Source organism: Sphingomicrobium sp. XHP0239 (genome assembly GCF_039555325.1).
In the GTDB taxonomy this organism is placed as follows: domain Bacteria; phylum Pseudomonadota; class Alphaproteobacteria; order Sphingomonadales; family Sphingomonadaceae; genus Sphingomicrobium; species Sphingomicrobium maritimum.
The window spans coordinates 1566452-1789275 of sequence record NZ_CP154608.1; the positions used below are offsets into that span (position 1 = coordinate 1566452).

The following is a 222824-nucleotide window of genomic DNA, read 5'->3' on the forward strand; positions in this document are numbered from 1 at the left end:
CGGGATCGCCATGCGAATGGCGCGCTTGTGCACCTCGGGCCGGCCCAGTGCGAAGGCCAGCGGCAATTGCGTCAGCAGCAACGGCACGGTGATGGTCCAGTTGCCGTAGCGGAAAGCGTTGGTGAACGTCTGCCCGTCCGAAATCGGCGCATAGAGTCCGCCGACGAAGCTGTAGCTTTCCTGCCAGAGCGAGAACTCGCGCAGCAGGCTCAGACCCGCCGACGCCATCACCAGCGCCGACAGCAGCGGTACCAGCCGGTAACGCGGCGCAAGGTCGCGCATCGTGAACAGGAAATAGAGGATGAAGGCGAAATGCGCCCCATAGCTGACCATCAGGATCAGTGATCCCAACGTATATTGCTGGTCGGTCAAGGCGACCAGGTTCTCGATGTTGGTAACCACACTTTCCATGAGCACTACTCCCAGAGGGAGCGCGAATAACCCTGCTGTTTTCGGCGCGTAACGGAAACAAAGCCTGAGGGCGCGCTTTTGGTTCCCGATGCTGAATCGGATCGAACGCAAAAACGTACCCCGGCCGCTGGGGCTGCTCGTGCGCCTGTGGCACAGCTACTGGCTGCTGCCGGCGCTGATGATCTGTGCCACGATCGCGCTGTTCGCGCTGTTGCGCTGGCTCGATGCTGCGGGGGCGGCGCGCTGGCTGCGCGACGGGAATGTCGTTCTCACCGACAGCGGGACGACAATGGCCGACGGCGCGCAGGTCGCGGTCGGGGTGACCAGCGCGATCGCGACGCTCTACGTCTCCATTACCTTGCTGGTGCTCACCATTGCGGCGGGCAATCTCGGGGTGCGGCTGATCGACCGGTGGATCGCCCGTCCCTTCATCCGCTTCACATTGGGTTTCTTTCTCGCGGCACTGGCCTTGAGCCTCGCCTTCCTGCTCACCGTCGATGACAGCGCGACGCCCGACGCACTGCCCCACGGGCCCAGCCTGTTCCTCGCCGCGGTCCTGCTCGTCGAACTGGTCTGGCTCGCCCTCGCGCTCCAGGATCTCGGACGGGCGGTATTCGTCGATACTGCCATCGGTCGCATCCGCGACGATTCGACCGCCCGCCCGGCCCCCGATTTCGCGCGCGTTTCGAACGAGGATTGGGAAGGCTCGCACATCTTCGGCGCGCGCTGGCAGGGCTATGTCCGGACCACCGACATCGACCGCCTGTCGCGGATCGCGCACGAGTGCGACACCGAATTTCGTCTCCTCAAAAGCGCGGGCGATCACGTGCTGCCGGGCGAGCCCCTGCTGCAGTCCCGGCAGCCGATGTCGCCGGCGATACAGGATCGGCTCGCGAAAGCCTTTCTGGTCTGCGAAACGCGCGGGGACGAAGAGGGTCTTTCCTACCGCGTCCGTCTGCTCGTGGAGATTGCGGCGCGCGCCCTCTCCCCCGCCATCAACGACATTTACACCGCCCGCGCCTGCGTCGATGCGTTGGTGGAAATCATGCTGCACCATAAGGACCGGGTGACCGAACCGGGGAAGCTGTTACAGGAGATCGACCGCGTCGCCTGTCCCACCGCCTCGTTCCAGCGGTTGTTCGACACCCCCCTCGACGCACTGCGTCAGGCTGCTGCCAAATATCCCTCGATCGCCATCCGGCTCATCGAGCGGATGGGCACCGCAGCCGCGCTGTCGCAGGACGATCGCTTCGCCGCCCATGTTGAGAGCCACGCACGCCGCATGCGCGACCACGGGATCGATCAGGCCGAACTGGATGCGGATGCCGAGGATATCGCCCGCGCCTATTCCACGGGGTTCGGCGCTTAGATCAGCTTCCCAGGATTGAGGATGCCGTGCGGGTCGAACGCCGCCTTGAGCCGTCGCAGCATCGCCACCCGATCGGGATCCAGCCGCGCCAACTCGCCGCGCTTCATCTGCCCGATGCCATGCTCCGCGCTGATCGATCCGCCCCGCTCCTGCACGACATCGTGGACCGTCCGCTCGATCGCCGCCCCCTCGGTCGCACGCCATCCCTCGCTCGCCCGCTCCATCGCCCGCACGTGAAGGTGGATATTGCCATCGCCCAGATGCCCGTATCCCGACACCGACACGCCCGGATATTCCCGCTCCAGCCGCTCGGCAATCTCCACCAGGAAATCCGGCATCGCATCGACGGGAACCGAGATGTCGTGGCTGTTCGCCATACCGAAGTGCCGCTTCTCGGCGTCCGACAGATGATGACGGATCGCCCACATCGCCGCGCTCTGCTGCTCGGACCGCGCCACGACGGCATCGTCCGCCAGCCCCGCCTCGATCGCCTCGGCAAGTCGCGCTTCCAGCGCGGCACGGCACTCGCCCGGCTCTCCGCTCCCCTTCGCCTCGATCAGGACATGATGCTCCACCGGCCCCTCGATCGGTGGCTTGAATTCGAATTCGGCCTGTGCCGCCGCGACGACATCGCCCGGCATATATTCGAACCCCTCTATCCCCTCCATCCGCGCTTCGAGAAACCGCAGCAGCTCGAGCGCACGGTGCGGGCTCGCCACCCCCACCCACGCCGTCGCCCGATCGGCGGGCACAGGTACCAGTCGCAGCCGCACCGCGATGATCACGCCGAACAATCCCTCGGCCCCGATCATCAGCCGATCGACCCGCGGACCGCGATTGTCCTTCTTGAGACCCGACAGCGTATTCACCCGCGTCCCGTCGGCCATCACGGCGTCGATACCGCGGACCATCTCGCCCATCGTCCCGTGGCGCAGCACTTCGGTCCCGCCCGCATTGGTGCTGACCAGCCCGCCGACCGTCGCCGATCCCCGCGCGCCGAGATCCAGTGGCAGCCGCAAGCCGTCTTCCGCCAACCGCGTCTGAAGCGTGTCGAGAACCACCCCCGCCCCGACGACGCACTCGCGGCTCCCTGCATCCACCTCGATCCGGTCCAGCCCGCGCAGCGACAGGATGACCGCCTCGCCGCTTTTGTCGGGGGTGGCACCGCCGACCATCGAGCTGTTGCCTCCCTGCGGCACCACCGCGACCCGGTGACGATTGGCCGCACGCAGGATCGCCGCGACCTCCGCGCCGTCGTCGGGCCGAAGCAGCGCCGCCGCCCTTCCCGTCCATCGCCCGCGCCAGTCGGTCAGCCACGGTTCTATAGCGGCCGCATCGGTGACGATCGCGCGCGCGGGAAGCTCCCCCCTCAGTTCCTCGATCATGGCTGATGGATTGCCCATGCGCCCTTCCTATCGCGCCGCGAACCGCGCATGAAGCCCCGCATGACCGATCGCCCGCTCGCCATGATCATCGCCCGCGCCGCCAACGGCGCGATCGGCAAGGACGGCGACCTCCCATGGCACCTGCCCGCCGACCTCAAGCGTTTCAAGCGGCTGACGATGGGCGGCGCAATGATCATGGGCCGCAAGACCTTCGACAGCCTGCCCGGGCTTCTTCCCGGACGGCGACACATCGTCCTCACCCGCGATGCGGATTGGGAGGCCGACGGTGCAGAGGTAGCGCACGATCCCGACGCGGCGCTCGCGCTGGCAGGCCAGGATCCGGCATGGGTGATCGGGGGCGCGGAAGTCTTTCGCGTCTTCCTGCCTCGCGCGACCCGGATCGAGTTGACCCATGTCGCCGCGACACCCGATGCCGACACCTTTCTCGACGACCCGCGCGATCTGGACGGCTGGGAAGAAACCGCGCGCGAGGATCATCCGGCGACGGAGACCCGTCCGGCCTTCGCCTTCGTCACGCTAGAGCGCGCTCGCTAGCGCGCCACCGTCGCGGCGAACGACTGCGCCTGTTCGGCCAGCACGCCGTCGACTGCCCCCGCCAGTTGCGCGCCCTCGCCGTTGACGAACCCCGTGACCTTGTAATCGATCACGAACTGCCGCCCGGTTTCGGTGTCGGCAATCTCCCAGGTCATCGTCCCGCTGGCGGCGACGTAGCGAAGCGGCCCCAGCCCGCCTTCCATGACGATCTGCGTGCCCGGTCGCATCGACACCACTTCCATATGCTTGACGAACCCCCCGCCCCACGTCTCGCACAGGCATCCCCCCGGCACGAGATCGAGGCTGAAGAAACCCGCATCGCCCGAATAGGTATGCGCATCGCTCCACCACAGCGCAGGGCGGCTGAGGATGGCAAAGGCGGACGCGGCATCGGCAGCGATCGGCACGCTCTGGCGAACGTGAAAGGCATTGGGCGAGGCACTGACCACTTCGGCGGCGGCCGGAGCGGAGATGAGCGCGCATGCGGCCATGGCGATGGTGATAATGGTCTTCACGTTTGTCCCTCCGCGTTGTCCCCGCACGCGCGGGGCTCGGTCACGGAAAGACAAAACGAACATCGGCAGGATTGCAAGGCGTCCGCGATCGGGTCCGGGGCGGACGATGCAGCGGACTAGCTGTCCAGCACTTCGTCGATCGCCGCGGCGACTTCTTCGACGGTGCCCATCCCGTCGACGCGACGCACCAGTCCCTGCTCCTCGTAATAGGGCAGGATCGGCGCGGTCTTGGCGCGATATTCGGCCATCCGCTTGCGCACGGTTTCCTCGTTGTCGTCGGGACGCTTCTTGAATTCGGTCGATCCGCACACGTCGCACACGCCCTCTTTCTCGGGCGGCTTGGCGGTCTCGTGATACAGCGCGCCGCAGTTGGCGCATGAAAACCGCCCGCAGATCCGTTCCACCAGCGCGTCCTCGTCGACGACCAGTTCGATGACATGCGCCAGCGAGCGGTCGTGGTCGGCCAGCAGCAGTTCCAATGCCTCGGCCTGCGGCTGCGTCCGGGGATAGCCATCGAAGATCGCGCCCTTGTCGGCCTCTTCCAGATGTTCGCCGATCAATGCGGAAACGATCGCGTCGCTCACCAGCTCGCCGCGGTCCATCACGTCGCGAACCTGGCGTCCCACAGGGCTGTCCTTGTCGCGTGCGGCGCGCAGCATATCGCCGGTCGACAGCTGCTTCATCCCCCGCGTCTCCTCGAGGCGGTGCGCCTGCGTGCCCTTCCCCGCGCCCGGCGGTCCCAACAGGATGATATCCACGCTCGCTCCCCAGAGAATCGCGTTACGGTCCGGTGACAAGCGCTAGCGACTAGCGCCGCCGACCGCCACCCTTGAGCTTCGCCTTCTTGATGAGGTCGCCATACTGATGCGCGATCAGGTGGCTCTGCACCTGGCTCACGAAATCCATCGTGACGTTCACGATGATGAGCAGGCTGGTCCCGCCCAAGAGCGCCGAACCGATCGGGAACTGGGTGAACAGGATTTCCGGGATCAGACAGATCAGCACCAGATAGACCGCGCCGACCGTGGTGATGCGGTTGAGCAGATAGTCGAAATACTGCTCGGTCGCCTTGCCCGGACGGATGCCCGGAACGAACCCGCCTGCACGCTTCAAATTCTCGCTCGTCTCTTCGCTGTTGAACTGCACCGACGTGTAGAAGAAGCAGAAGAAGGCGATGCCGGCACCATAGAGCAGCAGGTAGAGCGGTGCGCCGCGCTGCAGATAGGTCGACAGGGTGATGAGGATGTCGCTCGTCCCGCTCGATGCTTCCGCACCGCCACCGGCGAACTGGATGACCGTCAGCGGCATCAACAGAATCGAGGAGGCGAAGATCGGCGGGATCACGCCCGCGGTGTTGATCTTCACGGGAAGGTGGCTGCGCTCCTGCTGCATCATCCCGCGCGCGGTCGCCCGCTTGGGATATTGCACCAGCACGCGGCGCTGCGCCCGCTCGACGAAGCAGATGACGAGGATCAAGACGATCAGCGCGACGATGATCGACACGACGACCAGCGGGTCGAGCGTGCCCGAACGGCCACCCTCGAACAGCTGTGCCAGCGTCTGCGGCATGGTCGCCACGATGCCCGCCATGATGATGAGGCTGATGCCGTTGCCGATGCCGCGGCTGGTGATCTGCTCGCCCATCCACATCAGCAACAGCGTGCCGCCGATCAGCGTGATCGTCGCGGAGACACGGAACAGCATGCCGGGGTCGACGACCGCCTGGATGCCCTGCGCCGCGCCCAGCCCTTCGAGGCCGGTGGCGATGAAATAGCCCTGCACCATCGTCAGTGCGACGGTCAGGTAGCGGGTGTACTGGTTGAGCTTCTTGCGCCCGACCTCGCCCTCTTTCTTCAGCTGCTTCCACGGCTCGTGGAGCGCCGCGCCCAGCTGCACCACGATCGAAGCCGTGATGTAGGGCATGATGCCAAGCGCGATGATGCTCATCCGCTCGAGGCTGCCGCCCGAAAAGGCGTTGAAGAAATCGAGGACGCCGCCGCGCTGCGTATCGAACAGCGCGCTCATCGCACGCGGATCGATACCGGGGATGGGAACGAAGGACAGGAAACGGAAGACGATCAGCACGCCGAGCGTGAACCACAGACGCTTCTTGAGGTCGGTGGCCTTGCGGAAGCTGCCGAAATTCACTCCGGCGGCCATTTGTTCGGCGGACGTCGCCATAGGTCTCGTTTCCCTTCGCTCGTCCCGCCCCCCGGCGGGATCGGCCCTATATAGGACCCCTTCCCGTCATTGCGAGCGTCGCGAAGCAATCCGGACCCACGGAGGGGATTGCCGCGCCGCCTCGCTGCTCGCAATGACGCGGATAGGTGAGGTTTTAGTCTTCCGACTTCTCGTCGGTCTTGGCGGGCGCGGTCACTTCGACCTTGCCGCCGGCCTTCTCGACCGCATCGATGGCACCCTTGGAAGCGCCCGCGACCTTGAAATTGGCCTTCGCCGTGATCTCGCCCTTGCCGAGCAGACGCACGCCGTGCTTGCCGCCACGGGTCAGGCCGATCGCGTTGAGCGCGTCCTGGTCGATGACCTTCTTGGCGTCGAGCTTCTTCTCGTCGATCGCCTTCTGGACCTGGCCGACGTTGACGATGGCATAATCCTTGCCGAACGGATTGTTGAACCCGCGCTTCGGCAGCCGCATGTGAAGCGGCATCTGGCCGCCCTCGAAGCCGTTGACGGCGACGCCCGAACGGCTCTTCTGGCCCTTCTGGCCGCGACCGGCGGTCTTGCCCTTGCCCGAACCGATGCCGCGTCCGACGCGCATCCGGCCCTTGCGGGCGCCTTCATTGTCCTTGAGGTCGTTGATCTTGATCGTCATGTCTGCACTCGCTTTCGCTGTTGTTCGCGCTGGAAAGAATGGGTCCGGCGCGTGGCCGGACCCGGGAAATCATCGCTGAAGCCCTAGGCTTCCTCGACGCTCAGAAGGTGCCGGACCTTCTTCACCTGGCCGAGGACTTCGGGGGTCGCCTTCACCTCGATGGTGCGATGCATCTTGTTGAGGCCGAGCCCCACGAGCGTCGCGCGCTGCGCCTTGTCCTTGCGGATCGGCGAACCCGTCTGGGTGATCTTCAGCGTCTTGCTGTCGTCTTTCTTGGCCATCGTTCTACTCCGTCACCGCGTCGGCGGTGGCTTCGGCTTCCGCCTTGTCCATCCCGCCACGGCCCAGCAGGTCCGCGACCTTCTTGCCGCGACGCTGCGCGACCGAGCGCGGGCTCGTCTGGTCCTTGAGCGCCTCGAAGGTCGCACGGATCATGTTGAAGGGGTTGGCGGTGCCGTTCGACTTGGTCACGACGTCCGCGACGCCGAGGCTCTCGAACACGGCACGCATCGGACCGCCGGCGATGATGCCGGTGCCGGGAGGCGCGGAGCGAACCACGACCTTGCCCGCGCCAAAGTGGCCCTTGCCATCATGATGCAGCGTGCGACCGTCCTTCAGCGGCACGCGGACCATGGCCTTCTTGGCCGCCGCGGTCGCCTTGTTGATGGCTTCCGGCACTTCGCGGGCCTTGCCCGACCCGAAACCGGCCTTGCCGTTGCCGTCGCCGACCACGACCAAAGCGGCGAAACCGAAGCGCTTACCGCCCTTCACCGTCTTCGACACGCGGTTGATGTGGACCAGCTTCTCGATCAGCTCCTCGCCGTCGTCGTCCTGCCCGCGTCCACGGCCGCCGCGATTGTCGCGACCGCCACGGCCACGTCCGCCACCGCCGCCACGATTGTCGCGACCGCGCGGTGCGTTGGAACGGCCGCCCTTGCGGGCCTGTTCCTCGGCCTTTTCACCGGCATTCTTCAGATTGGCTTCGGCCTGCGCAGCCGCAACCTCGGGGGTCTCGGCGACACCGGGAGCCTGCTCGCCATGCGCGGTATCGTCGGCCTTGGCTTCCTCGGCCTTGGCGTCGGCCTTCGCGTCCGCCTTGGCTTCGGTCTTGGTCTCTTCGGCCTTCGTTTCGGTCGCCTTGGTCTCCTCGACCGTGGCGTCGTCGTTTTTCTTTTCGTCAGCCATACTTAAAACTCCAGCCCTTCTTCGCGGGCGGCATCGGCCAGCGCCTTGACGCGGCCATGGAACAGGAACCCGCCGCGGTCGAACACGACCTTGTCGACGCCGGCCTTCTTGGCCTTCGCGGCGACGGCCTTGCCGACGGTGGCGGCGGCCTCGACGTTGGCGCCCGACTTGGCCTTGACGTCCTTGTCGAGGCTCGATGCGCTCGCGATCGTCGTGCCCGCGGCATCGTCGATGACCTGCGCGTAGATATGTTTGCCCGAGCGGTGAACGCTGAGGCGCGGACGGCCCGAGGCGCGCGCCTTGAGTGCCGAGCGAACCCGGCGGCGGCGGCGGTCGAAGAGGGAAAGTTTCGCCATCTTACTTCTTCTTGCCTTCCTTGCGGAAAATATATTCGCCCTGGTACTTGATGCCCTTGCCCTTGTACGGCTCGGGCTTGCGCCACTGGCGGATTTCCGCCGCGAAGTGGCCGACCTTCTGCTTGTCGATACCCGATACCTGGACGGTGGTCGCATCGGGCGTCGCGACCGAAATGCCTTCCGGCACATCCAGATCGACGTCGTGCGAGTAGCCGAGCTGAAGCTTGAGCTTCTTGCCCTGCGCCTGCGCACGGTAACCGACGCCGTTGATCTCGAGCGTCTTGGAATAACCTTCGGTCACCCCGTCGACGAGGTTCTGGAGCAGCGTGCGCTGCATTCCCCAGACCTGGCGGCTACGCTGCGACATGTTGTGCGGAACGACGCTGATCTCGCCGTCCGAAATGTCGAACTTCACGAGGTCGTCCATCATTTCCATCGCGAGCTCGCCCTTGGGACCCTTGACCGAGAGCGTCTGCCCTTCGGTCTTCGCGGTCACGCCATCGGGGAGCGCAACGGGTTTCTTGCCGATGCGGCTCATTAGAACACCTCCGCCAGCACTTCGCCGCCGACATTGTTCTCGCGTGCTTCGGCGTCCGACAGGACACCGCGCGGGGTCGACACGATGGTGATGCCGAGACCATTGCGGACGCGCGGCAGATCGCTCGCACCCGAATAGACCCGACGACCGGGCTTCGACACGCGCGCCAGATGCTGGATCGCGGGCTGCCCTTCGAAATATTTCAGTTCGATCCGCAGGCCGTCCTTGCCCGCCAACTCTTCTTCCGAATAGCCGCGGATGAACCCTTCGCGCTGCAGCACGTCGAGGACGTTCGCGCGAAGCTTGGACCGCGGCGACAGGATCGAATCCTTGCGCGCCTGCTGGCCGTTGCGAATACGGGTGAGCATATCACCCAGGGGATCGGTCATTGCCATGCCAGTACTCCTTACCAGCTCGACTTGGTGAGGCCGGGGATGAGGCCCTTGTTGCCCAGTTCGCGCAGCATGATGCGCGACAGGCGGAACTTGCGATAATAACCGCGGCTACGGCCGGTCAGCTCGCAGCGGTTGCGGATACGGGTCGGGTTCGCGTTGCGCGGCAGCTCGGCCATCTTCAGACGCGCGATGAGACGTTCGGTCTCGTCGAGCGACTTGTCGTTCGCCTGCGCCTTCAGCTTCGCATACTTGTCCGCATATTTCTTCGCGAGCGCCTTGCGCTTCTCGTTCTTGTTCACGGAACTCAGTTTCGCCATGACTTAAGTTCTCTCTTTCCTTGCTTGAGGATCCGAGAGACTGCGTATGTTACGCAGCCTCGGCTTCCTGCTTCGCTTCCGCGGGGAACGGGAAGTTGAAGAGGCGCAGCAGTTCGCGCGCTTCCTCGTCGCTCTTCGCGGTGGTGGTGACGATGACGTCCATGCCCCGGACCGTATCGACGCTGTCGTACGAGATTTCCGGGAAGACGATCTGCTCTTTCAGACCCATCGCATAGTTGCCGCGACCGTCGAACGACTTCGGGTTCAGGCCCCGGAAATCGCGAACGCGCGGCAGCGCGATGGTGACCAGGCGGTCGAGGAATTCGTACATGCGATCGCGACGAAGGGTGACCTTCGCGCCGATCGGCATGCCTTCACGCAGCTTGAACTGCGCGATCGACTTCTTGGCGTTGATGATCACCGGCTTCTGGCCCGCGATCAGTTCCATTTCCTCGGCCGCCTTCTGGACCTTCTTCTTGTCCTGCGTGGCTTCGCCGACACCCATGTTGATGACGACTTTCTCGATCCGCGGGACCTCGAGATGGTTCTTGTAGCCGAACTTCTCGGTCATCGCCTTCACGATGCGATCGTCGTAATCGGCTTTCAGGCGAGGGGTATAATCCTTAGCCATCGATTTTCTCTCCCGAGCGCGTGGCGACACGCACCTTCTTGCCGTCGACGGTTTCGAACCGCACGCGGGTGGCCTTGCCGTCCTTGGGATCGGCCAGCGCGACCTTCGAGGCGTGCATCGGCGCTTCGCGCTTCTCCAGACCGCCGTTGGGGTCCGTCTGCGTCGGCTTCTTGTGGCGGGTGATGATGTTCACGCCGTCCACCACGACCTTGCCTTCCTTCGGCAGGACCTTGGTGACGTCGCCGGTCTTGCCCTTGTCCTTGCCGGACAGGATGACGACCGTATCGCCCTTCTTGATCTTCGCGGCCATGACTAGAGTACCTCCGGTGCCAGGCTGACGATCTTCATGTGCTTCTTGGCGCGCAGTTCGCGCACCACCGGGCCGAAGATACGGGTGCCGATCGGCTCCTCGTTCTTGTTGACCAGCACGGCGGCGTTGCCGTCGAAGCGAATGACCGAACCGTCGGAACGGCGGATGTCCTTGGCGGTCCGCACGATGACGGCGCGATGGACATCGCCCTTCTTCACCTTGCCGCGCGGGGCGGCTTCCTTCACCGACACGACGATCGTGTCGCCGACGGTGGCGAACCGGCGCTTCGAGCCGCCCAGTACCTTGATGCACTGGACGCGCTTGGCACCCGAATTGTCCGCCACGTCGAGGTTGGATTGCATCTGGATCATTTCAGATCACCCTTCCCTTACGCTTCGGTGGGCACGTCTGCGGGATCCGCAGCGGCCACACGTTCGAGCACTTTCCAGCTCTTGGTTTTCGAAATCGGCGTGCATTCCTCGATGCGCACCGTTTCGCCCTGCGAGATCTCGTTGTTCTCGTCGTGGGCGTGATACTTCTTCGACCGCTTGATGATCTTGCCGTACAGCGGGTGCTTTACCCGGCGCTCGACACGGACCACCACGGTCTTGTCGCCCTTGTCGGAGACGACCGTTCCCTGAAGGATACGTTTCGGCATTCTTCGTCTCCTATTCCGCGCTCGCCGCTTCGGCGGCGCGCTGGTTCTGAAGCGTCATGATCTGCGCGATGGTACGGCGCACTTCCCTGACGCGGGCGGGCTTCTCGAGCTGACCGGTGGCCGACTGGAAGCGCAGGTTGAACTGCTCCTTCTTCAGCTGGCTCAGCTCGTCGGCCAGCTGGTCGTCGGTCTTGGCTTTGAGATCGTCGATCTTCGCCATTACTTCTTCTCCTCGATCAGGCTCTCGCCGAAGCGGGCCACGACCTTGGTCTTGATCGGCAGCTTCTCCGCGGCACGCTCGAAAGCGGCCTTGGCGAGCGGACCGGGAACCCCGTCCAGCTCGAAGATGATGCGGCCGGGCTTGACGCGGGCGACCCAAAATTCGGGGCTGCCCTTGCCCTTGCCCATGCGGACTTCGGCCGGCTTCTTCGAAACCGGGACGTCCGGGAAGATGCGGATCCACAGACGGCCCTGGCGGCGCATGTGACGCGTGATCGCGCGGCGGGCCGCTTCGATCTGGCGCGCGGTGATGCGCTCGGGTTCCATCGCCTTCAGGCCATAAGCACCGAAATTGAGCTCGGTACCGCCCTTGGCGTTGCCGTGGATGCGGCCCTTGAAGGCCTTGCGGAATTTGGTGCGCTTCGGTTGCAGCATGTCTCTATTTCCTTACCGGCGCCGGTCGTCGCGCGCCGGGCGGACGCCCGACGTCTGCGCGTCCATCATGAGCTTTTCCTGGGCCATCGGGTCGTGACCCATGATCTCGCCCTTGAAGACCCACACCTTGATGCCGCTGACGCCATAGGCCGTGTAGGCCGTGGCTTCGGCGTAATCGACGTTGCCGCGCAGCGTGTGCAGCGGCACGCGGCCTTCGCGATACCATTCGGTTCGCGCGATTTCCGCGCCGCCCAGACGGCCCGAGCAGGTGATGCGGATACCTTCGGCACCCAGACGCAGCGCCGACTGCACCGCGCGCTTCATGGCGCGGCGGAAGGCGATGCGGCGTTCCAGCTGGTCGGCCACGCCCTGCGCGACGAGGCGCGCGTCGATTTCCGGCTTGCGGATCTCGACGATGTTCAGGCTCAGCTCGCTGTCGGTCATCTTGGCCAGCTTGGCCTTCAGCTTCTCGATGTCCGCACCCTTCTTGCCGATGATGACACCGGGGCGCGCGGCATAGATCGAGATGCGGCACAGCTTGGCCGGGCGTTCGATCACGACCTTCGAGATCGCCGCCTGCGGCAGTTCCTTCATGATGAACCGGCGGATCTTCAGATCCTCCAGCAGCTGCTGACCGTAGTCCTGGCCTTCCGCGAACCAGCGCGAGTCCCAGGTACGGTTGATCTGCAGCCGCAGGCCGATGGGGTTGCTCTTGTGACCCATTAGGCTTCTTCCTGCTCGCGAACGACGACCCGCAGACGCGAAAACGGCTTTTCGATCCGGGTCGAACGGCCGCGCGCGCGGGTTGCGAAACGCTTCATGGTGATCGACTTGCCGACTGAGGCTTCCGCCACGATCAGCGCATCGACGTCGAGATTGTGGTTGTTCTCGGCATTGGCGACGGCCGACGCGAGCACCTTGTACGCGTCCTCGGCCATTCCCTTGTTCGAGAACTTGAGGATGTTGAGCGCGTCCTCGACCTTGCGGCCGCGGATGAGGCCCGCGACGAGGTTCAGCTTGCGGCTCGACCCACGGATCATGGTGCCGGTGGCAAGCGCCTCGTTGTCGGCGACCTTGCGGGGGGATTTCGGCTTGGCCATTAGCGCTTGCCCTTCTTGTCGGCGGCGTGACCCGGGAAGCTGCGCGTCGGCGCGAACTCACCAAGCTTCATGCCGACCATCTCTTCCGAGACCGCGACCGGCACGAATTTCTTGCCGTTGTAGACGTTGAACGTGAGCCCCACGAACTGCGGGAGGATCGTCGAACGACGCGACCAGGTCTTGATCGGCTTGGCGTTCGACTGCTCCTGCGCTTCCTCGGCTTTCTTGAGGAGCGACAGTTCGACAAAGGGACCTTTCCAGACGGAACGAGCCATGTTCGTTTAGCCCTTCTTCTTGGCGTGACGCGAACGGATGATATACTTGTCCGTCTGCTTGTTCTTGCGAGTACGAGCGCCCTTGGTCGGCTTGCCCCACGGGGTCACCGGATGGCGACCGCCCGAGGTCCGGCCTTCACCACCGCCGTGCGGGTGGTCGACCGGGTTCTTCGCGACACCACGGGTCAGCGGGCGCTTGCCCTTCCAGCGGTTGCGACCGGCCTTGGCGAGCGTCGTGTTCGAATTGTCCGGGTTCGACACCGCACCGACCGAAGCCATGCAGTCCGAGCGGATGTAGCGCTGCTCGCCCGAGTTCATGCGGACGATCACCATGCCGCGGTCACGACCGACGACCTGGCAATAGGTGCCCGCGGCACGCGCGATCTGGCCGCCCTTGCCGGGCTTCAGCTCGATGTTGTGGACGATCGTGCCGACCGGCATCTGGCCGATCTTCATCGCGTTGCCCGGCTTCACGTCGACCTTTTCGCCCGCGACGACCTTGTCGCCCGGCGCCAGACGCTGCGGCGCGATGATATAGGCCTGTTCGCCGTCGCCATAGGTGACGAGCGCGATGTAGGCCGAACGGTTGGGATCATATTCCAGACGCTCGACAGTCGCTTCGCCTTCCTTGCGGCGCTTGAAGTCGACCAGACGATACTTCTGCTTGTGCCCGCCGCCGATGCCGCGCGCGGTCACGTGACCCTTGTTGTTGCGGCCGCCGGTCTTCTTCTTGCCTTCGGTCAGCGCCTTGACGGGACCGCCCTTGTGCAGACCCGAACGGTCGACGAGGACGAGACCGCGGCGTGCCGGGCTGGTCGGACGGAATTGCTTGAGTGCCATGGTTCCTTAGACCCCGCTCGTGATGTCGATCGAATCACCCTCTTTCAGGGTCACGATCGCTTTTTTCTCGTCGTTGCGCTTGTAGGGACGACCCTTCCAGCGCTTCGTCTTGCCCTTCTGGACGATGGTGTTGACCTTCGTCACCTCGACCTCGAACAGCGCTTCCACGGCAGCCTTGATCTGCGGCTTCGTGGCTTCGCCCGCGACCTTGAAGACGACCGCATTGTGCTCGGACGCCATCGTCGACTTCTCGGTGATGTGCGGGGCGAGGATCACGTCGTAGTGACGGTTCTCGACCACTTTCTTGTCTGCCTTAGCCATTGAAACGGGCCTCCAGCTTTTCCAGACCCGCGCGCGTCAGCACGAGCGTGTCGTGGCGCAGGATGTCGTACACGTTGGCGCCGACCGCAGGCATCAGGTTGATGCCCATGAGGTTCGAGCTGGCGCGGGCAAACCCGACGTTCAGCGCTTCGCCGTCGATGACCAGGTTGGTCTTGCCGAAGCCGAGCTTGTCGAGCTTGCCCTGGAGCACCTTGGTCTTGGCGTCGCCGTTCATGTCGAGATTGTCGAGGATGATCAGCTTGCCGTCCTTGGCCTTGGCCGAGAGCGCCATCTTCAGGCCCAGTGCGCGGACCTTCTTGTTGAGGCTCGAGGAGAAAGTGCGGGCGCGGGCGCCGTGCGCCTTGCCACCGCCGATGAAGATCGGGGCGCGACGCGAACCGTGACGGGCCGTACCGCCGCCCTTCTGCTTGCCGTACTTCTTGCTGGTGCGCGCCACGTCCGAACGCTCGCGGGTCGCACGCGCCGGGGCGCGGCGGTTGACGAGCTGCCAGGTGACGACGCGATGGAGGATGTCCTCGCGCGGCTCCACGCCGAAGATGCCGTCGTCGAGCGTGACGTCGTCGCCGCCCTTCTTGGCATCGAGGGTCTGTACCTTGACCTTCATGGCTTAGCCTTCCTTGCCTTCGTCGGCCTCGGGCTTGGTGTCGCCCTCGTCCTTGGCTTCTTCATTGCTGCTCGCGGTCTGCTCTTCGGCCATCGCTTCCACCTCAGCCTGGGTGAAGGTCGGCGCGGCTTCCTGCGTCGCGGCGGTTTCGATCATGCCGGCGGGCGCTTCTTCCGAGGCGACCTCGTCGGCGTTGCGGCGCATCGCGGCCGGGAACGGAACGTTCTCGGGCAGCGGCACCTTCACCGCGTCGGTGACCATCAGCCAGCCACCCTTCGAACCGGGCACGCTGCCCTTCACGAAGATGAGGCCGCGCTCCACGTCGGTGCGCACGATCATCAGATTCTGCTGGGTGCGATTACGCGCGCCCATGTGACCGGCCATCTTCTTGTTCTTGAAGACGCGGCCCGGATCCTGGCGGTTACCCGTCGAGCCGTGCGAACGGTGCGAGATCGACACGCCGTGCGTGGCGCGCAGACCGCCGAAGCCCCAGCGCTTCATGGCGCCGGCAAAGCCCTTGCCCTGCGTCACGCCCTGGATGTCGACCAGCTGGCCGGCGATGAAATGGTCCGCGGTGATGTTGGCACCCACGTCGAGCAGCGCGTCTTCGTCGACACGGAACTCGGCGAGGCGCTTCTTGGGCTCGACCTCGGCCTTGCCGAAAGCTTCGCGCTGCGGCTTGGCGACATTCTTCGCCTTCGCCTTGCCAGCACCCAGAACCACCGAAGTATAGCCGTCGCGTTCGGCTTCCCGACGGGCCACGACCTGCAGCTCTTCCAGCTGGAGGACGGTGACCGGCACATGCCGACCGTCTTCCTGGAACAAGCGGGTCATCCCCATCTTTTTCGCGATCACGCCAGTGCGCATGACCTAAAACTCCCATCAGAGGCACGCCGACGACAGACCGTCTTCGACGTGCTTGCGACCCATCAATGTATGCGAACCCCCGCTCGGGTCGTTCCTTCCGATGGGAAGGAGGCGGGGGACGCAGTCCACGGCCGATGCCGTGCGGTATCCCTTGTGCTTCCGTCCGGCATGAACCGGGCGAGGCGCTCATCGCGTATCGCGAAAAGCGCCTTTGTCAAAACAACCAAGTGGCTGAGTTGACGCGGCCTTTAGGCCAGTTTGATCTCCACGTCCACCCCTGCGGCGAGATCGAGCTTCATCAAAGCATCGACCGTCTGCGGCGTGGGCTGCACGATATCGAGCAGCCGCTTGTAGGTGCGGACCTCGAACTGCTCGCGCGACTTCTTGTCGATGTGCGGCGAGCGGTTCACGGTGAACTTCTCGATGCGCGTCGGCAGCGGAATGGGACCGCGGATGAGGGCACCCGTGCGGCGTGCGGTATCGGCGATATCGCCAGTTGCCTGGTCGAGAACCCGATGGTCGAAAGCCTTCAGACGAATGCGAATATTCTGCGTTTCCATGTCCACTCACCGATGCGAAAGAGCCAAGGCTGTTTCCAGCCCAAAAAAACAAGAGGCCAATCCCGCTTCTGCCCGGCGTACCGGAACGGGCGACCTCCCTAAAACTTGTGCGACAAGGGACGAATCCCCGTCTGTGAGGGCGCGTCTACAGTCGGTGGGGAGCGAGATCAACCCCCCTTGTAGGTCAGCTGGCGTAAGAATTGGCCGATTGAGGCGACATCCGACTGCAGGAAGCGTAGGATTGCGCCGGCCCGCCGACGAGGTGCGGAGGTGCGGCTCGGGTCAGCGATCCTGTGGCAAGGGCAGCCGCATCAGGATCTCGTCATAGTATCTATCGTCGATCTTGATGTCCCTACTCTCGCGGCCATATTCGCGGAAACCCGCACCGACATAGAGGCGTATAGCCACGTCGTTTTCGGCGACGACCGTCAGGATCACCTCTTCGAATTGCCCGCGCGCATGCGAGAGGCTGGCATCGAGCAGCCGTTTTCCGATGCCGAGGGCACGCCGGTCTGGATCGACGAACATTCCCCAAAGGATCACCTTGTGCCGGAGCTTTACCTTGGCGCGCAAAGCCAGTCCCACGCACCCGACCAACGCCCCCTCGGTCCACGCGCCAAACAGCATTCCCTCGCTCACCCGCTGGCCCCACTCGTCATCGGAAAGACTGGCTTCCTCGGTGAACGATGCGCCGAACGATTCTGGGTTCGATTCCAGCGCGGAGAGTCGCAGCGCCCTATAGGCAGCGACCTGATCGGGTCCGAGACGTGAAACGCTGAAATTCACCGGTTTGCATCCTTCGGGCCCCTTTCAGTTATCATTGTCCGTGCCGGACACAAGCGCAGTCACGCGCTGCGAGTGGAGCGCCCGGCATCTGAGCGGCCCACGCAGAAACGAAAAAGGCCCGGCGCTTCCATCGAAGCACCGGGCCTTTTTCTTGTCGAACGCTCCTTGAAGGAGCGCGCGAGGCTTACGCGGTGATCTTGCCGACCACGCCCGCGCCGACCGTACGGCCGCCTTCGCGGATGGCGAAGCGCAGGCCCTGGTCCATGGCGATCGGAGCGATCAGCTTGACGCCGAGCGACACGTTGTCGCCGGGCATGACCATTTCCGTGCCTTCGGGCAGCGTGATTTCACCGGTCACGTCGGTCGTCCGGAAGTAGAACTGCGGACGGTAGTTGGCGAAGAACGGCGTGTGACGGCCGCCTTCGTCCTTCGACAGGACGTAGACTTCGGCTTCGAAATCGGTGTGCGGCGTGATCGAACCCGGCTTGGCCAGAACCTGGCCACGCTCGACTTCTTCACGGCCGACGCCGCGGATCAGCGCGCCGACATTGTCGCCCGCCTGGCCCTGGTCGAGCAGCTTGCGGAACATTTCGACGCCGGTCACGGTCGTCTTGGTCGTGTCCTTGATGCCGACGATTTCGACTTCGTCACCCACGTTCACGATGCCGGTTTCAATACGACCGGTCACCACGGTGCCGCGGCCCGAGATCGAGAACACGTCTTCGATCGGCATGAGGAAGTCCTTGTCGAGCGGACGATCCGGCTCGGGGATCCACTCGTCAACCGCCGCCATCAGCTTCAGGATCGCGTCCTGGCCGATTTCGCGGTTGGAGTCTTCCAGGGCGGCCAGCGCCGAACCGGCGATGATCGGAATGTTGTCGCCGTCGAAGTCGCGCTTGGAAAGTTCTTCGCGGATTTCGAGTTCGACGAGTTCGAGCAGCTCGGGATCGTCGACCTGGTCGACCTTGTTGAGCCACACGACCATCGTGGGAACGCCGACCTGCTTGGCGAGCAGGATGTGCTCCTTGGTCTGCGGCATCGGGCCGTCGGCGGCCGAAACGACGAGGATCGCGCCGTCCATCTGCGCGGCGCCGGTGATCATGTTCTTCACATAATCGGCGTGGCCCGGGCAATCGACGTGCGCGTAGTGGCGCTTCTCGGTTTCATACTCGACGTGCGCCGTCGAGATGGTGATGCCGCGCTCGCGCTCTTCGGGAGCCTTGTCGATGTTCGCGAAATCGACCGCCGTGCCGGTGCCGCTTTCGGCCAGCGTCTTGGTGATCGCCGCGGTCAGCGACGTCTTGCCATGATCGACGTGACCGATGGTGCCGATGTTGACGTGCGGTTTGTTCCGCTCGAATTTTGCCTTCGCCATTATACGCCTCTTTTCGTCTGTTCGTCTGTCTTCGATGATGTTTGGGACGCTCCGCTCCCGAAAGACCGGAGCGCCCTTAACGTTTAAAATGCCGGAGCGCTAGCCCCGTTACGCCAGCTTTGCCTTGAGTTCGTCCGCGACGTTCTGCGGGACTTCGTCGTAGTGCGAGAACTGCATGCTGTACTGGGCCCGGCCCGAAGTGAAGCTGCGCAGTTCGTTGATGTAGCCGAACATGTTGGCCAGCGGGACCATCGCCTCGACGACCTGTGCGTTGCCGCGGCTGTCGGTACCCTGGATCTGGCCACGACGGCTGTTCAAGTCGCCGATCACATCGCCGAGATAGTCCTCGGGAGTGACCACTTCAACCTTCATCACCGGCTCGAGCAGCTTGATGCCGGCCCGCTGCGCGATCTCGCGCATCGCGGCACGACCCGCGATCTCGAACGCCAGCGCGCTGGAGTCGACGTCGTGATACTTGCCGTCGGTCAGCTCGATGTCGAAGTCGATGATCGGGAAGCCGATGAGGCTGCCGGTCTCGGCGGTCTCGCGCATGCCCTTCTCGACCGACGGGATATATTCCTTGGGAATGTTCCCGCCCTTGACGTTGTCGACGAAGTTGATGCCCGCGCCGCGTTCGCCCGGCGTGACGTTGATCTTCACTTCGGCGAACTGGCCCGAACCACCCGACTGCTTCTTGTGGGTATAGGTCATCTCGGTCGCCTTCTTCAGCGACTCGCGATAGGCCACCTGCGGCGCACCGACGTTGGCGTCGACCTTGAACTCGCGCTTCATGCGATCGACGATGATGTCGAGGTGAAGCTCGCCCATGCCCTTGATGATCGTCTGACCGCTTTCGTGGTCGGTCGTCACGCGGAAGCTGGGATCCTCGGCGGCGAGGCGATTGAGCGCGATGCCCATCTTTTCCTGGTCGGCCTTGGTCTTGGGTTCCACCGACAGTTCGATGACGGGATCGGGGAATTCCATGCGCTCAAGGATGATCGGCGCGCGTTCGGCGCACAACGTATCCCCGGTGGTGGTGTCCTTCAGACCCGCGATCGCGACGATGTCGCCCGCGAACGCCTCATCGATGTCTTCGCGGTTGTTCGAGTGCATGAGCAGCATGCGCCCGATCTTTTCCTTCTTGTCCTTGACCGTGTTCAGCACGCCGCCCTTCGACAGCTTGCCCGAATAGATGCGGCAGAAGGTGAGCGAGCCGACGAACGGATCGTTCATGATCTTGAACGCCAGCGCGGCGAACGGCGCGTCGTCGTCCGACTTGCGGGTCGCGGTTTCGTCGCTGTCAGGGATGACGCCCTCGATGGCCGGCACGTCGACCGGGCTCGGCATGTAGTCGACGATCGCGTCGAGCAGGGGCTGAACGCCCTTGTTCTTGAACGCCGAGCCGCACAGCACCGGAACGAACGCACGCGCCAGCGTACCCTTGCGGATCAGCTTCTTGAGCGTCTCGGTGTCGGGCTGTTCGCCTTCGAGATAGGCCATCATCGCATCGTCGTCCTGTTCGACGGCGAGCTCGACGAGCTTCTCGCGATATTCGTTGGCCTTGTCCTGGAGGTCGGCCGGGATGTCGACATAGTTGAATTCGGCGCCGAGGCCTTCCGATTCCCACACCACGCCGCGCATCTCGACGAGGTCGACGATGCCCTGGAGCTGGTCTTCCGCACCGATCGGCAGCGCCAGCACGAGCGGCGTCGCGCCGAGGCGCTCGACGATCGAGTTGACGCAGTAATAGAAGTCCGCGCCGGTGCGATCGAGCTTGTTGATGAAGCACATCCGCGGAACCTTGTACTTGTCCGCCTGGCGCCACACCGTTTCCGACTGCGGCTCCACGCCCGCGACGCCGTCGAACACCGCGACCGCGCCGTCGAGCACGCGCAGCGAACGCTCGACTTCGATCGTGAAGTCGACGTGGCCGGGCGTGTCGATGATGTTGATGCGGTGGCGGGGAAGGCCCGAGTCCTCGGGCGGCCAGAAGGTCGTGGTCGCGGCCGACGTGATCGTGATCCCGCGCTCCTGCTCCTGCTCCATCCAGTCCATCGTGGCGGCGCCGTCATGGACTTCGCCGATCTTGTAGGACTTGCCGGTATAATAGAGAATGCGCTCGGTCGTCGTCGTCTTGCCGGCATCGATGTGCGCCATGATGCCGATATTGCGATAGCGCTCGATCGGATAGTCGCGGGCCATGTTCAGTACCTCGAAAAGTTGCGGGGCGATAACGGGATGCGCCCCATGTAATGATTAGTTTGACCGGATGAAGACGATCGCCACCACGGCGAGCGCCAAACCGATCAGGAAGCCGGTCGAAGCGATCCGCTCGCGCTCCGCGGGAGTGACCGAACGCCACCCCGCCGCGAAGCCCGAACGGAACAGCCGCAGCCGGTCCACCCGCCCAACTACCAGCGGTAGTGCGAGAAGGCGCGGTTGGCTTCGGCCATGCGGTGCGTGTCTTCACGCTTCTTGACCGCGTTGCCGCGGTTTTGGCTGGCGTCCATCAGTTCGCCCGACAGGCGCGCGGCCATCGTCTTCTCGTTGCGCGACCGAGCGGCCGAGATCAGCCAGCGGATCGCCAGCGCCTGCGCACGTTCGGGGCGGACCTCGACGGGCACCTGGTAGGTGGCACCACCGACGCGGCGCGAACGCACTTCGACGCCCGGCTTGATGTTGTTGAGAGCCTCGTGGAACACGCCGAGGGGGTCGGCCTTCATGCGGGCTTCGACATTGTCGAGCGCACCGTAGACGATGCTTTCCGCAACCGACTTCTTACCGTCGAGCATGATATTGTTCATGAACTTCGACAGGACCAGATCACCGAACTTGGGATCGGGAAGGATGACGCGCTTTTCTGGGCGACGACGACGGGACATAGGATGATCCTTTTAAAGAGCGGCGCGCGGGATGGGCACGATGCCTCCCGCCGCGACCGACAAAACCAGCTTACTTGGGCTTCTTGGCGCCATACTTGGAGCGCGACTGACGGCGATCCTTGACACCCTGCGTGTCGAGCACGCCGCGAAGCACGTGATAGCGAACGCCGGGAAGGTCGCGCACACGCCCGCCGCGGATCAGCACGACGCTGTGCTCCTGCAGGTTGTGGCCTTCGCCCGGGATGTAGCTGATGACCTCGCGCTGGTTCGTCAGGCGCACCTTGGCGACCTTGCGCAGCGCCGAGTTCGGCTTCTTCGGGGTGGTCGTATAGACGCGGGTGCAGACGCCACGCTTCTGCGGGTTCTGTTCCATCGCAGGGACCTTGGACTTGGCCTTCTGCGGTTCGCGACCCTTGCGGATCAACTGGTTAATCGTCGGCATGAAGCCTTCACCTTTCTTCTGACCGGGTCATTCCGGCGGTTACTGCGAGCAGGCGCAACAGCATATCGAAGGGCGCTCCCCTTCCCGGCTTTCTTCCGGGAACGAAAACCCCTTGGAAAATCTCGCCTGTCGTTGTTCAGCTCTTGTCCGGCCGGACTTTCCGGAACGGACGTGCGCGCCCTTAAAAGAGAGCCGCGCCCACGTCAAGCCGGAGCTGACTCATGCGACCCGGCGCCGCGACCGACCGACACCCTGCGGCCAGCTATCCGTTGCACGGTCCGGTGGCGACGCCTTCGGCCTCAGTCGCGCTTCAACGGAACCTCGATCCGCGCGAAATAGCCGGGGCGGTCGCTCCGCACTTCCATCACCGCGTCGAGCTGGCTCGACAGCGCGCTGATGAGTGCCCGCCCGATCCCGCGGCCCGTATCGTTGGCGGGCGCGGAAAAGCCGGGTCCGTTGTCGGCATATTCGATCAACAGCTGCGTCTTCGTCACTTCGATCCCCACCGTTATCTCGGGGCGATCAACGTCGGAAAAGGCATGCTTCATCGAGTTCAGCACCAGTTCGTTGAGTGCCAGCGCCAACGGCACCGCCTCTTCGGTACCGAAGGACGCATGGCCCTTCTGCCGGACCGCGAGTTCGACCTTGGTATCGCCGGAAAGCGCCTTGACCGTATCGGTCAGCATTGCCGCCAGAAATCCCACGATCTCAAGTTCGTCGTGGGTTCCCGTCTCGTACAGCTGCCGATGGATATCGGCGAGCACCGTGACGCGCGAGGCAATGTCCGACAAGGCGCGCCGCGCGGCCTCGTCCTCCAGCTTGCGCGAATGCAGTGTCAGCAGCGACGTCACCAGCGCCAGATTGTTCTTCACGCGGTGGTTGACCTCGTAAAGAAGGACGTCCTTGGCCTTCAGCGCTTCCTGCAACTTGCGATCGGCCGCCAGTTCGTCGGTACAGTCCGACATGGTCAGTACCGCCGCGATCTGGCGTCCGTTCTTGTCCTTGACCGGCGTCGCCGATCCGATCGCGTCGATGATCTTTCCGTCGGGCCGCTGGATCTTCCAGTGTGCGTCCTCGATCGTCTCGCCGTCCAGCACCGCGCGCGCCAACGGCAGATCGCGCGGCGGATGCGGTTTCTCGTCGACGGTGAGCAGATGATAGGTCGCGCTATAGTCCTCGGGCGACACATGAAGAGCCTCGACCCCGTGGATCTTCGCCGCTGCGGCGTTGACGTAGATGAGCTCGCCGTTCGCATCCGCGACGATCACGCCCTCGGCCAGCTGCGCGAGCGCCGCCAGCAGGACGGGCCGTTGATCGGCGGTTTCGATCGAGAACAGGGTTTCTACGAGGCCCATGACTCTACCCCATTCACAAGGGCCGCACGATGCCGAACCCGGATAATCCGTTTAGACTGAATGGATTAACGAAAGCAAATCGTTTCATCGCAGAACCGATTCTGTTCGACGACTTCCTTCCTCAGTCCTTCATGGGATCGTGGCCCCAGTTCATGAGGCTGTAGCGCCAGTCGCTGTCCTCGATGTCGCTTGACGGCTTCTGGGCCATGTGACGGTTTACGTAGCCCAGGACCTTTTCCATGTGATCGTGGTCCGCGGCCGTCAGCTCGCCCACGTTCTTGCGCTTGATTGCGACGATCCGCCGGCCCGACCGATGCCCGGTGCTCTCGCCACCGTCGCTGTCCCCTACCGATTTGGACTCTTCGGTGTCGAGCCAGTCTTCCAATTCGCTGGGGCTCATGTTCACCGCGTCGCGGAAGTCCTTGCGGATATCGGTCCGCTCGTCGTCGTCGCGCTCGCTCATCACTGTCTCCTTCCAGGTTCGAAAGCGCCAATCGGCGAGCGACCTATCGGGTTGCGCGTTGCTCGTTCTTGGCGGTCTCGGCTGCGGCGATCGCTTCCATTTCCGCGCTGGCCTGATCGTTCAGCGTGACGAGCTTGGGCTCCGCGCCCGTTTCCGGGACCACGAGCCAGATCGCACCCAGGTCGAAGAAGGCGCCCTTGTCCGGCACCACCGTGAGATCCTCGAGCTCCAGGTTCTGCATGCGATCCAGCGTCCGGTCGGTGAAGATGCGGTCGAAGGCAGCCTCCAGCGAAGCCCGATCGCGGATCTCCTCGCGCTCGCCAGCACTGTTGATGAACAGAAGCGGGATTCCCGCCCGTTCGAGGACCGCGGCCCGATCGCGATTGCTGGCGCTGTCACGCAGCGCCTCGATCGTGCGCACGAATTGCGTCGCGCTGGTCGCAGTAGCGCAGCTGATCGCGCCGCCTTCGGCAGCGTCGTTCGCGCGATCGAAATCGCGCTCGCTCTGCCCGCCGTAATCGTCGGCCTGTTCGCGCACGGCCCAGATATCCTCGAGGCAGTCGGTGGCCGCCTCGCCGCCGGGGCGGGCCCGTTCGCCCTCGGGGCCCTGCGCCAGCTCGATCGCGCGCTCGGCATCGCTCTCGCGCGTGGGTTCGGTCCCGTCGCATCCGGAAAGCAAAATCCCCAGCGCCGCGACACCGGCGATGGCGTTAACTCGTGCGAGGATCGGCATAGTCACCCTCCCTGAACATGCGGCGGCGACGTTCGGAGCGATTGATCAATCCTTCCGCCTGCTGCCCATTCTGTGCGCGTGAATAGACCAGTTGCTCCGCGATCGCCTCATAATCCTCCGCGTCGATCGCCCGGTTGAGCGCGGGGCTGCGATCGCGCGATACGTTGCCAGGCCCGACGTTGTAGACGAGGTCGACCAGCGCATCGAATTCGTGCTGCTTCACTCTCGTATTGCGTAGCAGGCGCCGCACCGCCGAGGCCGCCTTGTCGAGATCCTGTTCGAGCAGTCGGTTCATCCGCTCGCGCGAGATACGGTCGCCGACGCGCAGTCCGTCCGCCGGCGTCACCAGATGTCCTGCCCCCACCGTCGGCAGGCCGGACACGTCGCGATAGACGGTCAGCACCTGACCCTCCTCTTCGCGGATGATGGATTTCAATTCGTCGCTAACGCCGAAATCGTTCGCCAGCGCGCGTGCATCGCTCATCACCGCTTCTTCCTCGATCGCTTCCTTCTCGATCGCGCTCAGACCGAGGCCGGACAGCGCATCGAAGATCGCGACATCGCGGGACCAGCTGTAATAGCCGAGCCAGGCGAGCCCCAGCACCACGACCACGGCGGTGATTTCGCGCCACGCCAGTGGCAGGCGCCGATCCTTGTGTCCGACCTTCGGCCGGTCGCGATGGTCGGCCGTGCCGATGCTTCCGAGACGGGCGTCGACGGGGCGCCGGGGTTCGGTTTCTGATGTGACGCCGCCTCTCCTGCGATGGTGTCGGTGCGAGGACGTCCCAACCAACGTCCGCGTTCCAGCCTCGCCCGCATCTCCTTCGAGATCAACCCCACCGCCGCGTCAGATATGCAGCACCCGTCCGTAGGCTGCGAGCACGCTCTCGTGCATCATTTCGCTCAAGGTCGGGTGAGGATAGACGGTGTTCATGAAGTCCTGCTCGACCAGTTCGGCCTGCTTGCCGACGGTATAGCCCTGGATCAGTTCCGTGACTTCGGCGCCGATCATGTGCGCGCCCAACAGTTCGCCGGTCTCGGCATCGAACACGGTCTTGATGAAGCCCTGCGTCTCGCCCAACGCGATCGCCTTGCCGTTGCCGATGAAGGGAAACTTGCCGACCTTGACCGTGTGCCCGGCTTCCTTGGCCTTGGCCTCGGTCAGCCCGACCGATGCGACCTGCGGGTGGCAGTAGGTGCAGCCCGGAATGTTCTTCACGTCCATCGCGTGCGGATGCACGTCCTTGTTGCCCATCTCCTGCGCGATCGCCTCGACGCAGATGATGCCTTCGTGGCTGGCCTTATGCGCGAGCCATGGCGGCGCGGTGACGTCGCCGATCGCCCACAGGCCCTTCACGTTGGTGCGGCAATGTTCGTCGGTGTCGATATGGCCCTTGGTGGTTTTCACCTTGAGCGCTTCCAGTCCGATCTTCTCGGTGTTCGGCACGATGCCGATGGCGACGATGCAATGGGTGAACGTATCTTCTCTAAGTTTGCCCGTATGATCCTTGATCTTGGCCTTCACGCCCTTGTTGGAAACGTCCAACGCCTCGACCCCCGCCTTGGCGTGGATGGTCATGCCCTGCTTCTTCAATTGCTTGAGAAGCTCGGCAGAAATCTCCTCGTCTTCGACGGGGACGATGCGATCCATCATTTCGACGACGGTCACGTTGGCGCCCATGTCGTTGTAGAAGCTCGCGAACTCGATGCCGATCGCGCCCGAGCCGATGACCAACAGGTCCTTGGGCATTTCCTTCGGCACCATCGCGTGGCGATAGGTCCAGATCCGCTCCCCGTCCGCCGGTGCGAAGGGCAGGTCGCGCGCCCGCGCACCCGTCGCGACGATGATGTGCTTGGCCTTGAGGCTGGTCTTCTTTCCGTCCTCGCCCGTCACCTCGAGTTCGCCCGCGCTCTTCAGGACGCCCGTGCCCATATGCACGTCGATCTTGTTCTTCTTCATCAGGCCCGTGACGCCCTGATTGAGCTGCTTGGCGACCCCGCGGCTCCGCGCGACGACCTTTTCGAGGTCCATCCCGACGTTATCCGCCTTCAGCCCGAAGCTTTCGGCATGCTTCATGTGATGCAGGATCTCGCCCGAACGCAGCAGCGCCTTCGTCGGGATGCAGCCCCAGTTGAGGCAGATGCCGCCAAGGCTCTCACGCTCGACGATCGCCGTCTTCAGGCCCAGCTGCGACGCGCGGATGGCCGCGACATAGCCGCCGGGTCCGCTTCCAAGGACGATGAGATCGTAGCTGTCGGCCATACGTGCGCTCCTGAGTGGTTCAGGAGCGGGGTAACGGCGCGGCTATGCGCCCACAAGACCCCTAGCTATGCCATTCGAAAAAGCTGCGCAGCGCGAAGGCCGCGACCAGGAACAGGGGAATCGAGAACAGGAGTCCCGGCGAATGGGCGAACGGGCGGATCGTGCCCCAGTTCGCCGCGCTCTGCTGCCACACGCCGCCCGCGCCTCCGAAGAACAGGGGCGCCACGACCGCGAGGGCCGCCGCCAGCAGAATAGCCGTGGTCCATTTCATCGAGCGGGTCCCTTCCCCGAATGTCTCCCGAAAAAAGAATGGCGGGATAGGGTAAAGAAAGGGTTACCGCGCGACCGGGCGTTTCTCGTTGTCCGCGGTCACCGCGACGAAGGTGAAGGTGCCGCTCGCCACTTCGAAGACCCGCGGTCCATCGCGTTCGCGGCCCTCGGCGCGGGCGCGGATGGTCATCGAGGTGGTGCCTTCACGGACCAGTTCGGCATAGACCGACAGCTCGTCCCCCACCTCCATCGCGCCCGGAAAAGCGAGATCGGTCGCAGCGACGACGACCGCCTTGCCCTTCGAATGGCGCGAGGCGAGCGACCCCGCCGCGAGCGCCATCTGGCTCATCAACCACCCGCCAAAGATCCCGCCGTAGGGATTGGTGTCCGCCGGCATCGCGGTGACGCGGATGAGGGGGTCAGTCATTTGAGATTAGAGTTCCGTGTTAGAAGAATGTAAAACGCTGCCCCAACGAGGCCTCCCGCCACCCCAACTATAGCTGCATGGTTTGTGACCGAATAACCCATCGCGACGACGGTCAACGAAATCCACAAAAATCCGGTAGCGCCCGCTATAGCTACGATAAAGACGGGATGTGCTTTCAATTTCAGTCCACGTGTCAAAGCTAGAAGGGGCATACCGACTAGGACACAGTATGAAAGAACGAAGGAAAGTGCACCGACTACGGCTACGCCACCAAAGAAAATTGTTTGTGGAAATGTGAGCGCTATCGGCTCCCCGGAAAACCTAGTGACTTTGAGCAGGCCAAGGATTCCGAATATCACGGAAACCCCGATGCCGGAGATGAAGAGAGCATCTAAAGGCTTATGCCGCGAGTGGAAAACTCTAGCCAATGCTCACCTCTAAGCAACTAACCCCATCGGGCTTTCGACCCGCTTAGAACCCGACCATAGAGACTGGTGTCCGACGGCGTCGCCGTGGCTAGGGATGAAGGGTTTAGTCATGAAAAAGCGAGATACAAAGTCGGAGTCCATCCGACCACCAAAGCGAACCAAGCAGTCGCTGCCGTAGCTGCCTTCCATGCCCCGGCGGCCGCCAAAAGATGAAAGAGCAGCACGATCGCCCCAATGCTGTATGCCTCCAATGCGGTTGCATCCAAAGTCGCATTTGAAATGGCTACGAAACCGAACGCCACGAATAAACCGATTGGCAGAAGTGCAAATGTCAAAAGGCGTCGTATCAACATTCCCAACGCCTCGACGGTTTGGCTCAAGCCACCAAACCCATCGGGTTTTCGACCAGCTTCTTGAACGCCTGCATCAGCTTGGCGCCGTCCGCGCCGTCGATGGCGCGGTGGTCGAAGCTGCCGGTGGCGCTCATCACGGTCGCGATCTGGACCGCGTCGTCGACGATGTGCGCGCGCTTCTCGCCCGCACCGACCGCGAGGATCATCGCCTGTGGCGGGTTGATGACCGCGTCGAACTGCTTGATCCCAAACATCCCCATGTTGGAGATGCTCGCGGTACCGCCCTGATATTCCTCCGGCGCCAGCTTGCCTTCCTTGGCGCGGGCAGCGAGGTCCTTCACCTCGTCCGAAATCGCCGAGAGCGACTTGGTGTCCGCGCCTGTCACGATCGGCGTGATCAGCCCGCCGTCGATGCTGACCGCGACCGAAATGTCGGCGCGCTTGTATTTGATGAGGTTCGAGCCCGCGAAGGACACGTTGCATTCGGGCACTTCCATGAGCGCCTTGGCGAGCGCCTTGATCAGCAAGTCGTTGACCGACAGCTTCTGCCCGCGCTCCTCGATGCTCCCGTTGATCTGGCTGCGCAGCTTGAGCAGCGCGTCGAGCTGACAATCGACGGTGAGGTAGATATGCGGGATCTGCTGCTTCGCTTCGGTCAGGCGGCGCGCGATCGTCTTGCGCATGTTGGACAGCTTCTCGACCTCGTGCGGGATGTCGAGCGGTTCGACCTCGGCGGGCGCGACGCCCGGAGCGCTCGGCGACGGCGCGGCGGCCTCGACCGGCGCGGCGTCCTTCGCAGGCGACTTGCCCGCGGCGGCGTCGATGTCGGCGCGCACGATCCGTCCGTTCGGGCCGGAGCCTTCGAGCGTGGTGAGGTCAATCCCCTGCGCCTCGGCCAGCCGACGCGCGAGCGGGCTAGCCTTCACGCGCTCGCCATCCTTGACCGGCGCGGCGGGGGCCTTGGTGTCGGCGGAGGCCTCGGACTTTGGGGGCGCGTCGACCGATTTCGATTCCGCCTTCGGACCGTCGTCGCGGCCATAGCCCTTGTCGGGCGCGGGCGCGGCTTCGGGCGCGCTTTTCGTTTCCGGCGCATCGTTCGACGGCGCGGAAACTTCCTCGCCCTCCTCGCCGATCATCGCGATAACGGTGCCGACCGCGACGTTGTCGGTGCCTTCCTCGACCAGGATCTTGAGCAGCGTTCCTTCGTCGACCGCCTCGAATTCCATGGTCGCCTTGTCGGTCTCGATCTCCGCCAGCAGGTCTCCGCTAGCGATCGCGTCGCCTTCCTTGACCAGCCATTTCGCCAGTGTCCCCTCCTCCATGGTGGGCGAGAGCGCGGGCATCTTGAGTTCGGTGGCCATCAGACGAAATCCTCCTGTCGCCCCCGCTCAAAGCCGATGGTCTCCGGAGCGTCAAGGGTTCGCCGCACCTTGCGCGCCCTTCCGTTTTGACGCAGCGTCGCAGGCGTTCAGGGGAGAGTGACATGGACCAGACCTATCTGGTGATCGTCAACGAAAGCGACGAGGCACGCGTCAGCCTTCGCTTCGTCGCCAAGCGCGCGCAGAAGACCGACCGCGGGGTCGAGGTGCTGGCCATCGTCGAGCCGCAAGGCTTCGTCCAGTGGGGCGGGGTTCAGGCGGCGATCGAGGAAGAGGACATGCACCGCGTGGAGGCGGCCATTGCCGCAACCGTCGGCGAGATCGTGGAGACGAGCGGCATCAAGCCGACCATCACCATCCGCCAGGGCGACCCCATCAAGGTCATCAAGGAAATGATCGAGAATCGCGACGACATCGCCGCGTTGGTGCTGGGCGCGAAGGCGGGGACGAACCCCGGCCCCATCGTGAAGCATTTCACTGGCGAGGGCGCGGGCGATCTGCCCTGCCCCGTGCTGCTCGTGCCGGGAGGTTTGAGCGACGAGCGGATCGAGATCCTGGCCTAGAGCGCTCCTTCGAGCACGCGGCACAATCTCTCGCACCCGGCCTGATCCTCGGCATCGAAGCGCGCCGGGGTGGGGCTGTCGAGGTCGAGCACGGCGACCAGTTCGCCATTCTTGACGATCGGCACCACCAGCTCGCTCCGGCTCGCCGCGTCGCAGGCGATATGGCCGGGAAACGCGTGGACGTCCTCGACCCGCTGCGTTTCGCGGCTTTCGGCCGCCGCGCCGCACACGCCCTTGCCGAACGGAATGCGGATGCAGGCCGCGCGACCTTGAAATGGCCCCAGCACCAATTCGCCGTCGATATTGCGATAGAAGCCCGCCCAGTTGAGATCGCCGAGCTGCTCCATGATCAGCGATGATGCGTTGGCCATGTTGGCGACCGCATCGGGTTCGTCCGCGACAAGGCTTTTTAACGCCTTCGCCAGTTCGTCGTAGAAAGCCGCCTTGTCGCTGGCCTCGATCTTGAAATCGTACATGCTGTGGGTCCCGTCAGTGCTTGCGCAGATCGACCTTGCCGCGCAATTCCTTCTTGCGTCCGCGCTTGACCTTGGTGTCGACGCGTTTCTGCTTGGCGCTCCAGCTCGGCTTGGTCTTCTTGCGCTTCTTGGGCTGGACATGGGCCTTGGCAATCAGCTCGGCAAGCCGCGCGCGCACCGCATCGCGATTGTCCTTGCGGCTGCGCGAGCCCTTCGCCGTCAGGATCAGTTCGCGGCGATCCTTCGTCACCTTGCTTCCCGCCAGGTGCCGCAACCGGTTCAGTACGCGTCCATGCAACCCCAGCGCCATCAGGTCGACGCGCAGCTGGACACCGGTTTCGGTCGTATTGGCATGCTGGCCGCCCGGTCCGCTCGCGGCGAGAAAGGTTTCCTCCAGCGCCTCGTCGGGAATGACGACATTGTCAGGCGACATCGAACGTCCCCGTGCGCGTCCAGTCGGGGAAATGTTCGGGCAAGGGCGCGATCAGCTTGATCATCTTGCCCTTGGGCCGCGGCACTTCCAGCCGTTCGGCGTGAAGCATCATCGGCCCGCCCGGGTATCCGTAGACGCGGTCCCCGATGATCCCGTGCCCCAGCCCCTCGCGCGCATGGACGCGGATCTGGTGCGTGCGGCCCGTCTCCGGCACGAACTCGACGAGGCTTCGATCGCCTTCGACATGCAGGCGACGCCAGCGGGTCACCGCGGGCTTGCCGTCGGGATCGGCGACCATGCGCCATCCCGCCTGCTCGCTCGACACCTTGGCCACCGGTAGATCGATCTCGCCTTCCTCGTCCGCGACGGCGCCGCCGACCACCGCGAGATAGCGCTTGCGAACGAGGTGCTCCTCGAAGGCGCGCTGTACCCATTTGCGGGCGGGCGGGTGGCGCGCGAGCAGCAGGCAGCCCGACGTGTCCTGATCAAGCCGGTGCATGATCGCGGGCATCCGCTTGTAATTCTGCCGCAGCGAGGCAAGCGACGCTTCGACCGAATCGCCACCGCGTCGCGGTGTATCGACGGGCAAGCCCTGCGGTTTGTCGATCGCGACCACGTCGGCGTCGATCAGGAGGATCCGGTCTTGAAGGTTCATGGCGCCGCCCTACCCATCCTTGAGCAATGGCGAAAGTCCGCGCCGCATCGGCCTGAGTCTTTGGCGTCACACCGACCGCGCAAAATCGCCCGCGTTAACCTTTATACCTTTGTTAACTTTTGTGGCTCAGATACGAAATGGTTAATGGTCGCTTAGACGACGTTAAGGCCGGGTAACTCTTGGGAAGGGTGGACTGCTCGGCCGACAGAAACGGGGAAGCAAATATGCGTGTTCTGCTGATCGAAGACGAAGCGACGATTGCGAAAAGCATCGAGATGATGCTCTCGACCGAAGGCTTCAACACGTACGTCACCGATCTTGGCGAGGAAGGCCTCGATCTCGGCAAGCTCTACGATTACGATATCATCCTTCTGGACCTCAACCTGCCCGACATGCACGGTTACGACGTCCTCAAGAAACTCCGCACCGCCAAGGTGCAGACGCCGGTCCTGATCCTGTCGGGCATCGGCGAAATGGATTCGAAGGTCCGCGCACTGGGCTTCGGGGCCGACGATTACGTCACCAAGCCCTTCCACCGCGAGGAACTGGTAGCGCGCATCCACGCCATCGTCCGTCGGTCGAAGGGGCACAGCCAGTCGGTCATCCGCACCGGCAAGCTGGCCGTGAACCTCGATGCGAAGACGGTCGAAGTCGACGGCAACCGCGTCCACCTCACGGGCAAGGAATATGCGATGCTCGAGCTGCTCAGCTTGCGAAAGGGCACGACGCTGACCAAGGAAATGTTCCTGAACCACCTCTATGGCGGAATGGACGAACCCGAACTGAAGATCATCGACGTCTTCATCTGCAAGCTCAGGAAGAAACTGTCGCTGGCCTGCGGCGGAGAGAATTACATCGAGACGGTCTGGGGCCGCGGCTACGTGCTGCGCGACCAGCAAGAAGAAACCAGCGGCGAGACCGAAGCCGCCTGACGATCGATTGCGGAGCGGGATGGAAGCGGCGCCGACCGGGGGGACGGCGCCGCTACTTTTTTGCACTAGGCAACCGTCGCCCGCAGCGCGTCGTAGGCATTGCCGTCGACCGCCTTGCCGATTTCGCGCTCGATGATCTCCAGCGCCACCTTCTGCGGAAGCGCGGCGCGATAGGGCCGATCCGCGGTAAGCGCATCGTAGAAATCGCAGACCGTGATGATCCGCGTCTCGGAGCCGATCTGTTCATCGCGCAGCCCCAGCGGGTAACCCGCGCCGTCGATCCGCTCGTGGTGCGCGGCCGCGACACCCGCCATGTCCTGAAAGCAACCGACCCGCGACAGGATCTCCCGCGTGTGCGCAGCATGCCCCCGCATCTCGACCCATTCCCCCTCCCCCAGCTTGCCGGGTTTCTCGAGCACGCGGCTCGATACGCCCAGCTTGCCGATATCATGGAGTAGGGCGGCGCGGTGAAGCCAGCGTAGCCGCGAGGGGTTCAATCCCATCGTACGCCCCATCGCGCCGGCGATCTGAGCGACCCGTCCCGAATGCCCGCCCGTGTAGGGACTTTTCGCATCGACGACGGCACCGAACGCAGCGGCGATCGCATCGAGCGAATCGTCGTCGACCGTGAACTCGTCGTCGCGGGGCGCTATGGCGGCGACCGTCGCGTCCACCAACGCACTTTCGAGCCCGGTCCAGAACCCCGGGTCGTCGGCCGCACGCAGAAAATGCTGCGCCAGTTTGGGATCGAGCCAGCTTCCGGCGCGGCGGGCCACCTCGCCGGTCGCGGCCTCGCGCCCCCCGTGACGGTGAAAGACATCCGCAATCTGCGCCAGCAGGGCGATCCGGGAGCCGATCGGGATCTGTTCGCCTTCCAGACGTTCGGGTCGTCCCGACCCGTCGAACCGTTCATCGAGATGGAAAATGCCCTGCGCGACCTCCTCGTCGAAGGACAGTTGCCGCGCAACGTTCGCGCCGCGAGTGCAACGCGCCTCGATCATCTCCTGCGCGACGGCATCGCCATTCTTGAGGATGTTCGCGATCTTCGCCAGCTTCGTGAGCAGACCGGCTCCATCACCGGTCCGCGCGAACACGAATTTCAGCGTCGCCGGAAGGCCCTGCGGGACGGTTTTCCACGCCTGCTTGAATTCGCGATCATCGGTCGCATAAAGCTCCGCGATCCGTGCAGCGTTGCTCGAGCAGCCAAGATCCTTGAGCAGGGTCGTATAGTAGATGGTGCCCCGTTCGGCTTCGGTCAGGCCCATCCGCGCCGCGACCTTCATGGCGATATAGGTGGACCGCACCGAATGACCCGCCGGCTGTCCCTCCGTGAGGTCGAGCGCGTAGGAGAGGCCGCCGAGCAGATCGGCGCGCCGCGCGACACCCGAGGCGGATCGCGCTTCGATCAGGGGTGAATGGAAGATGGGCGAACTCCTGCGACGTGCAGGACACCCTGACCCATGAACCGATAAGGCGCTGTTAGCGGCTGTGGTTAACGACTTACCATCGGTGTCGAACCGTCAGGACCTCAGACCGTCAAGCGGCGCCGCACCGGCGGAGGTTGGCGATTTTCGGCCGGAACGTCGGCTTCCTCCATCGGGCGCCAGCCGTCGCGTCCCAGCCGTTCCATCGGCCTGAAACGCGCCTTGTACGCCATGCGGTCCGATCCTTCGACCCAATAGCCGAGATAGACGTAAGGCAGGCCCGCCGCCTGGGCACGCAGGACATGATCGAGGATGATGTAGGTGCCCAGACCCTGCCGCGCCTGCGGCGAGGTATCGAAGAAACTGTAGATCATGCTGATCCCGTCGGACTGCTGGTCCGAGAGGCAGGCGCCGACCAGCTTGCCGGGGCGACCGTCTTCGGCCGGCTCGCGGTATTCGATCACATGGGTATTGACCGGCGACTGCTCGACCATATCGGCATAATCGCTCTCGTCCATTTCGGCCATGCCGCCGCCCGGATGCCGCGCGGTAAGGTAGCGCGAGAGCAGGTCGTACTGCTCCTCCGTCGCCCACGGCCGAACCGCACTGACCATCAGATCGTCGTGCTGCCGCGTCAGCCGTCGCTGCGTCCGACCCGGTTTGAAATCGCTCGCGCGGATGCGCACCGAAACGCAGGCATCGCAATCGGTGCAGCTCGGACGATAGGCGACCGACTGCGACCGGCGAAAACCGATCTTGCCCAGCGCCTCGTTGAGCTCGCCCGCATTGCGGCCGGTCAATTCGGTGAACACCTTCCGCTCCACCTTGCCCGGAAGATAGGGGCAGGGAGCGGGATTGGTGACGAAAAATTTCGGGAAGCGGAATGGGGCGCTCACCCTTGCGATCTCCTGTACTGATCCGTTGCCTGTCGAAACTAGGAACGAAGTTAACAGGGACGCAACACTTTTGGCACCGGCGAGGTGCCACATTTTGAATCGATCCGTGCCGATCTGAAACGAAACGCGGTAAACGGAGGTGCGCGTCAGGACATTTCGTCGTCGGCGGCGCTCAGGCGGTCGGCCCGTTCCACGCCGAAACCGCACTCGGTCAGCTTGTCGATCACCCGATCCACCGCGGAAGCATCGCGCGCTTCGCACTCCACTTCGATCAGCGTGTCCTTTGCCGGGAGCGCGTTGAAGATGCGGTGATGGTTGGTCTCGATGATGTTGACCCCGCACTCGTGGAATTTAGCGGTGATGGTCGCCAGCGCGCCCGGCCGGTCTTCGGCCGCGATCTTCAAGCGCGCGATGCGGCCCGCGCGTACCAGTTCGCGCACCAGAACGTTGGAAAGCAGGTGCGGATCGATATTACCGCCGCACAGGACGGTGCCGACCTTCTTGCCGCGAAACCGCTCGGGACTTTCGAGGATGTACGCCAGTCCCGCCGCGCCCGCTCCCTCGACCACCGACTTCTCGATCCCGACCAGCAGCGCGACCGCATGCTCGATCGCCGCTTCGCTGACCAGTTCGATCCGGTCGACATGTTCGCCGATGATCTTGCGGGTGATCTGCCCCGGCTGCTTGACCGCAATCCCTTCCGCCAGCGTGGCGCCGCCGGTCACCGCTTCGGTGCCTTCCACGATGCACTTCATCGCGGGGAACATCGCCGCCTCGACTCCGATCAGCTCGATCTTCGGATTATGCGCCCGCGCGGCGATCGCGATGCCGCTCATCAAGCCGCCGCCACCGATCGGCACGACGAGGCAATCGAGATCGGGGGCCACGGCCAGCATCTCCAGCCCGACCGTGCCCTGCCCCGCGATCACGTCGGGGTCGTCGAACGGGTGGACGAAGACATAGCCTTTTTCCTCGGCAAGCTGAGTCGCGTGGGCGAAGGCATCGTCGAACACCTTGCCTTCCAGCACGACGGTCGCGCCATGCCCCTCGGTCTGCTCAACCTTGATGGTGGGCGTGGGCGTCGGCATCACGATCGTCACCGGAATACCGAGCCGGGCGCCGTGATAGGCCACAGCCTGGGCATGGTTGCCCGCGCTCGCGGCGATCACGCCACGCCGCTTTTCCTCCTCGGTCAGTTGGCTGAGCTTGTTGAGGGCGCCGCGCTCCTTGTAGGCGGCGGTGAACTGGTAGTTTTCGAACTTGAGCCAGACTTCGGCGCCGACCATCTCGCCGAGGGTCACGCTCTTGGCCATCTTGGTTTCGAGCACCTGCCCCGCGATCCGCTCGTGGGCGGCGCGCACGTCGTCGATCGTCACGCTCATCTTTTCTCTCCCTGACGCCGCCGCCTAGCCCTTCCGCTGTCCGGCGACAATGCTATGCGTAGGACATGATCAAGCACGCTTTCCTCGCCGCCAGCGCGGCTTTCGCCATCGCCGCCACCCCCGCCGCCGCGCAGACGGTCTACACCAACATGAACGGCGTTCATGCCACCGCGGACGGCGAAATTCAGCGCTTTGCCGGTATCGTCGTCGACGCCGACGGACGCATCGTGTCGCTGATGCAGCCCGGCCAGTCGCTGCCGCGCGGGGGTTACGAGGTGGTCGATCTGCGCGGGGCGAATGTCCTTCCCGGACTGATCGACGCGCATGGTCACGTGATGGGCCTCGGCGATGCCCAGCTCAATCTCGACCTTACCGGCACGTCGTCGATCGCGGACCTGCAGCAGCGGTTGGCAGCATATTCCGAGGCGAATCCCGACCTGCCGTTCCTGTACGGTCGCGGTTGGAACCAGGAACTGTTCGACGAAGTCCGTTTCCCCACCGCCGCCGATCTCGACGCCGTGGTGGGCAACCGCCCGGTGATTCTCGGCCGCGTCGACGGTCATGCGGTTGTGGCCAACAGTGCCGCGATCCGCCGGGCCAATATCACCGCTGACACGCAGGATCCCGAAGGCGGCGCGATCGAACGGCTCGCCGACGGCAATCCTGCGGGCGTGTTCGTCGATACCGCCGAGGAGCTGCTCTACGTCGGCATGCCGCGGGGCACCGCCGCCGATGCGGATCGCGCGCTCGCCGCGGCCCAGACGTTCGCGCTTTCCGAAGGCCTCACCGCCGTCGCCGACATGGGCACCAGCATCGATGGCTGGAACGCTATGCGCCGCGCCGGCGATGCGGGCGAGCTCAAGGTGCGCATCATGAGCTATTCGGCCGCCCTCGAACCGGCGTTCAGCATCGCGGGCACCGGCCCCACTCCGTGGCTGTACGATGGCAAGCTGCGCATGGGCGGGATCAAGCTCTATTCGGACGGCGCGCTCGGCTCGCGCGGCGCGCTGCTGAAAGAACCCTACGAAGACAAGCCCGACACGCTGGGACTGCCTGTCACCCCGATGGACGAACTGGGCGAGCTCGCCCGCCAGGGTGCCGAGCGCGGTTTCCAGCTGGCGATCCACGCGATCGGCGATGCCGCCAACGACGGCGTTCTCGACATCCTCGAGAACCTCAAGGCAACGCAGGTCATGGCGGTGTCGCCGCGCCATCGGATCGAGCATGTGCAGATCGTCGACCCCGTCGATCTTCCCCGTCTCGCCGCCGCCGACGTGATCGCCTCGATGCAGCCCGTGCACCAGACGAGCGACTGGCAGATGGCCGAAAAACGGCTCGGCATGGATCGGCTTGGTGGCGCCTATGCATGGAAAAGCCTGCTCGACAGCGGCGCGCGCCTCGCCTTCGGTTCCGACTTTCCGGTAGAGCATCCCAATCCCTTCGCGGGGCTCGAAGTGGCCGTCACCCGGGTCGATGCCAGCGGCGAACCCGTAGGCGGATGGCGCGCCGAGGAAGCCGTCGATCTCGGCACCGCGCTGGCCGCCTTTACCGTCCATGCCGCCTATGCGGGGTTCGCGGAGGAACAGTTCGGCGCGCTCGAGCCGGGTCGCTATGCCGATTTCATTATCGTGGATCGTGACATTTCCGCGATCAATCCCTCGCAGATCAGCGAGACCGACGTTCTCGCCACCTATGTGGGCGGTGAACGCGTCTGGAGCGCGCAGGACTGACGCTCCGCAACGTTGATTGCTGCCGGTTTCCCGTCAGCTCGCTGCTGCGCGTTCGGTCAGCATCGAAGGCGTGAGGAGCTGGGGCAGTTCCTCCGCTTCCTCGCCCGGCGGATACCATAGATAGAGCGGGACCGCGCCGCGCTGTCGCTCTTCGAGGAAGCGGGTGATGGTGTCGTTCCCATCGGTCCAATCGGCCACGAAGACGGCAACATCGGCTTCATCGAAAGCCTCGCGCACGCTGTCGCGGGCGATGGCGACGCGCTCGTTGGCCTTGCAGGTGAGGCACCAGTCGGCGGTGAAATAGACGAAGACGGGCCGCCCAGCGCCCCGCGCAGCGGCGACGCGCTCGGGGCTCCAAGCCGTCGCGCCCGGAACGCTGACGTTGCGCTCGATCGGGCGGTCGGGAAGCGTCACGATGCCGAGCAGGGCGACCGCGCCGACGGCCGCCACCGCGGTGCGAAGCATCCCGACGCGCCGGGCGATCAGGCCGAAGATGGCGGCCATCAAGCCCAATGCGAAGATGCCGCCCGCCAGTCCGACCGGTCCCGCCAGTCGCCACAGGAGCCACAGGCAGGCAGCGACGGTCAGCCCCATCGGAAGCGCGAGCCAGCGCTTGAAGGTGGTCATCCACGGACCCGGGCGCGGCATCCTTCGCCGCAGCGCGGGAATGAACCCCAGCGCAAGGAAGGGAAGCGCGAGACCCAGCCCGAGCATCGCGAAAATGCCCATGCCGACGAGCGGCGGGAGCAGGAGCGCGGTGCCGATGGCGGTGCCGAGAAACGGTCCCGCGCAGGGCGTGGCGACGAACGCGGCCAGCGCTCCGGTCCCGATGGAGGAACGGGTTTCGACATCGCCGGCCACGACCGGAAGCTCGAACAGACCGAGCAGATTATAGGTAATCGCACCTGACAGGAGGAGTAGGACGAAGATGGTCCGCGGATCCTGAAGCTGGAAGGCCCAGCCGACCGCATTGCCGCCTTCGCGCAGCAGGATCAGCAGCAGGCCGAGCGAGGCAGTGCCTAGTACCGCGCCGAGTGTATAGCCGAGCGCGTCACGACGGGCGCGCGTCTCGCTGGTCCCCGAGCGGGCCAGATGCAGCGCCTTGATGGTCAGGACCGGAAAGACGCACGGCATGAGATTGAGAAGCAGTCCGCCGATCAACGCGCCCGCCAGCGCGAGCAACGTCGCTTCTCCCCCGCCATCCCCGGTGATCGGTCGCCCTCCCGTCGGAACCTCGCCCGGACGAGCGCGAAATTCCAGGCCCTGCCCGTTGCCCAGCCGGATCACCCCCGCCAGCGACGCGGGGTCGGCGCCCTCGCGCGCGACCAGATCGACGATCAGCCGGTCGCCGTCACGGCGAAAGCGCTGCTCTGCCGAATAGTCGATCACCCTGTCGTCGGCGAGGAACAGGGTCGGTTCGCCAACGTCTAGCGTTTCGGGAACGGGCAGCGCGATGGACAATGTTTCGCCCGTTTTCGCAAATCGCGCCGGGGTTTCCAACAGGCGCGGCAGGTCGCGGCGATAGGCGTCGAACTCGTAGCCCCGATCCGTCCCCTCGCCGATGGGAATGGCGAGATCCACGCGTCCCTGTTCGGGAACGCATACCTCGTCGGTGCAGGCGAGCCAGCGCATGTCGGCCGCGATTCGCACCACGCCGGAGGAGCGCGGCGGCACCGTCAGCCGGGTCAGCAGGGCATGATCGCCCTTGTAGACGTAGTTGATGAGACCCGCGGCCTCCAGGATGACCGGTGTCGGGAAGCGCAGGTCGCCCACCTCGACGCCGTCGGGGACGTCCCATTCGATCTGGAGCGGCAGGCCGGCGTCGCCGGGGTTGAGCCAATAGCCGTGCCAGCCGGGATCGGTGCGGAAGACGATGGCCAGTTCCACCTCGCCGCCGCCCACCGGAACGGGACCTTCGGCGACGAGCGTGGGACGGATGTTGTTCTGCTGCCCCCACGCAGGCCCGGAGGCTGCGAACAGGGCGAGAAGCAACAGGAGGAAGCGCGCCAGCATGGCCCCGCCCTAGCTTGCCGCCGCAGCCTCGTCGAGATTGGGCGAAAGGCGGCGTTTGGCGGTCGCCAGGTCGATCCCGGCACGCTCGGCATAGTCCGCGACCTGGTCCGCCCCGACACGCGCCACCCCGAAATAGGCCGCATCGGCATGCGCGAAATAGAATCCCGACACTGCGCTTGCGGGCCACATTGCATTGTTCTCGGTCAGCGTGATGCCCGCAGGTTCTCCGCCGAGCAGCGCGAAGAGCGGCGGTTTCAGCCCATGGTCGGGACAGGCGGGATAGCCGGGCGCGGGCCGGATGCCGCGATACTTTTCGGCGATCAGCTGATCGTTGCCCAAATCCTCGTCCGGAGCGTAGGCCCATAGTTGGGTGCGAACATGCTGGTGCAAACGCTCCGCGAACGCTTCCGCAAACCGGTCGGCGAGCGCCTTCAGGAGGATCGCGGAGAAATCGTCTCCGGCTGCCTCGAACGCCTTCGCCCGTTCATCGGCGCCGTGGATCGCCACGGCGAACCCGCCGACATGGTCGTCCGCGTCGGCGACGAAATCGGCGAGGCAGAAATTGGCGCGGTCGCCGGGTTTCTTCACCTGCTGGCGGAGGAACGGCATGCGCTGTCCATCGACGATCACGTCGTCGCCATCGCGGTGCGCGGGCCAGACCTGCGCCACGCCGCGCGCAGTCAGCCACTTTTCCTCGATGATGCGATCGAGCATGGCCTGCGCCTCGGCGTACAGTTCGGTCGCGGTTTCGCCGACGACCTCGTCCTCGAGGATGGCGGGAAAGGTGCCGGCCAGTTCCCAGGACCGGAAAAAGGGCGTCCAGTCGATCGTCTCGCGCAGGTCGGCGAGATCCCAGTCGTCGAACAGGTGCCGGCCCGGTTTGGCGGGCGCGGTGGCGACCCCTTCGGGATCGAACGTCGGAGCGTTGGCGCGCGCCTCGGCAAGGCTCAGGATCGCGCCCTTGCCCTTTCCGGCGCGGGCATCGCGCACCTTGGCATAATCTGCCGCAATATCCCCGACATAGGCCGCACGCCCTTCGCCCATCAACTTCGACGCCACGCCGACCGCGCGGCTGGCATCGACGACGTGCAGAACCGGCCCGGAGTAGGCGGGCGCGATCTTGAGCGCGGTATGCACGCGGCTGGTCGTGGCCCCGCCGATCAGCAGCGGCAGGTCCATTCCCTCGCGCTCCATTTCGCTGGCGTTGTGTACCATTTCATCGAGGCTGGGCGTGATGAGACCCGACAGTCCGATCATGTCGGCCTGTCGCGCGCGTGCCGCGTCGAGAATGTCGCCCCACGCGACCATCACGCCCAGATCGACCACTTCGTAGCCGTTACACTGCAGGACGACCCCGACGATGTTCTTGCCGATGTCGTGGACGTCGCCCTTGACCGTCGCGAGCACGATCCGGCCCTTCGTGGAATTGGATCCGCCGACATTCTCCCGCTCGATATAGGGAAGCAGCCGCGCCACCGCCTTTTTCATCACGCGCGCGGACTTGACGACCTGGGGCAGGAACATCTTTCCCGATCCGAACAGGTCGCCGACATGGTTCATGCCGTCCATCAACGGTCCTTCGATGACCTCGATGGCGCGGCCGCGCGACTGTCGCGCCTCTTCCACGTCCTCCTCGACATGGGCGTCGATTCCCTTGACCAGCGCGTGGGTCAGCCGTTCCTCGACCGGGCGGTCACGCCAGCTGTCGTCCTTCGTCGAGGCCTTGGCGCCCTGTCCCTGATAGCGCTGGGCCAGATCGATCAGCTTGTCGGTCGCGCCGTCGTGCCGGTCGAACAGCACGTCCTCGCACGCCTCGCGCAGTTCGGGATCGATCTCGTCATAGACGTCGAGCTGACCCGCGTTGACGATCGCCATGCCGAGACCCGCGGGAATGGCGTGGAAGAGGAACACCGAATGGAGCGCGCGGCGCACCGTTTCGTTGCCCCGGAACGAGAAGCTGAGGTTCGACAGGCCGCCGGAGATATGTGCGCCCGGGCAGCGCTGGCGGATTTCCTTCGTCGCCTCGATGAAATCGAGGCCGTAGCGACGATGCTCGTCGATGCCTGTCGCGACGGCGAAGATATTCGGGTCGAAGATGATGTCGTGGGCGGGAAAGCCGTTGGCGAGCAGAAGGTCGTAGGCGCGGGCGCAGATCTCGACCTTGCGCTTCTTCGTGTCGGCCTGGCCCGTTTCGTCGAACGCCATCACGACCACCGCCGCGCCGAGATCGCGGCACTTGGCGGCCAGCTTCAGGAAAGGCTCCTCGCCTTCCTTGAGGCTGATCGAATTGACGATCGGCTTGCCGGACACGCATTTGATCCCGGCCTCGATCACCTCCCACTTGGAGCTGTCGACCATGACGGGCACGCGGGCGATGTCGGGTTCGGCGGCGATGCGTTTCAGAAACGTCGTCATCGCCTCGACCCCGTCGAGCAGGGCTTCGTCCATGTTCACGTCGATGATTTGCGCGCCATTCTCGACCTGTTCGCGCGCGACTTCGACGGCGGCGTCATAGTCGTCGGCCTGGATGAGCTTGCGGAATTTGGCGGAACCGGTGACGTTGGTCCGCTCGCCGATATTGATGAAATTGACGGCGGCGCTCGTCACGAGGCGATCTCCAAGGGTTCTAGGCCGGCGAGCACCATGTCCGACGTGCGCGTGGCCGGACGTCGCGGAATGGCGCCCGCGCATTCCCTGGCAATGGCGGCAATATGCTCCGGCGTGGTGCCGCAGCAGCCGCCGACGATATCGACCAGTCCTTCCTCCAGCCACTCGGCAACCTGGCGCGCGGTCTCTCCCGGACCCTCGTCATATTCGCCCAGATCGTTGGGCAGCCCCGCGTTGGGATAGGCCATCACGAGGGTCGCCGCGCGCGCATGCAGCGCCTTCAGATGCGGCCGCAGCGCTTCCGCGCCGAAGCTGCAGTTGAGGCCGATGGTGAGCGGATCGGCGTGGCGGACGGTCGCCCAGAAAGCCTCGACCGTGTGGCCCGACAGATTGCGGCCCGACAGGTCGGTCAGCGTCATCGAGAGCATCAACGGCAGATCTCGCCCGATCTCGCGCTCGACATTCTTTGTCGCAACGACCGCCGCTTTCGCGTTCAGCGTGTCGAACACCGTTTCGACGAGGATGAAATCGACCCCGCCGTTTGCCAGCGCGCGTACCTGCCCTTCGTAGACGCTCACCACTTCATCGAAGCTAACTTCGCGATAGCCGGGGTCCGCCACGTCGGGGGACAGGGACAAGGTCTTGTTGGTCGGTCCCACCGCGCCCGCGACGAAGCGGGGGGCCTCGTCGGTCGAGAAGCGGTCGGCGACCCGCCGAACGATGGCGGCGCCTGCGATATTGATGTCGTCGACGAGATGCGCGGCGTCATAGTCGGCCTGGCTGATCGCGTTGGCGTTGAAGCTGTTGGTGGCCAGCACGTGCGCCCCGGCCTGCGCATAGGCGATGCAGATCGCCTCGATCGCGTCGGGCTGTGTAAGGTTGAGGAGGTCGTTGTTGCCGCGCTGCTCCCGCTCGAGCGCGACGTTGCCGCGAAACTGCGCCTCGCCCAGCCCCAGCTTCTGGATCGCGGTGCCGTAGGCCCCGTCCTTGACCAGCACCCGACGGGCGGCAAGCGCGCGCAATTGTTCGGCCTTCGTCATTTGGGGCTCACTCCCAGCAGGCGGCAGATGGCGAAGCTCAACTCCGCTCGGTTCAAGGTGTAGAAATGGAAGTGACGGACGCCGCCGGCATAAAGCTGTCCGCACAGTTCGGCCGCGATCGTCGCCGCGACCAGTTCGCGCTCGCGCGGGGTGTCGTCCAGTCCGACGAACCGTCTGGCCATCCAGTCGGGAATGTTCGCGCCGCACATCCCGGCGAATTTCTGGGTCTGTGCGACGTTGGAAACGGGCAGGATGCCGGGGACCAGTTCGATCTCGCGGCCGCGCGCGGCGAGCGCATCGCGCAGCCGGAAGAAGGGTTCGGGATCGAAGAAGAACTGGCTGATCGCGCGGCTCGCCCCCGCGTCGATCTTGCGCAGCAGATGATCGAGGTCGGCATCGAAGCTCAGCGCCTCGGGATGGCATTCGGGGTAGGCGGCGACCGACACGTCGAAGTCCGCCACCTTCTTCAGGCCTTCGACCAGCTCGACCGCGTTCGCGTAGCCGTCCGGATGGGGGGCGAACGTCGCGCCCTCGGACGGCGGGTCACCGCGCAGGGCGACGATGTGCCGCACGCCCGCTTCCCAATAGTCGCGCGCGACGGCATCGACCTCCTCCCGCGTGGCCGCGACGCAGGTGAGGTGCGCCGCGGGCGTCAGGTCGGTTTCATCGACGATCCGCTTGACCGTTTCGTGCGTCCGTTCGCGGGTCGATCCCCCCGCACCGTACGTCACCGACACGAAACGCGGCGCCAGCGGGGCCAGACGCTCGACCGATTCCCACAAGCGGTCCTGCATCTTGTCGGTCTTGGGCGGGAAGAATTCGAAGCTGACGTCGATGTCGCCCGACGGGCGCTCGAACAGGGGTTTGGGGGCATCGGCAGTCGTATCGGTCATGCGGCTTTCTCCCGGGCCGCGCGCGGCCGGTCGGCCGCCCACAGCATGACGTTCAATTCTCCCTCGATCCGCACGGGCCGCGCGGGTTTGAGACCCGCCAGCTTGACCATGCCGCGGATGCTGTCGGTCGCGAAACCCAGCCGCTGATGGCCATGATCGCGGCGGAGTTCCTCGCGGTCGTGCGCCTCGAAATCGACCAGCAGCAGGCGCCCGCCGGGTGCAAGGATGCGGGCCGCTTCGTCGATCGCGGCGCGGGGCTGGTGCGCGAAGTGCAGGACCTGATGCACGATCACCGTGTCGGCGCTTTCATCGGCGAGCGGCAGCGCGAACATGTCACCTTGACGAAGACTCGTCTCGGTCTCGGCTACGTCGAGCCGCACGCGCGCCAGCCGCAGCATGTCGGGCGAACGGTCGATGCCGATCGCCTGGCTCGCGCCGGGGGCGAACAGTTCGAGCATCCGCCCCGTCCCGGTGCCGATGTCGACAAGCCGGCCCAGCGGTCGGCCCTTGAGAAGATCGGCCATCGCCGCCTCGATCTCCTCCTCGTCGGCATGCAGGCCGCGAAGGAGGTCCCATTGTTCGGCACGCTGCGCGAACCAGCGGCTGGCGGTTTCCGCGCGTTCGATCCGAATCGCTTCCAGACGTTTCGCGTCGGCCTCGACCGATCGGGCCAGGGCCCCCGCGAGCCCGCCTTCGACCAGTTCGTACAGCGGATCGTCGATCGCGATCCGCGGCTCGACGAACGTCCAAGCCCCCTCCTTGCGCCGCTTGACCAGCGCGGCCTCGTCGAGAATCTTTAGGTGGCGCGACACGCGCGGCTGGCTCTGGCCGAGCGCCAGCGCGATCTCGCCCACCGTCAATTCCATTTCGCGCACGAGCAGCAGGATGCGCAGGCGGCTTTCCTCGCCCAGCGCCTGGAAGGTGTTGAGGATGTCCATGCCGACATTCATGGGTTAAAGACATAAAGAATTCTTTATGTCTGCCAAGGCTTTTTCCATGGAAGGCGAGATTACTGCCGAAACATCAATCTATTGCATGGGTGTTCGCGACCTTGTAAAAATAGTGTCAGACCCGCCCTTATCGGCGGGTCTTTGCCTTGTGGTCGCGTTGAGCGGGCACGCTAACAAGGAATGGATTACATCATGAAGAAGATTGCTCTGACCGCCATGGTCCTCGGCCTCGGCCTCGCCGCTTGTGAAGCGCAGACCGACGAAGCCGTCGAAGCGGATATGGAAAATGCCGGTGAAGCCATGGAAGCGGACGCTGAAGCCGCTGGCGAAGCCGTCGAAGGCGCCACCGACAACGCCATGGAAGACATGGATGCGGCCGCTGACGAAGCCGAAATGGAAATGGAAGAAGCCGGCAACGAAATGGAAGCCGAAGTCGACAGCGAAATGTAAGCTGGCGAAAGCCTTCTTTCATCATCCGATGAAAAGAGAGAGGGTCGTCCACTGCGGTGGGCGGCCCTTTCTTTTTGCGACTGTCGGATTTTGCGCTAGGGTGAAGCCATGGTTCGCCTCGTCGCCCTGACGCTGATCGTCGCATCGCTCGCCGCCTGTGGACAGAAGCCGCCCGAGCGGCCCGACCGTCGCGCGAACGAACGTCTGGACAGCATCGAGGCGCGTCTCGATGCCGCCGAAATCGCCGATCCCACGCCGCCGACCGACCCTGCCGTCACCGAATGAGCGCGTCCGGGACGGGCGAAACGAAAAAGGCCGGGGCGTGAACCCCGGCCTTTTCCTTTTGCCATCGGTGATGGGGAGCGGGACTAGAAGTCCATGCCGCCCATGCCACCCATGCCGCCCGGCATGCCGCCGCCGCCGCCGGAATTCTTGTCATCCGGCAGTTCGGCCACGGTGGCTTCCGTGGTGATCAGCAGGCCGGCGACCGAAGCGGCGTCCTGCAACGCGGTGCGCACGACCTTGGTGGGATCGACGACGCCCGCACTCACGAGGTTTTCGTAGGTGTCGTTGGCGGCGTTGAAGCCCATCGAGGGGTCGTTGCCGTCGGTCAGCTTGCCCGCGACGACGGCGCCGTCGAAGCCCGCATTCTGCGCGATCTGGCGAACCGGCGCCTCCAGCGCGCGGCGAACGATGTCGATGCCGCGGGTCTGGTCGTCGTTCTCGCCGGTCATGCCGTCGAGCGCCGACTTGGCGTAGAGCAGCGCGGTACCGCCGCCCGGAACGATGCCTTCCTCGACCGCAGCGCGCGTGGCGTGCAGCGCATCGTCGACGCGGTCCTTGCGTTCCTTGACCTCGACTTCGGTGGCGCCGCCGACCTTGATGACGGCAACGCCGCCCGCAAGTTTGGCGAGGCGCTCCTGGAGCTTCTCGCGGTCATAGTCGCTGGTCGTGTTCTCGATCTGCTGGCGGATGGCGCCGGTACGCGCGTCGATCGCGTCCTTCTCGCCCGCGCCGTCGACGAGGACGGTGTTGTCCTTGTCGATCTTCACGCGCTTGGCGGTGCCGAGCATGTTGAGCGTGACGTTCTCCAGCTTGATGCCGAGATCCTCACTGATCATCTCGCCACCCGTCAGGATCGCGATGTCCTCGAGCATCGCCTTGCGACGATCGCCGAAGCCCGGTGCCTTGACCGCCGCGACCTTGAGGCCGCCACGCAGCTTGTTCACGACGAGGGTCGCGAGGGCTTCGCCTTCGATGTCTTCCGCGATGATGAGCAGCGGACGACCCGACTGGACGGCGCTCTCGAGGATCGGGAGCATCGCCTGAAGGTTCGACAGCTTCTTCTCGTGGATCAGGATGTACGGATCGTTGAGTTCGACCGTCATCTTTTCCGGATCGGTGATGAAGTAAGGCGACAGGTAGCCGCGGTCGAACTGCATGCCTTCGACGACGTCGAGTTCGAATTCGAGACCCTTGGCCTCTTCGACCGTGATGACGCCTTCCTTGCCGACCTTGTCCATCGCTTCGGCGATCTTCTCGCCGACTTCGCGGTCGCCGTTGGCCGAGATGATGCCGACCTGGGCGATTTCCTCGTTGCCGCTGACGGGCTTGGAGCGATCCTTGAGATCCGCGACGACCTTCGTGACGGCAAGATCGATGCCGCGCTTCAGGTCCATCGGGTTCATGCCGGCGGACACCGACTTCATGCCTTCCTTGACGATCGACTGGGCGAGCACGGTCGCGGTCGTCGTACCGTCACCGGCGATGTCGTTGGTCTTCGAGGCGACTTCACGCAGCATCTGCGCGCCCATGTTCTCGAACTTGTCCTTGAGCTCGATTTCCTTGGCGACGCTGACGCCGTCCTTGGTGATGCGCGGTGCGCCGAAGCTCTTCTCGATGACGACGTTGCGGCCCTTGGGGCCGAGCGTCACTTTGACGGCGTCGGCGAGAATGTCGACACCCTTCATGATGCGTTCGCGGGCGTCCCGCGAGAATTTGACGTCCTTGGCAGCCATGTGATTGCCTTTCTGTAAGGTTCTGAATTCGCGAGGAAGCGGGCCTTAGGAGACGATCCCGAGGATGTCGCTTTCCTTCATGATGATAAGGTCTTCGCCGTCGATCTTGACCTCGGTGCCCGACCATTTGCCGAACAGGATCTTGTCGCCGGCGCTCACGTCGAGCGGGGTGATCTTGCCGTCTTCGGAACGGGTGCCCGAGCCCACGGCGACGACTTCGCCTTCCTGCGGCTTTTCCTTGGCACTGTCGGGGATGATGATTCCCCCGGCGGTCTTTTCGTCGGCCTCGACACGGCGGACGAGAACACGGTCGTGAAGCGGTTTGAAAGCCATTTGCGGCCCCTCTTCTGTTAATGATGATCTTAGCTGGCACTCCCCAGTCGAGAGTGCCAGCCGTGGCACGCATTTGGGTGCCGCCCCCGAGCCTGTCAACAGGTCCGCCGGCCAAAAAATTCGTCGCAGCTTTGCCAGGCAACCACCCTGCGGGGCGGATTAGCGCCATAGCTGCCAAAGATCCGCGGAAAACTAATATACTTAAATGAACTTCGGAATTCTGCCGCTTATTGGGAGGGTTCAACGCGACAAAAAAGAACGGACATCCCAAATGGCTGAAATTCCTGTAGAAAAACGATCCTCCGGGATCCCCTGGTGGATCGGGGTGCTGGCGCTGCTGGTGGTCCTTGGACTCGCCTGGTGGCTGCTCGCCGCCAACGACGATGACGATGCCGCGGTCGACGCCGACGCCAATGCCGCGGAATATTCCGCCGATACGTCGACCGATACGATGGCCATGGACGACCTCGACCAGACCGACACCCTCGCGATCGGATCCTCGATCGATGTCGAGAATGTCCGCGTCATCGAACTGGCGGGCGACATGTCCTTCTGGGCCGAAATCGACGGGCGCCGTACGTTCGTGATCTTCGATCAGGAGCAGACGCCCTCCGACATGACCGAAGGTGAATTCGACATCAATCCGGGTTCGATCCTGTCGATGACCGGCGACGTGTTCGCTTCGAGCGAGGCCATTCCTTCCGCCATCGACGCGCAGGTTCCCGCCAACGTCGACCGCTACGTCGTCGCGCGCACCATCGAGATGGCCACCCCCTCCAACTAGAAAGTTTTCCTATGAAACATGACAAACGCTACGAGCATCTCGATCGCCTCGACGGATACGAACTGAGCAACGAGGCACAGGACGTCCGCGGTTATCCGCTCGTCACGCCCGATGGCCAGCGCATCGGCAAGATCGACGATCTTCTAGTGGATGGCGATCGCAACGAAGTGGCCGCCGTCCGACTGGAAGACGGTCGCTGCACCGCCGTCGAGCCGCTCGACATCCATGACGACGTGGTCGTGTACGGCGATCGCGCCGAGGCGTTCGCCAATCGCGACAACGACTATGGAAAGACCGAGGTCTCTAAGGAGAAGGTCATCCCCATCGCCGAAGAACGGGTCGCCATCGGCAAGCGCGTTCGCGAAGGCGGAAAGGGCATGACCGTCACGACCCGCGTCGAGAAGGAACAGGTCTCCGAAGACGTGAGCCTGCGCAAGGAAGACGTCACCGCCGAGCGGCGCGACGTCAAGGACCGGCGCGTGTCGGACAAGGACGCCGACGCCCTGTTCAAGGGCGACAGCGTCAGCATGACCGAACGCAGCGAGGAGGCGGTCGTCGCGAAGGACACCGTCGTGACCGACGAGGTGGTCCTTCAGAAACGCAGCGGCGACAAGGTCGAACATGTCGACGAGACCGTTCGCAAGACCAAGGTCGATATCGACAAGAACAAGCGCCGCGACCGCTAGCGCTCGATCGCGACGATCAGGAGAAACGGGGGGTCGGCTGCTATCGAGCGCCGACCCCTTTTTTTCGAGCAGAACACCCAAGAAAAGGACGACCGAAATGACCGATCCGCAATCACCCCGCGACGACGTCGTGGAAGAAAGCACCGTGCCGATCGTGGAAGAGCGGGTCGACCTCAAGACCCGCGAACGCGAGCGGCAGGTAACGGTAATGACCCGGGCGGTGCGCGAGGAAGTCACTCTCAGCGAAGACCTTCGTCACCGGCGCGTCGAAATCGAGCGTATCGCGTGCGACCGACTCGTCGACAAACCCCCTGCCCCGCGCTTCGAAGATGGGGTCACGATCCTGTCCGTCGTCGAAGAGGAGCTGGTCGTCACCCGTCAGCTACGACTGGTGGAGGAAATCCGCATGACCCAGGTCGAGGAGACCGAGACGGTCGAACGAACCGAAATGCTGCGCCGGCTCGAGCCGGAAATCCGCCGCGACGACGATCGTCCGTCCGAGACGCCCTAGGCCTCGCTCGTCAGCCCGAGGGCCTCGCGTCGCTGCCAGCGCCACCACATCAGCACCGCGACGATGGCCAGTCCGATGGCGAGGCCCGACCAGATGCCGACCCCGTCCCAGCCGCGCTCGAACGCCAGCCACGCGCCGGCCCCGATCCCGATCAGCCAGTAGCCGATGAAGGTGAAGACCATCGGCACGCGGGTGTCGTGAAGCCCGCGCAGCACCCCGGCACCCACGACCTGCGCCCCGTCGACGATCTGGAAGATGGCCGCAATGACGAGGAAGCTGGCGCCCAGCGCAACCACCTCGGCATTCTCGGGCGTGTCGGCGAGGAAAAGGCCGATGAGCTGCTGCGGAAACAGGAACAGGAAGAGCGCCATGAAGCTCATGAAGCCGATGCCCAGCACCCAGGCGACATTGCCCGCGATGGCGATACCCTGCCGGTCGCCGCGGCCCAGCATCACGCCGACGCGGACGGTCGCTGCCTGGCTGATCCCCCACGGCACCATGAAGGACAGTGCGGCGATCTGCAGCGCGATGGCGTGCGCGGCCAGCGCGTTCTGGCCGACGAGGCCCATGAGATAGGCGGCCGCGGAAAAGATCCCGCCCTCGAATCCCATCGCCAGACCGATCGGCAGCCCGAGCTTCCACATGTTGCGATAGCGGTCCCAGTCGGGGCGCCAGAAACGCGCGAACAGGTGATAGCGGCGGAACTGCCGGTCGCTCAGCACCACCACGACCATCGCGGCCGCCATCAGTGTCCAGGTGATGGTGCTGGCGATTCCCGCACCGAACACGCCCAGTTCGGGCGCCCCCCATTCACCGAAGATCAGCGCATAATCGAGCAGCGAATTGATCGGGATGCTGGAGGCCGAGATGAGCAGGATCCAGCCGGGTCGTTCGAGCGCGGCGAGGAAATTGCGCATGGCGTTGAACAGGAGGAAGAGAAAGGTCGACCAGAGATAGCCCCACAGGAAGGTCTGCGCGTCGGCGGCGAGCGCGGGATCCTGTCCCAGCCAGCCGATCACCATTTCGGCATTCATCAGGATCGCCCATACCGGCACCGTGATGGTGATCGCGAGCCAGACCGATTGACGGAACGAGCGGCGCACGTCCTTCACGCGGCCCCTGCCCCGTCCGAGCGCCGTCGCCATCATCGGGCTCGCCGCTGTGATCACGCCCAGCGCGATCAGGTTCAGCGCGAAGGTGAGGTTGAGCGCAAGCGCCACCGCGGCGAGTTCTGCCGTTCCGTAGCGCCCGACGAAGAAGGTATCGATCGCCTGGACCGAGGCCATCGTGAGGTTGGTGAGGATCAGCGGCCAGGCGAGCGCGAGCGTGACGCGAAGTTCGCGTTTCCAGCTGGTTTCGGGTGCGCGTGCGGCCATGACCGGCTGCCGCTACCCGTCGTCGCCCTTGGCCGTCCAGCGAATAAGGGTGGCACGCGGCGCTCGCCGCCCTATCTTCGGTGGCAAGACACGAGGAGACGTCATGAGTTTCGCACGCGCCATCTGGAAATTGCTGGTCGGGGTGAAGGACCTTCTGGTCCTCATCTTCATGTTCCTGTTCTTCGGGGTGCTGTTCGTGGCGTTGCAGGGCACGCCCGACCCCGTGGTCGGCGACGGCGTGCTGGTCATGGACCTCGACGGGATCGTGGTCGAGGAAGCCAGCGCCCCCGATCCGCTCGCCGCGCTGGCCGGTGCGCCCTCGATCGGCGAATGGGAACTGGCCGACCTCGTCGCGGCGCTGGAGCTGGCGAAGGACGACGAGCGGGTGGAAGCGGTCGCCCTCGACCTCGACGGCTTCCTCGGCGGCGGACAGAGCGCGATGACGACCCTGGGCGATGCGATCGCCGAAGTCGCCGCGGAGAAACCCGTCATCGCCTACGCCACCGGCTATGTCGGCGACGGATATCAATTGGCCGCGCACGCGACCGAGATTCATCTCAACCCGCTCGGCACCGTCGCGCTGGCGGGACCGGGGGGCAACAACCTCTATTTCGGCGCCCTGCTCGACCGGCTGGGGGTCAGCGCCAACGTCTATCGCGCGGGCGATTTCAAGTCGGCGACCGAACCCTATACCGAAACACAGATGAGTCCCGAGGCGAGGCAGAATGCCGAGGCGCTGGCGGGCGCTTTGTTCGAACAATGGCGCGAGGACGTGCGCGCGGCTCGGCCCGACGCTCAGATCGACCGGATTCTCAACGATCCGGCGGCGGTCGCGGCGGAGCAGCCCGATCTGGCTGCGGCATCGCTCGGTCTCGGGCTGGTCGACAGCCTTTCGACGCGCGAGGAGTTTCACGCACGGCTGGCGAGCCTCGGCGGCGAGAACGAGGACGCCATGGGCGGGTTCGAGCGCATCGAACTGGCCGACTATATCGGCATCGAACTTGACGATACGAACGACGGGCCGATCGGCGTCGTCACCATTGCCGGCACCATCGTCGACGGTTTCTCCCCCGTCGGAGAGGCGGCGGGCGGCAGCATCGCGCAGGCGATCCGCGAGGCGGGCAAGGACGAAGGGCTCGAGGCACTGGTGCTGCGGATCGACAGCCCCGGCGGATCGGTACTCGCGTCGGAAGAGATCCGCACCGCCATCGCCGACGTGAAGGCCGACAGGGACATACCGGTCGTGGCGAGCTTCGCCAACGTAGCGGCGTCCGGCGGCTATTGGGTGGCGATGGATGCCGACGCGATCTTTGCCGAACCGTCGACCGTCACCGGGTCGATCGGCGTGTTCGCCGTACTGCCCAGTTTCGAGGGCACGATGGAGCAGCTCGGCATCGGCGTCGACGGCATCAGGACGACGCCGCTTTCGGGCGAGCCGGACCTGTTCGCAGGGCCGAGCGACGCGGCCGATGCGGTATTCCAGGCTGGGGTCGACAGCATCTACGATCGCTTCCTGACCCTCGTCGCGCAGAACCGCGACATTCCCCGCGCACGCGCCGAGCAGTTGGGCGGCGGACGCGTCTACGACGGTGGAACCGCACGCCAGCTGGGACTGGTCGATCGGTTCGGCGGGCTCGAAGAAGCGGTCGCTTATGCCGCAGAGCTGGCGGAAATCGACGGCGAACCCGGCATCCGCCGGATCCAGCGTGCGGACGATTTCGGCTTCTTCCGCGATCTTTTCGGCGTGCGCGCCGACGCGGCGCCCGTCGATCCGTGGACGCGGATCGCAGGTCGACCCGACGCCGCGCTCGCGGAAGCGATCGGGACGATCGAACAATTGATGAGCGGCCCCGCCATGCAGGCGCGCTGCCTCGAATGCCGGATGGTCACGGCACCGCCCGCAGCGCCCGTCGAAACGAGCTGGTGGAAGCGGCTCCTATCGCTTTGACCGCCGTCGCCATTGCGACAGCGGGAGCAGGACCAGCGCCATCAGGATCGTGACGAGCGAAAGCGCGCTGAACACGCGGAGCCAGTTGTTCGCGATATGCTCGCGCGTCTGCAGGTCCATGATGTGGATGCCCCACATGAAGTCGAAGGCGCGCCACCACCCGGTCCGCACCGCCGCGATGCGTCCCGTGTCGCGTTCGACATAGAAGCGCGTCCCATCCTCGGTTTCGATCGCCCAGGCGGGCGTTTCGCGCCGCCAGTCGAGGGGAGGATCGGCAGTATCGACCGCACGCACGGATGCGATAGGGCTCGTCCCGACATAGCGCGCCTCGACCTCGGCGCGGGCATCGGCGGCGCTGAACGGCTCGGCACGGCGCCCTGCCTCGGCCTCGATCAGCGTGTCGCCGTTCAATACCCAATAGAGGCCCCGCTCGCGAGCGACGAGTTCAAGGCTCGTCTCCCCCTGCATTTCTCCGGGGAGCAACGGGGTACGCTCGAGCGTCGGGACGGCTTCGGCGGACAACAGATGCTCGCCGCGCACTTCCTCGATCGGCTTCAGCACCATGAAAAAGCCCGACAACGTCCAGAACAGCAACGGCACCCCTACCAGCCAGCCGAGCCAGATATGCCATTGGCGAAGCGATTTACGTAAGCGCATTCGACCCCCGTCATCCCGGCACCGGCCAAGATCCCTGTCGTTGCCGCGCGCACGGGCGCGGCGGCACGGTCTCCAGTTTTCGCCGGGGGTGAGGCGGTTGTAAAGCGTGCCGGTCTAGATGTGGATCGGTTTGCCCTGCACCGCCATCGCCGCTTCCTTGATGGCTTCGGCATGGGTCGGATGGGCGTGGCAGGTGTAGGCGATGTCCTCGCTCGTGGCGCCGAATTCCATCGCCTGCGTGACCTGCGCGATCAGGGTGCCGGCGAGCGAGGAGATGATCCATACACCCAGCACGCGGTCGGTTTCCGCGTCGGCGATGATCTTCACGAACCCGTCGGTGTCGCGATTGGTCTTGGCGCGGCTGTTCGCCATGAACGGAAACTTGCCGACCTTGATCGAGAAGCCGTCTTCCTTGGCCTGTTCGGTGGTGAGGCCCACGCCCGCGATCTCGGGGTAGGTATAGACGACCGAGGGAATGAGGTCGTGGTTCACGATGCCCACTTCGCCCGCGATATTCTCCGCGACCGCAATGCCTTCGTCCTCGGCTTTGTGCGCGAGCATGGGGCCCGGGACGCAGTCGCCGATCGCCCAGACGCCCTCGGCGCTGGTCGCGAAATCATGGTCGGTCTCGATCTGGCCGCGATCGTTGACCGACAGCCCGACGGCGTCGAGCCCGAGATTGTCGGTATTGGCGCGGCGACCGATCGAGACGAGCACGACATCGGCCTCGAGGGTCTCGGTATCGCCGCCCTTGGCCGGCTCCATCGAGAGAACCGCCTTGTCGCCCTTCACCTCGCAACCGGTGACCTTGGTTCCGAGCTTGTATTCGAAGCCCTGCTTCTTGAAGATCTTGTTGGCTTCCTTGCGGACTTCTTCGTCCATTCCAGGCAGGATCTGGTCGAGATATTCAACCACGGTGACCTTCGCGCCCAGGCGCCGCCAGACGCTGCCGAGTTCCAGCCCGATCACGCCGCCGCCGATGACGACCATATGGTCGGGCACCTTGGGAAGCTTCAGCGCGCCGGTCGAATCGACGACGACATGCTGGTCGTTATCGACTTCCACGCCCGGAAGCGGCGTGACCGACGAGCCGGTGGCGATGACAATGTCCTTGGCGGTCACGCTCTTGCCGTCGACATCGACGGTGTGCGCACCGGTAAACCTGGCGTGGCCCTTGAGCCAGTCGACCTTGTTCTTCTTGAACAGGAATTCGATGCCGCCGGTGAGACCCTTCACGGCCTCGGCCTTCTCCGCATGCATCTGGTCGAGATCGAGGCTCGCGCCTTCGAGATTGATCCCGAACTTCTTCAGATGTCCGCCCTTGGCTTCTTCGTAAAGGTGAGAGGCATGCAACAACGCCTTCGACGGGATGCAACCGACGTTGAGGCAGGTCCCGCCCAGCGTTTCGCGGCTTTCGGCGCAGGCGGTCTTCAACCCCAGCTGCGCGGCGCGGATCGCAGCGACATAGCCGCCGGGCCCCGAACCGATCACGAGAACGTCATAGTCGTATTTGTCAGCCATCGAGCGCCTGCCTCATCATGTCATTCTGATCCTTGGGCTTCGACATAGGGCCTGTCCCCCAAAGGGCAAGGCGGGCCCGGCTCAGAAGCTGTTTTCGGGCGGCGGCTCCAGCCCTTCGGGTCGGTTGGGCGAGAGACCCTGTTCGCTCGCGCATTCGGAAAGAATCTGTTCGATCCGCGCACGATCGACCTGCGCCAGTTCGGAGACGTCCTTTTCGAGCAGCCGGTCGGCGCTGCAACCGCATACCGGCGTCAACGTGTCGTTCGAGAAGCCGACATTCGCGGCAACACCCTCGCATCGCTCGACGAACGCGGCGCGGGCCTGTTCGCCCAGTTGGTCCTTGGCCATTTCGCCCGCCATGTCGCAGGCCGCGAGGCCCAGGAGGAAGGGGGCGAGGAGATGAATCGGTCGGATCATGTCAGAAGCTTTCGATGGGCACTCCCTCGCTCATCGCACGACGCGAGCGCGAGCGGCAGTGCCCCTAGAGGTCGATCAGCAGGCGAGTGGGATCCTCTAGCGCTTCCTTGACCCGGACGAGGAAGGTCACCGCCTCGCGCCCGTCGATCAGGCGATGATCGTAGGACAACGCCAGATACATCATTGGACGGATCACGACCTCGCCATCGACCGCGACGGGGCGCTCCTCGATCCGGTGCATGCCCAGCACCGCCGACTGCGGCGGATTGATGATCGGGGTCGACAGCAGGCTGCCGAACACGCCGCCGTTGGAAATGGTGAAGGTGCCGCCCTGCATCTCTTCCATCGTGAGCTGGCCATCCTTGGCCCGTGCACCGTAATCGGCGATCGTCTTCTCGATATCGGCGAAGCTCATTTGATCCGCCGAACGGATGACGGGGACGACGAGGCCCTTGGGCGCCGAGACCGCGACCGAGACGTCGAGATAGTCGTGATAGACGATCTCGTCGCCCTCGATGCGAGCGTTGACCGACGGCACGTCCTTGGCGGCGAGCGCGCAGGCCTTGATGAAGAAGCTCATGAAGCCGAGGCGCACGCCGTGCTTCTTGGCGAACATATCTTTGTAATTGCCGCGCGCTTCCATGACCGCGCTCATGTCCACGTCGTTGAACGTGGTGAGCAACGCGGCCTCGTTCTGCGCCTCCTTGAGGCGCTTGGCGATCGTCTGGCGGATGCGCGTCATCTTGACCCGCTCCTCGCGCCGCTCGCCGGCCGCAGACTGTAGCGCCGGAGCGGCGGTGGCGGCCTTGGCCTTGGCGGCGGGTGCGGGGGCGGCGGCAGGCGCCTCGCCCTTCTCCTTCGCGGCCTTCAGCACGTCGTCCTTCGTGATACGGCCGTCCTTGCCGGTGCCGGCGATCTTGGAAGGGTCGACGCCGTGCTCGAGCACCGCTCTGCGCACGGAGGGGCTCAGCGTCAGGTCGCCCGAGGCGACTTCGCCCGCCTCGTGCTGGTCGACGACGTCGTTGTTTTCCTGGATCGCGTCGGGGCCGCCATATTCGGCTTGCTCGTCACGGGCGGGCTTCTTCTCGTCCGCGACCGTTTCGGTGCCCTGGCCCTCGCCGACCTTCGCGATCAGCGCGCCGACCTCGACCGTGTCGCCCTCGGCCACTTCGTGGCTTTCGATCACGCCCGCGACGGGACTCGGCACGTCGACCGAGACCTTGTCGGTCTCGAGACTCGCGATCGGCTCGTCCTGTTCGACCGGATCGCCGACCTGTTTCAGCCACTCGCCGACCGTCGCTTCGGTGATGCTTTCGCCCAGTGTCGGGACCTTGACCTCGGTTGCCATCGGGTTCGTTTCTTCCTTCGGTGGTTCGGCTGGTGCCTTAGAGCCCCAGCGCCTGTTCGATCAAGGCGGCTTGCTGCTTGGCGTGGCGGCTGGCGAGCCCCGTGGCGGGCGATGCCGAGGCGTCGCGTCCCGCATAGACGGGGCGCATCCCCTCGTGCCCCGCTTCGGTGAGGCATCGTTCGATCAGTTCGTGCGCCAAGAGCCAGCTGCCCTGGTTGCGCGGCTCTTCCTGACACCAGGTGAGCTTTTCGAGATTGGGCATGGCGGCGAGGCGTTTGACCAGCGGCTCGATTGGGAAGGGATAGAGCTGCTCGATGCGAATGATCTGCGTATCGTCGATGCCCGCCTCGTCGCGCTTGTCCATGAGGTCGAACGCGACCTTGCCCGAACAGAGCACGACTTTCTTCGTCGCGTCGCTCGGCGCCCCGTCGGGATCCGACAGGATACGGTAGAAATGGCCATGCTCGGCGTCGGTGAAATCGGCGCGGGTCGATTGCGCGCGCTTGTGGCGCAGCAGCGATTTGGGCGTCATGATCACCAGCGGCTTGCGGAAATCGCGGTTCATCTGGCGGCGCAGGACATGAAAATAGTTGGCCGGCATCGTGATGTTGCAGACCTGCATGTTGTCTTCCGCGCACAGCTGGAGGAAGCGTTCGAGACGCGCGGACGAATGCTCGGGCCCCTGCCCCTCGTACCCGTGGGGCAGCAGCAGGACGAGCCCGCTGGCGCGCAGCCACTTGGCCTCTCCGCTAGCGATGAACTGGTCGATCATGATCTGCGCGCCGTTGGCGAAGTCGCCGAACTGCGCTTCCCACAGCGTCAGCGTCATGGGATCGGCGATCGAATAGCCATATTCGAACCCCATCACCCCATATTCCGAGAGCGGCGAATCGCGCACTTCGAACAAGGGCCCGCCGCCCGTGTCCATCTCGCGCAGCGGGATGAACTTCTCGCCCGAATTCTGGTCGACCCAGACGGCGTGGCGCTGCGAAAAGGTGCCGCGCCCGCTGTCCTGTCCCGACAGGCGCACGCCATAGCCATCAAGGCTCAAGCTTCCGAACGCCAGCGCTTCGGCCGTCGCCCAGTCGATCCCCGCGCCTTCGTCCAGCGCCTTGCGCTTGGCCTTCAGGATACGCGCGAGCGTCTTGTGGACGTCGAGGTTTTCGGGGACGTCGGTGAGGACTTCGGTGAGCTTGTCGTAGGTTTCGCCCGATATGTGCGTATCAATGTTGCGGCGGCCCGAGACGGTTTCCTCGGGGCTCTGCAGCTTGGACCAGCGGCCACCGAACCAGTCGGCCTGCTTGGGTTCGTAGCCGTTGCCCGCCTCGAATTCCTCCTCGAGGTGGCGCGTGAAGTCCTCGACCTTACCGTCGACCCACTGCTTGCCGACCACGCCTTCCTCTATCAACCGGGCGGCGTAGATTTCGCTGATCGGCGGGTGCTGGCGGATTTCGTCGTACATCAACGGCTGGGTGAAGCTCGGCTCGTCGCCTTCGTTGTGACCGAAGCGGCGATAGCACCACATGTCGATCACGACGTCGCGCCCGAACTGCTGACGGAATTCGATCGCCACCTTGCACGCCCAGGTCACCGCCTCCGGATCGTCGGCGTTGACGTGGAGGATGGGGGCCTGGATCGACTTGGCGATGTCGGAGGGATAGGGGCTCGATCGCGCGAACTGGGGCGAGGTGGTGAAGCCGACCTGGTTGTTGATCACGAAATGGATCGTGCCGCCGGTGCCATAGCCCGGAAGCCCGCTCATCATCAGGCATTCGGCCACCACGCCCTGTCCCGCGAAGGCGGCATCGCCGTGCAGCAGGATGGGCAGCACGGTCTTGCCATGCTTGTCCCCGCGAATGGTCATGATCGCGCGGCACTTGCCCAGCACGACGGGATCTACCGCTTCGAGGTGCGAGGGGTTGGGGACGAGGCTCAGATGCACGTCGTTGCCGTCGAACGACCGGTCGCTCGAGGTGCCGAGGTGATATTTGACGTCGCCCGACCCGCCCACTTCCTCGGGGTTGGAGGCACCGCCCGCGAATTCGTGGAAGATGGCGCGATAGGGTTTGCCCATGACGTTCGCGAGCACGTTCAGCCGTCCGCGGTGCGCCATGCCCACGGTCATCTCGGTGACGCCCATCTGGCCGCCATATTTGATGATCGCTTCCAGCGCGGGGATCGCGCTCTCGCCGCCGTCGAGGCCGAACCGCTTGGTGCCGACATATTTGCGCGCGAGGAATTTCTCCCACTGCTCGCCCTCGATCACCTTTTCGAGGATCGCGATCTTGCCTTCGGGGGTGAAATGGATCTCGGCATTCTTGCCCTCGGCGCGGTCCTGGATGAAGCGCCGCTCGTCGAGATCGTTGATGTGCATGTATTCGACGCCGACGGTGCCGCAATAATTGGCCTGCAGGATGCCGGTGATGGTGCGGATCGTCGCGCGGTCGAGGTCGAGGACCCCGCCCAGCCAGACTTCCTGGTCGAGATCGGGAAAGCCGTGATAGGCGGGGGTGAGCTCTTCGGGAAATTCATGGTGCGACAGACCGAGCGGATCGAGCTGCGCCGCCAGATGCCCGCGTACGCGGTAGGTACGGATGAGCATCATCGCGCGGATCGAATTGTCGGCGACGCGGATGAGTTCGGCTTCGTCGGTCACGCCCGAGGCCTGGGCCGCTTCCTTGGCTTTCTCGACATAGTTCGCCTCGACGGGATCGAGTCCCAGGTTCGTTTCGTCGAGGCTCGTCACGGGCCAGTTGTCGCGGGCCCAGGAAGGACCTTCTTTTTTCTCGGGTGTGAGGGCGTCCATGGAGGCTCCGGCGGGCTGTTCGTCCTTCCCGACCTACGTTCGGGAGGCTAGGTGGTTTCGTGAGGGCGGGGATTAGGCCGCGCCGTGACTATTGGCTAGACCCGATGGAGTTCGCTTTGACGCACCGACACGCTTTCGCCGTCACCTTGTGCATCGCTCTTGCCGCCTGCGCACAGCCTGCGGTGCAGCGCGATGCCTTGCCGCGCGCCGCGTCGTTACCCGAACCCGCCCTCGCGCTGACCGCGCCCGATGGCGTCGGTGCCTTCCTGACCTGCCTGCGCGAGCGCGGCGTCACGATCGTCAGTGCGCACCGCGGCGGGCCGATGGCGGGCTATCCGGAAAATGCGCTGGAGACGATGGCAGCGCGATTGGCAGAGGCCCCCATGATGCTGGAAATCGACGTGCGGCAGACGGCGGACGGCACTTATGTCCTCTTCCATGATGACGATCTCGACCAGGATACCGACGGGACCGGACCGCTCGCCTCGCGCTCGCTCGCAGAACTGGAAACGGTCCGTTACGATATCGGTGGCTACGGCATCTCGACGCTGGAGGAGGTGCTCGACTGGTCGAAGGGCCGTGCGATCCTGCAACTCGATGTGAAGCGCGGGGTGGCGTTCGAGCCGCTCCTCGATTGGCTGGAGGCACGCGGCGCGCAGGACCGCGCGTTGGTCATCACCTATAATGCCGACGATGCGGTGACCGTGGCGCAGAACAGCGACTTGCTGATTTCCGCCAGCATCAACACCGAGGACGATTTGGCGGCCTACGAAGCCTCCGGCGTACCGTCCGATCGGATGACCGCGTGGACCGGTCTCCAGGCCCCCCGTCCCGCCTTGTGGCGATACCTCGGCGAAAGCGGCATCAGCGCCAACTACGGCACCTACGCGACGCTCGACGAACAGGACGGGAGCGCCGAGGCCTACGCCGCGCTGGCAAGCGCGGGCCTGCATATCCTGTCGTCGGATCGTCCGACCTTCGCCTACGAAGCGCTCCAGCGGCAGCAGGACTTTCCCGCCGCCGCGCGCGCCTGTTCGGGCTAGCCCTTCAGCACTGCCGAAAGCGTCGTGCCGAGTTCGCTCGGGCTTTTCGAAACGGTGATGCCGGCTTCTTCCATCGCGGCGATCTTGTCTTCCGCGCCGCCCTTGCCGCCCGAAACGATCGCGCCGGCATGACCCATCCGGCGGCCCGGAGGCGCCGTCTTGCCCGCGATAAAGCCGACGGTGGGCTTCTTGCGACCCTTCTTCGCCTCGTCGGCGAGGAATTGCGCGGCCTGCTCCTCGGCGTCGCCGCCGATCTCGCCGATCATGATGATGCTTTCGGTCGCATCGTCGGCAAGGAACAGCTCGAGCACGTCGATGAAGTTGGTGCCGTTGACCGGATCGCCGCCGATGCCGACCGCGGTCGACTGGCCGAGGCCCTCGTTGGTCGTCTGGAACACCGCTTCGTAGGTCAGCGTGCCCGAGCGGCTGACCACCCCGACGCTGCCCTTGGAAAAGATCTTGCCCGGCATGATACCGATCTTGCACTCGCCCGGCGTCAGCACGCCCGGGCAGTTCGGCCCGATGAGCCGCGATTTGGAGCCTTCCAGCGCCGCCTTCACCTTAACCATGTCGAGCACCGGAATGCCTTCGGTGATCGCGACGATCAGCGGCACTTCGGCCGCGATCGCTTCGCAGATCGCGTCGGCCGCGAAGGGCGGTGGCACGTAGATGACGCTGGCGTCCGCGCCGGTCGCCTCGACGGCCTCGGCCACGGTGTCGAAGTTGGGCAAGCCAAGGTGCGTCGTCCCGCCCTTCCCCGGCGTGACGCCCGCGACCATCTGCGTTCCGTAATCGAGCGCCTGCTGCGTATGGAAGGTGCCGGTGTCGCCCGTCATCCCCTGCGTGATGACCTTGGTATTCTTGTCGACGAGAATGCTCATATGATGTCCTTGGCGGTCGAAATGGGGGATCAATCGGCGGGAAGCGCAGTGACGGTGAAGCGAGCGTAGGGTTCGTCGGCGTCGCCTTCGGGCTCGATCTTGATCTGCTTGCCCTCGACGTCCCAGAAATAGGCGGGACCGTCCTGGCGCGCCGGCATGCCGATGATCGCCGACAGCTCCTGGGCGAGCGGGCCGTAGGCCGCGGTGTCGGCAAGCGCGGCGGAAACGACGCACTGCTTGGCGTCCAGTTCGTCCTTCGAGGCGATGATGTAGGCGTCATTGCCCTTCTTGGCGTAAAGCCCGCGCACCTTGCGCTTGCTCACGCCGCGGCCGCGCGCCTCGGCGGCGCGGAAATCATGGTCCCGAAGCTGGTCGAGATGGATCCAGTCGGCGGTCGTCACCGCGCGGCACGCAGCCAGCGATTCGGCGACCTGCGCCGCATCGGGCACGTCCTGCGCCATCGCAGGAGCGGCCGTGCCGGCAAGCGCGGCGGCGGAAAGAAGAGTGAGGATACGCATCGACCCGTCCTTCCTTACTTCAGGCTCTCGTCCATGCCCTTGCAGGCATCGACCAGTTCCTCGACCGCGTCGATCGAAACGCCGAGGTTCTTTTTCTCCTCGTCGGACAATTCGATCTCGATGACGTCCTCGATGCCGTCCGCGCCGATCATCGCGGGCACGCCGACATAGAGGCCATCGACCCCATATTTGCCTTCGACATAGGCGGCGCAGGGCAGTACGCGCTTCTGATCGACGAGGTAGGCTTCGGCCATCGCGATCGCGCTGGTCGCGGGGGCGTAGAAGGCACTGCCGGTCTTCAGGAGGCCGACGATCTCGCCGCCGCCGCCACGCGTGCGCTGGACGATCTCGTCGATGCGGTCTTCCGACACGCCCTTGATCTTGGCGAGGTCGTTCACGGGAATGCCGTTGATCGTCGAATAGCTGAGCACCGGCACCATCGTGTCGCCGTGCCCGCCGAGGACGAAGGCATTCACGTCCTTGACCGAGACGTCGAATTCCCACGCGAGGAAGGTCGCGAAGCGCGAGGAGTCCAGAACGCCCGCCATGCCCACGACTTTGTTGTGCGGCAGGCCCGAGAATTCGCGCAGCGCCCAGACCATCGCGTCGAGCGGATTGGTGATGCAGATGACGAACGCGTCGGGGCAGTTGTTCTTGATGCCCTCGCCCACCGCCTTCATCACCTTGAGGTTGATCCCGAGCAGATCGTCGCGGCTCATGCCGGGCTTGCGGGGAACGCCCGCGGTGACGATCACCACATCGGCGCCGGCGATATCGGCATAATCGTTGGTGCCGCTGATCTTGGCATCGAAGCCCTCGACCGGGCCGCACTGCGACAGGTCCAGCGCCTTGCCCTGCGGCAACCCCTCGGCGATGTCGAACAGGACGATGTCGCCCATTTCCTTCTTGGCGGCGAGATGGGCGAGCGTGCCGCCGATCATGCCGGAGCCGATGAGCGCGATTTTCTTGCGGGCCATGGGGGTCCTTTCGGGATGCGAGACTTTTCGGTGCGGTCGCGGGTGCGACTCTCTTGTGCGCGCACCTAACCCGCCCGCGAGCGACCTGCAACCGCCAAGCGATGCTCGCGGTCCTACCGAACGGTGCATCGCCGATCCTGCTCCGTTCGCCGTAAACCGCGCTTTTCGGCAGCAACGGTTCAGGCGGCCCTGCTATTGTTACTCCCATGAAACAGATCGCAATCCTGGCGCTCGGCGCCGCCGCCTTCGCCGCCACCCCCGCTGCCGCGCAGCCGGCGCACGCAAAGGGCGGCAAGAACAAGAACCAGTCGTCCTACTCCTACGGCTATGCCCAGCAGGGCTGCCCGCCGGGCTTGGCAAAGAAGAACAACGGTTGCCAGCCGCCGGGACAGGCGAAGAAACGGTACGAGCGCGGCTATCGGTTCGACGCCCGCTACGATGACTGGACGCCCTACGACCGGCTTCCGTATGACGTGCGCCGTCGCTACGACCTCGATCCGCGCGATCGTTACATCTACGACAATAACTACGTCTATCGCGTCGACCCCACGACGTTGATCGTCCGGCAGGTTCTGGACGCGATATTCTGATCGGCAGACAGCATGCCGTTAACCTTGTGAAAAGGCCTTTCGATTGAGCGGCCTTTTTCTTTGACAGCATGGGAGCGCGTTTGCAGTTTCTTCATCAGGCCATGCGAGCGGCATGGGTTCACCGGGGAAATTGGGGAAACGCCAATGGATAAAGTGATCGCCGTCGCGGCGGTAATCTTCGCGGCCGCCGTGCTGGGCAGTGTTGCCGCCTGGTTGATGGGGCATCCGCACCGACCCGACATCGGCGACACGTCGCGCCGGGGGGCGCGGCGCTACGGTCTGGCAACCTACCTGATGGTGGGGATCGTCGCGGCGGGGGCCGTGCCGCTGCTTTTGAGCCTTGTGCGGTCCGAACTGGTGACGGGCATCTTTCTTGCCGAATGGGCCGACATCTACGAGAATCTCGTGATCCTGTTCGGGTTGGGGCTGGTCGCCGCCTATGCCGGCCGCTTCGCCGTGGAGAGCAGCGACCGTCGCATGCTCGACGATCTCGACACGATGCGCGACCAGTTGCGCGAGGCGCAAGCCAAGGCGCGGGCGCTGGCAGAGTATGTCGACGATCGCTCCGCCGACGAACGCAAGCTCGCGAAGGGCGCGGCGGCGAAGAAGGAGGCCGAAAAGCACCAGCAGGTCGCCCGGTCGTTCAGCGAGGCGCAGGCACTCTACGTCGCGAGCCTCGGCAAGACCGATCACGCCGTGCTGCGCGCGATGACGGCGCGCGACTATCGCACCGCCGCCGGGGTCGCGGCGGATCTCGAACTGCCGCGCTTCAAGGTCAGCGACATGCTGGACGACATGGCCGAGGCAGGGTTGCTGAAAGCCGAGGAATCGCCGGTCACTCACGGACGCCGTTTCGCGATCACGCAGGTCGGCTGGGCCGCGCTGCATGTCGAACACAGGGCCGAACCGGTCGCGAAGGTCGCCTAGGGTTCTTCGCCCCGGTCGAGATAGGCTTCGCTCTGCATCTCCTCGAGGCGGCTGACGGTTCGGGCGAATTCGAAACTGCCGTCGCCCGAGGGATAGAGGTCTTCGGGCTCCGCTTCGGCGGCAACCAGCAGGCGCACTCCGCCCTCGTAGAGCGCGTCGATCAGCTGGACGAACCGTGCCGCCTCGTTGCGCATCTCGCGCTCCATGACCGGCACGCCGACGAGGATCACGGTGTGAAACGCCTCCGCGATGACGAGATAGTCGCTCGACCCGCGCGGTTCGCCGCACAAGCGCTGGAAGCTGAAGACCGCGACTCCGCCCAGCGCCTTGGGCACGTGAAGGGTGCGCCCGCCGCCGACATCGAGCTCGGTCGAGGGCACGTTCTCGGACTCGGTCTCGGCATGGCCGGTCAGCTGGAAGAAGGCGTCGCTCAATGCGCGGGTCGCCGCCTCGCCCAGCGGCGAATGCCACAGGTCCAGCGCCTTCATCCGGTCGAGCCGATAGTCGGTCGGACCGTTCAACGGCACCACCTGCATCTGAGCCTCGATCAGCCGGATGAAGGGAAGGAATAGCTGGCGGTTGAGGCCGTCCTTGTAGAGATCGTTGGGGGGGCGATTGGACGTCGTCACGATGCCGACGCCTTCGTCGATGAGCGCGGTGAACAGCCGGCTCATCAGCATCGCGTCGGCGGTGTTGGTGACCATCATCTCGTCGAAGGCGAGGAAGCGCGCCTCGCCCGCAATCTCCTGCGCGACGTGGATCAACGGGTCCTCGATCTCTGCATCGCGCGCTTTTCGCAGGCGCGCGTGAACGTCGAGCATGAAGGGCGCGAAATGGGCGCGGCGCTTCGGCTCAGCTTCGATATGCTCGAACGCCATGTCCATGAGCATCGACTTGCCGCGTCCCACCCCGCCCCACATGTAGACGCCGCACGGCGCCGGTGTCTCGCGCCCGAACAGGCGGCTGAGAAATCCGGTTCGCGTCCGGCCGAGATCGGCGGCAAAGCGGTCGAGCGCCGCGACCGCCTCCATCTGGTCGGAATCGCGCTGCAGATCGCCCGCGGCGACCCGCGCCTCGTAGGCCTCGCGGACGGGTCCGCTACTTGTCGTCATCACCCTTCTTTCGCGGGTCGCGAACGCGCTTGCAGGTTCCGCTGAACGCGTAGCAGGGCCGTCCCTCCTGCTCGAGATGACCCGACAGGAAGACGATCCCGCCGGGCGTCTGTCGCAGCAGCTTCACGTGCGCATCGAGCGGAACGTCCGCGCGCCCGCGATCCATGAACCGGGTATGGCAGTCGAGCGTGACGTAATGCGCCCGTTCCATGCCGGCGACGAACCCGCCCGCGAACATCGCCATGTCGATGAAGCTCATCACGCACCCACCGTGGATCGAGCCACCGGGATTTAGATGTCGCTCTTCGGGAAACATCCGCACGATGCCGGTCCCCGGCTCGTCGCCCGGCTTGAAGATCATCAGCCCAATCTGAGCGGCGAAGCTGTCGGGATTGTCCCAACCGCCCCACCAGAACCAGCCCGGATAGTCGGGATGCGGCTGGTAGGAGCGGTTGCGAGGTTTTTCAGGAGTTTTATGGGGCATCACATCTTCGTCATGGCGAGGGAGCGCAACGACCGCGGAGAACCGTCGCGCTGATCGGGACTGGAAGGCCTGGCCGTCCAGCAACCTCGCTACGCTCGCGATGACGGATTGGGAAGGGCGGCCTAGGCCGCGCGGGCCGCGATCATCTTCTTGGTTTCGGCAATCGCCTTGGCGGGGTTGAGACCCTTGGGACAGGCATTGGCGCAGTTCATGATCGTGTGACAGCGATAGAGACGATAGGGATCCTCGAGCTGGTCCAGTCGCTCGCCGGTCGCCTCGTCGCGACTGTCGGCCAGCCAGCGATAGGCCTGCAGCAGGATCGCAGGGCCGAGGAACTTGTCGCTGTTCCACCAATAGCTCGGGCAGGCGGTCGAGCAGCAGGCGCACATGATGCATTCGTACAGACCGTCCAGCTTGGCGCGGTCCTCCGGTGCCTGCTCGCGCTCCTTGCCAGAGGGTTCGGGCGTCTCGCTCTTCAGCCAGGGCTGGATCGAGGCATATTGCGCGTAGAAATGCGTGAAATCGCCGACCAGGTCCTTGACCACTTCCATGTGCGGCAGCGGGTGGATCGTCAGCGTGCCCGAATAATCCTCGATCGCGCTGGTGCAGGCGAGACCGTTCTTGCCGTCCATGTTCATCGAGCACGATCCGCAGATGCCCTCGCGGCACGACCGGCGAAAGGTCAGCGTCGGGTCGATCTCGTTCTTGATCTTGATGATCGCGTCGAGAACCATCGGCCCGCACTTGTCGAGATCGACGACATATTCATCGTAACGCGGATTCTCTCCCTTTTCGGGGTCGTAGCGATAGATCTTAAACGTCTTGAGGTTGGTGCCTTCCTGCGCTTCGTGGCGCACGCCCTTCTTGATCTTGCTGTTCTTGGGCAGGGTAAATTCGGCCACGGGCGATCCTCGGATAAACGGTTGAGCTTGTGCGCCATATGGCGACGCCGGCGCAGTTTGTGAAGACAGTCGAAGGGCGGCCCTAGAGAGCCTTGACCGCCTCCAGCACCTCTTCGGCGTGTCCCGCCACCTTCACCTTGGGCCAGGCTTTCTTGATGATCCCGTCCGCACCGACGATGAATGTCGACCGGTGCATGCCCTGATAGGTGCGCCCGTAATTCTTCTTCTCACCCCACGAGCCAAAGCCGTCGGACACACTACCGTCCTCGTCGGCGACCAGCGGGACGGTCAGGTCGTGCTTCTTGGTGAAGCGGTCGTGGCTCGCCATCGGGTCGCGGGATACGCCGACGACCTTCGCGCCCGCCTCGCGAAACGCCTCGAGATGCTCGGAGAAGGCGATCGCTTCCTTCGTGCACCCCGGCGTATTGTCCTTGGGATAGAAGAAAACGACCAGCGTTCCTTTCGGATCGTGCAGATCGATCATTTCGCCCGTCCCGGTCTTCACCGTGCAGTTCGGGGCCTTGTCTCCGGCTTCAAGCATGACGCACCTCTTTCCAATACTGTGCTATTCTTAGGCGGGCCGCGTCGTGCGCCGCAAGGGCAGCGTCCCAGTCTCCGAAGCCCAAACGCTCGGCAACCAGCCCGCGTGCCGAACGCGACGGGCTGGCGCTGTCGGGCGCGACCAGACGCAGCAGCACCAGCATCCGCGTCAGCAGATCGTGGTCGGCGAGCAACGTCTCCGGCGCCCTGCCGGCATCGACGAGCATCCCCAGCGCCGTCCGCAGATCGGGCACCAACCCCTCGCCGCTCGACAATTGCGTGACGTGCATCGCGAACTCGAGATCGACCAGTCCGCCCTCGCCCAGCTTGATGTCGAGCGGTCCAGCGGGTGGTTTGTGCGCTCTCATGTCGGCGCGCATGATCCGTGCGTCGTGGGCGACGTCGGGATTGTCGCGATCGGCCTTCAGGATGCGCGACAGGATGGCGTCGATGCGCGCGCGTCCCTTCTCGCTGCCGAACAGGGGGCGCGCCCGGGTCAGCGCCATATGCTCCCATGTCCAGGCATCGCGCCGTTGATAGGCTTCGAACCCTGCGAAACCGACCGCGAGACTTCCCGTTAGCCCCTCGGGCCGCAACCGCGTATCGACTTCGTAAAGCGGTCCCGCGGCCGTCGGCACGGACAGGGCGGCGACGATGCGATTGGCGAGACGGTTGTAATAATCCGCCGGGGTGAGCGGTTTGATGCCGGCGCTCTTCGCGGCTTTGCCGTGGTCGTAGAGAAACACGAGGTCGAGATCGCTGGCATGGGTCAGCGCTTCGCCCCCCAGCCGCCCCAATCCGACGATCACCAGCCCTGCGCCGTCGAAGCGCCCATGAACGATCTCGAACTCCGCCTGCGTACGGGCCGCCAGCGCACGGATCGCGCCCTCCGCGACATGGGCATAGCCGCGCGCGACATCGAGCGGATCGGTCTCGCCGTCGATCAACTGCACGCCCAGCGCGAACCGTTTCTCGTTCACCAGCCGACGCGCACGATCGAGCGCGAGATCATAGTCGAGCGTCGCGGTGGCATCGGTCAGCCGTGCTGCGAACCCCGCCGCGCTTCCGGGCGAATCGAAGGCGGATTTGTCGAGCAGTCCGTCGAGCAGCCCCGGCCGCCGCGCCAGTTGGGTCGCCAAGGCCGGGCTGAACGCGAGGATGCGCGCGAGCAGGCGCGCCAGCGTCGGCTCGGCCTCGAGTAGGCGATAGAGGTTGATCGCGCTCGGCACCCGCTCGACGATGTCGGCGAAGCGGTTGAACGCATGCGCCGGATCGGGCGCGGCGGCGATGGCATCGAGCATGACGGGCAGCATCGCCTCGAACGCCTCGCGCGCCTTCGCGCTGCGCAACGAGCGGGCCTTGCCCGACCGCCACCCCGCGATCAACCGCGCCGCATTGGCACCGTCCGCGACGCCCCGTTCGTCCAGCACGCGGGTCAGCGTATCCCGGTCCGATGGGAGCCGCTCGGCCTGTTCGGCCACCAGTTCATCGAAGCGCGGCGCGACGGCATCGACATGCGGCCGCAGGCTGGCGAGCCACGCCGCCCCATCGGCCGCGCCCGCCAGATGCGCGACATTGTCGATTGCCGCCGCGCCCTCGGGAATGGTGTGGGTCTGGCGGTCCTCGACCATCTGGAGCCGGTGTTCGGCATCGCGCAACGTGCGGTAGGCGCGCGACAGTTCGGCGACCTCTTCGTGCGGCAGATGTCCCGCCATCCCGAGCGCCGCCAAGGCATCGAGCGTCGCGGGCACCCGCAACGCCGGATCGCGCCCGCCGTGGATCATCTGGAGGGACTGCGCGTAGAATTCGATCTCGCGGATCCCGCCGCGTCCTCGCTTGACGTCGAACCCCGGCCCGAACGCCTGCCCGCCCGCATATTCGGTGCGGACCAGTCCTGCGATGCTGCGTACTTCGTCGATCACGCCGAAATCGAGCGCACGTCGCCACACGAACGGTTCGACCGCGTCGAGGAACCGCTGACCCAGAAAGCGGTCGCCGCCCGCCGCCCGCGCACGGATGAAGGCGGCGCGTTCCCATCCCATCGCGGCGCTCTCGTAATGCGAGATGGCGGCATTGACGGATAGTGCGATGGGCGTCGCCTCGCTGGCGGGGCGCAAGCGCAGGTCGACGCGCGCGACATAGCCCTCGCCGGTCCGCTCCTGAAGCAAGGCGACGAAATTGCGCGCGATGCGGACCGCGCGATCGCCGACGTCGCGGCCCTCCCGTACCGGCAGACGGTCGGGGTCGTAGAGCAGGATGAGATCGACGTCGGAGGAATAGTTGAGCTCGCGACTGCCCAGCTTGCCGAGCGCGATCGCGGTCATGCCCTCCAGCGGCGCGCCCTCGACTTCCTGGTCAATGGCCACGGCCAACGCACGGTCGATGGCGCTTTCGGCAAAGTCGGACAATGTCCGCGTGACCGTGACCAGATCCCATTCGCCCGAAAGGTCGGCCAGTGCCACCGCCAGCGCCAGCGCGTCGCGGCGACGACGAAGTTGCACGCCCGGCTCGTCCGCCTGCAGCGCAAGGGCGGCCGCGACGGCGGCATCCGAACCCTCGCTGACGAAGGTTTCGAGAATCTCGGGCCGCCTTCGTGCGGCGCCCCTCAGGAAGGGCGCGAACTGCTGTGCCCTTTGGGCAACATTTCGGCGCTGGTTGGGCTCGATTCCCATCATCGGTCCATGCCCGAAACGGCGAACCGATGAAACGCTAAGCGACTTCCGGCGTTGTGGACCTTGAGATGTATAGCAATGCACAAAAGATTATGACGGACGACGACAACTCCTACCCGCGCTCAGGCGCCAAACGCACGGTGATGCGCGGCCCGGGCGGCGATGCGCCCCTGAGCAACTACCTGCGCCTGGTGTACGACCGCGACGTGGATGCCGGTGTGCCGCGGGAATTTCAGGAGCTTCTCGACCAGCTCGATTAGGGCTCGGTCTCGATTTCGCATACGAATTCAGTGGCATCCGACAACCGGATGCTATTTTTCGTTCGAAAGCTCGTCGACCTGGCTCATGATGTTCTGGAGCGCGGAGCGTTCCGGATCGGTGTCGTGCTGCGCGCGCGGCGCCAATTCGTCCGAATCCATCAGATTTTCGAGCGCCACGCGACCGCGTGCGACGCGGCTCTTGATCGTGCCGACCGCACATCCGCAAATCTGCGCCGCTTCCTCATAGGCGAACCCGCCCGCACCGACGAGGATCAGGGCCTCGCGCTGCGGCTGGGGTAGTTGCATCAACGCGCGCTGCATGTCGCCCAGTTCGACGTGACGATCCTGTGCCGCGGGAGCGGCGAGGATCTTCGCGGCCGTCACATCGTCCCACTCGCCCTTGAAGCGCGCGCGGCGCATCTGCGACAGGAAGAGGTTGCGAAGAATGATGAAGGTCCAAGCACGCATGTTGGTGCCGGCCTGGAAGCGCTTGCGCGCCGCCCATGCCTTCAACAATGTCTCCTGCACGAGGTCGTCGGCGGTATCGCGGTTGCCGGACAGCGAGCGACCGAATGCACGCAGATGCGGAATCACCTGCGCCAGCTGGTCCTTGAACTCGTCATCGGGCAGCGGAACGGGATCAGGCTTCTTCTCGCCGTCCTCATGTTCCTGCGGTTTAGCCAACGATCATTCCCCCAAACTCGAATCAAGACGTCATGCGCCGATGCAACGAAGCAGATCGGTGCAGCAAAATGAAGGTAGGGACGAACCGATGTCGAAACAACCGGTTGGCGCCCCCTCCTTCGTTATCGTTGAAATTTTGCCTAGGCGGGAACGGTCGCCGCGTCGAAGAACAGTGCCTGGCTGATTGCCGCCTTCACCGTCGACCGCTGGAACGGCTTGGTGATGAGGAACGTCGGCTCCGGGCGCTCGCCCGTCAGGAGACGCTCGGGGAAGGCCGTGATGAAGATCACCGGCACCCGGAAATCGGCGAGGATGTCCTTGACCGCGTCGATGCCCGAGGAATCGTCCGCCAGCTGGATGTCGGCGAGGACCAGGCTCGGACGATCCGACTTGGCCTGCGCCACCGCCTCATCGCGGGTGACCGCCACGCCGGTGACGTTGTGACCAAGATCGCGCACGATCGTCTCGATATCCATCGCGATGATCGGTTCGTCCTCGATGATGAGAACGTCGGCACGCGTCTGCTTCTCGATTTCTTCGGTCGCTTCCCGAACCAGCTTCTCGACATCCTCGGGGGAGGAATCGATCAGATAGGCGGTGTCTTCGTTCGAGAACCCTTCGAGGCTCGTCAGCAGCAGCGCCTGGCGCGACAGCGGCGTGATCTGCGACAGGCGCGCTTGCGTCACACTTTCGGGATTACCCATGTCGGTCGCCGTCGGATCGCTGTCGTCATCGATGTGGGCACTGCCCCAGATGGCATGGAAGGTGCGGTAGAGCCCGAGCCGCGGATCGCGGTCGCGGGGGAATTCTTCGGGGTTGTCGACGATCGTTTCGAGCGTGGTGCGCACGTAATTGTCGCCATGTACCTGGCTGCCGGTCAGCGCACGCGCATAGCGGCGAAGAAAGGGCAGATGCGGGGCGAGTTCCTGACCAAGTGACATAAAAGCGCTCTACTCCAAAAGGGATGCCGTCCGGTCCCCCCTTGGGACGGTTTCGGCTCCGTTGCAACAGACCCCCGTGATGGAAAGTAACCCTTCCGATCGCGACGGCGGCGCGCATGACGCGCTCCGATGGTTTCGTTGAGGGAACAAAGCGCAGGCCATTTGGTTTCAATCCGAGAATAACGGTCCGGGCGAACAGGCTCGATAAGCACGGAACGGAGCCACGGGCGATCGCCCACCAATCGGTTGACGGGCGGGGCAGCGGGCCGCTACCTCCCGCCGCCTCGGCGGGAGCCACACGGAACATTGGGCCGCAATGACCGTGTTAGAGTTTACTGAGTTCAAAGCGCAGGCGCTTCAGCCGCGCGAAGGGGAAATTTCGTTGAACGCCAAACCCGATCGCGATGAAGAGCCGATGCCCGACAAGTCAGACGCGTCCAAAAAGCCTGCGGCGAAGGCCGAGGATAAGGGCAAATCGGGCGGGGATTCGGTAAGCCGCGTTCTCAAGACCGTCTACGACGACACACTTCGCGAGAGCATTCCCGACGAATTTCGCGACCTTCTGTCCAAGCTGGACTAGGGCAGCGCGGCGCGCGGCATGAGCGATGATCGTCCCTCGCGCGGGTTTCGCTCGACACCTTTCAAACTGTTTCTGGCGCTCACGCTGACGCTGCTGCCGATCGGCGCGATCATCATCTGGGCGACCATCGCAGAGTTGAACGATCGGCGCGATGCCTTGCGGGGTCAGACCCAGGCTGAAATGCTGGTGGCCGCGCGAGCGATCGAGGGTCTGATTGGACGCAACGTGCTTGCGCTGCGGATCGCAGCCTATGGCGCGATCGCGACCGACGGCCAGAACCCTTGCGACGAAGCGCGTGCGGCCTTGTCTGTCGCTCCTGCGGTGGCGCGCGATTTCCGGATTTCGACCGCCGACAACAATCAGTTGTGCGGTGACCTCGTCCCCAGCGGCGTGCGTCCCGGACAGCCCGTGGGCCCCGGTGAAGTTTCGTTATGGATCAACCGCGAGGAAGACGGCCTCTATCTCTCGATCGGCATTCCCGAAGCGATCGCGACCGGGAGAATCAGTCGCGCCGAATTGATCGAAGCCATCGATGCGGAGGCGGAGATGGTCGATCTCTTCCTTCTGCGCGACGGCACCCGGACCTTATCTCTGCTGTCCGAAGACAATGTCGGTGAAGGCGAGCGCCAGACCGAGACCCTCGAAATCGATATCGCACGGGGTCGCCTGACCGCGGAAGCCAGCGGCAGTTTCGTCGATATCACGCTGCGCGACCGGTTGATGATCTTCCTCCCGCTCGCGATGTGGGCGATCGCCGCGATCCTGTCCTGGGCACTCATCCATTTCGTCCTGATGCGACCGCTGCGCCGCCTCAACAGCGCGGTGCGCGACTATGATATCGACAGCCATGATTTCGTGCCGCCCGACAAGCTCGGCCCGGCAGCGGAAATCCGCGAACTGGGTCAAAGTTTCTCCGATACGGTCGACCGGATCGAGGCCGGCGAACGCGAACTGGTCGAGGCCGTCGAGAATCAGCGCAAGCTGGTGCGCGAAGTGCATCACCGCGTGAAGAACAACCTTCAGGTCGTCGCCAGCCTTCTCAACATCCATTCGCGCGGCGCGGAGGGCGAGGAAGCGCAGGCCGCCTATGCCGGGATCGGCCGCCGCGTCGAGGCGCTGTCGGTCGTCCACCGCAACCATTTCGCGGAGATCGAGGAAAGCCGCGGCATCCAGCTACGCCCGCTCATCACCGAACTGTCCACCTCGCTGCGCGCCAGCGCGCCGGGTGGACGGCAGGTCGATTTCGCGCTCGACCTCGAAAGCGCCGCGACAACGCAGGATGCCGCCGTATCCGCGGCCTTCTTCATCACCGAAATCGTCGAACATGCCTTCAACCGCGGCGACTGCGAGGCGGTCGAGATCGGTCTGCGGCGCACGAGCGAACTCACCGCCCGCCTGTCGGTCGCGAGCGAAGCGTTGATCGGCGACGAGGGCGACCCGGGCGGCCATGTCCAGTTCGAACGGATCATCGACGGGCTGTCGCGCCAGCTCCGCTCCCCGCTGGACAAGAAACTGGGAAGCTATGCCGTCGAACTGCCGGTCTTTCCGCACGACGACAGCGCCCGCCCCGCGTAAACTTCGGGCGCACCGAAAAAATTGAATCGCGGTCGGAACCCCTCGGCGAAAGTGGCGTTGATAGCCTTGGATAGTGACCTTTTGCCCCCCCGCTCTCGCTATCCGATCACGCGGGCCCGGACTTGCCAACCCTCCCCCCCCCCGGTGGCAAATCCGGGCCCCCATTTTTTTCGGGGCTCCCGACATTCACATCCGAGGTTGAAACTTCAGTTGGCGCATCCGTCGTCGACGGCGCAGCGGCGGTCGTTGCGTCCACACGGTCTTCGGCTGCCGCCTCGCGGCGAGAACGGCGCCAGTGCGTCAGCCGGATCGCGACGATCGCCAGTTCGTAGAGCAGCACCAGCGGCACCGCGAGGATGATCTGGCTCACCGCATCGGGCGGGGTAAGCACCGCGGCGATCGCGAATGCCGCGACGATCATGTACCGCCGGCCCTTGGACAGTTGCTCGCGCGTCACCAGCCCGGCGCGCTCGAGGATCATCAGCAGAATGGGCAGCAGGAAGGCGACCCCGAAGCCGAACAGGAACTTGGTCGCGAACCCAAGATAATTGCCGATGGCGGGCAGTGCTTCGGTCTCCACGCCGCCGATCTCGCCCTCGAATCCCAGCAGGAATTCCAGCGCGATCGGCATGGCCACGAAATAGGCGAAGCTCGCTCCCCCCGCGAAGAAGAAGGGCGTGAGGATGAGGAACGGCAGGAACGCCATCTTTTCCTTGGCATAGAGCCCCGGGGCGACGAATCGCCACAGCTGGACCGCCAGCATCGGAAAGGTGATCATCAGCGCCGCGAACAGCGCCACCTTCACCTCGACGAAGAACGCCTCGAAGATGTCGGTGAAGATGAGCCGTCCCTCGCCCGCCGCGAGCAAGGGCTGGACCAGCACGCCGAAAATCGGCTTGGCGGCGTAGAAACAGGCGAAGAAGGCAATCCCCAGCGTCGCCACGACCCACAACAGGCGCGAGCGCAGTTCGATGAGATGCTCGAGCAGCGGCATCTTGGTGTCGTCGACGTCCTTCACGGCAGCTCGCGACCCTCCTCGGGCCCGCGCTCGCCCGCACCGCGGGCGTCGGACTTGTCGCCATCCTGTGCCGACTTGTCCTTCGGCGCGTCATCGGGCCGTTCGAGCGGCAGCATCGTGTCGGTGAACTGTTCGGGCGGAAATTCGGCCATGATGGCGGCGTTCTGCGCCTTCCACTGCTTTTCCATTTCCTCCATCTCGGCCTCGCGCACGACGGCGTCGATGCCGGCGGTGAAATGACGGGTATAGGCGCGCACCTTGCCGATGAAGCGCCCGACGGTGCGCATCAGACCCGGCAACTCCTTGGGCCCGACGAACAGCAGCGCGGCGAGCGCCACGACCAGCAGCTCCATCGACCCGATCCCGAACATGGCGGTATTCTCCCGCGCAGCGCCTAGCGGGCGCGCGGATCCTGCTCGCGGTCGCGGCTGACCTCGGCGTCGATCGTCCGGTCTTCACGCGGCAACTGGCGCGGCTCGGCGGGGCGCTGCTGCGCCTCGTCCTCGTCGGCCATGCCCTTCTTGAAGCTCTTCAGCCCCTGGGCGACGTCGCCCATCATGCTCGAAAAGCGTCCGCGGCCGAACAGCAGCAGGATGATGAAGGCGAGGATCAGGAGACCCGGAAGACCGATATTACCCATGGTGATGTCCAATCGTGGCAAAAAAGAAGCGTCCGACCCGATCTAGGCGCTGTCGGCGTCACTTTCTACCTCGGATGCGTCGACGTCGTCGTCTTCTCCGCCGTCCAGCGCCAGCTCCAGTTCCTCCTCGTCGACTGGATCGAGCAGACCGGCGGCCTTCAGATCGTCCATCCCGGGAAGGTCGCGGCGGCTCTCCAGCCCGAAATGCGTCAGGAAGCTCTTGGTGGTGGCATATTGGAGCGGCCGACCCGGCACCTCGCGCCGCCGCGCGGTCCGGATCCAGTCGGCAGCCATGAGCACGTCCAACGTGCCCTTGGAAATCTGCACCCCGCGAACCGCCTCGATCTCGGCACGCGTGACGGGTTCGTGATAGGCGATGATCGCCAGCGTCTCGGTGGCGGCGCGCGACAGGCGCCGGGGTTCCTCGCGCGTGCGGCGAAGAAGATGCGCCAGATCGCCCGCCGTCTCGAAATGCCAGCGATCGCCGCGTTTCACGATCGCGATGCCGCGTCCGTCGTAATGCGCCGTCAGGTCATTGAGCGCCGCGCGGACATCGCCGTCCCCCGCATGCGCGGCGATCTGTTCGGTGGTCAGCGGTTCCTCGCTGGCGAACAGCACGGCCTCCACACTGCGGGCGAATTGATCGATCATCCGCGCTTTACCCGAATGGGGGCGAACGCTTCGGCCTGCTTCATCCTGAGCTGCCCCTGTCGCGCCAGTTCCAGACTGGCGAGGAACGAAGACGCCAGCGCGCTCCTCAGGAACGCAGGATCGTCGGATCGCGGCAGAAAGCGCGTCAGCTCGGTCCACTCGATCGCGATGCCCAGCATGCCGCCCAGTCGCTCCATCGCCGCCTCGAGCGTCATCACGTGGCGGTCGTGGACGACGTGCATCGCGGGACGGGTGCGCGCGCGAACCTGTCCATAAGCGGCATAGAGGTCGTAGGAACTGACCTGCCACTGCGTTTCGCGTTCGGTCCGCAACCCTTCGGGCGTGCCGCGCGGAAATACGTCGCGCCCCACCCGGTCACGCGCCAGCAGCCTCGCGCCCGCCTCGCGCATTGCGTCGAGCCGCAGCAGTCGCTGCTGTAGTCTCCACGCCAGTTCCTCGGGACTGGGGTCGGCGTCGGGATCGGCCGGGAGCAGCAGGCAGCTTTTGAGATAGGCGAGCCATGCCGCCATCACGAGATAGTCGGCCGCAACCTCCAGCTCGAGCTTCGCCGCTTCCTCGATGTAGGTAACATACTGGATCGCCAAGTCGAGGATCGAGATGTGCGTGAGATCGACCCGCTGCGCCCGTGCGAGATCGAGAAGCAGGTCGAGCGGCCCCTCCCAATTCTCGAGGTCGAGATGCAGCGCCTGCCGATCGGTCGGTGCGTGAAAGGCGAACTCGTAGGCCACGGTGCGAGCCTAGCGCAACGATCCTGCAACACAATGTCCGTTGTCGGAGGAGGACCTAGTCCTCCGAGATGCCCAGCAATTCGTCGCGCTTGGCGATGCATTCCTCGAAACCCATCGGATCGAAATCCGGCTCGAGCGCCATCGCGACCTGCATCCGCGCGACGCTGCGCGGGGTCATGGTCGGCGCGACCTCGGCCACGTCGCGCATCTCGTCCATCTTGCCCGAGCAATGCAGCGCCACGTCGCAGCCGGCATAGATCACGCCGATGGCGCGCTCGGCCATCGATCCCGTCATTGCCGCCATGTTGAGATCATCGGAAATCAGCCAGCCGTCGAAGCCCAGACGCCCGCGGATGATATCCTCGATCACGGTCGAGGACTGGCTGGCGATATAGTCGGGATCCCAGGCGGAATAGACGATGTGCGCCACCATCCCCATCGGGGCGTGGGCAAGCTTTTCGAACGGTGCCAGGTCGATGTCGAGTTCGGGCGCGGTCGCGGTGACCAGCGGCCGTTCCTTATGGCTGTCGACCAGTGCGCGTCCGTGGCCGGGCATATGCTTGACGATCGACACGACCCCGCCCGAATGCAGCCCCTTGATCACCGCGTCGCCCAACTGGCCGACCATGACGGGATCGGTACCGAGCGCCCGGTCGCCGACGATCTCGTCCGCGCCTTCCTGTCGCACGTCGAGGACGGGGAGCGCGTCGACGGTGATCCCGCATTCCGACAGCATGATCGCGATCGCCCGCGCGTTCAGCCGCGCCGCTTCCTCCGCATCGCGCGGGTTCTTCTCGTAATGCTTGGCGAAGACCCCCATCGGCGGAAAGGCGGGCCAGTTGGGCGGTGCCAGTCGCGAAACGCGCCCGCCTTCCTGGTCGATCAGGATCGGCAGCCGCGCGCGCCCGTGCAGTTCCTTCAGACTTTCGGTCAGGGCGGATAGCTGGCCGCGGTCCTCCACGTTGCGCCCGAACAGGATGTAGCCCGCCGGATCGGCCTCGCGAAAGAAATCGGCTTCTTCTTGGGTAAGGGCGGTCCCGGCCAGCCCGTAAATGACGGATTGCATCAGTTGACGATCACGCAGCTTTCCCCCGCCGCGTCAAGCGCGGCGCAGGCGGACCGTGCGGCGGCAGCGTCGGGTGCCCCGGCGCGCAGGCGATACAATTGCTGACCGTTGACCGTCGCCGCGACGATCCGTTTGTCGAGCGCCGCCACCTCGGGAAAGCGCGAGGAAAGGAGCGCCCAGCCCGTCTCCGCCTTCGCGCGGGAGGAATAGGCGCCCAATTGCACCAATGCGGGCGGGGCAGCACCGGGTTCGGGCGTCGCGGGTGTTGCCGGCTCGCTCGCCGGCTCCTCGACCTCGATGCGCGGGGCCTGTTCGCCCAGCCGCTCGGTGTCGAGCCGGGCGTCGGGATCCTCGCCCGCACTGGTAGCGAAAGCCGTACCGCTGTCCTCCGACAGGTCGAGCCCGCCGGGATCGTCGGGCCGGATCTTGTAGGGCGTGTTGGGCGCGGCGATCAGCTCGGGCTCGCCCGTCGCGGTTCCGGTCGTCGCATCGCGGCCCAGCCAGAACGTCGTTCCCGCCACCGCCGCAAGCAGCGCGATGACGATCGCCGCACCGATCGCGATCTTGGTCGCGGAGATCGCGCCCGACGAATCGTCGTCCTCGACCTCCTGCAGCCAGGGGAGCCGGTCTTCGTCCGCGATATCGGCCATCAACGCATCTCCTCGGCGGCCTCGACGCCCATGATGGCGAGACCGTTCTTGAGAACCTGCCCGATGCCGCGCGCCAATTCCAGCCGCGCGCGCGACAGCGCTGGCTCTTCTTCCGAGAGGAAGCGCTTTTGCGGATCGTCGTTGCCGCGGTTCCACGCCGCATGGAATGCCGCCGCCAGGTCGTAGAGATAGAAAGCGATCCGGTGCGGCTCGTACGCCTGCGCCGCCGCGCCGACGATGCGCGGGAACTGCGCGGCCAGCTTGATGAGGCCCCGTTCCTCTTCGTCGAGCAGCGACAGATCCGCCTCGCCCGCGTCGAGGCCCGCCTCGGCCGCCTTGCGTCCCAGCGAGGAAATGCGCGCGTGGGCATATTGGACGTAGAAGACGGGGTTTTCCTTGGTCGCCTCGGTCACCTTCGCGAAATCGAAATCGAGGGGCGCGTCGGCCTTGCGAGTGAGCATCATGAAGCGCACCACGTCCTTGCCGACCTCCTCGACCATCTCGGCAAGCGTCACGAAATTACCCGACCGCTTGGACATCTTCACCGGTTCGCCGTCGCGGAACAGCCGCACCATCTGCACCAGCTTCACGTCGAGGCTCTTGTCTCCGCCGGTCAGCGCGGTGACCGCCGACTGGATGCGCTTGACCGTGCCCGCATGGTCCGCGCCCCAGATGTTGACCAGATGGTCGGCGTTCTGGCTCTTCTGGAAATGATAGGCCGCGTCGGCGCCGAAATAGGTCCAGCTGCCATCGGATTTCTTCATCGGGCGATCCTGGTCGTCGCCGAACCGCGTCGACCGGAACAGCGTCAGCTCGATCGGCTCCCAGTCGTCGGGCGTCTCGCCCTTGGGCTTCTCGAGCATGCCTTCGTACACGAGACCCTTGCCGCGCAGCGTCGCCATCGCCTCGTCGACCTTGCCCGACGCCTGCAGCTCGGCCTCGGACGCGAACTTGTCATGCTCGATCCCGAGCAGCTTCAGGTCGGCGCGGATGCGGTCCATCATCTTGTCGACCACCGCGGGCTTGAAGACGGGCAGCCAGTCGCTTTCCGGCGCATCGACGTACTTGTCGCCGTAATCCGCCGCCAGCGCCTCGCCGACGGGGATCAGATAATCGCCCGGATAAAGGCCTTCTGGGATCTCTCCGATGTCATGCCCGAGCGCCTCCAGATAGCGAAGATGCGCCGAGCGTGCGAGCGTATCGACCTGGCTCCCCGCATCGTTGACATAATATTCGCGGATGACCGTGCTGCCCGCAAACTCGAGCAGCGCGGCGAGCGCATCGCCGACCACCGCGCCGCGGCAATGCCCCATGTGCATCGGACCCGTCGGGTTCGCGCTGACATATTCGATGTTCACCGTCCGCGCGTCGGGATCGGCGGGCGCGCGTCCGTAGTCACCGCCCTCGCCGATGATGGTGGCCAGCTCGTGCTGCCAAATCGTCGGTTCGAGCCGGAGGTTGATGAACCCAGGCCCCGCGACCTCGACCCCCGTCACGCCATCGACCTTCTCCAGCCGCGGGGCCAGTTCGCCCGCCAGTGCGCGCGGATTGGTCCCCGCGGGCTTGGCCAGCACCATCGCCGCATTGGTCGCGAGGTCGCCATGCGCCGGATCGCGCGGAGGCTCGACCGCCACCGCCTTGCGCGGCAGGGCTTCGGGCAACGTGCCGTCGGCGACGAGATCGTCGAGAATGGTGTCGAGTTCGGACTGGAAGCGGGCGTAGAGAGACATGGAAATGCGCAATTCCGATGAGAAATGGGTCTGCCCAGCCTCTAGCCTGCAAGGTCCCGCGGCGCAAAGCTTCTAGGGCAGGCGCGCGAATTCCTCGCTCGACGGGATTTCCTCGCCCGGACCCTCGGCCGCCCGCCTAGCCGCGTCGCGCAGCCGCCAGTCGCGCTCGAACAACCAGTAAGCCAGCCCGACGCAGGCGCCATAGACGATCCCGGCATCGACCGGGATCGGGCTGTCCATTCCCGGCCGCGCGAACCCGCCCGCGAAGACGCTGGTGAGCGTCACCCGCGTGATGAATCCGGCCAGCCCGCCCATCAGGACCGCCGCGATCCCGACCCACGGCCGCTTCCAGGCGTCGCCCACCGCCGCGGCGGCCGGATAGCCGAAGATGAGGATTCCGAACGCGCTGATGGGAACGAGCAGCCCCGTGAACAGCATCAGCGACCAGACCGTGCGCAGCCGTTCTTCAAGGCTTCCGTCGCCCAGGCCCAGCAGCATCGCCGCGATCGCCACGCTGCCCGCGAACGTGCCGATGATCGAGGACATCACGATCGGCGCGCGCGGCATGAACGGCTTCATCATGATGCCGCCCCCGATCCCGCGAACGTCTTGATCTGCTCGTTATGATGAATGAAGCGCCCCTTCCCCGGCGCCTCGACCAGAGCCGCGATGGCCCGCGCGACCGTCTCCGCATCCACTGAACGCAGCTTACGCGGCAGAAGCGGATTGACCAGCGGCGAGACGAGAATGCCCAACCGTTCCTTCCACCGCCGCTCGCTTCCGCGCTTGCCGCGAAGCAGTCCCGGCCGAACGATGTCGAGCCGCTCGAAACCGAGGCTTTCGAGATCCGCCTCCATCTGGCCCTTGATCGCCAGATAGCGGTTCTTCGACGTCGCATCGGCCATGCTCGACGACACGACGATCATGCGCGTCGCACCCGCCGACTGCGCCGCGCGCGCGAACTCGACGACGCCATGCCGGTCGATCCGGTCGTATTTCTCCCAGTCCTTCGCCTTGGCCCAGGTCGTCCCCGTCGTGCCGATCGCGACGTCCACCCGCTCTCCGTCGAGGAGGTCGGGCCATTCGCTCATCTCGCCCAGCTTTTCGGTAACGTGGCCGCGATCGCTCTCGGTCGAGCGCCGCGCAAGACTGAGGACGTCGTGCGACGACAGCAGCGGCACCAGCCTCGACCCGATCAACCCCGATGCCCCGATCAGCGCGATGCGGGTCAAAAGCGGTCTGCCGGAAGCGGGCTCTTGCCGCACCAGTCCTGATAGCGCCGGATGGCGAAGGGGTCGGTCATTCCGGCAATATAGTCGCCGATCGCCCGTTTGCGATGGGTCTCCCCCTCGCCGCGCTGCCAACCGCCCGGGAGCGGAGCGTCCTTCGCGATGAGCGCGTCGGCCAGACCTGCCACGACCTGCTTGGCTCCCTCGCGCACTGGCTGCAATTCGGGGCTGTCGTAAAGATCGGCGTAGAGATGACGTTTCAGACCGCGCTCGTCGGTCCGCATCTCCTCGGAGAATCCGACCAGCGTCCGCCCCGCCGCACGCACGTCGTCCGGCGTCTCGACCCCCGCCGCGGCAATCCGCGCCCGCGTTTCCGCCAGGACGTCGCCGACCATCGTCCCGATCATGTCGCGCACCAGCGCGGCCTGTCGGCGCGCGCGATCGAGGCCCGGATGCCGTGCCTCGATCGCGCGCCAGTGGCGTTCGACCATCGGCAAGGCGAGCAACGCGTCGAGATCGAGGATCCCCGCACGCAACCCGTCGTCGATATCGTGATTGTCGTAAGCGATGTCGTCGGCGATCGCCGCCACCTGCGCCTCGAGGCTGGCATGTGTCGACAGCGCCAGATTGAACGCCGCGTCCACTTCCGCCAGCGCCCAGCCCGGATCGGCGACGGGTCCGTTGTGCTTGGCAAGACCCTCCAGCGTCTCCCACGTGAGGTTCAGCCCGTCGAACCCCGGATAGGGACATTCCAGCGCGGTCAGCAACCGAACGCTGTGCCCGTTATGGTCGAACCCCCCGGCGTCGGCGAGCGCGTCCGAAAGCGCATCCTCCCCGGCATGACCGAACGGCGGATGGCCGAGGTCGTGGGCGAGACACAGTGCTTCGGTCAGATCCTCGTTCAGCCCCAGCGTGCGCGCCATCGCACGCCCGATCTGCGCCACTTCCAGACTGTGCGTCAGCCGGACGCGATAATGATCGCCGTCGGGGGCGACGAACACCTGCGTCTTGTGACGAAGACGGCGAAAGGCGTTGGAATGGATGATCCGGTCGCGGTCGCGCTGGAACGCATCGCGCGGGCCCCGCGGCCCGCGATCGTCTTCACTATGCTGGCGGTGGCGCGAATGCGCGGGGTCGCTTCGCAGCGAGGGTGCCAGCAAGAAAAGTCCCCTACAGTCGGTCGATCCGGAGCCGCGAGGGATTGCGCGTCCAGGCGAAGCTGTCCACCCCTTCCGCGCGTAGACGGTTCACCAGTTCCTGCGCCTCGGTACGGCTGTCGAACGGGCCGACCAGCAGCCGGTGAAAGCTCGCGCCACGCGTCAGCAAGGCGTCGCGCCCCGTCAGCGCACCATTCGCCCGGCTGGTAATGCGCCGCCATTCGAAGGTCATGGCATCCCGATCGTCACTCCCCGCCAATTGCACGAAATGCGTCCCCGCCACCCCGATGTCGCTCGCGGCCGACGTGGCGGCCACCGTGGCGACCGGCCGCGGCCGTTCAACCTTGGGCGTAGGGGCGGGAGGCGCTTCATACTTGGGCCGCGGCGGCGGCGGCGCGTCGAACTTCGGCGTCGGAGCGGCGGGAACGGCGACTTCCGCAACCCGCGGACGCACCGGCTCGGGCGTCGCAGCGGGATCGCTGGCGAGAAGCTGGTCGATCGAGGCAAGCCGCCCCTGACCGTCGGCACTCGCATCGACGCCCCGGCTTGCGGTGGCGATCGGAGTCGACCGTTCAAGCGCGCGCGACTGGCTCACCACCTCGGCGGGATCATCGTCGATCCGCACGCGGCGCGGCCGGGCCCCGGCGCGTTCCTGCGCCTCGGTGGGAATGTCGAGACGATAGCGCGGGCTGCTGCGCTGTTCGGGAACGTCGGTCACGACATTGCTGCGCCCGACCTGCTCGATCAGCCGTTCGCGCTCGGGACTGGTGGAGCGGGTGGTAACCGCCACGCGCTCGCCCGCGCTCCGGGCGGAGCGGATGGGAACGGCATTGCGCCGCGGCGTCGACGGAGCGGCATTGGCATATTCCACATCGTTCTCGGTCGGGAAGATGCCGAGATGCACCGCTGCCGCCTTCTGCCGGTCCGACAGACGCGGCAGCATCCGCAGGAACGGCTCGATCGCATCTCCCGACCCCGGCATCACGCTCTCGATCGCACGCCGCGCATTTTCGGTATCGCCGGTCAGCGCCAGAATGAACGCCCGCGCCCGCAATGCTTCCGTGTCGCCCGCGGAAATCTGCGGGTTGATGAGGGCGATCGCGCCGGCACGGTCACCTTCCATCGCCAGATTGAGTGCCAGGCGGCGAGCGGCCGCCTGCGCATCGGGGCCGCGCAACGCCGCGCGATAATTGACCTCGGCCGCATCGCGATTGCCGGTCAGATCGAAGGCCAGCCCGCGTCCCGCACCGATCTGCGCATCGCTGCCGCCCGCGCCCGACGCGCGATCGAAGTAATCGAGCGCCTTGTCGGCCTGGTTCATGTAGGCGGCCAGCGTCCCCAACCCCGCCAGCACGCGCGGATCGCCCGGCCGGATTTCCGCCGCGCGACCGTAAAAGGCCGCCGCGGAAGGAAGATCGCCGATTTCCAGCGTCTGACGCCCCGCATCGAGCAGGGCGTCGAGATCGCGCGGACTGTTCTCCAGCGTTTTAAGGCTCTCGGTCAGATTGCCGGACTGCTGCGCGTGCGCCGCACCCGGCACCGTCAGCCCGAGCGTCAGCGCCGTCGCTGCGGCCAGTGCGGCCTTGGCGGAGCGTTTCCTATTCACAATTCGCATGGCGACAGCCCTTGCCGCGAAAAAGCTTGCCCGTCGCTGACCACGTCCGGTCGCATCGACCAGACGTGGCGCAGAGACGACGAGCGGCGCTCGCAACGCGTTAAATTCCTTACTTGTTCTGCCGGTTAAGGAAGGAGGGAATGTCCATGTCCTTCGACCCGAATCCGGGGCCGTCGTCCTCGCCGGTCGCGGCGGCGCCGCGCGCGATGTTGCTCATCCGCTCGAACAGCGTTCCACCACCCGATGGCGGCGGCGCGGGAATGGGATTGGGGCGGGCCGAACCCTTGTCCGCGAGCAGCGACGGCGTGTCGATCGTCTCGGCAGCCTCGGCCTCCTCCTCGTCCTCCGCCGGCGGCGCGATCGGCGCACTGATGACCGGCGAGGTGAGAATGTCGTCGCTTTCGAGGTCGAGCGTGTCTTCTTCGCGATCGTTGGCCGTGGCTGCAATCTCGTCACGATCGTCGGCGGGCTGCGCCATCGCGTCGGTAAGATCCAGCAGGTCGTCGGACGCATCCTCGCTCGACGATGCATCGGACCGCTCCGCCTCGGCGGTCATCGGGCTGCGCGGTGCGGCGACCGGCGCGCTCGACAGGCCCGAACGGCCCGAACCCGGGAAACTGAACACCTGACCCTGCGTCCGCGAAACGCTTTCGCTGGGCGATTTGGCGGCTTCGGCGGCATCGATACCCGTGGCGACGACGGAAACGCGAATCTTGCCCTCCAGATCGTCGTTGAAGGCGCTGCCCCAGATGATGTTGGCGTCCTCGTCGACCAGTTCCTTGATGTGGCTGGCGGCCTCGTCGACCTCCATCAGCTTCATGTCCATGCCGCCGGTGATCGAGATGATGACGCCCTTCGCGCCCTTCATTGAAACGCCGTCGAGCAGCGGGTTGCTGATGGCCTTTTCGGCGGCCTCGATGGCGCGGTTCTCGCCCTCGGCCTCGCCGGTGCCCATCATCGCCTTGCCCATCTCGCCCATCACGCTGCGAACGTCGGCGAAATCGAGGTTGATGAGGCCGGGCATGACCATGAGGTCGGTGATGCCGCGCACGCCCTGCTGCAGCACCTCGTCGGCCATTTCGAAGGCTTCCTTGAAGGTGGTGTCGGGGGTCGCGAGGCGGAACAGGTTCTGGTTGGGAATGACGATCAGCGTATCGACGTGCTGCTGCAGTTCCTCGATGCCGCTGTCGGCGGCACGACCGCGGCGCGATCCCTCGAAGGCGAACGGCTTGGTCACGACCCCAACGGTCAGGATCCCCTTGGCGCGCGCGGCCTTGGCGATGACGGGTGCGGCGCCGGTCCCGGTGCCCCCGCCCATGCCGGCGGCGACGAAGACCATGTGGCTACCGTCCAGCGCCTGCTCGATATCCTCGATCGTTTCCTCGGCCGCCGCACGGCCGATCTCGGGCCGCGAACCGGCACCCAGACCCTGCGTGATCTTGAGGCCGAGCTGCAACCGCGTCGAGGCGGTCGAATTGTTCAACGCCTGCGCGTCGGTGTTGGCGACCAGGAAATCGACCCCCTGAACATCGGCGTCCATCATGTTGGCGATGGCGTTGCCGCCGGCGCCGCCGACCCCGATCACGCTGATGCGCGGGCGCAGTTCGTCCACGTCGGGCCGTTGGAAATCGATGCTCATTCTGGTGTCTCCCCGGTTCAGCCAAGCTGTTGAATCTCGCCCGTGAATCTTTGCACATCGCGCGACTCCGCCAAAGCGAAAAATGCCTCGGCCCAGCAATTAGTGAAGAAATGATTCAGGATGGGACGATTGATCGAGTCGCTGATTCTTTTTCGGTTGATCAATCGCCCTTCAACGCGGCGATAAGCCGTCCGACCAGCCCCTGTCCCCGCCGCCGCCGTGCGCCCGCCGCCGCCATGTCGGCCTGACCGCCCAACCCGTCCTCGTGGGCGATCATCAGCAGCCCGACCAATGTCGAGAAGCCGGGCCCGGCCTGCGCCTCGGGCAGGCCCTTCAATCGCTTGGGCCGGCCGATCCGCACGCGGTGACCCAGAACGCCCTGAAGGTAGTCGTCGATATTCTTGAGGTCCGCGCCGCCGCCGGTGATGACCACCTGTCGCTTCGCGGGCCCGGAGAATCCCAGCGCGCGCAGCGCCTCGTCAATCTCGCCCGCCAGTTCGTCCAGCCGCTGGCGAATGACGCTGACCAATTGTGCGCGGGTCAGCCGCGCCGCTTCGCCCGCGCCGCCGATCGTCGCGTCGATGCGCTCGTGATTGTCGCTCGGGCTCTGATTCGCGGACCCGTGAAAGCATTTCATCCGCTCCGCATCGCGCCGCGACACGCCGAACGCCATCGCGATGTCCTCGCTGATATCGCGCGCGCCCAGCGGGATCGTGCGCAGCCCCGCCAGCATGCCGCCGATCCACAGCGACACCGTCGTCACGTCCGCGCCCAGTTCGATCATCGCCACGCCCAGTTCGCGCTCGTCCTTCGACAGACACGCCCGCGCCGCCGCCATCGGCCCCGCCACGATGGCGCCCACGCCGAGATGCGCCGACCGGATGATCGTGTCGAGATTACGGAACGGCGCCTTGTCGGCCGCGATGACATGGATCGCCACGCCCAGCCGTTCGGCATGCAGCCCGCGCGGATTGACGACACCCGTGACCCCGTCGAGCGTGTAGAGCGCGGGCTGGGCGTGCAGCACCACCTGCCCCTCGCGTTCCAGCGCGCCGTGTCCCGCCTCGAGCAACGCGGCGATGTCGCCGTCCTCGACCTCCATCCCGCCGATCTCGATCTCGACATTGGCGACGTCGCTCATCAGCCCGCCCGCCGCGAAACCGGCAAACACGTCCTCGATCGCCAGCCCGCTGGTGCGTTCGGCGAGGTCGACCGTCTCGCGGACCGCGGTCTCGGCCTCGGCCATGTCGACGATATAGCCGCGCTTGACCCCGCGGCTCTCGCGCTGTCCCGACCCGACGATCTCCAGCTGCCCTTCGGCATTCGGACGCGCGATCAGCGTCGCGACCTTCGACGATCCGATATCGAGTGCGGTCAGTAGGTTGCCGGGCGGACGGGCCATCATTCGCTCTCCCGATCGGCGAATTCGGGCGACCGCGCGATCATCCGCCCCGGCAGCCGCAGATCGTAACGTTCCACCCCGATCCCGAGCAGCGCCGCCTTGCGGTCCATCTCCAGGAACTTCTCCAGCGCGTCGCCCGCCTCGCGCTCGCCCTCGGGCAGCACGATGATCTCGCCCGTCTCGACATTGAGGTTCCAGCGCCGCTCGCCCACCCAGCTCGCCGACGCGAGCCGCGCCCGCAGCGGCGGCACCCGGTCGAGGATGCGATTGAGCTGCATCAGCTCCCGATTGGCGCCCGCCCCCATCAGCAACGGCAGATCGGGCATCGCCGCGATCGGCACCCGCTCGAGGATCACGCCTTCCTCGTCGACCAGGAACAGCCGGTCGTCGCCCTGCCACAGGGCCTTGGCCTCGCGCTCGACCACGTCGATGACCAGCGTGTCGGGATAGCGCCGCGATACGCGCGCGTCCCGAACGTAGGGAAATTGCAGCAGCTCGGCCCTCACCGCCTCGACGTCGACCAGCGGCAAGGCGCGTGTGCGCTGATTGAGCGCGGCCTGATAGATCGTGTCGCTGTCCATCTTCTCGACGCCCTTCACCTCGATCGAGCGGACCTTGAGCCCCAGGTCGCCCATCGCCTCGCCCCCCGCGCGGCCAGCCATCGCGGGAACTTCGAACACGAACAGCAGGGCGATCGCCACCACCGCCGCCAGCGCCATCGCCGCGCCTTTTGCGACCCGATCCGCGCCGGGCGTCGGCTGGGCCTTGCGCTTGGGCGCCGGCTTTCGCTTCACAGGTTTACGCCGTGCCGCCACCTTAGCCGAGCGCCTCCGCGATCAGTCGCTCGCACAGTTCGCCATAGGAAATGCCGCGATAATTCGCCTGTTCGGGGACCAGGCTCAGGGGCGTCATTCCCGGCTGCGTATTGGTCTCGAGCAGGAACAGACCGTCGAGCCCCCGCTCTTCGTCCCACCGGAAATCGGAGCGCGAGCAGCCCTCGCATCCCAACAGCCGGTGCGCTTTCACCGCCAGTTCCTTCATCCGCTCGGCGACCTCGTCCGGCACCTCGGCGGGGCAGACATGCACCGTCCGCCCGTCGGTATATTTGTGCGCGAAATCGTACCAGCCGCTCTCGATCTTCAGCTCCGTCACCGCCAGCGCTTCATTGCCCAGCACCGCCACGGTCAGTTCGTGCCCGGCGATGAACTCCTCGGCGAGCAGCCGATCGAATTTCTGCCACGGCCCCTCGGCGTCCCGACCGATCGGTGACCCATAGTCGCTTTCATCGGTCACGATCGCCACGCCTACCGACGATCCTTCATCGAGCGGTTTGAGCACATAGGGACGCGGCATGGGATCCTCGCGGTAGAGACTGTCGCTCTTCACAATCCGCCCGGGCGGCATCGGGATGCCGTGCGGCTCCAACACCGCCTTGGTCAGCTGCTTGTCGATCGCGACCGCCGAGGTCGTGCAGCCCGAATGGGTGTAGGGGATCTGCATGATGTCGAGCAGTCCCTGCACGCGCCCGTCCTCACCGGGCGATCCGTGCAGCGCGTTGAACACGACATCGGGCCGCAATTCCGCCAGCACGGCGGCGATGTTGCGATCCATGTCGACGGGTGTGACGTCGGTGAATCCCTGCCCCTTCAACGCCTTCACGACGCCCTCGCCCGACGACAGAGACACGTCGCGCTCCGCCGACCAGCCGCCCATCAGAACGACGATCTTCATGCCCTTGTCGAGATTGCTCATCGCCGCCCCACTCGCTTGATTTCCCATTCGAGTTCCTGGCCCGAATGCTCCTTGACCCGTCGCCGCACCTCGTCGCCCAGATCCTCGATATCCGCGCTCGAGGCGTCGCCCGTGTTGATGAGAAAATTGCAATGCTTCTCGCTCACCTGCGCACCCCCTTTCTGGAGACCGCGGCACCCCGCCTCGTCGACGAACTTCCACGCCGATCCCTTCTCTGGGTTCTTGAACGTCGATCCGCCCGTCTTCGTGCGCACCGGCTGCGATTCCTCGCGCGCCTCCTGGATCCGATCCATCTCGGCCTGGATCGCTTGCGGATCGCCCGGTTCGCCGCGCAGCGTCGCACCGATGACGATCGTTCCTTCCGGAAGATCGCTGTGGCGATAGGAATAGCCCAGCTGCCCGTTCGACAGGGTCAGTTGGCTGCCGTCGCGGGTGACCACCTCGGCCTCGACCAGGATCTCGCGTGTCTCGCGACCATAGGCGCCGCCGTTCATGCGCACGAAGCCGCCCAGCGTGCCGGGGATCGAGCGAAGGAATTCCATTCCCGCGATCCCCGCATCGCGTGCCGCGGAGCTGATCAGCACGCCATGCGCGCCCGCACCGCACTGCAACGTCGTCTCGTCGATCTGCTCGACGGTGGCGAACGCCTTGCCCAGTTTCACGACCACTCCCTCGACCCCCCCGTCGCGGACGATGAGGTTCGAACCGAGGCCCAGCCCCATGACCGGAATGTCGTCGTCGAGATCGGACAGGAAATTCGCCAGGTCCTTCGCGTCCGCCGGTTCGAACAACCAGTCGGCATTGCCTCCGGATTTGAACCAGACGAGCTTCTTGAGCGGCGCGTCGGCGGTCAGCTTGCCCCGCACCTCGATTTCATCGGGCGCGCTCACTTCGCTTTCCTTGCCTGACGGATCCCGTCGGCGAGCCGCGCGGCCCAGCCGGTGATGTCGCCCGCGCCCATGCAGATGATGACGTCATTCTTGGCCGCCACGTCGCGCAGTGCCAGCGCCAGATCCTCTTCGTCTTCGACGGTGCGGACCATGCGGTGCCCGCGCTGGCGGATGCCGTCGGCGAGCGCGGTGGAATCCACCCCCTCGATCGGATCCTCGCCCGCTTCGTAGACGGGCGCGACCATCACGACATCGGCCTCGTTGAAGCTCGTCTGGAACTCGTCCATCAGCTCCTGCAGGCGGGTGTAGCGATGCGGCTGCACCACCGCGATCACGCGGCTCTCGGGACAGGCGTCGCGCGCCGCTTCCAGCACCGCTTTGATCTCCACCGGATGGTGGGCGTAATCGTCGATGATCGTCGCGCCGCCGATCTCTCCGACCTTGGAGAAGCGCCGCTTGACGCCGTCGAAGCTCTTGAAGCCCTCGCGGATCTGCTCCTCGTCGACGCCCAGCTCCATCGCAGCGCCGATCGCGCCCAGCGCATTGAGAATATTATGCTTGCCCGGAATGGGGATGTGGATGTCGCGCATCGTTGTCACCTCGCCGTCGCGATCGGTGAACACGACATCGATACAAGTCCCGCCCAGCTCGGGGCGAAGATTGTCGGCCCGAAGGTCGGCCTGCTGCGAAAAGCCATAGGTGCGGATGCGCCGATCCTGCACCTGGCCGATGACGTTCTGGACCTCCGGATGGTCGATGCACATCACCGCGAGTCCATAGAAGGGGACGTTCTCGACGAACTGACAGAAGGCCGCCTTCACCTCGTCGAACCCGCCATAATGGTCGAGGTGCTCGGGATCGATATTGGTGACGATCGCGATCGTGCCGTCGAGGCGCAGGAAACTGCCATCGGATTCGTCGGCCTCGACCACCATCCATTCGCTCGATCCCAGCCGCGCGTTGGACCCGTAGCGGTTGATGATCCCCCCGTTGATGACCGTCGGGTCGATCCCGCCCGCATCCAGCAGCGCCGCGACCATGCTGGTCGTTGTCGTCTTGCCGTGGGTGCCCGCGACCGCGATGGTCCGCTGCATCTTCATCAGTTCGGCGAGCATTTCGGACCGCTTCACGAGCGGCAGCCGCCGTTCCTTGGCCGCTTCGACCTCGACGTTGGTCCGGCGGATCGCGGTCGAACAGACGACGACTTCGGCATCGCCCAGATTGTCGGCATCGTGGCCGATATGCACGGGAATGCCGAGGCCCTGGAGCTTCTCGACCACCGGGCCGTCCTTCACGTCCGAGCCCTGCACCTTGTAGCCGAGCTGGTGCATCACTTCGGCGATACCCGACATGCCGATCCCGCCGATCCCGACGAAATGGATGGTGCCCAATTCCTGTCCTTGCGCCTGCATCTTCATGCCGCCACTCCCGCCGGCGTGCTACCGGGCCGCGCCACGCCGACAGGTCCGACGGGCACCGGCGCGTCCCCCGCCGCGATCCGCTCGACGAGGTCGGCAAGATCCTGCGCCGCTCGTGGCCGCCCGACGCTGAGCGATCGATGCGCGGCGTTGGCCAGCGCCTGCGGATCGCCGCAGATTTCCGCCACCTGTTCAGCTAGCCGTTGCACTGTAAAGTCGGGTTGTTTGATCATCACCGCGCCGCCCGCCTTGGCCATTTCGCGCGCGTTCGCGGTCTGGTGATCGTCGGTCGCGATCGGCAGCGGCACGAGGATCGCCGGCCGCCCCGCCGCGGTCAGTTCGGCAATGGTCGATGCGCCCGCTCGCGCGATGATCAGATGCGCATTCCCGATCCGCCGCGGCATGTCCTCGATATAGGTCAGCGTCTCGGCGGGAATCTTCAGTTCCGCGTAGCGTGCGCGCACCTGCTCGATATCCTCGGGCCGGCACTGCTGCACGACATTCAGACGGTGCCGCAGCTCGTCGGGCAATTGTCCCAGACCCTCGGGCACGACATCGGACAGGATGCTCGCCCCCTGGCTGCCGCCCGTCACCAGGATATGCAGCGGGCTGGTGCCGTCGAAATCGGGAAAGGGCATCTCGCCCAGCCGCGACACTTCGACGCGCACGGGATTGCCGACCAGCACGTGCTTGTCCGGAACGCTCGATCGCTGGACGGTCTTGTAGGCCGTCGCCACCGCCCTCGCCCGGCGCGACAGCATCCGGTTGACCCGCCCCAGGACCGCATTCTGTTCGTGCAGGATCGTCGGGATGCCCAGGCCCTGCGCCGCGAGCAGCGCGGGAAAAGCGGGATAGCCTCCGAAGCCCACCACGCAGTCGGGGGTGAAATCGCGATACAGTTCCTTGGCCCGGCCACGACCCTTCAGCACGCTGAAGAACGCCTTGATCATTCCGATCGGCCCGCCGCCCAACCGGCCCGCGGGCAGTTCCTCGACCGGCACGTCGTCGAAGATCGCGGGGATCTTCGCCCCGCGCGCATCGGTGACGAGCATCACGCCATGCCCGCGATCCTTCAGTTCGTTGGCGAGCGCGTGCGCGGGGACCATGTGTCCGCCGGTGCCGCCGGCCGCTAGCGTGATGTTCATGCCCCGCTCCATCGTACGACATAAGGAGATCGATTGAGGTAGGGGTTGCGGCGGCTGAACGCCAGCAGCAAGCCCATCCCCAATGATAGCGCGAGCATCGACGATCCGCCATAACTGATGAACGGCAGAGTCATGCCCTTGGACGGCGCGATCTGCACGTTGACCGCCATGTTGATGAACGCCTGCAGCCCGAATTGCAGCGCCAACCCGCTCGCCGCGAGGATGGCGAGCGGCTGTTCCTCGTCGAGGAGTTTCACCAGCACCCGCGCGATGATCATCATGTAGAGGATCGCGATGGCGAGACAGGCGATCAGTCCGAATTCCTCGCCAATCACGCTATAGATATAGTCGGTGTGCGGTTCGGGCAGATTGAACTTCATCGTCCCAGCCCCGGGGCCTTTCCCGAAGATACCGCCCGCGGTCAGCGTCGCCATCGCGCGGTCGGTCTGGAAGCTGTCGCCCTCGCCGAACAGGAACGCGTCGATGCGGCTCGTCGCGACGTCGTAGAAGAAATAGGCCGCCACGATCCCGACGATCCCTGCGATCGCCAGCGCCGCCAGCAGCTTCATCCGCGCGCCCGCCAGCGCGAACATCGCCGCCCAGGTTGCGAAGAAGATGACCGTCGTCCCGAAATCGGGCTGCCTCATCAGGAGGAAACCGGTGAACAGGGTGAGCAGTCCCGACGCCCCCGCCCGCGCCACGAAGCTCAGTTTGCGCGTGAAGATCCAGGCGAGCGTGACCACGAAGGCGGGCTTCAGAAACTCCGACGGCTGGAAGCGCGAGATGCCCAGATCGAGCCAGCGCTTTGCGCCGTTGATCTCGCTTCCGACGAAGGGCACCAAAGCGAGCGCGACGATGCCCACGCCGGTCGCCAGCAGGCACAGCCGCGCCAGCATCGGTTTTGGCAGCATCGAGACGAGGATCATCACCGGGATCGAGGCGAGGATCCACATCACCTGGCGCCAGAAGAAATAGAGTTCGGGCAACCGCTGGCTGGTACTCGAATAGCGATCGGCCCCCGCCGGGCTCGCGGCCGCCACCGCGATCAACCCGATCGAGACCAGCAGCGCGATCAGCAGCAAGAGGACGCGGTCGATTTCCCAGAACCAGCGGGCGACGTTCGATCGGTCGGCACGGCCGTAGCGGGCGCTTTTGAGCATCAGTCCAATTTCCCCACCGCCGCACGGAACGCCTCGCCGCGCTCCTCGAAATCGCGGAACTGATCGAAACTGGCACAGGCGGGCGAGAGCAGCACGGTATCGCCGGGGACCGCATCCGCCGCCGCCAGCACGACCGCTTCCGCAACGGTCTTGGCCCGAACCGTTTCGACCTTGCCGTTAAGGCTCGCCTCGAACCGTTCGGTCGATTTTCCGACCAGATACGCCTTCACGACCTGATCGAGCCTATCCATCAACGGGTCCAACCCCTCGGCCTTCGCCTCGCCGCCCACGATCCAGCGGATCGACGAGAATGCAGCGAGTGCGGGTGCGGTTGCCTCGGCATTGGTGGCCTTGCTGTCGTTCACGAAGCGAACACCCTCGCGTTCCCCGACGATCTCCATCCGGTGCGGCAGTCCCTTGAAAGAGATCAGCCCCTGCTCGATCGCATCGCGCTCCAACCCGAGCGCGGCGCAGGCCAGCACGGCCGCCGTCGCATTCTGCTCGTTGTGTGGTCCCCGCAGTGCTTCGCTCATTCCGCGCGGCGAGGCAGCACGAACGGTACGCATGTCGATCGCCACCCCTTTCTCTCTCTGCATCCCGAACAACCGCACCTTGGAATCCCGATATCTCTCGAACGACCCGTCATACCGTTCCAGATGGTCCGGCGTCACGTTGAGAAGTATCGCCACTTCGCAGTCGAGGCTGCGGGTCAGATCGATCTGGTAGCTCGACAGTTCGAGAACATAGACCGCGCCGTCGGGCAGTGGGTCGCGCGACAGGATGGGGTCGCCGATATTGCCCGCGGCGATGCTCGGCACGCCGGCCTCGCGAAGCACGTGGTCGATCAGCGCGGTCGTCGTCGATTTGCCGTTGGTGCCGGTGATTCCGACCACCGAATGGGTGGGAAGGGATGCCCGCGCCCTGGCGAACAGTTCGACGTCGCCGATGATCTCGCACCCTGCCGCCCGCGCGGCCTCGGCGATCGGATGAGAATTGATCGGCACACCGGGCGACACCACGAGGCTGTCGAACCCGCCGAGACCTGCTTCGAGAAAATCCACTCCCTCCGCGAACGGATTGGCTGCCTTGCGCGCTTCCTCGCGGTCGTCCCAGCAGGCGACCTCGCAGCCCGATTTCACCAGCGCGCTGACGGTGGCCAGCCCCGACCGGGCGAGGCCGTAGACGGCGTAGCGTTTTCCCTGCCAGGCTTCGGAAAGGATCACCGCAGTTTCAGCGTACTGAGGCCCGCCAGCGCCAGCACGAAACTGATGATCCAGAAGCGGATGACCACCGTCGGTTCGCTCCAGCCCATCTGTTCGAAATGATGGTGGATCGGCGCCATCTTGAAGATGCGGCGACCCGTGCGTTTGAAGAAGAAGACCTGCAACACAACGCTCACCGCTTCGAGGACGAAGAGCCCGCCGATGATGGCAAGGACGAACTCATGGTGCGTCGCGACGGCGATTGCGCCAAGAGCACCCCCCAGCGCAAGACTGCCCGTATCGCCCATGAAAACGGCGGCCGGGGGCGCGTTGAACCACAGGAACGCCAGTCCGGCCCCCACGATCGCAAGCAGCACCACGGTCAGGTCGCCCACGCCCAAAACGTGCGGAATGCCGAGATATTCGGAGAAGACCGCGTTCCCGACAAGATAGGCGATCAGCGCGAAGGCGACGCTGGCGATGATGACGGGCATCGTGGCCAGGCCGTCGAGGCCATCGGTGAGGTTCACCGCATTGCCGAACGCGACGATCACGAACGCCCCGAACGCGATGTAGAACCAGCCCAGATCGATCAGCGATCCGCTGACGAACGGCACGTAGAGGCTGGTTCCCGACAGGTCGATCATCATCCACGTCGCGAACCCGGCGATGGCGAATTCGAGAAGCAAGCGAACCCGCCCGGGAATCCCCGCATGATGGGCCTTTTTGACCTTGTCGTAGTCGTCGAGGAAGCCGATCAGTCCGAACCCGGCGGTCACCAGCAGTACCGCCCAGACGTATCGATTGGTGAGATCCATCCACAACAGCACCGACAGGAAGACGGAGATCAGGATAAGCAAGCCGCCCATCGTCGGGGTACCGCGTTTCGCGAGGTGCGATTGCGGCCCGTCGGCCCGGATCGGCTGACCTTTGCCCTGCCGAATGCGCAGCCAGTTGATGAACGCCGGGCCGAGCAGCAACCCGATCAGCAGCGCGGTGCCCGTCGCGGCTCCCGCGCGAAAGGTGATATAGCGAATAAGGTTGAAGGGACCGGGAAAGCCCAGCCAGTCGGCGATCAGGTAGAGCATGGGCCCTCCCTTTTCACAGTCTCGACGAGCTTGCCAAGCCCCATCGAATTGCTGGCCTTCACCAGCACCGCGTCGCCCGCGCGAAGCTCGGCCCGCAAACGCTCGGTCGTGGCCTCGGCATCCGGGAGGGCGATCGCCTCGATCCCCGCCTGCTCGAGCGGCTGTTTCAGCACTGCCATTGCCTCGCCGACGAGAAGCGCCAGGCCGACCTTCGCGTCGATGATCGGGGTCGCCAGCGCGCGGTGCAGTTCGTCCGAGCGCTCGCCCAATTCCTTCATGTCGCCGAGGACGACAATGCGTCGTTCCGCCTTCTGCGTCCCCAGCACGCGGAGCGTCGCTTCCATCGACGCCGAGTTTGCGTTGTAGCTCTCGTCGATCAGCACCGCCTCGCCGTCGTCGACCGGAACGATGATCCTCTCGCCCCTTCCCGCCAGACCGCCCATGTCCGCCAGCGCCAGCCCTGCCACCGCGACATCTTCGCCCGCGACCGTGATCGCGGTCAGGACGGCGAGTGCGTTGGTGACCCAATGGTCGCCCGACTGCGCGATGGTGAAGGTCAGGTCGCGGCCGGGTAGCCGCGCCGTGAGCAACTGGCCCCCGCGCCGCGCTTCGGCCACGTGCAGGGCCGCCGCATCACCTTCGACCCCACCGAAGGTCAGCGTCCGTTGCGCCTTCCTCTGCGCGGCGCGGATCAGCCGGTCGCGATAGTCGCTCGCTTCCGGCACGATCGCCGTGCCGCCCTCTTCCAGCCCCTCGAAGATTTCCGCCTTCGCATTGGCGATGGCGTCCATCGTGCCGAGATTCTCGATGTGGGCGGGAGCGATGGCAGTGACGATGGCGATATGCGGTCGGACGAGCCGGGTCAGCGCGGCAATCTCGCCCGCATGGTTCATGCCCATCTCGAAGACCCCGATCCGCGTATCGCGCGGCATCCGCGCCAGGCTGAGCGGAACGCCGGTATGATTGTTGTAGCTCTTGACCGACCGATGCGCCCGGCCGCGGGTCACGCGGTGGGCCGCGGTATAAAGCGCCTCCTTGGTCGAGGTCTTGCCGACACTTCCCGTTACACCGATGACCACCGCATCTTGCGAAAGCCGGGTGCGCGCCGCCTTCGCCAAGGCCTCGAGCGCTTCCGGGACATCTTCCACCAGCACGTGGGGCAGATCGACCGGGCGCGATACCAACGCGGCGGTCGCGCCCACCTCCTTCGCCTTGGCGATGAAATCATGCCCGTCGAACTGGGTCCCCGGCATGGCGACGAACAGGTGCCCCGCCTCGATCTCGCGACTATCGAAGGCCATCCCCGTGACAGCGAACGACGCGCTCGCCGTCCCGCCGGTTGCGGCGACGATCTCGTCTGAGGTCCAGAGCGGGGTCATCCGGCCCGCCCCGTCACGCCGCGCATTCGCGGGCAACCTCGACATCGTCGAAGGGCAAGGTCTGATCGCCGACGATCTGTCCCTGTTCGTGGCCCTTGCCCGCGAGCAGGACGATATCCCCCGCGCCGGCCAGCGAAAGGGCGTGCGCAATCGCCTGGCGCCGTCCCGCGACCTCGATGGCCCGCGGTGCGCCCTGAAGAATCGCCTTGCGGATGGTCGCGGCGTCCTCGCTCCGCGGGTTGTCGTCGGTAACGATCACGATATCCGAATGGCCTGCCGCCACTTCGCCCATCGGCGCGCGCTTGCCCGTATCCCGGTCCCCGCCCGCGCCGAACAGGGTGATGAGGCGGCCCTCGACATGCGGTTTCAGCGCCGCGATCGCCGCCTCCAGCGCATCGGGGGTATGCGCATAATCGACATAGACGGGCGCACCGCGCGAGGTGATGACCGCTCGTTCCAGTCGTCCGCGGACGGGGCTCAACCGTCCCATCGCGGCGAACAATTTGCCCCATTCGGCCCCCGTCGCCAGCGCAAGGCCCGCCGCGACCAGCACGTTGGCCGCCTGGTAGGCCCCGATCAGCGGCAGCTTGAGCAAGTGCGTTTCGCCGTCGTGGGTCAGGCTGACGGCCTGTCCGAGCGGGGTCGCCCGTCGCTCCCCGAGGCGGATCGTCTCGCCGCGGCTGCCGACCGTCATGATGCGCACGCCCCGCGCCTTGGCCCGCGCGATCACCGTGTCGGACTGCGCGTCGTCGGTCCACACTACGGCGATCCCGTCGTCCGCCAGCAGTTGTTCGAACAGCTGCATCTTGGCTTCGAAATAGTCCTCCATCGTCTCATGATAGTCGAGATGGTCGCGGGAGAAGTTGGTGAAGGCGGCGGCTTTTACCGGGATGCCCGACACGCGATGCTGGTGGAGGCCGTGGCTCGACGCCTCGAACGCGACGTGGCTGATGCCCATCCGCCGCATTCCGGCAAGGTTGTTGAGGAAGGTCACGATATCGGGACTGGTCAGCCCGGTCGTCACCTGATCGTCGGCCGTCGTCACGCCCAGCGTCCCGATCGACGCCGAACGGTGACCCATCATCCGCCACAGCTGACGCGTCATCTCGACGCTGGACGTCTTGCCGTTGGTCCCCGTCACCGCGACCAGATGATCGGGATACGGCGCGTAGAAACGGCCCGCCGCCTCCGCGAAATCGCGACGGGGATCCTCGCTCGCGATATGTTCCGCCCCTTCGACCCGCGCTTCGGGTCGGGCGATGACGCCGATCGCGCCATTCTCGATCGCACCCTCGATATAGTCCTCGCCGTTGTGCGCTGCGCCGCGAAAGGCGCCGAAGACATTTCCGTCGACGACCTTGCGATGGTCGATCGCAAAGCCGGTGATTTTGACATCGCTCGCGCGACGCGCGAGGTCGCAAAGCCGCAATGATCCCTCCTAAGGCTCGCGGACGTGGGGCAGCACCTGGCTCATGTCCGGTTCGCGCTTCTCGTCGGGCGTGACGCCGAGCATCGGCGCGATCCGCGACACGGTCTTGGACACGACCGGTGCCACGTTCCAACCCGCCGTTCGGAACCCGAACGTCTCGGGCAGTCCCTTGGGTTCATCGAGCATCACGACGATCACATAACGCGGCGCATCGATCGGGAAGACGCCTGCGAAACTGTTGACAACCAGCTGACGCGAGTAGCGGCCGTTGACGATCTTTTCCGCCGTCCCCGTCTTGCCGCCGATGCGATAGCCCGGCGCGTCGGCCTTGCGCCCGGTGCCGTTGGTAACGACTAGCCGCAGCAAGGCGCGCATCGCCTCGCTCGTCTCGGGGCTGAAGACGCGCTCGCCCTTGGCGCGAGGATGGTTCGCATCGACCTTGCGGATCGTCGGGGTTCGATAGAGGCCGCCATTGAACAGCGTCGCATAGCCGCTGGCGAGATGGATCGGGGTCACCGCAATCCCGTGCCCATAACCCACCGTGGCGATTTCGGTCGGGCCCCACTGCTTGGGCGTCAACGGACGTCCGCGTTCGGGCAGTTCGTGACCGAGCTTTTCGGTGAAGCCCATTTTGCGAAGGAAAGCGCGCTGGCGCTCCGCTCCGACCTGCGCCGCAATCTGCGCGGTGCCGATGTTGGAGCTTTCCATCATGATCTCGGCCACCGAGCAGGGTCGGCCGAACGGATGCGTATCGCGGATGCGCCGGTTGCCGACCTGGAGGCTGCCCGGGCACGGATACATCTGCCCCATCGATCGGATGTCGCCGGTTTCCATCCCCATCGCGACGGTGAACGGCTTGAAGGTGGATCCCAGTTCGTAAACGCCAAGGCTGGCGCGGTTAAAGCGTGCTTCCGTCCCGCCCTGCCCCGCGGTGTTGGGATTGAGCTGCGGCAAGCTGGTCAGCGCGAGGATCTCACCCGAATGGATGTCCATGATGACCCCCGCCGCGCCGATCGCGGAGAATTTGGTCATGGCGGCGGCAAGCTCTGCCTTCAGCGCGCCCTGGACGGGTGCCGAAATGCTGAGCGCGACAGGATCGCCTTTGCGCGCGGGGTCGGTCAGTTCGTCTTCGAACGCCCGTTCCGCCCCCGCCACGCCGCGCCCGTCGATGTCGGTGTAGCCGATCACGTGCGCGGCCAGGGCGGTCTGCGGGTAGAGCCGGTCGGGTTCGCGCGTGAGTTGCAGGCCGGGTTCGCCGAGCGCATTGACCGCCTCGACCAGCCGCGGTCCCGCGCGACGCCGCAGGTAGGAAAATTTCTTCTTGCTGGTGAGCAGTTCGTAATAGTCGGCCTCGTCGCGCTCGGGCATCAACTTGGCGAGCGCGCGCGACAGATCCAGTTTGTTGCCGATGACCTTGTGGGGCTGAACCGCGACGGTCCATCCCTCGATCGTGCGCGCCAGGGGCTGGCCGTCGCGGTCGACGATGTCGCCGCGCGCGGGAAGGTAGCTGCTTGCGATCCGCGAGCCCGCCTCGTCCGCGCCGAAGATGCCCAGATAGAAAATCCGCCCCGAGATCGCGACGATCCCGAAGCCGAACAGCAGCATCGCGATCATCAACCTTTGGTGCATCATCGACAGAAGGCGGCGCTTCTGCCCCTGTAGCCGGACGCGATCGGTCGTGGGCCGATCGGTCGCGGGTGCCGCGGGGTCGAAATCGTGGCGGGCGACGTTCATCGCGAGCCGCCAGCGACCGGCAGCGGCGCAAGCGGATCGGAATTTTTCTCGGCCTTGGGCTTCTCGACCTTCGGCGTCGGTGCGGGAGGCGGATTGGGCGTCGCCGACCTTTCGACCGGCGACGCCGCTTGGGGCCCCGCGCCCTCAACCGTGGATTTCTTCTCGACCTTCTTTCGCTCGCCAGTCTTCTGAACTGCGCGCGTTGTCTCCATGCTCGCCTGCACCAGCAGGGGAGCGCTCTCGGACGAATCTGCTGCCGGCGCTTCTGCGAAGATGATGGGCGCATCCATGCGATTGGGTTCTTCGGGCCGGATCATCGCGGCGACAACATAAGCGTCGGCGGCGAACTGGTCGGCGTCGGGCGCCGAAAGCTGCAGGAAATTGACGTTCCAGCGCTCGAGTTGCGACAGGCGCCCGCGGGTCCCGATCTCGGTTTCCAGATCGCGGATGTCGCGGCTTGCGAGCGCGATCTGATGCTCCACCCGCTCCAGTTCGGCGCGCGAGGTCGCGACCTGCAGGCTGATCAGATAGCAGACGAGAACCGCCGCGCCTGCGCCCAGCGTCCAGAGAATGTGCGAGAAGCCCCTCATGCCGCCTGCCTCCAGGCCGGTGCATCGGTGCGCGTCGCGGCGCGCAGCTTCGAGGAACGGGCGCGCGGATTGGCCGCGACCTCGGCTTCGCCGGGCGCAATCGCCTTCGACACGTCGGTGAAGGTCGGCGTCGGACCGTCCTGCCGTTCGGGCATGTGACGCGATCCGCCGGGCAGATTGCCCGACCGTTCGCGGAAGAAGTTCTTGACGATGCGATCCTCGAGACTGTGGAAGCTCACCACCGCCAACCGACCCCCCGGCTTCAGGACGCGTTCGGCGGCCGAAAGCCCCTTTTCCAATTCCTCCAGCTCTGCATTCAGATGGATGCGGATAGCCTGGAAGGTGCGCGTCGCAGGATCGGTCTTCATGCCCTTGTGGTGGCCCAGCGTCTTGCGGACGACATCGGCCAGTTCGCCGGTCCGGGACAGCGGCCGCGCCCGCGCGATGGCGGCGGCGACACGGCGGGCGCGCGGCTCCTCGCCGTAGCGCTTGATGATCCGCGCCAGCTCGCCCTCGTCCGCGTCGTTCACGAAATCCGCGGCGGTCGGCCCGGCCTGCTCCATGCGCATGTCGAGCGGCCCGTCCTCGCGGAAGCTGAAGCCTCGCGCGGCCTCGTCGATCTGCATCGAGGAAACGCCAAGGTCGAGGACGACCCCGTCGACCGCGCCGTCGATCTGCGCATCCATCTGGCTGAAGGTCGCCGCGATCAGCGTCAGCCGCTCGTCGGGCAGTCGCTCCTTGGCCGCCGCGATGGCATCGGGGTCGCGATCGAAGCCGATGACCTCACCCGCGCCCGCATCGAGGATCGCGCGCGAATAGCCGCCCGCGCCGAACGTGCCGTCCACGATCCGCGCGCCATCGGTCACGCGCAGTTCCCGCACGATTTCGTCCAGCAGAACGGGGATATGGGGCGCATCACCGATCACTTCGCCCGCTCCTCGAGCCGGTAACGCGCGATATCCTTCATGTCCTCGGGGATGCGTTCGTCGGCGAGGAATGTGTCGGGGTTCCACATCTGAAAGGTCTCGCCCACACCGATGAACAGCGCGAGGTCGGCAATGCCGCCCTTGGATCGCATCATCGGCGGCAAGACGATCCGGCCGGTCTTGTCGTAACCGACTTCTTCGGTCGCGCCGAACGCCATCAGGTTGGCGGTCATGTAGTCGAGGTCGCCCGCGATCGCGCTTTCGGACTTTTCCGCGCGCCGTTCCATCTTCTGATGCTTGAGCGCGGCATAGCCGGGATCGTAGCCGTCGAGGCAAGGGAAGACCGCGTGCTTCGCCAGGACAATGGTGCGGGCATCGCCGCGCCGTTCGATCACCGATCGCAGGAATGCGGGAACGGAGACGCGACCCTTGGCGTCTACCGCGTTCACCGCGCTCCCTTGAAATAGATGATCCAGTGCCATTGTCCCCGTTCTCGGCCTCCCTGTCGGAAGCCTCGCCCTCGCCGATCCACCGGGGACACGGCCATCAAGAGGGCCGCAGGTGGACGGACGACGGCGAAGCTGCCGAACAGGTTGTGTGTAACCCAAAGGCGGATGGGAGACAATGGGATTTGATGGGTTTCAGTGGTTCACCATGGTTTTATGAGGATTCCAGCGGGGTTTGACGGGCAGCCGGACAGCATCGCCCTCCCGCCCCGAAAAGCGTGACCCTGTGGATAAGTCTGTGAACGCGGTAGCCGGGGAAGCGAGTCGTCAGGAGGCCAGCCGCAGCAGAAGCGCTTCCAGCGCTCGGCGATTGGCCATGCCGGCGTCGTCCGGCTCGACGATGAAGTCGGCATCGGCCACGATCAGTGCCCGGCCCGCCCCGATGCTGCAGTCGGCGATGAACCCTTCCGCCTCGAGCGTGCAGTTGTCGCCGACCAGACGGAACTGTCCCGGCGCCCGGGTCAGCACTTCGGCGCCCCCGATCGACCGTCTCGCCGTACCGTTCGTCACCGGTCCGTCGAGCAGCAGGCCCCAGTGTCCCAGCAGTCCGTTATCGGTGAAGAAGGGCGGCGGATAGTCGCCCCCCAACGTCGGGGGGCCCCGGTCGATCGCGAAACCGGGATCGGCCAGCAGCAAGACGCGCCCGCCCGCCCGCACCCATTCATCGAGCGCAACCAGATTTTCCGCGGTCTGGGCCCGTGCGTGCGCCATCAGCAGCAGATCGCCCTCGGCCAACTCGGACGTGCCCGTGGCCGCGATGCCCAGCAGATCGAACTCCTCCTCGAGACTTTCCCGCAAGAGATTTCGCTCGCCGTCGGCCGAGCCGTCGAGGAAGAATTCCTCGTTGCTCGGAAAGCCCGGTCCGAAGAGGATGGGCAGAGAGGATAGCAGTAGAAGTCGCGGCTGCTCCTCTCCCGGCGCCTCCGGCGACGACCCATTCATGTTCAGCGGATCGTCGCGCTCCTCCGCCGCCGGTGCGCACCCGCCAGCAAGAAGACAGGCGATCGACGCCGCCAGCAGCCTCTTCACCGGCGCGGCTGTTCGCTGGGTGCGCGTGGCGCGGGGGTCGCGGGAACGGTCGCGCGCGGAGGTTCCGCCACGATCAGCTCCTCGGTGGTCGGATCGATTGGGATGGGAATGGGATCGACCGGCTGCGGCTCGGGCTCTCCGGGCGTTCCCGGCGCCGCACCGATTTCGGACAAGGGTTCGGCGGGTGCATCGGCCTCGGCCACTGCCGCCTCGGTCTCGTTGGCTGCTGGCTCCTCCTCGCGCGTGACCGCGGTGCCGACCAGTACCAGCGCAAGTGCGAAGGCCAGGCCGGTCAGTCCGACCTGAATGCGTTTGAGGGGAATACGGCCCATGGGCGCCACGCTACGCCCGCCGGTCGGGGGATGCAATCGGTCAGGCTCGACGCGCGGAAACGGACTTGCGTCGCTCTCCCGTCGCGGTAAGGCCATCGTCGATGAACCGTCTTGCCCTCCTCGCCGCCCTCGTCGTCCCGCTCGCCGCGTGCGCGGACAGCGACGCTCCCGACGATTCCGTCACGCAGGTCGAAGAGCCCGCCGGCACGACCGACCCCGCCTACGCACAACCGATGGACCCGATCGAGGGCGATGGCGAATTTCAGACTTTGGAAACGCTTTCCTACGCCTGCGAGGACGGAACGACGTTAACCGTCGATTGGAATTATCGCGAAGGACCCGACGGTCGCGAAATGCAGCCGCGGGCACGCGCCGACGATGGAACCCCTGTGACGCTGCGCCGCGAGGACCGGTTCGGCCCGTTCGTCGGAAACGGCAACGAATTGATCGGCGGGGTCGAGGCGGAGCGCATCGAACTCAACGGGCAGCGCTGCGAACGCACCGAGTAATCCCTTGGCACGTCGCGCGCCCTTTTCTAAGAGCCGCGCATGACCGACATCACGCCCCAGACCGTCGCCGAACACGGCCTCTCGCCGTCCGAATACGAGACCATCCAGGGGGCGCTCGGGCGCGATCCCAATCTCGTCGAACTGGGCATCTTCTCGGTGATGTGGTCGGAACACTGCTCCTACAAGTCCTCTCGCCTGCATCTGAAGAAACTTCCGACCGAAGCGCCCTGGGTGATTCAGGGACCGGGCGAGAATGCGGGCGTCATCGATATCGGCGACGGCGATGCCGCGGTCTTCAAGATGGAGAGCCACAACCACCCCAGCTACATCGAGCCGTATCAGGGCGCGGCGACCGGCGTGGGCGGCATCCTTCGCGACGTTTTCACCATGGGCGCCCGCCCGGTCGCCAATATGAACGCGCTGCGCTTCGGCGATCCCCAGCATCCCAAGATGCGCCACCTGATCGCGGGCGTCGTCGCGGGGATCGGCGGCTACGGCAATTGCGTCGGCGTTCCGACCGTGGGCGGCGAAACCAATTTCGACCCCGCCTACAACGGCAACATCCTCGTCAACGCGATGACGGTCGGCGTCGCGAAGGCCGACAAGATCTTCTATTCCGCCGCGACCGGTATCGGCAATCCGATCGTCTACGTCGGTTCCAAGACCGGCCGCGATGGCATCCACGGCGCGACCATGGCCTCCGCCGACTTTGATGAAGGCATCGAGGAAAAGCGCCCCACGGTCCAGGTCGGCGATCCGTTCACCGAAAAGCTGCTGATCGAGGCCTGCCTCGAGCTGATGGCCACCGATGCCATCGTCGCCATCCAGGACATGGGCGCAGCGGGTCTCACTTCCTCGTCGGTCGAAATGGCGACCAACGGCGAGACCGGGCTCCACCTCGTCATGGACAAGGTGCCTCAGCGCGAAGAGGGGATGACGCCCTATGAGATGATGCTGTCGGAAAGCCAGGAGCGCATGCTCATGGTGCTGAAGCCTGGCAAGGAAGACATGGCCCGCGCCATCTTCGAGAAATGGGAACTGGACTTCGCGGTCATCGGCACGGTCACCGACACTCAGCGGATGGTTCTCGAATTCGAAGGCGAGACCGTCTGCGACATCCCGCTGGGGCCGCTCGCCGACAAGGCACCCGAATATGACCGACCGCACCTGTCGCCCGACGAATATCGGGAATGGGCGAAGGTGGACGCGCTGGAAGACGTGCCGGCGTGCGACGACCCGACCGCCGACCTGCTGAAAATGATGGCGAGCCCCCAACTCGCCAGCCGCCGCTGGATCTGGGAGCAATATGACAGCCAGGTCGGCGCGGACACCGTCGCCGCGTCCGGCGGCGATGCCGCACTGGTGCGTGTCCATGGCGCGGACAAGGCGATCGCCATCACCACCGACTGCACCCCGCGCTATTGCTACGCCGACCCGGTCGAGGGCGGGCGCCAAGCGATCGCGGAAGCCTATCGCAACCTCTCCGCCGTCGGCGCGCGTCCCCTCGCGGTGACCAACTGTCTCAATTTCGGCAATCCCGAACGGCCCGAAATCATGGCGCAGTTCGTCGGCTGTCTTGAAGGGATGGGCGAGGCGTGCCGCGCACTGGATTTCCCGATCGTGTCGGGCAACGTCAGCCTCTACAACGAAAGCAAGGCGACGGGCGGCGGCAGCGCCATCCTCCCGACCCCCGCCATCGGCGGGGTCGGGATCATCGATGACTGGAAGAAGGCGGCGGGTATCGGTCTGGGCATGGTCGGCGAAGACGTCGTCATCGTCGGCGACGTCCATCATACCGATCTCGGCCAGTCGCTCTGGCTGCAGCTCTGCCACGACCGCCGCGAAGGAGCCCCGCCCCGCGTGGACCTCGCCGCCGTGCGCACAACGTCCGAACTGATCCGCGACGCCATCGACCAGCGGCTCGTGACCGCTGTACACGATGTATCCGATGGCGGGGCGCTGGTCGCGATCGCCGAAATGGCATTGGCCGCGAACCGTGGCGTCACCCTCACCAGCGACGTCGCCAACGCCCGCGCCGACTGGTTCTGCGAAAGCCAGGCAGCCTTCGTCGTGACTACCAATCGCCTGCCCGAGCTGAAAGGCGCGCTGGCCGAAGCAGGGATTCCCTTCGACGTGTGCGGAACGGTGGCGCCCGATCCCGTGATAGCGATCGACGATGCGCGCCTCGACCTTGCCGAACTGCGCAAGGCACACGAGGCCTTCCTCCCCGAGCTGATGGCGAGCGAACTTTAGCATTCACCGTCCGACACTATTGCAAATCATTCGCATTAGCGTATCGTGGCCCGCATGGTCATCTGCCATTGCAACCTGATTCGCGAAAAGGACATTCGTGCTGCCGCGCAGCGGGGATGTCCGGATGCTGAAACGGCCTATCGATCGCTGGGGTGCAGCTTCCAGTGCGGCGGGTGCGAGGATCATGCCGACGATCTGGTATCGGATGAGCGCGCCGCGCTGATCCCCGATCGCGACGTTCGCGCCGCCTAAGACCTACGCCTGCTAATCACTCGCATTAGCGTAAAAACCGCGTTTTTCCGCCATTTTCTCTTGCGACTGTCGTGCGGGCGACCTATAGCGGCGCCATTGCTCGCACAGGCACGAAGGAACGCGCGATGGCCAAGATTTCCGACCCCAAGGTCATGGACTATCTCAACAAGGCGCTCACCAACGAGCTCACTGCGGTCAATCAATATTGGCTTCATTATCGCCTGCTCGAACATTGGGGTGTCGAGCGGCTCGCCGCGTTCGAGCGCAAGGAATCGATCGAGGAAATGGAGCATGCCGACTGGCTGACCGAACGGATCCTCTTCCTCGACGGCCATCCCAACTTCCAGCGGCTGGGCTCGGTCCGTACCGGTGAGACGGTCGAGGAAGTGATTCAGGCCGATCTCGATCTCGAGATGGAAGCGATTCCTTTGCTCCGCGACGCGCTCCAGCATTGCGAGGACACGCGCGATTACGTCAGCCGCGACCTGTTCGCGAAGATCCTGCACAACGAGGAAGAGCATCTCGACTATCTCGAGCGTCAGCAGGAGATGATCGAGCGGATGGGAATCCAGAACTATATTCAGCTCCAGTCGAAGCCTGCTGACGAGGAAAAGAAGGACGGCGGCTACTAGGCGCTGCGACCCGGCGGACCTACAGTGGGGACATGCGACCCGTCCCTTCCCAGCCCTACACGAGCCTGCCCGACCTGTCGGACGCCGAGCGCATTGCCGCCGCGAACGCTTTCTACGACAGCATCAAGGACCGCCGCTCCTGTCGCTTCTTCACCAACGCGCCCGTCCCGCGCGACGTGATCGAGACCGCGATACGCGCCGCCGGCACCGCCCCCAACGGCGCCAATCATCAGCCGTGGCATTTCGCGGTCGTCGAGAGCCCAGAGATCAAGGCGAAGATTCGCGCCGCTGCGGAGAAAGAGGAGCGCGCCTTCTACGAGGGCAAGGCGGGGGAGGAATGGCTCGACGCGCTCGCCCCGATCGGCACCGATGCCGACAAACCCTTCCTCGAAATCGCGCCCTACCTGATCGTCGTCTTCGCACAGCGCAAAGGCGGACCCGCGGCGGGCGAACAGCGCCAGAACTATTACGTTACCGAAAGCGTCGGGATCGCCTGCGGTCTGCTGATCGCCACCCTTCACAAGGCGGGGCTTGCAACGCTCACGCATACGCCCAGTCCGATGGGATTCCTGCGCGACATTTGCGGCCGGCCCAAGGACGAGAAGCCCGTTATGGTGATCGTTGCCGGCCTGCCCGCCAAGGATGCCACCACCCCGCTTCACGCCGCCAGCAGGAAACCGCTCGACGAGATCATGTCGATCCTCTGAACCATCGTTCGTCGGCCCGTGGTATGACACGGGTCGCTGGTCGATCCGCGATGGCGCACCCGTCCCGATGCGACCATGGGACAGCCAGGAGAAGGCTTCCGCCCTAGCCGGAGCCGCAGAGCGAGACCGTGACCACCCCCGACCGTATCGACAGCCTCGACCATATTCGCGGGATTGCGGTCATGGGGATCTTCTCGGCCAACGTCATCGCGATGGGGCTGATGCAGTCCGCGCTGTCGAGCCCCACGTTGCTCGGCCTCGAACATTGGGGCGACCGGCTGGTCTGGATTCTCAATCTCATCTTCGTCGACGGCAAGATGCGCGGACTGTTCTCCATCCTGTTCGGCGCCGGTCTCGTCCTGATCAGCGAAAAGGCGATCGCGAAGGGGCGCATGCCCGCAGCATTACATTTCCCGCGTCTCGCCGTGCTCGCGTTGTTCGGACTGGCGCATTACCTGTTTCTCTGGTGGGGCGACATTCTGCTCCACTATGCGATCATCGGCACGATCGCCTTCTTCTTCTACGACAAGGCACCCCGGTTCCTGTTCGCCTGGGCGACGATTTTCCTGATCGCCAATGCGCTCCTGATGGGCTCGGTCGCCTGGTACATGATGGACGCCGCGGCCAGTAATCCGGCGATGGCGGGCCTGATGACGGCCGCTCCTGCCAGCGCCGACGAGATTGCGGCTGCGAACGCCTTCCACCAAAACATCGGCACCCATCTCGCGCATCAGCTAGAGCGCGCCTGGCCGCATCACAGTTCGCTGACCCTCTTCCTCCTCCCTGAAACGCTCGGGCTGATGCTGCTCGGCATGGCGACCTACAAATCGGGATTTCTCGGCGGAGAACTTTCGGACCGCACCTATCGGCGCTGGGCGTTGTTCGGGATCGGCGGCGCGGTGGTTGTCGGCGGCTTCGCGGCTTGGCTCGCCGCCGTCCACGACTTCGCTCCCCTGTTCGCGCAGATCGCCGAAGGTGGCCTGATCGCCTGGATAAAGCCGGTCCAGATGCTGGGGTACGCCGCGCTCGTCATCCTGCTTTTCCGAAGAGGCGGCCCATTCGCGGCACGCGTGGCGGCTGTGGGGCGCATGGCCTTCTCCAACTACCTCGCGCCGACGATCATCATGACGCCGATCCTCTTCGGTTTCGGCGCAGGGCTGTTCAACCAGCTGTCGCGCGGGACCCTGTGGATCGCCTTCGTCCCCGCGATGTGGGCGCTGATGCTGATTTGGTCGAAACCCTGGTTGGAGCGCTATCGCTATGGACCGCTCGAATGGTTGTGGCGAAGCCTTGCACGACGTCGCCTCGAACCAATGCGCCGGTGAGCGGGGCGGAGCGCGCCTAGCTGGCCCGGCCGAAGGTCGTGTTGCGGACCTGCCGACTGCCGAGATTGGCGGTGCGGTCGCGTTTGATCAGCGGGCTGACCGCCTCGTCGAACAGGTCGATCGTCGCACGGAAAAGACTCTTCAGCGTGACCACATCGGGCACGAGCTCGTCCGGAAAGCGGCCCTGCTCGACGCAACTGCGCGCGGCAAATTCGATCCTTTCGGCAACCGCGGCGAGCGGCTCCGCCCCGAACTGGCGGGCCTCGCCCTTCAAAGTGTGCGCGGGAATGATCAGCGCGACGGTGTCCTTGGCATGCATGGCCGATTCGATCTTGGTTAGGCTCGCTTCCCCATCCTCGCGGAAATAGCCCAATATCTTGACGAAACCCGGACCCAGCTGCGCCCGCGTTTCCTCGAAATACTTCCAGTCGACGATGTCGGCGGCCTGCTCCAACGAATACTCCCTCACGCCCGGACCGCGCACGCGTGCGATCCGCCGGAGCCAACGGCCTAACTCAAGACGGTAAAGACTTGGTTTAAGGTCGCCCGCGCGATCCGTAGGGGTTCTTGGGCGCCCGGGTGATCAGCCGGATGGGGATCGGGCCGAGGTCCAGGTCGCGGCGCAGCGCATTGATCAGATAGCGGTGATAGCTGGTCGGCAGCTTGTCGACGCGGGTGCCGAACAGCACGAACGTCGGCGGGCGCGTCTTGGCTTGCGTCAGGTAGCGCAACTTGATCCGCACGCCCCCCGCCGCAGGCGGTGCGTGGGCATCGAGCGCATCGTCGAACCAGCGATTGAGCAGGCCCGTGGGAATACGCCGCGACCAACGTTCGCGCAGATCGAAGGCCGCCTCCAGCAACTGGTCGATACCCTTGCCCGTCTTGGCCGACAGCGCGATCAACGGCACGCCCTTCACCTGCGCCAGTCCCTCGCCCAGCGCCTCGCGGATACCATTGTAGAGCCGCGAGGGATTCTCCGCGACGTCCCATTTGTTCAGCCCGATGACCAGAGCCCGGCCTTCCTGAAGAACCTGGTCGGCGATCCGGAGATCCTGGCTTTCCAACCCGCGCGTCGCGTCGAGCAGGAGGCACACGACCTCGGCCCGGTCGATCGCGCGCCGCGTGTCCATCGCCGAGAGCTTCTCGAGCTTTTCATCAACCTTGGCGCGTTTTCGCAAGCCGGCCGTATCGACCAGCTTCACCGCCTGACCGCGCCATTCCCAGTCGAGATGAATGGCGTCGCGGGTGATCCCGGCTTCCGGCCCGGTGATCATCCGCTCCTCGCCCAGCATCTGGTTGACCAGCGTGGACTTGCCCGCATTGGGGCGTCCGACGATGGCGAGCTTGAGCGGCCCGAGGTCCACGGGCAACGGATTGCCCTCCTCGTCGAGCAGGCTTTCGGGCGGCGCTTCATGCGCTTCCGCGTCGGGTTCTTCGCCTTCGCGTTCGATATGTTCGCGCAGCCCGTCGAACAGGTCGACGATGCCCTCGCCATGTTCGGCCGAAAGCGAGAACGGATCGCCCATTCCAAGTTCGTAGGCTTCCAGGCGCCCCGCCTCGCCGGCATTGCCTTCCGACTTGTTGGCGGCGACGATCACCGGCGTGTCCGCGCTGCGCAGCCATTGCGCGATCTCGCGATCCAGCGGCGTCAGCCCCGCGCGGGCGTCGATCATGAAGATGGCGACGTCGGCATCGTTGACCGCAGCCTGCGTCTGCATCCGCATCCGCCCCGGCAGCGTGGCATCGTCCTCGGTCTCGAACCCCGCCGTATCGATCAGCGTGAATTCCAGCCCCAGCAAGACGGCATCGGCCTCACGCCGGTCGCGGGTCACCCCGGGCTGGTCGTCGACAAGCGCGAGCCGCTGCCCGACCAATCGGTTGAACAGCGTGGACTTGCCCACGTTAGGGCGTCCGATGAGGGCGACGACGGGTTTGGCCATGACGGCGCTGTTGGGCGTTCAGCGCGCGATGGTCAATCCGCGGCGTTAGCGGAAGGCGGCCAGAACCCCGTCGTCGTCGAGGAGGTAGAGCGTGTTGTTCGCCACCACCGGCTGCAGCGAGAAGCTGCGATCGAGGTCGCGTTGCCGGCGCACCGCACCCTGGTCGGGATCGACCTCCACCATCAATCCTTCGCTCGACACCACGATCAAGCGCCCGCCCGCGAGCACCGGCCCGGCGTAGAAGATCGGACCGCGGCGCTTTTCGGCGTTCCGGTAGCGCGGCAGCTGGTTGATCCAGCGAACCGATCCGTCCGAACGCAGGATCGAGATCAGCTGTGCCGCCTCGGTAACCACATACACGTAATCGCCCGCCACGAACGGCGTCGACGTTCCCGCCAGGTTCAGTTCCCAGAGGCGCTGGCCGCGCAGGATGTCCAGCGCCACCATTCGACCACCCTGGCCCAGGGCGATGACCTGGTTGCCGTCGATCACCGGATCGGCGTCGATATCGGCAAGCGTCGAGACGCTGCGTGAGATCGAGGTGCGGGCCAGCGTGTCCTGCCACACCTGATTGCCGTTTTCGTAACGGTAGGCGTTAAGTTCGCCCGACGAGAAGCCTGCGACCACGGTGCCACGCGCCGCGGCCGGAGCGGCGGTGCCGAAGACGCCGGCGACTTCCAGCGCTGCCGTCGCCTGCCAGTTGGTTGTGCCGTCGGTCGGGGACAAGGCGTAGAGCTGGTTGTCCTGGCTGGTCACATAGAGGTTGGTGCCGTCATACGTCGGCGCACCGCGCAGCGGACCACCCGGCTTCACGCGCCAAGCGATGCCGCCGTTGCTCGGATCCATCGCCACGACATCGCCCAGGCCATTGGTCGCGAAGACGCGGTTGCCGCCGAACGCGACTCCACCGCCGTACAGCGAGTCGCGATTGCGGTTCGTGGTCGACGTATCGACCGACCAGCGACGCGCGCCGCTTGTCGCGTCGAACGCGCTGACGACGCCGTTCGTATCGATCGCGAAGACCTGTCCGGCTGCCACGATGGGCGTCGTGACCAGTCGCGCGGTATTGCTCGATCCCTCACCGATCGACTGCGACCAGGCCAGCGAAAGATTCTCGCCTAGCGCGACGTGGCCGATCGACTTGCTGGCATTGCCGCCCGACTGTTCCCAGTTGGCGTTAGTGCGCGGCGCGGGGAGCGTCATCGGCAGCGCGGCGGTGGTCGGATTGACGCCGATGTCCACCTCGGCGCCGAGTACCGAAACGCGTTCCCCGACGACGGGGGTGGTGCGTTCGCTGCCGCTGAAAACGCCGCAGGCCGACAGGCCGAGCGCGGCCAGAACGGGAAGAGCGAAACGGGAAAAGGTCATACCAATCATTCCTGTGATTCGATGTCGGCGAGCGCGGCGCTCGCGTCGACGCCGTAGGTGCCGGCGATCTGGACCGCGCGGGCGCGCAGCGTGCGCGGCGCCTCGGGGTCCTCGGCGATCGCCTTGAACAGTTCGGCCGCTTCCTGCTCGCGGTCGAGCTTGATGAGCGCGAGCGCGGTCAGCTCGGCCGCGCTTCCGAAATAGGGGTTGCCCGGGCTGGCGAGCGGCTGGAGCCGCGATATGATCGCATCGGGTTCCGCCGTGTCGAAATCGAGATAGGTCCAACGCAGCAGCGCCGCACCCTGATAGGGCTCGGGAACGTCCTCGTCGCGCGCCACTTCCTGATAGATTTCGATCGCCTGCGCGCGATCGCCGTCGGACAGGACATAGGCGGCCTCGATCATCCGCGCCGCCGCCGCCGCGCCGCCGTCCGATCGCTCGGCCAGCGCTTCCAGCCGCGGCTCGATCTCTTCGCGGTTGGGATTTTCCTGGGTGAGGTCGGCGATGATCGCAGCAAGGTCCTCGGCATTGGCCTCGGCCTGCTTGTCCTGCCGATCCTGCCAATAGAGCCAGCCGCCGATCGCCGCGAGAAACGCAGCGATGCCGAGCGCGATCCACAGGCCGTATTTCTTGCCGAAGTCGCTGGCCTGCTGGCGACGATATTCCTCGTCGACCTCGCGTTCGAACTGGGCTGAATCTTGAGGTGGGAGCGCCACGGATGATCCTTGAAATGAGGGGCGAACATGACGGTGCGCCGGTCACCACCATCGCCGCCCCGGATGAACGGGGGCTGGCTTAGCGCCGCGCGATCAGAAAGGCAAAGGGCTGGTTGACGCCGATCGGGCCCTACTTCTTCGGTCGATACGTTTGGGCGTCGGTCGGAAAGCTGCGCTGCCGCACCTCGCCCGCATACTGCCCGACCGCCTTGGAAATCTGCGCGGCTAGGTCGTGATAGACCTTCACGAACCGCGGCGTCCGCTCGAACAGCCCCAGCATGTCCTCGGTCACCAGCACCTGTCCGTCGCATTTTGTCGACGCGCCGATACCGATGACGGGGACCGCGATCTCTGCCGCCAGCGTATCGGCGATGCTCTCCATCACCCCTTCGGCGACCAGCGCGAAGGCCCCGGCTTCCGCCACCGCACGGGCGTCGGCAAGGATCTTCTCCTCCTCGGCGTCGTCGCGCCCGCGTGCCCGATAGCCGCCCAACGTGTTCACCGCCTGCGGGGTCAGCCCCACATGCCCCATCACCGGAATCCCGCGGCTGGTCAGGAAGCCGATCGTCTCCGCCATCGCCTCTCCGCCTTCCAGCTTCACCGCCGCGCAACCCGTTTCCTTCATGATCCGGCTCGCGCTCTCGAACGCCTTTTCGGGGCTCGCCTCGTAGCTGCCGAACGGCATGTCGACGATGATCATCGCGTGCCACGAGCCCCGCACCACCGCCGCGCCGTGATTGCACATCATGTCGAGACTGACGGGGATCGTGCTGTCCAATCCGTAAATCACCTGCCCCAGACTGTCGCCGACCAGCAGCATGTCGCAATGTTCGTCGAGCAGCTGCGCCATCCGCATCGTATAGGCGGTCAGCATCACGAGGGGCTCGTCGACCTTCCCGTTCGCTTTCCGTGCCTGGATGGCGGGAGCGGTCATCCGCTTGCCGGGTTTGGGGCTGGGGGTGGCGCGGGACGTATCGCTGTCGAGCGTGATCTTGGACATGGGCGAAGCTTCTAGCGCGCGGCCGCGCGTGCGGCTAGCGTGCCGCGCGTGAGCGAGGAAACGGATCTTTCGTCCGAGGACACTCCCGGCGTCATCGCGCCGCCGCCGCTGATCTTCGGCGTTCCGCTCGTGCTCGGAATCGTTTTCCACAAGACCGTCGGCGGCTTCGACCTGCCGCTCTACATCCTGAGCTGGCCTGTGCGCGCGTTCGGCGGCGCCGCCGTCGCGATCGTGGGTGCCGCGTTCATCGCAACGGCGCTGTGGCAGTTCCGCCGCGCGGAAACGCCACCCGAACCGTGGGAACCGACCCGCGCGCTGACCTTCGCGGGCCCCTATCGGCTGACGCGCAACCCCATGGATCTGGGCATGGCCTTCATCTATTTCGGGATCACGCTCATCGCGGGCTGCCTGGTCATGCTGGCGTTTCTGATTCCCGTCCTCTTCGTCGTCGACCGGTTCGTGATCGCGCGCGAAGAAGCGTATCTCTCGCGCCGGTTCGGGCGTCCCTATCGCGACTATCAGGCACGCTCGCGCCGCTGGCTGTAATGGAACATTCGCGGCCATCCTCGCGTCATCGCGGCATGAAACAGACTTTTCTTATCGCTCCCGCCCTTGCCCTCGCCCTCGCCGCCTGCGCCACCGAATCCTCACCGGCGCTGATCGTGCCCGCCAGCATCGCCGGCACCAGCGTGGAAGAAGAGTGGCGCGAGCTTGCCGCTCAGGAACAGGGCCTGATCGAAGATGTCGACGAAGCGAGCGACGAAGTGGAAGATGCTGAACGCGACCTGCGCGACGCGCGCAATCGCCTCGCCTCCTCCCGCGACGATCTTCAGGTCGCGCGGGACAATTATCGCGCGTACGAAAGCGCGCCCTCGCCCGTCGGCGATCCGGAAACCGTCGCCGCCGAGCAGCGCCGCCGTGCCGACGCCGCCGAAGCCGTCAGCGACGCGCAGGACGATGTGCGGGATCGCTCCAACCGTGTCGATCGCGCCGAGCGCGACCTGGCCGCAGCGCGCAGCGAGCTCGAGCAGGCGGAGCGCAATCTCGCCGATATCCGCTCGCGCCGCGAAAACCTCGAATATCGCTATTAGGGTCTAGGAAACCTCGACGCCCTTCCAGAAGGCGATGCGGTCCTTGATCTCGCTCGCCTTCTCCTTGGGCTCCTTGTAGGTCCAGGCCGCATCGCTGTTGGTCACGCCATCGGCGCGGATCGAATAATAGCTCGCCTCGCCCTTCCACGGGCAGTGGCTGGTGGTGTCGGACGGCACGAGCCGGTCCATCTTCACATCGCTCCGCGGAAAATAATGATTGTTCTCGACGACGACGGTGTCGTCGCTGTCGGCGATCGTCTCGCCGTTCCAGACTGCCTTGACCATGATATCTCTCCTTTGCCCTACCAACGGCGGCGGGCGGAGAGGCGTTCCGGCGTTACTCGTGGATCCCCGTCATCTTCTCGTAGCCGGTCGAATCATAGCCGATCAGGATCGTGTCCCCGTCGGTCACCACCGGCCGCTTGATCATGCTCGGGTGCGCGGCCATCAGCGTGATCGCCTTGTCCGCGTCCATGTCCTTCTTGAGCACGTCGGGAAGCTCGCGAAAGGTCGTGCCGCGCTTATTGAGAAGCGGCTCCCACCCTTCCTCCAGCACCCACATTTCGAGAACGTCCTTGTCGATCCCCGACTTCTTGTAGTCGTGGAAGACATAGGGGATCTGGCGCTTCTCGAACCAGGTCTTGGCTTTCTTGATCGTATCGCAATTGGCGATACCGTACATGGTGATCGTGTTCACGGGGGGCCCTTTCGCTCTCTGGCTCGCCATATGCGCGGGGACAGCCACCGCTTCAAGGGAGAAGCGGCGGATGCACCCTCAGCGCGCGGTCTCGCCGCTGCGCCGTCCGCGCTTCCACACGACCCACCAGATCATCGCGACCGCGATACTTCCGCCGACGAGGTTCGCGACCAGTTCGGCAATATAGACACCGTCCCCATTCTCCTGGAGGAGCCAGGCCACCGGAACCATCACGGCGAGCACCCGGAACAGGCTCTGCACCAACGCATTGCCCGCGAAATCGAGCGCGTTGAGAGCCCCGTTGGCGACGATCAGAAGCCCGTAGCCCGCATATCCCCACGCCGCGATGCTGAGGTAACGCGAGACCGCATCGATGACCTCCGGATCCTCGCTGAAGATACCGCCGAGGCTTTCCCGGAATGCGACCAGAAGAGCGCCGATGCCGAGCCCGTAGGCGACGCAGAAGCCCGCCGAATAGACGAGCGCACTGCGCACCCGGTCCATCTGTCCGGCGCCCCAATTCTGTCCGACGATCGCCCCGATCGATGCCGACAGGCCGAGCAGCGGCACCACCGCGAAACTCTGGATCCGTCCGCCGGTACCGAACCCCGCCACCGCCGCCTCTCCCGCGCCCGCCGCCAGAAAGGCGGTCAGGACCGACAGGCCGATGGGATTGATGGAATTGGAAAAGGCGGCGGGTGCCCCGACCCGCGCCAGTGCTGCGGTCCCGCGACGCCAGTCGCACTGGCCCAATGTCTTGGGCTGCAACGGAAGCGCGCTACGTTGCAGGAAGAAGAAGCCCGCCAGACAACCCGCGATCCATCCGCCGATGGTGGCATAGGCCGCGCCCGCGATCCCGAAGCCCTCGAACCCGAACGCACCGGTGATAAGGATCGGATCGAGGATCCAGTTCGCCGCCGCGTAGAAGAGCAGCACCGAACTCGCTCGCTTCGCCAGTCCCTGCCCGCGCAGGCACCCGTTCGCCCCCATGTTCACGAGCAGCAGCGGAAAGCCGAGCGCGAACGGTCCCATATAGGCCGTGATCAGCGGAATCATCTCCGCATCCGCCTGCATCAGCCGGAACAGGGGCCCGTTGAACAGAAAGAGCGCCAGCCCGATTGCCAACCCGAACGCTGCTGCCAGCACGATGCCCATATTGCCGCGCTGCCGTGCCTTTTCCTCGTCGCCTTCGCCCAGGGCGCGGCCGGTGACGCTGGAAATCCCCGCAATCACGCCGACGCCCAGCGACGACAGGGCGACCGTGACGGGAAAGATGAAACTAACCGCCGCCAGCTCGCTCGCGCCCAGCTGTCCGATGAAGTACGCATCGATGATCCCCACGCTCATCAGCGCCGCACCCCCGGCCATCATCGGCAGGGTCTGGGTGACGAGATGGCCGGGAATCGATCCGGTGACGAGCTTCGCCTGCTTCTTCTGCACGGGCGTGTCGGAACGGGCGGGGGCGTCGGCGGGCATGGCTCGGCGCTAGTCGATAGGGAAAGGGAGGGCCAGCCCGCCCTTTGGGCCCAGGGTCAGCGCGTCCGATCGCGCATCGCGAGCGCAACCCCTCCGAGCACCAGCGCCCCCGCCATCGCCAGTCGCATCGTCGGCGCTTCGCCCAGCAGTGGCCACGCCATCAACGCGGCGGCGATCGGGGTCGCCAGCTGCACCGCCGCCACCCCGCCGAGCGAAAGGCGGGGCGCAACGCGGTACCAGGCGACATAACCCAGCCCACTAGTCAACGCCCCCGACAGGATGGCGAGCACGAGGCCTTCGCCCGAAACCGGCTCGCGAAGGAGCAGCAGCGGTCCGACGAGCAGGGCGGCCACCACGAAGCTGGCCGCCGTCGCCCGTGCGGCGCCTTTCGCCCCGGCATGTCCGATGAGCGTGTAGGCGCCCCATGCGATCCCCGCACCGATCATCAGTATCGCCGCGATCGGATCGACCCGCCCCGCGCCCGGAAGAAGCAGCGCCGCGACGCCGGCGAACGCGAGGCCGATGCCCGCGAAACCGACCGGCCCCACGCGGCCGCCGCGAAGAAGCCCGCCCGCGATCACGCTGGTCTGCACGGCGGCGAAGAGGATCAGCGCCCCGCTGGCCGCCCCAAGCTCGACATAGGCAAAGGCGAATAGCACGGCGTAGGCCGCCAGCGCCGCCCCGCCTCTCGAATGGTCGCGCACCCGCACTCCGCGCAGCATGGGAAGAAGGATCGCCGCCCCTGCTGCCAGCCGGATTGCCGCGAACGCTCCCGGTCCGGTCGATCCCTCCTCGAGCGCCGCGCGGGCGAACAGCGAATTGGCCGCGAAGGCGAAGATCGCGAGCAGGCCGAGGAGCCAGAGCCCCGCCCGGTCCTCAGTCCGCGTAATCGATCCGCACCTTGGCCGCCGCCGCCTCGGCGAGCTCGCGGGCCCGGTCGGTCCCGGCTCCCGGCGCACTCACCAGCGCGACGCCCATTCGCCGATAGGACCGCGTCACGGGCTTGCCGAAGACGCGCACGTCGACCTGCGTACCAGGGGGTGCGTCCATTGCCTCGGCCAGACCCGTGATCGCGAAATCCTCCGCCTCCCGGTCGGCGAGGACGACCGCACTCGCGCTCGGTCGTGCGGCGATCTGGTCGGGGACGGGCAGGCCCAGGATCGCACGGGCGTGCAGATCGAACTCGCTCAGGTTCTGACTGATCAGGGTCACCATCCCCGTATCGTGGGGACGCGGCGACAGTTCGGAGAAGATCACCTCGTCGCCGGTCACGAAGAACTCGACGCCGAACAGGCCGTGTCCTCCCAAGCGGTTCACCACCGTCTTCGCCATGGCCTGCGCCATCGCCAGTGCCGCCTCGCTCATCGCATGCGGCTGCCAGCTGGTGCGATAGTCGCCCTGTTCCTGCCGGTGCCCGACGGGCGGACAGAAGCTCACTCCATCCTGGTGCCGCACGGTCAGCAACGTGATCTCGTAATCGAAATCGACGAACCCTTCCGCGATCACTCGCACCCGGTCGCCGCGCATCCCCGCGCGCGCATAGTCCCACGAGGTTTCCAGATCGCTCGGGCGGTAGGCAATCGACTGCCCCTTTCCGCTCGAACTCATCACCGGTTTGACCACCAGCGGAAAGCCGATCGCCGCGCCCGCCGCCTCCAGCTCCTCGAAACTCTCCGCGTAGCGATAGGGCGAGGTCGCCAGCCCAAGTTCGCCCGCCGCCAGGTCGCGGATCGCGTCGCGGTTCATCGTCAGCCGCGCGGCCTCGGCGGTCGGAACGACGTGCCATCCTTCGCCTTCCAGCTCCACCAGCATTTCGGTGCGGATCGCCTCGATCTCGGGCACGATATGGTCGGGCCGATGTTTCTCGACCGCCGCGCGCAGTGCCGCGCCGTCGAGCATCGAAAACACTTCCGCCGCATCGGCGACCTGCATCGCGGGCGCACCCTCATAGGCGTCGCAGGCGATGACCCGGCACCCGAGACGCTGGCAGGAAATCACGAATTCCTTGCCCAGCTCTCCCGATCCCAGCAACAGCACGGTCGCGGTCGGGGTCATGCGGCAATCCTCGCGTCTGTTATCATGCCGTGGCCCTAGCCGAGGCGGCGGGTGCGCAAAAGGGGCGCGGCGCGACAAAACTTGCCATCCCGCCACGGGAGGGCCAACCATTCGCCCGAAAGATCAGGCACGATCAGGGGGAAACGTCATGGCGGGATCGATGGGCGAATTGGTGCGGCGCACACTGGTCGTGCTGCTGCTGGTCGGAATCGCGCTCGTTGTGCCGATCCTGTCGACCACGTTGATGCTGATCTTCGGCGCCATCCTGGTCGCGATCCTGATCCGCTCGGCCGCTTGGCCGTACATGCGGCTGGGGCTGGGAAATGCGCCGTCGGTCCTCTTGGGACTGGTGACGATCCTCCTGCTGCTCGGCGGTTTCGGCTGGCTGTTCGGTGCCCAGCTCTCGGGCCAGTTCGGCGAACTTCAGGCGCAGCTGACCGCGGCCGTTCCCGAATTGCGTGCACGTCTTTCCACGTTGCCGGTGGTCGGATCGCTGGCGGGGCAGACGCCGGACATCCAGCAGATTGCCGGCCGCGCGCTGGGTTTCGCCTTCGGCCTCCTCGGCCTCGTCACCAACCTCGTGCTGGTGATCGTGGGCGCCGCCTATCTCGCGCTCGAACCCGATGTCTACAAACGCGGTCTAGCGCGCCTCTTCCCCAAGGGCCGCGCCGAAAAGATCATCGAAGCGCTGGAGGTCAGCGGGCATGCGCTCAAACGCTACCTTCTCGGCCAGCTTCTCACGATGGCGATCGTGGGCGGGATGGTTTGGATCGGTCTCGAACTGATCGGGGTCCCCTCCGCCGCCGCATTGGGCCTCACCATCGGTATCGCCAATTTCATTCCGCTCGTCGGCCCGTTCATCGGGGCCATACCCGGTCTCGTCATCGCCTTCTCCGCGGTGCCCGACATGTTTCTCTACGCCCTGCTCGTCTACGTCGTGGCGCAACAGCTCGAAGGAAACGTGCTCACCCCCATGGTGCAGAACATGGCGGTTTCCATCCCGCCCGCGCTGCTGATCTTCGCGCTGGCGGCGCTGGGGAGCCTGTTCGGTTTCATCGGCGTCATCCTCGCCGCCCCGCTGACCGTCGTGATCTACACCCTGGTCACCATGCTCTGGACCCGCGACACGCTCGGCCATGACGTAAAGGTCCCGGGTGGCAAGAGGAGACGCGAACATCAGGCAGACGAAGATGCCAGCGTTCCGACGTGCGAACAGCAGCCGGGTTGATGGCGCGCTTCGATCGGGACGGCCGTCCCATTCCCGATCCGGTCAAGCCGAGCCGCTCGTCCCGGCGATCGCCGCACCCGGATAGCAAATGGGAAAGTGCGAAGGAGCGCCTCGCCGAATGGCGGCAGCAGATCGCGGACCTGTCCGAGACCGGAGAGAAAAGACCGAAACCGGTGACCATCATCCTCACGATGGCGGGGGTCGCCATCTTCGGGATGGAGTTTGCCGACCTCATATTCGAGGACAGGAGCCCGCTCGTCGTGACCGGCAGTGAACCGGCGCGCGCCGTACCCCAACCGTTCGACATCACGGCAGTGCAAGCCGCTCGCTGGCAGGATGCCGATCCCGAGGGCTTCACGAATTTTCTGCGCAGCCCCGACATCGTCGTCCGCGGTATGGTCGCGGCGCTCGACGTCGCCGACGGCGCTTCGGATCGTGTCGCACTGGATACCGACTCGCCGCGGCCGATCCAACTCGATGTCGAAGCGTCCGACGACCCCGCGATCGCGCTTCTGTCGGTCGGCGAGGCTCATCGGTTCCGCTGCTCGCGCGGCGCGGTTCACGAGGGCGAAGTGCTTCTGTTCGACTGCCGCTACTGGGGGAAGGAAGACCCCGAGGCGCTGGCCGAGGCAAACGTGCCACCCCCCGTCATCACCGTCCGCGCCCCGTGAAGACTGTTCAGGAGAGCGGGCCCGAAAACGAAAAAGGGGCCGCCGAACCGGCAGCCCCTTCGAATGTGAGTGGTGACCCGACCTAGTTGTCGTAGTCGTAGAGCTGACCGCGGATCGCACCGTTCGGATATTCGGCGGTGTGGATCTGCACGTAATGCATCGATGGCATCCGTTCGATATGATCGCGAACCGGACCGTCGCTGTTGACGCAGCCGGACCAGGTCCCGTCATTGTCCTCGAGCGTCACAACGGGGCGACCCGTCTGGCCTTCGTTACCTTCATGAATGTGCGCGGCGGTCGGAACCACTCCGCGAACTTCGTCGATTTCGTAGCAGACACGGTCGAGCGTTCCGGAGACCGTCACCTCGGCACGGGCGTAGCCGTCCATGTCGCCGCCACCCGGGACTTTGTCTCCGGTCAGGTACGCGGTGTAGGTATCGTCGACATTCTCGACGAGCGTTTCTTGCGCGGTCGCGCACGCGCCCAGAAGTGCCGTTCCGGCTGCCAGTGCGGCAATTTTCGTAATGGTCATCATTCCTTCTCCCTGTCGGTGGTTCTTCACACTAGAAAATGGGAGAGAAGAGAGGGTCGTTCCGGAGGTGCGACGAATGGTGCCTTTCATGCGCTCGCTGTAGGAATAGCCGCTAACGAAGGCTTTCGTCCGAAGAAGACGCATCGCGGCGATCGGCGATCTCCTGCACCTGCGCTTCGACTTCTTCGTGCCGTTCTTCGTCGCTTACGACCATCGCCTCGATCGGCAGATCGTTATGCAAGTTCACTTCGGCTTCGGCCTGCCCACAGGCAGCGACGGCGCCACCCAAAAGGGCGAGCGTCAACAGTTTGATTTTCATGTACATATTCCAGTGATTTGATGTTCACCGGGTGAATGCGCAATTCGGCGATCGGTTCCCTGAACGGTGCCTGCCTTACCGGGGAGCGGCCCGGCAGCCTACTCCCACTCGATCGTTCCGGGAGGCTTCGACGTATAGTCGTAGACCACGCGGTTGATGCCCTGCACCTCGTTGACGATGCGCGTCGCCACGTTCTGCAGGAACTGGCTTTCGAAGGGATAGACATCCGCCGTCATCCCATCGACGCTGGTCACCGCGCGAAGGCCGCATACGCTGTCGTAGGTTCGCGCATCGCCCATCACGCCTACCGTTCGTACCGGCAGCAATACCGCGAAGGCCTGCCAGATCGCATCGTACAGCCCCGCCTTGCGGATCTCGTCCAGATAGATGGCGTCGGCTTTGCGCAGGATGTCGCACCGTTCCTTCGTCACCTCGCCCGGAATGCGGATCGCCAGCCCCGGCCCCGGAAAGGGGTGCCGCCCCACGAAGGCATCGGGCAGTCCCAGCTCGCGTCCGAGATCGCGCACCTCATCCTTGAACAATTCGCGCAGCGGCTCGACCAGCTTCATGTCCATCCGCTCGGGCAGACCGCCGACATTGTGATGACTCTTGATCGTCACGCTCGGGCCGCCGGTAAACGAAACGCTCTCGATGACGTCGGGATAGAGCGTTCCCTGCGCGAGGAAGTCCGCGCCGCCGATCTTCCGGGCCTCTTCCTCGAACACGTCGATGAAGGTCTTGCCGATGAACTTGCGCTTCTTCTCGGGGTCGGTTTCCCCCTCCAGCCCCGCCAGGAAGCGCTCCTCCGCATCCACATGCACGAGCGGAATGTTATAATGGCCCTTGAACAGGCTGACGACCTGCTCCGCCTCGTTCGCGCGCATCAGTCCGTGATCGACGAAGACACAGGTCAGCTGCTCGCCGATCGCCTCGTGGATCAGCACCGCCGCCACCGCGCTGTCGACCCCGCCCGACAGTCCGCAGATAACCTTCGCGTCGCCGACCTGTTCGCGGATCGTCGCGATCTGTGCGTCGCGATAGGCCGCCATCGTCCAGTCGCCTGCACAGCCACACACGTGCCGCACGAAATTGGCGATCAGCTTGCCGCCATCCGGGGTGTGCACGACCTCCGGGTGGAATTGGGTGCCGTAGCGCCTGTTTTCCTCGTTCGCGATGACGGCGAAGGGTGCACCGTCGGACTTGGCGACGATCTCGAACCCGTCGGCGAATTCGGTGACCTTGTCCCCGTGGCTCATCCACACCTGGTGCCGCTCGCCGACCTCCCACAACCCGTCGAACAGCGCACATTCCTTGGTCACCGTCAGGAACGCTCGCCCGAACTCGCCGCCCTCGCCGGTCTCGTGCCCGGGCCGCACCTCGCCGCCCAGTTGATGCGTCATCACCTGTTGGCCGTAGCAGATGCCGAGGATCGGCAGACCGCTTTCGAAGACGATCCCGGGCGCACGCGGGGAGCCGTCGGCAGGAACGCTGGCCGGGCTTCCCGACAGAATGATGCCCTTGGGCTCCAGTCGCTCGAAGGCTTCCGCGGCCATGGTGAACGGTGCGATCTCGCAATAGACCCCCGCCTCGCGCACCCGCCGCGCGATCAGCTGGGTGACCTGGCTACCGAAATCCACGATCAGGATGGTGTCGCCGAAATCCGCTTCGCTCATGGCCGTCCTCGCAATGCCCCGTTCGTGTCCGGCGCCGAGCGATAGGTGCGGGCGGCGGGGCTGTCCACTCCCGCCGTCGGTGGCGCCACCACCGGGAGAACCACCGACGGCCGGATCGACCCAGTCCGATCCGGACCCTTGCTTAACGCTCGTTTGGCGTCTCGCGCCCATAGACGGTTCTCGGTCGGCAACGACGCTCCACCCCGGCCACCGGTCGATATCGTCGGTCGGTGGTCTTGGGGAAGGGCGGAACGCCCCCGCCGGGCCCATCCGTCGGCCGAGAACGAACGGCGTGCCGAATCGCCGAGGGCCGCGGCGGGATGTTCCCGTCGCGGCCCTCCTTGTCGCTGCATGGTCGCGAGATTCTAGTAGCGATAGTAGCGGTTGCGGTCGTTGTAGTTACGGCTCACCCGATCGACATCGGTGTCGCGGATGCGGCCGTTGCGATCGATGTCGCAGTTCCAGCGCAGGTCCGAAACGGCCTGGACGTTGCGACCGCGATACGCCTGCTGGTAACCGGTCGAGGCGACGCCATAGACGGTCAGTCCGCGACGCGTGCGCTGGACGTTGGTGACGCCGGTCACGCGTGCGCCATGATCGTAGCGCCGGTAATTGTCGTAGCGGTTGTAACGGCGATTGTCGCGACGGTCATATTCGCGGTCGAGCCTGTACTCGACCTGCCGCGCGCAGCGGTCGACGGCCTGGCGCTCGTTGATACCGTAATTGCCATAGCCGTAGTTGCCTTGCGGATAGCGACCGTAATCGTAGCTGCGACCACCGTTGAGAACACCGTTCAGAATGCCGCCGATGATCCGTTCAGCGGCATTGCCGCGATCGTAGACCTGCGCCTGTGCAGGCGTGGCGGCAAAGGCGGCACTGGCGGCGATCGCGCCAACCGTGCCAAGCATCTTCAAACTCTTATGGGACATGATGGGTCTCCTTACTGTTTCACTGTGCCCACCGAGGCCTGTTCCCGTTAAGAAACGGGAGGCTTGCCCCGATTTCACTCCCCTTATAGCAAGCCAGCCATTCATTCGGCCTGAACGCGCCTGTTGGGGTTCGTTCAGCATCCGCAACGTCTTACCTCGAAGGAAACGGACCGGCCGCTCGTCCGTTCCGCACGACATGATCGCTGGCCTTGCCCCATACCGCCTGCCGCTTCTTCTCACGCTCGCCGCCATGACGGCGGCCTGCGAGGGCGAGTTGGAGGCGCCGCCGTCGGAGGCCGACCAAGTGGAAGCCGACGCCGATGCGGAGGCTGCCAACGCGACGACCGACGGGTTCCCGCTCGGCCTCGAGCCCGAAGAGGAAGGCTACCCGAACCCCGACGATGAATGCCGTCGCCTCGCCGACACGCAGGCGATTTCCAATTGGCGAAGCGAAGGCGACGTCCTGTTCGGCTGCCCGACCTTCGCCGACGCCGATGCGCTGCGCGACGGACGCACCATCGAAAAGATCGGCGGGATCACGCTGGTGGCGGTTCCGCGCGCCCGGGTGGAAGCGGTGCTGGCCCGGCAGGGTCGCACGCTGGCGGAGAGCCGGTCCTACGACACGCGGGTCGCCATCCCCTGTGGGATTGCGGGCGGAGAACCGGTGCAATCGTGCATGGCGGGTGTGGTGCGGTCGCGCGCCGCCACTCCGTCGAGCCCAGCGGGGGGACGCATCGAAGTCCAGACCCCGCGCGGCGACGTGCGCCCCTTCCTGTTCGAAGGCACGAACGTCAACGGCATCGACACCGCCTCCCGTCCCGACCTCGCGGGTACCAACTTTTCGTCGGCCCGCGACGGGTCGGAACGGATCCGGGTTCTGTTCGGCGAAGAAACCTACCTCGTGCCCCTCGCGCTGCTCAGCCCGCCGGAAACCGATGCCGATGGTCCGCAAACACCCCCGCGGCGATCACCCTCCCGCTAGCAGCGGCGGCTACCGCGCACCGCGCGGCGTTTCCATGATGTAGGGCGCGTCCCCGACGGGGGTCCTCAACCCCGTGTGGTAGGCCAGGAACGCCGCCACGTCGGCGGCTTCCTCGATGATCTTGTCGGTCGGCTTGCCCGACCCGTGGCCCGCCCGCGTTTCGATGCGAATGAGCAACGGATCGTCGCCCTCCCCGGCCTTTTCCTGCAGCATCGCGGCATATTTAAAGCTGTGCCCCGGCACCACGCGATCGTCGGTATCGGCCGTCGTCACCAGCACCGCCGGATAGTCAGTCGACGCCTCGACATTGTGATAGGGCGAGAAGCGCAGATTATATTCCGCGTCCCGCTCCTGCTGCGGATAGTTATAGTCGTCGACCCAATAGCGCCCCGCCGTGAAGCGGTCGAAACGCAGCATGTCCATCACGCCCACCGCGGCATGGCCCGCATCATACAGATCGGGACGCTGGTTGATGCTCGCGCCGACCAGCAGCCCGCCGTTCGAGCGCCCCTCGATCGCCAGCCCGTCACGGGTCGCGATCTGGTTTTCCTTCAGATACTCGCCCGCCGCCGCGAAATCGTCGAACACGTTCTGCTTGTTGAAGCCGCGTCCGGCATCGTGCCACGCCTTGCCATATTCTCCCCCGCCGCGAATGTTCGCGACCGCATAGATTCCCCCCGCGTCGAGCCAGGCCAGCCGCGTTGGCGTGAAGCCAGGCGTGACCGAGATGTTGAACCCGCCATAGCCGTACAGCAACGTCGGTGCGGGACCGCTCGTGTCCCTGTGCCGCGTCACGAACATCGGGATCCGCGTCCCGTCCTTCGAGGTGTAGAACACCTGCTCGGTCACATAGTCGCTCGGATCGAAATCGACGTCGGGCGCTGCCCAGACGCTGCTTTCCCCCGTCGCCACATCGTAGCGGTAGACCGTGCTCGGCTGTCCGAAGCTGGAGAAACTGTAGAAGGTTTCGCTCCGCTCGGGGCTCCCCCCGAACCCGCCCGCGCTGCCGATTCCCGGCAGTTCGATCGTGCGGATCATGTCGCCGTCCATGTCGTAGACCCGCGCTTCGGACTTCACGTCGACCAGATAGTCGGCGATCAAACGCCCCCCGACGAGGCTGACCCCATTGAGCTTCGAGGCCGCATCCTCCGCGATCACCCATTCGCGTGACAGGTTCGCATCGGTGATGTCGACCTTGAACACGCCGCCGCGCGGCGCGTCGCGATTGGTCGCGAAATAGAAGGTCGTGCCCTCGTTCCCGACGTAGCTCGTCTCGTAGTCGACGCCCGGTTCGATCACCAGCGGGTCGCGATCCCGGTTCTGCAGGTCGATCACCGCCGTCTCCCAGCCGTCGGTGCCGGTCGAGGACGACGTAATCAGATAACGCCCATCGTCGCTGACGCTGGCGGCATTGTTGAGTTCGGGATTGTCGGGCCGGGCGAAGACCAGTTCGTCCTCGCTCTGATCGGTGCCCAACCGGTGGAAATAGACCGCCTGGTCGGTGTTCAGCCCGATGAACTTGCCCGCTTCCTCGTTCGCCGGGAAGCGGCTGTAGTAGAAGCCCGACCCGTCCTTGGCCCATTCGAGGCCGGAGAACTTCACCCATTCGACGGTATCGTTCATCACCTGGTTGGTGCGGACGTTCATCACCTTGACGGTCCGCCAGTCCGAACCCCCGTCCTGGATCGCGTAGGCAAGCATGGTGCCGTCCTCGCTAACGGCATATTCGCCCAGCGCCGTGGCGCCGTCGTCCGACCATGTGTTGGGATCGATCAGGACACGCGGACTGCCGTCCAACCCGTCCTGGACATACAGGACCGACTGCGGCTGCAAGCCGTCGTTCTTCGAATAGAAGTACATGCCGCCCGCCTCGCGCGGCACGCCGATCCGCTCGTAATCGTAGAGCGCGGTCATCCGCTTCTTGAACCACTCGGTGCCGGGCAGCTTCTCCAGATAATCGAACGTCACTTCGTTCTGTGCCTCGACCCAGCGGGCCACCGCCGGATCTTCGCGAACGTCGTTCTCGAGCCAGCGATAGGGATCCTCGACCGTCAGATCGCCCACTTGGTAGCCGACGTTCTCGGCGCGCGTGTCGGGATAAGCCATCGGTTCGATCATCGTCTCGCTCCCCGCGGCCGGTGCCACACGCGCCTCCTCCATCGTGGTGGTGCAAGCGGTGCTGGCGAGAAGGGCCGCCGTCAGGGCGAGCGTGGAAGCGACAGGGCGCATGGACAAACTCCGTTCGAGTAAAATTCGTTTCGGTTTGCGACATAGCAGGACGAAGCACAAGCTAGGCTGAACGACGCACCCGCCGACCTCTCTCCTGCAAAAAACCCGTTCTGAAATAACTCTGCCGGCCCTCTGTAATATCCCGTGGGACGACGCCCACGGCGTTCAATAACGGTTAAACGGATCGATGAATGCGACAGGTCCTTTGGCACCTTTGCCTTCCGCCAATTTCTCGCTCAACTTGCTTCTACAACATCGAAGGGGAGTGCTATGAGTCGGTTCCCGTTGTTCCTTGCCACGGTCGGCACGTTCTCGCTCGCCGGTTGTGCCACCATCGGCGAAATGGCCGATCCGCTCGTCTCGCAGGCATGGGCGCTCGAGGGCATCGAACGCCCCGGGCAGGAGCCCCAGTACATCGACCCCTCGCTGGGCGCACGACATACACTCGACTTCCAGTCCGACGGTCGCCTCGCCATCCAGCTCGACTGCAATCGCGGCAACAGCGACTGGTCGCGCTACGACGAGGGATATGCACCCCCTGGCGAGGGGAGCGCGCTGCGGATCGGCGAGATCGCCTCGACCCGCGCGCTGTGCCCGCGCCCCAGTTTCGGTGAGGAAATGGCGGCCGCACTACCGCTCGCGAGCGGGTACCAGATCGTCGATGGCGGCCGGACCCTGCTTTTGCGCACCCGCACCGCAACCTACCGCTTCACCGCACGCTGACGGCCTGGTCGGTCCGGTTCGAAAGAAAACGTGAAACCAAACAAGGGGAAACAACGATGCTGAACAATGTAAAGAGGGCCGCACTGACCGCCGCCGGAATCGGCCTCGTCGCCAGCCCGCTCTACGCCTATCCCGCCAGTAACCTTCGCGACCTTCTCGGTGCCAACGCGGGTCAGGCGGAAAGCCAGCTCGAACAGCGCGGCTTCACCTACATCGACGGCAATAAAGTGAACTCGAGCAGCTTCACCTAACTGGTGGCACGATGAAGACGACAATTGCGTCCAGGTCGAAACGATGGGCGGGGAATACGTCAGCATCAACGACGCCACCCGCAAGGATTGTCATCGCTCCGAGGGCGGCGACGTCGGGACGGCGCTCGCCGTCGCGGGCGGCGCGGCGCTGATCGGCGCGCTGCTGTCCGGCGGGCACAAGAAGCATCACCACGAGGACAACAACCATTTGTCCGACCGCCAGGCAGAAGCTGACTACGAACGCGGCCATAGCGACGGGCTGCACAACGCCCCCTATCACAACAGCGGCCGTAGCGACGCCTATACCGCGGGCTACCAATCCGGCGTCGACGAACGCTCGCGCAATACCGCCTATCATTCGGGTCGCGGAGGCTATTCGGCGGCCAGCTGGCAGGACCTCGTCGGCGCCCGCGCGTCGGCGATCGACCAGCTCGGCAATCGCGGTTTCCGCCAGGTCGACAATTTCGTCAGCGGCAACGCACGCTATTCGATCTGGTGGCGGGGCGATTCGCGTCAGTGCCTGCAGGTCATCACCGCCGACGGGCGGCTGGAGAACATCACCGACATCCAGACGCATCCCCGCTGCCGCTAGAAGGAACTTGTTATGAGAATGCTGCTGCTTTCGGGCACTGCCCTCTGCCTGCTTGCCTGCGGGGAAGCCGACACGGCCGAGGCCGATGTTCAGGCCGACGGAGAAGCGACCGCCGCGACCATCCCCGAAACCCTCGCTCCCATGGGTGACGGCTACCCCGAGGCGGGCGACCCCTGCCGACGGCTCGGCGAGAGCGATGCGACCCGCAACTACCTCGACGACAGCGCGATGCTCGTCGGTTGCCCCGACGATGCCAGCGCGGAAGCACTGGGCGGCGAGATCGTCGCGACGGTCGAGGGCGTGCGCCTCGTGTCGCTTCCCATGGAAATGGGCGAGAACGGTCCGCCGCCTCCGCCGGAAGGCGGGGACGCGCTGGTTGAAGGCACGGACTACAACGCCACCGCTCCGATCCAGTGCGGGTTCGACGGTGCCGCGCCGAGCCGGAGCTGCGATGCCGGCGTGAAACGCAACTGGGGGGAGGACGGCACCACGCTTGTCGAGGTCACCAAGCCCGATGGACGCACGCGCGCCATCTTTTTCCGCGGGACGACCCCCTACGGCGCCGACAGCGCGCAGTCCGACGGGTCGGCCGGCTGGGATTTCGACGTGACGCGCGATGGAGACCAGGTGACCGTTCGCTACGGTCCCGAAACCTACGTCATCGTCGACGCTCTGGTCGAGGGAGGCTGATGGAGACGGGAGCCCTCCCTCATCCTCGTCGCACCGGAGCCCAGCGCGTTCTGCTGCTCGTCCTGGGCGCCTATGTCATTCTCGGCATTCTCGCGCTGTTGGCGATCCCTGCCAGCGTTTTCGGCTGGCTCGGCGTAGAGTCCGATCCGCTCTCGGGCATCTTCGCGCTATTGCTCGCAATGCCCTGGACCATCGCGCTCTACCTGCTCGGCGATGTCGGAACGTGGGGAAGCCTTGCCTTCTGCACGCTCGCCATCGCCCTCAACGCGTTCCTGATCTGGCGTTTCACGCGCCCCAAACCGGAGTGATGCCGCAAATGATTCGACTTGCCTGTCTCCTCCTCGCGTCCTTGGCCGCCACCCCCGCCGTGGCGCAGGGGGCCAAGGTCAGCTCGCCGATCGAACTCGCCCGCGCCGCCCAGGAACTCGATCCCGGCGAATGGGTCTGGGCCCCCGACATCGCCCCCGAAGGCCCGGTGGTGGTCTATGTTGATCTCACGCGCCAACTGGCCGACATCTACCGCAACGGGCTGCGTATCGGCGTCTCGACGGTATCGACGGGCAAACCCGGCCACGAAACCCCGACCGGCGTCTTCACGATCCTGCAAAAGGACAAGTGGCACCACTCGTCCACCTACAATAACGCCCCGATGTTCTTTCAGCAGCGGATGACCTGGGGCGGGGTGGCGCTCCATGCGGGTGGCCTTCCGGGCTACCCCGAAAGCCACGGGTGCGTGCACCTGCCCTACGCCTTCGCGGAGGAATTGTTCGGCACCACCACCATGGGCGGCACGATCGTCGTTCAGGGGCGCGCGGGCGCTCCCGTCACCATCCCTGCGGCAGGCGTCCTCGCTCCCGTCAGCGTCGAGGGCACGGCGGCGCTCCATCGCCCGCTCGACACCCGTTCGTTCACATGGAATCCCGCCACCGCGCCCGAAGGGCCGGTCAGCCTCGTCCTGTCGACCAGCGACAAGCAGATGGTCGTCCTTCGCAACGGCAAGGAGATCGGTCGCAGCCGCATCGACTATGACGGCATGCCGAGCGGCACCTTCCTCGCCACCCTCACGACCGACGCGGCGGGCAAGTTCCATTATTCGCTCCTCCCGCTGCCCGACCACGACGCGGGCGAACATGCGGTCGACGCGGCGATCCTCAACCGGATGCGCCTCCCCGGCCCGTTCCTCGACGAACTGCGCCCGCTGCTTCATCACGGCAGCCACATCCTCGTCACGCCGGCATCCGTCGAACCGCATACCACCGGCGTCGAACTCACCGTCGCCGCCGCGCACGACTGAGCGCGGTTCAGCGAACAACAAAGAAGGGCGCCGATCTCGCGATCGACGCCCTTTTTCTAATTCAGCCGCAGAATTGGAGGCCTTAAGCTTCCTCGTCCGCGAATTCGACCGGACCGCTGTCCTGCCCCTTGGCGTCGACGTCGCGATCGACGAACTCGATCACCGCCATCGGCGCGGCGTCGGACCGGCGGATGCCCGCTTTGACGATCCGCGTGTAGCCGCCGTTACGGTCCGCGTAGCGATCGGCAAGCGTGTCGAACAGCTTCTGCAGCTGCGCATCGTCGAGCAGCTTGGTATGCGCGAGACGACGGTTGGACAGCCCGCCCTTCTTCGACAGCGTGATCAGCTTCTCGACATAGGGCCGCAGCTCCTTGGCCTTGGCGGTCGTGGTCTTGATCTGCTCGTGCTTGATCAGGGCCGCCGCCATGTTGCGCAGAAGCGCGGCGCGGTGGCTCGAGGTGCGTTGCAGTTTACGATGGCCAACACGATGGCGCATAATCCATTCTCCGTTCGTGGCGGGGCCGTACGAGGTACCCCGTCCCAGGCGGTGGAAGGGGGCACCGCCAAGACCCCGTGATGCGTGGGCTTAGCCCAGCAGTTCCTGTTCCAGCTTCTTGGCCATTTCCTCGATGTTCTCGGGCGGCCAGCCGGGGATTTCCATGCCAAGGCGCAGACCCATCGACGCCAGCACTTCCTTGATCTCGTTCAAGGACTTGCGACCGAAGTTGGGGGTGCGCAGCATTTCGGCTTCGGTCTTCTGGACCAGATCGCCGATGTAGATGATGTTGTCGTTCTTGAGGCAGTTCGCCGAACGGACCGACAGTTCCAGCTCGTCGACCTTCTTGAGAAGGTAACGATTGAGCTGGTTGGTGTCCTGCCCGCCTTCGGTCGTGCCCGCTTGGCTCTGAGCCGGCGCGGGCGCGATCGCGCTGTCGTCGAAGTGGACGAACAGCTGCAGCTGGTCCTGAAGGATGCGCGCGGCATAGGCGACGGCATCCTCGGGCGTGACCGTGCCGTCGGTCTCGACGGTCAGGCTCAGCTTGTCATAGTCCAGTTCCTGCCCGACGCGGGTGTTCTCCACCTTGTAGGCGACTTGGCGGATGGGGCTGTACAGGCTGTCGATCGGGATCAAACCGATCGGCGCGTCGGCCGGGCGGTTCATCGCCGCCGGGACGTAGCCCGAACCGATGTCGGCGGTCAGCTCCATGTTGAGCGTGGCGCCATCGTCGAGGTGGCAGATGACGAGATCGGGGTTGGTGATCTCGATATCGCCCGACACCGCGATCTGGGCAGCGGTGACTTCGCCGGGGCCGGTAGCCGAAAGCTGGAGACGCTTGGGGCCTTCGCCTTCCATCTTCACCGCGATCTGCTTGGTGTTGATGACGATGTCGGTCACGTCCTCGCGAACGCCCGCGAGCGAGGAGAATTCGTGCAGCACGCCTTCGATCTTGATCGAGGTGATCGCCGCGCCCTGAAGCGAGGACAGGAGCACGCGGCGCAAGCTGTTGCCGAGCGTCATGCCGAAACCGCGTTCGAGCGGCTCGGCGACGAAGGTGGCCTTGCGCTTGGCGTCGGTGCCGGGCTTGCGGTCGAGGCCCTGCGGCTTTTTCAGTTCCTGCCAGTTTTTCGCGTTGATCGACATAATGTCCCCAGACTTGGTGGCGGAGCGTCCCCCGCCTTTTGCGTTCTTAATTCAGTACCGGGATCCGTGATGGCCCCCGGGAAGCGATCGGCGCGTGGATTAGACGCGGCGACGCTTGGACGGACGCACGCCGTTGTGCGGGATCGGCGTCACGTCGCGGATCGAGGTGATGGTGAAACCCACCGCCTGAAGCGCACGCAGCGCGCTCTCGCGACCCGAACCCGGGCCCTTCACTTCGACTTCGAGCGTCTTCACGCCATGATCCTGCGCCTTCTTGCCGGCATCCTCGGCAGCGACCTGCGCGGCATAGGGCGTCGACTTGCGGCTGCCCTTGAAGCCCATCATGCCGGCGCTGGACCAGCTGATCGCATTGCCCTGCGCATCGGTGATGGTGATCATGGTGTTGTTGAAGCTGGCGTTCACATGGGCGACGCCGGCGGTGATGTTCTTGCGTTCGCGGCGACGGACGCGTTGCGGTTCACGAGCCATTGGAATTCCTACCTTCTAAGCTGTCTTGAGGTCTCGGATGCCTCCGGCGGAGCAAGCCCTGCGGCCGTCCCCCGGGACGCCCTTCGGCCTTACTTCTTCTTGCCGGCGATCGGCTTGGCCTTGCCCTTGCGGGTGCGCGCATTGGTGTGCGTGCGCTGGCCACGAACGGGAAGGCCCGCACGATGGCGCAGCCCGCGATACGAACGAAGATCCATCAGACGCTTGATGTTCATCGCGGTCTCGCGGCGAAGGTCGCCTTCGACGGTGTGATCGGCGTCGATCGCCTCGCGGATCTGAAGGACTTCCTGGTCCGACAGGTCGGCGACGCGGCGTTCCGGCGCGATCTTCAGCTTTTCAGTGATTTCCTTGGCGGTCGTGTGACCGATGCCATGGATATAGGTGAGCGCGATCTCGACGCGCTTGTTGGTCGGGATATTGACCCCGGCAATACGTGCCATGCAAACATTCTCCTCATGAGCTCCACGGAGTCGCGGGCACTTGCCACTCCATCTCTAAGCGTCAAAAACCCTGATTCTCCAACGAAAAAACGGCAGACGCACGAGATGCGCCGCCGAAACCCGGTGGATCAGGATGGGTGCGAGATAGGAGCGACGCCCTTTTCTGTCAAGGCGGGCGGGCCTCGACGGTCGAGGGGATAGCGCGGTCCGGCCCGCCTCGCTACACCCTCCGGCATGACAGCCCAACCCCTCGATTTCGAAGGCCATGTAACCAAGCCCGGCACGCGCCTCTCGATCGACCTTCCGATTAGCCGCGATGCCACCGGCCGCTACGTCCACATGCCGGTGCGGATCATCCACGGCTCCGAGGAAGGCCCGACCCTGCTGATCAGCGCGGCGGTGCATGGCGACGAGATCAGCGGCATCGAAGTCATCCGCCGGGTTCTTGCCAAGGTGCAACCGCGCAAGCTCAAGGGCACGCTCATCACCGTGCCGATCGTCAACCCGTTCGGCTTCGTCGGCTATTCGCGCTACCTGCCCGACCGCAAGGACCTCAACCGCGCCTTCCCGGGCAGCGAGGACGGCAGCCTCGCCAGCCAGATCGCCTACATCTACCGCACGACGCTCCTCAGCCGCGCGGACTTCGCGATCGATCTCCATTCGGCCGCGATCCACCGCTACAACCTGCCCCAGATCCGGGTCAGCGAGGATTCCAGCCGCGCCCGCGAACTGGCCCGCGCCTTCAACCCGCCGATCATCATGGTATCCAGCCTGCGTTCGGGAAGCCTTCGCGGCGTCGCGCTCGAGGAAGGCGTGCCGATGCTACTGTACGAGGCGGGCGAGGCGCTGCGCTTCGACGACCTTTCCACCCGCACCGGGGTCAACGGCATCCTGCGCGTGATGCAGGAAATGGGGATGCTCGAACTCAAGCCCAGCAAGCGCCAGTATGTCGAACCGCTCGAAGCGACCCGCTCGCTCTGGCTCCGCGCGCCGCGCGGCGGCATCGCCTCGGTCAAGACGCTCTCGGGACGCCGGGTCAGCCTCGGCCAAGTCGTCGCCACCGTCCGCGACCCCACCGACCCCAAGAAAGAAAGCGTGCTCAAGTCCCCCATCGAGGGCATCGTCATCGGCCACAGCAACCTGGGCGTGAAGAACAAGGGCGACGCCCTCCTCCACATCGCGCAACTGGGCGACAGCGACATCTATCTCGATCCGCTGACCGAGGAGCGCCTTTCGGGCGTGATGCTCGACGAGCATGAGGTCGATTGATGCGCCGCTTCCGCCATACCGATCCGCTCCCCGACGGCCTGTCCGGCGCAGTCCTCGCGCTCGGCAATTTCGACGGCTTCCACCGTGGGCATCAGGCGGTGGTCCGCCGGGCCGTGGATCGGGCCGCCCACGAGGGATCGCCCGCGATCGTCGCCACTTTCGATCCGCATCCCGTGCGCCATTTCCGTCCCGACGCGCCGCCCTTCCGGCTCACCGACCTCGACCAGCGCGAGACGTTGTTCGCGCAGGCCGGGGCCGACGCCATGCTCGTCTTCGCCTTCGACGACGCGCTGGCAGGAATGAGCGCGGAGGACTTCGTCGCGATGCTGGCCGGCCGGCTCGGCGCGAGCGGGGTGGTGACGGGCGAGGACTTCACTTTCGGCAGGGATCGCGGCGGCAACGTCGACGTCCTTCGCGAAAGCGGCGCCGCCCGTGGCCTCGTCGCCGAGACCGTCGCGCCCGTCAGCGACGATGCCGTCATCTCATCCAGCCGCATTCGCGAGGCGCTCCAGGCGGGCGATCCGCACCAGGCCACCCGCCTCCTGACCCGCCCCTTCGCCGTTCGCGGCGAGGTCGTACATGGCGACAAGCGCGGGCGCGACCTCGGCTGGCCGACCGCCAACATGAAGATGGGCGACTATGTCCGCCCCGCCTACGGCATCTACGCGACGCGGGTCCGCCTCCCTGACGGCAGCGAGCATGACGCGGTGTCCAACCTTGGCGTGCGCCCGATGTTCGATCCGCCACAGGAGCTGCTCGAGACCTACATCTTCGACTTCGACGGCGATCTCTACGGCCAGCAGATCGAGGTCGCGCTTCACCATTATCTCCGCCCCGAAGCGAAGTTTCACGACATGGACGCGCTCAAGCGCCAGATGGACATGGACGCGGCCGAGGCGCGGCGGTTGCTCGCTTAACTGTTGTGCGGGGCAGCACACACCATTATCGCCACCCGAATGTCTGACACGCCCAACTATAAAGACACGGTTTTCCTGCCGAAGACCGATTTTCCGATGAAAGCCGGCCTCCCGCAGAAGGAGCCCGTCATCCTGAAGAAGTGGCAGGACGAGAAGATCTACCAGCAGGTCCGCAAGAGCCGCGAGGGCCGCGAGAAGTTCATCCTGCACGACGGTCCGCCGTACGCGAACGGCGATATCCACATCGGCCATGCATTGAACAAGACGCTGAAGGACGTGACCGTGCGCGCGCAGACTCTGCTCGGCAAGGACGCGCCCTACGTGCCCGGCTGGGACTGTCACGGCCTGCCGATCGAGTGGAAGATCGAGGAACAGTATCGCAAGAAGAAGCGCGACAAGAAGGATGTCCCCGCCAAGGAATTCCGCGCCGAATGCCGCGAATATGCGCAGCATTGGGTGGACGTGCAGACGGGCCAGTTCCAGCGGCTCGGCAATATCGGCGAGTGGGACAAGCCCTACCTGACCATGCGGCCCGAGGCGGAGGCGCAGATCGTCGCCGAACTGTTCAAGTTCGCCGAGACGGGCCAGCTCTATCGCGGGTCGAAGCCGGTGATGTGGTCCCCGGTCGAGGAAACCGCGCTGGCCGAGGCGGAAGTCGAATATCAGGACCTGACCGACAGCCCGCAGATCGACGTCGCGTTCGAGATCGTCGAGAGCCCGATCCCGGAACTGGTTGGCGCGCATGCGGTGATCTGGACGACAACGCCGTGGACGATCCCGGTGAACCAGGCTTTGGCGTACGGGCCGGAGATCGAATACGAGGTTCTGCACCTCAATCGTCTTCCGAGAGGAAAACGCTTCGGCATCAGTCACCTACTTGTTGCGAAGGAGCTAATAGAAGGCGTCCTCGACCGTATCGGACTTGAGAAATCGGATGTCATGACGGAATGGTCCGGCAAAGGCGCCGACCTCGCCGGAACCGTCGTCCGCCATCCGATGCACCATCTCGGCGGTTTCTACGCCAAGCCGCGCCCCATGCTCGCGGGCGATTTCGTCACGACCGACAGCGGCACCGGCATCGTCCACATGTCGCCCGATCATGGCGAAGATGATTTCCTCCTGTGCAAAAAGCACGGCATCGACCCCGTCTTCGCGGTCGAGAAGAACGGGCTGTATCGCGACGACTGGCTGTGGCTCGGCTCGGATGACGATCGCCGCCGCAGCGTCATCAACAAGCCATTCAATGCACCCGACGGGCCGATCTGTTCGGACCTCCGCGAAGTGGGCGCATTGCTGTCTGCCAGCGCGGACTATCATCACAGCTATCCGCATTCGTGGCGCTCGAAAGCCAAGGTCATCTACCGCTGCACCCCGCAGTGGTTTATCGGCATGGACGAACCTCTCCGTCACCTCCCCAAGAAGACCCGCGCCGAGAAGCGCTGGGAGGACGAGGGCGGCGCGCCGATCCCGCCGGGCGACACGCTCGTCGACGATTACCCCTCGCTGCGCGAAACGGCGATGGACGCGATCGACGCCACCGATTTCTTCCCGCCGAAGGGCAAGAACCGCATCGGCACGATGGTCGCCGGACGCCCCGACTGGCTCATCAGTCGCCAGCGCGCATGGGGCGTGCCGATCGCGCTGTTCGTGCATCGCAAATCGGGCGAGCTTCTGGTCGACGAGGCGGTTAACGCCCGCATCGTCGAGGCGATGACGAACGAGGGCGTGGATGCTTGGTCCGAGGATCGAGCGAGCGATTTTCTCGGGCCCGACCGCGATCCCGACGATTACGAGATGGTCGCCGACATCCTCGACGTCTGGTTCGACAGCGGTTCGACCCACGCCTTCGTGCTCGAAAGCGACCGCTGGCCCGACCTGCGTTCACCCGCCGACGTCTACCTCGAAGGCAGCGACCAGCATCGCGGCTGGTTCCAGTCCTCGCTGCTCGAGAGCTGCGGCACCCGCGGTCGTGCGCCCTACAAGCAGGTGCTCACCCACGGCTTCACGATGGATGCTAAGGGCATGAAGATGTCCAAGTCGCTCGGCAACACCGTCAGCCCGCTGACGCTGATGGACCAGTATGGCGCCGACATCATCCGTCTGTGGGCGGTGACGGTGGACTTCACCGAGGATCACCGCATCGGCGACGAGATCCTGAAGGGCGTGGCGGACCAGTATCGCAAGCTGCGCAACAGCTTCCGCTACCTCCTGGGCGCGTTGGACGGCTTCGACGCGGGCGAGACCGTGCAGCCCGCCGACATGCCCGAACTCGAACGCTACATGCTGCATCGTCTGGCGAGACTGTCGGACGCGTTGAAGGCCGATATCGAACGCTACGACTTCAACGCCTACGTGCGGCGGCTGGTCGATTTCGCGCAGGACGATCTTTCCGCCTTCTTCTTCGATATCCGCAAGGACCGGCTCTACTGCGACGTCAACCTGTCGACAGGCGACCAGACGGCCACCCGTGCCGCCTACCGCACCGTTCTCGACGTGCTGTTCCACGCGCTGGTGCGCTGGATGGCCCCGGTGCTGGTCTTCACGACCGAGGAAACGTGGACCACCCGCTACCCTGACGGCGGCAGCGTCCATACACTCGACTGGCCCGGAATTTCCGACGACTGGCGCGACGACGCGCTCGCCGAGCGGTGGGACGGTCTGCGCACCCTCCGCCGCGAAGTGACGGAGGCGATCGAACCCTATCGCAAGGAAAAGATCATCCGATCCAGTCTCGCCGCAGAAGTGACCGTGGACAGCAACGAGGATCCCGATTTCCTCGCGGAATTGTTCATTTCCGGCCCCGTTCACGCGGGCGCGCAGCTATCGGTTGCAGTGACCGATCACGCCAAGTGCGGCCGCTGCTGGCGTCATCTGCCCGAAGTCGGGGAAGACGGTTCACTATGCGGACGCTGTGCGGAGGTGCTCAGCAAATGACCTCGCGCCGTGCCTATGCGATCGCCGCCGCGATCTTCATCATCGACCAGCTGATCAAATGGTGGATCGTCGGTCCGTTCGCGCTGGAATCTAAAGGCAGCGTCGAACTGCTGCCCTTCTTCAACCTCACCTGGGTCGAAAACCGCGGGATCAGCCTGGGGCTGTTCCAGGCGACCAGCGAAGCAATGCGCTGGGGTCTCGTCATCGCCACCGCCGCGATCGCCGCCTTCGTCGCTTGGTGGATTACCCGGCCGGGCGAGGAAGGGGACCGCGCGGGGTTTGCCATGATCCTCGGGGGCGCGCTGGGGAATATCGTGGATAGGGTGCGGTTCGGCTACGTCGTCGACTATGCGGACTTGCATGTTGGCACGTTTAGGCCTTTCTATGTATTCAACATCGCCGACGCCGCGATCACGCTCGGTGTCGTCTATTTGCTGGTCCGCGCCTTCTGGCCGCGGACCGATAAGGAGAAGAACAATGCGTAACGCCCTCCCCATCCTGCTGCTCGCGGGCGCGCTCGCCGCCTGCTCGAGCCCGGGCGGGTCGCTCGACGAATATGCGGTCGCGCGCAACGCGCCGCTGATCATTCCGCCCGACTACACGCTGGAGCCGCCCCGTGCGGGGACCGTTTCGACCAGTGTCGATGAAGTCCAGGCGCGGGCACTGGAAGCGCTTTACGGCGGTCCCGCCAGCCGTTCGGCGGTCGAACGGATTGCCGTCAGCGAAGCCGCCGACGGGGTGATCCCGCTCGGTGCGCGTTCCACCGCGGGCGATCCCGACACGCGCGTCGTCGACAAGGGCGCGCAGACGCAGACCATCCTGTCCACCCCCGAAGGCGAGGGTCAGGAAGCCAGCGCCGAACAGCCGCGGTAAGCGCGATGAGCGAGGCGGGGGCAAAGCTTCAGAACGGTCTGGTCGACATCGAGAGCCGGCTCGAACGTGCCAAGCGCAAGCTGGAAGACGGACTGGAACTGGTCGCCGAAGCGCAGAAGGCGTTGAGCGACATCCAGCAGGACGTCCTCGGTGCGCCCGACGGGGCCGGGCCGGGAGATGCGGAGGAGACCGCCTCCAAACTGCTCGCCGACATCAAGGCGCAGGGCGACGAAATCCCCGAAAGCCTGTGTGGCGGACGAATGCAGGTCGACAGTGTCCAGCGCCTGATCCGCATCGACGGCCATCCCATCGGCATTACCGAGATGGAGTATCGCGTCCTCGAACTGCTCGCCTACGCGCGAAACAATGTCGTCACACGCAACATGCTTCTGAAGCATCTCTATCGCCGCGCCGACGATCAGCCGCAGCCCAAGATCATCGACGTTTTCATTTCCAAGCTTCGCAAGAAGTTGCGGAGCGCCTCCGGCGGTGCGGAATTCATCGAGACGATACCGCAACGCGGCTGGATCCTGCGCGACTTGGAACAGTAGGCGTTAACGCTTCGGTGAGACCTGCGGCGCTAGTATGGCGCCATGATCGCACCGCTCCCTCTTTCACGCCGTGAACCGCAGAACGCCGAATGCGTGCGGAAGAAAACTCATGCGCGTGTGGAGGTCCACCGGTCGGTCGAACGGGTCCTGCTTACGCTCTAGCCGCGTTCCTTGGGCGTCGCGGGATCGCTTCCCCATTCCGCCCAGCTGCCATCGTAGAGCGCGCCGCCATCGGCTCCGATCCGTTGCGCCGCGAACAGGATCGCGCAAGCGGTCACGCCCGATCCGCAACTGGCAACGAAGTCGCTCTTCGCGTCGACACCGCTCTCGGCGAACAGACGGGCCAGCTCCGCGTCGGGAAGGAAGCGTCCGTCCTCATCATAGAGCGCGGCGTAGGGCAGATTGGTCGAACCCGGAATACGCCCCGCTGCCGTTCCGGGGCGCGGTTCGTCGGTCGCTCCCGCAAATCGTTTAGGGCTTCGCGCGTCGAGAACGGGCGGACGATCGGGCCCCAGCAGGTCGTCCTTAATGACGATACGGTGGGCGGTTCTCCCCGTCGGCCACGAACCGGATCGGGGCATCGGCGGGCCAGTTTCCAGACGACCCCCCGCCCCTTTCCAGGCACTCAGCCCGCCATCGAGGATGGCGACCTCACGAGCGCCAAAATGCGTGAGCGTGAACCAACCGCGCGCCGCCGTGTGGTGCGGAGCATCGTCGTAGACGACGAGCGGCCGATCTCGGTCGAGCCCGATTTCCTCCAGCATCGCGCAGCCAGCCTCGTGCGACGGAAGCATGTTCGCCGTCGCGGCCTGCGGATCCACGAACGTCGCAATGTCGAGGCGACGGGCGCCGGGAAGATGTCCTTCCCGAAAGCGCTTGGCGCCATCGATGCCGCTGTCGGGAAGAAAGAAGCTCGCATCGACGACCTGGACGGTGTTCAGATTGGCGGCGAGCCAATCGGCGGTGACGAGGCTTTCCATCAAGACACCTTAAGCAAGATCGCACGCGAAGCGAAGCGAGCGAAAGCGTCAGACGCGGGTTCGCATCACGGCGCTCGCAAAAACGAAAGCGCCCGTCAGTCCTGCGCTTCCAGTTCGCTGCCCAGCTTGAGAACCTTGTCGCCGTCTTCCTGCTTGATGAGATAGGCGGGATTGTCTTCGCTGCCGTCCTTGGTGATCTCGCTTCCGCTCAGGGTCCGGGTCACTTCGCGTTCGAAGCGCTCCTCGATCTGTCCCTTCCCTTCGCCGTTGCCCCAGTTCCACTTTACGTACTGGTCGGTCTGAAAGCTGTTCGAATTGCTCATGGTTCAATCTCCTTCGATCGACCAAAGCCTTCGCCCCACTTTGGCTCCGCGGACGTCGACAAGCGGAGAGAATTGCGCGGGCGGCGGGCTTTCCGCTAGAGCGCGCGAATGGAACCCAAATTTCTCGGCAGCGACAGTCCACTCCCGACCTCTCCGGAGGAGGCGGAACTCGACTATGTCCCCAACCCGCGAGCGGGCGAGCTTTATCTGGTGCGGTTCACGGCGCCGGAGTTCACATCGCTTTGCCCGGTCACGTCGCAGCCCGATTTCGCGCATCTCGTCATCGATTATGCACCCGGCGACACAATCGTGGAATCCAAAAGCCTCAAGCTGTTTCTGGGCAGTTTTCGCAACCATTGCGCCTTCCATGAGGATTGCACCGTGGGGATCGGGCGGCGGCTCGCGGACGAGATGAAGCCCGAATGGCTGCGCATCGGCGGCTACTGGTATCCGCGCGGCGGCATTCCTATCGATGTCTTCTGGCAAACAGGTGCCCCGCCCGAAGCGCTGTGGCTCCCGGACCAGGGTGTGCAGACCTATCGGGGTCGTGGCTGAGGCGCGTTTCAAAACGCGCCGGAGCGGCAAGAAACTCTAGTCGCGCTCGTACCGGCGCGCGGCAGCGTCGCGGTGATCGTTGACGTCCTGGTCGGCCCACTGCTCGGCCTCGCGGCTGTCCTGCCCGGTCGATTTATCATAGGCGACCAGCGCGTTGCGAAATTCCCGCGCTTCGGCGGCACAGGCGGTACGGATGGACCTGCGGAATTCCTCGCTCGACTGCCGCTGCTGCTTGGCCGCAGCGACGCGCTGGTCGAGGCATTCATCGAAGCGCATGCGGGGGCCCGTCACCGAATCGGCGGATTGGGCGCTCATTCCCAGCGCGATCATCATCACCGTCAAGCTCATCCCATTTTCCTTCGTCGCGTTATAACGCTAAAGATAAGAAGGATTTGCGAGCCTTCAAGCCTTACTCGCAGGACAGCGGCGAGCTGTGCCGACGCAGGACCTTCCACCCTTCTTCGCACTCGACCCATACATCGCTGAGCAGGACGCGTTCCTGAATGGTCTGGCCCATGTAACGGACGCTCCAGCGGGCATCGACGGTGGCGACGATGGTGCCGCGCACGCGACAGACGTGCGTGACCGACACGTCGAGATCGACGACATCCATGTTGGCGAGCGCCGATATCCAGGCATCGAGATCGAGCGACACGGGACCATCGCCGCGAACCCCGACCAGCTGGAAATCGGGATGGATCAGCGCCCGAAGCCGCGTCTCGTCCTTGGCGAACAGCGCCAACCGCCATTCCTCCTCGAGCTGGGAGACGAGATCGAGACCCTCACTCAAAGCCGCATCCAATCAGGCGCGCTCTTCTTGCGCTTGCTCTTTCCGGACGACGTGGCACGGGCGGCCCGCCCGCCCGCCATGCCGCCGAGGATGCCGCGCAGGATCGCATTACCAATCTGCCGCCCCACCCTGTTGACGATGGTGCGCTGCACGACCTTTCCGACCTGATCCACGGGATTGGACGCGCGCCGCGATCGGGAGGACCGTTCGGCGCGAACTCGTTCCTTCTCGGCCTTCTCCGCTGCCTCCTCTGCTTCGAGGCGCGCTTCTTCTTCGGCAGCGGCCTTCGCTTTGTCGGCGGCGCGCGCTTCGAGGATTTCGTCGGCGCTCTCGCGGTCCAAGCGTTCATCGTAGCGGGTGCCTACCGCATCGGCGGCGACGAGCGCGGCGCGTTCCCCGGTCGAGATCGTGCCCGCGCGAGCGCGCGGCGGTTTGACGAGCGTGCGTTCGACCGGCGTCGGCGCGCCTTCGGCGTCGAGGACCGACACCAGCGCCTCGCCGACCTTCAATTCGGTAATGACCTCGGCGACATCGATGGCGGGGTTCTCGCGGAAGGTTTCGGCGGCACTGCGGACAGCCTTTTCGTCGCGGGGCGTGAAGGCCCTCAGCGCGTGCTGGACACGATTGCCGAGCTGGCCCGCCACGTCGTCCGGAATGTCGATCGGGTTCTGCGTCACGAAGAAGACGCCGACGCCCTTGGACCGGATTAGACGCACGACCTGTTCGACTTTCTCGACCAACGCCTTGGGGGCATCGTCGAAGAGCAGGTGCGCCTCGTCGAAGAAGAAGACGAGCTTGGGCTTGTCCGGATCGCCCACTTCGGGAAGCTCCTCGAACAGTTCGGAGAGCAGCCACAGGAGGAAGGTCGAATAGAGCCGGGGCGATTGCATCAGTTGATCGGCGGCAAGGATGTTCACCACGCCCTTGCCGTCGTCGTCGGTCGCGAAGAAGTCGGCAAGGTCGAGCGCGGGTTCGCCGAAAAACAGGTCGCCGCCCTGACTGCGCAGTTGCAGAATCTTGCGCTGGATCGCACCCACGCTGGCGGACGAGACGTTGCCGTAATCCGTGCGCAGTTCCGACGCCCGCTCCCCCACATGCGCGAGCATCGCCTGAAGGTCGTCGAGGTCGAGCAGCAGCAGCCCGTCTTCGTCGGCGAGGTGGAAGGCGATGGTGAGCACGCCTTCCTGCGTGTCGTTCAGATCCATCAGCCGCGCGAGCAGCAGCGGACCCATTTCGCTGACCGTGGTGCGGACGGGATGGCCCTGCTTTCCGAACAGGTCCCAGAACTGCGCGGGAAACGCCTCGTAGGCGTAATCGTCGTAGCCGATCTTGGCGGCACGCTTGGTGAAGGGTTCGTGGAGCTTGTGGGTGGGCGATCCGGGCATCGCGATCCCCGCGAGGTCGCCCTTCACGTCGGACAGGAAAACAGGGACGCCAGCCTTAGAGAAGCCTTCCGCCAGTCCCTGCAGCGTGATCGTCTTGCCGGTCCCGGTCGCACCCGCGATGAGGCCGTGGCGGTTCGCACGATCGAGCCGCAGTCCCTGCCGCGGGCCGCCCTCGCCTGCCGTGCCGATGAAGATGGTATCGTCGCTCATGAACTCCCCTCGCGTCGTGGAGAGGAGCCTAGAGAGCGAGCGGCGGGGCGCAAGTCCCCGCCGCTATCCGGCTATTCGAAAAGCACTCCGACGAACGTCTCGTTCTGTCCGCGCCGGATACGCAGCCGTACCGCTTCACGGCCCGAGCGCCGCGCCTGTTCCACCAGGGAGGACACTTCCTGCGGCGTAGTCACCGGCTGGCGGTTGACCGAAATGATGAGGTCGCCGCGACGGATGCCCTGCCGTTGCGCCCGGCTGCCCTGCTCCACGCGCGTGATAACGACGCCCTGCTGGTTCTCGGACTGACGAAGGCCGCGACGGATCTGGTCATTCAAAGGCTGAAGTGTCATCCCGAGTGCTTCGCCACCGCGCGAAGGAGTCTCGTCCTCGGCGGCCATTCCATCGTCTTCTTCGTCGGGCGCGCCAAGCTGAGCGGCCAACTGTTCGTTGGTCGGGCGCTGTCCGATACGGACGTTGATGGTGCGCCGCTCCCCGTCGCGAATGACGACGACCGGAACGGTCTCGTCCACGGGGGTATTGGCGATGAGGTAGGAAACATTGTTGTTCTGGTCGACCGGCACACCGTCGATCGACAGGATGATATCGCCCTCGCGGATCCCTGCGCGTTCGGCGGCTTCGCCTTCCACCACGCTGTTGACGATCTCGCCGCGACCGCGCTCGAGACCATCCGCGGCGGCAAGCGCGTCGTCGACCGCCCCGAGCGAGACGCCGAGATAACCGCGCTGCGGACGTTCGCCGCGGATGAGCGCCTCCGCGACGCGGCGGGCCTGGTCCGCGGGGACGGCAAAGCCGATGCCGACGTTGGAACCGGTCGGCGAATAGAGCGCCGAGTTCACGCCCACGACATTGCCCATCATGTCGAACATCGGGCCACCCGAGTTACCCATGTTGATGCTGGCATCGGTCTGGATATAGCGTTCCGCCCCGGTCGCGCCGTTGGCTGCCTGCGGCACCCCGCGCTGCAGCGCCGAAACGATGCCCGCGGTGACCGTGCCGTTCAATCCGAACGGGTTGCCGATCGCGATCACCCAGTCACCCACGCGCACTTCGTTGCTGTCGCCCCAATTGACATAGGGGAAATCATTCCCCTCGATCTTGAGAACAGCAATGTCGCTGTTGATGTCGCGCCCTATGATGCGCGCGTCATATTCCGACAGGTCGGGGAAGGTCACGACGACCTCGTCCACCGTGTCGTTCTGATCGGTGCGGCTCTGGATGAGATGGTTGTTGGTAATGATGTAGCCGTCGGCCGAAATGACGAAGCCCGAGCCGAGCGATCCGCTTTCACGCGTGATCGTGTCGCCTTCCTCGCCTTCCTGCTCGCTGCGCGGATCCGGCACGCCGAAGCGACGGAAGAATTGTTCGAAGGGATCGTTCGACCGGCGCTGGACCGCGATCTCCTGGCGGGTCGAGATGTTGACCACGGCGGGCTGCAAACGCTCGGCCAGTTCGGCGAAGCTTTCGGGTGCGCCCTGCACGGGAACGGGCCGCTGGGCATTTTGCGCCTGCTGAGCCGCCAGTTCGCCGCCGGTCATCGAATAGGCCGCGCCGCCCATCAGCATCGCTGCGGCCATCCCGTAAACGTAGCGCACGGCAACTCTCTCCTTAGCCATCCAACTCTTCCTTCTTACACTTGATCATCGCGAGCCACAAAGGGCTGTTGCCCGGGCGCTGAACGCCGTTTGAATATCGCCGTCCCGCCCGACGAACGCGCTACCTGCTTCTACCAAATGCACGGCAAGCGCGGACGCTCCACCTAGCGGCCGGTGAATTCGCGCAGATATTCGTTGTCCGGGCTCATCACGATCGACGTGCCGCCGGCCGGAGTGTCCCCATCCTCGAGGAAGGTGGAGCGATAGCTCTCCATCGCGCGGTAGAAATCGTAGAATTCCGGATCCTTGTTGAACGCGTCGGCATAGACGCGCGCGGCATCGGCATCCGCATCGGCGCGAATGATCTGCGCTTGCTTGGCGCCCTGCGCACGGATCGAGCGGGCTTCCTGCTCGCGCGCGGTGCGCATCCTCTGGAAGGCGCTGTCGAGCGGCGAACCGTCGGGAAGGTCGGCGCGCTTGATCCGCACGTCGATGATCTCGGCCCCGTACTGGCGCGCGACCTGGTCGAGCCCGGCCCGGATATTCTCCATCACGCCCTCTCGTTCGGGCGAGAGCAGCGAGGCGAAAGGACGTTTGCCCAGTTCGTTGCGCAGCTGCGACCCGAGAATGGGGCGAAGCGTCGCCTCTACCCGTTCCTCGCTGGTGGCGGCGACATACATCTGCAGCGGGTCGACGATCCGATAGCGCGCGAAGGCATCGACCTCGAGCCGCAGCTGGTCGGTCGACAGCACCTGCTGCGTATCCATGTCGATGTCGCGGACACGCTTGTCGATCCACACGATGTCCTCGGCGAACGGCAGGCGCCAGGTGATGCCCGCCCCGTCTCCGCCGACCACGCCCTCTTCGGTAAAGGGATTGATGACCCGGTTGGGAGCGCCGAAGCGGACGACAACGCCCTGCTGCTTCTCGTTGGCGATCGGGAAGCTGGCGAGCAGGATCACGAGGACGAATAGCGCGATGAACGTCGTGACGAGGGGATGGCGCTTGATGGTATCGATCATTATCGGCCTCCCGCGTTGGCATTGGCGCCATCGGCGGCCGCGGTGGACGCGCCCTGCTGGCGATTGACTTCGGACAGCGGCAGGTAGGGCTGCACCCCGTCCGCCTCGATGATGGTCTTGTCGACCCCGCGCAGCACGCTTTCCATCGTCTCGTAATAGAGACGCTGGCGCGTGACTTCGGGGGCGAGACGATATTCGGCATAGACGCGGTTGAAGGCCTCGGCCTCACCCTGCGACTTGGCGTCGAGCTGGAGCGCGTAGGCGCGTGCTTGGTTGATGTAGCTGATCGCATCCTGCTGCGCGGCGGTGACCTGCTTGAAGGCCTCGTTGACAGCGCCCGGCGGATCGGCGCGCTGGATTTCCACCCCGCGCATCTCGATTCCCGCGCGATAGCCGTCGAGGATTTCCTGCATGACCTGTTGTACCTCGACCTGGATCTCGCCGCGGCCTTCGCCGATCGCGTCTTGCAGCGATACGTTGGCGACGACCTGCCGCATCGCGCTCTCGGCGACCTGGCGGACCGTCTCTTCCTGCGGATCCGAAATCTCGAACAGGTAATTCTCGGGATCGCGGACCTTCCAACGCACCTGATAGGCGATGTCGATGATGTTCTCGTCGCCCGTCAGCATGAGGTTTTCCTGCTGTTCGGTCGCTACGTCGGTCTCGCGGATCTGTTCGATGTTGACCTTCTCGACGCGGTCGATGGGCGCGGGCAGGGTCAGCCCGATCCCCGGCGACAGCGTGTCGATATAGCGGCCGAAGCGAGTGACCACGCCGCGCTCCTCGGGGGCAACGCGATGCAACGTGGAGACGAGCAGGAGAATCAGCACGAGAGCGACGATCGCCCAGATGATGATCCCGCCCGAGGGCAGGCTCGGCAGCCCCGGGCCCTTTCCGCTTCCCCCGCCGCCGAAGCGCGAACGGTTGCGGTTCATCCATTCGTCGAGACTGGTGATGTTGTTCGGCCTGTTGCCGCGCGGCGGGGTCGGGCCCGGACGCCACGGTCCGCCGCCGCCGCTTCCACCGCCGCCCGATCCGCTACCGCCGTCGCCCGACGATCCGCCCGACTTGCCCCCGGACGATCCCCAGGGGCCCTTGCCTTCGCTGAACAGCGCCCATCGGCGCCAACCCGAAAAAATGCTCATGGCACGAAACATAGGAGGCAAAAGGAGAAAAAGAAGGGACATTCGTCGAAAGGTCGCTTAGGTCGCTGACGGCATGACCGATCCGCTCGACCGTCTCGATACGCACCTCCATGCCGACCGCATCCGAACCCGCCGTCTGAAGGACGGAGTGGCCAGTCTCGTCGTCGACGCGACGGGCCTCGATGCGACCGCGCGGCGTGCGCTGGAAGAAGACCTCGTATCCAGCGTCAGCGCCATTCCGGAGGTCGACAAAGTGCGCGTCGGCTTCACCGTGCAAAAGGTCGAGCGCACCTTCATCGCCATCGGGTCGGGCAAGGGCGGGGTCGGCAAATCGACCGTGAGCGCGAACCTCGCCGTCGCGCTTTCCGGGCTCGGACACAAGGTCGGGCTCATCGATGCGGACATCTACGGTCCTTCCCAACCCACGCTGTTCGCCGCGCACGAAAAACCCGATGCGGAAGGCAAGCAGCTGATTCCCCGCCCGGCGCATGGCGTACGGATGATTTCGGTCGGGCAGATGGTATCGGCCGATACCGCGCTCGCCTGGCGCGGGCCGATGGCGTCGAGCGCGCTGACCCAACTGATCGAGGCCGACTGGGGCGACGCCGAGCTCGTCCTCATCGACCTTCCCCCGGGGACGGGCGATGTCCAACTCTCGTTGATCCAGAAAGCGCGCCCCGCCGGCGCTGTCATCGTGTCCACGCCCCAGGACCTGTCGTTGATCGACGCGCGCCGCGCAGTCGATCTGTTCGCCAAGACGGACGTACCGGTCTTGGGACTGATCGAGAACATGGCTGGATATGCCTGTCCCCACTGCGGGGAGACGAGCGACCCGTTCGGTCAGGGCGGTGCCGAAGCTTCGGCGCGGACGCTCGACCTGCCTTTCCTTGGACGACTGCCGCTGTCGGCCAGTGTGCGCGCGGCGAGCGATGCGGGTCGCCCGCCCGCGCTCGATGAAGGTCCGGCGCAGGACGCCTTCATGGCCCTCGCTCGCGCGATGCTGGAACAGTTGCGGAGCAAGCCAGCGTCCTGAACCGTTGGATCGGCCAGAAGGAGATACCCATGCCGTTGACCGCCGATGATGACATCGCCGACCTGCTCGCCGCCACCCGGACCATCGCGATGGCCGGCGCGTCCGACAAGCCATCACGCGACAGCTATCGCGTGATGGAATATCTGCAGGGCCGCGGGTATCGCGTCCTGCCGGTCAATCCGCGTATCACCGGACAGCATGTTCACGGGGAATATGTCTGGCGCGAACTCGACCAGATCGGGGTCCCGATCGATATGGTCGACTGCTTCGTGAATTCCGATCATGTCGGGGAGGTGATCGATCAGGCGATCGCCGTCGGCGCGAAATCGGTCTGGACCCAGCTCGGCGTCGTCGATGAAGCCGCCGCCGCCCGCGCCGAAGCGGCGGGGCTGACCGTCGTGATGGATCGCTGCCCGAAGATTGAAATACCCCGCCTCGGTGTCTCGCCGGTGCCGCAGGACGAACAGGCCTGATCGTTACCGCGTCGTATTTTATCGAATTTTAACAGTCATTTAAATCATTGTTCAGTTTTCTCCCCTCTTATAGGTTCCTTCACGATCACGACGGGGAGTGCGGGACGCGATGAGACGGATGGTGCTGGGACTGGCGGTCGCGGGGCTGGCGATGACGGGCGCCGCCAACGCGGGCGTCGGGCATCAGTGGGGCGACCTTCACTGGGGCCAGCGCGGAACCGCGCCCACCATTCCCATCCGTTACGCCTTTTCCGACCGGAGCGCCGACGATTGGCTGCCGGTCTATCGGACGGGCGAGCGGAACGCCTTCGCCAAGTGGAACGACGATCCGCGATCGCCGCTGATCCTCGTCGATCGCGGCCCGGCGCGTGAGAAGGATAGTGCCATCTGCGACGCCGATGCGGGCGAAGTGCTGGTCTGCGCGCATGAATACGGGACAGCGGAAGGCTGGACCGGCATCGCCGAAATCTTCATCAGCGGTTCGCGCATCAGCAGCGGCACAGCCAAGATGAACGACAGTTTCTTCGCTTATCAGGACGCCTACGACCGCCCCGGCCGGCGTGAATTCACCATGTGCCACGAACTGGGCCACACCTTCGGCCTGGCGCATCTGGACGAGGATTTCTTCAATCCCAACCTGGGCAGTTGCATGGACTATACCGCGGACGTGTTCGGACTGCCCGACAATCGCGATCCGGGGCATGTCGATTGGGCAGTATTGACCAGTTCGTTGATGTACGGCGCCCCGACCGTGACGAGCGACCGGCCGAGCGCTTCGGACCGGTTCAGGGTCCCCGATCCCTCGCGCGAACGCGGCACGTTGGTGGCAAGCGGGCGATACGGGGCAAGCCGAGCCGTTCCTTCGGAGCGCGAACTCCAGCGGAGCCGCTTCGGCGGCGTCCTCGGCTACGACGCACACGGTCGTCCCAATTCGTTCGTGCGGGACCTGCGCGGCGGGCAGAAGATCACTTTCGTCATGTGGGCGGACGGCTATCGTCCCGAAGGGACACGGCGCGACAAGGCGCTTCCTGCGACGGTCCGCGAAATCTCCGATCCGGCGCGCTAGCGAAACACGGCCGCCTGCTCACCTATTGGTGGCCGATCGGCAACAGTTGGCCGTTAATTCAAAGCGTTAATCCATGTCGCACGTCCTGTTCGTTGACATGACACATTCGTGACGATCTCCTGAACACATCGTCCGGGGGGTGTTTCGCGCAGTGTGTCCGCCCCGACCCGGAGAAGGGACAAGGGGAACGACAAGATGCGTAAATTGATGGCGATGGCGGCGGGGGCCGCGACGCTGGCGGCGGGGGCCGCGGTAGCGGGAACGGGTCACCAGTGGGGCGATTATCACTGGGGCAATGTCGGGGAATCGCCGACCCTCAACCTGCGCCACAAATTCTCGAGCGCAACCAAGTCGAAATGGCTCCCGCTGTATCTGACGAACGGCGAGAATGCGTTCGACGAATGGAACGGCGATCCGCAGTCGCCGCTGGTGATGAACGATCTTGGCGAGGACAATACGAAGGACAGCGCGACGTGCGATCCGCGCGCGGGCGAGATCCTCGTCTGTTCGGACGAATATGGCTCGAACACCGGTTGGGTCGGAATCGCGCAGATCTGGCCGTCGGGCACGCGCATCACGCGCGCCAACGCCAAGATGAACGACAGCTTCTACGAATACGACCCCTTCTACAACACGGCCTCGCAGCGCGAGTTCGTGATGTGCCACGAAGTCGGCCACACCTTCGGACTGGGTCACCTCGACGAGGCGTTCAACAATACAAACCTCGGCAGCTGCATGGACTATACCGCCAATGTCATGGGCCCGCCCGACAATAGCGATCCGGGCCAAGTCGACTGGGATGTCCTCAATTCCAGCACGATGTACGGCGCCGGTGGCGGTGGCGGCACGACCGACCCCGACCCCCAGCCGTGCAAGGGCCGCGGCTGTAATGGCGGCGGCGGCGGCGGCGGCAAGGGCAAGAAGCTCGACGGACTCGTCGCCTCGCCCAACGCGTCGGAGCGCGGGCTCGAGCGCGGCCGGTTCGGCGGCATCCTCAGCTACGATGCCGAAGGTCGCCCCAACGCCTTCGTGAAGGATCTTCGTGGCGGCAAGCGCATCACCTTCGTGATGTGGGCGAAGAACTATCGCCCCGAAGGGTCGAAGCGCCGCTAGCGTCTCGTTCGATCATGGAAAGGAGGCGTCGGGAGCGATCCCGGCGCCTTCTTTCGTTGGCGATCAGCTTCCCGCCACCGTCATTTCGGGCACCAGCAGACTGGGGCTGTCGACGCCCTTGCGAAATTCGAGATCGCTACCCGGTTCGAGCGTCGCGAACATGTCGGCGAGGTTGGCGGCGACGGTCGCGCCGCTGACGGGACCCACGATCTCGCCATTCTCCACGAGGAAGCCCGATGCGCCGCGCGAATAGTCGCCGGTCACCGTATTCACGCCCTGCCCGATTAGTTCGGTGACGATCATCAATCGCGGCGCGCTGGCGATCAGCTCGTCGCGGCTACGCGATCCGGCATGGATCCAGAAGTTGGACGGTCCCGCCCCCGGCGATCCGCCGGGTCCACGAATGGCATGGCCCGTCGGTTCGATACCGAGCTGGCGTGCCGCGTCGCTCGCCGCGAACCAGCTCTTGAGGATTCCGTCCTCGACGATATCCATCTTGCGAACCGCGACGCCTTCGCCATCGAACGGATGACTGCGCTTGCCGCCGACCCGCAACGGATCGTCGGTGATCCTCACGCCGGGCGCGAAGATGCGCTCCCCCATCCGCGACTGGAGGAAACTGGACCGCCGGGCCACCGCGCTACCCGACAGAGCGGCGGAAAGGTGCGAAAGAAGGCTCGTTGCCACCCGCGGATCGAACAGCACCGCCATGCGCCCGCCCTTGAACGCGACCGGGTCGAGACGCGCGACGGCCCGCGATCCCGCCTTTCGGCCGATCGTTTCGGGGTCGTCGAGTTCGGCGCGGCGGCGGGCCGAATGGGTGGCATAGTCGCGCTCCATCCCCGCGCCCTCGCCCGCGATCACGGCGACCGAACAGCCCAGCCCCGAACCGCTGTAGGCATGGGCGAACCCGTCGCTGGTCGCGAGCGCGAAGACGTTCTGCTGCGCGCTGGCGCTGGCGCCCGAACTGTTGGTCACGCCCGCAACCCCGAGCGCCGCGCCCTCGGCCGCCAGCGCCATGGCGCGCAGATCCTCGGGTGGGTGCTCCTCGCCCCCGTCGAGGTCGAGATCCGGTCCCTCGCCCTTCAGCAGCCGATCCTTCGGCGCGAGGCCCGCATACCGGTCCTCACCAGCCGCGCGTGCCATCGCGATCGCCCGTTCGGCGAGATCGGCCAGCGCCTCGGGCGCGAGGTCGGACCCTGACACGCTCGCCATCCGCTGCCCGATCATCACGCGCAGGCCGAGCTTCTCGCCCTCCGAACGGCTGACGTCCTCCAGCGCGCCCTTGCGCACCTCGACCTGCGAGGATGCCTGAGCGACCAGCGCGGCGTCGGCGACGTCGGCGCCGGCATGAAGAGCTTTTTCGACCGCCTGCGCGACGGTATCGATGGCTTGGGTGGGACTTCTCATGGACCCGAGCTAGGGCGTCACAGGCTGCGCGACAAGCCGACGGTCAGGCAGGCGAGCGCCACCAGCAGACCCGTCCACCGGTTGGCGCGGAACTGGCGCAGCGCACCGGCGCCGTCGGCGGGGTCCACCCGCACCAGTTGCGCCCCGAGGTGCAGCGCGGCGGGAAGCAGCGTCAGCGGCGCGAACGGCGTCGGCTTCACCTGCCACAGCGCCAGCGCCCACAGGGCCATCGCCGCGAAATAGCAGGCCCCGACCCCGAACTGCGCATCTTCGCCCAATGCGCGCGCGGAAGACCGGACCCCTACCAGCGCATCGTCCTCGACGTCCTGGATCGCATAGATCGTGTCGTAGCCGATGACCCAGAACACGCATCCGCCCCATAGCAACAGCCCCGGGAGCGTGAGGTCGCCCCACACCGCGGTCCAGCCGACCAGCGCCCCCCACGAGAAGACCAGCCCCAACCACGCCTGCGGCCACCAGGTGATGCGCTTCATGTAGGGGTAAGCGGCGACGAGCAGCAGGCTGGCGAGCGCGACCAGCTGCGCGGCCAGCGGAAGTTGCAGCAGAACGAGAAGTCCGATGGCGAGCAGAGCGGCGATGAGGCCCCACGCCTGGCGGACATTCAGCGCGCCGCTGGCGAGGGGTCGATGCCGGGTGCGCTCGACCTTGGCATCGAGATCGCGATCGACGAGGTCGTTGTAGGCGCAGCCCGCCGACCGCATCGCGAAGGCGCCCAGCAGGAACCAGCCGAACAGCTCCCAATGTCCCTCGACCCCCGCCAATGCGACGCCCATCGCGCAGGGCCAATAGAGCAGCCACGTGCCCACCGGCCGATCCAGCCGCATCAACGCCGCGTAGGGGCGCCAGCGCGGCGGAAGCCGGGCGATCAGGCCGCTGCGTTCGGTATCGGGGACCATGTCCATGCGATGCGGGATGCGCCGAGCCGCGGCGCCGCGTCAATCCTTGCGCGAAAAGCGTTTCCGGATCGACTTGCGGCGCTGGCGCCATCGCTGGCGGAGAGTCTTGCGGGCGAAGGGTTCGAACATCTCCTCGGTGGATTCGGGATCGCCCAGTTCATGTTCGGAGATGAATTCCTCGATATCGCCCAGATCGCGCTTTTCCAGAAGGTCGAGTGTCTTGCCTTCACCGCGCAACGCCTCGATCGTCGCGATCAGTCCGCGGCCCTCGGCCTCCTGCTTCGCCACCGCATCCTTGTCGACGCCGAGATGCTCGGCCATCAGATCGTGGCGGATGTCGCGGATCGTGTCCTCGTGACCCCGGTCGGCATTCTGCGGCAAACCGCAATCGATCGTCACGTCGCATTCGCTGTCGAGCCCCATCGAGCGATTGTTGAGGTTGGACGAACCGATACGGACCAGCCGATCGTCGACGATCGACAATTTGGCATGGACGTAGATGTCGGTGTCGGCGCCGTTCACGGGCACGTAAATCCGGAAATTCTCTCCGTCCTTCGACTTCGAGATCGTCTCCATCAGCCGTTGACGGGTGCCGTCCATCGCTTTCGATTCGAGGAAGCCGTCCCCGGTGCGCGGCATCACCAGGACGATTTCGGGCGGGTCGTCCTCGGCCAACCTCGCGCAGATGGCGGCAGCGATCTTGGACGAGGTGAAATACTGGTTTTCGATATAGAGGAAGCGTTCGCATCGCTCGATCATGTCGATATAGAGCGCCTCGTTTTCCTGCAGCTCGGTAACGTCGCGCCAGCACGCCCGCGTGCGGCTGATCGCGATATCGACGTCACGGAACATCGGTTCGCATTTTTCGGGCCAGTAACCCTCCCCATCGCGTCCGAGCTTGTCGATCTCGTTGTGAGTGGCGACCTGCCAGCGCTCGCGCCCCAGATCGGCCAGTGCTCCCGCCACGGGGCCGCGCATGATCATCGTGATGTCGTGCCACGGGTCGTAGGGCTTTCCGTTCGGGGTCTTGCGCGTCGGATCGTCGGGCTCGTGGTCGCGGGTGTCCCAACGTCGCATCGCGATGTCGATCCCCCCGCAGGCCGCGAAGGTCTCGTCGAGGATGACGATCTTCTGGTGGTGGCTGCACCCGGCCGGATGCGAGCTGTCGAATTTTAGATTGATCGGCCGCGCGATCCACCAGCGAAACAGCCAATAGGCGGCGCGCACGGACAGGAATTGCTTGAGCGCGCCGAAATTCCACTTGAGGATGTCGATGGACCGCGACGGCTTCTCGCGCGCCATTTCGAGGAAGAAGTGACCGAGGCTGGAATGATACTGGCCGTCCTCGTTGGGGACGAGGCTGATGCGCGTGTCGAAATCCCAGCCGACGATGAAGATGCGATGTTCCGCCTCGGACATCGCCTCGGCGATCAGCCGATAATAGTCGGCCGCGTCGATGACGACGCGCGCGTCATGCGCCCGCTCGATCCGCCAGACGTTCTGGCCGACCGCTACGATAGGTTGCAGTTCCTCGCTCACCTGTGACTAAAGTCACGGGCTTCCCGCCCGTTCCATCGCGCGCTAGTCGAAGGTCCATGCCCGCCACCCCCGCCTGGCCGCCTGCAAGTCTGCCGCGCCTCTATGTCGATGCGCCGATGGACGCGAACGCGGAGGTCGCGCTCGACAAGGCGCAGGCCCATTATGTCGTGACCGTGATGCGGCGAGGCGTCGGCGACGCGCTTCTCCTGTTCAACGGGCGCCAGGGCGAATGGCAGGGCGAACTCGTCGAGGTCGCGAAGAAGCGCGCCACCGTGCGCCTGTCGGAGCAGACGAAGCCACAGGAAACGCCCACCGGCCTCACCCTCGCTTTCGCTCCCATCAAGAAAGCCGCGATCGACATGCTCGTCGAAAAGGCGGTGGAACTGGGCGTCGACGTGTTGCAACCGGTGCTGACGCAGCGGACCAACGCGGCGCGCATCGGGGCCGAGCGGATCGAGAGGAATGTCATCGAGGCCGCCGAACAATGCGGCCGCACCGCGCTGGCCGAATTGCGGGCGCCGGTGCGCCTCGCCAGATGGCTGATCGAGCGCGAACGGCATCCTCTCTACTTCGCCGACGAAGCGGGCGGGGCGTCCGCCCTCGGCAGCTACGCACCCCCGCCCGCGACCATCCTGATCGGTCCCGAAGGCGGTTTCACCGACGAGGAACGGGCGATGGTCCGCGCGGAAGAAGGCGCGGTCGCCATCTCGCTCGGCCCCCGCATCCTGCGCGCGGAAACGGCAGCGCTGGCGGCGGTCGCGACCTATATGGCGGGTGCCGGCGACTGGTCCCGCTAGTGGCTGGTCGAAACCTATTTCACGGTTTAGGGCGAACATCATGACTACGCGCACCGACCTTTCCGAGAGCCCCACCATCGAGAGCCGCGACGATCTGATCGCAGTCTTTTCGGGCGGGGAGAAGCCCAAGGACGACTGGCGTATCGGGACCGAGCACGAGAAATTCGTCTATCGCACCGACGACCACCGCGCGCCGAGTTGGGAGGAGGAAGGCGGCATCCGCGACCTCCTGACCGCGCTCACCGAATTCGGATGGCAGCCCGTTATCGAGAATGGGAAGATCATCGCGCTGATGGGCGAGGACGGCACCATCAGCCTCGAACCCTCGGGACAGTTCGAACTGTCGGGTGCGCCGCTCGAGCATCTTCACCAGACCTGCAACGAGGCGGGGCGGCACCTGCAGCAATGCAAGGCGGTCGGCGAAAAGCTGGGCGTCGGATTCCTCGGGCTAGGCATGTGGCCCGACAAGGCGCGAAGCGACCTCAGCTGGATGCCCAAGGCGCGCTACGGAATCATGCGCAACTACATGCCGCGGGTCGGCAGTCTCGGGCTCGACATGATGCTGCGCACCTGCACGATCCAGGTGAACCTCGACTATGCGTCCGAAGCCGACATGGTGAAGAAATTCCGCGTCGGCCTTGCGCTGCAGCCGGTGGCGACCGCGCTGTTCGCCAATTCCCCCTTCACGGAGGGCAAGCCCAATGGCTTCCTTTCCTTCCGCAGTCACATCTGGACCGACACCGATGCCGACCGCACCGGCATGCTGCCTTTCGTGTTCGAAGAGGGGTTCGGCTACGAACGCTGGTGCGACTATGCGCTCGACGTGCCGATGTATTTCGTCTTCCGCGACGGCGTCTATCACGATGTCGCGGGCCAGAGTTTCCGCGATTTCCTGAACGGCGAGCTACCGGGGCTGGAAGGCGAGCTGCCGACGCGGGCGGACTGGACCGACCATCTGTCGACAATCTTCCCCGAGGTGCGCCTCAAGAGCTTCCTCGAGATGCGCGGTGCCGACGGTGGACCGTGGAACCGCATCTGCGCGCTTCCTGCTCTATGGGTCGGGCTGCTCTACGACCAAGGCGCGCTCGACGCGGCGTGGGACCGGGTGAAGGACTGGACGCTCGAAGAACGGGAAGCCTTCCGCAACGACGTGGCGAAGCACGGTCTGCGCACCCGGGTTCCGGGGGGCGGCACGATCCAGGAACTGGGCGAACAGGTGGTCGACATCGCGGCGGGCGGCCTGTCGGCGCGGGGTAGGCTCGGCCAGTCGGGCGACAATGAAACCGGCTTCCTCGATCCGCTGCGCGAGATCCTCGCTCGCAAGGCCTCGCCCGCCGACCAGATGCTGGAAGCCTATCACGGTCGATGGAACGGATCGGTCGCGCCAGTGTATGACGAACAGAGTTTCTAGGAGAGAAGATGACCGACCGCCGAACGCTTTACGACACGCCCGAACCCTACGAGAGCGGCATGTTCGACGTGTCGGACGGCCACTCGCTCTATTACGAGCGCGTCGGCACGAAGGGAGCGAAGCCGGCGGTCTTCCTGCATGGCGGTCCGGGCGGCGGTTTCGGAGAGGCCCATCGCGGTCAGTGGAATCCGGACAAGTACGATGTCGTTCTGTTCGAACAGCGCGGCTGCGGGCGCTCGACCCCACAATACAGCCTCGAAGACAATACGACGCAGAAGCTGATCGAGGATATCGAGAAGCTGCGCGACCATCATGGCGCCGACAAATGGCAGGTGTTCGGGGGAAGCTGGGGCTCGACCCTAAGCCTCGCCTATGCCGAGGCGCATCCCGACCGCGTCAGCGAACTGATCCTGCGCGGCATCTTCCTGTCCGAAGACTACGAATACAAATGGCTGTTCGAATATGGCGCCAGCGAAATCTATCCGGAAGAATATGAGCGGTTCCTCTCGGTCCTTCCCGAAGGGGAGCGCGACGATCCGATCAACGCCTTCAACCGCATCCTGACCGGTGACGACGAAGACAGGAAGCTGGAAGCCGCGAAGCACTGGTCGCGCTGGGAAGCGGTGACCGTCACCGTGCTGCCCGACGAAAAGGTGATGAGCCATATGCAGGACGCGCATCAGGCGCTGGCCATGGCCCGCATCGAAACCCATTACATGCGCCACGGCTGCTTCCTCGACGACGGTCAGCTGATCGCGAACGTCGATCGCATCCGCGACATTCCGGGCGTCATCGTCCAGGGCCGGCACGACAGTTGCACCCCGCCGCGCTCGGCCTGGCGACTGAAGCAGGCATGGCCCGAGGTCGACCTGCAGATCGTCGACGACGGCGGACACAATTACGCCGAGCCCGGGATCCTAGACGGCCTGATCCGCGCCACCGACCGGTTCGCAGAATGAATGCGGCGGTCGGAGCGGCGGTGACAGGCGGCGCTGTCGCGGCGGCGATCGCCGCGCGGCAGAATGCGATGCTGGCCGAACTGAAGGAAAAAGGCGCGGTCAGCGCCGACAAGGCAATCCGCTACGATCCTCCCAAGAAAGGTGACGACAAGATCTTCGCGGGCCTCGTGAACCGGGATCTTGTCGGCACGGTGGGCGAAGACCGCTTCTTCCTCACCGAAAAAGGACTGGCGAAGGGCACGACTGCGAACACGTCGGGCGGCGCATGGGTGCTGTTCCTGTTGGCGACGGCGATGATCGTCGCGTCGGTCGTGGCGCTCATCGTGGTGCTCGACTGACGAAGCGCGCCTACAGGTCCGGCAACGGCTGGTCGGCCCGGCCCCACTCCTTCATCCGGTCTCCCCGCCGCAAGAGTTCCTCCAGATCAGCGACACTCCAACGATCGCCGCTCGCGCTCTTCGCCAGTTCGTCCCACGTCACCGGCGCCGCCACCGGCGCCCCTGCCCGCGCGCGGGCGCTATAGGGCATCACCGCGGTCGCGCCGCGTTGATTGCGCAGCCAGTCGAGGAAGATCTTTCCGCCCCGCTTGTTCTTCCGGATGTTGGCGGTGAAGCGATCGGGACTGTCCTGTGCCAGCGCGCGGGCGAAGCGTTCGGCGAAACTCTTGACCGCCTCCCAGTCTGCGCTCCGGTCCAGCGGCGCGACCACATGCACGCCTTTGCCGCCCGTCAGCAGCGGCCAACTGTCCAATCCCATTTTCTTCAACACGTCCCGCACGTGAGTGGCGGCGTCGCGAACGGTAGCGAAGTCCAGCCCCTCGTCGGGATCGAGATCGAATACCAGCCGGTCGGGCATCTCGAGCGCTTCGTTCGAACTCCCCCAGCCGTGAAATTCGATCGTGCCCATCTGGGCGCACTGGACCAGCCCCTTCGCATCTTCGACCCACAGATAGTCCTCGGCCTTTCCCTTCGTATCCTCGATCGCGATGCCGTGGACCGCATCGCCCAGAGCTTCGGGACCGTGTTTCTGGAAGAAGCATTGCTTGGCGCGCCCCTGCGGACAGCGGACGAGGGTGACCGGGCGCTTGCCGACCTGATCGAGCAGCAGCGGCGCGATCGCGGCGTAATAGTCCGCAAGCTGGCCCTTGGTCACACCCGCTTCGGGAAAGATGCAGCGGTCGGCGCTGCTGATCTTGACGCCGACCGTCTCGGCGGTCGGCAACGCGACCTCGCGCTTCACCGTCGCGGCGGGCTTGTCGGCGCGTAGTCCGAGATAGCTGGGATGCCGCAGCGTGCCCGACGACGTGAACTCGGCAAAGGCGATTTCCGCGACCAGCTTGGGCGTGACCCAGTGCGCCCCTTTCGCATCGGACTTCGGCACGTCGGCGGGCGGTGTCTTGCGCTCGATCCGTTCGAGTTTGGCCTTCAGCTCGACCATCATGTCGTGGGTGAAACCCGTTCCCACCTTGCCCGCGTAGCGAAGCTCTCCGCCCTCGTTCACTGCCAGCAGGAGCGAGCGGAACGGCCGTGCCCTCTTGTCGCTTTCCACCCAGCCGACGATGACGAATTCCTGCCGGTTCACGCACTTGATCTTGAGCCAGGCGCGGCTGCGCTTGTGGCGATAGGGCGCCCCGCTCTGCTTGGCGATGATCCCTTCGCCCCCCTCGCCGCAGACGCGATCGAGCATCGCCTCGCCCGCGCCCTCGACATGATCGGCGTAGAAGAGCGGCGCCTTTGCCTTCGACATGAGTTTGGCGAGCCGGTCTTTCCGCTCGCGATTGGGAAGCGCGGTCACATCCTCGCCCGCGTCCACGATCAGGTCGAAGGCGAAGAAGCTCACCCCCTTCGCCCCCTCGTCCTTCACCGCCCGCTGCAGCGCGCCGAAATCGGGCTTCCCGTCCTTCCCCAGAACGACCGCCTCGCCGTCGATCAGGCAGTCCTTAGGGTATTGGTTCTCGGCGGCCTCGAGCAGCATGGCGAACCGGTCGCTCCAGTCCTTGCCGTTGCGTGTCCACGCCTTGCCCGCTCCCGTGTCGAGCAACAGCCGATATCCGTCATACTTATATTCGTAGAGCCACTCGCCGCGTGTCGGAACGGCGTCGGCCAGCGTCGCCAGCTGCGGCTTGCGAAAGCTCACGAGGCCTTTTTCTTGGGTGCGGCCTTCTTCTTCGAATTCTTCTTGTCGGCCTCGAGCGATTTCTTGAGCGCCGCCATAAGGTCGACGACATTGTCCCCCGTCGAAGGCGGCTCATCGAGTGTCGCGTCGCCGATCTGCCGCTTGCCCTTCGATTTCACCTTCGCATCGATGAGATCGCGCAACGCCTCGACATAGCGGTTCTCGAACTGGCTGGCATCGAACGGCGCGGTCTTCTTGTCGATCAGGCTGGTGGCAAGCTCGAGCAGATCGTCGTCGGGCTTGTCGTCGCCGATCTCGCGGAAGAAGCCTTCCGCCTTGCGCAATTCGTCCTCGTAGCGGAGCGTTTCCAGCACCAGTCCGCGCCCGCACGGCTTGACGCTCACCACATATTCGCGGCCGCGCATCGCCAACTGCCCGATCCCGACCTTCTTCGACTTCTTCAATGCCTCGCGCAGCACGACGAAGGCATCCTCGGCCAGCTCGTCCTCGGGCACCACGAAATAGGGCTTTTCGAAATAAATCGCGTCGATCTCGCCCCTCTCGACGAACTGGATCAGCTCGAGCGTCCGCTTGCTCTCCAGCTTCACCGCCTCGATCTCCTCGGGTTCGAGGAGGACATATTCGCCCTTGTCGATCTCGTATCCCTTGACGATTTCGTCGCGGTCGACGGGCCCGATGCCCGGCACGACCTTTTCGTAGCGTACGCGCTGTCCCGAAGGTTCGTGAACCTGATGGAAGCTGACGCTCGCCCCCGACTTGGTGGCGGGATACAGTTCGACGGGGATCGAGACGAGCGCGAGACGAATCTGGCCTTTCCAGCTGGCACGGGCGGGCATGGCGGATTTCCTTTCGCATGTCTGAAAGCACCGCCATCGCCAACCGTTCCCGATTGACCCTGACGCCTCCGATTGGCTAGAGGCTGCGGTTCGCTCCTGGGCGGGTATAGTTCAACGGTAGAACACTAGCCTTCCAAGCTAGATATACGGGTTCGATTCCCGTTACCCGCTCCACCTTTTTCCTTCCCGTCGTCCGACCCGAGGCACGTTCGCATCCGTGCGGCGTTAGCCCCCCATGACAGAGCGCTCCCAGAAACTCGACGAAGCCAAGCGCGATGCCGGGTGGCTCGAACGGCTCGATCTCGACATCGTCAAGGTGACCGAGCCGTACGGCGATCACCCCGCCATCGAGGCGATCGGCACGGCGAGCGAGTTGGCGGACCAACCGCCGCTGATCACCGCCTCGTTGGTGGCCTGCGGCATCGGGCTCGCGGCGAAGGACCGGCGCCTCGCCAGAACCGGAGCACGGATGCTCGCCTCGCACGCGTTGGCGACGGGCATGAAGACGCTCATCAAGAACAATTTCGACCGTCCGCGTCCCGACAAGGTCGAGCGAGAGGGCGAGCATCAGGTCGAGGAGGGCACGAGCGAGGACGGCGAGAAGCGATCGCTTCCTTCGGGTCACAGCGCAGGCGCCTTCGCCGTGGCGAGAGCGGTCGCGCGCGACTATCCGGGTGCCAGCATTCCCGCCCATACCCTCGCCGGAACCGCGGCGCTCGTCCAAGTCCCGCGCAAGGCCCATTTCCTGAGCGACGTCGTCATCGGCACGGCCATCGGATTCGCCGCCGAAGCCATCGTGTCCGGCATTTTCAGAAAGCTCGAACACGAGCGTGACGAGGATCGCTCGCCACCATGTTGACAGTGCGCGCATCAGCGGCCATTTGGCGCGCCTGCCTTTGCATCTGTGTGGACAGGTGGCCGAGTGGTTAAAGGCAGCAGACTGTAAATCTGCCCGCGCAAGCGTACGCTGGTTCGAATCCAGCCCTGTCCACCATTCCCTTCTGGCTACCGAACTCTCCGCCAACCGATTTCATCGTCGATGCGTGACGGATGTGCGGGGTCGCCTTTCCCGGCACGACGCGGTCGTGAATCGCGTGGATTGGTATTTTCCGGCAATAGCGACTAGACCCGAGTCTCTTACAAGACGTTCGGTCGAGCCGGATCGTGACCAGAATGATACAGGACCCCCTCATGGCCTCCACGGGCACCCCTTCTGAGTCGCACCGCGCGGTCGAGCGGTTGAGCGACGGTCAGAAGGAAGTGCTGCGTCTGGTCGCGGCTCATCACAACTCCAAGGAAATCGCGTCGATTCTCGACATTTCGCCGCACACCGTGGACCAGCGGGTACGCCAGTCGCTGTCGATCCTCGGCGTGTCGCGCCGCCAGCAGGCTGCCCGCCTCCTCGCCGAAGCGGAGGCGGCGCCCGGCGAAGACCCTTATCAACGGCTGATACATCAATCGCCGCACATGGCCGAATCCCTGATTCCCGCCGAAACCGACGAGGCGATCGGCCATGAGATTCGGCACGCCGGTCGCGCAGGGAGTTCCGGCGCCGAGGCGTCCATATCCGAGCGAGATGTCGAGGAACGCCGGTTCTCCCTGCCACTGCCGTTTGCCACGCGGGATCGTCCGCACAACGAAATGGGGGTCGCGGCCCGACTGGGCTGGATCGTCCTGATCGCGATCGGGGCATCGTTCAGCGCAGGCATGTACATGGCCGGCCTCGAAAGCCTCTCGCGTTTTCTGGGCGGCTGACCCACCTTTCCGTCGCTGCGATGGCCCCGCGCATGAAGGGAGTTTCATCCATGCGTAAACAAGCCATCCAGTCCGCTGCCCGCGACGTTGCCGCCCAGTTGCGCACCCTTGAGGAATCGATCGACGCGACGCTGGAAGAACTGGCGCTGCTCCAGTCGACCATGTTGCAGGCCCGATCGACAGCCCGCGTCGGTCCGCACATCGGACAGCAGGCACTCGCCGAGGTTGCGGGCGCCCTCTCGAACATCGTCGCCGGTCGCGGCCAGATCGCCGAAGCCCATGCCTATCTGAAGGGCGCAAGCCAGATGGTGCCGGGCGCGCGCGAACTAGGCTATGGCGACGTCGCCGAAACGCCCGATCCCAAGGGGATGGATACGCTGCGCATCGTCGCCTAATATCCTGCAGGCGGGCGGGTGATCCCATCGGCCCCGCCCGCCTTCATCCACGAAAGCGATCGATGCTTCCGGCCACCGTCTACTTCGCCTTTCTCGCCATCGTCTGCGCGTATGCGCTGTGGCGCGGCGGCGTGGAGGAACGCGTCGTAGCCGTGACGTCGATCGCGGCCAGCCTTTTCACCCTGTTCGTCATCCCGCCTAAGGACGTCCGCTACGACCAGATCGAATGGGGAGTTATGGCGATCGATCTCGTCGTTCTGGTCATCTATGTCGGTCTTGCGCTCCGGTCGCGACGCTTCTGGCCTTTGTGGGTGGCGGGCATTCAGCTGACCACGAGTTTCGCCCATGCGGTGAAGGCGATGAATTTCGACCTTCTTCCGTCCGCCTATGCGGTCGCCGCGCAATTCTGGGTCTATCCCATTCTCATTATCCTGCTGATCGCCACGATCCGCCGCCGCCCTCCCGAGCCGTCGCCCGCCGGAACCGCGCCGGCCTGATTGCGCCCGTCGGCGCATTGTGACTGGTCCATCACGGGGTCGCGCCGTAAAAGGCGCGCATGCTGAACCCGCTCTCGGCCGCGCTTCTCGATGCGCTCGCGGACCCTACCGTCCTCGTTCAGTCCGGGCGGCTGGTCGCCATCAATCACGCCGCGCGCGACAAGCTGGGGCTGCGGCTCGCCAACGCAGACATTCGGCTGGCCATCCGCCATCCCCAGGTGCTCGACGCCATTCGCGGCGGCGTCGACGTCACGCTCGACGTCGAGGGGATCGGGCGCGCGGACCAGCCGTGGCGCGTCCACGTCACCGCCATCGACGAGGATTTCGTGATGGTCCGCATGATCGACCGCGCCGCCGAGCGGGCCGCAGACCGGATGCGGGTCGATTTCGTCGCCAATGCGAGCCATGAACTGCGCACGCCCCTGGCCGGTATCCTCGGCTACGCGGAGACGCTTTCGGAGGAAGGCGCAATCGACGATAGCGTCAGACGCCGCTTCGCCACCACGATCGAGAGCGAGGCACGACGGATGCTGAGGATCGTCGAGGATCTGATGGGCCTGTCGCGGATCGAGGCCGATCGCTTCATCGTCCCGCGCCAGAAGATCGACCTGGGAGCGCTTGTGCGCGACGCGGTCGCGGAAAGCCAGACGCTCGCCGCCAGCCGCGACTGCCGCATCGACACCCAGATCGAGGAGGATCTTCCCCCCATTCGCGGCGACGAAGCGCAGTTGATGCAGGTCGTCGACAATCTGATCGGCAACGCCATCCGCTACGGCTGCAGCGAGGGATGCGATTCGGTCGTCGTCGCGCTGACCCGTTCGGGCCGCGACCGCCTGCGCCTCCGGGTTGCGGACCGGGGACCGGGCATCGCGCCGGAACATCTCCCCCGGCTGACCGAGCGATTCTATCGAGTTGATGCCGCACGCAGTCGCGAAGGCGGCGGTACGGGCCTTGGCCTGGCGATCGTCAAGCATATCGCCGAACGGCATCGCGGCACGCTCAACATCGCCTCTGCGGTGGGGACCGGTACCAGCGTCACGGTCGACATCCCGATCGCGCGCTGAAAGCTTTTCCGATCATCGGGGAGCGAGTCATCATACTGTCACCCCGTCGTCACAAGGCTCTTCGGGAAGGCTCGCTACGGCACGCCGCGAACGGCGCCGGGATTGGGGGCGCCTGCAAACTAAGGACGAGACGATGAAAAAGATGCTGATGGCGGCGGGCTTCGCCGCGCTTCTCACGGGTTGCGGTGGCGGCGGGGGCGACCCGGCCGCGGGCAATATCGAAATCGTCGGTTCCTCGACGGTCTATCCGTTCACGACCGCGGTGGCCGAACAGTTCGAACGCGCCAATCCGGGCACCAGCGTGATCGTCGAATCGACGGGTACGGGTTCGGGCATGAAGCTCTTCTGCGAGGGCCTCGGCAGCGACTTTCCCGATGTCGTCAATGCCTCGCGCCGGATGAAGCAGAGCGAATATGAACAGTGCCTCGAAGCGGGTGTCGACAACGTCGTCGAACTGGCGATCGGTATCGACGGTCTGACGCTCATCCAGGGCGCCGACGAGGAAGCCTTCTCGCTCACCACGGCTCAGGTCTACGAGGCGCTGGCGGCCAACCCCTATGGCGGCGAACAGACGGCCGAGAACTGGTCCGACATCGACCCCTCGCTGCCCGACCGCCCGATCCTCGTTTACGGTCCGCCTCCGACGAGCGGCACGCGCGATAGCTTCGCCGAACTCATCCTCGCCGACGGCTGCGATTCGAACCCCGAGATGCAGGCGCTGAAGGAAGAGGACGAAGACCGTCACACGCAGGTCTGCACCAAGATCCGCGAAGACGGCGTCTATGTCGAAGCGGGCGAAAACGACAATCTGCTGGTGCAGAAGGTCAGCCAGGAAGCGGGTGCCGTCGGCATCCTCGGCTTCAGCTTCCTCGAGGAAAATCAGGACCGCGTCTCGGCCATCACGCTCAACGGCGTCATGCCCGATGCGGACAATATCTCCAGCCTCGAATATGTCGGTGCGCGCCTTCTCTACATCTACGTGAAGGGCCAGCACGTTACCGCCAAGCCGGCGCTGCGCGAGTTCATCACCGCCTACAAGAACGCCTGGCAGCCCGAAGGCCGCCTCGCTCGTGCCGGGCTCGTCCCGCTCAACGAGGCAGGCCGCGCCGAAGCGGATGCGGCGGCGGACAGCCTGACGCCGGTCACCCCGGGCGCGCTCGACTAGGGCCGAGCCGAGTTTTGCGAGCAATCTGGCCCATCCGATGAACCTGTCGATCGCCGCGATCGCCATCGTCCTGCTCTGTCTGGCAGCGGCGTGGTTCGCCTGGTCCCGCGCGCGCAACCTGCGCCGCGGCGGCCAGCGGCTGCACAGCCTGCCGACCTATCATGGCGCCTACGTCTTCCTCTGGGGGGCGATCCCCGCGCTGCTCCTTCTCTTCGTCTGGAGCATCGTTCAGGACGGGCTCGTCAGCCAAGCCCTGCTCGCCAGCCCGCAGGGCCAGGCGCTGCCCGACTTCGACTTGGCGCGGCAGGCGATCGTCAACGAAGCCCGCGCCATCGCGGAGGGCTACCGAACCACCGGCCTTTACGAGGAATCTGCTGAACTCGCGCCCGTGTATGCCGCCGCAGTCCAGCGCTACAGCCTGATCGGGATCGCCGTGTCGCTCTTTGCGATGGCGGTCGGCCTTTTCCTCGCCATGCGCCGGATCGGAGTGAACTTCCGCGCGCGCACCGGCGTGGAACGCTGGACGATGGTGCTGCTCGTCGTCGCCTCGATGATCGCCATCTTCACGACGCTCGGCATCGTTCTCTCGCTGCTGTTCGAGACGATCCGCTTCTTCAATCTCGTCAGTCCCACCGAATTCCTGTTCGGCACCCAATGGTCGCCGCAGACCGCGATCCGCGCCGATCAGGCGGGAAGCTCGGGCGCCTTCGGTTCGATCCCCCTCTTCTGGGGCACGGTCTTCATCGGCGCGATCATCGCCATGCTGGTCGCGATCCCGCTGGGACTGATGAGCGCCATCTTCCTGACCAACTACGCCCACGCCCGCGTGCGCGCTTGGCTGAAGCCCATTCTCGAAATCCTCGCCGGCGTGCCGACCGTGGTCTACGGCTATTTCGCCGCCATCACCGTGGCCCCCGCGATCCGCGACCTCGGTGTGTCGCTCGGCATTCCCTCCACCGCCGAGAGCGCGCTGGCGGCGGGTCTGGTCATGGGCATCATGATCATCCCGTTCGTTTCCTCGATGGCCGACGACAGCATTGCCGCGGTCCCGCAGGCTATGAACGACGGCAGCCTCGCGCTGGGCGCGACGCGGTCCGAAACCGTCAAACGCGTGGTCATCCCCGCTGCCCTGCCCGGCATCGTTGGCGGCATCCTGCTGGCCGTCAGTCGCGCGATCGGGGAGACGATGATCGTCGTCATGGCCGCGGGCCTGGCCGCGAACCTCACCGCCAATCCCTTCGCCAGCGTCACCACCGTCACTGCACAGATCGTGGCGCTGCTGACCGGCGATCAGGAATTCGACAGCGCCAAGACTCTCGCCGCGTTCGCGTTGGGCTTCGTCCTGTTCTTCATCACGCTCATCCTCAACCTCTACGCCCTCCGGGTCGTGCGGAAATATCGAGAGGCTTATGAATAACGCCGCCCCGATCTCGCCCGCTGGAAAGTGGAAGAGCGATTCGATGCAGAAGCGCGTCCGGGCGCGCTATGCGGCCGAGCGGCGCTTCCGTTTGTTCGGACTGGCCGCCGTCGGCCTGTCCGTGGCCTTTCTCGCCTTCCTGCTGGTGACGATGGTCGCCAACGGCGCCTCGGGCTTCTTCAGGACCGAAGCCCCCGTGACGATCGACTTCGACGAAGCCGGCGTGATGCTGGATGCGCAGTCGCTGGAGGGGCGCAACGCGCGCAATGCCATCGCCGGCGCGAACCTCGATCGCGTCGTCCGCGAGGCCGCGGTGGCGCAATATGGCGAAGAGGGAGCGAATGTATTCGGACAGGCCGCGACCATCGAACTGACCCAGCGCCTCCTCGACGATCCCACCATTCTGAGCGAGGGCGGGACCTTCACGCTGCCCGTGGCCTCCGATCTCGATCTGGCGGTCAAGGGCGACGGCCGTGCCGAGGCCGAGGCCTTGCAGCAGATCGTCGAACGAAACGCAGGGTTCGAACGCAGCTTCTCTTGGACCTTCCTCACCGCGAGCGACAGCACCGATCCCTCCGCGGTCGGCATCTGGGGCGCTCTGAAGGGCAGTTTCTTCACCATCATCGTGACGATGGCGCTGGCCTTTCCGATCGGCGTTCTGTCGGCCGTCTATCTCGAGGAATTCGCGTCGCGAAATCGCTGGACGGACATGGTCGAGGTCTCGATCAACAATCTCGCGGCGGTACCCTCGATCATCTTCGGTCTCCTCGGACTGGCGGTCTTTCTCAACGTGATGGACATGCCCCGTTCCGCACCGATCGTCGGCGGGCTGACGCTGGCGCTGATGACCATGCCCGTTATCGTCATCGCCGGACGCAACGCCATCAAGGCGGTCCCGCCTTCGATCCGCGATGCGGCGCTCGGCGTCGGCGCGTCCAAGATGCAGGTCGTGTTCCACCACGTCCTGCCGCTCGCGCTGCCCGGCATCCTGACGGGGACGATCATCGGCATGGCCCGCGCGCTGGGCGAAACCGCCCCGTTGCTGCTCATCGGCATGCGCGCCTTCATCGCCTCGCCGCCCGACGGGTTCACCGACAAGGCGACCGTGCTGCCGATGCAGATCTTCCTGTGGTCGGACGAGGTCGATCGCGGTTTCGTCGAGAAGACGAGCGCGGCGATCATCGTGCTGCTTCTCTTCATGCTGGCGATGAACGCGCTGGCCATTTATCTTCGCAACAAATTCGAACGCCGCTGGTAGGATGCCTCCCATGACCGATCACGACATGTCCGAAGCGCCCGACCCGGTGTCGGCCGCGCTCGACGACAATCCGCGCATCGACGCGGAGGGCGACACCCGCTCGGCCAACGTCGACGGCAACCAGATGCCCAAGATGAGCGCCGAGAACGTCCACGTCTTCTACGGCGCCAAGGAAGCCATCAAGGGCGTGTCGATCAACATCTTCGAGGACAAGGTCACTGCCTTCATCGGCCCGTCGGGTTGCGGCAAATCGACCTTCCTGCGCTGCTTCAACCGCATGAACGACACGATCGACGTGGCGCGGGTGCAGGGGGAGATCGAGCTGGACGGAGAGGACATCAACTCCGCCGCGATGGACGTGGTGCAACTGCGCGCCCGCGTCGGCATGGTCTTCCAGAAGCCCAATCCGTTCCCCAAGTCGATCTACGACAACATCGCCTACGGTCCCAAGATCCACGGCCTCACCACGAACAAGGCGGAGCTCGACGATATCGTCGAACGATCGTTGCGCCGCGCTGGCCTGTGGGACGAGGTCAAGGACCGGCTCGAGGACAGCGGCACCGCCTTGTCGGGCGGGCAGCAGCAGCGGTTGTGCATCGCGCGCGCCATCGCGGTCGATCCCGAAGTCATCCTGATGGACGAGCCCTGCTCGGCGCTCGACCCCATCGCCACCGCCAAGATCGAGGAACTGATCCACGAACTGCGCGGCAAATATGCGATCGCGATCGTTACCCACAATATGCAGCAGGCGGCCCGCGTGTCGCAGCGCACCGCCTTCTTCCATCTGGGCGAGCTCGTCGAATATGGCGAGACCGGTCAGATCTTCACCAACCCCGCGCAGCAGCGCACGCAGGATTACATTACTGGTCGCTATGGCTGACAACGATCCCCAGCAAGACGAGAGCTACATCTCGGCCCACACACTCAAGGCCTTCGACGAAGACCTCGATCAACTCCGCGCGCTCATCAGCCAGATGGGCGGCCTCGCCGAACATCAGATCCGCGAGAGCATGCGCTGTCTGACGCAACGCGATCTCGAAGGCGCGCGCAAGGTCGTCGAGGACGACATCAAGATCGACGAGCTGGAGCGGGAAACCGAAAAGCGGGCGATCGAGACCATCGCGCTTCGTGCGCCGATGGCCGGCGATCTGCGCGACGTGGTCGCTGCGCTGAAGATCGCCAGCGTCGTCGAGCGGATCGGCGACTATGCCAAGAACATCGCCAAGCGCGTTCCGATGGTCGAGGAATCCTCGCCGATCGCGCCTCTGTCGCTGATGCCCGAAATGGCGCGCATCGCGACCGAAATGGTGCACGACGTGCTCAACGCCTTCCTTGAACGCGACGCCGAGACGGCGGTGCGGGTCACCCGCCGCGACCAGGCGGTCGACGATTTCTACAATTCGATCTTCCGCACCTTGCTCACGCACATGATGGAAGACAGCCACACGATCGGCCCGGCGACGCAATTGCTGTTCGTGGCCAAGCATATCGAACGGGTCGGCGACCACGCCACCAACATCGCCGAGATGGTCTATTATGCCGCGACCGGCGGCCGGATCGCGGACGTGCTGCAGGCGGACGACAACATCTAGGCGAAGGAACGGGGACGAGCATGTCGGACAAGAAGTTGCTGCTGGTCGAGGACGATCGCGCTCTCGCCGATCTCGTCACCTATCATTTCGAACGCGCGGGCTATGACGTGACCCGCACCGGCGATGGCGAGGAAGCGTTGATCCTCTCCGAAGAGATTACCCCCGACCTCGTCATCCTCGACTGGATGATCGAGGGTATCTCGGGCATCGAGGTTTGTCGCCGCCTGCGCCGTCGCCAGAATACCGCGAACCTCCCCATCATCATGCTGACCGCGCGGGGCGAGGAAGACGACCGGATCCGCGGTCTGGAAACCGGCGCCGACGATTATATCACGAAGCCGTTCAGCCCCAAGGAACTGGTCGCGCGCGCAGGCGCGGTCCTGCGCCGCGTGCGCCCGGCGCTGGCCGCCGAGCAGCTCGAATATGCGGGTATCGAGATGGATCTCACCGCCCACCGGGTGAAACGCGACGGCAAGTCGATCCAGGTCGGCCCCACCGAATATCGGCTGCTGCGCCATTTCCTCGAGAACCCGGGCCGAGTCTTTTCGCGCCAGCAACTCCTCGAAACCGTCTGGCCCCACAGCGAGGATATCGAACTGCGGACCGTCGACGTGCACATTCGCCGCCTGCGAATCGCCTTGAACGAACATGGCGGCCCCGACCTCATCCGCACCGTGCGCGCTGCGGGCTACGCGCTGGATGCCGAGGGCGCGCGGTAGCTACTCTTCGCGTTCGTACCGCGTCCCGCGTGGCTGCGGCAGTTCGACGTCGTGTCGGTGGTTCCACACCTCGACGATCTTGCCGTCTTCATCGAACCGGAAGACATTGATGATCGCGACCCGATCGACCGGCTCGATACCGGCCGCTCTTCCCATTTCGGATATAGTGTCCAGACTCACCCACCAGCGCGTCGCGACCCTGTCGCCCTCTGCAATCTGATAGTCGATCTCGCCGGTCAGATCGCCGAAGCCATGAAACAGGTCCGCGACATTCTTTTGCTCGATCGCGGCTTCGGTCACGCCCTTTCGTTCGCCGACGTCATGGACGACATATTCGTCGGCCATATAGTCGCGATACGCATCGGTATTGTCGCTGAACCATAGGTTCTCGTAGAACTCGCGGGCCAGACGCTTGTTGCGTTCGAGCCGCGGCTCCGCCTGCACGACGAGCTTGTGATCGACCGCGATAGCGGACAGCGGCGATGCACCCGAAATGGCGATGGAAAGTGCAAGAAACATTCGATTGCCCCTCAACGATGTCGGATACTGAACATTAATCGATTGATTTATGTTAGGCAACGGCCGCGCTTGAAACTGAAACCGGTTCCGCGCATGAGGCCGCCATGGCACGCAAACGCAAATCGAAGCGCGGGGACAATCCCAACCGTCCCCGTTTCTGGGGCAAGCATGCGGTCGCCGCCGCGCTCGACAACCCGGATCGCAAGGTTCTCAAGGCTTGGGCGACGCAGGAAGCGGTGAACTTCATGCAGTTCCCGCCCGAGGTCCAGGTGGTGCGCGCCGAGGTGACCGACCTCGCGCGGCTGGTCCCGTCGGACGCGCCGCATCAGGGCGTGGTCGTCGAATGCGAACCGCTCGAAGACATCTGGCTGGGCGACGTGCTGGCGGAAGCGGACGAGGACGCGATCCTGCTGGTGCTCGACCAGGTCACCGATCCGCACAATGTCGGCGCGATCCTCCGCTCGGCGGCGGCCTTCGGAGCGACCGCGATCATCACGCAGGACCGGCATGCGCCGCCCGAAGGCGGGGCGCTGGCCAAGGCCGCGTCGGGAGCGCTCGAGACGATCCCGTGGGTGCGCGTCGTCAACCTCGCCCGCGCGATGGACGAGATGGCCGACGCGGGCTTCTGGAAGATCGGTCTGGCGGGCGAGGCCGACACGACTCTGGCCGACGCGCTGGGCCCCAAGCGGGTCGCGTTGGTGCTGGGGGCCGAGGGTTCCGGCATGCGCGCCAATGTGCGCGACCATTGCGACGCGCTCGCCAAGCTGCCCATTTCGGACGCGATGGAAAGTCTCAACGTCTCCAATGCGGCTGCCATCGCGCTCTACGCCGCGGCAACCGCGCCCAAAGCGGGCTAGATGGTCCTCACTCGCGAGACGCTCGACCGCGAGATCGACGCGCTCGCCGCGATCGAACCCGCTTTCGGTGACGTCGTCGCGGCCCACGGTCGTCCCGCACCGCGCGTGCGCCCGACGGGCCATGTGACGCTGCTCCGCACCATCATGGGGCAGCAGGTCAGCGTCGCCGCCGCCGACGCCATGTGGGCCAAGCTCGTCGCGCGGTTCGGTGAGGATCCCGATCTCGAGGCGCTGGTCGCCGCCGACGACGTCTCGCTGCGCGAGGCCGGCCTGTCGCGGCAGAAGGCCGGCTATGCACGCAGCCTCTCGCGCCTCGTCCTCGATGGCGACGTCGACTTCGCGGACCTGCCCGACGACAATGAAGACGCCATTGCCGAACTGACGAAGATCAAGGGCATCGGCCGCTGGACCGCCGAAATCTACCTGCTCTTCAGCGAAGGCCGCCCCGACGCCTTCCCCGCGGGCGACCTGGCGGTCCAGATCGAGCTGGCGAGGATCCTGGACCGTGACGAGCGCCCGCCGGAAAAACTCGTTCGGGAGTGGGCGATGCCCTGGTCCCCGCATCGCGGTGCCGCCGCGATCCTCGCGTGGCATTCCTACATGGCGCCGCCGCTCTAGGCGGGTTTGAGAACCGCATCGCGAATGAGGCGCGGACCCGTGTCGATCCGCAGCGGCGCGAGCCGCCCGTCGCTGCCGCCGCTGCGGCCCACGAAATAGAGCTGGGTTTCGACGTGCATGCTTTCGCCGCCCCGGCCCATCGCACGGGTCAGCCGCAGCGCGAGGAGCGGCGCGGCGATCTTCCGGTCGCCGGCCTGCAACAACCGCACGTCGCCGATCGCGCGACGCGCCCGCCCTTGGAATTGCACCGATCCACCGGGACTGAGTTCGGGCAGTGCTGCGCCGCCGCTGCTGCCGGGCGGTCGATCGAACAATGTGGCGACGGCTTCATCCTGGTCGGGGCCGGCGTTCACCAATCCCCCGTCGACCCGGACCTCGAACGCCGCGCCGCTGCCCGTATTGCGTAACTCGACCTGGTAATCGAGCCAGATTTCCTCCTCGTCCACCGCCGCGCGCACCGGCGTGACGCGCATCGCGATCTGTGGGCGCAAGGTCGTGGTGACGATCCCTACCGGTGCTGCCGACGCGGCTTTGGCAGCGGGCGGCGGACTGGGAGGAGCCGCAGCGCGCGGTGCGGGCGGTTCGAGGTCGGCAAGCGGGTTGGAACGCTCGAACGGTTCGGGACGCACGGGGGTGGGATCGGATTGCGGAACCGGCGCAGCGGTCGCGACGGGCGCCGCCACTCCCTGTCCGCGCCGGCGGAACGCCATCCAGGCCGCTCCGATCGCGATCAGCGGAAGAAGAACCAGCAGCCACCATCCGGGCGCCGATGCCTCGGTTCCGAGGTCGCTCTGGTCCAGCGGGCGGGGCGCGATGGCGCCGGGATTCGTCGCGACAGGCGCAGCCTCGTCCACAGCGGTGGCGGCAGATGCGGGAAGATCGACGTCCGGAGCGGCGCCGGTCGCTGGCGGCGCGCTCGGAACGGTGACGGTCGGCCCGCTCTCGCGCGGCGCGATGGTGATCGTGCGCGCGGGAGGCGGCGGGGTCGTGCCAATATTCTCCCGCGTGGGCGCGGCGGCGGGTGGCGGGGTTGCGGGTTCGGCGGGGGCAGGCCGCGGCGGCGTCGCGGGCGCTTCTCGCGGGTCGCGGCCGAGCTGGAAGTCGCGCAGTTGCTCCGGCCCCACGACACGATCCTCCCCCCGCTGGTCGGGCGGAGGAATGGCGATGACGTTGCCGGGCGGCGTTGCGGACGCCGGGAGGGAGAGTGTGAGCGCGATCCCCAGCGGGACGATGCGCCCCGCGAGCGAGGATAAGGCCATGACGAGGCGCTACATTTCAGCCTTTTCCCCGCGTGGCAAGCGACTAGGCGGCGTCGACCAGCACCAATTCGACGTCCTGCTCCAGGGCGTCGATCACCAGCGTCTCTTCGTCCTTGACCGCGATGCCGTCGCGCGCCTGCGCTTCCTTGCCGTTCACGCGCACCGGAGCGGAAGGCACAAGGTAGAGATAGCGCCCGGCCTCGACCGTATATTCGATCGTCTCGCCCGCTTTCAGCGTCGCGCCGAGAACCCGCGCATCGGCATTGAAGCTCAATGCGCCGTCGGCGGGATCACCCGATGCCAGAAGCTGGAACGCGCCCGCGCGCTCGTCCTTGGGAAACGGCATCTGACCCCAATCGGGCTGGGCGTTCGGACGCGCCGTCTCGATCCAGATCTGGAACAGCGTCGTCTCCTCGTCCTCGAGATTGTATTCCGCGTGCCTCACCCCCGTACCCGCGCTCATCACCTGCACGTCGCCCGCAGCGGTGCGGCCCTTGTTTCCCATCGAATCCTGATGGCTGATCGCGCCGGTGCGGACATAGGTGATGATCTCCATGTCGCGGTGCGGATGCGGGGGAAACCCGCTCTTCGCCGCGATCCGGTCGTCGTTCCAGACACGGATCGGTCCCCAGCCCATGCGTTCCGGGTCGTGATAGTTGGCGAAGCTGAAATGATGGCGGGCGTCCAGCCAACCATGGTCGGCGTGGCCGAGGCTCTCGAAAGGACGAATATCGATCATGCGATCAAGATGGCGCGATCGCCGGGACGTTCAAGAAGGCACATCGTTGTGACCCGGCGGGACGCCTGCACACCCCGCCACCCACCGCCGCGACCTTGCCAACCGCGGCCGCGCTGCCCATGTGCGGTGTCGAGAAACGAGGAATCCAACCGATGAAGAACGACCTGACGCTCACGACCATCGACACCGTCGACAAGGACAAGCAGGCGCACGTCCGCGCCAAGCCGCTGCCGATCATCAAGGGCCCGCACGAAGGCGACGTGAACTGCGGCGGGTGCGGCACCACCATCGCGCAGGGCGCCGGCCCTCAGGTGATCCACGCCTTGTTCCAGACCGAACAAGAACTGGTGTTCGAATGCACCTGCGGCGCGCTCAACCTGGTACCGCGCGAAGCCTAGCCGAATTCGGTCGCCAGTCCGCCCAGATCGGGCACGGGAGCGACCATGACGTCGGGGACGACGCCGGAACTCGCCGTCGTCGGCGCGACCAGATCTGCGGCGTCGAACTGCGATTCGCCCGACAGGAAGATCTGGAAATCCGCATCGGTGAACAGGCCGTCGCCATCGCTTTCGAAGATCAGCACCCCCCCGTCCTCGGTCTGGTAGAAGGCGTACCGAACTTCATTCTCGCCTGTCGACCCGGGCGCTGCCGCGTTCGCAGCGGCGAGGCTCGCGAAATTCCCGAGGAACGTCAGCGATTGTCCGTCGAAGGCGCCGCTCACGTCGATGTCGTCGACCCCGGCTTCGAAATCGCTGATCGTATCCCGTCCGGCGACCCCGCTGCTCGCGCCGAGCGTTTCGAACAGGAAGACGTCCGCGCCTTGGCCTCCGGTCAGGACATCCGCACCCTCGCCGCCTTCGATAAGGTCGCCGAAGGCCGTTCCCACAATCTCGTCGTCGCCGACGCCGCCCGCCAGCACGAGCGCGCGGCCGATTCCGCTGGCATCGATCTCGCTGCCCTGATCGCCGAACACCGCGAAAGCATCAAAATCCGATGCGTCGAACAGTCCGCCTAGGATGATCGACACGTCCTGCTCGATTTCCAGCGATTCCACGCCACTGACGACTGCCAGCTGCGATTCGCTAGCCAACGTGGTCAGCAGCAGCCGGTCGAACCCTTCGCCGCCGATCACCCGGTCATCGGCGCCGAGAAAGCCCTGGAAGAAGAAGCTGTCGTTGCCCGTCCCCCCGTCCGCATAGGTCGGGGCGTTGTTGTAGACGAAGAAGGTGTCGTCGCCCGCTCCGCCGAACAGCGCGTTGATCCGCGACCCGTTCGAATTGAGAAAGTCGTCGCCCTCGCCGCCATAGGCGAAGTCGCCGCGCCCGTCGGCGGCACTGCTGCCGGTCCACAGTTCGTCGCTGCCCGCGCCGCCCCGCACGATATCCCCGCCGCGATCGTTGTCGGTATCCAGATAATCATCGCCCGCACCGCCGATCAGCTCGAGCCCGTAGGCCGAGACGTCGGGATAAGCGAATATGAACGCCTGCGTGCCCGCCTCGAACGCGCTGGCATCGACAACCAGCAGCTCGCCCTGAGACGGCGCGTTGGAATCGTTGAGGTCGAAGGTGAACCGGGTAACCCCGTCGGCGGCCGTCAGGTTGATCCGCTCGAAGCCCGTGACAGGCGAGCCGTCCGGGACCGAAACGTTGCCGGTTACCAGTGCCTCGAGCACATCGTATCCGTCACCGCCGTCGATCGGCTGCGTCCCGTCGAAGCCGGTCACGGTGGCAACGCCGTTGCCACCATCGGTCGCCGGCAGAGCGCTCGGGCTTGAGCCGATCACGGTATCCCCGAGAACGAAGGCGTTGAGATCGCTGTCGAACGTCAGCGTTCTGGCGTCCGTCCCGCCGTCGAACGTAATCGCGGTGGCCGCGGCGCCCGCGGGAATCACGAGCGTCGCATCCGGTCCGGTAAGCGTCACGACCGTGCCAAGCACCGACACCTGATAATCCGCAGCCGATCCCGGCAGGTTGATCGTGTCCCCGCCGGTATTGAAGCTCGAATTGAGCTCGACCCGGCCCGACACCACCGTGACGACCTCGTTCGCCGCCGTCGTTCCGACGACAAGCACGTCGCCGCCGACGATGACGTCTTCACCCTCGTCCACCAAGATCAACCGCGCCATGACGCTCTCCTATCGACTCGTTACTTCATGGACCAATGTGCGGCATGAGGGGGGTACTGGCAACACGACCCTAGGAAAGCTCGCCGCCGAGCGTGGGGAGGTCGATCGCGATCGGAAGCGAAATCGGGCCGATTCCTCCTCCGCCCGCAGGACTTCCACCCGTGCCAGACCCGACGTCGCCGACCACGTCCAGACCGCCCATGCCCCCGTCCATCGACATGAGAAACGTGTTGAGATCGGCGTCGCTGGTCGGCCCGGACAGGGGCGCAGGCGTCGTCCCGATCGCGACCCCGTCGAGCTCGAACCGTCCGTCGGCACTGTCGAACACCAAAGTCCGCGCATCGTCTCCGTTCGAGAAGGAGACCGTGTTCGCGAGGTCGCTCGTCGGGATCGTGACCGTCGTGCCCGCCGTGGGGTTCTCGAAGATGATCCGCGCGCCCTCTGAGCGGACGGTATAATCCTCTGCGTCACCCGGTAGGCGGATCGTGTCCCCCCCGGTCGTGAAGGAGGAATTGAGCACGACGTTGCCCGCGACGATCGTAATGGTTTCGCCGCCAGCGGTGGTGCCGATCACCTCGACGTTGCTGCCGCCGATGATGACGTCCTCGCCTTCTTCCAGCAGAATAACGCGTGCCATGATGGATTCCCCTTCGGTTTGGTATGAGAGCTCCGTGGTCGCAGTCCTCGGAAGCGGGTTCAACCCGGTAACGCCGGAAAATGGGTGGGGTTCGCGAGCATTGAACGCCGCGCGACGCACGAGCACGCGACGGTACCGGGGCCTGGGCGAGATCTTTCCGCGCTGCTCGTCCGACTAAGGCGCCGGCTCGATCCGACGCTCGCGGATGGCCTGTTCCCGATGACCACGTCGAACACTATGGCCAATTATCGCGATTGAGCTGCGAGCGATGCGAAGGCGCTGCCCTCATCGCCCGATAGATTTACGATTTTCCGCAGCGAGCGCGCCGGCGCTCCGCCACGAACGATCCCAGCATCGCGATGCCTCAAAAGGAAAGGGCCCCCCGCTTTCGCGGGAGGCCCTCGCCTTACTGATCGTCCGGTGGACGAAGCTGGCGTTAGCCGAGCTCCGAACCGAGCGAACCCATGTCGAACGGGCTGACCATGACGTCCAGACCTTCCGGCGCCATAGCGAGCAGTTCCGGATTGCCATCGTCGTCCGAACCCGGCGCACCCGCACTAGCGGGCACAAAGTCACCCGGTCCGGCAAGGTTGGCCGCGTTGAACGCCGCGACACCATTCAGAAGGATCTGAATGTCCGCACCGCTGATGTCACCATCGTCATCCACGTCGATGTAGAGGATGTTGCTCGAGGTGTCGTAGATCGCCTCGATAACACCGTCGCCACCCGTGATGGAGCTTTCGACTTCGGCGAAGCCATTCACGTTACCAACGAACTCGATGTCGTCAGCCTCGCCGTCTCCGTCCAGATCGATGAAGATCTGATCGGTCGCACCGAGGTCCGTGATCGTGTCGCGGCTCGTAGCACCGAAGCTCTGGCCCTGATCATCGTAGTAGAAGATGTCACTGCCAACGCCACCGGTCAGCTGATCCGCGCCGTTGCCGCCACGGATCACGTCGTTCCCGGCACCACCGTTGATGACGTCGTTCCCGTTGTTGCCGTCGATGTAGTCGTTACCGCCACCACCGAGGAGCGTGTCCGCACCGGCACCACCAACGATCGTGTCAGCATTGTTGCTTCCGGTCACGTTGAAGGCGAGGTTCGAACCCTGACCACCGAAGGCCAGGCTCTCGTTCGCGGAAAGACCCGAGGCCGTCACCGAGAGCGGTCCGTCGAAGTCGGCCACATCAAGCGCCGAGCCATCAACGAAGACCGTACCCGACGAACCCGCCGAGGTCGCGGTATTGTCCGTGGTGATCACGATATTGTCGACGTTGACGATGTTGGACAGGTCGGCCATCGCACCGCCTTCGAAGTCGAAGGTGATGGTGGTGTTGCCTTCGCCGCCCTGAACGGTGTCGCCGTCAAGCTGGCTTGCGGTTTCGAAGTCGACGATGATGTCGCCTTCCGCTTCCGAAGCATTGATGAAGTCGTTGCCTTCACCCGTCACGATGGTGAGATCGTTGTCGAAGCCCTGGCCGACCGTGATGTCGTCATCCGTGTCAGTGCCGACGATCGTGTCGATCCCGGCCTGAGCCGCACGCGACCCGACCGTGACGCTGTCCGTATCATCGGTCAGCTGCACGATTTCCACGTCTTCGATATCGATGAACGCATCGTCCTCAAGGTCGCCGCCGGTCACCGCGATGATGTCGCGACCGCCGTTACCGTCGAAGTCGACAGTCGAACCGGCATCGTCACCGTCGATCGCGAGAACGTCGACACCCGAGCCCCCCGTGAAGTTGATGTTGTTATCAACCCCGACGTTCAGCTTGTTTACGACCGTCCGCGACGCACCACCGGTGATGTTGAACGTATAGTCGTTATCGGGAGTGTTGATCTCGATCACGTTGGTGTCGTTCACATCGGTCACCGCGGAGGTGTCGATGTTGATCGGCGTGACGCTGGTTACCGACCCACCCGTGAAGGTGAGCGTGTTGACCTGCGCAGCATTCTCGTTCGCTGCCGTCGCGGGATTGTCGGTGATGCCGTTGCCGAGGAACGCGTAGTTTTCGACATTGGTAACATTCGACAGGTTCACGTCGGCATCGATCGCCGTGTTGCCCACACCGCGGACGTCGAGCAGGATGGTGTCCGTTCCGGCACCGCCATTGATGACGTCATCGGTCCGAAGCTCCGAACCCTGCGCGATAACGGTGTCGTTTCCGCCGTTCAGCGTGACGTTGTTCACGCCGCTGTTCAGCAGAACCGTGTCGGCTCCGGAGCCGGTGATGACGACGTCGTTGCCGCCCGCACCCTGGAAGCCGGTGTCGACCGTCAGACCACGCGAGAACGCCGAGGCGTCGACGCGATCGTCAGTGCTACCCGCCAGAACCACGGAGGTGATGCCGGTTTCGACCGCTTCCGCACCGAGCGTAAAGTTCTCGGCAGCGCCGCCATTCTGACCGCCAAGCGTTTCGACGTTCGTCACGTTGGTGAGGTCGGCATCGACGAGCACACCGTCGGTCCAGAACTGATCGACGCCGTCGCCGCCATCGTAGCTGTCGCCGGCATCGAAATCGCCGTTGGTGAAGAGGGCGTCATTGCCCGCACCGCCGAAGACCCGGTTGTCGCCGCCATCGGTGGCTACGAAGGTGAAGGTGTCGTTGCCAGCTTCACCGTAGAGGTCGTTGTCGCCGCCGTAGGTATCGATGCTGTCGTTGCCGTCACCGCCATAGGCGATGTCGGCAAGGCCGGCTTCACCGCCGACGTCGATATCGTCGTCACCACCGTTACCGTAGATCACGTCGCCACCGATGCCCTGATCGGACCACAGCGAGTCGTCACCTTCGCTACCGCGGATGAGGACATTGTAGTCCTGCGAGCCCGCATGGATCGAGACTTCGTCCGCATCGGCGTCCACGGCCGTCGCGTCGATCTCGAGGACCCCGCCTTCGGAAGGCGCATTGCCGTCGTTCAGGTCGAGATGGAAGGCACCATCACCCGAAAGGGTGACCAGTTCGAAACCGCTGAATTGGAAGGTCGAGTAATTGGCGAAGTCGAAGATGTTGAGCGTATCGCTGCCCTCACCGGCGTTCAGCACGTCAGAGCTGAACAGACCGTCGACATTCACGACATCGTCCGAGTCACCCAGATCGACATTGTTATTGCCGCCATCGACGTTGACCGTCAGCGAGCCGTCGAAGTCGGTCGCGTCAAGGTCGGTCGAGTCAGACGAGTCGAGACCCAGATTGACGACTTCGATACCAGCTTCGAGCGCTTCTTCACCGAGGACGACGCTCGAACCGTCGGTCGCCGACAGAACGGTGACACCTTCGAAATCGGTGAAGTCTTCATCGTCGATGTCGTCGTCGTCGGTAACGACCGTGTCACCGTCGTCGCCGCTGAGGATGACGGTCGGCGTGTCGCTCAGATCGTCGATCGAGACCACCGTGCTACCAACGTGTGCGCTGGCATCGAGGACCTGAAGCGTTCCGGGCAGGTTGCCGAGGAACAGGTCGCCTTCGCCAAAGACGTTGAGCGTGGTGATGTCGGAGTCGAGGCCGTCGATCTCGCTGTCGCCTTCGACGTTCAGGTTGATCGTTTCGACACCCGCCGACGAGTCGCCGTTCAGACCACCGATGGTGATCGTGCCGGGGTTGGCATCGTCAACGGTCAGATTGACCGTCGTGTTGCCGGCCAGAACGCTGTCCTGGAAGTCGACAAGCACGTTGGCCGAGTCCGTCACATTGTCGACAACGATGTCGACAAGGTTGGTCAGCTGGTTGAACTCGACGTCATCCGAGCTGTTCTGCGTGATCACGGCTTCGAGACCGACGCTGCTCGACAGATCGATCGTGACGGTTTCACCCGAATCGTTGGTGACGAAGAGGTTCTCGACCTGGTCGAGAACGAACGCACCATATTCGATGTCGCCGGTGCCGAAGATACCGCCGCCCGAGGCCTGCGAGTCCACGAAGAGACGCAGTTCGTCGTTATCGCCACCGTTCGGATCGTCGATGCGGTCGCCGGCGCCGAGCTGGTTATTGCGGGCGATGTAGATATCATCGTCCTGCGTGCCGCTGATGCGGTCGACGCCTTCGGTCAGCTGCGTGGTCGTGCCGATCGACGTGCCGTTGACCGTGATGGTCAGCGTGTTCGTGTCGGTGTTACCCGCCGGGTCGGTGACCTGGTAGGTGACGACAACGTCCTGGCTCTCACCGTCGTTCAACGGCTGATAAGCAGCGTTCGACGCGTCGAGCGTGTAGGTGCCATTGGGGTTCAGCGTGAAGCCGGCCGGCGCGGCGCCAACCAGCGTGAAGGTCAGCGGCTGACCTTCGGGATCGGTCGCGTCGTCCGCGAGCGTGCCCGAGATGGTCGTGTCTTCGTCGCCTTCGTCGGTAGCGGCCGTCGCAACGGGATCGCTGTCTTGGCCGTTCACGGTGACTGTGGCGGTCGCAATGTCGCTATTACCAGCCTCATCGGTAACCGTGTAGCTGAACGTCACTGTCGCAGTTTCGCCCGGGTCAAGTTCGGCATAGGCCGCATCGCTCGTGTCGAGCGTAAACGTGCCGTCATCGTTGAAGGTGAGGCCCGCAACGTCGGTGCCGTCGACCAGTTCGAAGGTCAGATCGTCCGCGTCGGTGTCGACGTCAGTGTCATTCGCACCGACATCGCCCGAAAGCACCGCATCTTCGTTGACCGAGAACGTGTCGTCATTGGCGTTCGGCGCGAACGTTTCGACGAAGCCGTCGGGACGTACCGCAGTGTCCTGGTTCGTGATCGGCTGACCATCGAGTTCGAAGCGCCCGTCGACACTGTCGAACACGAGCTCGCGCGCGTCGTCGCCGCCCGAGAAGGTGATGGTGTTGGCGTTACCCGACGCCGGAAGCTGGATGGTGTCACCGGTCACCGTGTTGGTGAAGATGATCTGCGCGCCTTCCGAACGCACTACATAATCCTCGGCGTCGCCGGGGAGATTGATCGTGTCGCCGCCAGCGGCGAACGAGGCGTTCAGGACTACGTTGCCCGAAACAATGGTGATTTCCTCACCGCCGGAAGTCGTACCTACTACTACGATATCATCGCCACCGACGATGATGTCTTCGCCTTCTTCCGTAAGAATAACCCGTGCCATAATTTACTCCTTTTGCCCCTCAGTTAAGAGAGTATGGGTGTATCATAATTTTGTCGCGCGGTCTGTCCGTAACGGAAAGCCGCGCGCGACGCAAACCGAAAACTCTGTTGAAATTAGTCTTGTAGGCCGGTCTCCGTCAACAATCGTTCGGGTGTGTCACCACCGCAACAATCGGGCATCAGACAGGACCCGCGCCCTCCCCGAAACGTTCGCTCACGGTCGGACGATATGTTCAAAGCCTACCCCCTCGATGCGATCGCTGAAGACGCCGCTATGTGCGCCTGAAGGTGACAATAAAAGGTTACGCCCAATAAAAAAAGGCCCCCGTCGTTCCCGACGAGGGCCTTCTTTCCATCTGGCGATGACTTAACCCAAGAAGAGGGTCTCGTCGGCCATCGGGGCAACCGCAGCGTCACCGCTACCGGTGTCGAAGATGAAGTTCTCCGTGCCCGGACCGATCGCGTCCTCGGCCTGCTGCTCGTTGAAGATGATCGCGCCATCTTCGACCGAGTTGAGCAGGACGATCTCGCTGACGACACCGTTGAGGTTGATCGCGATCTGGAGATCGTCGGCCTGGCCATCACCATCGAAGTCACCGCTGGCGAACGCCACGTCCGACGGATCGTCGACCAGGAAGGTCAGCGTGTCGTCGTCACCGAAATTGTCGATCGCGACGTTGTTCGCCACCGTGCTGTCGTCGGTGAAGTCGAACGCACCGTCATCGCCGTCCTCGGTGAGGAGGAACTGCGTGTTGGTGTCGCCGTCATCGTCCTGATCGGCCGACGCCGGCGTAGAGGTGCCTTCACCCGGACCACCGCTGTTGTCAGTTTCGGGAAGCTCGTCACCGAACAGGAAGTTGTTCGTGTCGGCCCCGATCGCCGCTTCGGCAGTCGTTTCGTCGAATACGATCGAACCCGGAGCAACCGCGTCCAGCAGGAAGACTTGGCTGACCACGCCGCCGATGTTGACCGCGATTTCGACGTCGTCAGCAAGACCGTCACCGTCGAAGTCGCCGCTGGCGAACGCAACATCGCTCGGATCGGCGTTGAAGGTGATCGTATCATTGTCACCGAAATTCAGAACTGAAACATTGTTCTGAAGATCCTGATCGTCCGTAAAGTTGAACGCACCGTCGTCCGCATCGAGCACCGCGCCGGTGACCGCACCGTCTTCGCGAATGGCGAAGCGTGTGGCGTTATCATTGTCATCATCGACGTCGAGACTGATGAAGTCGAACGGGTCCGGGTCTGCAGCAACCGTCACCGTCGCGGTCGACGAGGCAGTACCGCCGTTGCCGTCCGAGATGGTGTAGTCGATCACCGCGTCGCCCTCGAAACCGTCGTTAGGCGTGAAGGTGATCGTGCCGTCATCGTTTATGACCACGGTGCCGTCGTCCGAAGTGGCGGCGGTGACCGTCAGATCATCGTCATCGTCGGGATCGGTGTCGTTCGCCAGCACGTCGATCGTGACCGCGGATTCGAAGTCCGCATTCGCAGTGTCAGCATTTGCCGTCGGCGCATCGTTCACGCCGGTCACCGTCAGCGTCACCGTCGCGGTGTCGCTGTCGCTGTCATCATCGCCACCGTCGGCATCCGAGAGGACATAGTCGAACGTGTAGGTCTGCGTTTCACCCGCGGCGAGCGACTGGTAGGCCGGCGCCGAGGTGTCGAGCGACCACGTGCCGTCCGCATTGAGCGTGAAGGCCGGCGGAAGGACCGAGCCGTCCGCAAGCATGACCATCACGTCGCCGCCGTCGGCATCCACATCGTTGGCCGTCACGTCACCGGTCACTACGCCGCTGTCTTCGGTCGCAGCGTATACGTCGTCGATAGCATCAAGCGCATCAACAACCGGATCCACGGTGACCGTCAGCGTCGCCGTATCGGTCAGCTCACCGTCGCTCACCGTGTAGGTGATCGTCGCCGTGCCGTTGAAGTCGGCCGCCGGCGAGAAGGTCAGCGTACCATCTTCATTGATGACAACCGTACCCTGTGCCGGATCGACCGTCGCAGAAGTGACCGTCAGGTCATCGCCGTCACCGTCCGAATCGTTGGCAAGAACGTCAACGGTGACATCGGTGTCCTCATCGGTGTTGGCCGTATCGTCGACCGCAATCGGTGCGTCAGCAACCGGATCGACCGTGACCGTCAGCGTCGCCGTATCGGTCAGTTCACCATCACTCACCGTGTAGGTGATCGTCGCCGTGCCGTTGAAGTCGGCCGCCGGCGAGAAGGTCAGGGTACCATCTTCATTAATTTCGACCGTACCCTGTGCCGGATCGACCGTCGCAGAAGTAACCGTCAGGTCATCGCCGTCACCGTCCGAATCGTTGGCAAGAACGTCGACGGTGACATCGTTGTCCTCGTCGGTGTTGGCCGTATCATCGACCGCAAGCGGCGCATCGGCAACCGGATCGACCGTGACCGTCAGCGACCCATCGGTGGTGTCGGTGCCATCCGAAACGGTGAAGTTGATCACCGCATCGCCGTTAAAGTCGGCGTCGGGCGTGAAGGTGATCGTGCCATCATCATTGATGACGACCGTACCATTGTCCGAATCAGCCGATACGATCGTCAGATCGTCGCCGTCCGCATCCACAACGTTACCGAGGATGTCGATTTCGACAGCAGTGTCTTCGTCGGTGTCAGCGTCGATGACGCCGGTGACGTCCGGAGCGTCGTTTACCGGGTTCACAGTGACCGTCACGGTGCCGGTGTCAGTTACCGTGCCGTCGCTCACCGTGTAGGTGATCGTCGCCGTGCCGTTGAAATCGTCGGCGGGCGAGAAGGTGATCGTGCCGTCGTCGTTGATCTCGACCGTACCCTGCGCGGCCGGGACTGTCGCAGCAGTAACAATCAGATCATCGTCCGCATCGGCGTCCGTGTCGTTGGCAAGCACGTCGATGGTAACATCGGTGTCCTCGTCCGTGACGGCGGTGTCGTCGACCGCGACCGGCGCGGCGTTGTCGGTCACGCCGTTGATGACGATCGTCAGCGTCCCGGTCGAGCTACCCGTGCCGTCCGAAGCGACGAAGTCCACGGAGAGGGTCCGCGTCTCGCCATCGTCGAGATCCTGGTAGCCAGGCTGGTCGGCATCGAAGGTGAACGTGCCGTCCGAGTTGAACGTCAGGCCCGCCGGCGCCGTGCCGACAAGCGTGAAGGTCGGCGTATCGTCCGGGTCGACCGCGGTGACGCGGCCCGAAACGTCCGCATCTTCGTCGACCGTGATCGACGTATCCTGCGCGATCGGCGGGATGTTGATGTCGATCACGTCGAGATCGTCATCGTCATCGTCGCTCGACAGCAGCAGAACGCCGCCACCGATGATGAGGGCCGTCAGACCAACGGCGAGGAACGGGCTGACCGTGTCGTCGTCGTCGTCGTAATAACCGTCGTCGTCATCGTCCATGTCCTGCGCCGCAGCGGCGTCGACGATGGCTTCGACTTCGGCGAGCGTTTCGGCGGCGACATCCTCGTCTTCCGCGTCGCTCTTCTCGTCTTCGTCCTTGTCTTCCTTCTTGGCCGTCTTTTCGTCGGCCTCGTCTTCGGCTTCGACGTCGCCCTCGACGACGGCTTCTGCCTCAGCGGCTGCCACACTGGCCGCCGCGAGAGCCGCGGCCTGCGCCGCGATTTCCGCCTGGCTCGGGGCCGGCGCCTGCGTTTCGGTTGCGGTTGCGGTTTCCGTCGTTTCTACGGTGTCCGCAGCTTCCGCACCGCTGTCTGCATTCGACGTATCAATCGATCCCACAGCGTCGGTCATTTCAATCTCCCTTTTATACTCTTACGTATTCATCGAGCTTTCAGTCCCCGTTAGGAAAGGCAGAAATGCCCAATCCCTCCCGTTCCGAGTGGACTTGGCGCCCACTCCTACAGGTCATGACAGGTTCTTCAAGCCGTAAATTTGCAATGTCGTTTCGTCTCCGGGTGGAATGGTCGCAACGCGCGATGATCCGAAAAGTCTCAAAGTTTCTGCGGTTTTGGGAACCTGTTGCGAAAGTGTCGCGCCCCGTTCGCACCCGAAAAGGAACATCCTCTTGGAATGCAAAGGTTTCCGTGCCATATGCCCCGGCCGGGCTGGGGACCCGAAACCGCCGCCTTCACCTTAGTCGATTATAGAAGAAGGGTTATCCGCCTTGCCGATTGCCGCTGTTCGTTCCGGCGCTGCCCCCAACCGGATCCTCCGTCCGTTCCTCGCCCGTACCGGCCTCGCCGTCTTGCTGGCGGGCGTCGCGGCGAGCGCTTTCGCGCAGCAGGTGCCGGACCAGCCCGTGCCGCCGCCCCCGCCGCTCACGCAGCCCACCCCGGCCCCGACACCGCCCGTGACGACCCGGCCGGTGCCGGACGGAACGGTGTCCGACCGCCCGCTGCTCGACCGCCCGTCTTCGCTCGACGATCCGGCAGGCACGCTGGCGACCGACGGCGAAGCCGCGATCGATGTGACCGCGCAAGACCCGCTCGCCGCCGACGTCGCTGCGGGACAGCCTTCGGTCTACGGCCCCATCGACACGCGCACCGACGTCGCCCCGCTCGAGGTCGTGCCCTCCGATGCGCCCGGCGTTCCCGTCCGGCTCCAGGACGGCGCCATTTCCGCGCTGTCGAGCTTCCCCGCGCTGCGCTCGGCCCGCGCCAACATCCGCGCCGCCGACCTCGAGGTCGATGCCGCCAAGTGGCTCTACGGCCCCAGCGTCACCGTCGGTGCCCTTACGCGCGGTGTCGGCGGGGTCAGCCCCGAATTGACCGTCACCCAGCCGATCTATTCCTTCGGCCGCATCGAGGGGACGATCGAACGCGCCAAGGCCGTCCGCAATTTCGAGGCGACCACGCTCGGCGAACTGGCCGAGAACGTCCTCCTGCGCCTCGCCGAGAACTATTACGAGATCGTCCGTACCAGCCAGGTCATGGATGCGCTCGAAGTCAGCATCGCCGAACATCAGCGTCTGGTCGAAAGCATCGGTCGCCGCGTCGACCGCGCCGTCAGCCCCCGCTCTGATCTGGAGCTGGCCGACGCCCGCCTCGCACAGGTGCGTCAGCAATATGCGCTGGTCACGGCGCAGCGCTACGCCGCGCAGGAACGCTATCGCGAACTGACCGGTCAGCCGAGCGTGCCGACCCCGCCGTTCGACCCCTATAATCCGCAGGTCCATCACCCCAGCCCCGAAGATGCGATCCAGCGCGCGGTCGCCTGTTCGCCGACCATCGACCGACTGGGCGCCGAGGCCGAGATCGCCGAGGCCGATCGTCGCATCGCGGGCGCCGCCATCTATCCCCAGCTGGGCGTGCAGTATCGCTACGACGAGTTCCGCGGCAGCCAGCTTGGCCTCTCGGTCCAGGCGAGCAGCCAGGCGGGTCTCCAGCCCTTCATCGCCGCCGACGCGGCCCGTGCGCGGGTCGATGCCGCGCTGCTCGAGGTCAACGTCGCCGAGCGGCAGGTCCGCGAGGCGCTCATCCTCGATCTCGTCGAGAACCAGTCCTCGCGCGGCCGCATCACCTCGAGCGCCGCCGCCTCGACCGCGTCCGAAGCCGTCACCGACAGCTACCTGCGCCAGTTCGTCGCGGGGCGCCGCACGTGGCTCGATGTCATGAATGCCGTGCGCGAAGCGTCGAATGCGCGTATCGGGTTGGTGGAAAGCGAAGTCAGCGCCATGTCGTCGGCGGCGCGCATCCGGATACGTACATGCGAGTGGCGGCCCTATCCCGCCCTCCAGGAGGTTCAAGAATGACTCTCACCCTGCTGATCGAAAAGCTGGCCGCCGCGCAGGGCGCCGACCTGTCGCCCAACTGGCGGCTCGAGCTCGGTGACGAGGACTTCGACACCATGTCGCCCAACGGCCTCTATTATAACGAGGACGGATTGTACGCGCTCGCCCGCGCTGCTGGCTGGAAACCACCGGTCGAAATCCGCGGCCGTCCGCGACCCAACCAGTTCCCGTTGTTGATGCTGCTGCCCGAAAAGGGCTGGGTCATCGCCGAACAGTGGGAAAGCCTCGACAGCGTCCGCACCAGCGGTCCCGCGGGCTCGCGCGTCATGCTCGTCCCCGAAGGCGCCAGCTTCTATTCGCTCAAGATCCCGCAGCTTCGCGACCGTACCGGCGGCCAGCGCGCGATCGACGTCTTCTGGCGTGCCCTGCTTCTTCGTAAGGGCATCTTCGTGTCGGCCGTCGTCGCGACCGTGATCGTCAACCTCATCGGTCTCGCCACCGCGCTCTTCTCGATGCAGGTCTACGACCGCGTCATTCCGCGTGGCGGCTTCTCGACCCTTTACGTGATGACCGTCGGCGTGCTGATCGCGCTGGCGCTCGACTTCCTCCTGCGCACCACGCGCAGCCTGATGATCGAGCGCGAGGCGGCGAAGATCGACGCCGAAGTCTCCGAATATTTCTTCGCTCGTGCCCAGGCCGTGCGCCTCGACGCGCGGCAGGGCGGCATCGGCACGATGGCCTCGCAGATTCGCGGCTGGGAACAGATTCGCGGACTGATGAGCGCCGGCTCGATCTTTCTGATCGCCGACCTGCCCTTCGCGCTCTTCTTCATCTTCGTCATCTACGCGATCGCCGGACCCCTCGCCTTCGTGCCGCTCGTCAGCTTCCCGCTGGCGGTGATCATGGCGCTGATCTTCGCGCGCCTGATCCGCAAGGACACGGCCCGTGCGCAGGTCTCGGGCAACCGCAAGAACGGCATGCTGGTCGAAAGCCTCGATGCCGCCGAGACGATCAAGGCCAACCGCGGCAACTGGCACATGCTTGCCCGCTGGAACCAGCTGATGGACGAAGTCCAGATGCACGAAGATCCGGTCAAGCGGTGGAGTTCGATCGCGACCTCCATGTTCACCGCGCTCCAGCAGACGACCTATGTGCTGATCGTCGCGGCCGGCGCCATCCTCGTGGCGCAGGGCGACCTCACCGCGGGTGCGCTGATCGCCTGCGCGATCATCGCGGGCCGGGTCAACGGACCGCTGGTGGCGCAGCTTCCCAACCTTCTCGTCCAGTGGGGCTATGCGCGTTCCTCGCTCAACGGTCTCGACATGCTGATGCAGCTGCCGCTCGACCAGGATCCCGAGGTCGAGGGCCTTCGCCCCGAGAGAATCGACCCCACCCTCAAGCTCGAGAATGTCGCCTTCGCCTATCCGGGCGTACGCACCGGCATCGAGATCCCGAAGTTGCAGATCGAGGCTGGCGACCGCGTCGGCATCATCGGCGGCATCGGGTCGGGCAAGTCGACGCTCCTGCGCGTGATGGCGGGGCTCTACGCGCCCGCTCAGGGCAACGTGCAGGTCGGCGGTCTCGACCTCGGTCTGATCGCGCCCGACGTTCTGCGCCGCCACGTCGGCTACCTGCCGCAGGATACACGCCTTCTGAACGGCACGCTGCGCGAGAACCTTCTCATGGGCCTGTCGGACCCGGGCGATGAAAAGCTGATGGCGACCATCGACAAGGTCGGGCTCGGCAACCTCGTCGCTAACCATCCGCACGGCCTCGACCTCATGATCCAGGAAGGCGGGCGCGGCCTGTCGGGCGGGCAGCGTACGCTCGTCAACATGGCGCGCCTGATGCTCGCCAATCCGGCGGTGTGGCTGCTCGACGAGCCGACCTCCAACCTCGATCAGGTCACCGAACAGAACCTCCTCAAGACGCTGGCCGAGCTTTTCGGCAGCGAGGCGACCGTGGTGCTCGTCACCCACCGCATGAAGCTCCTGCAGCTGACCAAGAAGCTCATCGTCATGGCGAACGGAAAGCCGGTCATGATGGGCCCGACGCAGCAGGTGCTCGAGAAGCTCAAGAGCCAAGGGGGCAAGTCGACCAAGCCGGTACGACTCGCCAGCTAAAGGACGAACGTCATGTTGCAGACCCGTTTCAACCCGCGCCACGACACCGGCATGGGCCGTTTCAAGCCCAAGGCGAGCACGGTCATCATCTTCGTGTCGCTGTTCGCGATCGTCGGCTTCCTCGTCTGGTCCATGTGGGCCAGCATCGACCAGATCAGCCGTGCTCCGGGCGAGGTCATCCCGTCGGGTCGCACGCAGATCATCCAGTCCGAGGAAGGCGGCACGATCGACCAGATCCTCGTGCAGGAAGGCGACGAGGTCGAGGCCGGACAGCTGCTCGTCCTGCTCGACAAGCGCCAGCCCGCGGCCGCGGTCGACGAAAGCCGGGCGCAGGTCGCCGCGCTGAAGACCCGCATGGCGCGGATCGAGGCGGAGCTGTTCAACCGTCCGCTCTCCTTCACCTCCGACACCGCCGCCTTCCCCGAATTCCGCGCCAACCAGAGCCAGCTCTACACGCGCCGTCGGCAGGCGCTGGCGACGCAGACGCAGGCGCTCCAGAACCTCCTCTCGATCACGCGCGAGGAAATCGAGATGGTCCGGCCGCTGGTCGAGACCGAGGACATCGCGCGCAGCGAGCTGCTGCAGATGCAGCGCACCGCCGCCGACTATCAGGGCCAGATCACCAATTTGCGCTCCGACTATCTGGCCGAACTGCAAACCGAATTCGCCGCCACGCAGGAAGAACTCGCGAGCGCCTCTCAGCAGCTGGCGCAGCGCGAGGCCGTGCTCGGCGGGACCGAATTGCGCGCGCCCACCGACGGGGTGATCGTGCACGTCGCATTGACGACGATCGGCGGCGTGCTGCGCGCCGGCGACGAGGTTCTCCAGATGGTCCCCTCGGGCGACGAGCTGATCGTCGAATCGCGCGTCGATCCGGCCGACATCGCCTTCGTGCGTGTCGGCGACGTCGGCAACGTGAAGTTCGACGCCTACGACAGCACCATCTACGGCGCCGCCGCGGCGGAGGTCGTGTTCGTGTCGGCCGACACGCTGTCGGAGGAAACCGAGGACGGGGTCGAGACCTACTACCGCGTCCGCCTGTCGGTCGATCCCTCGACGCTGCGACCACGCTCCGCGAACGAGCGGATCTCGCTCCAGCCGGGCATGACCGCGATCGCCGAGATCAAGACCGGCGACCAGACGGTGTTCCAGTATCTGACCAAGCCGATCCTCAAGACGGCGGGCGAGGCACTGGGCGAACGCTAGCCGGAAGCCATGCGGCTCGGGCGGGTCAGTCGATCCGCTCGAGCCCGCTCCGGAACCGGGCGGCCTTGGCGACATAATGCGCGGCGTTGAGGCGGATCTTCTCGATCGCCTCTTCGTCCAGCGTGCGGATCGCCTTTCCGGGCGCACCCACGATCAGGCTGCGTTCGGGATATTTCTTGCCCTCGGTGACCAGCGCCCCCGCGCCGACGATCGAACCCGCGCCGATGACGGCGCCGTTCAGGATCCGCGCGCCCATTCCCACCAGCACCTCGTCCTCGACCGTGCAGCCGTGAAGGATCGCGGCGTGACCGACCGTGACCCGCGCTCCGATCGTCAGCGGCGCGCCCGGATCGCTGTGTCCGATCGCCCCGTCCTGAAAATTACTGTCCTCGCCGATCCGGATCGGCGTGTTGTCGGCGCGGATGATCGCTCCGAACCAGACGCTGGCGCGCGCCGCCAGATGCACGTCGCCGATCAGATCGGCACTCGGCGCGACCCACGCATCGGCGGCGATCTTCGGGCGGCTGTCGTCGAATGAATAGAGGGTCATGCCCCCCTTCTACGCCCGGCCCGCCGCAACGGCCAACCCCCCTCCCACGGCCGCCCGACATCCACCCGAAGGGCTTGGACCGGTCGGCCAAATGGCTCCGGATCGAGTCGATCCGGAGGAACATGCAGATGAAAGGGTGGTGCCCAGGAGAGGACTCGAACCTCCACGGGGTTTCCCCCGCCGCCACCTGAAGACGGTGCGTCTACCAATTCCGCCACCTGGGCACAGGCATGCGATTGCGATTGCCGGTAGGCCGCGCCGTCTATGAAAGGCCGCGGGCAGTGTCAACAAGAGAGCGCAGACCCGCGCGGGAAATCTCCCGATCATCCCCGCGGCCTTAACCTGAATTTAGCGAATGGGTGCGATCTTGCCCGGAAGAGCGCCTTACCGCGCCTGTCGTGAAACGAAGGAAGGTCACGTCGATGAATGCCCAGGTCCCGCTCCAGTCGGTCCGCCGCCAGCCTCGAATCGATCTCGAGGCGCAGGTCTCGTCGCGCCGTGCGGGGCGGCATCCCTACCCGACCACCATCACCAATCTCTCGCCCGGAGGCTGCTGCCTCGAACTGCCCTTCGGCGCGATGGTCGGCGAGCGGATCTGGGTCACCCTTCCCGGTCTGGCCCCGATCGAGGCGCAGGTCGGCTGGTCGGGACGCCACCTCACCGGGTGCATCTTCTCGACCCCTCTGCACGCGGCGGTGTTCGAAACCCTGCTCACCCGGATGCAGTCGGACGCCTGATCGCCCCATTGCGGGGTTGTGAGACGCCGAGCCTCTCGCCTAGAGAAACGAACCACTCCGTTTCCCTAGCCGAGGCTATTTCATGTCCGACCCCACCGCACCCAGGATCGTCACGCTTATCGGCGGGGGCGGCTTCATCGGTCGCTATGCGGTCGAGGCGCTACTCAAACATGACGTCCGCCTGCGCATCGCGGAACGCAATCCCAAGAGCGCGCACACGCTGATGCCGCTGTCCAAGCCCGGCCAGATCGCGCTGATGCCCGCCGATCTGACCCGGCCCGCAACCATCGAGACGGCGGTCGCGGGAAGCGATGCGGTCGTCAATCTGGTCGGCACCTTCGACGTCGCCAGCCAGCAGGCGCTCCACGTCGAGGGCGCGGGCCGCGCCGCCGACCTCGCGAAACAGGCCGGCGCCAAGGCATTCGTCCATGTCAGCGCGATCGGCGCCGATCCCGACGCCGCCTCCCATTATGCCCGCACCAAGGGCAAGGGCGAGGCCGCCGTTCGCGACGCCTTCCCGGGGGCCACGATCCTGCGTCCCTCGACCGTCTTCGGTGCGGAGGATGAGTTCACTAACCGCTTCGCCGGGATGATGGACCTGCCCGCGACGCCGGTCCTCGCCGCCGACACGCGGTTCCAGCCCGTCTTTGTCCGCGACCTCGGCCGCGCGATCGCCAGCGCAGCGCTCGACCCCGGGACCCACGGCGGCAAGACCTACGAGATCGCCGGCCCTGACGTGATGAGTCTCATGGAAATCAATCGCGCCATCGCCGACCTGTCGGGCCGCGACCCCAATCTCGTCGAACTGCCCGACGTCTTCGGCAGCATGATCGCCAAGCTGGGCTTCCTCCCCGGCGCGCCCCTGACCAAGGATCAATGGACCCTGCTCCAGTCCGACAACGTCAAGGCCGACGACCGGCCCGGTCTCGCCGAAATGGGCATCGCCGCCACTCCGCTCCGCTCGGTCGCGGGCGACTGGCTGGGCAAGTACAAGCCCGGCGGTCGTTTCGCCCCCTCGCGCAAGAACGCCTGAGCCCATGTCCGTCACCCTGCTCGTCGTCATCCTCGGCATCGTCGAGGGTCTTACCGAATATCTGCCCGTCTCCTCGACCGGCCATCTCATCCTCGCGACCGAACTGCTGGGCTTCTCCGCCGAGGATTGGGCGGTGTTCAACATCGCGATCCAGCCCGGCGCGATCCTCGCGGTCGTGGTGCTCTACTGGAAGACCTTCTGGGGCGTCTTGAAAGGCATGTTCGAAGGATCGAAGGGCGCATGGGATTTCGTGCGCAACATCCTCGTCGCCTTCTTCCCCGCCGTTGCGCTGGGCCTTCTCTTCGGCGACCAGATCGACGTGCTGCTCGCCAATGCGGTGGTGGTCGCCTGGGCGCTCATCATCGGCGGGATCGGCATCCTGCTCGTCGAAAAGCTCGCCAATCCGCCCGCCCGTCCCGACATTCCCGAGGATCAGATCGGCGGCGCGGTCGCCACCATGAGCTTCGGCAAGTCGCTGATGATCGGCGTGGTCCAGTGTCTCGCGATGATCCCGGGGGTCAGCCGCTCGGGCGCGACCATCATGGGCGCGATGGCGATGGGCGTCGATCGCCGCACCGCCGCGGAATTCAGCTTCTTCCTCGCCGTGCCGACATTGTCGGGGGCGACCGTCTATTCGCTCTACAAGGCGCGCGACCAGATCACCCCCGACGACCTCGGCCTCATCGGCTGGGGCGCGCTGGTGAGCTTCATCGTCGCTTATGTGGTCGTTAAGGCCTTCATCGCCATCGTGACGAAAATCGGTTTTGCGCCGTTCGCCTGGTATCGTATCATGGTGGGGATCGCCGCGCTGGTCTGGCTCGGCGCCGTTTGAACAACAGCATTTTGGGGGAAATGAACATGAAGAAGATTCTGCTGGCCGCGACGGCCGCCGCCGCTTTCACCGCAACGCCCGCGTTCGCCAACGACACGAGCCAGCCCGTCGACAGCATCCGCATCGCACCCAGCGATGCGCGCATCGCGCTCGCCCGCGAGGCAATCGACCTCATGTATCCCCAGGGCCAGACCGACTATCTCGTCAACTACATGATGGGCCCGTACGCCGACTACATGCTCACCACGCCGCTGTCGCAGCTGGCCGAGGACTTCGGCGTGCGCGAATCGGCCGCCGCGTTCGGCGAGCTCCTTCCGATGCTGATGGGCGAGATGGGCGGGGGCATGGAGATGCCCGACGAGATGAACCCCGAAGCCATGGCCGCGGGCGTCGACATGATGATCGCGATGCTGGGCGACAAGACGATCCAGGGCTTCATCGTCGAACAGGACGAACATTTCGAGGAGCGCCTGTCGATCGTGCGCGACGTGCTGCAGGATCGCATGCCCGCCATCGCGACCGAATTCGAAGGTCCGTTGCGCGACGCGCTCGCCACCGTCTTCGCGCAGAAGTTCACTGACACCGAATTGAGCGAGATCGCCGCCTTCGCCGACACCCCCGCGGGCCAGAAGTATGCGCGCACCTATCTCGTGGCCCAGTTCGAACCCGCCTATTACGGCGGCGTCATGCGCGCGGTGCCCGCCGTGGTGCCCCAGTTCATGCCGCTCGTCGAGGAAATCACCGAGCGCACGTCGCACCTTCCCCCGCTGTTCCCGGAAACGGTCTATTGCGACGACCTCGAGGAAGGCGACGAGACCGAATGCGTCGAGCGCCCGACCATCGAGATCCCTGGCGATAACGACATGACCCCGCAGCAGCAGGCCGCACAGCTCGAGGCCGAAGCCGCCGAGTACGAGCAGATGGCCGCGAACCTTCGCGCCGAGGCCGCCGAGCTTCGCGCCCAGTAGAGCCGTTCATCGACCATCGGGCCGCTCGCTTCGCTGGACGGGGCGGGCGGCCTTTTCTATGCCGCGATCGAAACACTCATGTACCAGCTCTACCAATTCCCCCTCTGCCCCCATTCCCGCAAGGTTCGCCTCGTGCTGGGCGAAAAGGGCGTGCCGTTCGAGCTGGTGCGCGAATACCCCTGGGAACGGCGCGACGAGTTCATCGACATGAACCCCGCGGGCGAGACCCCCGTTCTGGTCGACCCCGCCAAGGGTCTCACCCTCATCGGCGCGCAGGTAATCTGCGAATATGTCGAGGAGGTCACCGACAAGACCCCGATGCTCCCCGGCGGCGCCGGTCAGCGCGCCGAGATCCGCCGCCTCGCCGACTGGTTCGACCGCAAGTTGTGGATCGATGTCGTCGCCCCGCTCTTGGAAGAACGGATGCTCAAGCGCGTCGTCCTGCGCACCAGCCCCGACACGGTCCGCCTGCGCGGCGCGATGCGCGCCGCCAACGGCCACCTCGACTATATGGACTATCTCCTCGACCATCGCCGCTGGCTCGGCGGCCAGAGCCTCAGTCTCGCCGATTTCAGCGCGGCCGCGATGCTCAGCGTCGTCGACTATCTGGGGGCGCTAGACTGGCGCGGGCACGAGGCCACCAAGGACTGGTACGCGGTGATGAAGTCGCGCCCTTGCTTCCGCCCTCTGCTCGGCGAGCGTCAGGACGGCATCTCGCCGCCGGCGCATTATGATAAAGTCGACTTCTGATGAGCGACCATCGGAAACTGAGGGTGAAAGCTTTCGAACGAGACGGCGAAAGAATTTTCTATTTTCCGAACCGCAAGTCAGGCGGCAAACGTGTTACGGCAGAGGAGTATGAAGCATTCTTGAGCGGGTCGGTCCGGAAGGTCGTAGAGCTTCATAGCTCGTTCTCCGGACGACCCTAACCGAAAGTACGGCCAATTTCATTACTTTCAGTTTCACTCTCCACTGAAAGAACGGATAAAAGCGTTCTCCCCCGCACAATTCACATTATTGTTCACGAGTTTGGGATAAAACTCGACCATGAAGTTAGCTGTTTTACCCAACTCTATAGCCCCGCTATCTGGCACGTTGAGATTACTTCCTATCTCGGAGACAGAGCTTCCGAGTGGAAAAAACGCGACGTAGGTTCTGCGTCCATCGACAAGATAGATGCAGTTATCGACATTCTCTAAGCGACCGACTCTTTTGGCGGCAGTAACGATGTCGCCGCCATCGAAGGTCTGAAGGATCGTTGCGTCGATCTTATCCTTGGGTACAGTCGTACAAGATGAGAGAACACCGAAACCGATGATTGCTAATGATCGCACAAATCCCTGTAAAGCGATACGCATGAGCAGTCCCGTTTACGTAAGCAATTCAGACAAAATCGATAAGCAAAACATTTGTTCCTTCTCGGAAGGTTCTTCTTCAAGGTTATCAACTGGCGGGCACAATGGCCAAAGCACAACGGATAGTGCCGCAACCCTCGTATGACTCGAGGTCGTGGTTTACTTTAGGTGTGGCTTCGCAGAGCGCGCTCTGATTGAAGCGGGCAAGCAGCTTTCCCGTACAGGCATCGATTTAATCGACCTTGCAGATCAGCGATCGTAACATGAGACGACGCTGACCATGGCGAGCCGTCGTGCCGCCTCGTGACATATCTTCTCTGGAACTTTGGAAGAGTTTCCCGCTTAGTTCGCGCGTTCTTATGGGATTCGGGGCGTTCTTGTTGCTTGGGTTTGTAGTCGATCTGATATTCTAGCTACGCCGCGCACTCATCAGATAGTTGAGCCGCAGATCCTCACTGAGGTGCAGCCCTTTTGCCGGCCCGAACGCAATGCCCTTGCGCTCGACCACCTCGAACCCCTCGGCCGCCAGCATCGCTTCCAGATCCTCGGGCGGAATGAACTGGTCGTAGTCGTGGGTGCCGCGCGGGATGCGGCCCGTGCCTTCGGCCAGCGTGATCGTCAGCAATCGCGACAGCGGCGTCCGGTTGGGCGTCGACAGGATCAGGAGCCCGTCCTCCGCCACCCGCGCCGCCACCGCGCGCAGGAACTCGCGCGGGTCGGCGACATGCTCGATCACTTCCAGCGCGGTCACCAGGTCGAACGTCCCCTCGACCTCGGCCACCTCGCCCGCGCGATAGTCGATCATCAGCCCGCTCTGAATCGAATGCGCCTTCGCCGCCTCGATCAGTTCGGGCGCCGCATCGACCCCCGTTACGCTCGCCCCCAGCCGCGACAGCGGTTCGGCCAGCAGCCCCGCTCCGCACCCGACGTCGAGCGCGCTTCTGCCGTCGAGCGGCGCGAAGTCGCATTCGTCGAGGCCGAAATGGCGGTCGAGCTGTTCGCGGATGAATTCCAGCCGCACGGGATTCAGTTTGTGCAGCATCGCGCTGCGGCCCTTTGGGTCCCACCAGTCGCCCGCCATGCCGCCGAAATGCGCGGCCTCGGCCGCCACGATGCTTGTCTTCGCCATGCCCCCTTCCTAACAGGGCGCCATCCGTTTCCCTAGGAGAATGATCGCTGGCCCGCGTCGTCATGAAATTCGGTGGCACCTCGATGGCCGGCATCGAACGCATCCGCCACGTCGCGGAGCGCGTCCGCCGCGAGGTCGAGGCGGGCAACGAGGTCGCGGTCGTCGTCAGCGCGATGGCAGGCGAGACCGACCGGCTGGTGCAGCTGTGCAAGGAAGCCGCCGCCACGTTCGATCCACGCGAATATGATGTGGTGGTCGCTTCCGGCGAACAGGTGACCGCGGGCCTCCTCGCCATCACGCTCACCGGCATGGGCGTGAACGCCAAAAGCTGGATGGGCTGGCAGCTTCCGATCCGCGCCTCGGGCCACAGCGCCGCGCTGATCGAGGGCATCGACGTCGACGTGATGGAGCGCGTCTTCTCGGGCGGCGGGGTCGCGGTCATCCCAGGCTTCCAAGGCGTCACCGACACCAACGAGATCGCCACGCTGGGCCGCGGGGGCAGCGACACCTCCGCCGTCGCGGTGGCCGCGGCGATGAACGCCGATCGCTGCGATATCTATACCGACGTGGACGGGGTCTACACCACCGACCCGCGCATCGTCCCCAAGGCGCGCAAACTGGACACCATCACCTTCGAGGAAATGCTCGAACTGGCCAGCACCGGCGCCAAGGTGCTGCAGACCCGCTCCGTCGGGCTCGCCATGCGCACCGGAATGCCGCTCACCGTGCTGTCGAGCTTCGAGGACACCCCCGGAACCCGCATCGTCGACGACGACGCGCTGGAGAATGACATGGAACGCAACATCCTTACCGGCATTGCCCACGACAAGAACGAGGCGATGGTCACCCTGACCGGCCTTCCCGACGAGGTCGGCATGGTCGCCAAGATCTTCGCGCCCCTGTCCAAGGCCGACGTCAACGTCGATATGATCGTCCAGTCGGTACCGCGAAAGGGCGAACCCAGCGTCCTCACCTTCACCGTTCCCACCGACAGCCTCGCCAGGGCCTCCGCCGAACTGGAAAAGCTGAAGGGCGAGATCGGCTACGACGAGATGATCACCGATGTGGACGTCGTGAAGGTCAGCGCGGTGGGCGTCGGCATGCGCTCCAACGCGGGCATTGCCGCGACCATGTTCGAAACGCTCGCCAAGCGCGGCATCAACATCCTCGCCATCACCACCAGCGAGATCAAGGTCTCGGTCCTGATCCCCGAGGAATATCTCGAACTGGCCGTCCGGGTGCTGCACAGCGCCTACGGTCTCGACGCGGAGGACGGCGAATGAGCGAACATAAACTCGATGCGCTGATGCGGCGCGGCGCCGACTTCCTCGGCACGCGCTACGCCATCATGGGCGGCGCGATGAGCTGGATTTCCGAACGCAATCTCGTCTCCGCGATCAGCAATGCGGGCGGCTTCGGCGTCATCGCCTGCGGGGCCATGTCCCCCGACCTGCTCGACCAGGAAATCGCCGAGACCAAGACGCGCACCGACAAGCCCTTCGGCGTCAATCTCATCACCATGCACCCCGATCTCGATCAGTTGATCGACATCTGCGCCGACCATGACGTCGGCCATGTCGTCCTCGCCGGCGGCCTGCCCCCGGGCAAGGCGATCGAACGCATCAAAGGCCGAGGTGCCAAGCTCATCGCCTTCGCCCCCGCGCTCGCCCTGGCGAAAAAGCTCAAGCGCTCGGGCGTCGATGCTCTCGTCGTCGAGGGCATGGAGGCGGGCGGCCATATCGGTCCCGTCTCGACCAGCGTCCTGGCGCAAGAAATCCTTCCCGAAGTCGCCGCCGACATGCCCGTGTTCGTCGCGGGCGGCATCGGGCGGGGCGAAGCGATCGCCGCCTATCTCGAAATGGGCGCGGTCGGCGTCCAGCTCGGCACCCGTTTCGTCTGCGCCACCGAATGCATCGCGCATGAGAATTTCAAGAAGATGTTCCTGCGCGCCAGCGCCCGCGACGCCGTGCCCAGCGTCCAGATCGACCCCCGCCTCCCGGTCATCCCGGTCCGCGCCCTGAAGAACAAGGAGACCGAGAATTTCGCCGCCAAGCAGCGCGAGGTCGCGGGCCATCTCGACAGCGGCAAGCTGGAAATGGCCGAAGCCCAGCTGCAGATCGAACATTACTGGGCCGGCGCCCTCAAGCGCGCGGTCATCGACGGCGACGTGGAATCGGGCAGCGTGATGGCGGGCCAGTCGGTCGGCATGGTCAAGCGCGAGGAACCCGTCGCCGACATCATCGCCGAACTGGTCGCCGAGGCGGCCGGAGCGCTGTCGGCCCGCGGCTGAAATCCGCGCGGCCACCGCACGCATCCGCTGGCGCCCCGCCCCGTGCCCTGCTAGCTCGTGGACATGCCCACCGCCGCCGCCTCGTCCGCCCGCGATATCCTGACCGGCCTGCACGCGGTCATGGCGGGCCGCGGCGGGGCGCAGACCAAGCTCAACCGCGTCGTCGACATCATCGCCGAAGCGATGGCGAGCGAGGTCTGCTCGATCTACGTCCTTAAGGACGGCAAGCTCGAACTGTTCGCCACCCACGGGCTCAACAAGGCCGCGGTCCACCAGACCCGGCTCGATTTCGGCGAGGGCCTCGTCGGCACGATCGCCGAACAGATGCTCGTCCTCAATCTCGAAGAAGCCAGCCAGCATCCGCAATTCGCCTTCCGCCCCGAGACGGGAGAAGAGCATTTCCATTCCTTCGCCGGCGTGCCGATCGTGCGCCGCGAAACCCCGATCGGCGTCCTCACGGTCCAGCACGAGGACAGCCGCAAGTATGACGACGTCGAGATCGAGGCACTGCAGACGGTTGCGATGGTGCTGTCCGAACTGCTCGGCAACGCGGGCCTCGCCGACGGCACCAAGGGCCGCGCCCGCGACACCGGGGCGCAGCAGCTCGCCGGACTGAAACTTGTCACCGGCATGGCACGTGGCCACGCGGTCTTCCATCAGCCCAAGGTCACGGTCGAACAGACGGTCGCCGAGGACGTCGAGGCCGAACGCGCCCGCGTCTACACCGCCTTCCGCAAGATGCGCGAGCAGATCGACAACATGACCCGCGACGCCGAATTCGGCGTTCACGGCGAACATGAAGAGGTGCTCGAGACCTACAAGATGTTCGCCTACGACGAGGGCTGGGCCCGGCGCATCAACGAGGCGATCGACAGCGGCCTCACCGCCGAGGCCGCGATCGAGCGGGTCCAGCAGCATACCCGCGCGCGCATGCAGGAAATCGACGATCCGCTTCTGAAGGAGCGGATGCACGACCTCGAAGATCTCTCCAACCGCCTCGTCCGCATCGTGTCGGGACGCTCGGGCACCGCGGCGCAAACGGGGCTTCAGCAGGACACGATCCTCATCGCGCGCAATCTCGGCCCCGCCGAACTGCTCGATTACGACAAGCGCCGTCTGAAGGGCATCGTGCTCCAGGAAGGCTCGCTCACCGCCCACGTCACCATCGTCGCCCGCGCGATGGGCGTGCCCCTCGTCGGCAAGATCGAGGATATCCGCCAGATCGCCTACGAGGGCGACGTCATTCTCGTCGATGGCGACTTGGCGACGATCGAGGTCCGGCCGACCGAGAAAAGGCAGGAAGAGTTCGATCGGCGGATGGCGTCGAGCAACAAGCGCCGCGCCGAATTCTCCGCCATTCGCGACAAGCCCGCGGCCACCACCGACGGCACCCATATCGAATTGATGGTCAACGCCGGGCTGGCCGAGGACGCCGACCATCTCGACGCTTTCGGGGCTGAAGGGATCGGCCTGTTCCGCACCGAATTCCAGTTTCTCGTCGCGGCCACCCTGCCGGGCCGCGAAAGCCAGTACCGGCTCTACAAGAAGGTTCTGGCGGGCGCGGGCGACAAGCCGGTCGTGTTCCGCACCATCGACATCGGGGGCGACAAGGCGCTGCCCTATCTCGACGAGAAGGACGAGGCGGAAAATCCCGCGATGGGCTGGCGCGCCCTGCGCCTGTCGCTGGACCGCGCGGCATTGATGAAGGCGCAGGCCCGCGCGCTGATCGAGGCGGCGGCCGGCAAGCATCTGAAGGTCATGTTCCCGATGGTGTCGGAGCCGTGGGAATATGAAGAAGCGCGCCGGCTGTTCGAGGACCAGGTTGACTGGCTGCGGACGCGCAAGCGCTTCCTCCCCACCGTCATCGAATATGGCGCGATGCTCGAGGTGCCGAGCCTTGCCGAGATGCTCGACCAGTTACTCCCGCGCCTCGACTTCCTGTCGATCGGGACCAACGATTTGACCCAGTTCCTGTTCGCCGCCGATCGCGGCGATCCGCGGCTGGCCGATCGCTACGATTGGCTCAGCCCGGCGATCCTGCGTTTCCTCAAGCGCGTGATCGCGCAATGCGACGCCCATGCAACCCCGGTCCGCATCTGCGGCGAGATGGGCGGGCGGACGTTGGAGGCGATGGCCTTGGTCGGACTGGGCCTCAAGCGCTTCTCGATCACGCCGGCCGCGGTCGGGCCGATCAAGGCGATGGTGCGCTCGCTCGACCGGAGCGCGATCACCGCCGAGATGGATCGCCTGCTCGCCGATCCGCCACGCGACATGCGCCGCCAGCTCGAACAATGGGCGCGGGCCAACAATGTCGTCTATTACTGACCGCGGCGCCGGGCGCGCATCCGGTTGACAAAAACGGCTCGCACGCCTTGTCTGGCGGGCGAGGGAATTCACTCCAAATCGCACAGGATGATCGGGGCATGGACGACGAGATCGAATATGAACAGGAACCCACGGGCGCACCGGTCGGCACGCAGCTGAAGGAAGCGCGCGAGGCTAAGGGCATCTCGCTCGAAGATATGGCGGCCAAGACCCGTATCCCCAAGCGTCACATCGAAAGCCTCGAAGCCAACGACTGGGAGAAACTCCCCGCCGCCACCTACGCCGCGGGGTTCGCCAAGACCCACGCCGCGATGAGCGGCGTCGACCCCGCCTGGGCCTCGCAGGCGGTGCGCGAGGAAATGGGCGCCTATACCCCCGAATATCAGCCCTCGCCCGTCTACGAGATCAACGAGGAAAAAAGGGGCATTCCCGCCTGGCTGATCGTCGTCGCCATCCTCGCGGTCATCGCCGCGATCCTCGGCTTCAGCTATCTGAACGACCAGCGTCTCGCCGCCGACGAAACCCCGCAGGAAGAGGAGCAGGAGGAGGTGGCCGAGGCCACGCCCGCCGCAACGCCCGATCCCGCAACGCCCGATGTCGACAGCGACACGCCGGTCACGCTCGTCGCGACCCGCGCCGTCTGGCTGCGCATCACCGACGGCGATGAAGTGCTGTTCGCGCGCGAACTGGCCGAGGGCGAGGAGTATCAGGTTCCGGCGACGGCCAACGCGCCGCTCATGGAAACCGCTCGCCCCGCCTCGCTGCAAGCGCGCTTCGAGGACGAGACGGTCGGCTTCCCGGGCGAGGACGGCACCCGCATCAGCGGGGTCAGCCTGCTCGCCCCCGACCTCGTCGGAAACCGCAGCCTGTAGGAACGATGCATCGGTTGGATTCATCCAACGCTCAGCTTCTTACACCCATGCACTAGGTATCTGTCGCACGATCAATTCGGAACCCACATGACCCGTATCCTGCTTTCCCTTTTCGCCCTTCTCCTGCTGATCGATCCTGCCTTCGCGCAGGAATCGGACCGTTCGCGCGAACGCGAGAATCGCGACCGCATCAATCGCCTCGAACGGCAGGTCCGGCAGATCCAGGAGGAGGTCTATCCCGAAGGCCGCCCGGCCAGCACCGCGGGCTATGCCGACGAGCCGGTCGCGACCCGTTCGTCGGTCGACATCCTCACCGGACGCCTTCAGTCGATGGAAAGCCAGCTGACGACCCTGGTTCGTCAGGCCGAGGAAGCGCAGTATCGCATCGGTCAGATGGAGGCCGAGATCGCGCGCCTGCGTGGCGAGGTGCAGACGATGCGCGACGCCCCGCCGCCGCCGTCCCGTCCGATCGACGATGGCCCCATTCCGGTCGAACCCGACGGCGGTATCGGCGATGGCGCGGGCCCGCTCCCCGCCAATCCCAACCCGCCTCGCGTCGCCGCGGTCGATCCCGCCAACCTCGAGGATCCGCAGTGGCTCGCCGACGGCAAGGAAGCCTATGATGCGGGATTCCGCCTGTGGGACGCGCGCGATTTCACCGGTGCGGTCCGACAGCTGGACGCGATGGTCGAACAATATCCCGGCCACCCCAACGTGAGCTGGGCGCGCAACCTCAAGGGCCGCGCGCTGCTCGATGCCAACCGTCCGCGCGATGCCGCCGAAGTGCTGCTCGCCAATTATCGCGACAACCCCGACGGCGCGCGCGCCGCAGACAGCCTCTATTTCCTGGGCCAGGCGCTGATGCGCCTCGACCAGCCGGGCCAGGCCTGCCGCGCCTATGACGAGCTCGAGGAAGTTTATGGCGGAACGTTGCGCAGCTTCATCACCGAACGTCTGCCCGCCGCCCGCAGCGCCGCGCGCTGCGAATAGCAGGATGACCGGCGCGCTCGACCCCACGACGGTCGAGCGATTCGCCCGCGATCTGGACGCCCTCGTGCCCGCCGGCGTGCCGTTCGGCGTGGCGGTTTCGGGCGGCGCGGACAGCCTTGCGCTATTGCTGATGTCGCACGCGGTGGCGCCCGACCGGGTCCGCGCGGCAACCGTCGATCACGGTCTTCGTCCCGAAAGCAGCGCCGAAGCCGCCTTCGTTGCGTCGGTCTGCGCCGATCGGGACATCCCGCACGCAACCTTGACGATCGACTGGGCCGAGGGTCCGCCGACCGCCAATATCGAGGCCTTGGCCCGCGACGCGCGCTACGAAAGGTTCGGCCGCTGGGCTGCGCAGCACCACCTCGGCTATCTCGCCACGGGTCACCATGCCGACGACCAGGCGGAGACGATGCTCATGCGCCTGGCGCGCGGCGCCGGCCTGTCGGGCCTTGCAGGGATCCGCAGAGAGATCGTCCAGCGCGATCTCACCATCGTTCGCCCGCTACTTCGATGGACCCGCGACGAACTCCGGTCGGTGGTCGCCGCAGCGGGGCTCGATCCAGCGGAGGATCCGCACAACGACGACCCTACGTTCGATCGCGCGCGCCTGCGCACGGCGTTGCGCGCGGCCGGCTTCCACGATGCGTCATCCTACGCCGCCAGCGCGGTCTACCTTCAGGAAGCGGAGGAAGCCTTGGGCTGGATGCTCTTCGACCTGTGGGACAGGGTCGCCGTCGAACGGAACGGCACCTTCCGGCTCGATCTGGACGGCATTCCCAGCGAGCTCCGCCGACGATTGCTGCGCACCGCCATCCATCTGAGCGGAGACCGCCTTCCCCGCGGTCCGGAACTGCGCCGCGCGGTCGAGCGGGTCGAGGACCTCGGCAAGACCTCGCTGGGAGCCACGTTGATCGAGCGCGACGGAACGCTCTGGACCGTCCGCCCCGCGCCACCCCGACGAACCGGCTGACGACGTCCCTCACCACCGCCCTTCGCCCACATATTGTCGCCGCGCGCCCGCGTCCCTATCTTAAGCCTCAAGTCATTTCCCCCTGATAGGTTTGTCGCATGGAACAGAAGCCCACTCCCGAACCGCCCAAGAACGCCTGGACGAAGAGCCTCGTCATCTGGCTCGCGATCATCTTCGGGATGGTCCTGTTCATGCAGGCGCTCGGCGGCGGCAACGAGGCGGCCGAGGGCGAGGCGATGCCCTATTCCACCTTCGTCGAGCGGGTCGAGGCGGGTGATGTCCAGGAGGTCACGATCGCACCGCGTTCCGACGGCACCAGCATGCTGTCGGGCGAGATCAACGGCGAGGCATTCACGACGGTCGCACCGCCCAACACGAGCGTTTCCGACCGGCTCGATGCAGGCGGGGTCGATTATAGCGTTCGCCCGCAGGAGCAGACGAGCCTGTGGCAACTGCTGCTGATCAACTCGCTGCCCTTCATCCTCATTCTGGGCATCAGTTTCTTCATCATCCGCAAGATGCAGCAGAACGCCGGCGGCGGCGCGATGGGCTTCGGCAAGTCCAAGGCCAAGATGCTGACCGAGGCCAAGGGACGCGTCACGTTCGAGGACGTGGCGGGCATCGACGAGGCGCGCGAGGAATTGCAGGAAATCGTCGAATTTCTGAAAGACCCCAACAAGTTCGCGCGCCTTGGCGGCAAGATTCCCAAGGGCGCGCTGCTGGTCGGTTCGCCCGGAACGGGCAAGACGCTGCTTGCGCGCGCCATCGCGGGTGAGGCGGGCGTGCCCTTCTTCACCATTTCGGGTTCGGACTTCGTCGAGATGTTTGTCGGCGTCGGCGCCAGCCGCGTGCGCGACATGTTCGAGCAGGCCAAGAAGAACGCGCCCTGCATCATCTTCATCGACGAAATCGACGCGGTCGGCCGCCATCGTGGCGCGGGTCTCGGCAACGGCAATGACGAGCGCGAACAGACGCTCAACCAGTTGCTGGTCGAAATGGACGGCTTCGATGCCAACGAGGGCATCATCATCATCGCTGCCACGAACCGTCCCGACGTGCTCGATCCCGCATTGCTGCGCCCGGGCCGTTTCGACCGCCAGGTCGTCGTGCCGCGTCCCGATATCGAGGGCCGCGAAAAGATTCTCGAAGTCCACATGAAGAAGGTGCCGCTTGCCCCGGACGTGATCGCCCGTACCATTGCGCGCGGCACCCCGGGCTTCTCGGGCGCGGACCTCGCCAACCTCGTCAACGAGGCAGCGCTCACGGCGGCCCGCAAGGGCAAGCGCCTGGTCGCCATGGCCGAGTTCGAGGAGGCCAAGGACAAGGTCATGATGGGCGCCGAACGGCGCAGCATGGTGATGACCGACGACGAGAAGAAGATGACCGCCTATCACGAGGCGGGTCATGCCATCGTCGCACTGCACGAACCGGCGTCGGACCCCATCCACAAGGCCACCATCATCCCGCGGGGCCGTGCGCTCGGCATGGTCATGCGGCTTCCCGAACGCGACAGCTATTCCTATCACCGTGACAAGATGCACGCGAACATGGCGGTCGCCATGGGTGGGCGCGTGGCGGAAGAAGTCATCTTCGGCCACGACAAGGTGTCCAGCGGCGCGTCGGGCGACATCCAGTACGCCACCAAGCTCGCGCGCGACATGGTCACCCAGTGGGGCATGTCGGAAGAGATGGGCCCGGTGCAGTACGAGGAGCAGCAGGGGGAGACCTTCCTCGGCTACTCGCAGAGCCAAGGCATGAACGTGTCCGCCGAAACCGCACGGAAGATTGACGCCGAGATTCGCCGACTGATCGACAAGGGCTACGATCGTGCCAAGCAGCTGCTCACCGAGCATAGCGACCAGCTCGAGCAGCTGGCGCAGGCGCTGCTCGAATTCGAGACGTTGAGCGGGGACGAGATCAAGACGCTGCTCGACGGCGGCGAAATCGATCGGGGCGGGCCCAAGGGTCCGGTCATCCCCACCGCCGGAAGCTCGATCCCCAAGGCGGGACGCAAGCCGAAGGGCCTCGGCGGACCGGCGACGGCATGAAGACGCTCGTCACTTTCGCTGCCCTCCTGGTGGCGGTCGGGGCCGCGACGCCCACCGCTGCGCAGGAGATGAACGCGCAGGAATTTTACGAACGCGGCAAGAAGCTCGAATCGAAGGGACCGCTGGCGCTCTTCGACGGCGATCTCAAGCGGCTCGAACGTGAAGGCAATGCGGCGGCGGAGCGGGCGATCGCGCGCAACGACCGGGCATCGAAGAAGCAATTCTGCATCCCCGCAAACGCCGACCGTATGGACCCCCGCGAGTTCCTGCGGGCGATGGAAGACTTCACGGCGGCCCAGCGCCGCGGGTGGACGAGTACCGAGCTTACCGTCCGTATCTTCGCGCGCAAATATCCCTGCCGCTGAATTCGGGACCATCGGAACATAATGCGAACATCGTCGTTGGTTCTCTCGAAGGAGTAACGATACGATGACTGCCCCCAAGCCCGACCCTACCCCCAAGACCAATCCCGTCTCGAATGCCGAGAAGGATCCCGACAACTGGACGACCGGCGACGAGCGCATGACCGGCGCGCAGGCGAGCTACCTCAAGACGCTCGCCGAAGAAGCCGGCAAGACCGAAATCTACGATCCGGAAATGACCAAGGCGGACGCGTCCAAGAAGATCGACGAACTGCAGGCCGAAACCGGCCGCGGGCGCTAGCCGATCGCGCCCAGTGCGAGCATCAGGCCGAGGAAGATGCTCAGCACGATCCACGTCACCACGCTCAGGAGCATCGTACGGACGAGCGCCGATACCCGGCCGAGTTCGTAGGTGCCCTTGAGCTGTCGGTAGAGGTGGAAGGCTGCATAGAGCATCCCGGCCGCTATCATCGGCCCCACCACGCTCGTTCCCGGGACGACTTTCGCCACGAGACCGACAACGATCACCATCAGCATCATGAAGCTGATGGAATAGGTTACGAAAACCGCATGATCGTAAAGCCCGAAGCGGCGCGAGAAGGGGAACAGTAGCCACATGAACGGAAGGCTGAGCGGAATGAGCAGCCAGCTCAATTTGTAGGCGGTCGTCTGCGCCTTGTAGAGAAAGAGACTTGGATTCTCCCCGGCTTTCTCCAGTCCGAGCGAGAGCTGGCCGATCAAGGGCGTACCCTCATCGGCTTCCTCTTCGACCGTCGCACCGGTTTCCGAGGGATCGCCTCCCAACTCCGCGCGACGTCGCTCGACCGCATCGATCTCCGCGCGAACCCCCGCTCGCGCGCCGGAGACGCCCGGAAAGTCTTCCTGCTCGAGCTCGTCCAAACCCTCCTGAAGCTCCTCCAGGCGCGCATCCGCCTCCTCCACGCTCCCGATTTCCTGTGCGTCGGGTCCCAGGGTGATGTCGCCTTCCGCGATATCGCCGACCGAGACCACCAGCGCGAACATCGCGACGACCGTGAACAGGTAGAAGGCGATCGGGCTGATATAGCGTGCACGGTGCCCGTCGATATAGTCGCGCGTCAGCTTGCCGGGGCGCCAGACGAGGAGCGGCAGGGTATTCCAGAACTTGCCGTCCAGATGCAGAACCCCGTGCACGATGTCATGCAACAGGCCGCCGATCGTCGTATGAAGATGCGCTTTCTGGCCGCACGATGCGCAGAAGTTTCCGGTCAGCGCCGCGCCGCAGTTGAGACAGCGGTCGGGCCCTTCGCCATGATCTCCGCCGGCGCCATGCGTGTGCGGTTCGAGCGCGCGCGCCGCACCCGCCCCGCCGATCATCTCGCCCGCCGCCTCGATCCCGCTCATTCGACCCCCCGAACCGTTTCCACCGAACCTTATAGCGCCCCGATGGCGCGGGCCAAAGCCTCGTGCTAGCGCGTGGAAGAATGGCACGCATCGGCCTCCTTGGCGGCAGTTTCAATCCGGCGCATCGCGGCCACCGGCACATCAGTCTCGCCGCCCGGCGCGCGCTCGGCCTCGACGAGGTTTGGTGGCTGGTCAGTCCCGGCAACCCGCTCAAGCCCAGCAAGGGCATGGCGCCCTACGAAGCCCGTCTCACCTCGGCGCGGCGGATGGCGCGCCGCGCGCCTATCCGCGCCAGCGATTTCGAACGAGAAGCGGGCACACGCTACACCGTCGACACGATCGCCGCGATCCAGCAGGCGCACCCGAACCACGATTTCATCTGGCTCATGGGCGAGGATACTGTTGCCCAATTCCACCAGTGGAAGGACTGGCGCCGCCTCGCCCGCTCCATTCCGATTGCCGTCCTCACCCGTCCCGGCTATAAGGACGAAGCCCGCGCGGCTCGCGCGATGGGCTGGCTGCGGTGGTTCGTCCGACCGGCTGCCAGGAATGACTGGACGACCTGGAGTGTACCGGCGATCACGTTCTTGCGTCTGCCGCCCGATCCGACCTCCGCCACCGCGCTTCGTGCGCGCGACCCCGACTGGTATGAAAACGATGCGACCGGAGGCAGCGGTCCGATCTCATGAGGAGTGACCTTGTCCCCCATCGCCACCGTTCTTTCCATGACGACGCCTGACCCCGCCGCCCCGCCGCCTGCACCCAGCAAGGATGCCGAGGCGCTTCACGCCTTGGTGATGCAGATGCTCGACGACGAGCAGGCGCAGGAGATCGTCTCGATCCCGCTCGAGGGAAAGAGTTCGATCGCTGATTACATGGTGATCGCCAGCGGCCGATCGACCCGGCAGGTCGCCGCCATCGCGCAGAAGCTTTCCGAGAAGGTCAAGTCGATCGAGGGCGTTGTCCCGCGCATCGAAGGGCTGCCGACCGCCGATTGGGTATTGCTCGACGCGGGCGATGTCATCGTTCACCTGTTCCGCCCCGAGGTGCGCAGCTTCTACAATCTGGAACGCATGTGGGCCTTCGGTGACGAGGAAGGCAGCGCCTAGGCGCGAAGCCGCCGGGGGCTTCAGGACATGCTCCTTCACCTGATCGTGCGCGGCAAGATCGGTCGCTCGCCCGAGGCGGAGCTGACCGATCGTTACCTCGAACGGATCGCGTGGAAGACCCGAACCACCGAACTGCCGGATACCGGCGGGACGACCCCCGACCCCATCGCCACTCCCGCACGAACCGTGGTTCTCGACGAGCGCGGCAAGGCGCTTCGATCGGTCGCGTTCGCCGAACGACTGGGAAGATGGCGCGACGAGGGCATTCGCGAAGTCCGTTTCCTGATCGGGGCCGCCGACGGGCATGACGAACAGACGTTGGAGAGCGCGGACCTGCGCCTCGGGTTCGGCCCCGCGACCTGGCCGCACATGCTGTGCCGGGCGATGCTCGCCGAACAGCTTTACCGCGCGACGGCCATCCTGGCGAACCATCCCTATCACCGCGAAGGCCCACGATGAGACGCCTGTTCGCGGCTGCGATCATGGCGGGGCTGGCGAGCCACGCGCTTGCCTCGCCCCCCGCGGCGCAGGATCGGCTCGAACGACTGCGCGCGGAGGCGCGGGAGGCGTCGCAGCGCGCCGATCGCCTCGAAGCCCGCGCAGACCAGGCCCGCAACGACGTCGCCCGCATCGCCGCCCGCCGCGCCGCGCTGGCCGGGCGGATCGATGCGCTCGACACCCGCCTCGCGGCCGCGCGGATCGAGGAAGAACGCCTTCTCGACGCCATCGATGATACGCGCGCGCAGATCGCGCTCGCGCAGGAGCCCGCCTCCGCCTTGCTCGCCGGGCTTGCGACCTTGTCGCGCCGCCCGCCGCTGCTCACCCTCGCCGATGGCGGTTCGCTCGACGAATTCGTGCGCACACAGCTGCTGGTCGAAGCCGTCGTCCCCGCGATCGACGCGCGGACGCGCGCCGTGCGCGACCGGGCCGCGACGCTCGCCGCGCTGGCGGAGGAACTGGCCACGGTCCGCACGGAAATCGAAAGCGAGCAGACGCGCCTTGCCACGCTCCGGACCGATCTGGCCGATGCCGAGCGATCCGCAGGCACCGAGGCCGCTGACCTCGATCGCGCCGCGGCGCGCGCCGGCACGCGTGCGCTGGCTGCCGGGGAGCGCGGTGCGGAGCTGGTGGACGAGGCGACCCGCGAAGCGTTCACCGCCGAGATCGCAGCCTCGCTCGCGACCTACGACTCAGCGCCTCCGCCCCCGCGTTCGTTGCGCATCGCGGCGGGAGGCCCGCCCCTTGCCTACCGCCTTCCCGTCGACGGGCGGATCACCGCGGGGCTGGGCAGCCTCGACGCCGACGGGGTTCGGGCGCGCGGTCTGACCATCGCGGCCCGGCGGGGTGCGCCGGTCACCGCCCCGGCCGCGGGCACGATCCGGTTCGTCGGCGCCTTCCGAGGTCGCGACGGCATCGTCATCCTCGATCATGGCGATGGCTGGCACAGCCTCCTTGCGGGTGTCGCCACTACCGCCCGGCGCGGCCAGCGGGTCGCGCGCGGCGAGCGGTTGGGCACGGCACGAGGGACCATGCTGATCGAATTATGGGACGGGCGGACGCCTCGGTCCCCGGCTCTCATCGCAGGTTCATCATAAACTGTTCATAGGAGGGCAATCCGGCTAGGATCAGCGTCCAGCCGCGCCCTCTCGCCACAAGGATCTGCCGCCCGTGAACTTCAAGCGCCTCGCCACCAGCCTCGTCCCCGCCGCCGCGGTCGTCGGGGTCGTCGCCTTCATGCCCGGTGTCGATCAGGCCGCCACGGCGCAGGATCAGCAGACCTATCGCGAATTGGAAAACTTCCTCTCGGTGTTCGAGCGGGTGCGCGCCAATTATGTCGAGGAAACCGACGATGCGGAACTGATCCGCGGCGCGATTAACGGCATGCTCGCCAGCCTCGATCCGCATTCCAGCTACCTGACCGCCGCCGACTTCGACTCGATGCGGCTGACGACCGACGGCAATTACGGCGGACTCGGCATCTCGATCACGCAGGAAGACGGCGTGGTGAAAGTCGTGTCGCCCACCGAAGGCACGCCCGCCGATCGGGCCGGCATGAAGGCGGGCGATTATGTCACGCAGGTCGACGATGAACTCCTGTTCGGCCTGACGATGGACGAGGTGCTCGAACGGCTCCGCGGCGAGCCGGGGACGAGCGTTACGCTGACCGTCGTGCGCCCGGGACGCGACAAGCCGTTCGACGTCGAGATCACGCGCGAGATCATCGACATCCGGCCGGTCCAGTGGGAAGTCACCGACAATATCGGCGTCATCAACATCAACAGCTTCTCCGCTCCCACGGGCGAAGGACTGGCCAACGCCTTCCGCGAGATCGATCTGGCCGTCGGCGGCGATGGCCCGGTCGGTTACATCCTCGATCTTCGCCGCAACCCCGGCGGACTGCTCGATCAGGCGGTCGAGGTATCCGACGCCTTCCTCGAACGCGGCGAAATCGTGTCCGAACGCGGTCGCGACAAACAGGACATCGACCGTTTCTATGCCAAGAAGGGCGACCTCGCGAACGGCAAGCCTGTTATCGTCCTGATCGACGCGGGTTCTGCCAGTGCGAGCGAGATCGTGGCGGGCGCGCTCCAGGATCATCGCCGCGCGGTGGTGATGGGCGAGACCAGCTTCGGCAAGGGCAGCGTCCAGACCGTCATCCAGACCGGCGAGCAATCGGCGCTGCGGCTCACGACTGCGCGCTACTACACCCCCTCCGGCCGCAGCGTGCAGGCCGGCGGGATCGAGCCCGACATCATGGTTCCCCAGCTGTCGGACCCCGACTATCTTTCCCGTCCGCGGCTTCGCGAAGCCGATCTTCGCCGCCATCTGGTCGCGCAGGCGGGGGTCGAGGATGAAGTGCTGGAAGACGATGGCCGCACCGATCCGCGCTTCAGCCAGACCGCCGAGGAGCTCGAGGAAGCGGGGATCGAGGATTTCCAGCTGCATTACGCGCTCGAGACCATGACCCGATTGACCGGCAAGGCGGCGCCCGCGCGGGTCGCGGCCAAGTAGGTCTGGCGCAACCCAGTGCTCGCCCTGTCCAAGCCACGCTCGTCGCTTCCGTCGCTGCCGGCCGCGCACGCCGCAGCGCTGCTCGTTCCTACCGCGCTTCTAGCCGGGGCGATCGGGTCGCAACTGATCGGCGGGCTGGTACCTTGCGAGATGTGCATCTGGCAGCGCTGGCCCCATGTCGCCGCTGTGGTTCTTGCCTTGCTCGCCTTTCCGCTGCGCGGCGCGCGACGGGCGCTCGTCGCGCTTGCGGGCCTCGCCATTGCCGTGTCCGGGGCGATCGGGGTTTATCATGCGGGGGTCGAACTGGGTCTCCTCGACGGGATCACCACCTGCACGGCCAATGCCACCGGGCTCGACCAGATCATGAACGCCGATCTGGTGCGTTGCGACGCGGTGCAATGGGAGTTGCTCGGCGTGTCGATGGCCGGTTGGAACGCGATCATCAGCCTTTCGGCCGCCTTGTTCATCGCGCTCGGCGTGGCGAGAGGCAGGGCATGAGCAAGGAAAATTGGCAACCGGGCGACAAACGCCTCGATACGGACAGCATGATCCGCGTGGATCAGGCCGGAGAATATGGCGCGACCCGCATCTATGCGGGCCAGCTCGCCGTCCTGGGCGAGGACAGCCACACGGCGCACCTCGTCACCCACATGGCCGCGCAGGAGGAACGCCACTTGGCGCGCTTCAACGAGGTGATGGCAGAGCGGCGCATCCGCCCTACCCTGCTCCAGCCCTTCTGGGATGTCGCGGGGTTCGGCCTCGGCGCCGTCACCGCGCTCATCGGGCCGAAGGCCGCCATGGCCTGCACCGACGCGGTCGAGACCGAAATCGACAAGCATTACGAGGAACAGCTCGTCGCGCTCGGCGACAGCGATCCCGAGCTCAGCGCCGATATCCGCCAGTTCCAACTCGAAGAGCTCGAACATCGCGAAACCGCGAAGGCGCACGGCAGCGAGGAAGCGGTCGCCTATCCATTGATGAGCGCGGTGATCCGTGCCGGTTGCAAGGTCGCCATCGCGCTCTCCAAGCGTATCTGACGAACCCGTCGCGCCGTCGGCGCGTTGGGGGGATGAAAGGAAGTCGAGTATGAAGACGATGCTAGCACTGGGCGGTTTCGCCATCGCGGGCGGCGCTGCCGCCGTCGCCGGAGCCGAGGATGCCACCGCGCAGCCCCGCCCGATCGGCGAGATCGTCGTCTTCGGCGAGGACCCCTGCCCCCGCTCGACCGACGACAATGTCGTGGTCTGCGCGCGCAAGCCCGAGAGCGAACGCTACCGCATTCCCGAAGAATTCCGCCAGAACGGTTCGCGTCAGCAGAACCAGAGCTGGGCCGCCAACGCGCGCTATCTCGAGACGGTCAACAGCACCGGCATTCGCCGCTGTTCGCCCGTCGGCCCCGAGGGCGCGCTGGGCTGTCTGTCCGAACTGATCGAGAACAATCGCGCCGAGCGCGAAGAGTTCGAGGAAGAGGAAGTCTTCGTCGCGGAATAGGCCGGGTGGGGCGTCAGGCCCCGCCGCTTTCCACCCATTGCATCACCTGCGTCTCGAGCACGTCGAGCGGTACCGCCCCGTTGCCGAGAACGACGTCGTGAAAGCGCCGAAGATCGAAATCCTCGCCGAGCCGCTCCTCTGCCATCCCGCGTAGTTCGCGGATCTTCAGTTCACCGATCTTGTAGGCAAGGGCCTGACCCGGCCAGCTGATGTAGCGGTTGACCTCCGCCTCCACGTTGGCCTCGGTCAGCGCGGTATTGTCGAGCATGTAATCGATGGCGCGCTGCTTCGACCAACCCTTGGAATGCAGGCCCGTATCGACCACCAGCCGGGTCGCGCGCCACATTTCGTAGGAAAGCCGACCCATGTCCTTGGCCGGCGTGTCGTAGAGTCCCATCTCGATCCCGAGCCGTTCCGAATAGAGGCCCCAGCCCTCGACGAACGCGGTGAAGAACAGATTGCGGCGCCAGGCCGGCTGATCGTTCTCCTGCGCGAGCGCGATCTGATGGTGGTGGCCCGGGACGGCTTCGTGGACCGACAGCGCGGGCACCTCCCACAAGGGGCGCTGATCGAGCTTGGACGTGTTCACGTAATACAGCCCCGCGATCCCGTTCTGCGGGCTGCCGGGATTATAGTAGGCGGTGGTCGTCCCTTCCGCGATCTCAGCAGGAATCTCGGCGATCCCATAGGGCAGTCGCGGCAGCACCGTGAACAGCGTGGGCATCAGTGCGTCGATCTTCTTGGTCTCGCGCGCCACATATTCCATCAGCTCTTCGGGTGTCTTCGCATAATAGACCGGGTTGGTGCGCAGCTCCTCGATGAAGGCTTCGCGGCTGGCATATCCCGCATCGGCGGCGACCGCTTCCATTTCGGAGCGGATACGCGCGACCTCGCCGAGGCCGATCTGGTGGATTTCGTCCGCCGACAGGTCGGTGGTGGTCATCTCGCGGACCTGGAAATCGTAATATTCCGCCCCGCCCGGCTGTGCCGACACCCCGACATCCTGCGCACAGGCAGGGAGATAGTCGCTTCGATACCAGGAGAGGTGGCGGTCGTAGGCAGCGCGGACGGGACCGTCTAGCAAGGCGCGCGCCTCGCCCTGCAACTCGCTCCAGGTTGCGGCATCAAGCGTTGCCGGCCGGTCGCCCGCGAACGGGCCGTACAGGCGGCTTGCGGTGACGTCGTCGCCCAGAACGCCGCTGATCGATCCGTCATAGCCGTCCAGCACAGCGCACGGCAGAACGTAGCCGCCCGCGATCGCCTGGTCAGACACCGCGATCGCCGCGTCGTTCTGCGCCGGGTAGGCCGCAAGGCGCTTCAGATAGTTGCGGTAGTCCGCCTCTGTCCGGAACGAGAGGTTGTTGGCCAGCCCCGCCATCGACTGGTGCCAGCCGGAATAGGTCGAGAAAAGCATCGTGCGCTGACCGAAGCGATTGGCCTCGATCCGCGACTCGAGCTCGCGCTCCAGGATCGTCTTGTTGACGCGGCTTTCCGCGTCGAGACCCTCGTCGGAAATCGCCCGTAGCCGGGTGAGGAAGAAGTCGGCCTCGCGCGCGCGCTCATCCGCCGCTTCCAGCGAATAATCGTAAAGCCGGTCGTCATAATCGCGGACCCCCACCGAGGAAGCGAGCGTCGGCGAATCCTCGAGCGCCGCCTGCCAGATGCGCTCGGTCAGCGCCTCATACTCCTGCTGAGGCTGTGCGAACGCGGGCGTCGCGGCCGTCGTGGCGAGAAGGGCGGCGGTGAGGAAAAAGCGCATGGATCGGTTCCTTTCGCGAGAAAGGCTAGGACGAGCCGCCCCGCACTGTCGACGAAAAACTTTGGCCTATGTCGGGAAGGAGTCTTTCCCATGCCGCCGCGGGAACGTATAGAGAACAGATGGCCCAACTCGATACCCAGGCGAAGCTCGGAATTTTGGCGGACGCCGCCAAATACGATGCGTCATGTGCCTCTTCGGGCGCCAAGGGTCGCGACAGTCGCGGCGGCAAGGGCATGGGGTCGACCACCGGAACCGGTATCTGCCATAGCTACGCGCCCGACGGTCGCTGCATCTCGCTCCTCAAGATCTTGCTGACCAACAGCTGTATCTTCGACTGTCATTACTGCATCAATCGCAAGAGCTCGAACGTTCGCCGCGCGCGCTTCACGGTCGAAGAGGTCGTCGCCCTCACGCTCAATTTCTACAAACGCAACTATATCGAGGGACTGTTTCTCTCTTCGGGAATCATCCGTTCGCCCGACTATACGATGGAGCAGCTGGTCGGCGTTGCCCGAACGCTGCGCGAAGTCCACGATTTTCGCGGATACATCCATCTCAAGACGATCCCCGACGCCGATCCCGAGCTGGTTCGGCAGGCGGGTCAATATGCCGACCGAGTGTCGATCAACGTAGAGCTTCCAACTCGGGAGGGGCTCGAATCTCTGGCGCCGGAAAAGAGCGAAGATCGCATCGAAGGGGCGATGGGCGACATGAAGTCGCACATCCTCGACGCGAAGGACGCGAAGAAGCGCTATCGCAATGCGCCGAAGTTTGCCGCCGGAGGCCAGTCGACGCAGATGATTGTCGGAGCCGACGGGGCGAATGACGGTGCGATCGTGACCCGGGCGAACGGGCTTTACGATCGCTTCGGGCTTCGCCGCGTCTATTACAGCGCCTTCTCGCCCATCCCCGATCCGAGCGCGGTCCTCCCCCTCAAACGGCCGCCCCTCATGCGCGAGCATCGCCTCTACCAATCCGACTGGCTGATGCGCTTCTACGGCTTCTCGCCTCAGGAGGTCGTGGCCGCGACCGACGAAAATGGCATGTTGCCGCTCGATATCGACCCGAAATTGGCCTGGGCGCTCAAGTTTCGCGATTCCTTTCCGGTGGACGTCAACCGCGCATCGAAGGAACAGTTGCTCCGCGTGCCGGGCCTCGGGACCAAGGCGGTCGGACGCATTCTCGTGTCGCGCCGACACCGGCGTCTCCGTCTCGACGATATCGCGCGGCTGACCGTGTCGGTGAAGAAGATCAGGCCCTTCATCGTCACGTTGGACTGGTCGCCCACGCTGCTCACCGATCGTGCGGACCTCAAGTCGATGCTGCTGCCGCAACCGGCACAGCTCGGTCTGTTCGATCCCCCTGACCTAAAGGCCGCCTGAACGATCCTTCGGTCCATGCGTTGAGCCTGTGAAACGAAACACCTTGGTAAAAGGAAAAGAATCATGGCCGACCAGACGATTTTCAAACGCCTGAAAAAAGATCACGAAACCCACCGCACGATGCTCGACAAGATCGAGAAGGCGTCGGGTAGCGAACGGATGGAGCTGTTCAAGAAATTCCGTGTCGAAGTCACCGCGCATGCCGCGGCGGAGGAGGAGACGCTCTATTCGACGATGCTCGAGGATCCCGAACTGCGGCACGACGGTCAGCATTCGGTGGCCGAACATCACGAACTCGACGAGCTGATGGAAGAGATTGAAGGGCTCGAACCGGACTCGGACGAGTTCAAGCAGAAGTTCTTCAAGCTGCGTCACGATTATCTTCATCACATCGATGAGGAAGAAGACGACATGTTCCCGGAGGCCAAGGAAGAGCTGAGCTCCGCCGAAGCCAACAAGCTCGGCGACAAGTTCAAGGAGCGTAAGCCCGCCGAACTCAAGCGAGCCGAAGATGGCGTCGACATGGGCGACGATCGCGAATAGCCCGATGAGACGGCCTGCGCATGACGAACATCCTGCCTGACGGGCCTCAGATCGACCATCACCGCGCGCTCCTCGCCCGCCCCGACGATTTCGAAGGGTGGCGGGAGGCGGCGCGCGGTTTCGTCATGGCGGGCGTTCCGCCCGAAGCGGTCACGTTCGAAGTGGCGGGCGAAGAGGTCGGCCTGTTCGGCGACGATGCCCCCCTCGATGCGGAAGGCGGACGCGAAGTTCGCGTTCCCAAGGGGTTTCTTCCTCTCGCCAGGCGCGCGATCCTCCATTCCGATCCCGAGCGTTTCTCGCTGCTCTACGCATTGCTGTGGAAGCTTCAGACCGATCGCCACATGCTCGAAGATCGTGCCGATCCGCTGGTCGACCGGCTCCACCGGCTCGCCAAGGAAGTGGGGCGCGACGCGCACAAGATGCACGCCTTCGTCCGCTTTCGCGAAGTCGCCGACAGTGACGGCGAAGAG

Annotated in this window: 234 protein-coding genes, 3 tRNA genes and 1 pseudogene (2 of these 238 running past the window's edge); 93 read left to right on the forward strand and 145 right to left on the reverse strand. The window is 65.1% G+C overall.

Translation table 11 applies throughout. The features are described 5' to 3' along the window. A protein-coding gene (locus WJT74_RS07945; RefSeq protein ID WP_343343471.1) for a bacteriorhodopsin crosses the window boundary here: on the reverse strand, nt 1-411 show its beginning. Its footprint begins 432 nt before the window's first position; 411 of the gene's 843 nt are visible here — the first part of the coding sequence; its start codon is at nt 409-411; the stop codon falls past the left edge of the window. Between the two features lie 88 nt (nt 412-499). On the opposite strand from WJT74_RS07945, the gene WJT74_RS07950 reads away from it, so the two are divergent. Further along, nucleotides 500-1780, forward strand: coding sequence for a DUF2254 family protein (locus WJT74_RS07950; protein WP_343343473.1), 1281 nt, complete (start codon nt 500-502; stop codon nt 1778-1780). Here WJT74_RS07950 and WJT74_RS07955 read toward each other — a convergent pair. Beyond that, a complete protein-coding gene (locus tag WJT74_RS07955; protein WP_343343475.1) occupies nt 1777-3183 on the reverse strand; it encodes an FAD-binding oxidoreductase in 1407 nt (468 codons plus the stop codon). The genes WJT74_RS07950 and WJT74_RS07955 overlap by 4 nt on opposite strands. A gap of 42 nt (nt 3184-3225) precedes the next feature. Here WJT74_RS07955 and WJT74_RS07960 point away from each other — a divergent pair, with 42 nt between their 5' ends. Beyond that, entirely contained in the window at nt 3226-3720 is a 495-nt protein-coding gene (locus tag WJT74_RS07960; RefSeq protein ID WP_343343477.1) for a dihydrofolate reductase, read from the forward strand. Here the strand turns inward: WJT74_RS07960 and WJT74_RS07965 are convergent. The 39 genes from WJT74_RS07965 to WJT74_RS08155 form a co-directional block, all read right to left on the reverse strand. Further along, complete coding sequence (locus WJT74_RS07965) at nt 3717-4235, reverse strand: SRPBCC family protein (protein ID WP_343343479.1); 519 nt, start codon at nt 4233-4235, stop codon at nt 3717-3719. The genes WJT74_RS07960 and WJT74_RS07965 overlap by 4 nt on opposite strands. Before the next feature lie 116 nt (nt 4236-4351). Continuing rightward, the gene (locus WJT74_RS07970; protein ID WP_343343481.1) at nt 4352-4993 is read right to left on the reverse strand and encodes an adenylate kinase; all 642 of its coding nucleotides are present in this window, start codon (nt 4991-4993) and stop codon (nt 4352-4354) included. A 49-nt stretch (nt 4994-5042) separates the two neighbouring features. Further along, the gene (gene secY, locus WJT74_RS07975; RefSeq protein ID WP_343343483.1) at nt 5043-6416 is read right to left on the reverse strand and encodes a preprotein translocase subunit SecY; all 1374 of its coding nucleotides are present in this window, start codon (nt 6414-6416) and stop codon (nt 5043-5045) included. A gap of 154 nt (nt 6417-6570) precedes the next feature. Then, nucleotides 6571-7065 carry a 50S ribosomal protein L15 gene (rplO, locus tag WJT74_RS07980; protein ID WP_343343485.1) on the reverse strand — a complete coding sequence of 165 codons (495 nt, stop codon included), beginning with the start codon at nt 7063-7065 and terminating at the stop codon, nt 6571-6573. An 83-nt stretch (nt 7066-7148) separates the two neighbouring features. Continuing rightward, on the reverse strand, nt 7149-7346 hold the full coding sequence (gene rpmD, locus WJT74_RS07985) for a 50S ribosomal protein L30 (protein ID WP_343343487.1): 198 nt from the start codon (nt 7344-7346) through the stop codon (nt 7149-7151). A 4-nt stretch (nt 7347-7350) separates the two neighbouring features. After that, nucleotides 7351-8040, reverse strand: coding sequence for a 30S ribosomal protein S5 (gene rpsE, locus WJT74_RS07990; protein WP_343348140.1), 690 nt, complete (start codon nt 8038-8040; stop codon nt 7351-7353). 212 nt (nt 8041-8252) lie between these two features. Then, complete coding sequence (gene rplR / locus WJT74_RS07995; protein ID WP_343343489.1) at nt 8253-8606, reverse strand: 50S ribosomal protein L18; 354 nt, start codon at nt 8604-8606, stop codon at nt 8253-8255. Nucleotide 8607: 1 nt separating this feature from the next. Continuing rightward, nucleotides 8608-9144 (reverse strand): 50S ribosomal protein L6, encoded by a 537-nt coding sequence (gene rplF, locus WJT74_RS08000; protein WP_343343491.1) that lies wholly within the window; start codon nt 9142-9144, stop codon nt 8608-8610. Beyond that, complete coding sequence (gene rpsH / locus WJT74_RS08005; RefSeq protein WP_343343493.1) at nt 9144-9539, reverse strand: 30S ribosomal protein S8; 396 nt, start codon at nt 9537-9539, stop codon at nt 9144-9146. Before rpsH ends, rplF begins: the two co-directional genes overlap by 1 nt. 11 nt (nt 9540-9550) lie before the next feature. Beyond that, on the reverse strand, nt 9551-9856 hold the full coding sequence (rpsN, locus tag WJT74_RS08010) for a 30S ribosomal protein S14 (RefSeq protein WP_343343495.1): 306 nt from the start codon (nt 9854-9856) through the stop codon (nt 9551-9553). A 49-nt stretch (nt 9857-9905) separates the two neighbouring features. Next, complete coding sequence (rplE, locus tag WJT74_RS08015; RefSeq protein ID WP_343343497.1) at nt 9906-10487, reverse strand: 50S ribosomal protein L5; 582 nt, start codon at nt 10485-10487, stop codon at nt 9906-9908. Next, nucleotides 10480-10797, reverse strand: a complete 318-nt coding sequence (gene rplX / locus WJT74_RS08020) for a 50S ribosomal protein L24 (RefSeq protein ID WP_343343499.1) — start codon at nt 10795-10797, stop codon at nt 10480-10482. Before rplX ends, rplE begins: the two co-directional genes overlap by 8 nt. Before the next feature lie 2 nt (nt 10798-10799). Further along, nucleotides 10800-11168, reverse strand: coding sequence for a 50S ribosomal protein L14 (rplN, locus tag WJT74_RS08025; RefSeq protein WP_343343501.1), 369 nt, complete (start codon nt 11166-11168; stop codon nt 10800-10802). A gap of 17 nt (nt 11169-11185) precedes the next feature. Then, entirely contained in the window at nt 11186-11455 is a 270-nt protein-coding gene (gene rpsQ, locus WJT74_RS08030) for a 30S ribosomal protein S17 (protein ID WP_343343503.1), read from the reverse strand. Nucleotides 11456-11465: 10 nt separating this feature from the next. After that, entirely contained in the window at nt 11466-11675 is a 210-nt protein-coding gene (gene rpmC, locus WJT74_RS08035; protein WP_343343505.1) for a 50S ribosomal protein L29, read from the reverse strand. Then, entirely contained in the window at nt 11675-12109 is a 435-nt protein-coding gene (rplP, locus tag WJT74_RS08040; RefSeq protein WP_343343507.1) for a 50S ribosomal protein L16, read from the reverse strand. Before rplP ends, rpmC begins: the two co-directional genes overlap by 1 nt. 12 nt (nt 12110-12121) lie before the next feature. Beyond that, nucleotides 12122-12832 (reverse strand): 30S ribosomal protein S3, encoded by a 711-nt coding sequence (rpsC, locus tag WJT74_RS08045; RefSeq protein WP_343343509.1) that lies wholly within the window; start codon nt 12830-12832, stop codon nt 12122-12124. Then, complete coding sequence (rplV, locus tag WJT74_RS08050) at nt 12832-13209, reverse strand: 50S ribosomal protein L22 (protein ID WP_343343511.1); 378 nt, start codon at nt 13207-13209, stop codon at nt 12832-12834. Before rplV ends, rpsC begins: the two co-directional genes overlap by 1 nt. Then, on the reverse strand, nt 13209-13484 hold the full coding sequence (gene rpsS / locus WJT74_RS08055) for a 30S ribosomal protein S19 (protein ID WP_343343513.1): 276 nt from the start codon (nt 13482-13484) through the stop codon (nt 13209-13211). The genes rplV and rpsS overlap by 1 nt, the downstream gene beginning before the upstream one ends. A gap of 6 nt (nt 13485-13490) precedes the next feature. Beyond that, entirely contained in the window at nt 13491-14324 is an 834-nt protein-coding gene (gene rplB / locus WJT74_RS08060) for a 50S ribosomal protein L2 (protein ID WP_343343515.1), read from the reverse strand. A gap of 6 nt (nt 14325-14330) precedes the next feature. After that, nucleotides 14331-14645, reverse strand: a complete 315-nt coding sequence (locus tag WJT74_RS08065) for a 50S ribosomal protein L23 (protein WP_343343517.1) — start codon at nt 14643-14645, stop codon at nt 14331-14333. Next, nucleotides 14638-15270, reverse strand: a complete 633-nt coding sequence (gene rplD / locus WJT74_RS08070; RefSeq protein ID WP_343343519.1) for a 50S ribosomal protein L4 — start codon at nt 15268-15270, stop codon at nt 14638-14640. The genes WJT74_RS08065 and rplD overlap by 8 nt, the downstream gene beginning before the upstream one ends. Before the next feature lie 3 nt (nt 15271-15273). Beyond that, a complete protein-coding gene (gene rplC / locus WJT74_RS08075; protein ID WP_343343521.1) occupies nt 15274-16137 on the reverse strand; it encodes a 50S ribosomal protein L3 in 864 nt (287 codons plus the stop codon). A 248-nt stretch (nt 16138-16385) separates the two neighbouring features. Continuing rightward, the gene (gene rpsJ / locus WJT74_RS08080; RefSeq protein ID WP_044450118.1) at nt 16386-16697 is read right to left on the reverse strand and encodes a 30S ribosomal protein S10; all 312 of its coding nucleotides are present in this window, start codon (nt 16695-16697) and stop codon (nt 16386-16388) included. Nucleotides 16698-16979: 282 nt separating this feature from the next. Continuing rightward, on the reverse strand, nt 16980-17483 hold the full coding sequence (locus tag WJT74_RS08085; protein WP_343343530.1) for a GNAT family N-acetyltransferase: 504 nt from the start codon (nt 17481-17483) through the stop codon (nt 16980-16982). A 184-nt stretch (nt 17484-17667) separates the two neighbouring features. After that, entirely contained in the window at nt 17668-18858 is a 1191-nt protein-coding gene (tuf, locus tag WJT74_RS08090) for an elongation factor Tu (protein WP_343343532.1), read from the reverse strand. 108 nt (nt 18859-18966) lie between these two features. After that, the gene (gene fusA, locus WJT74_RS08095; RefSeq protein ID WP_343343534.1) at nt 18967-21060 is read right to left on the reverse strand and encodes an elongation factor G; all 2094 of its coding nucleotides are present in this window, start codon (nt 21058-21060) and stop codon (nt 18967-18969) included. Between the two features lie 54 nt (nt 21061-21114). Continuing rightward, nucleotides 21115-21261, reverse strand: coding sequence for a hypothetical protein (locus tag WJT74_RS08100; RefSeq protein ID WP_343343536.1), 147 nt, complete (start codon nt 21259-21261; stop codon nt 21115-21117). 8 nt (nt 21262-21269) lie between these two features. Beyond that, nucleotides 21270-21740, reverse strand: a complete 471-nt coding sequence (rpsG, locus tag WJT74_RS08105) for a 30S ribosomal protein S7 (RefSeq protein ID WP_343343538.1) — start codon at nt 21738-21740, stop codon at nt 21270-21272. A gap of 70 nt (nt 21741-21810) precedes the next feature. Beyond that, nucleotides 21811-22182 (reverse strand): 30S ribosomal protein S12, encoded by a 372-nt coding sequence (rpsL, locus tag WJT74_RS08110; protein ID WP_343343540.1) that lies wholly within the window; start codon nt 22180-22182, stop codon nt 21811-21813. Nucleotides 22183-22481: 299 nt separating this feature from the next. Further along, nucleotides 22482-23537: a sensor histidine kinase gene (locus WJT74_RS08115; protein WP_343343542.1), complete on the reverse strand. Its 1056-nt coding sequence runs from the start codon at nt 23535-23537 to the stop codon at nt 22482-22484. 121 nt (nt 23538-23658) lie between these two features. Continuing rightward, nucleotides 23659-24000 (reverse strand): DUF3140 domain-containing protein, encoded by a 342-nt coding sequence (locus tag WJT74_RS08120; protein ID WP_343343544.1) that lies wholly within the window; start codon nt 23998-24000, stop codon nt 23659-23661. A 43-nt stretch (nt 24001-24043) separates the two neighbouring features. Further along, nucleotides 24044-24733, reverse strand: a complete 690-nt coding sequence (locus WJT74_RS08125; RefSeq protein WP_343343546.1) for a hypothetical protein — start codon at nt 24731-24733, stop codon at nt 24044-24046. After that, nucleotides 24711-25526 carry a lysozyme gene (locus WJT74_RS08130; RefSeq protein ID WP_343343548.1) on the reverse strand — a complete coding sequence of 272 codons (816 nt, stop codon included), beginning with the start codon at nt 25524-25526 and terminating at the stop codon, nt 24711-24713. Before WJT74_RS08130 ends, WJT74_RS08125 begins: the two co-directional genes overlap by 23 nt. A gap of 54 nt (nt 25527-25580) precedes the next feature. Next, the gene (gene lpdA, locus WJT74_RS08135; RefSeq protein ID WP_343343550.1) at nt 25581-26996 is read right to left on the reverse strand and encodes a dihydrolipoyl dehydrogenase; all 1416 of its coding nucleotides are present in this window, start codon (nt 26994-26996) and stop codon (nt 25581-25583) included. Between the two features lie 61 nt (nt 26997-27057). Then, complete coding sequence (locus tag WJT74_RS08140) at nt 27058-27267, reverse strand: hypothetical protein (RefSeq protein WP_343343552.1); 210 nt, start codon at nt 27265-27267, stop codon at nt 27058-27060. Nucleotides 27268-27330: 63 nt separating this feature from the next. Beyond that, the gene (locus WJT74_RS08145) at nt 27331-27693 is read right to left on the reverse strand and encodes an acyl-CoA thioesterase (RefSeq protein ID WP_343343554.1); all 363 of its coding nucleotides are present in this window, start codon (nt 27691-27693) and stop codon (nt 27331-27333) included. Nucleotides 27694-28228: 535 nt separating this feature from the next. Beyond that, nucleotides 28229-28501, reverse strand: a complete 273-nt coding sequence (locus WJT74_RS08150) for a hypothetical protein (protein ID WP_343343556.1) — start codon at nt 28499-28501, stop codon at nt 28229-28231. Next, the gene (locus tag WJT74_RS08155; protein WP_343343557.1) at nt 28498-29835 is read right to left on the reverse strand and encodes a pyruvate dehydrogenase complex dihydrolipoamide acetyltransferase; all 1338 of its coding nucleotides are present in this window, start codon (nt 29833-29835) and stop codon (nt 28498-28500) included. The genes WJT74_RS08150 and WJT74_RS08155 overlap by 4 nt, the downstream gene beginning before the upstream one ends. A gap of 122 nt (nt 29836-29957) precedes the next feature. Here WJT74_RS08155 and WJT74_RS08160 point away from each other — a divergent pair, with 122 nt between their 5' ends. Next, nucleotides 29958-30416 (forward strand): universal stress protein, encoded by a 459-nt coding sequence (locus WJT74_RS08160; RefSeq protein ID WP_343343559.1) that lies wholly within the window; start codon nt 29958-29960, stop codon nt 30414-30416. Here the strand turns inward: WJT74_RS08160 and WJT74_RS08165 are convergent. The 3 genes from WJT74_RS08165 to WJT74_RS08175 are packed head-to-tail and all read right to left on the reverse strand — an operon-like array spanning nt 30413 to nt 31980. Then, nucleotides 30413-30892: a GAF domain-containing protein gene (locus WJT74_RS08165; RefSeq protein ID WP_343343561.1), complete on the reverse strand. Its 480-nt coding sequence runs from the start codon at nt 30890-30892 to the stop codon at nt 30413-30415. The genes WJT74_RS08160 and WJT74_RS08165 overlap by 4 nt on opposite strands. Nucleotides 30893-30905: 13 nt before the next feature. Then, the gene (gene arfB / locus WJT74_RS08170; protein ID WP_343343562.1) at nt 30906-31325 is read right to left on the reverse strand and encodes an alternative ribosome rescue aminoacyl-tRNA hydrolase ArfB; all 420 of its coding nucleotides are present in this window, start codon (nt 31323-31325) and stop codon (nt 30906-30908) included. After that, nucleotides 31315-31980 carry an RluA family pseudouridine synthase gene (locus WJT74_RS08175; RefSeq protein WP_343343564.1) on the reverse strand — a complete coding sequence of 222 codons (666 nt, stop codon included), beginning with the start codon at nt 31978-31980 and terminating at the stop codon, nt 31315-31317. Before WJT74_RS08175 ends, arfB begins: the two co-directional genes overlap by 11 nt. Nucleotides 31981-32204: 224 nt before the next feature. On the opposite strand from WJT74_RS08175, the gene ctrA reads away from it, so the two are divergent. Continuing rightward, nucleotides 32205-32912, forward strand: coding sequence for a response regulator transcription factor CtrA (gene ctrA, locus WJT74_RS08180; RefSeq protein ID WP_343343566.1), 708 nt, complete (start codon nt 32205-32207; stop codon nt 32910-32912). A 65-nt stretch (nt 32913-32977) separates the two neighbouring features. On the opposite strand, the gene WJT74_RS08185 is transcribed toward ctrA, so the two are convergent. The 3 genes from WJT74_RS08185 to WJT74_RS08195 form a co-directional block, all read right to left on the reverse strand. Continuing rightward, nucleotides 32978-34216, reverse strand: a complete 1239-nt coding sequence (locus WJT74_RS08185; RefSeq protein ID WP_343343568.1) for an HD-GYP domain-containing protein — start codon at nt 34214-34216, stop codon at nt 32978-32980. Between the two features lie 224 nt (nt 34217-34440). Beyond that, a complete protein-coding gene (locus WJT74_RS08190; RefSeq protein ID WP_343343570.1) occupies nt 34441-35232 on the reverse strand; it encodes an arginyltransferase in 792 nt (263 codons plus the stop codon). Between the two features lie 146 nt (nt 35233-35378). Next, nucleotides 35379-36614 carry a threonine ammonia-lyase gene (locus tag WJT74_RS08195; protein WP_343343572.1) on the reverse strand — a complete coding sequence of 412 codons (1236 nt, stop codon included), beginning with the start codon at nt 36612-36614 and terminating at the stop codon, nt 35379-35381. A gap of 65 nt (nt 36615-36679) precedes the next feature. Here WJT74_RS08195 and WJT74_RS08200 point away from each other — a divergent pair, with 65 nt between their 5' ends. Further along, nucleotides 36680-38344, forward strand: a complete 1665-nt coding sequence (locus WJT74_RS08200; RefSeq protein WP_343343574.1) for an amidohydrolase — start codon at nt 36680-36682, stop codon at nt 38342-38344. 33 nt (nt 38345-38377) lie between these two features. On the opposite strand, the gene WJT74_RS08205 is transcribed toward WJT74_RS08200, so the two are convergent. The 5 genes from WJT74_RS08205 to WJT74_RS08225 are packed head-to-tail and all read right to left on the reverse strand — an operon-like array spanning nt 38378 to nt 45835. Beyond that, on the reverse strand, nt 38378-40357 hold the full coding sequence (locus WJT74_RS08205) for a protein-disulfide reductase DsbD family protein (protein ID WP_343343576.1): 1980 nt from the start codon (nt 40355-40357) through the stop codon (nt 38378-38380). A 9-nt stretch (nt 40358-40366) separates the two neighbouring features. Beyond that, nucleotides 40367-42964: a methionine synthase gene (metH, locus tag WJT74_RS08210; protein ID WP_343343578.1), complete on the reverse strand. Its 2598-nt coding sequence runs from the start codon at nt 42962-42964 to the stop codon at nt 40367-40369. Then, nucleotides 42961-44004, reverse strand: coding sequence for a homocysteine S-methyltransferase family protein (locus WJT74_RS08215; protein WP_343343580.1), 1044 nt, complete (start codon nt 44002-44004; stop codon nt 42961-42963). Before WJT74_RS08215 ends, metH begins: the two co-directional genes overlap by 4 nt. Beyond that, complete coding sequence (metF, locus tag WJT74_RS08220; RefSeq protein ID WP_343343582.1) at nt 44001-44897, reverse strand: methylenetetrahydrofolate reductase [NAD(P)H]; 897 nt, start codon at nt 44895-44897, stop codon at nt 44001-44003. The genes WJT74_RS08215 and metF overlap by 4 nt, the downstream gene beginning before the upstream one ends. Then, nucleotides 44894-45835 (reverse strand): ArsR/SmtB family transcription factor, encoded by a 942-nt coding sequence (locus WJT74_RS08225; RefSeq protein WP_343343584.1) that lies wholly within the window; start codon nt 45833-45835, stop codon nt 44894-44896. The genes metF and WJT74_RS08225 overlap by 4 nt, the downstream gene beginning before the upstream one ends. A 192-nt stretch (nt 45836-46027) precedes the next feature. On the opposite strand from WJT74_RS08225, the gene WJT74_RS08230 reads away from it, so the two are divergent. Continuing rightward, a complete protein-coding gene (locus WJT74_RS08230) occupies nt 46028-46297 on the forward strand; it encodes a hypothetical protein (protein ID WP_343343586.1) in 270 nt (89 codons plus the stop codon). Nucleotides 46298-46405: 108 nt separating this feature from the next. Continuing rightward, complete coding sequence (locus WJT74_RS08235) at nt 46406-46582, forward strand: lipoprotein (RefSeq protein WP_343343588.1); 177 nt, start codon at nt 46406-46408, stop codon at nt 46580-46582. Between the two features lie 83 nt (nt 46583-46665). Here WJT74_RS08235 and groL read toward each other — a convergent pair whose 3' ends face one another. Then, nucleotides 46666-48315 (reverse strand): chaperonin GroEL, encoded by a 1650-nt coding sequence (gene groL / locus WJT74_RS08240; protein ID WP_343343590.1) that lies wholly within the window; start codon nt 48313-48315, stop codon nt 46666-46668. A gap of 45 nt (nt 48316-48360) precedes the next feature. Further along, on the reverse strand, nt 48361-48648 hold the full coding sequence (groES, locus tag WJT74_RS08245; protein WP_343343592.1) for a co-chaperone GroES: 288 nt from the start codon (nt 48646-48648) through the stop codon (nt 48361-48363). 271 nt (nt 48649-48919) lie between these two features. On the opposite strand from groES, the gene WJT74_RS08250 reads away from it, so the two are divergent. From WJT74_RS08250 to WJT74_RS08260, 3 genes are all read left to right on the forward strand, one after another. Next, the gene (locus WJT74_RS08250; protein ID WP_343343593.1) at nt 48920-49432 is read left to right on the forward strand and encodes a hypothetical protein; all 513 of its coding nucleotides are present in this window, start codon (nt 48920-48922) and stop codon (nt 49430-49432) included. Nucleotides 49433-49443: 11 nt separating this feature from the next. After that, on the forward strand, nt 49444-50118 hold the full coding sequence (locus WJT74_RS08255) for a YsnF/AvaK domain-containing protein (RefSeq protein WP_343343595.1): 675 nt from the start codon (nt 49444-49446) through the stop codon (nt 50116-50118). Between the two features lie 97 nt (nt 50119-50215). Then, complete coding sequence (locus WJT74_RS08260; protein ID WP_343343597.1) at nt 50216-50629, forward strand: DUF2382 domain-containing protein; 414 nt, start codon at nt 50216-50218, stop codon at nt 50627-50629. Here WJT74_RS08260 and WJT74_RS08265 read toward each other — a convergent pair. Then, entirely contained in the window at nt 50626-52005 is a 1380-nt protein-coding gene (locus WJT74_RS08265) for an MATE family efflux transporter (protein ID WP_343343599.1), read from the reverse strand. The genes WJT74_RS08260 and WJT74_RS08265 overlap by 4 nt on opposite strands. A 103-nt stretch (nt 52006-52108) precedes the next feature. On the opposite strand from WJT74_RS08265, the gene sppA reads away from it, so the two are divergent. Beyond that, nucleotides 52109-53953, forward strand: a complete 1845-nt coding sequence (gene sppA, locus WJT74_RS08270) for a signal peptide peptidase SppA (protein WP_343343601.1) — start codon at nt 52109-52111, stop codon at nt 53951-53953. Here sppA and WJT74_RS08275 read toward each other — a convergent pair. The 5 genes from WJT74_RS08275 to WJT74_RS08295 all read right to left on the reverse strand — a co-directional run bounded on the left by WJT74_RS08275 (nt 53942) and on the right by WJT74_RS08295 (nt 60702). Further along, on the reverse strand, nt 53942-54610 hold the full coding sequence (locus WJT74_RS08275) for a PepSY domain-containing protein (protein WP_343343603.1): 669 nt from the start codon (nt 54608-54610) through the stop codon (nt 53942-53944). The genes sppA and WJT74_RS08275 overlap by 12 nt on opposite strands. Before the next feature lie 114 nt (nt 54611-54724). Beyond that, complete coding sequence (gene lpdA, locus WJT74_RS08280; protein ID WP_343343605.1) at nt 54725-56131, reverse strand: dihydrolipoyl dehydrogenase; 1407 nt, start codon at nt 56129-56131, stop codon at nt 54725-54727. Between the two features lie 81 nt (nt 56132-56212). Then, entirely contained in the window at nt 56213-56548 is a 336-nt protein-coding gene (locus WJT74_RS08285; RefSeq protein ID WP_343343607.1) for a hypothetical protein, read from the reverse strand. Between the two features lie 64 nt (nt 56549-56612). After that, nucleotides 56613-57896, reverse strand: coding sequence for a 2-oxoglutarate dehydrogenase complex dihydrolipoyllysine-residue succinyltransferase (gene odhB, locus WJT74_RS08290; RefSeq protein ID WP_343343609.1), 1284 nt, complete (start codon nt 57894-57896; stop codon nt 56613-56615). 37 nt (nt 57897-57933) lie between these two features. Beyond that, complete coding sequence (locus WJT74_RS08295) at nt 57934-60702, reverse strand: 2-oxoglutarate dehydrogenase E1 component (RefSeq protein ID WP_343343611.1); 2769 nt, start codon at nt 60700-60702, stop codon at nt 57934-57936. Between the two features lie 104 nt (nt 60703-60806). On the opposite strand from WJT74_RS08295, the gene WJT74_RS08300 reads away from it, so the two are divergent. After that, nucleotides 60807-61745: a glycerophosphodiester phosphodiesterase family protein gene (locus tag WJT74_RS08300; protein ID WP_343343613.1), complete on the forward strand. Its 939-nt coding sequence runs from the start codon at nt 60807-60809 to the stop codon at nt 61743-61745. On the opposite strand, the gene sucD is transcribed toward WJT74_RS08300, so the two are convergent. From sucD to mdh, 3 genes are read right to left on the reverse strand one after another with little or no spacing between them, the layout of a single operon-like run. Then, nucleotides 61742-62626 (reverse strand): succinate--CoA ligase subunit alpha, encoded by an 885-nt coding sequence (sucD, locus tag WJT74_RS08305; protein WP_343343615.1) that lies wholly within the window; start codon nt 62624-62626, stop codon nt 61742-61744. The two genes, WJT74_RS08300 and sucD, sit on opposite strands and share 4 nt — an antisense overlap. A 29-nt stretch (nt 62627-62655) precedes the next feature. Then, the gene (locus tag WJT74_RS08310; RefSeq protein ID WP_343343617.1) at nt 62656-63144 is read right to left on the reverse strand and encodes a hypothetical protein; all 489 of its coding nucleotides are present in this window, start codon (nt 63142-63144) and stop codon (nt 62656-62658) included. 14 nt (nt 63145-63158) lie between these two features. Further along, a complete protein-coding gene (gene mdh, locus WJT74_RS08315) occupies nt 63159-64121 on the reverse strand; it encodes a malate dehydrogenase (protein WP_343343619.1) in 963 nt (320 codons plus the stop codon). A gap of 206 nt (nt 64122-64327) precedes the next feature. On the opposite strand from mdh, the gene WJT74_RS08320 reads away from it, so the two are divergent. Together WJT74_RS08320 and WJT74_RS08325 are read left to right on the forward strand one after the other, a co-directional pair. Beyond that, a complete protein-coding gene (locus tag WJT74_RS08320) occupies nt 64328-64711 on the forward strand; it encodes a hypothetical protein (RefSeq protein WP_343343620.1) in 384 nt (127 codons plus the stop codon). A 144-nt stretch (nt 64712-64855) separates the two neighbouring features. Then, a complete protein-coding gene (locus WJT74_RS08325; protein ID WP_343343622.1) occupies nt 64856-65638 on the forward strand; it encodes a YEATS-associated helix-containing protein in 783 nt (260 codons plus the stop codon). Here the strand turns inward: WJT74_RS08325 and zapE are convergent. The 5 genes from zapE to glnE all read right to left on the reverse strand — a co-directional run bounded on the left by zapE (nt 65635) and on the right by glnE (nt 71351). After that, nucleotides 65635-66750: a cell division protein ZapE gene (zapE, locus tag WJT74_RS08330; protein ID WP_343343624.1), complete on the reverse strand. Its 1116-nt coding sequence runs from the start codon at nt 66748-66750 to the stop codon at nt 65635-65637. The genes WJT74_RS08325 and zapE overlap by 4 nt on opposite strands. After that, complete coding sequence (locus WJT74_RS08335; RefSeq protein WP_343343626.1) at nt 66737-67234, reverse strand: PaaI family thioesterase; 498 nt, start codon at nt 67232-67234, stop codon at nt 66737-66739. Before WJT74_RS08335 ends, zapE begins: the two co-directional genes overlap by 14 nt. Nucleotides 67235-67356: 122 nt before the next feature. Further along, nucleotides 67357-68136 (reverse strand): succinate dehydrogenase iron-sulfur subunit, encoded by a 780-nt coding sequence (locus WJT74_RS08340; RefSeq protein WP_343343628.1) that lies wholly within the window; start codon nt 68134-68136, stop codon nt 67357-67359. An 82-nt stretch (nt 68137-68218) separates the two neighbouring features. Continuing rightward, nucleotides 68219-68677, reverse strand: coding sequence for a peroxiredoxin (locus tag WJT74_RS08345; RefSeq protein ID WP_343343630.1), 459 nt, complete (start codon nt 68675-68677; stop codon nt 68219-68221). Continuing rightward, nucleotides 68670-71351 carry a bifunctional [glutamate--ammonia ligase]-adenylyl-L-tyrosine phosphorylase/[glutamate--ammonia-ligase] adenylyltransferase gene (gene glnE / locus WJT74_RS08350; protein WP_343343632.1) on the reverse strand — a complete coding sequence of 894 codons (2682 nt, stop codon included), beginning with the start codon at nt 71349-71351 and terminating at the stop codon, nt 68670-68672. The genes WJT74_RS08345 and glnE overlap by 8 nt, the downstream gene beginning before the upstream one ends. Before the next feature lie 65 nt (nt 71352-71416). Between glnE and WJT74_RS08355 the strand changes: the two genes are divergently transcribed. After that, nucleotides 71417-71608, forward strand: coding sequence for a hypothetical protein (locus WJT74_RS08355; RefSeq protein ID WP_343343634.1), 192 nt, complete (start codon nt 71417-71419; stop codon nt 71606-71608). Nucleotides 71609-71659: 51 nt separating this feature from the next. Here the strand turns inward: WJT74_RS08355 and WJT74_RS08360 are convergent, their stop codons facing one another. Together WJT74_RS08360 and WJT74_RS08365 are read right to left on the reverse strand one after the other, a co-directional pair. Beyond that, complete coding sequence (locus WJT74_RS08360) at nt 71660-72292, reverse strand: sigma-70 family RNA polymerase sigma factor (RefSeq protein ID WP_432215219.1); 633 nt, start codon at nt 72290-72292, stop codon at nt 71660-71662. Nucleotides 72293-72432: 140 nt separating this feature from the next. Further along, nucleotides 72433-73233, reverse strand: a complete 801-nt coding sequence (locus WJT74_RS08365) for a response regulator (RefSeq protein ID WP_343343636.1) — start codon at nt 73231-73233, stop codon at nt 72433-72435. Between the two features lie 382 nt (nt 73234-73615). On the opposite strand from WJT74_RS08365, the gene WJT74_RS08370 reads away from it, so the two are divergent. After that, on the forward strand, nt 73616-73813 hold the full coding sequence (locus WJT74_RS08370; RefSeq protein ID WP_343343638.1) for a NepR family anti-sigma factor: 198 nt from the start codon (nt 73616-73618) through the stop codon (nt 73811-73813). Between the two features lie 18 nt (nt 73814-73831). Beyond that, nucleotides 73832-75388, forward strand: a complete 1557-nt coding sequence (locus WJT74_RS08375) for a sensor histidine kinase (protein ID WP_343343640.1) — start codon at nt 73832-73834, stop codon at nt 75386-75388. A 259-nt stretch (nt 75389-75647) separates the two neighbouring features. Here the strand turns inward: WJT74_RS08375 and tatC are convergent. The 30 genes and pseudogenes from tatC to WJT74_RS08525 all read right to left on the reverse strand — a co-directional run. After that, nucleotides 75648-76382: pseudogene (tatC, locus tag WJT74_RS08380) on the reverse strand (twin-arginine translocase subunit TatC); the annotation flags it as partial. A 20-nt stretch (nt 76383-76402) separates the two neighbouring features. Further along, nucleotides 76403-76777, reverse strand: a complete 375-nt coding sequence (gene tatB / locus WJT74_RS08385; RefSeq protein ID WP_343343642.1) for a Sec-independent protein translocase protein TatB — start codon at nt 76775-76777, stop codon at nt 76403-76405. A gap of 23 nt (nt 76778-76800) precedes the next feature. Further along, a complete protein-coding gene (locus WJT74_RS08390) occupies nt 76801-77046 on the reverse strand; it encodes a twin-arginine translocase TatA/TatE family subunit (RefSeq protein WP_343343644.1) in 246 nt (81 codons plus the stop codon). Between the two features lie 42 nt (nt 77047-77088). Beyond that, the gene (scpB, locus tag WJT74_RS08395; protein ID WP_343343646.1) at nt 77089-77697 is read right to left on the reverse strand and encodes an SMC-Scp complex subunit ScpB; all 609 of its coding nucleotides are present in this window, start codon (nt 77695-77697) and stop codon (nt 77089-77091) included. After that, the gene (locus tag WJT74_RS08400) at nt 77694-78446 is read right to left on the reverse strand and encodes a segregation and condensation protein A (protein ID WP_343343648.1); all 753 of its coding nucleotides are present in this window, start codon (nt 78444-78446) and stop codon (nt 77694-77696) included. The genes scpB and WJT74_RS08400 overlap by 4 nt, the downstream gene beginning before the upstream one ends. A gap of 55 nt (nt 78447-78501) precedes the next feature. Next, nucleotides 78502-79512 (reverse strand): beta-N-acetylhexosaminidase, encoded by a 1011-nt coding sequence (nagZ, locus tag WJT74_RS08405; protein ID WP_343343650.1) that lies wholly within the window; start codon nt 79510-79512, stop codon nt 78502-78504. Beyond that, nucleotides 79512-80162, reverse strand: a complete 651-nt coding sequence (locus tag WJT74_RS08410; RefSeq protein WP_343343652.1) for an SPOR domain-containing protein — start codon at nt 80160-80162, stop codon at nt 79512-79514. Before WJT74_RS08410 ends, nagZ begins: the two co-directional genes overlap by 1 nt. Further along, a complete protein-coding gene (argS, locus tag WJT74_RS08415; protein WP_343343654.1) occupies nt 80162-81892 on the reverse strand; it encodes an arginine--tRNA ligase in 1731 nt (576 codons plus the stop codon). Before argS ends, WJT74_RS08410 begins: the two co-directional genes overlap by 1 nt. Nucleotides 81893-81964: 72 nt before the next feature. Next, the gene (locus WJT74_RS08420) at nt 81965-82474 is read right to left on the reverse strand and encodes a hypothetical protein (RefSeq protein WP_343343656.1); all 510 of its coding nucleotides are present in this window, start codon (nt 82472-82474) and stop codon (nt 81965-81967) included. Next, complete coding sequence (locus WJT74_RS08425) at nt 82471-83124, reverse strand: NAD(P)H-binding protein (RefSeq protein WP_343343658.1); 654 nt, start codon at nt 83122-83124, stop codon at nt 82471-82473. Before WJT74_RS08425 ends, WJT74_RS08420 begins: the two co-directional genes overlap by 4 nt. Further along, a complete protein-coding gene (locus WJT74_RS08430) occupies nt 83121-84281 on the reverse strand; it encodes a deoxyguanosinetriphosphate triphosphohydrolase (protein WP_343343660.1) in 1161 nt (386 codons plus the stop codon). The genes WJT74_RS08425 and WJT74_RS08430 overlap by 4 nt, the downstream gene beginning before the upstream one ends. A 10-nt stretch (nt 84282-84291) precedes the next feature. Continuing rightward, on the reverse strand, nt 84292-85893 hold the full coding sequence (locus WJT74_RS08435; protein ID WP_343343662.1) for an SPOR domain-containing protein: 1602 nt from the start codon (nt 85891-85893) through the stop codon (nt 84292-84294). 109 nt (nt 85894-86002) lie between these two features. Then, nucleotides 86003-87532 (reverse strand): cell division protein FtsZ, encoded by a 1530-nt coding sequence (ftsZ, locus tag WJT74_RS08440; protein WP_343343664.1) that lies wholly within the window; start codon nt 87530-87532, stop codon nt 86003-86005. 160 nt (nt 87533-87692) lie between these two features. After that, complete coding sequence (gene ftsA, locus WJT74_RS08445; RefSeq protein ID WP_343343666.1) at nt 87693-88937, reverse strand: cell division protein FtsA; 1245 nt, start codon at nt 88935-88937, stop codon at nt 87693-87695. Further along, a complete protein-coding gene (locus tag WJT74_RS08450; protein ID WP_343343668.1) occupies nt 88934-89728 on the reverse strand; it encodes a cell division protein FtsQ/DivIB in 795 nt (264 codons plus the stop codon). Before WJT74_RS08450 ends, ftsA begins: the two co-directional genes overlap by 4 nt. Nucleotides 89729-89750: 22 nt before the next feature. Further along, a complete protein-coding gene (locus tag WJT74_RS08455; RefSeq protein ID WP_343343670.1) occupies nt 89751-90686 on the reverse strand; it encodes a D-alanine--D-alanine ligase in 936 nt (311 codons plus the stop codon). Next, the gene (gene murB / locus WJT74_RS08460; RefSeq protein WP_343343672.1) at nt 90683-91576 is read right to left on the reverse strand and encodes a UDP-N-acetylmuramate dehydrogenase; all 894 of its coding nucleotides are present in this window, start codon (nt 91574-91576) and stop codon (nt 90683-90685) included. Before murB ends, WJT74_RS08455 begins: the two co-directional genes overlap by 4 nt. Further along, complete coding sequence (gene murC, locus WJT74_RS08465) at nt 91573-92988, reverse strand: UDP-N-acetylmuramate--L-alanine ligase (protein WP_343348144.1); 1416 nt, start codon at nt 92986-92988, stop codon at nt 91573-91575. The genes murB and murC overlap by 4 nt, the downstream gene beginning before the upstream one ends. 2 nt (nt 92989-92990) lie before the next feature. Beyond that, on the reverse strand, nt 92991-94151 hold the full coding sequence (gene murG / locus WJT74_RS08470; protein WP_432215220.1) for an undecaprenyldiphospho-muramoylpentapeptide beta-N-acetylglucosaminyltransferase: 1161 nt from the start codon (nt 94149-94151) through the stop codon (nt 92991-92993). Next, nucleotides 94136-95299 carry an FtsW/RodA/SpoVE family cell cycle protein gene (locus tag WJT74_RS08475; protein WP_343343675.1) on the reverse strand — a complete coding sequence of 388 codons (1164 nt, stop codon included), beginning with the start codon at nt 95297-95299 and terminating at the stop codon, nt 94136-94138. The genes murG and WJT74_RS08475 overlap by 16 nt, the downstream gene beginning before the upstream one ends. Continuing rightward, nucleotides 95299-96522 (reverse strand): Mur ligase family protein, encoded by a 1224-nt coding sequence (locus WJT74_RS08480; RefSeq protein WP_343343677.1) that lies wholly within the window; start codon nt 96520-96522, stop codon nt 95299-95301. The genes WJT74_RS08475 and WJT74_RS08480 overlap by 1 nt, the downstream gene beginning before the upstream one ends. Further along, nucleotides 96519-97589 (reverse strand): phospho-N-acetylmuramoyl-pentapeptide-transferase, encoded by a 1071-nt coding sequence (gene mraY, locus WJT74_RS08485; RefSeq protein ID WP_343343679.1) that lies wholly within the window; start codon nt 97587-97589, stop codon nt 96519-96521. Before mraY ends, WJT74_RS08480 begins: the two co-directional genes overlap by 4 nt. Then, a complete protein-coding gene (locus tag WJT74_RS08490; protein ID WP_343343681.1) occupies nt 97577-98968 on the reverse strand; it encodes a UDP-N-acetylmuramoyl-tripeptide--D-alanyl-D-alanine ligase in 1392 nt (463 codons plus the stop codon). The genes mraY and WJT74_RS08490 overlap by 13 nt, the downstream gene beginning before the upstream one ends. 13 nt (nt 98969-98981) lie before the next feature. Then, a complete protein-coding gene (locus WJT74_RS08495) occupies nt 98982-100397 on the reverse strand; it encodes a UDP-N-acetylmuramoyl-L-alanyl-D-glutamate--2,6-diaminopimelate ligase (protein ID WP_343343683.1) in 1416 nt (471 codons plus the stop codon). 9 nt (nt 100398-100406) lie between these two features. After that, nucleotides 100407-102131 carry a peptidoglycan D,D-transpeptidase FtsI family protein gene (locus WJT74_RS08500; protein WP_343343685.1) on the reverse strand — a complete coding sequence of 575 codons (1725 nt, stop codon included), beginning with the start codon at nt 102129-102131 and terminating at the stop codon, nt 100407-100409. After that, nucleotides 102128-102721 (reverse strand): hypothetical protein, encoded by a 594-nt coding sequence (locus WJT74_RS08505; RefSeq protein WP_343343687.1) that lies wholly within the window; start codon nt 102719-102721, stop codon nt 102128-102130. Before WJT74_RS08505 ends, WJT74_RS08500 begins: the two co-directional genes overlap by 4 nt. Further along, nucleotides 102718-103647, reverse strand: a complete 930-nt coding sequence (rsmH, locus tag WJT74_RS08510) for a 16S rRNA (cytosine(1402)-N(4))-methyltransferase RsmH (protein WP_343343689.1) — start codon at nt 103645-103647, stop codon at nt 102718-102720. The genes WJT74_RS08505 and rsmH overlap by 4 nt, the downstream gene beginning before the upstream one ends. Then, nucleotides 103644-104096 (reverse strand): division/cell wall cluster transcriptional repressor MraZ, encoded by a 453-nt coding sequence (locus tag WJT74_RS08515; RefSeq protein ID WP_343343691.1) that lies wholly within the window; start codon nt 104094-104096, stop codon nt 103644-103646. The genes rsmH and WJT74_RS08515 overlap by 4 nt, the downstream gene beginning before the upstream one ends. Nucleotides 104097-104420: 324 nt before the next feature. Next, nucleotides 104421-105182: a hypothetical protein gene (locus WJT74_RS08520; protein ID WP_343343693.1), complete on the reverse strand. Its 762-nt coding sequence runs from the start codon at nt 105180-105182 to the stop codon at nt 104421-104423. After that, the gene (locus tag WJT74_RS08525; RefSeq protein WP_343343695.1) at nt 105179-105514 is read right to left on the reverse strand and encodes a hypothetical protein; all 336 of its coding nucleotides are present in this window, start codon (nt 105512-105514) and stop codon (nt 105179-105181) included. Before WJT74_RS08525 ends, WJT74_RS08520 begins: the two co-directional genes overlap by 4 nt. Nucleotides 105515-105615: 101 nt before the next feature. On the opposite strand from WJT74_RS08525, the gene WJT74_RS08530 reads away from it, so the two are divergent. The 6 genes from WJT74_RS08530 (at nt 105616) to WJT74_RS08555 (ending at nt 111192) form a co-directional block, all read left to right on the forward strand. After that, nucleotides 105616-106023, forward strand: coding sequence for a hypothetical protein (locus WJT74_RS08530; RefSeq protein ID WP_343343696.1), 408 nt, complete (start codon nt 105616-105618; stop codon nt 106021-106023). 39 nt (nt 106024-106062) lie between these two features. Beyond that, nucleotides 106063-108276 carry a phosphoribosylformylglycinamidine synthase subunit PurL gene (gene purL / locus WJT74_RS08535; protein ID WP_343343698.1) on the forward strand — a complete coding sequence of 738 codons (2214 nt, stop codon included), beginning with the start codon at nt 106063-106065 and terminating at the stop codon, nt 108274-108276. Nucleotides 108277-108330: 54 nt separating this feature from the next. Further along, nucleotides 108331-108528, forward strand: a complete 198-nt coding sequence (locus WJT74_RS08540) for a (2Fe-2S)-binding protein (protein ID WP_343343700.1) — start codon at nt 108331-108333, stop codon at nt 108526-108528. Between the two features lie 125 nt (nt 108529-108653). Next, entirely contained in the window at nt 108654-109160 is a 507-nt protein-coding gene (gene bfr, locus WJT74_RS08545; protein WP_343343702.1) for a bacterioferritin, read from the forward strand. Nucleotides 109161-109192: 32 nt separating this feature from the next. Further along, nucleotides 109193-109867, forward strand: coding sequence for a nitroreductase family protein (locus WJT74_RS08550; RefSeq protein WP_343343704.1), 675 nt, complete (start codon nt 109193-109195; stop codon nt 109865-109867). A 128-nt stretch (nt 109868-109995) separates the two neighbouring features. After that, nucleotides 109996-111192, forward strand: a complete 1197-nt coding sequence (locus tag WJT74_RS08555) for a DUF418 domain-containing protein (protein ID WP_343343706.1) — start codon at nt 109996-109998, stop codon at nt 111190-111192. Nucleotides 111193-111208: 16 nt separating this feature from the next. Here WJT74_RS08555 and WJT74_RS08560 read toward each other — a convergent pair whose 3' ends face one another. From WJT74_RS08560 to panB, 5 genes are all read right to left on the reverse strand, one after another. Further along, a complete protein-coding gene (locus WJT74_RS08560) occupies nt 111209-111646 on the reverse strand; it encodes an Hpt domain-containing protein (protein ID WP_343343708.1) in 438 nt (145 codons plus the stop codon). An 82-nt stretch (nt 111647-111728) separates the two neighbouring features. Continuing rightward, entirely contained in the window at nt 111729-113132 is a 1404-nt protein-coding gene (gene der / locus WJT74_RS08565; RefSeq protein WP_343343710.1) for a ribosome biogenesis GTPase Der, read from the reverse strand. Nucleotides 113133-113177: 45 nt separating this feature from the next. Further along, nucleotides 113178-114500, reverse strand: coding sequence for a PQQ-binding-like beta-propeller repeat protein (locus tag WJT74_RS08570; protein ID WP_343343712.1), 1323 nt, complete (start codon nt 114498-114500; stop codon nt 113178-113180). A 5-nt stretch (nt 114501-114505) separates the two neighbouring features. Continuing rightward, the gene (locus WJT74_RS08575) at nt 114506-115216 is read right to left on the reverse strand and encodes a tetratricopeptide repeat protein (protein ID WP_343343714.1); all 711 of its coding nucleotides are present in this window, start codon (nt 115214-115216) and stop codon (nt 114506-114508) included. Between the two features lie 130 nt (nt 115217-115346). After that, nucleotides 115347-116216, reverse strand: coding sequence for a 3-methyl-2-oxobutanoate hydroxymethyltransferase (panB, locus tag WJT74_RS08580; protein WP_343343715.1), 870 nt, complete (start codon nt 116214-116216; stop codon nt 115347-115349). A gap of 48 nt (nt 116217-116264) precedes the next feature. Between panB and WJT74_RS08585 the strand changes: the two genes are divergently transcribed. Both WJT74_RS08585 and WJT74_RS08590 read left to right on the forward strand, forming a co-directional pair. Then, nucleotides 116265-116762 (forward strand): methyltransferase family protein, encoded by a 498-nt coding sequence (locus tag WJT74_RS08585; RefSeq protein WP_343343717.1) that lies wholly within the window; start codon nt 116265-116267, stop codon nt 116760-116762. Nucleotides 116763-116797: 35 nt separating this feature from the next. After that, nucleotides 116798-117307 (forward strand): hypothetical protein, encoded by a 510-nt coding sequence (locus WJT74_RS08590; RefSeq protein WP_343343720.1) that lies wholly within the window; start codon nt 116798-116800, stop codon nt 117305-117307. A 3-nt stretch (nt 117308-117310) separates the two neighbouring features. Here WJT74_RS08590 and WJT74_RS08595 read toward each other — a convergent pair whose 3' ends face one another. From WJT74_RS08595 to purT, 5 genes are all read right to left on the reverse strand, one after another. Continuing rightward, nucleotides 117311-117592, reverse strand: a complete 282-nt coding sequence (locus WJT74_RS08595; RefSeq protein ID WP_343343722.1) for a DUF427 domain-containing protein — start codon at nt 117590-117592, stop codon at nt 117311-117313. A gap of 52 nt (nt 117593-117644) precedes the next feature. Further along, nucleotides 117645-117989 (reverse strand): ArsC family reductase, encoded by a 345-nt coding sequence (locus tag WJT74_RS08600; RefSeq protein ID WP_343348145.1) that lies wholly within the window; start codon nt 117987-117989, stop codon nt 117645-117647. Nucleotides 117990-118082: 93 nt separating this feature from the next. Next, nucleotides 118083-119480 carry an MATE family efflux transporter gene (locus tag WJT74_RS08605; RefSeq protein WP_343343724.1) on the reverse strand — a complete coding sequence of 466 codons (1398 nt, stop codon included), beginning with the start codon at nt 119478-119480 and terminating at the stop codon, nt 118083-118085. 56 nt (nt 119481-119536) lie between these two features. Next, nucleotides 119537-120439, reverse strand: coding sequence for a DMT family transporter (locus WJT74_RS08610; RefSeq protein WP_343343726.1), 903 nt, complete (start codon nt 120437-120439; stop codon nt 119537-119539). Then, nucleotides 120357-121535 (reverse strand): formate-dependent phosphoribosylglycinamide formyltransferase, encoded by a 1179-nt coding sequence (gene purT / locus WJT74_RS08615; RefSeq protein WP_343343728.1) that lies wholly within the window; start codon nt 121533-121535, stop codon nt 120357-120359. Before purT ends, WJT74_RS08610 begins: the two co-directional genes overlap by 83 nt. Nucleotides 121536-121683: 148 nt before the next feature. On the opposite strand from purT, the gene WJT74_RS08620 reads away from it, so the two are divergent. Both WJT74_RS08620 and WJT74_RS08625 read left to right on the forward strand, forming a co-directional pair. After that, a complete protein-coding gene (locus WJT74_RS08620) occupies nt 121684-122763 on the forward strand; it encodes an AI-2E family transporter (RefSeq protein WP_343343730.1) in 1080 nt (359 codons plus the stop codon). Then, nucleotides 122763-123434, forward strand: coding sequence for a hypothetical protein (locus WJT74_RS08625; protein ID WP_343343732.1), 672 nt, complete (start codon nt 122763-122765; stop codon nt 123432-123434). The genes WJT74_RS08620 and WJT74_RS08625 overlap by 1 nt, the downstream gene beginning before the upstream one ends. 82 nt (nt 123435-123516) lie before the next feature. Here the strand turns inward: WJT74_RS08625 and WJT74_RS08630 are convergent, their stop codons facing one another. From WJT74_RS08630 to WJT74_RS08645, 4 genes are all read right to left on the reverse strand, one after another. After that, nucleotides 123517-123966, reverse strand: coding sequence for a CHRD domain-containing protein (locus tag WJT74_RS08630; RefSeq protein WP_343343735.1), 450 nt, complete (start codon nt 123964-123966; stop codon nt 123517-123519). 112 nt (nt 123967-124078) lie between these two features. Then, nucleotides 124079-124285 carry a hypothetical protein gene (locus tag WJT74_RS08635; RefSeq protein WP_343343737.1) on the reverse strand — a complete coding sequence of 69 codons (207 nt, stop codon included), beginning with the start codon at nt 124283-124285 and terminating at the stop codon, nt 124079-124081. 98 nt (nt 124286-124383) lie between these two features. Beyond that, the gene (gene guaA / locus WJT74_RS08640) at nt 124384-125958 is read right to left on the reverse strand and encodes a glutamine-hydrolyzing GMP synthase (protein WP_343343739.1); all 1575 of its coding nucleotides are present in this window, start codon (nt 125956-125958) and stop codon (nt 124384-124386) included. Between the two features lie 365 nt (nt 125959-126323). Continuing rightward, the gene (locus tag WJT74_RS08645) at nt 126324-126887 is read right to left on the reverse strand and encodes a hypothetical protein (RefSeq protein ID WP_343343741.1); all 564 of its coding nucleotides are present in this window, start codon (nt 126885-126887) and stop codon (nt 126324-126326) included. A 196-nt stretch (nt 126888-127083) separates the two neighbouring features. Between WJT74_RS08645 and WJT74_RS08650 the strand changes: the two genes are divergently transcribed. Next, entirely contained in the window at nt 127084-127869 is a 786-nt protein-coding gene (locus WJT74_RS08650) for a hypothetical protein (protein WP_343343743.1), read from the forward strand. A gap of 9 nt (nt 127870-127878) precedes the next feature. Here the strand turns inward: WJT74_RS08650 and WJT74_RS08655 are convergent, their stop codons facing one another. Beyond that, nucleotides 127879-130098: a prolyl oligopeptidase family serine peptidase gene (locus tag WJT74_RS08655; RefSeq protein WP_343343745.1), complete on the reverse strand. Its 2220-nt coding sequence runs from the start codon at nt 130096-130098 to the stop codon at nt 127879-127881. A 270-nt stretch (nt 130099-130368) separates the two neighbouring features. On the opposite strand from WJT74_RS08655, the gene WJT74_RS08660 reads away from it, so the two are divergent. The 6 genes from WJT74_RS08660 to WJT74_RS08685 are packed head-to-tail and all read left to right on the forward strand — an operon-like array spanning nt 130369 to nt 133648. Then, nucleotides 130369-130821, forward strand: coding sequence for an META domain-containing protein (locus WJT74_RS08660; protein WP_343343747.1), 453 nt, complete (start codon nt 130369-130371; stop codon nt 130819-130821). A gap of 56 nt (nt 130822-130877) precedes the next feature. After that, the gene (locus WJT74_RS08665) at nt 130878-131072 is read left to right on the forward strand and encodes a hypothetical protein (RefSeq protein WP_343343749.1); all 195 of its coding nucleotides are present in this window, start codon (nt 130878-130880) and stop codon (nt 131070-131072) included. Between the two features lie 43 nt (nt 131073-131115). Then, nucleotides 131116-131664: a hypothetical protein gene (locus WJT74_RS08670; RefSeq protein ID WP_343343751.1), complete on the forward strand. Its 549-nt coding sequence runs from the start codon at nt 131116-131118 to the stop codon at nt 131662-131664. Nucleotides 131665-131676: 12 nt separating this feature from the next. Then, complete coding sequence (locus WJT74_RS08675; RefSeq protein ID WP_343343753.1) at nt 131677-132354, forward strand: hypothetical protein; 678 nt, start codon at nt 131677-131679, stop codon at nt 132352-132354. Continuing rightward, entirely contained in the window at nt 132354-132662 is a 309-nt protein-coding gene (locus WJT74_RS08680) for a hypothetical protein (protein ID WP_343343755.1), read from the forward strand. Before WJT74_RS08675 ends, WJT74_RS08680 begins: the two co-directional genes overlap by 1 nt. A gap of 8 nt (nt 132663-132670) precedes the next feature. Then, the gene (locus WJT74_RS08685; protein ID WP_343343758.1) at nt 132671-133648 is read left to right on the forward strand and encodes a L,D-transpeptidase family protein; all 978 of its coding nucleotides are present in this window, start codon (nt 132671-132673) and stop codon (nt 133646-133648) included. 82 nt (nt 133649-133730) lie between these two features. Here the strand turns inward: WJT74_RS08685 and rplQ are convergent, their stop codons facing one another. The 4 genes from rplQ to rpsM all read right to left on the reverse strand — a co-directional run bounded on the left by rplQ (nt 133731) and on the right by rpsM (nt 136237). After that, a complete protein-coding gene (rplQ, locus tag WJT74_RS08690) occupies nt 133731-134144 on the reverse strand; it encodes a 50S ribosomal protein L17 (protein WP_343343761.1) in 414 nt (137 codons plus the stop codon). Nucleotides 134145-134234: 90 nt separating this feature from the next. Next, a complete protein-coding gene (locus WJT74_RS08695; RefSeq protein ID WP_343343764.1) occupies nt 134235-135290 on the reverse strand; it encodes a DNA-directed RNA polymerase subunit alpha in 1056 nt (351 codons plus the stop codon). 99 nt (nt 135291-135389) lie between these two features. Next, nucleotides 135390-135779 carry a 30S ribosomal protein S11 gene (gene rpsK, locus WJT74_RS08700; RefSeq protein ID WP_343343767.1) on the reverse strand — a complete coding sequence of 130 codons (390 nt, stop codon included), beginning with the start codon at nt 135777-135779 and terminating at the stop codon, nt 135390-135392. An 89-nt stretch (nt 135780-135868) separates the two neighbouring features. Then, nucleotides 135869-136237 carry a 30S ribosomal protein S13 gene (rpsM, locus tag WJT74_RS08705; protein ID WP_343343769.1) on the reverse strand — a complete coding sequence of 123 codons (369 nt, stop codon included), beginning with the start codon at nt 136235-136237 and terminating at the stop codon, nt 135869-135871. 234 nt (nt 136238-136471) lie between these two features. On the opposite strand from rpsM, the gene WJT74_RS08710 reads away from it, so the two are divergent. From WJT74_RS08710 to WJT74_RS08735, 6 genes are read left to right on the forward strand one after another with little or no spacing between them, the layout of a single operon-like run. After that, entirely contained in the window at nt 136472-137506 is a 1035-nt protein-coding gene (locus tag WJT74_RS08710; protein ID WP_343343770.1) for a succinylglutamate desuccinylase/aspartoacylase family protein, read from the forward strand. Then, nucleotides 137506-138423 carry a bifunctional riboflavin kinase/FAD synthetase gene (locus WJT74_RS08715; RefSeq protein ID WP_343343772.1) on the forward strand — a complete coding sequence of 306 codons (918 nt, stop codon included), beginning with the start codon at nt 137506-137508 and terminating at the stop codon, nt 138421-138423. Before WJT74_RS08710 ends, WJT74_RS08715 begins: the two co-directional genes overlap by 1 nt. Nucleotides 138424-138462: 39 nt before the next feature. Further along, on the forward strand, nt 138463-141357 hold the full coding sequence (ileS, locus tag WJT74_RS08720) for an isoleucine--tRNA ligase (protein ID WP_343343774.1): 2895 nt from the start codon (nt 138463-138465) through the stop codon (nt 141355-141357). After that, nucleotides 141354-141842, forward strand: coding sequence for a signal peptidase II (gene lspA / locus WJT74_RS08725; protein WP_343343776.1), 489 nt, complete (start codon nt 141354-141356; stop codon nt 141840-141842). Before ileS ends, lspA begins: the two co-directional genes overlap by 4 nt. Then, nucleotides 141835-142230 (forward strand): DUF3035 domain-containing protein, encoded by a 396-nt coding sequence (locus tag WJT74_RS08730; protein ID WP_343343778.1) that lies wholly within the window; start codon nt 141835-141837, stop codon nt 142228-142230. The genes lspA and WJT74_RS08730 overlap by 8 nt, the downstream gene beginning before the upstream one ends. A gap of 5 nt (nt 142231-142235) precedes the next feature. Next, complete coding sequence (locus tag WJT74_RS08735; RefSeq protein ID WP_343343780.1) at nt 142236-142781, forward strand: winged helix-turn-helix domain-containing protein; 546 nt, start codon at nt 142236-142238, stop codon at nt 142779-142781. A gap of 158 nt (nt 142782-142939) precedes the next feature. Here WJT74_RS08735 and WJT74_RS08740 read toward each other — a convergent pair whose 3' ends face one another. Next, nucleotides 142940-143761, reverse strand: a complete 822-nt coding sequence (locus WJT74_RS08740; protein ID WP_343343782.1) for a sulfurtransferase — start codon at nt 143759-143761, stop codon at nt 142940-142942. Between the two features lie 95 nt (nt 143762-143856). Further along, nucleotides 143857-144084 (reverse strand): DUF2945 domain-containing protein, encoded by a 228-nt coding sequence (locus WJT74_RS08745; RefSeq protein WP_343343784.1) that lies wholly within the window; start codon nt 144082-144084, stop codon nt 143857-143859. Between the two features lie 108 nt (nt 144085-144192). Here WJT74_RS08745 and queF point away from each other — a divergent pair, with 108 nt between their 5' ends. Beyond that, nucleotides 144193-144639 (forward strand): preQ(1) synthase, encoded by a 447-nt coding sequence (gene queF / locus WJT74_RS08750; RefSeq protein WP_343343787.1) that lies wholly within the window; start codon nt 144193-144195, stop codon nt 144637-144639. 36 nt (nt 144640-144675) lie between these two features. Here the strand turns inward: queF and WJT74_RS08755 are convergent, their stop codons facing one another. The 6 genes from WJT74_RS08755 to hflK form a co-directional block, all read right to left on the reverse strand. Continuing rightward, a complete protein-coding gene (locus WJT74_RS08755; RefSeq protein WP_343343790.1) occupies nt 144676-144987 on the reverse strand; it encodes a hypothetical protein in 312 nt (103 codons plus the stop codon). 61 nt (nt 144988-145048) lie between these two features. Further along, nucleotides 145049-145429, reverse strand: coding sequence for a nuclear transport factor 2 family protein (locus WJT74_RS08760; RefSeq protein WP_343343792.1), 381 nt, complete (start codon nt 145427-145429; stop codon nt 145049-145051). Beyond that, complete coding sequence (locus tag WJT74_RS08765) at nt 145426-147024, reverse strand: helicase HerA-like domain-containing protein (protein WP_343343795.1); 1599 nt, start codon at nt 147022-147024, stop codon at nt 145426-145428. Before WJT74_RS08765 ends, WJT74_RS08760 begins: the two co-directional genes overlap by 4 nt. Nucleotides 147025-147095: 71 nt before the next feature. Continuing rightward, a complete protein-coding gene (locus WJT74_RS08770; protein WP_343343798.1) occupies nt 147096-148658 on the reverse strand; it encodes a Do family serine endopeptidase in 1563 nt (520 codons plus the stop codon). A 143-nt stretch (nt 148659-148801) separates the two neighbouring features. After that, nucleotides 148802-149656, reverse strand: a complete 855-nt coding sequence (gene hflC, locus WJT74_RS08775; RefSeq protein ID WP_432215239.1) for a protease modulator HflC — start codon at nt 149654-149656, stop codon at nt 148802-148804. 2 nt (nt 149657-149658) lie between these two features. After that, a complete protein-coding gene (gene hflK / locus WJT74_RS08780) occupies nt 149659-150804 on the reverse strand; it encodes an FtsH protease activity modulator HflK (RefSeq protein WP_343343804.1) in 1146 nt (381 codons plus the stop codon). A gap of 73 nt (nt 150805-150877) precedes the next feature. Between hflK and WJT74_RS08785 the strand changes: the two genes are divergently transcribed. From WJT74_RS08785 to WJT74_RS08800, 4 genes are all read left to right on the forward strand, one after another. After that, nucleotides 150878-151837 carry an Mrp/NBP35 family ATP-binding protein gene (locus tag WJT74_RS08785; RefSeq protein WP_343343809.1) on the forward strand — a complete coding sequence of 320 codons (960 nt, stop codon included), beginning with the start codon at nt 150878-150880 and terminating at the stop codon, nt 151835-151837. Between the two features lie 29 nt (nt 151838-151866). Continuing rightward, complete coding sequence (locus WJT74_RS08790; RefSeq protein WP_343343812.1) at nt 151867-152310, forward strand: CoA-binding protein; 444 nt, start codon at nt 151867-151869, stop codon at nt 152308-152310. Nucleotides 152311-152419: 109 nt separating this feature from the next. Then, nucleotides 152420-153376, forward strand: coding sequence for a hypothetical protein (locus tag WJT74_RS08795; RefSeq protein ID WP_343343815.1), 957 nt, complete (start codon nt 152420-152422; stop codon nt 153374-153376). Nucleotides 153377-153571: 195 nt separating this feature from the next. After that, on the forward strand, nt 153572-154489 hold the full coding sequence (locus WJT74_RS08800; RefSeq protein WP_343343817.1) for a hypothetical protein: 918 nt from the start codon (nt 153572-153574) through the stop codon (nt 154487-154489). A gap of 63 nt (nt 154490-154552) precedes the next feature. On the opposite strand, the gene WJT74_RS08805 is transcribed toward WJT74_RS08800, so the two are convergent. The 3 genes from WJT74_RS08805 to WJT74_RS08815 are packed head-to-tail and all read right to left on the reverse strand — an operon-like array spanning nt 154553 to nt 158355. After that, nucleotides 154553-155899: a TldD/PmbA family protein gene (locus tag WJT74_RS08805; RefSeq protein ID WP_343343819.1), complete on the reverse strand. Its 1347-nt coding sequence runs from the start codon at nt 155897-155899 to the stop codon at nt 154553-154555. 17 nt (nt 155900-155916) lie between these two features. Beyond that, complete coding sequence (ubiA, locus tag WJT74_RS08810; RefSeq protein ID WP_343343822.1) at nt 155917-156816, reverse strand: 4-hydroxybenzoate octaprenyltransferase; 900 nt, start codon at nt 156814-156816, stop codon at nt 155917-155919. A gap of 39 nt (nt 156817-156855) precedes the next feature. Then, nucleotides 156856-158355 (reverse strand): phospholipase D-like domain-containing protein, encoded by a 1500-nt coding sequence (locus WJT74_RS08815; RefSeq protein ID WP_343343825.1) that lies wholly within the window; start codon nt 158353-158355, stop codon nt 156856-156858. Between the two features lie 56 nt (nt 158356-158411). On the opposite strand from WJT74_RS08815, the gene WJT74_RS08820 reads away from it, so the two are divergent. The 4 genes from WJT74_RS08820 to WJT74_RS08835 are packed head-to-tail and all read left to right on the forward strand — an operon-like array spanning nt 158412 to nt 161860. Further along, the gene (locus WJT74_RS08820) at nt 158412-159152 is read left to right on the forward strand and encodes a 16S rRNA (uracil(1498)-N(3))-methyltransferase (RefSeq protein ID WP_343343827.1); all 741 of its coding nucleotides are present in this window, start codon (nt 158412-158414) and stop codon (nt 159150-159152) included. A gap of 40 nt (nt 159153-159192) precedes the next feature. After that, the gene (locus WJT74_RS08825) at nt 159193-160563 is read left to right on the forward strand and encodes a glutamate--cysteine ligase (protein WP_343343829.1); all 1371 of its coding nucleotides are present in this window, start codon (nt 159193-159195) and stop codon (nt 160561-160563) included. Between the two features lie 8 nt (nt 160564-160571). Continuing rightward, a complete protein-coding gene (gene pip / locus WJT74_RS08830) occupies nt 160572-161522 on the forward strand; it encodes a prolyl aminopeptidase (protein ID WP_343343831.1) in 951 nt (316 codons plus the stop codon). Beyond that, on the forward strand, nt 161519-161860 hold the full coding sequence (locus tag WJT74_RS08835; protein WP_343343833.1) for a hypothetical protein: 342 nt from the start codon (nt 161519-161521) through the stop codon (nt 161858-161860). The genes pip and WJT74_RS08835 overlap by 4 nt, the downstream gene beginning before the upstream one ends. A 10-nt stretch (nt 161861-161870) precedes the next feature. On the opposite strand, the gene ligD is transcribed toward WJT74_RS08835, so the two are convergent. Then, nucleotides 161871-163658: a DNA ligase D gene (ligD, locus tag WJT74_RS08840; protein ID WP_343343835.1), complete on the reverse strand. Its 1788-nt coding sequence runs from the start codon at nt 163656-163658 to the stop codon at nt 161871-161873. Beyond that, nucleotides 163655-164494, reverse strand: coding sequence for a Ku protein (locus tag WJT74_RS08845; RefSeq protein ID WP_343343837.1), 840 nt, complete (start codon nt 164492-164494; stop codon nt 163655-163657). The genes ligD and WJT74_RS08845 overlap by 4 nt, the downstream gene beginning before the upstream one ends. 100 nt (nt 164495-164594) lie before the next feature. Here WJT74_RS08845 and WJT74_RS08850 point away from each other — a divergent pair. The 13 genes from WJT74_RS08850 to phoB all read left to right on the forward strand — a co-directional run bounded on the left by WJT74_RS08850 (nt 164595) and on the right by phoB (nt 174356). After that, a tRNA-Gly gene (locus tag WJT74_RS08850) sits at nt 164595-164668 on the forward strand. A gap of 61 nt (nt 164669-164729) precedes the next feature. Continuing rightward, nucleotides 164730-165353: a phosphatase PAP2 family protein gene (locus tag WJT74_RS08855; protein WP_343343839.1), complete on the forward strand. Its 624-nt coding sequence runs from the start codon at nt 164730-164732 to the stop codon at nt 165351-165353. Between the two features lie 49 nt (nt 165354-165402). Further along, nucleotides 165403-165488 (forward strand) — tRNA-Tyr (locus WJT74_RS08860). Nucleotides 165489-165685: 197 nt separating this feature from the next. Then, nucleotides 165686-166249: a helix-turn-helix transcriptional regulator gene (locus WJT74_RS08865; RefSeq protein WP_343343841.1), complete on the forward strand. Its 564-nt coding sequence runs from the start codon at nt 165686-165688 to the stop codon at nt 166247-166249. Nucleotides 166250-166299: 50 nt separating this feature from the next. Beyond that, nucleotides 166300-166644, forward strand: a complete 345-nt coding sequence (locus WJT74_RS08870) for a hypothetical protein (protein WP_343343843.1) — start codon at nt 166300-166302, stop codon at nt 166642-166644. Between the two features lie 62 nt (nt 166645-166706). Then, nucleotides 166707-167141: a hypothetical protein gene (locus WJT74_RS08875; protein ID WP_343343846.1), complete on the forward strand. Its 435-nt coding sequence runs from the start codon at nt 166707-166709 to the stop codon at nt 167139-167141. A 59-nt stretch (nt 167142-167200) separates the two neighbouring features. Then, entirely contained in the window at nt 167201-168205 is a 1005-nt protein-coding gene (locus tag WJT74_RS08880; RefSeq protein ID WP_343343849.1) for a sensor histidine kinase, read from the forward strand. A 133-nt stretch (nt 168206-168338) separates the two neighbouring features. Then, the gene (locus WJT74_RS08885; RefSeq protein ID WP_343343851.1) at nt 168339-169370 is read left to right on the forward strand and encodes a substrate-binding domain-containing protein; all 1032 of its coding nucleotides are present in this window, start codon (nt 168339-168341) and stop codon (nt 169368-169370) included. A 49-nt stretch (nt 169371-169419) separates the two neighbouring features. Then, entirely contained in the window at nt 169420-170787 is a 1368-nt protein-coding gene (gene pstC, locus WJT74_RS08890; protein ID WP_432215240.1) for a phosphate ABC transporter permease subunit PstC, read from the forward strand. Then, entirely contained in the window at nt 170780-172045 is a 1266-nt protein-coding gene (gene pstA / locus WJT74_RS08895; protein WP_343343854.1) for a phosphate ABC transporter permease PstA, read from the forward strand. Before pstC ends, pstA begins: the two co-directional genes overlap by 8 nt. Before the next feature lie 124 nt (nt 172046-172169). Next, nucleotides 172170-172925, forward strand: coding sequence for a phosphate ABC transporter ATP-binding protein PstB (pstB, locus tag WJT74_RS08900; RefSeq protein ID WP_343348149.1), 756 nt, complete (start codon nt 172170-172172; stop codon nt 172923-172925). After that, nucleotides 172918-173637, forward strand: coding sequence for a phosphate signaling complex protein PhoU (phoU, locus tag WJT74_RS08905; RefSeq protein WP_343343857.1), 720 nt, complete (start codon nt 172918-172920; stop codon nt 173635-173637). Before pstB ends, phoU begins: the two co-directional genes overlap by 8 nt. 20 nt (nt 173638-173657) lie before the next feature. Further along, on the forward strand, nt 173658-174356 hold the full coding sequence (phoB, locus tag WJT74_RS08910; protein WP_343343860.1) for a phosphate regulon transcriptional regulator PhoB: 699 nt from the start codon (nt 173658-173660) through the stop codon (nt 174354-174356). Here the strand turns inward: phoB and WJT74_RS08915 are convergent, their stop codons facing one another. Continuing rightward, the gene (locus WJT74_RS08915) at nt 174357-174875 is read right to left on the reverse strand and encodes an ester cyclase (protein ID WP_343343864.1); all 519 of its coding nucleotides are present in this window, start codon (nt 174873-174875) and stop codon (nt 174357-174359) included. A gap of 104 nt (nt 174876-174979) precedes the next feature. On the opposite strand from WJT74_RS08915, the gene rlmB reads away from it, so the two are divergent. Beyond that, a complete protein-coding gene (rlmB, locus tag WJT74_RS08920; protein ID WP_343343867.1) occupies nt 174980-175732 on the forward strand; it encodes a 23S rRNA (guanosine(2251)-2'-O)-methyltransferase RlmB in 753 nt (250 codons plus the stop codon). Further along, nucleotides 175733-176350 carry a DNA-3-methyladenine glycosylase family protein gene (locus WJT74_RS08925; protein WP_343343869.1) on the forward strand — a complete coding sequence of 206 codons (618 nt, stop codon included), beginning with the start codon at nt 175733-175735 and terminating at the stop codon, nt 176348-176350. On the opposite strand, the gene WJT74_RS08930 is transcribed toward WJT74_RS08925, so the two are convergent. Together WJT74_RS08930 and WJT74_RS08935 are read right to left on the reverse strand one after the other, a co-directional pair. Continuing rightward, the gene (locus tag WJT74_RS08930; protein ID WP_343343871.1) at nt 176347-177609 is read right to left on the reverse strand and encodes a hypothetical protein; all 1263 of its coding nucleotides are present in this window, start codon (nt 177607-177609) and stop codon (nt 176347-176349) included. The two genes, WJT74_RS08925 and WJT74_RS08930, sit on opposite strands and share 4 nt — an antisense overlap. Before the next feature lie 43 nt (nt 177610-177652). After that, nucleotides 177653-178348 carry a pirin family protein gene (locus tag WJT74_RS08935; RefSeq protein WP_343343872.1) on the reverse strand — a complete coding sequence of 232 codons (696 nt, stop codon included), beginning with the start codon at nt 178346-178348 and terminating at the stop codon, nt 177653-177655. 152 nt (nt 178349-178500) lie between these two features. Between WJT74_RS08935 and WJT74_RS08940 the strand changes: the two genes are divergently transcribed. After that, on the forward strand, nt 178501-178746 hold the full coding sequence (locus WJT74_RS08940) for a hypothetical protein (protein WP_343343874.1): 246 nt from the start codon (nt 178501-178503) through the stop codon (nt 178744-178746). Here the strand turns inward: WJT74_RS08940 and WJT74_RS08945 are convergent. From WJT74_RS08945 to WJT74_RS08960, 4 genes are all read right to left on the reverse strand, one after another. Next, nucleotides 178743-180473 (reverse strand): calcium-binding protein, encoded by a 1731-nt coding sequence (locus WJT74_RS08945; RefSeq protein ID WP_343343877.1) that lies wholly within the window; start codon nt 180471-180473, stop codon nt 178743-178745. The two genes, WJT74_RS08940 and WJT74_RS08945, sit on opposite strands and share 4 nt — an antisense overlap. 70 nt (nt 180474-180543) lie before the next feature. After that, nucleotides 180544-181110 carry a hypothetical protein gene (locus WJT74_RS08950; protein ID WP_343343879.1) on the reverse strand — a complete coding sequence of 189 codons (567 nt, stop codon included), beginning with the start codon at nt 181108-181110 and terminating at the stop codon, nt 180544-180546. A gap of 436 nt (nt 181111-181546) precedes the next feature. Next, the gene (locus WJT74_RS08955) at nt 181547-186187 is read right to left on the reverse strand and encodes a beta strand repeat-containing protein (protein WP_343343882.1); all 4641 of its coding nucleotides are present in this window, start codon (nt 186185-186187) and stop codon (nt 181547-181549) included. A gap of 366 nt (nt 186188-186553) precedes the next feature. Next, nucleotides 186554-189946 carry an Ig-like domain-containing protein gene (locus WJT74_RS08960; protein ID WP_343343884.1) on the reverse strand — a complete coding sequence of 1131 codons (3393 nt, stop codon included), beginning with the start codon at nt 189944-189946 and terminating at the stop codon, nt 186554-186556. A gap of 373 nt (nt 189947-190319) precedes the next feature. Between WJT74_RS08960 and WJT74_RS08965 the strand changes: the two genes are divergently transcribed. Genes WJT74_RS08965 through WJT74_RS08975 form a run of 3 tightly spaced genes read left to right on the forward strand, consistent with a single transcriptional unit; the run spans nt 190320 to nt 195214 of the window. Then, nucleotides 190320-191906 carry a TolC family protein gene (locus WJT74_RS08965; RefSeq protein ID WP_343343886.1) on the forward strand — a complete coding sequence of 529 codons (1587 nt, stop codon included), beginning with the start codon at nt 190320-190322 and terminating at the stop codon, nt 191904-191906. Beyond that, a complete protein-coding gene (locus WJT74_RS08970; protein ID WP_343343889.1) occupies nt 191903-194008 on the forward strand; it encodes an ATP-binding cassette domain-containing protein in 2106 nt (701 codons plus the stop codon). Before WJT74_RS08965 ends, WJT74_RS08970 begins: the two co-directional genes overlap by 4 nt. Before the next feature lie 12 nt (nt 194009-194020). Then, nucleotides 194021-195214 carry an HlyD family efflux transporter periplasmic adaptor subunit gene (locus tag WJT74_RS08975; RefSeq protein WP_343343891.1) on the forward strand — a complete coding sequence of 398 codons (1194 nt, stop codon included), beginning with the start codon at nt 194021-194023 and terminating at the stop codon, nt 195212-195214. Between the two features lie 25 nt (nt 195215-195239). On the opposite strand, the gene WJT74_RS08980 is transcribed toward WJT74_RS08975, so the two are convergent. Both WJT74_RS08980 and WJT74_RS08985 read right to left on the reverse strand, forming a co-directional pair. Further along, nucleotides 195240-195764: a gamma carbonic anhydrase family protein gene (locus WJT74_RS08980; RefSeq protein WP_343343893.1), complete on the reverse strand. Its 525-nt coding sequence runs from the start codon at nt 195762-195764 to the stop codon at nt 195240-195242. A gap of 137 nt (nt 195765-195901) precedes the next feature. Further along, nucleotides 195902-195988, reverse strand: a tRNA-Leu gene (locus WJT74_RS08985). A 198-nt stretch (nt 195989-196186) separates the two neighbouring features. Between WJT74_RS08985 and WJT74_RS08990 the strand changes: the two genes are divergently transcribed. The 5 genes from WJT74_RS08990 to WJT74_RS09010 all read left to right on the forward strand — a co-directional run bounded on the left by WJT74_RS08990 (nt 196187) and on the right by WJT74_RS09010 (nt 200084). Next, a complete protein-coding gene (locus WJT74_RS08990) occupies nt 196187-196501 on the forward strand; it encodes a PilZ domain-containing protein (RefSeq protein ID WP_343343896.1) in 315 nt (104 codons plus the stop codon). An 82-nt stretch (nt 196502-196583) separates the two neighbouring features. Next, on the forward strand, nt 196584-197534 hold the full coding sequence (locus WJT74_RS08995) for a complex I NDUFA9 subunit family protein (RefSeq protein WP_343343898.1): 951 nt from the start codon (nt 196584-196586) through the stop codon (nt 197532-197534). A gap of 4 nt (nt 197535-197538) precedes the next feature. Beyond that, entirely contained in the window at nt 197539-198366 is an 828-nt protein-coding gene (locus WJT74_RS09000; RefSeq protein ID WP_343343900.1) for an undecaprenyl-diphosphate phosphatase, read from the forward strand. A gap of 26 nt (nt 198367-198392) precedes the next feature. Further along, nucleotides 198393-199334 carry a DUF2059 domain-containing protein gene (locus tag WJT74_RS09005; RefSeq protein ID WP_343343902.1) on the forward strand — a complete coding sequence of 314 codons (942 nt, stop codon included), beginning with the start codon at nt 198393-198395 and terminating at the stop codon, nt 199332-199334. Nucleotides 199335-199412: 78 nt separating this feature from the next. After that, on the forward strand, nt 199413-200084 hold the full coding sequence (locus WJT74_RS09010; RefSeq protein WP_343343904.1) for a glutathione S-transferase family protein: 672 nt from the start codon (nt 199413-199415) through the stop codon (nt 200082-200084). A 212-nt stretch (nt 200085-200296) separates the two neighbouring features. Here the strand turns inward: WJT74_RS09010 and WJT74_RS09015 are convergent, their stop codons facing one another. Both WJT74_RS09015 and ubiG read right to left on the reverse strand, forming a co-directional pair. Further along, entirely contained in the window at nt 200297-200692 is a 396-nt protein-coding gene (locus WJT74_RS09015; protein ID WP_343343906.1) for a hypothetical protein, read from the reverse strand. A gap of 406 nt (nt 200693-201098) precedes the next feature. Beyond that, on the reverse strand, nt 201099-201818 hold the full coding sequence (gene ubiG, locus WJT74_RS09020) for a bifunctional 2-polyprenyl-6-hydroxyphenol methylase/3-demethylubiquinol 3-O-methyltransferase UbiG (RefSeq protein ID WP_343343908.1): 720 nt from the start codon (nt 201816-201818) through the stop codon (nt 201099-201101). 47 nt (nt 201819-201865) lie between these two features. Between ubiG and WJT74_RS09025 the strand changes: the two genes are divergently transcribed. The 9 genes from WJT74_RS09025 (at nt 201866) to WJT74_RS09065 (ending at nt 211976) form a co-directional block, all read left to right on the forward strand. Next, nucleotides 201866-203101, forward strand: coding sequence for an aspartate kinase (locus WJT74_RS09025; protein WP_343348151.1), 1236 nt, complete (start codon nt 201866-201868; stop codon nt 203099-203101). Next, nucleotides 203098-204108, forward strand: coding sequence for an NAD(P)H-dependent flavin oxidoreductase (locus tag WJT74_RS09030; protein WP_343343910.1), 1011 nt, complete (start codon nt 203098-203100; stop codon nt 204106-204108). Before WJT74_RS09025 ends, WJT74_RS09030 begins: the two co-directional genes overlap by 4 nt. A gap of 63 nt (nt 204109-204171) precedes the next feature. Next, the gene (gene ptsP / locus WJT74_RS09035; RefSeq protein ID WP_343343913.1) at nt 204172-206433 is read left to right on the forward strand and encodes a phosphoenolpyruvate--protein phosphotransferase; all 2262 of its coding nucleotides are present in this window, start codon (nt 204172-204174) and stop codon (nt 206431-206433) included. Nucleotides 206434-206531: 98 nt separating this feature from the next. After that, the gene (locus WJT74_RS09040) at nt 206532-207305 is read left to right on the forward strand and encodes a helix-turn-helix domain-containing protein (RefSeq protein WP_343343916.1); all 774 of its coding nucleotides are present in this window, start codon (nt 206532-206534) and stop codon (nt 207303-207305) included. 87 nt (nt 207306-207392) lie between these two features. Beyond that, nucleotides 207393-208295 carry a tetratricopeptide repeat protein gene (locus WJT74_RS09045; RefSeq protein ID WP_343343918.1) on the forward strand — a complete coding sequence of 301 codons (903 nt, stop codon included), beginning with the start codon at nt 207393-207395 and terminating at the stop codon, nt 208293-208295. Between the two features lie 4 nt (nt 208296-208299). Beyond that, nucleotides 208300-209265, forward strand: a complete 966-nt coding sequence (gene tilS, locus WJT74_RS09050) for a tRNA lysidine(34) synthetase TilS (protein ID WP_343343921.1) — start codon at nt 208300-208302, stop codon at nt 209263-209265. A 98-nt stretch (nt 209266-209363) separates the two neighbouring features. Then, entirely contained in the window at nt 209364-211313 is a 1950-nt protein-coding gene (gene ftsH / locus WJT74_RS09055) for an ATP-dependent zinc metalloprotease FtsH (protein ID WP_343343923.1), read from the forward strand. Then, on the forward strand, nt 211310-211678 hold the full coding sequence (locus WJT74_RS09060; protein WP_343343925.1) for a hypothetical protein: 369 nt from the start codon (nt 211310-211312) through the stop codon (nt 211676-211678). Before ftsH ends, WJT74_RS09060 begins: the two co-directional genes overlap by 4 nt. A gap of 64 nt (nt 211679-211742) precedes the next feature. After that, nucleotides 211743-211976 carry a DUF3072 domain-containing protein gene (locus WJT74_RS09065; protein ID WP_343343927.1) on the forward strand — a complete coding sequence of 78 codons (234 nt, stop codon included), beginning with the start codon at nt 211743-211745 and terminating at the stop codon, nt 211974-211976. On the opposite strand, the gene WJT74_RS09070 is transcribed toward WJT74_RS09065, so the two are convergent. Further along, the gene (locus WJT74_RS09070) at nt 211973-213058 is read right to left on the reverse strand and encodes a DUF3667 domain-containing protein (protein ID WP_343343929.1); all 1086 of its coding nucleotides are present in this window, start codon (nt 213056-213058) and stop codon (nt 211973-211975) included. The genes WJT74_RS09065 and WJT74_RS09070 overlap by 4 nt on opposite strands. Nucleotides 213059-213138: 80 nt before the next feature. Between WJT74_RS09070 and WJT74_RS09075 the strand changes: the two genes are divergently transcribed. The 8 genes from WJT74_RS09075 to WJT74_RS09110 all read left to right on the forward strand — a co-directional run bounded on the left by WJT74_RS09075 (nt 213139) and on the right by WJT74_RS09110 (nt 218670). Then, nucleotides 213139-213747 carry a nicotinate-nucleotide adenylyltransferase gene (locus WJT74_RS09075; RefSeq protein WP_343343932.1) on the forward strand — a complete coding sequence of 203 codons (609 nt, stop codon included), beginning with the start codon at nt 213139-213141 and terminating at the stop codon, nt 213745-213747. Nucleotides 213748-213783: 36 nt separating this feature from the next. Beyond that, a complete protein-coding gene (gene rsfS, locus WJT74_RS09080) occupies nt 213784-214167 on the forward strand; it encodes a ribosome silencing factor (protein ID WP_343348153.1) in 384 nt (127 codons plus the stop codon). 27 nt (nt 214168-214194) lie between these two features. After that, complete coding sequence (locus WJT74_RS09085) at nt 214195-214626, forward strand: 23S rRNA (pseudouridine(1915)-N(3))-methyltransferase RlmH (protein WP_343343934.1); 432 nt, start codon at nt 214195-214197, stop codon at nt 214624-214626. Continuing rightward, nucleotides 214623-215762, forward strand: a complete 1140-nt coding sequence (locus tag WJT74_RS09090) for a murein hydrolase activator EnvC family protein (protein WP_343343937.1) — start codon at nt 214623-214625, stop codon at nt 215760-215762. Before WJT74_RS09085 ends, WJT74_RS09090 begins: the two co-directional genes overlap by 4 nt. Nucleotides 215763-215901: 139 nt before the next feature. Further along, the gene (locus WJT74_RS09095; RefSeq protein WP_343348155.1) at nt 215902-217179 is read left to right on the forward strand and encodes a S41 family peptidase; all 1278 of its coding nucleotides are present in this window, start codon (nt 215902-215904) and stop codon (nt 217177-217179) included. Between the two features lie 15 nt (nt 217180-217194). Then, nucleotides 217195-217677 (forward strand): disulfide bond formation protein B, encoded by a 483-nt coding sequence (locus WJT74_RS09100; RefSeq protein ID WP_343343940.1) that lies wholly within the window; start codon nt 217195-217197, stop codon nt 217675-217677. After that, nucleotides 217674-218216 carry a demethoxyubiquinone hydroxylase family protein gene (locus WJT74_RS09105; RefSeq protein WP_343343943.1) on the forward strand — a complete coding sequence of 181 codons (543 nt, stop codon included), beginning with the start codon at nt 217674-217676 and terminating at the stop codon, nt 218214-218216. The genes WJT74_RS09100 and WJT74_RS09105 overlap by 4 nt, the downstream gene beginning before the upstream one ends. Nucleotides 218217-218265: 49 nt before the next feature. Continuing rightward, the gene (locus WJT74_RS09110; RefSeq protein ID WP_343343945.1) at nt 218266-218670 is read left to right on the forward strand and encodes a hypothetical protein; all 405 of its coding nucleotides are present in this window, start codon (nt 218266-218268) and stop codon (nt 218668-218670) included. A 13-nt stretch (nt 218671-218683) separates the two neighbouring features. On the opposite strand, the gene WJT74_RS09115 is transcribed toward WJT74_RS09110, so the two are convergent. Then, entirely contained in the window at nt 218684-220429 is a 1746-nt protein-coding gene (locus WJT74_RS09115; protein ID WP_343343947.1) for a DUF885 domain-containing protein, read from the reverse strand. A 119-nt stretch (nt 220430-220548) separates the two neighbouring features. Here WJT74_RS09115 and WJT74_RS09120 point away from each other — a divergent pair, with 119 nt between their 5' ends. The 3 genes from WJT74_RS09120 to WJT74_RS09130 all read left to right on the forward strand — a co-directional run. After that, entirely contained in the window at nt 220549-221811 is a 1263-nt protein-coding gene (locus WJT74_RS09120; RefSeq protein WP_343343949.1) for a putative DNA modification/repair radical SAM protein, read from the forward strand. A gap of 63 nt (nt 221812-221874) precedes the next feature. Then, a complete protein-coding gene (locus WJT74_RS09125) occupies nt 221875-222354 on the forward strand; it encodes a hemerythrin domain-containing protein (RefSeq protein WP_343343951.1) in 480 nt (159 codons plus the stop codon). Between the two features lie 20 nt (nt 222355-222374). Next, nucleotides 222375-222824, forward strand: partial view of a UdgX family uracil-DNA binding protein gene (locus WJT74_RS09130; protein ID WP_343343953.1) — the start only. Its footprint extends 1023 nt past the window's final position; the window shows 450 of its 1473 coding nt (coding positions 1-450); its start codon is at nt 222375-222377; the stop codon falls past the right edge of the window.

Bases quoted from the DNA above. Each gene is read 5' to 3' on its own strand.
- WJT74_RS08740 (WP_343343782.1), bottom strand. From the start codon at position 143,761: ATGGAAAGCCTCGTCACCGCCGATTGGCTCGCCGCCAATCTGAACACC.
- WJT74_RS08745 (WP_343343784.1), bottom strand. From the start codon at position 144,084: ATGAGCAATTCGAACAGCTTTCAGACCGACCAGTACGTAAAGTGGAAC.
- WJT74_RS08655 (WP_343343745.1), bottom strand. From the start codon at position 130,098: ATGCGCCCTGTCGCTTCCACGCTCGCCCTGACGGCGGCCCTTCTCGCC.
- guaA (WP_343343739.1), bottom strand. From the start codon at position 125,958: ATGAGCGAAGCGGATTTCGGCGACACCATCCTGATCGTGGATTTCGGT.
- WJT74_RS08255 (WP_343343595.1), top strand. From the start codon at position 49,444: ATGAAACATGACAAACGCTACGAGCATCTCGATCGCCTCGACGGATAC.
- rplV (WP_343343511.1), bottom strand. From the start codon at position 13,209: ATGGCCAAGCCGAAATCCCCCCGCAAGGTCGCCGACAACGAGGCGCTT.
- WJT74_RS08250 (WP_343343593.1), top strand. From the start codon at position 48,920: ATGGCTGAAATTCCTGTAGAAAAACGATCCTCCGGGATCCCCTGGTGG.
- rpsC (WP_343343509.1), bottom strand. From the start codon at position 12,832: ATGGGTCACAAGAGCAACCCCATCGGCCTGCGGCTGCAGATCAACCGT.
- WJT74_RS08670 (WP_343343751.1), top strand. From the start codon at position 131,116: ATGGGCGGGGAATACGTCAGCATCAACGACGCCACCCGCAAGGATTGT.
- WJT74_RS08735 (WP_343343780.1), top strand. From the start codon at position 142,236: ATGAGCGAGGCGGGGGCAAAGCTTCAGAACGGTCTGGTCGACATCGAG.
- secY (WP_343343483.1), bottom strand. From the start codon at position 6,416: ATGGCGACGTCCGCCGAACAAATGGCCGCCGGAGTGAATTTCGGCAGC.
- WJT74_RS08805 (WP_343343819.1), bottom strand. From the start codon at position 155,899: ATGAGAAGTCCCACCCAAGCCATCGATACCGTCGCGCAGGCGGTCGAA.
- rplF (WP_343343491.1), bottom strand. From the start codon at position 9,144: ATGAGCCGCATCGGCAAGAAACCCGTTGCGCTCCCCGATGGCGTGACC.
- WJT74_RS08730 (WP_343343778.1), top strand. From the start codon at position 141,835: ATGCGTAACGCCCTCCCCATCCTGCTGCTCGCGGGCGCGCTCGCCGCC.
- WJT74_RS08660 (WP_343343747.1), top strand. From the start codon at position 130,369: ATGAGTCGGTTCCCGTTGTTCCTTGCCACGGTCGGCACGTTCTCGCTC.
- WJT74_RS08215 (WP_343343580.1), bottom strand. From the start codon at position 44,004: ATGACGAAGGCCGAACAATTGCGCGCGCTTGCCGCCCGTCGGGTGCTG.
- rplE (WP_343343497.1), bottom strand. From the start codon at position 10,487: ATGGCTAAGGATTATACCCCTCGCCTGAAAGCCGATTACGACGATCGC.
- murC (WP_343348144.1), bottom strand. From the start codon at position 92,988: ATGCAGGCGCAAGGACAGGAATTGGGCACCATCCATTTCGTCGGGATC.
- arfB (WP_343343562.1), bottom strand. From the start codon at position 31,325: ATGTCGCCTGACAATGTCGTCATTCCCGACGAGGCGCTGGAGGAAACC.
- WJT74_RS08695 (WP_343343764.1), bottom strand. From the start codon at position 135,290: ATGTCGATCAACGCGAAAAACTGGCAGGAACTGAAAAAGCCGCAGGGC.
- WJT74_RS08275 (WP_343343603.1), bottom strand. From the start codon at position 54,610: ATGCGCTTACGTAAATCGCTTCGCCAATGGCATATCTGGCTCGGCTGG.
- WJT74_RS08995 (WP_343343898.1), top strand. From the start codon at position 196,584: ATGTCCGACCCCACCGCACCCAGGATCGTCACGCTTATCGGCGGGGGC.
- WJT74_RS08300 (WP_343343613.1), top strand. From the start codon at position 60,807: ATGGAGTTCGCTTTGACGCACCGACACGCTTTCGCCGTCACCTTGTGC.
- queF (WP_343343787.1), top strand. From the start codon at position 144,193: ATGGAACCCAAATTTCTCGGCAGCGACAGTCCACTCCCGACCTCTCCG.
- tuf (WP_343343532.1), bottom strand. From the start codon at position 18,858: ATGGCGAAGGCAAAATTCGAGCGGAACAAACCGCACGTCAACATCGGC.
- WJT74_RS08390 (WP_343343644.1), bottom strand. From the start codon at position 77,046: ATGGGTAATATCGGTCTTCCGGGTCTCCTGATCCTCGCCTTCATCATC.
- WJT74_RS08950 (WP_343343879.1), bottom strand. From the start codon at position 181,110: ATGGCACGCGTTATTCTGCTGGAAGAAGGCGAGGACGTCATCATCGGC.
- phoU (WP_343343857.1), top strand. From the start codon at position 172,918: ATGGCTGACAACGATCCCCAGCAAGACGAGAGCTACATCTCGGCCCAC.
- rpmD (WP_343343487.1), bottom strand. From the start codon at position 7,346: ATGGCCAAGAAAGACGACAGCAAGACGCTGAAGATCACCCAGACGGGT.
- WJT74_RS08590 (WP_343343720.1), top strand. From the start codon at position 116,798: ATGAAACAGACTTTTCTTATCGCTCCCGCCCTTGCCCTCGCCCTCGCC.
- WJT74_RS09125 (WP_343343951.1), top strand. From the start codon at position 221,875: ATGGCCGACCAGACGATTTTCAAACGCCTGAAAAAAGATCACGAAACC.
- tilS (WP_343343921.1), top strand. From the start codon at position 208,300: ATGACCGGCGCGCTCGACCCCACGACGGTCGAGCGATTCGCCCGCGAT.
- rplQ (WP_343343761.1), bottom strand. From the start codon at position 134,144: ATGCGCCATCGTGTTGGCCATCGTAAACTGCAACGCACCTCGAGCCAC.
- der (WP_343343710.1), bottom strand. From the start codon at position 113,132: ATGGCCAAACCCGTCGTCGCCCTCATCGGACGCCCTAACGTGGGCAAG.
- WJT74_RS08715 (WP_343343772.1), top strand. From the start codon at position 137,506: ATGCGCCGCTTCCGCCATACCGATCCGCTCCCCGACGGCCTGTCCGGC.
- rpsQ (WP_343343503.1), bottom strand. From the start codon at position 11,455: ATGCCGAAACGTATCCTTCAGGGAACGGTCGTCTCCGACAAGGGCGAC.
- rplP (WP_343343507.1), bottom strand. From the start codon at position 12,109: ATGCTGCAACCGAAGCGCACCAAATTCCGCAAGGCCTTCAAGGGCCGC.
- ctrA (WP_343343566.1), top strand. From the start codon at position 32,205: ATGCGTGTTCTGCTGATCGAAGACGAAGCGACGATTGCGAAAAGCATC.
- sppA (WP_343343601.1), top strand. From the start codon at position 52,109: ATGAGTTTCGCACGCGCCATCTGGAAATTGCTGGTCGGGGTGAAGGAC.
- WJT74_RS08880 (WP_343343849.1), top strand. From the start codon at position 167,201: ATGCTGAACCCGCTCTCGGCCGCGCTTCTCGATGCGCTCGCGGACCCT.
- WJT74_RS08115 (WP_343343542.1), bottom strand. From the start codon at position 23,537: ATGGGCCTCGTAGAAACCCTGTTCTCGATCGAAACCGCCGATCAACGG.
- WJT74_RS08925 (WP_343343869.1), top strand. From the start codon at position 175,733: ATGGTCCTCACTCGCGAGACGCTCGACCGCGAGATCGACGCGCTCGCC.
- WJT74_RS08490 (WP_343343681.1), bottom strand. From the start codon at position 98,968: ATGACCCCGCTCTGGACCTCAGACGAGATCGTCGCCGCAACCGGCGGG.
- groL (WP_343343590.1), bottom strand. From the start codon at position 48,315: ATGGCTGCCAAGGACGTCAAATTCTCGCGGGACGCCCGCGAACGCATC.
- WJT74_RS08355 (WP_343343634.1), top strand. From the start codon at position 71,417: ATGTATAGCAATGCACAAAAGATTATGACGGACGACGACAACTCCTAC.
- WJT74_RS08970 (WP_343343889.1), top strand. From the start codon at position 191,903: ATGACTCTCACCCTGCTGATCGAAAAGCTGGCCGCCGCGCAGGGCGCC.
- WJT74_RS08375 (WP_343343640.1), top strand. From the start codon at position 73,832: ATGAGCGATGATCGTCCCTCGCGCGGGTTTCGCTCGACACCTTTCAAA.
- WJT74_RS08975 (WP_343343891.1), top strand. From the start codon at position 194,021: ATGTTGCAGACCCGTTTCAACCCGCGCCACGACACCGGCATGGGCCGT.
- WJT74_RS08960 (WP_343343884.1), bottom strand. From the start codon at position 189,946: ATGACCGACGCTGTGGGATCGATTGATACGTCGAATGCAGACAGCGGT.
- WJT74_RS09105 (WP_343343943.1), top strand. From the start codon at position 217,674: ATGAGCAAGGAAAATTGGCAACCGGGCGACAAACGCCTCGATACGGAC.
- WJT74_RS08595 (WP_343343722.1), bottom strand. From the start codon at position 117,592: ATGGTCAAGGCAGTCTGGAACGGCGAGACGATCGCCGACAGCGACGAC.
- rplR (WP_343343489.1), bottom strand. From the start codon at position 8,606: ATGGCGAAACTTTCCCTCTTCGACCGCCGCCGCCGCCGGGTTCGCTCG.
- WJT74_RS08435 (WP_343343662.1), bottom strand. From the start codon at position 85,893: ATGCGAATTGTGAATAGGAAACGCTCCGCCAAGGCCGCACTGGCCGCA.
- WJT74_RS08755 (WP_343343790.1), bottom strand. From the start codon at position 144,987: ATGAGCTTGACGGTGATGATGATCGCGCTGGGAATGAGCGCCCAATCC.
- WJT74_RS08195 (WP_343343572.1), bottom strand. From the start codon at position 36,614: ATGAGCGTGACGATCGACGACGTGCGCGCCGCCCACGAGCGGATCGCG.
- murG (WP_432215220.1), bottom strand. From the start codon at position 94,151: ATGGAGCGGGGCATGAACATCACGCTAGCGGCCGGCGGCACCGGCGGA.
- WJT74_RS08235 (WP_343343588.1), top strand. From the start codon at position 46,406: ATGGTTCGCCTCGTCGCCCTGACGCTGATCGTCGCATCGCTCGCCGCC.
- WJT74_RS09030 (WP_343343910.1), top strand. From the start codon at position 203,098: ATGAGCGAACATAAACTCGATGCGCTGATGCGGCGCGGCGCCGACTTC.
- rpsM (WP_343343769.1), bottom strand. From the start codon at position 136,237: ATGGCACGTATTGCCGGGGTCAATATCCCGACCAACAAGCGCGTCGAG.
- rpsH (WP_343343493.1), bottom strand. From the start codon at position 9,539: ATGGCAATGACCGATCCCCTGGGTGATATGCTCACCCGTATTCGCAAC.
- groES (WP_343343592.1), bottom strand. From the start codon at position 48,648: ATGGCTTTCAAACCGCTTCACGACCGTGTTCTCGTCCGCCGTGTCGAG.
- glnE (WP_343343632.1), bottom strand. From the start codon at position 71,351: ATGATGGGAATCGAGCCCAACCAGCGCCGAAATGTTGCCCAAAGGGCA.
- WJT74_RS08935 (WP_343343872.1), bottom strand. From the start codon at position 178,348: ATGATCGATATTCGTCCTTTCGAGAGCCTCGGCCACGCCGACCATGGT.
- WJT74_RS08335 (WP_343343626.1), bottom strand. From the start codon at position 67,234: ATGCCCCATAAAACTCCTGAAAAACCTCGCAACCGCTCCTACCAGCCG.
- WJT74_RS08625 (WP_343343732.1), top strand. From the start codon at position 122,763: ATGGCGCGCTTCGATCGGGACGGCCGTCCCATTCCCGATCCGGTCAAG.
- WJT74_RS08345 (WP_343343630.1), bottom strand. From the start codon at position 68,677: ATGCTTGAAGCCGGAGACAAGGCCCCGAACTGCACGGTGAAGACCGGG.
- odhB (WP_343343609.1), bottom strand. From the start codon at position 57,896: ATGGCAACCGAGGTCAAGGTCCCGACACTGGGCGAAAGCATCACCGAA.
- ftsZ (WP_343343664.1), bottom strand. From the start codon at position 87,532: ATGAGCATCGATTTCCAACGGCCCGACGTGGACGAACTGCGCCCGCGC.
- pip (WP_343343831.1), top strand. From the start codon at position 160,572: ATGACCGACCGCCGAACGCTTTACGACACGCCCGAACCCTACGAGAGC.
- WJT74_RS08790 (WP_343343812.1), top strand. From the start codon at position 151,867: ATGCCGTTGACCGCCGATGATGACATCGCCGACCTGCTCGCCGCCACC.
- WJT74_RS09085 (WP_343343934.1), top strand. From the start codon at position 214,195: ATGCTCCTTCACCTGATCGTGCGCGGCAAGATCGGTCGCTCGCCCGAG.
- WJT74_RS09005 (WP_343343902.1), top strand. From the start codon at position 198,393: ATGAAGAAGATTCTGCTGGCCGCGACGGCCGCCGCCGCTTTCACCGCA.
- WJT74_RS08945 (WP_343343877.1), bottom strand. From the start codon at position 180,473: ATGGCGCGGTTGATCTTGGTGGACGAGGGTGAAGACGTCATCGTCGGC.
- WJT74_RS09010 (WP_343343904.1), top strand. From the start codon at position 199,413: ATGTACCAGCTCTACCAATTCCCCCTCTGCCCCCATTCCCGCAAGGTT.
- WJT74_RS08550 (WP_343343704.1), top strand. From the start codon at position 109,193: ATGCGACCCGTCCCTTCCCAGCCCTACACGAGCCTGCCCGACCTGTCG.
- WJT74_RS08650 (WP_343343743.1), top strand. From the start codon at position 127,084: ATGATCGCTGGCCTTGCCCCATACCGCCTGCCGCTTCTTCTCACGCTC.
- WJT74_RS08940 (WP_343343874.1), top strand. From the start codon at position 178,501: ATGAAGAACGACCTGACGCTCACGACCATCGACACCGTCGACAAGGAC.
- rplB (WP_343343515.1), bottom strand. From the start codon at position 14,324: ATGGCACTCAAGCAATTCCGTCCGACCAGCCCGGCACGCCGCGGTCTC.
- WJT74_RS08870 (WP_343343843.1), top strand. From the start codon at position 166,300: ATGCGTAAACAAGCCATCCAGTCCGCTGCCCGCGACGTTGCCGCCCAG.
- ftsH (WP_343343923.1), top strand. From the start codon at position 209,364: ATGGAACAGAAGCCCACTCCCGAACCGCCCAAGAACGCCTGGACGAAG.
- WJT74_RS08820 (WP_343343827.1), top strand. From the start codon at position 158,412: ATGCCCGCCACCCCCGCCTGGCCGCCTGCAAGTCTGCCGCGCCTCTAT.
- WJT74_RS08310 (WP_343343617.1), bottom strand. From the start codon at position 63,144: ATGCGTATCCTCACTCTTCTTTCCGCCGCCGCGCTTGCCGGCACGGCC.
- ileS (WP_343343774.1), top strand. From the start codon at position 138,463: ATGTCTGACACGCCCAACTATAAAGACACGGTTTTCCTGCCGAAGACC.
- WJT74_RS08200 (WP_343343574.1), top strand. From the start codon at position 36,680: ATGATCAAGCACGCTTTCCTCGCCGCCAGCGCGGCTTTCGCCATCGCC.
- WJT74_RS08165 (WP_343343561.1), bottom strand. From the start codon at position 30,892: ATGTACGATTTCAAGATCGAGGCCAGCGACAAGGCGGCTTTCTACGAC.
- WJT74_RS08265 (WP_343343599.1), bottom strand. From the start codon at position 52,005: ATGGCCGCACGCGCACCCGAAACCAGCTGGAAACGCGAACTTCGCGTC.
- lpdA (WP_343343550.1), bottom strand. From the start codon at position 26,996: ATGGCCGACAGCTACGATCTCATCGTCCTTGGAAGCGGACCCGGCGGC.
- ptsP (WP_343343913.1), top strand. From the start codon at position 204,172: ATGCCCACCGCCGCCGCCTCGTCCGCCCGCGATATCCTGACCGGCCTG.
- WJT74_RS08225 (WP_343343584.1), bottom strand. From the start codon at position 45,835: ATGGACATCCTCAACACCTTCCAGGCGCTGGGCGAGGAAAGCCGCCTG.
- WJT74_RS08770 (WP_343343798.1), bottom strand. From the start codon at position 148,658: ATGGCTAAGGAGAGAGTTGCCGTGCGCTACGTTTACGGGATGGCCGCA.
- WJT74_RS09015 (WP_343343906.1), bottom strand. From the start codon at position 200,692: ATGCGTATCGCTTTACAGGGATTTGTGCGATCATTAGCAATCATCGGT.
- WJT74_RS09000 (WP_343343900.1), top strand. From the start codon at position 197,539: ATGTCCGTCACCCTGCTCGTCGTCATCCTCGGCATCGTCGAGGGTCTT.
- WJT74_RS08570 (WP_343343712.1), bottom strand. From the start codon at position 114,500: ATGACCTTTTCCCGTTTCGCTCTTCCCGTTCTGGCCGCGCTCGGCCTG.
- rplN (WP_343343501.1), bottom strand. From the start codon at position 11,168: ATGATCCAGATGCAATCCAACCTCGACGTGGCGGACAATTCGGGTGCC.
- bfr (WP_343343702.1), top strand. From the start codon at position 108,654: ATGGCCAAGATTTCCGACCCCAAGGTCATGGACTATCTCAACAAGGCG.
- zapE (WP_343343624.1), bottom strand. From the start codon at position 66,750: ATGACGACAAGTAGCGGACCCGTCCGCGAGGCCTACGAGGCGCGGGTC.
- WJT74_RS08680 (WP_343343755.1), top strand. From the start codon at position 132,354: ATGGAGACGGGAGCCCTCCCTCATCCTCGTCGCACCGGAGCCCAGCGC.
- rpsJ (WP_044450118.1), bottom strand. From the start codon at position 16,697: ATGGAAACGCAGAATATTCGCATTCGTCTGAAGGCTTTCGACCATCGG.
- WJT74_RS08785 (WP_343343809.1), top strand. From the start codon at position 150,878: ATGACCGATCCGCTCGACCGTCTCGATACGCACCTCCATGCCGACCGC.
- WJT74_RS08980 (WP_343343893.1), bottom strand. From the start codon at position 195,764: ATGACCCTCTATTCATTCGACGACAGCCGCCCGAAGATCGCCGCCGAT.
- WJT74_RS08885 (WP_343343851.1), top strand. From the start codon at position 168,339: ATGAAAAAGATGCTGATGGCGGCGGGCTTCGCCGCGCTTCTCACGGGT.
- WJT74_RS08410 (WP_343343652.1), bottom strand. From the start codon at position 80,162: ATGGCCGATATCGCGGACGAAGACCGGCTCCCCTGGCTGCAGGAGGTC.
- WJT74_RS08845 (WP_343343837.1), bottom strand. From the start codon at position 164,494: ATGCCCGCCCGTGCCAGCTGGAAAGGCCAGATTCGTCTCGCGCTCGTC.
- WJT74_RS08500 (WP_343343685.1), bottom strand. From the start codon at position 102,131: ATGAACGTCGCCCGCCACGATTTCGACCCCGCGGCACCCGCGACCGAT.
- WJT74_RS09070 (WP_343343929.1), bottom strand. From the start codon at position 213,058: ATGAGCGGGATCGAGGCGGCGGGCGAGATGATCGGCGGGGCGGGTGCG.
- WJT74_RS08065 (WP_343343517.1), bottom strand. From the start codon at position 14,645: ATGGCTAAGGCAGACAAGAAAGTGGTCGAGAACCGTCACTACGACGTG.
- WJT74_RS08285 (WP_343343607.1), bottom strand. From the start codon at position 56,548: ATGATCCGACCGATTCATCTCCTCGCCCCCTTCCTCCTGGGCCTCGCG.
- tatB (WP_343343642.1), bottom strand. From the start codon at position 76,777: ATGTTCGGGATCGGGTCGATGGAGCTGCTGGTCGTGGCGCTCGCCGCG.
- WJT74_RS08635 (WP_343343737.1), bottom strand. From the start codon at position 124,285: ATGAAAATCAAACTGTTGACGCTCGCCCTTTTGGGTGGCGCCGTCGCT.
- WJT74_RS07950 (WP_343343473.1), top strand. From the start codon at position 500: ATGCTGAATCGGATCGAACGCAAAAACGTACCCCGGCCGCTGGGGCTG.
- scpB (WP_343343646.1), bottom strand. From the start codon at position 77,697: ATGATCGATCAATTCGCCCGCAGTGTGGAGGCCGTGCTGTTCGCCAGC.
- WJT74_RS08685 (WP_343343758.1), top strand. From the start codon at position 132,671: ATGATTCGACTTGCCTGTCTCCTCCTCGCGTCCTTGGCCGCCACCCCC.
- WJT74_RS08710 (WP_343343770.1), top strand. From the start codon at position 136,472: ATGACAGCCCAACCCCTCGATTTCGAAGGCCATGTAACCAAGCCCGGC.
- pstA (WP_343343854.1), top strand. From the start codon at position 170,780: ATGAATAACGCCGCCCCGATCTCGCCCGCTGGAAAGTGGAAGAGCGAT.
- WJT74_RS08205 (WP_343343576.1), bottom strand. From the start codon at position 40,357: ATGCTGGCGCGCTTCCTCCTGTTGCTTCTCGCCCTGTTCGCAGCCTCC.
- WJT74_RS08800 (WP_343343817.1), top strand. From the start codon at position 153,572: ATGCGTAAATTGATGGCGATGGCGGCGGGGGCCGCGACGCTGGCGGCG.
- rpsG (WP_343343538.1), bottom strand. From the start codon at position 21,740: ATGTCCCGTCGTCGTCGCCCAGAAAAGCGCGTCATCCTTCCCGATCCC.
- WJT74_RS09090 (WP_343343937.1), top strand. From the start codon at position 214,623: ATGAGACGCCTGTTCGCGGCTGCGATCATGGCGGGGCTGGCGAGCCAC.
- WJT74_RS08175 (WP_343343564.1), bottom strand. From the start codon at position 31,980: ATGAACCTTCAAGACCGGATCCTCCTGATCGACGCCGACGTGGTCGCG.
- WJT74_RS08505 (WP_343343687.1), bottom strand. From the start codon at position 102,721: ATGAGGGGCTTCTCGCACATTCTCTGGACGCTGGGCGCAGGCGCGGCG.
- WJT74_RS08620 (WP_343343730.1), top strand. From the start codon at position 121,684: ATGGCGGGATCGATGGGCGAATTGGTGCGGCGCACACTGGTCGTGCTG.
- rplO (WP_343343485.1), bottom strand. From the start codon at position 7,065: ATGACGATCAAGATCAACGACCTCAAGGACAATGAAGGCGCCCGCAAG.
- WJT74_RS08475 (WP_343343675.1), bottom strand. From the start codon at position 95,299: ATGCTCAAAAGCGCCCGCTACGGCCGTGCCGACCGATCGAACGTCGCC.
- WJT74_RS09060 (WP_343343925.1), top strand. From the start codon at position 211,310: ATGAAGACGCTCGTCACTTTCGCTGCCCTCCTGGTGGCGGTCGGGGCC.
- WJT74_RS08295 (WP_343343611.1), bottom strand. From the start codon at position 60,702: ATGGACGCCCTCACACCCGAGAAAAAAGAAGGTCCTTCCTGGGCCCGC.
- mraY (WP_343343679.1), bottom strand. From the start codon at position 97,589: ATGCTCTACCTGATCGCCGACTGGCTGGGCTTTCCCGGTCCCTTCAAC.
- WJT74_RS08260 (WP_343343597.1), top strand. From the start codon at position 50,216: ATGACCGATCCGCAATCACCCCGCGACGACGTCGTGGAAGAAAGCACC.
- WJT74_RS08525 (WP_343343695.1), bottom strand. From the start codon at position 105,514: ATGGGCCGTATTCCCCTCAAACGCATTCAGGTCGGACTGACCGGCCTG.
- WJT74_RS08675 (WP_343343753.1), top strand. From the start codon at position 131,677: ATGAGAATGCTGCTGCTTTCGGGCACTGCCCTCTGCCTGCTTGCCTGC.
- WJT74_RS08530 (WP_343343696.1), top strand. From the start codon at position 105,616: ATGAACCGTCTTGCCCTCCTCGCCGCCCTCGTCGTCCCGCTCGCCGCG.
- rplD (WP_343343519.1), bottom strand. From the start codon at position 15,270: ATGAAGGTCAAGGTACAGACCCTCGATGCCAAGAAGGGCGGCGACGAC.
- argS (WP_343343654.1), bottom strand. From the start codon at position 81,892: ATGTCTCTCTACGCCCGCTTCCAGTCCGAACTCGACACCATTCTCGAC.
- WJT74_RS08540 (WP_343343700.1), top strand. From the start codon at position 108,331: ATGGTCATCTGCCATTGCAACCTGATTCGCGAAAAGGACATTCGTGCT.
- WJT74_RS08120 (WP_343343544.1), bottom strand. From the start codon at position 24,000: ATGAGCGAGCGCGACGACGACGAGCGGACCGATATCCGCAAGGACTTC.
- WJT74_RS08600 (WP_343348145.1), bottom strand. From the start codon at position 117,989: ATGTACGGTATCGCCAATTGCGATACGATCAAGAAAGCCAAGACCTGG.
- WJT74_RS08155 (WP_343343557.1), bottom strand. From the start codon at position 29,835: ATGGCCACCGAACTCAAGATGCCCGCGCTCTCGCCCACCATGGAGGAG.
- ftsA (WP_343343666.1), bottom strand. From the start codon at position 88,937: ATGATGGCCCGTCCGCCCGGCAACCTACTGACCGCACTCGATATCGGA.
- fusA (WP_343343534.1), bottom strand. From the start codon at position 21,060: ATGGCCCGCGACTATCCGATCGAGCGCTATCGCAATATCGGCATCATG.
- WJT74_RS08365 (WP_343343636.1), bottom strand. From the start codon at position 73,233: ATGTCACTTGGTCAGGAACTCGCCCCGCATCTGCCCTTTCTTCGCCGC.
- WJT74_RS08835 (WP_343343833.1), top strand. From the start codon at position 161,519: ATGAATGCGGCGGTCGGAGCGGCGGTGACAGGCGGCGCTGTCGCGGCG.
- rplC (WP_343343521.1), bottom strand. From the start codon at position 16,137: ATGCGCACTGGCGTGATCGCGAAAAAGATGGGGATGACCCGCTTGTTC.
- metF (WP_343343582.1), bottom strand. From the start codon at position 44,897: ATGACCGATACGACTGCCGATGCCCCCAAACCCCTGTTCGAGCGCCCG.
- ubiA (WP_343343822.1), bottom strand. From the start codon at position 156,816: ATGGTCCCCGATACCGAACGCAGCGGCCTGATCGCCCGGCTTCCGCCG.
- WJT74_RS09095 (WP_343348155.1), top strand. From the start codon at position 215,902: ATGCCCGGTGTCGATCAGGCCGCCACGGCGCAGGATCAGCAGACCTAT.
- WJT74_RS08420 (WP_343343656.1), bottom strand. From the start codon at position 82,474: ATGATGAAGCCGTTCATGCCGCGCGCGCCGATCGTGATGTCCTCGATC.
- mdh (WP_343343619.1), bottom strand. From the start codon at position 64,121: ATGGCCCGCAAGAAAATCGCGCTCATCGGCTCCGGCATGATCGGCGGC.
- purT (WP_343343728.1), bottom strand. From the start codon at position 121,535: ATGACCCCGACCGCGACCGTGCTGTTGCTGGGATCGGGAGAGCTGGGC.
- WJT74_RS08955 (WP_343343882.1), bottom strand. From the start codon at position 186,187: ATGGCACGGGTTATTCTTACGGAAGAAGGCGAAGACATCATCGTCGGT.
- WJT74_RS07960 (WP_343343477.1), top strand. From the start codon at position 3,226: ATGACCGATCGCCCGCTCGCCATGATCATCGCCCGCGCCGCCAACGGC.
- WJT74_RS08915 (WP_343343864.1), bottom strand. From the start codon at position 174,875: ATGTTTCTTGCACTTTCCATCGCCATTTCGGGTGCATCGCCGCTGTCC.
- WJT74_RS08125 (WP_343343546.1), bottom strand. From the start codon at position 24,733: ATGCCGATCCTCGCACGAGTTAACGCCATCGCCGGTGTCGCGGCGCTG.
- WJT74_RS08605 (WP_343343724.1), bottom strand. From the start codon at position 119,480: ATGCCCGCCGACGCCCCCGCCCGTTCCGACACGCCCGTGCAGAAGAAG.
- nagZ (WP_343343650.1), bottom strand. From the start codon at position 79,512: ATGCAATCCGTCATTTACGGGCTGGCCGGGACCGCCCTTACCCAAGAA.
- lpdA (WP_343343605.1), bottom strand. From the start codon at position 56,131: ATGGCTGACAAATACGACTATGACGTTCTCGTGATCGGTTCGGGGCCC.
- WJT74_RS07955 (WP_343343475.1), bottom strand. From the start codon at position 3,183: ATGGGCAATCCATCAGCCATGATCGAGGAACTGAGGGGGGAGCTTCCC.
- WJT74_RS08325 (WP_343343622.1), top strand. From the start codon at position 64,856: ATGGATAAAGTGATCGCCGTCGCGGCGGTAATCTTCGCGGCCGCCGTG.
- WJT74_RS08160 (WP_343343559.1), top strand. From the start codon at position 29,958: ATGGACCAGACCTATCTGGTGATCGTCAACGAAAGCGACGAGGCACGC.
- rpsS (WP_343343513.1), bottom strand. From the start codon at position 13,484: ATGGCTCGTTCCGTCTGGAAAGGTCCCTTTGTCGAACTGTCGCTCCTC.
- WJT74_RS08230 (WP_343343586.1), top strand. From the start codon at position 46,028: ATGGATTACATCATGAAGAAGATTGCTCTGACCGCCATGGTCCTCGGC.
- pstB (WP_343348149.1), top strand. From the start codon at position 172,170: ATGCCCAAGATGAGCGCCGAGAACGTCCACGTCTTCTACGGCGCCAAG.
- WJT74_RS08630 (WP_343343735.1), bottom strand. From the start codon at position 123,966: ATGACCATTACGAAAATTGCCGCACTGGCAGCCGGAACGGCACTTCTG.
- rpsK (WP_343343767.1), bottom strand. From the start codon at position 135,779: ATGGCTCGTGAACCGCAACGCGTCCGTCGCCGCGAACGCAAGAACATC.
- WJT74_RS09110 (WP_343343945.1), top strand. From the start codon at position 218,266: ATGAAGACGATGCTAGCACTGGGCGGTTTCGCCATCGCGGGCGGCGCT.
- lspA (WP_343343776.1), top strand. From the start codon at position 141,354: ATGACCTCGCGCCGTGCCTATGCGATCGCCGCCGCGATCTTCATCATC.
- WJT74_RS08990 (WP_343343896.1), top strand. From the start codon at position 196,187: ATGAATGCCCAGGTCCCGCTCCAGTCGGTCCGCCGCCAGCCTCGAATC.
- hflK (WP_343343804.1), bottom strand. From the start codon at position 150,804: ATGAGCATTTTTTCGGGTTGGCGCCGATGGGCGCTGTTCAGCGAAGGC.
- WJT74_RS08765 (WP_343343795.1), bottom strand. From the start codon at position 147,024: ATGAGCGACGATACCATCTTCATCGGCACGGCAGGCGAGGGCGGCCCG.
- WJT74_RS08855 (WP_343343839.1), top strand. From the start codon at position 164,730: ATGACAGAGCGCTCCCAGAAACTCGACGAAGCCAAGCGCGATGCCGGG.
- purL (WP_343343698.1), top strand. From the start codon at position 106,063: ATGACCGACATCACGCCCCAGACCGTCGCCGAACACGGCCTCTCGCCG.
- sucD (WP_343343615.1), bottom strand. From the start codon at position 62,626: ATGAGCATTCTCGTCGACAAGAATACCAAGGTCATCACGCAGGGGATG.
- phoB (WP_343343860.1), top strand. From the start codon at position 173,658: ATGTCGGACAAGAAGTTGCTGCTGGTCGAGGACGATCGCGCTCTCGCC.
- WJT74_RS08320 (WP_343343620.1), top strand. From the start codon at position 64,328: ATGAAACAGATCGCAATCCTGGCGCTCGGCGCCGCCGCCTTCGCCGCC.
- rplX (WP_343343499.1), bottom strand. From the start codon at position 10,797: ATGGCCGCGAAGATCAAGAAGGGCGATACGGTCGTCATCCTGTCCGGC.
- WJT74_RS08455 (WP_343343670.1), bottom strand. From the start codon at position 90,686: ATGAGCAATCTCGACAAGGGCATGAAGATCGTCGTTCTGATGGGCGGC.
- WJT74_RS08825 (WP_343343829.1), top strand. From the start codon at position 159,193: ATGACTACGCGCACCGACCTTTCCGAGAGCCCCACCATCGAGAGCCGC.
- WJT74_RS09040 (WP_343343916.1), top strand. From the start codon at position 206,532: ATGGACGACGAGATCGAATATGAACAGGAACCCACGGGCGCACCGGTC.
- panB (WP_343343715.1), bottom strand. From the start codon at position 116,216: ATGTCCAAGATCACGCTCGACAGCGATACGTCCCGCGCCACCCCCAGC.
- WJT74_RS09075 (WP_343343932.1), top strand. From the start codon at position 213,139: ATGGCACGCATCGGCCTCCTTGGCGGCAGTTTCAATCCGGCGCATCGC.
- WJT74_RS08865 (WP_343343841.1), top strand. From the start codon at position 165,686: ATGGCCTCCACGGGCACCCCTTCTGAGTCGCACCGCGCGGTCGAGCGG.
- WJT74_RS08930 (WP_343343871.1), bottom strand. From the start codon at position 177,609: ATGGCCTTATCCTCGCTCGCGGGGCGCATCGTCCCGCTGGGGATCGCG.
- rsfS (WP_343348153.1), top strand. From the start codon at position 213,784: ATGACGACGCCTGACCCCGCCGCCCCGCCGCCTGCACCCAGCAAGGAT.
- WJT74_RS08795 (WP_343343815.1), top strand. From the start codon at position 152,420: ATGAGACGGATGGTGCTGGGACTGGCGGTCGCGGGGCTGGCGATGACG.
- rpmC (WP_343343505.1), bottom strand. From the start codon at position 11,675: ATGGCGAAGATCGACGATCTCAAAGCCAAGACCGACGACCAGCTGGCC.
- rpsN (WP_343343495.1), bottom strand. From the start codon at position 9,856: ATGGCGAAACTGAGTTCCGTGAACAAGAACGAGAAGCGCAAGGCGCTC.
- ubiG (WP_343343908.1), bottom strand. From the start codon at position 201,818: ATGGCGAAGACAAGCATCGTGGCGGCCGAGGCCGCGCATTTCGGCGGC.
- WJT74_RS09120 (WP_343343949.1), top strand. From the start codon at position 220,549: ATGGCCCAACTCGATACCCAGGCGAAGCTCGGAATTTTGGCGGACGCC.
- WJT74_RS08145 (WP_343343554.1), bottom strand. From the start codon at position 27,693: ATGACTGACCCCCTCATCCGCGTCACCGCGATGCCGGCGGACACCAAT.
- rpsL (WP_343343540.1), bottom strand. From the start codon at position 22,182: ATGCCGACGATTAACCAGTTGATCCGCAAGGGTCGCGAACCGCAGAAG.
- WJT74_RS09045 (WP_343343918.1), top strand. From the start codon at position 207,393: ATGACCCGTATCCTGCTTTCCCTTTTCGCCCTTCTCCTGCTGATCGAT.
- WJT74_RS08665 (WP_343343749.1), top strand. From the start codon at position 130,878: ATGCTGAACAATGTAAAGAGGGCCGCACTGACCGCCGCCGGAATCGGC.
- WJT74_RS09065 (WP_343343927.1), top strand. From the start codon at position 211,743: ATGACTGCCCCCAAGCCCGACCCTACCCCCAAGACCAATCCCGTCTCG.
- rlmB (WP_343343867.1), top strand. From the start codon at position 174,980: ATGGCACGCAAACGCAAATCGAAGCGCGGGGACAATCCCAACCGTCCC.
- WJT74_RS08875 (WP_343343846.1), top strand. From the start codon at position 166,707: ATGCTTCCGGCCACCGTCTACTTCGCCTTTCTCGCCATCGTCTGCGCG.
- WJT74_RS08645 (WP_343343741.1), bottom strand. From the start codon at position 126,887: ATGTCCCATAAGAGTTTGAAGATGCTTGGCACGGTTGGCGCGATCGCC.
- WJT74_RS09115 (WP_343343947.1), bottom strand. From the start codon at position 220,429: ATGCGCTTTTTCCTCACCGCCGCCCTTCTCGCCACGACGGCCGCGACG.
- WJT74_RS08140 (WP_343343552.1), bottom strand. From the start codon at position 27,267: ATGAAATGGACCACGGCTATTCTGCTGGCGGCGGCCCTCGCGGTCGTG.